Source organism: Streptomyces sp. NPDC001492 (assembly GCF_053597275.1).
Window position 1 is genome coordinate 1 of sequence record NZ_JBSFHW010000019.1, and the last position, 182,467, is coordinate 182,467.

Annotated in this window: 165 protein-coding genes, 1 rRNA gene and 3 pseudogenes; 98 read left to right on the forward strand and 71 right to left on the reverse strand. The window is 71.0% G+C overall.

The window, feature by feature from the left end; translation table 11 throughout:
• A 5S ribosomal RNA gene (rrf, locus tag ACWC1K_RS23630) occupies positions 1-92 on the forward strand; the annotation flags it as partial.
• A gap of 87 nt (positions 93-179) precedes the next feature.
• Here the strand turns inward: rrf and ACWC1K_RS23635 are convergent.
• Positions 180-1,271 carry a hypothetical protein gene (locus ACWC1K_RS23635; protein ID WP_450834243.1) on the reverse strand — a complete coding sequence of 364 codons (1,092 nt, stop codon included), beginning with the start codon at positions 1,269-1,271 and terminating at the stop codon, positions 180-182.
• Between the two features lie 75 nt (positions 1,272-1,346).
• Here ACWC1K_RS23635 and ACWC1K_RS23640 point away from each other — a divergent pair, with 75 nt between their 5' ends.
• The gene (locus ACWC1K_RS23640) at positions 1,347-2,087 is read left to right on the forward strand and encodes a hypothetical protein (protein ID WP_450834237.1); all 741 of its coding nucleotides are present in this window, start codon (positions 1,347-1,349) and stop codon (positions 2,085-2,087) included.
• 67 nt (positions 2,088-2,154) lie between these two features.
• Here the strand turns inward: ACWC1K_RS23640 and ACWC1K_RS23645 are convergent, their stop codons facing one another.
• On the reverse strand, positions 2,155-3,447 hold the full coding sequence (locus tag ACWC1K_RS23645; RefSeq protein ID WP_450833982.1) for a DUF1015 domain-containing protein: 1,293 nt from the start codon (positions 3,445-3,447) through the stop codon (positions 2,155-2,157).
• Between the two features lie 73 nt (positions 3,448-3,520).
• Here ACWC1K_RS23645 and ACWC1K_RS23650 point away from each other — a divergent pair, with 73 nt between their 5' ends.
• The 4 genes from ACWC1K_RS23650 to ACWC1K_RS23665 all read left to right on the forward strand — a co-directional run bounded on the left by ACWC1K_RS23650 (position 3,521) and on the right by ACWC1K_RS23665 (position 7,600).
• Positions 3,521-4,549 carry an HAD hydrolase-like protein gene (locus ACWC1K_RS23650; RefSeq protein WP_450833984.1) on the forward strand — a complete coding sequence of 343 codons (1,029 nt, stop codon included), beginning with the start codon at positions 3,521-3,523 and terminating at the stop codon, positions 4,547-4,549.
• Between the two features lie 98 nt (positions 4,550-4,647).
• A complete protein-coding gene (locus tag ACWC1K_RS23655) occupies positions 4,648-5,691 on the forward strand; it encodes a FecCD family ABC transporter permease (protein WP_450833985.1) in 1,044 nt (347 codons plus the stop codon).
• A complete protein-coding gene (locus ACWC1K_RS23660) occupies positions 5,688-6,725 on the forward strand; it encodes a FecCD family ABC transporter permease (RefSeq protein ID WP_450833987.1) in 1,038 nt (345 codons plus the stop codon). The genes ACWC1K_RS23655 and ACWC1K_RS23660 overlap by 4 nt, the downstream gene beginning before the upstream one ends.
• A gap of 20 nt (positions 6,726-6,745) precedes the next feature.
• The gene (locus tag ACWC1K_RS23665; RefSeq protein WP_450834238.1) at positions 6,746-7,600 is read left to right on the forward strand and encodes an ABC transporter ATP-binding protein; all 855 of its coding nucleotides are present in this window, start codon (positions 6,746-6,748) and stop codon (positions 7,598-7,600) included.
• On the opposite strand, the gene ACWC1K_RS23670 is transcribed toward ACWC1K_RS23665, so the two are convergent.
• The gene (locus tag ACWC1K_RS23670; RefSeq protein ID WP_450833989.1) at positions 7,584-7,931 is read right to left on the reverse strand and encodes an SCP2 sterol-binding domain-containing protein; all 348 of its coding nucleotides are present in this window, start codon (positions 7,929-7,931) and stop codon (positions 7,584-7,586) included. The two genes, ACWC1K_RS23665 and ACWC1K_RS23670, sit on opposite strands and share 17 nt — an antisense overlap.
• A 42-nt stretch (positions 7,932-7,973) precedes the next feature.
• Here ACWC1K_RS23670 and ACWC1K_RS23675 point away from each other — a divergent pair, with 42 nt between their 5' ends.
• The 5 genes from ACWC1K_RS23675 (at position 7,974) to ACWC1K_RS23695 (ending at position 13,253) form a co-directional block, all read left to right on the forward strand.
• The gene (locus ACWC1K_RS23675; protein WP_450833990.1) at positions 7,974-8,297 is read left to right on the forward strand and encodes a hypothetical protein; all 324 of its coding nucleotides are present in this window, start codon (positions 7,974-7,976) and stop codon (positions 8,295-8,297) included.
• Positions 8,298-8,304: 7 nt separating this feature from the next.
• Positions 8,305-9,120, forward strand: a complete 816-nt coding sequence (locus ACWC1K_RS23680; RefSeq protein WP_450833992.1) for a TlyA family RNA methyltransferase — start codon at positions 8,305-8,307, stop codon at positions 9,118-9,120.
• Positions 9,117-10,022: an NAD kinase gene (locus ACWC1K_RS23685; RefSeq protein ID WP_099927840.1), complete on the forward strand. Its 906-nt coding sequence runs from the start codon at positions 9,117-9,119 to the stop codon at positions 10,020-10,022. Before ACWC1K_RS23680 ends, ACWC1K_RS23685 begins: the two co-directional genes overlap by 4 nt.
• Positions 10,023-10,151: 129 nt before the next feature.
• On the forward strand, positions 10,152-11,870 hold the full coding sequence (gene recN / locus ACWC1K_RS23690; RefSeq protein ID WP_450834240.1) for a DNA repair protein RecN: 1,719 nt from the start codon (positions 10,152-10,154) through the stop codon (positions 11,868-11,870).
• 246 nt (positions 11,871-12,116) lie between these two features.
• Positions 12,117-13,253, forward strand: coding sequence for a glycosyltransferase family 4 protein (locus tag ACWC1K_RS23695; RefSeq protein ID WP_450833994.1), 1,137 nt, complete (start codon positions 12,117-12,119; stop codon positions 13,251-13,253).
• 10 nt (positions 13,254-13,263) lie between these two features.
• On the opposite strand, the gene ACWC1K_RS23700 is transcribed toward ACWC1K_RS23695, so the two are convergent.
• The 3 genes from ACWC1K_RS23700 to ACWC1K_RS23710 all read right to left on the reverse strand — a co-directional run bounded on the left by ACWC1K_RS23700 (position 13,264) and on the right by ACWC1K_RS23710 (position 18,344).
• Entirely contained in the window at positions 13,264-14,919 is a 1,656-nt protein-coding gene (locus ACWC1K_RS23700; RefSeq protein ID WP_450833996.1) for a PucR family transcriptional regulator, read from the reverse strand.
• Between the two features lie 173 nt (positions 14,920-15,092).
• Positions 15,093-16,475, reverse strand: a complete 1,383-nt coding sequence (locus ACWC1K_RS23705; RefSeq protein WP_450833998.1) for an FAD-binding protein — start codon at positions 16,473-16,475, stop codon at positions 15,093-15,095.
• A gap of 66 nt (positions 16,476-16,541) precedes the next feature.
• Complete coding sequence (locus tag ACWC1K_RS23710) at positions 16,542-18,344, reverse strand: glycoside hydrolase family 15 protein (RefSeq protein WP_351483637.1); 1,803 nt, start codon at positions 18,342-18,344, stop codon at positions 16,542-16,544.
• Positions 18,345-18,813: 469 nt separating this feature from the next.
• Here ACWC1K_RS23710 and ACWC1K_RS23715 point away from each other — a divergent pair, with 469 nt between their 5' ends.
• The 12 genes from ACWC1K_RS23715 (at position 18,814) to ACWC1K_RS23770 (ending at position 33,199) form a co-directional block, all read left to right on the forward strand.
• Positions 18,814-20,463 carry a CTP synthase gene (locus tag ACWC1K_RS23715; RefSeq protein ID WP_389075973.1) on the forward strand — a complete coding sequence of 550 codons (1,650 nt, stop codon included), beginning with the start codon at positions 18,814-18,816 and terminating at the stop codon, positions 20,461-20,463.
• A 95-nt stretch (positions 20,464-20,558) separates the two neighbouring features.
• Positions 20,559-21,185 carry an NUDIX domain-containing protein gene (locus ACWC1K_RS23720; protein WP_450834000.1) on the forward strand — a complete coding sequence of 209 codons (627 nt, stop codon included), beginning with the start codon at positions 20,559-20,561 and terminating at the stop codon, positions 21,183-21,185.
• 165 nt (positions 21,186-21,350) lie between these two features.
• Positions 21,351-23,423, forward strand: coding sequence for a tetratricopeptide repeat protein (locus ACWC1K_RS23725; RefSeq protein WP_450834002.1), 2,073 nt, complete (start codon positions 21,351-21,353; stop codon positions 23,421-23,423).
• Between the two features lie 144 nt (positions 23,424-23,567).
• Positions 23,568-24,683: an alanine dehydrogenase gene (gene ald / locus ACWC1K_RS23730; protein ID WP_351483636.1), complete on the forward strand. Its 1,116-nt coding sequence runs from the start codon at positions 23,568-23,570 to the stop codon at positions 24,681-24,683.
• 404 nt (positions 24,684-25,087) lie between these two features.
• The gene (locus tag ACWC1K_RS23735) at positions 25,088-26,263 is read left to right on the forward strand and encodes a ParA family protein (RefSeq protein ID WP_450834004.1); all 1,176 of its coding nucleotides are present in this window, start codon (positions 25,088-25,090) and stop codon (positions 26,261-26,263) included.
• A complete protein-coding gene (locus ACWC1K_RS23740; protein WP_450834006.1) occupies positions 26,248-26,829 on the forward strand; it encodes a hypothetical protein in 582 nt (193 codons plus the stop codon). Before ACWC1K_RS23735 ends, ACWC1K_RS23740 begins: the two co-directional genes overlap by 16 nt.
• A 561-nt stretch (positions 26,830-27,390) precedes the next feature.
• Positions 27,391-28,344, forward strand: a complete 954-nt coding sequence (locus ACWC1K_RS23745; RefSeq protein ID WP_450834008.1) for a segregation and condensation protein A — start codon at positions 27,391-27,393, stop codon at positions 28,342-28,344.
• Positions 28,341-28,994 (forward strand): SMC-Scp complex subunit ScpB, encoded by a 654-nt coding sequence (scpB, locus tag ACWC1K_RS23750; RefSeq protein ID WP_450834010.1) that lies wholly within the window; start codon positions 28,341-28,343, stop codon positions 28,992-28,994. The genes ACWC1K_RS23745 and scpB overlap by 4 nt, the downstream gene beginning before the upstream one ends.
• Complete coding sequence (locus ACWC1K_RS23755) at positions 28,994-30,115, forward strand: pseudouridine synthase (RefSeq protein WP_450834012.1); 1,122 nt, start codon at positions 28,994-28,996, stop codon at positions 30,113-30,115. The genes scpB and ACWC1K_RS23755 overlap by 1 nt, the downstream gene beginning before the upstream one ends.
• 100 nt (positions 30,116-30,215) lie before the next feature.
• Entirely contained in the window at positions 30,216-31,178 is a 963-nt protein-coding gene (locus ACWC1K_RS23760; RefSeq protein ID WP_450834014.1) for a sigma-70 family RNA polymerase sigma factor, read from the forward strand.
• Entirely contained in the window at positions 31,175-31,729 is a 555-nt protein-coding gene (locus ACWC1K_RS23765) for a TIGR03086 family metal-binding protein (RefSeq protein ID WP_450834016.1), read from the forward strand. Before ACWC1K_RS23760 ends, ACWC1K_RS23765 begins: the two co-directional genes overlap by 4 nt.
• A 54-nt stretch (positions 31,730-31,783) precedes the next feature.
• Entirely contained in the window at positions 31,784-33,199 is a 1,416-nt protein-coding gene (locus ACWC1K_RS23770) for a DHA2 family efflux MFS transporter permease subunit (RefSeq protein ID WP_450834018.1), read from the forward strand.
• Here ACWC1K_RS23770 and ACWC1K_RS23775 read toward each other — a convergent pair.
• Entirely contained in the window at positions 33,082-34,053 is a 972-nt protein-coding gene (locus tag ACWC1K_RS23775; protein WP_450834019.1) for a DUF72 domain-containing protein, read from the reverse strand. The two genes, ACWC1K_RS23770 and ACWC1K_RS23775, sit on opposite strands and share 118 nt — an antisense overlap.
• Before the next feature lie 132 nt (positions 34,054-34,185).
• On the opposite strand from ACWC1K_RS23775, the gene ACWC1K_RS23780 reads away from it, so the two are divergent.
• From ACWC1K_RS23780 to ACWC1K_RS23790, 3 genes are read left to right on the forward strand one after another with little or no spacing between them, the layout of a single operon-like run.
• Positions 34,186-34,902 (forward strand): NUDIX hydrolase, encoded by a 717-nt coding sequence (locus tag ACWC1K_RS23780; protein WP_450834021.1) that lies wholly within the window; start codon positions 34,186-34,188, stop codon positions 34,900-34,902.
• Entirely contained in the window at positions 34,899-35,921 is a 1,023-nt protein-coding gene (locus tag ACWC1K_RS23785) for an ADP-ribosylglycohydrolase family protein (RefSeq protein WP_450834022.1), read from the forward strand. The genes ACWC1K_RS23780 and ACWC1K_RS23785 overlap by 4 nt, the downstream gene beginning before the upstream one ends.
• 3 nt (positions 35,922-35,924) lie before the next feature.
• Complete coding sequence (locus ACWC1K_RS23790) at positions 35,925-36,674, forward strand: nucleotidyltransferase domain-containing protein (RefSeq protein ID WP_450834024.1); 750 nt, start codon at positions 35,925-35,927, stop codon at positions 36,672-36,674.
• On the opposite strand, the gene ACWC1K_RS23795 is transcribed toward ACWC1K_RS23790, so the two are convergent.
• From ACWC1K_RS23795 to ACWC1K_RS23810, 4 genes are read right to left on the reverse strand one after another with little or no spacing between them, the layout of a single operon-like run.
• Positions 36,606-37,343 carry a nucleotidyltransferase domain-containing protein gene (locus ACWC1K_RS23795; protein WP_450834025.1) on the reverse strand — a complete coding sequence of 246 codons (738 nt, stop codon included), beginning with the start codon at positions 37,341-37,343 and terminating at the stop codon, positions 36,606-36,608. The genes ACWC1K_RS23790 and ACWC1K_RS23795 overlap by 69 nt on opposite strands.
• A gap of 22 nt (positions 37,344-37,365) precedes the next feature.
• Entirely contained in the window at positions 37,366-37,773 is a 408-nt protein-coding gene (locus ACWC1K_RS23800) for a Rieske (2Fe-2S) protein (protein ID WP_351483610.1), read from the reverse strand.
• Entirely contained in the window at positions 37,770-38,354 is a 585-nt protein-coding gene (locus ACWC1K_RS23805) for a DUF6529 family protein (protein WP_450834027.1), read from the reverse strand. Before ACWC1K_RS23805 ends, ACWC1K_RS23800 begins: the two co-directional genes overlap by 4 nt.
• Positions 38,355-38,382: 28 nt before the next feature.
• Positions 38,383-39,042: a hypothetical protein gene (locus ACWC1K_RS23810; RefSeq protein ID WP_450834029.1), complete on the reverse strand. Its 660-nt coding sequence runs from the start codon at positions 39,040-39,042 to the stop codon at positions 38,383-38,385.
• A 231-nt stretch (positions 39,043-39,273) separates the two neighbouring features.
• On the opposite strand from ACWC1K_RS23810, the gene aroH reads away from it, so the two are divergent.
• The 5 genes from aroH to der all read left to right on the forward strand — a co-directional run bounded on the left by aroH (position 39,274) and on the right by der (position 43,881).
• Positions 39,274-39,636, forward strand: coding sequence for a chorismate mutase (gene aroH / locus ACWC1K_RS23815; RefSeq protein WP_450834031.1), 363 nt, complete (start codon positions 39,274-39,276; stop codon positions 39,634-39,636).
• The gene (locus tag ACWC1K_RS23820) at positions 39,633-40,718 is read left to right on the forward strand and encodes a prephenate dehydrogenase (protein ID WP_450834033.1); all 1,086 of its coding nucleotides are present in this window, start codon (positions 39,633-39,635) and stop codon (positions 40,716-40,718) included. The genes aroH and ACWC1K_RS23820 overlap by 4 nt, the downstream gene beginning before the upstream one ends.
• Positions 40,719-40,986: 268 nt before the next feature.
• Positions 40,987-41,673, forward strand: coding sequence for a (d)CMP kinase (cmk, locus tag ACWC1K_RS23825; RefSeq protein WP_450834035.1), 687 nt, complete (start codon positions 40,987-40,989; stop codon positions 41,671-41,673).
• The gene (locus ACWC1K_RS23830; protein ID WP_450834036.1) at positions 41,631-42,323 is read left to right on the forward strand and encodes a lysophospholipid acyltransferase family protein; all 693 of its coding nucleotides are present in this window, start codon (positions 41,631-41,633) and stop codon (positions 42,321-42,323) included. The genes cmk and ACWC1K_RS23830 overlap by 43 nt, the downstream gene beginning before the upstream one ends.
• Before the next feature lie 79 nt (positions 42,324-42,402).
• Positions 42,403-43,881 carry a ribosome biogenesis GTPase Der gene (gene der / locus ACWC1K_RS23835; protein ID WP_450834038.1) on the forward strand — a complete coding sequence of 493 codons (1,479 nt, stop codon included), beginning with the start codon at positions 42,403-42,405 and terminating at the stop codon, positions 43,879-43,881.
• A 62-nt stretch (positions 43,882-43,943) separates the two neighbouring features.
• Here der and ACWC1K_RS23840 read toward each other — a convergent pair whose 3' ends face one another.
• Together ACWC1K_RS23840 and ACWC1K_RS23845 are read right to left on the reverse strand one after the other, a co-directional pair.
• Complete coding sequence (locus ACWC1K_RS23840) at positions 43,944-44,294, reverse strand: hypothetical protein (RefSeq protein WP_450834040.1); 351 nt, start codon at positions 44,292-44,294, stop codon at positions 43,944-43,946.
• A 61-nt stretch (positions 44,295-44,355) separates the two neighbouring features.
• On the reverse strand, positions 44,356-45,138 hold the full coding sequence (locus ACWC1K_RS23845) for a hypothetical protein (RefSeq protein ID WP_344404128.1): 783 nt from the start codon (positions 45,136-45,138) through the stop codon (positions 44,356-44,358).
• 511 nt (positions 45,139-45,649) lie between these two features.
• On the opposite strand from ACWC1K_RS23845, the gene ACWC1K_RS23850 reads away from it, so the two are divergent.
• Together ACWC1K_RS23850 and ACWC1K_RS23855 are read left to right on the forward strand one after the other, a co-directional pair.
• Positions 45,650-46,306, forward strand: coding sequence for a transglycosylase family protein (locus tag ACWC1K_RS23850; RefSeq protein WP_450834042.1), 657 nt, complete (start codon positions 45,650-45,652; stop codon positions 46,304-46,306).
• Positions 46,307-46,416: 110 nt separating this feature from the next.
• The gene (locus tag ACWC1K_RS23855; RefSeq protein WP_450834043.1) at positions 46,417-47,061 is read left to right on the forward strand and encodes a transglycosylase family protein; all 645 of its coding nucleotides are present in this window, start codon (positions 46,417-46,419) and stop codon (positions 47,059-47,061) included.
• On the opposite strand, the gene ACWC1K_RS23860 is transcribed toward ACWC1K_RS23855, so the two are convergent.
• The 3 genes from ACWC1K_RS23860 to ACWC1K_RS23870 are packed head-to-tail and all read right to left on the reverse strand — an operon-like array spanning position 46,955 to position 50,922.
• The gene (locus tag ACWC1K_RS23860; protein WP_450834044.1) at positions 46,955-47,671 is read right to left on the reverse strand and encodes an ATP-binding cassette domain-containing protein; all 717 of its coding nucleotides are present in this window, start codon (positions 47,669-47,671) and stop codon (positions 46,955-46,957) included. The two genes, ACWC1K_RS23855 and ACWC1K_RS23860, sit on opposite strands and share 107 nt — an antisense overlap.
• The gene (locus ACWC1K_RS23865) at positions 47,668-50,436 is read right to left on the reverse strand and encodes an ABC transporter permease subunit (protein WP_450834045.1); all 2,769 of its coding nucleotides are present in this window, start codon (positions 50,434-50,436) and stop codon (positions 47,668-47,670) included. Before ACWC1K_RS23865 ends, ACWC1K_RS23860 begins: the two co-directional genes overlap by 4 nt.
• A gap of 9 nt (positions 50,437-50,445) precedes the next feature.
• Positions 50,446-50,922, reverse strand: coding sequence for a hypothetical protein (locus tag ACWC1K_RS23870; RefSeq protein ID WP_450834047.1), 477 nt, complete (start codon positions 50,920-50,922; stop codon positions 50,446-50,448).
• A gap of 134 nt (positions 50,923-51,056) precedes the next feature.
• Between ACWC1K_RS23870 and ACWC1K_RS23875 the strand changes: the two genes are divergently transcribed.
• The 4 genes from ACWC1K_RS23875 (at position 51,057) to ACWC1K_RS23890 (ending at position 54,904) form a co-directional block, all read left to right on the forward strand.
• Positions 51,057-51,632, forward strand: coding sequence for a hypothetical protein (locus ACWC1K_RS23875; protein WP_450834049.1), 576 nt, complete (start codon positions 51,057-51,059; stop codon positions 51,630-51,632).
• Positions 51,601-52,902, forward strand: a complete 1,302-nt coding sequence (locus ACWC1K_RS23880) for an ABC transporter substrate-binding protein (protein WP_450834051.1) — start codon at positions 51,601-51,603, stop codon at positions 52,900-52,902. Before ACWC1K_RS23875 ends, ACWC1K_RS23880 begins: the two co-directional genes overlap by 32 nt.
• Positions 52,903-53,012: 110 nt before the next feature.
• Positions 53,013-53,822: a hypothetical protein gene (locus ACWC1K_RS23885; protein ID WP_450834052.1), complete on the forward strand. Its 810-nt coding sequence runs from the start codon at positions 53,013-53,015 to the stop codon at positions 53,820-53,822.
• Positions 53,823-53,860: 38 nt separating this feature from the next.
• The gene (locus tag ACWC1K_RS23890) at positions 53,861-54,904 is read left to right on the forward strand and encodes a helix-turn-helix transcriptional regulator (protein ID WP_450834054.1); all 1,044 of its coding nucleotides are present in this window, start codon (positions 53,861-53,863) and stop codon (positions 54,902-54,904) included.
• On the opposite strand, the pseudogene ctaD reads toward ACWC1K_RS23890, so the two are convergent.
• Positions 54,903-56,471: pseudogene (gene ctaD / locus ACWC1K_RS23895) on the reverse strand (aa3-type cytochrome oxidase subunit I); the annotation flags it as partial. The gene ACWC1K_RS23890 and the pseudogene ctaD overlap by 2 nt on opposite strands.
• Before the next feature lie 461 nt (positions 56,472-56,932).
• Between ctaD and ACWC1K_RS23900 the strand changes: the two are divergent.
• A complete protein-coding gene (locus ACWC1K_RS23900) occupies positions 56,933-57,148 on the forward strand; it encodes an I78 family peptidase inhibitor (protein WP_450834055.1) in 216 nt (71 codons plus the stop codon).
• An 80-nt stretch (positions 57,149-57,228) separates the two neighbouring features.
• Here ACWC1K_RS23900 and ACWC1K_RS23905 read toward each other — a convergent pair whose 3' ends face one another.
• Together ACWC1K_RS23905 and ACWC1K_RS23910 are read right to left on the reverse strand one after the other, a co-directional pair.
• Complete coding sequence (locus ACWC1K_RS23905; RefSeq protein WP_450834057.1) at positions 57,229-58,251, reverse strand: phosphatase PAP2 family protein; 1,023 nt, start codon at positions 58,249-58,251, stop codon at positions 57,229-57,231.
• A 237-nt stretch (positions 58,252-58,488) separates the two neighbouring features.
• Positions 58,489-59,739: a mannosyltransferase family protein gene (locus ACWC1K_RS23910; protein WP_450834059.1), complete on the reverse strand. Its 1,251-nt coding sequence runs from the start codon at positions 59,737-59,739 to the stop codon at positions 58,489-58,491.
• Between the two features lie 261 nt (positions 59,740-60,000).
• Between ACWC1K_RS23910 and ACWC1K_RS23915 the strand changes: the two genes are divergently transcribed.
• Positions 60,001-61,602: an MFS transporter gene (locus ACWC1K_RS23915; protein ID WP_450834061.1), complete on the forward strand. Its 1,602-nt coding sequence runs from the start codon at positions 60,001-60,003 to the stop codon at positions 61,600-61,602.
• A gap of 182 nt (positions 61,603-61,784) precedes the next feature.
• Positions 61,785-62,975, forward strand: coding sequence for an acyl-CoA dehydrogenase family protein (locus ACWC1K_RS23920; protein ID WP_450834063.1), 1,191 nt, complete (start codon positions 61,785-61,787; stop codon positions 62,973-62,975).
• Positions 62,976-63,013: 38 nt separating this feature from the next.
• Here ACWC1K_RS23920 and ACWC1K_RS23925 read toward each other — a convergent pair whose 3' ends face one another.
• A complete protein-coding gene (locus ACWC1K_RS23925) occupies positions 63,014-63,454 on the reverse strand; it encodes a cell division protein SepF (RefSeq protein WP_450834064.1) in 441 nt (146 codons plus the stop codon).
• A gap of 321 nt (positions 63,455-63,775) precedes the next feature.
• Here ACWC1K_RS23925 and ACWC1K_RS23930 point away from each other — a divergent pair, with 321 nt between their 5' ends.
• Complete coding sequence (locus ACWC1K_RS23930) at positions 63,776-64,948, forward strand: DUF5685 family protein (RefSeq protein ID WP_450834066.1); 1,173 nt, start codon at positions 63,776-63,778, stop codon at positions 64,946-64,948.
• A 99-nt stretch (positions 64,949-65,047) separates the two neighbouring features.
• On the opposite strand, the gene ACWC1K_RS23935 is transcribed toward ACWC1K_RS23930, so the two are convergent.
• Positions 65,048-65,812 (reverse strand): ABC transporter substrate-binding protein, encoded by a 765-nt coding sequence (locus tag ACWC1K_RS23935; RefSeq protein WP_450834068.1) that lies wholly within the window; start codon positions 65,810-65,812, stop codon positions 65,048-65,050.
• A 410-nt stretch (positions 65,813-66,222) separates the two neighbouring features.
• Between ACWC1K_RS23935 and ACWC1K_RS23940 the strand changes: the two genes are divergently transcribed.
• From ACWC1K_RS23940 to ACWC1K_RS23975, 8 genes and pseudogenes are all read left to right on the forward strand, one after another.
• The gene (locus tag ACWC1K_RS23940) at positions 66,223-67,080 is read left to right on the forward strand and encodes an amino acid ABC transporter permease (RefSeq protein ID WP_450834070.1); all 858 of its coding nucleotides are present in this window, start codon (positions 66,223-66,225) and stop codon (positions 67,078-67,080) included.
• A complete protein-coding gene (locus ACWC1K_RS23945; protein WP_450834072.1) occupies positions 67,077-68,834 on the forward strand; it encodes an FAD/NAD(P)-binding protein in 1,758 nt (585 codons plus the stop codon). Before ACWC1K_RS23940 ends, ACWC1K_RS23945 begins: the two co-directional genes overlap by 4 nt.
• Positions 68,835-68,867: 33 nt before the next feature.
• Positions 68,868-69,660 (forward strand): annotated as a pseudogene (locus ACWC1K_RS23950) (amino acid ABC transporter ATP-binding protein).
• Positions 69,661-69,673: 13 nt separating this feature from the next.
• A complete protein-coding gene (locus tag ACWC1K_RS23955; RefSeq protein WP_450834074.1) occupies positions 69,674-70,753 on the forward strand; it encodes an LLM class flavin-dependent oxidoreductase in 1,080 nt (359 codons plus the stop codon).
• Positions 70,750-72,060, forward strand: a complete 1,311-nt coding sequence (locus tag ACWC1K_RS23960) for an NtaA/DmoA family FMN-dependent monooxygenase (protein WP_450834076.1) — start codon at positions 70,750-70,752, stop codon at positions 72,058-72,060. Before ACWC1K_RS23955 ends, ACWC1K_RS23960 begins: the two co-directional genes overlap by 4 nt.
• Before the next feature lie 340 nt (positions 72,061-72,400).
• Positions 72,401-73,300 (forward strand): S1 family peptidase, encoded by a 900-nt coding sequence (locus ACWC1K_RS23965; protein WP_450834078.1) that lies wholly within the window; start codon positions 72,401-72,403, stop codon positions 73,298-73,300.
• Positions 73,301-73,410: 110 nt separating this feature from the next.
• The gene (locus tag ACWC1K_RS23970) at positions 73,411-74,301 is read left to right on the forward strand and encodes a slipin family protein (protein ID WP_450834080.1); all 891 of its coding nucleotides are present in this window, start codon (positions 73,411-73,413) and stop codon (positions 74,299-74,301) included.
• A gap of 230 nt (positions 74,302-74,531) precedes the next feature.
• A complete protein-coding gene (locus ACWC1K_RS23975; protein ID WP_450834082.1) occupies positions 74,532-75,611 on the forward strand; it encodes a S1 family peptidase in 1,080 nt (359 codons plus the stop codon).
• A gap of 91 nt (positions 75,612-75,702) precedes the next feature.
• Here ACWC1K_RS23975 and ACWC1K_RS23980 read toward each other — a convergent pair whose 3' ends face one another.
• Positions 75,703-76,737: a DUF3533 domain-containing protein gene (locus ACWC1K_RS23980; protein WP_450834083.1), complete on the reverse strand. Its 1,035-nt coding sequence runs from the start codon at positions 76,735-76,737 to the stop codon at positions 75,703-75,705.
• 169 nt (positions 76,738-76,906) lie between these two features.
• Between ACWC1K_RS23980 and ACWC1K_RS23985 the strand changes: the two genes are divergently transcribed.
• Both ACWC1K_RS23985 and ACWC1K_RS23990 read left to right on the forward strand, forming a co-directional pair.
• The gene (locus ACWC1K_RS23985; RefSeq protein WP_450834085.1) at positions 76,907-80,377 is read left to right on the forward strand and encodes a DNA polymerase III subunit alpha; all 3,471 of its coding nucleotides are present in this window, start codon (positions 76,907-76,909) and stop codon (positions 80,375-80,377) included.
• Positions 80,374-81,348: a DNA polymerase Y family protein gene (locus ACWC1K_RS23990; protein WP_450834087.1), complete on the forward strand. Its 975-nt coding sequence runs from the start codon at positions 80,374-80,376 to the stop codon at positions 81,346-81,348. Before ACWC1K_RS23985 ends, ACWC1K_RS23990 begins: the two co-directional genes overlap by 4 nt.
• Positions 81,349-81,351: 3 nt before the next feature.
• Here the strand turns inward: ACWC1K_RS23990 and ACWC1K_RS23995 are convergent, their stop codons facing one another.
• Positions 81,352-81,726, reverse strand: coding sequence for a cupin domain-containing protein (locus tag ACWC1K_RS23995; RefSeq protein ID WP_450834088.1), 375 nt, complete (start codon positions 81,724-81,726; stop codon positions 81,352-81,354).
• Between the two features lie 93 nt (positions 81,727-81,819).
• Here ACWC1K_RS23995 and ACWC1K_RS24000 point away from each other — a divergent pair, with 93 nt between their 5' ends.
• Together ACWC1K_RS24000 and ACWC1K_RS24005 are read left to right on the forward strand one after the other, a co-directional pair.
• Positions 81,820-82,266 carry a MarR family winged helix-turn-helix transcriptional regulator gene (locus tag ACWC1K_RS24000; RefSeq protein ID WP_450834089.1) on the forward strand — a complete coding sequence of 149 codons (447 nt, stop codon included), beginning with the start codon at positions 81,820-81,822 and terminating at the stop codon, positions 82,264-82,266.
• A gap of 173 nt (positions 82,267-82,439) precedes the next feature.
• On the forward strand, positions 82,440-83,312 hold the full coding sequence (locus tag ACWC1K_RS24005; protein WP_450834091.1) for an esterase/lipase family protein: 873 nt from the start codon (positions 82,440-82,442) through the stop codon (positions 83,310-83,312).
• A 60-nt stretch (positions 83,313-83,372) separates the two neighbouring features.
• Here ACWC1K_RS24005 and ACWC1K_RS24010 read toward each other — a convergent pair whose 3' ends face one another.
• Positions 83,373-84,359 (reverse strand): lytic polysaccharide monooxygenase auxiliary activity family 9 protein, encoded by a 987-nt coding sequence (locus ACWC1K_RS24010; RefSeq protein ID WP_450834092.1) that lies wholly within the window; start codon positions 84,357-84,359, stop codon positions 83,373-83,375.
• Positions 84,360-84,694: 335 nt separating this feature from the next.
• Between ACWC1K_RS24010 and ACWC1K_RS24015 the strand changes: the two genes are divergently transcribed.
• From ACWC1K_RS24015 to ACWC1K_RS24040, 6 genes are all read left to right on the forward strand, one after another.
• Entirely contained in the window at positions 84,695-84,943 is a 249-nt protein-coding gene (locus tag ACWC1K_RS24015) for a hypothetical protein (RefSeq protein ID WP_450834094.1), read from the forward strand.
• Between the two features lie 213 nt (positions 84,944-85,156).
• Complete coding sequence (locus ACWC1K_RS24020; RefSeq protein WP_450834095.1) at positions 85,157-85,684, forward strand: hypothetical protein; 528 nt, start codon at positions 85,157-85,159, stop codon at positions 85,682-85,684.
• A 255-nt stretch (positions 85,685-85,939) separates the two neighbouring features.
• A complete protein-coding gene (locus ACWC1K_RS24025) occupies positions 85,940-86,233 on the forward strand; it encodes a hypothetical protein (RefSeq protein WP_450834097.1) in 294 nt (97 codons plus the stop codon).
• Between the two features lie 13 nt (positions 86,234-86,246).
• A complete protein-coding gene (locus tag ACWC1K_RS24030; protein WP_450834099.1) occupies positions 86,247-86,525 on the forward strand; it encodes an HNH endonuclease in 279 nt (92 codons plus the stop codon).
• 45 nt (positions 86,526-86,570) lie between these two features.
• Positions 86,571-86,975 carry a hypothetical protein gene (locus ACWC1K_RS24035; protein ID WP_450834101.1) on the forward strand — a complete coding sequence of 135 codons (405 nt, stop codon included), beginning with the start codon at positions 86,571-86,573 and terminating at the stop codon, positions 86,973-86,975.
• Positions 86,972-87,157, forward strand: coding sequence for a hypothetical protein (locus ACWC1K_RS24040; RefSeq protein ID WP_450834103.1), 186 nt, complete (start codon positions 86,972-86,974; stop codon positions 87,155-87,157). The genes ACWC1K_RS24035 and ACWC1K_RS24040 overlap by 4 nt, the downstream gene beginning before the upstream one ends.
• 214 nt (positions 87,158-87,371) lie before the next feature.
• Here ACWC1K_RS24040 and ACWC1K_RS24045 read toward each other — a convergent pair whose 3' ends face one another.
• From ACWC1K_RS24045 to ACWC1K_RS24060, 4 genes are all read right to left on the reverse strand, one after another.
• Entirely contained in the window at positions 87,372-90,623 is a 3,252-nt protein-coding gene (locus ACWC1K_RS24045; RefSeq protein WP_450834105.1) for a tetratricopeptide repeat protein, read from the reverse strand.
• 21 nt (positions 90,624-90,644) lie between these two features.
• The gene (locus ACWC1K_RS24050; RefSeq protein WP_450834107.1) at positions 90,645-90,932 is read right to left on the reverse strand and encodes a trypco2 family protein; all 288 of its coding nucleotides are present in this window, start codon (positions 90,930-90,932) and stop codon (positions 90,645-90,647) included.
• Between the two features lie 591 nt (positions 90,933-91,523).
• A complete protein-coding gene (locus ACWC1K_RS24055) occupies positions 91,524-92,162 on the reverse strand; it encodes a hypothetical protein (protein WP_450834109.1) in 639 nt (212 codons plus the stop codon).
• Positions 92,163-92,360: 198 nt separating this feature from the next.
• Positions 92,361-94,385 carry an NACHT domain-containing protein gene (locus ACWC1K_RS24060; protein ID WP_450834110.1) on the reverse strand — a complete coding sequence of 675 codons (2,025 nt, stop codon included), beginning with the start codon at positions 94,383-94,385 and terminating at the stop codon, positions 92,361-92,363.
• A 291-nt stretch (positions 94,386-94,676) separates the two neighbouring features.
• Here ACWC1K_RS24060 and fxsT point away from each other — a divergent pair, with 291 nt between their 5' ends.
• A complete protein-coding gene (gene fxsT / locus ACWC1K_RS24065; RefSeq protein WP_450834112.1) occupies positions 94,677-97,493 on the forward strand; it encodes an FxSxx-COOH system tetratricopeptide repeat protein in 2,817 nt (938 codons plus the stop codon).
• A 408-nt stretch (positions 97,494-97,901) separates the two neighbouring features.
• On the opposite strand, the gene ACWC1K_RS24070 is transcribed toward fxsT, so the two are convergent.
• Positions 97,902-98,672: a transposase gene (locus tag ACWC1K_RS24070; RefSeq protein WP_450834113.1), complete on the reverse strand. Its 771-nt coding sequence runs from the start codon at positions 98,670-98,672 to the stop codon at positions 97,902-97,904.
• Positions 98,673-98,954: 282 nt separating this feature from the next.
• Between ACWC1K_RS24070 and ACWC1K_RS24075 the strand changes: the two are divergent.
• Together ACWC1K_RS24075 and ACWC1K_RS24080 are read left to right on the forward strand one after the other, a co-directional pair.
• A pseudogene (locus ACWC1K_RS24075) lies at positions 98,955-99,155 on the forward strand (site-specific integrase); the annotation flags it as partial.
• 157 nt (positions 99,156-99,312) lie between these two features.
• Positions 99,313-99,762 (forward strand): GNAT family N-acetyltransferase, encoded by a 450-nt coding sequence (locus ACWC1K_RS24080; RefSeq protein WP_450834115.1) that lies wholly within the window; start codon positions 99,313-99,315, stop codon positions 99,760-99,762.
• A gap of 27 nt (positions 99,763-99,789) precedes the next feature.
• Here ACWC1K_RS24080 and ACWC1K_RS24085 read toward each other — a convergent pair whose 3' ends face one another.
• Positions 99,790-99,924, reverse strand: coding sequence for a hypothetical protein (locus ACWC1K_RS24085; protein ID WP_450834117.1), 135 nt, complete (start codon positions 99,922-99,924; stop codon positions 99,790-99,792).
• Between the two features lie 139 nt (positions 99,925-100,063).
• On the opposite strand from ACWC1K_RS24085, the gene ACWC1K_RS24090 reads away from it, so the two are divergent.
• Positions 100,064-100,678: a class I SAM-dependent methyltransferase gene (locus tag ACWC1K_RS24090; protein ID WP_450834119.1), complete on the forward strand. Its 615-nt coding sequence runs from the start codon at positions 100,064-100,066 to the stop codon at positions 100,676-100,678.
• Positions 100,679-100,682: 4 nt separating this feature from the next.
• Here ACWC1K_RS24090 and ACWC1K_RS24095 read toward each other — a convergent pair whose 3' ends face one another.
• Both ACWC1K_RS24095 and ACWC1K_RS24100 read right to left on the reverse strand, forming a co-directional pair.
• On the reverse strand, positions 100,683-101,183 hold the full coding sequence (locus ACWC1K_RS24095; RefSeq protein WP_450834121.1) for a DUF402 domain-containing protein: 501 nt from the start codon (positions 101,181-101,183) through the stop codon (positions 100,683-100,685).
• Positions 101,164-102,096 (reverse strand): N-acetyltransferase family protein, encoded by a 933-nt coding sequence (locus ACWC1K_RS24100; RefSeq protein ID WP_450834123.1) that lies wholly within the window; start codon positions 102,094-102,096, stop codon positions 101,164-101,166. The genes ACWC1K_RS24095 and ACWC1K_RS24100 overlap by 20 nt, the downstream gene beginning before the upstream one ends.
• Positions 102,097-102,167: 71 nt before the next feature.
• Between ACWC1K_RS24100 and ACWC1K_RS24105 the strand changes: the two genes are divergently transcribed.
• Positions 102,168-102,536: a GntR family transcriptional regulator gene (locus ACWC1K_RS24105; protein ID WP_450834124.1), complete on the forward strand. Its 369-nt coding sequence runs from the start codon at positions 102,168-102,170 to the stop codon at positions 102,534-102,536.
• A gap of 136 nt (positions 102,537-102,672) precedes the next feature.
• Here the strand turns inward: ACWC1K_RS24105 and ACWC1K_RS24110 are convergent, their stop codons facing one another.
• Entirely contained in the window at positions 102,673-103,443 is a 771-nt protein-coding gene (locus ACWC1K_RS24110; protein WP_450834126.1) for a DUF72 domain-containing protein, read from the reverse strand.
• 23 nt (positions 103,444-103,466) lie between these two features.
• Positions 103,467-104,561 carry a DUF5925 domain-containing protein gene (locus ACWC1K_RS24115; RefSeq protein WP_450834128.1) on the reverse strand — a complete coding sequence of 365 codons (1,095 nt, stop codon included), beginning with the start codon at positions 104,559-104,561 and terminating at the stop codon, positions 103,467-103,469.
• A 119-nt stretch (positions 104,562-104,680) separates the two neighbouring features.
• On the opposite strand from ACWC1K_RS24115, the gene ACWC1K_RS24120 reads away from it, so the two are divergent.
• Positions 104,681-106,102 (forward strand): GH39 family glycosyl hydrolase, encoded by a 1,422-nt coding sequence (locus ACWC1K_RS24120; RefSeq protein ID WP_450834130.1) that lies wholly within the window; start codon positions 104,681-104,683, stop codon positions 106,100-106,102.
• Between the two features lie 47 nt (positions 106,103-106,149).
• Here ACWC1K_RS24120 and ACWC1K_RS24125 read toward each other — a convergent pair whose 3' ends face one another.
• The 6 genes from ACWC1K_RS24125 to ACWC1K_RS24150 form a co-directional block, all read right to left on the reverse strand.
• Positions 106,150-110,007, reverse strand: a complete 3,858-nt coding sequence (locus tag ACWC1K_RS24125) for a lipopolysaccharide biosynthesis protein (protein ID WP_450834131.1) — start codon at positions 110,005-110,007, stop codon at positions 106,150-106,152.
• The gene (locus ACWC1K_RS24130) at positions 110,000-110,800 is read right to left on the reverse strand and encodes a polysaccharide deacetylase family protein (RefSeq protein ID WP_450834132.1); all 801 of its coding nucleotides are present in this window, start codon (positions 110,798-110,800) and stop codon (positions 110,000-110,002) included. Before ACWC1K_RS24130 ends, ACWC1K_RS24125 begins: the two co-directional genes overlap by 8 nt.
• Complete coding sequence (locus ACWC1K_RS24135; RefSeq protein ID WP_450834133.1) at positions 110,797-111,792, reverse strand: glycosyltransferase family 2 protein; 996 nt, start codon at positions 111,790-111,792, stop codon at positions 110,797-110,799. The genes ACWC1K_RS24130 and ACWC1K_RS24135 overlap by 4 nt, the downstream gene beginning before the upstream one ends.
• Complete coding sequence (locus ACWC1K_RS24140) at positions 111,789-112,610, reverse strand: glycosyltransferase family 2 protein (RefSeq protein ID WP_450834135.1); 822 nt, start codon at positions 112,608-112,610, stop codon at positions 111,789-111,791. Before ACWC1K_RS24140 ends, ACWC1K_RS24135 begins: the two co-directional genes overlap by 4 nt.
• Positions 112,611-112,955: 345 nt before the next feature.
• Positions 112,956-113,390 (reverse strand): hypothetical protein, encoded by a 435-nt coding sequence (locus ACWC1K_RS24145; protein WP_450834137.1) that lies wholly within the window; start codon positions 113,388-113,390, stop codon positions 112,956-112,958.
• A gap of 183 nt (positions 113,391-113,573) precedes the next feature.
• On the reverse strand, positions 113,574-114,782 hold the full coding sequence (locus tag ACWC1K_RS24150; RefSeq protein ID WP_450834139.1) for a S8 family peptidase: 1,209 nt from the start codon (positions 114,780-114,782) through the stop codon (positions 113,574-113,576).
• 315 nt (positions 114,783-115,097) lie between these two features.
• Here ACWC1K_RS24150 and ACWC1K_RS24155 point away from each other — a divergent pair, with 315 nt between their 5' ends.
• Entirely contained in the window at positions 115,098-115,904 is an 807-nt protein-coding gene (locus ACWC1K_RS24155) for an SGNH/GDSL hydrolase family protein (protein ID WP_450834141.1), read from the forward strand.
• Here the strand turns inward: ACWC1K_RS24155 and ACWC1K_RS24160 are convergent, their stop codons facing one another.
• From ACWC1K_RS24160 to ACWC1K_RS24175, 4 genes are all read right to left on the reverse strand, one after another.
• Entirely contained in the window at positions 115,905-117,509 is a 1,605-nt protein-coding gene (locus tag ACWC1K_RS24160) for a protein kinase domain-containing protein (protein WP_450834143.1), read from the reverse strand.
• 63 nt (positions 117,510-117,572) lie between these two features.
• Positions 117,573-119,321 (reverse strand): urease accessory protein UreH domain-containing protein, encoded by a 1,749-nt coding sequence (locus tag ACWC1K_RS24165; protein WP_450834145.1) that lies wholly within the window; start codon positions 119,319-119,321, stop codon positions 117,573-117,575.
• Complete coding sequence (locus ACWC1K_RS24170; protein WP_450834147.1) at positions 119,318-120,796, reverse strand: tetratricopeptide repeat protein; 1,479 nt, start codon at positions 120,794-120,796, stop codon at positions 119,318-119,320. The genes ACWC1K_RS24165 and ACWC1K_RS24170 overlap by 4 nt, the downstream gene beginning before the upstream one ends.
• A gap of 90 nt (positions 120,797-120,886) precedes the next feature.
• On the reverse strand, positions 120,887-122,419 hold the full coding sequence (locus ACWC1K_RS24175; protein ID WP_450834149.1) for a DUF4331 domain-containing protein: 1,533 nt from the start codon (positions 122,417-122,419) through the stop codon (positions 120,887-120,889).
• A 250-nt stretch (positions 122,420-122,669) separates the two neighbouring features.
• Here ACWC1K_RS24175 and ACWC1K_RS24180 point away from each other — a divergent pair, with 250 nt between their 5' ends.
• From ACWC1K_RS24180 to ACWC1K_RS24190, 3 genes are all read left to right on the forward strand, one after another.
• Positions 122,670-123,212, forward strand: a complete 543-nt coding sequence (locus ACWC1K_RS24180; protein WP_266953822.1) for a sigma-70 family RNA polymerase sigma factor — start codon at positions 122,670-122,672, stop codon at positions 123,210-123,212.
• Positions 123,209-124,030: an anti-sigma factor gene (locus ACWC1K_RS24185; RefSeq protein WP_450834151.1), complete on the forward strand. Its 822-nt coding sequence runs from the start codon at positions 123,209-123,211 to the stop codon at positions 124,028-124,030. The genes ACWC1K_RS24180 and ACWC1K_RS24185 overlap by 4 nt, the downstream gene beginning before the upstream one ends.
• 126 nt (positions 124,031-124,156) lie before the next feature.
• Positions 124,157-124,426, forward strand: a complete 270-nt coding sequence (locus ACWC1K_RS24190) for a hypothetical protein (protein WP_450834152.1) — start codon at positions 124,157-124,159, stop codon at positions 124,424-124,426.
• 183 nt (positions 124,427-124,609) lie between these two features.
• Here the strand turns inward: ACWC1K_RS24190 and ACWC1K_RS24195 are convergent, their stop codons facing one another.
• Together ACWC1K_RS24195 and ACWC1K_RS24200 are read right to left on the reverse strand one after the other, a co-directional pair.
• Positions 124,610-125,392 carry an ABC transporter permease gene (locus tag ACWC1K_RS24195; RefSeq protein WP_450834154.1) on the reverse strand — a complete coding sequence of 261 codons (783 nt, stop codon included), beginning with the start codon at positions 125,390-125,392 and terminating at the stop codon, positions 124,610-124,612.
• Positions 125,389-126,336, reverse strand: coding sequence for an ATP-binding cassette domain-containing protein (locus tag ACWC1K_RS24200; RefSeq protein WP_450834155.1), 948 nt, complete (start codon positions 126,334-126,336; stop codon positions 125,389-125,391). The genes ACWC1K_RS24195 and ACWC1K_RS24200 overlap by 4 nt, the downstream gene beginning before the upstream one ends.
• A gap of 63 nt (positions 126,337-126,399) precedes the next feature.
• On the opposite strand from ACWC1K_RS24200, the gene ACWC1K_RS24205 reads away from it, so the two are divergent.
• Positions 126,400-127,119 carry a TetR/AcrR family transcriptional regulator gene (locus ACWC1K_RS24205; protein WP_450834157.1) on the forward strand — a complete coding sequence of 240 codons (720 nt, stop codon included), beginning with the start codon at positions 126,400-126,402 and terminating at the stop codon, positions 127,117-127,119.
• Here ACWC1K_RS24205 and ACWC1K_RS24210 read toward each other — a convergent pair.
• The 3 genes from ACWC1K_RS24210 to hmgA are packed head-to-tail and all read right to left on the reverse strand — an operon-like array spanning position 127,116 to position 130,446.
• Positions 127,116-128,276 (reverse strand): type ISP restriction/modification enzyme, encoded by a 1,161-nt coding sequence (locus ACWC1K_RS24210; RefSeq protein ID WP_450834159.1) that lies wholly within the window; start codon positions 128,274-128,276, stop codon positions 127,116-127,118. The genes ACWC1K_RS24205 and ACWC1K_RS24210 overlap by 4 nt on opposite strands.
• 40 nt (positions 128,277-128,316) lie before the next feature.
• Positions 128,317-129,066, reverse strand: coding sequence for a GntR family transcriptional regulator (locus ACWC1K_RS24215; protein ID WP_450834161.1), 750 nt, complete (start codon positions 129,064-129,066; stop codon positions 128,317-128,319).
• Between the two features lie 27 nt (positions 129,067-129,093).
• On the reverse strand, positions 129,094-130,446 hold the full coding sequence (gene hmgA, locus ACWC1K_RS24220) for a homogentisate 1,2-dioxygenase (RefSeq protein WP_450834163.1): 1,353 nt from the start codon (positions 130,444-130,446) through the stop codon (positions 129,094-129,096).
• A 157-nt stretch (positions 130,447-130,603) separates the two neighbouring features.
• Between hmgA and ACWC1K_RS24225 the strand changes: the two genes are divergently transcribed.
• The 11 genes from ACWC1K_RS24225 (at position 130,604) to ACWC1K_RS24275 (ending at position 144,255) form a co-directional block, all read left to right on the forward strand.
• Positions 130,604-131,209, forward strand: coding sequence for a hypothetical protein (locus ACWC1K_RS24225; protein ID WP_450834165.1), 606 nt, complete (start codon positions 130,604-130,606; stop codon positions 131,207-131,209).
• A complete protein-coding gene (locus ACWC1K_RS24230) occupies positions 131,206-131,823 on the forward strand; it encodes a TetR family transcriptional regulator (protein ID WP_450834166.1) in 618 nt (205 codons plus the stop codon). The genes ACWC1K_RS24225 and ACWC1K_RS24230 overlap by 4 nt, the downstream gene beginning before the upstream one ends.
• Before the next feature lie 128 nt (positions 131,824-131,951).
• Complete coding sequence (locus tag ACWC1K_RS24235; protein WP_450834168.1) at positions 131,952-134,204, forward strand: molybdopterin oxidoreductase family protein; 2,253 nt, start codon at positions 131,952-131,954, stop codon at positions 134,202-134,204.
• A 134-nt stretch (positions 134,205-134,338) separates the two neighbouring features.
• Positions 134,339-135,742 (forward strand): CitMHS family transporter, encoded by a 1,404-nt coding sequence (locus ACWC1K_RS24240; protein ID WP_450834170.1) that lies wholly within the window; start codon positions 134,339-134,341, stop codon positions 135,740-135,742.
• 55 nt (positions 135,743-135,797) lie between these two features.
• Complete coding sequence (locus ACWC1K_RS24245) at positions 135,798-137,042, forward strand: MFS transporter (protein ID WP_450834171.1); 1,245 nt, start codon at positions 135,798-135,800, stop codon at positions 137,040-137,042.
• A 102-nt stretch (positions 137,043-137,144) separates the two neighbouring features.
• Entirely contained in the window at positions 137,145-137,789 is a 645-nt protein-coding gene (locus ACWC1K_RS24250; RefSeq protein ID WP_450834173.1) for a hypothetical protein, read from the forward strand.
• A 136-nt stretch (positions 137,790-137,925) separates the two neighbouring features.
• Entirely contained in the window at positions 137,926-138,573 is a 648-nt protein-coding gene (locus ACWC1K_RS24255) for a class F sortase (protein WP_450834175.1), read from the forward strand.
• 192 nt (positions 138,574-138,765) lie between these two features.
• Entirely contained in the window at positions 138,766-140,109 is a 1,344-nt protein-coding gene (locus ACWC1K_RS24260) for an ABC transporter ATP-binding protein (protein WP_450834177.1), read from the forward strand.
• A gap of 207 nt (positions 140,110-140,316) precedes the next feature.
• Positions 140,317-141,705, forward strand: coding sequence for an aldehyde dehydrogenase family protein (locus ACWC1K_RS24265; protein ID WP_450834179.1), 1,389 nt, complete (start codon positions 140,317-140,319; stop codon positions 141,703-141,705).
• A gap of 11 nt (positions 141,706-141,716) precedes the next feature.
• Entirely contained in the window at positions 141,717-142,799 is a 1,083-nt protein-coding gene (locus tag ACWC1K_RS24270) for a zinc-binding dehydrogenase (protein ID WP_450834180.1), read from the forward strand.
• Positions 142,800-142,929: 130 nt separating this feature from the next.
• Positions 142,930-144,255, forward strand: coding sequence for an MFS transporter (locus ACWC1K_RS24275; protein WP_450834182.1), 1,326 nt, complete (start codon positions 142,930-142,932; stop codon positions 144,253-144,255).
• On the opposite strand, the gene ACWC1K_RS24280 is transcribed toward ACWC1K_RS24275, so the two are convergent.
• The 3 genes from ACWC1K_RS24280 to ACWC1K_RS24290 all read right to left on the reverse strand — a co-directional run bounded on the left by ACWC1K_RS24280 (position 144,247) and on the right by ACWC1K_RS24290 (position 146,743).
• Positions 144,247-145,194: a DMT family transporter gene (locus ACWC1K_RS24280; RefSeq protein ID WP_450834241.1), complete on the reverse strand. Its 948-nt coding sequence runs from the start codon at positions 145,192-145,194 to the stop codon at positions 144,247-144,249. The two genes, ACWC1K_RS24275 and ACWC1K_RS24280, sit on opposite strands and share 9 nt — an antisense overlap.
• A gap of 149 nt (positions 145,195-145,343) precedes the next feature.
• Positions 145,344-146,066 (reverse strand): ArsR/SmtB family transcription factor, encoded by a 723-nt coding sequence (locus ACWC1K_RS24285; RefSeq protein ID WP_450834184.1) that lies wholly within the window; start codon positions 146,064-146,066, stop codon positions 145,344-145,346.
• Between the two features lie 35 nt (positions 146,067-146,101).
• Complete coding sequence (locus ACWC1K_RS24290) at positions 146,102-146,743, reverse strand: TetR/AcrR family transcriptional regulator (RefSeq protein ID WP_450834185.1); 642 nt, start codon at positions 146,741-146,743, stop codon at positions 146,102-146,104.
• Positions 146,744-146,822: 79 nt separating this feature from the next.
• On the opposite strand from ACWC1K_RS24290, the gene ACWC1K_RS24295 reads away from it, so the two are divergent.
• The 3 genes from ACWC1K_RS24295 to ACWC1K_RS24305 all read left to right on the forward strand — a co-directional run bounded on the left by ACWC1K_RS24295 (position 146,823) and on the right by ACWC1K_RS24305 (position 148,996).
• On the forward strand, positions 146,823-147,974 hold the full coding sequence (locus ACWC1K_RS24295; RefSeq protein ID WP_450834187.1) for an acyl-CoA dehydrogenase family protein: 1,152 nt from the start codon (positions 146,823-146,825) through the stop codon (positions 147,972-147,974).
• Between the two features lie 61 nt (positions 147,975-148,035).
• Entirely contained in the window at positions 148,036-148,281 is a 246-nt protein-coding gene (locus ACWC1K_RS24300) for a YiaA/YiaB family inner membrane protein (RefSeq protein WP_398960051.1), read from the forward strand.
• Positions 148,282-148,372: 91 nt separating this feature from the next.
• Positions 148,373-148,996: a TetR family transcriptional regulator gene (locus ACWC1K_RS24305; protein ID WP_450834188.1), complete on the forward strand. Its 624-nt coding sequence runs from the start codon at positions 148,373-148,375 to the stop codon at positions 148,994-148,996.
• 16 nt (positions 148,997-149,012) lie between these two features.
• On the opposite strand, the gene ACWC1K_RS24310 is transcribed toward ACWC1K_RS24305, so the two are convergent.
• Positions 149,013-149,474, reverse strand: a complete 462-nt coding sequence (locus ACWC1K_RS24310; protein WP_450751090.1) for a MaoC family dehydratase — start codon at positions 149,472-149,474, stop codon at positions 149,013-149,015.
• A 123-nt stretch (positions 149,475-149,597) separates the two neighbouring features.
• On the opposite strand from ACWC1K_RS24310, the gene soxR reads away from it, so the two are divergent.
• The gene (soxR, locus tag ACWC1K_RS24315) at positions 149,598-150,068 is read left to right on the forward strand and encodes a redox-sensitive transcriptional activator SoxR (protein ID WP_450834189.1); all 471 of its coding nucleotides are present in this window, start codon (positions 149,598-149,600) and stop codon (positions 150,066-150,068) included.
• A 162-nt stretch (positions 150,069-150,230) separates the two neighbouring features.
• Here the strand turns inward: soxR and ACWC1K_RS24320 are convergent, their stop codons facing one another.
• Positions 150,231-151,298 carry an RNA ligase (ATP) gene (locus tag ACWC1K_RS24320; RefSeq protein ID WP_450834191.1) on the reverse strand — a complete coding sequence of 356 codons (1,068 nt, stop codon included), beginning with the start codon at positions 151,296-151,298 and terminating at the stop codon, positions 150,231-150,233.
• Positions 151,299-151,457: 159 nt separating this feature from the next.
• Here ACWC1K_RS24320 and ACWC1K_RS24325 point away from each other — a divergent pair, with 159 nt between their 5' ends.
• Positions 151,458-152,192 (forward strand): hypothetical protein, encoded by a 735-nt coding sequence (locus tag ACWC1K_RS24325; RefSeq protein ID WP_450834193.1) that lies wholly within the window; start codon positions 151,458-151,460, stop codon positions 152,190-152,192.
• Here the strand turns inward: ACWC1K_RS24325 and ACWC1K_RS24330 are convergent.
• A complete protein-coding gene (locus ACWC1K_RS24330; protein ID WP_450834195.1) occupies positions 152,090-152,875 on the reverse strand; it encodes a 3-keto-5-aminohexanoate cleavage protein in 786 nt (261 codons plus the stop codon). The genes ACWC1K_RS24325 and ACWC1K_RS24330 overlap by 103 nt on opposite strands.
• A 93-nt stretch (positions 152,876-152,968) precedes the next feature.
• Positions 152,969-153,571, reverse strand: coding sequence for a hypothetical protein (locus tag ACWC1K_RS24335; RefSeq protein ID WP_344404222.1), 603 nt, complete (start codon positions 153,569-153,571; stop codon positions 152,969-152,971).
• 221 nt (positions 153,572-153,792) lie between these two features.
• On the opposite strand from ACWC1K_RS24335, the gene ACWC1K_RS24340 reads away from it, so the two are divergent.
• On the forward strand, positions 153,793-156,573 hold the full coding sequence (locus tag ACWC1K_RS24340) for a penicillin acylase family protein (RefSeq protein WP_450834196.1): 2,781 nt from the start codon (positions 153,793-153,795) through the stop codon (positions 156,571-156,573).
• Between the two features lie 18 nt (positions 156,574-156,591).
• On the opposite strand, the gene ACWC1K_RS24345 is transcribed toward ACWC1K_RS24340, so the two are convergent.
• Together ACWC1K_RS24345 and ACWC1K_RS24350 are read right to left on the reverse strand one after the other, a co-directional pair.
• Complete coding sequence (locus ACWC1K_RS24345) at positions 156,592-157,926, reverse strand: serine-threonine protein kinase (RefSeq protein WP_450834198.1); 1,335 nt, start codon at positions 157,924-157,926, stop codon at positions 156,592-156,594.
• A gap of 81 nt (positions 157,927-158,007) precedes the next feature.
• Positions 158,008-159,246, reverse strand: a complete 1,239-nt coding sequence (locus tag ACWC1K_RS24350) for an exo-beta-N-acetylmuramidase NamZ family protein (protein ID WP_450834200.1) — start codon at positions 159,244-159,246, stop codon at positions 158,008-158,010.
• 161 nt (positions 159,247-159,407) lie between these two features.
• On the opposite strand from ACWC1K_RS24350, the gene ACWC1K_RS24355 reads away from it, so the two are divergent.
• Genes ACWC1K_RS24355 through ACWC1K_RS24365 form a run of 3 tightly spaced genes read left to right on the forward strand, consistent with a single transcriptional unit; the run spans position 159,408 to position 162,490 of the window.
• On the forward strand, positions 159,408-160,181 hold the full coding sequence (locus ACWC1K_RS24355; RefSeq protein WP_450834201.1) for an SDR family oxidoreductase: 774 nt from the start codon (positions 159,408-159,410) through the stop codon (positions 160,179-160,181).
• Positions 160,178-161,845, forward strand: a complete 1,668-nt coding sequence (locus ACWC1K_RS24360; RefSeq protein ID WP_450834203.1) for a class I adenylate-forming enzyme family protein — start codon at positions 160,178-160,180, stop codon at positions 161,843-161,845. The genes ACWC1K_RS24355 and ACWC1K_RS24360 overlap by 4 nt, the downstream gene beginning before the upstream one ends.
• A 51-nt stretch (positions 161,846-161,896) precedes the next feature.
• Positions 161,897-162,490: a TetR/AcrR family transcriptional regulator gene (locus ACWC1K_RS24365; protein ID WP_351465873.1), complete on the forward strand. Its 594-nt coding sequence runs from the start codon at positions 161,897-161,899 to the stop codon at positions 162,488-162,490.
• A 52-nt stretch (positions 162,491-162,542) separates the two neighbouring features.
• Here the strand turns inward: ACWC1K_RS24365 and ACWC1K_RS24370 are convergent, their stop codons facing one another.
• From ACWC1K_RS24370 to ACWC1K_RS24400, 7 genes are all read right to left on the reverse strand, one after another.
• Positions 162,543-163,757 carry an acyl-CoA dehydrogenase family protein gene (locus ACWC1K_RS24370; RefSeq protein ID WP_450834205.1) on the reverse strand — a complete coding sequence of 405 codons (1,215 nt, stop codon included), beginning with the start codon at positions 163,755-163,757 and terminating at the stop codon, positions 162,543-162,545.
• 6 nt (positions 163,758-163,763) lie between these two features.
• Positions 163,764-164,795, reverse strand: coding sequence for a phosphotransferase family protein (locus ACWC1K_RS24375; protein ID WP_450834207.1), 1,032 nt, complete (start codon positions 164,793-164,795; stop codon positions 163,764-163,766).
• Positions 164,796-164,964: 169 nt separating this feature from the next.
• Complete coding sequence (locus ACWC1K_RS24380; RefSeq protein ID WP_450834209.1) at positions 164,965-165,261, reverse strand: hypothetical protein; 297 nt, start codon at positions 165,259-165,261, stop codon at positions 164,965-164,967.
• Positions 165,262-165,396: 135 nt separating this feature from the next.
• Positions 165,397-165,717 carry a DUF202 domain-containing protein gene (locus ACWC1K_RS24385; protein WP_450834211.1) on the reverse strand — a complete coding sequence of 107 codons (321 nt, stop codon included), beginning with the start codon at positions 165,715-165,717 and terminating at the stop codon, positions 165,397-165,399.
• Complete coding sequence (locus tag ACWC1K_RS24390) at positions 165,714-166,106, reverse strand: YidH family protein (protein ID WP_450834213.1); 393 nt, start codon at positions 166,104-166,106, stop codon at positions 165,714-165,716. The genes ACWC1K_RS24385 and ACWC1K_RS24390 overlap by 4 nt, the downstream gene beginning before the upstream one ends.
• A 73-nt stretch (positions 166,107-166,179) precedes the next feature.
• Entirely contained in the window at positions 166,180-166,713 is a 534-nt protein-coding gene (locus ACWC1K_RS24395; RefSeq protein ID WP_450834214.1) for an NUDIX hydrolase, read from the reverse strand.
• Between the two features lie 47 nt (positions 166,714-166,760).
• Positions 166,761-167,654 (reverse strand): DMT family transporter, encoded by an 894-nt coding sequence (locus tag ACWC1K_RS24400; protein ID WP_450834216.1) that lies wholly within the window; start codon positions 167,652-167,654, stop codon positions 166,761-166,763.
• Positions 167,655-168,060: 406 nt separating this feature from the next.
• Here ACWC1K_RS24400 and ACWC1K_RS24405 point away from each other — a divergent pair, with 406 nt between their 5' ends.
• From ACWC1K_RS24405 to ACWC1K_RS24420, 4 genes are all read left to right on the forward strand, one after another.
• The gene (locus tag ACWC1K_RS24405) at positions 168,061-169,002 is read left to right on the forward strand and encodes a hypothetical protein (RefSeq protein ID WP_450834217.1); all 942 of its coding nucleotides are present in this window, start codon (positions 168,061-168,063) and stop codon (positions 169,000-169,002) included.
• Positions 169,003-169,036: 34 nt separating this feature from the next.
• Positions 169,037-170,578 carry an APC family permease gene (locus ACWC1K_RS24410; RefSeq protein ID WP_450834218.1) on the forward strand — a complete coding sequence of 514 codons (1,542 nt, stop codon included), beginning with the start codon at positions 169,037-169,039 and terminating at the stop codon, positions 170,576-170,578.
• 127 nt (positions 170,579-170,705) lie between these two features.
• Positions 170,706-171,458 carry a molybdopterin-dependent oxidoreductase gene (locus ACWC1K_RS24415; RefSeq protein ID WP_450834220.1) on the forward strand — a complete coding sequence of 251 codons (753 nt, stop codon included), beginning with the start codon at positions 170,706-170,708 and terminating at the stop codon, positions 171,456-171,458.
• Complete coding sequence (locus ACWC1K_RS24420; protein ID WP_450834222.1) at positions 171,442-172,068, forward strand: cytochrome b/b6 domain-containing protein; 627 nt, start codon at positions 171,442-171,444, stop codon at positions 172,066-172,068. The genes ACWC1K_RS24415 and ACWC1K_RS24420 overlap by 17 nt, the downstream gene beginning before the upstream one ends.
• Here ACWC1K_RS24420 and ACWC1K_RS24425 read toward each other — a convergent pair.
• The 5 genes from ACWC1K_RS24425 to ACWC1K_RS24445 form a co-directional block, all read right to left on the reverse strand.
• Positions 172,006-172,854, reverse strand: a complete 849-nt coding sequence (locus ACWC1K_RS24425; RefSeq protein WP_450834223.1) for a hypothetical protein — start codon at positions 172,852-172,854, stop codon at positions 172,006-172,008. The two genes, ACWC1K_RS24420 and ACWC1K_RS24425, sit on opposite strands and share 63 nt — an antisense overlap.
• Before the next feature lie 391 nt (positions 172,855-173,245).
• Entirely contained in the window at positions 173,246-174,274 is a 1,029-nt protein-coding gene (locus ACWC1K_RS24430) for an L-idonate 5-dehydrogenase (RefSeq protein ID WP_450834225.1), read from the reverse strand.
• A 14-nt stretch (positions 174,275-174,288) separates the two neighbouring features.
• The gene (locus tag ACWC1K_RS24435) at positions 174,289-175,047 is read right to left on the reverse strand and encodes an SDR family oxidoreductase (RefSeq protein WP_450834226.1); all 759 of its coding nucleotides are present in this window, start codon (positions 175,045-175,047) and stop codon (positions 174,289-174,291) included.
• A 10-nt stretch (positions 175,048-175,057) separates the two neighbouring features.
• Positions 175,058-176,455: a GntP family permease gene (locus ACWC1K_RS24440; RefSeq protein WP_450834228.1), complete on the reverse strand. Its 1,398-nt coding sequence runs from the start codon at positions 176,453-176,455 to the stop codon at positions 175,058-175,060.
• A 50-nt stretch (positions 176,456-176,505) separates the two neighbouring features.
• Complete coding sequence (locus tag ACWC1K_RS24445) at positions 176,506-177,033, reverse strand: gluconokinase (protein ID WP_450834230.1); 528 nt, start codon at positions 177,031-177,033, stop codon at positions 176,506-176,508.
• Between the two features lie 149 nt (positions 177,034-177,182).
• On the opposite strand from ACWC1K_RS24445, the gene ACWC1K_RS24450 reads away from it, so the two are divergent.
• A complete protein-coding gene (locus ACWC1K_RS24450) occupies positions 177,183-177,884 on the forward strand; it encodes a FadR/GntR family transcriptional regulator (protein WP_450834231.1) in 702 nt (233 codons plus the stop codon).
• Between the two features lie 10 nt (positions 177,885-177,894).
• Here ACWC1K_RS24450 and ACWC1K_RS24455 read toward each other — a convergent pair whose 3' ends face one another.
• Positions 177,895-178,359 carry a YchJ family protein gene (locus tag ACWC1K_RS24455; RefSeq protein WP_450834233.1) on the reverse strand — a complete coding sequence of 155 codons (465 nt, stop codon included), beginning with the start codon at positions 178,357-178,359 and terminating at the stop codon, positions 177,895-177,897.
• Between the two features lie 374 nt (positions 178,360-178,733).
• Here ACWC1K_RS24455 and ACWC1K_RS24460 point away from each other — a divergent pair, with 374 nt between their 5' ends.
• From ACWC1K_RS24460 to ACWC1K_RS24470, 3 genes are read left to right on the forward strand one after another with little or no spacing between them, the layout of a single operon-like run.
• Entirely contained in the window at positions 178,734-180,596 is a 1,863-nt protein-coding gene (locus tag ACWC1K_RS24460) for a phage tail sheath subtilisin-like domain-containing protein (RefSeq protein WP_450834235.1), read from the forward strand.
• A gap of 34 nt (positions 180,597-180,630) precedes the next feature.
• A complete protein-coding gene (locus tag ACWC1K_RS24465; protein ID WP_004003113.1) occupies positions 180,631-181,155 on the forward strand; it encodes a phage tail protein in 525 nt (174 codons plus the stop codon).
• A 32-nt stretch (positions 181,156-181,187) separates the two neighbouring features.
• On the forward strand, positions 181,188-181,916 hold the full coding sequence (locus ACWC1K_RS24470) for a T4 family baseplate hub assembly chaperone (RefSeq protein WP_450834236.1): 729 nt from the start codon (positions 181,188-181,190) through the stop codon (positions 181,914-181,916).
• Positions 181,917-182,467: the final 551 nt, after the last annotated feature.

Consider the following 182,467-nt stretch of genomic DNA (forward strand, 5'->3'; position numbering starts at 1 on the left):
CGCCCGGTTACATTCCGAACCCGGAAGCTAAGCCTTACAGCGCCGATGGTACTGCAGGGGGGACCCTGTGGGAGAGTAGGACGCCGCCGAACAATCTTTGGAAGGACCCCTGGTCCCAGCGTTCAGCTGGGACCAGGGGTCCTTTTGTTTTTACAATGCTTGTGTACCGAAGACAGGAGTCACCGATGTCCACCAACTCTCCCGACGACCGACCGGAGCGCGACCAGCGGCGACGGGACAGTGGGGACCGCGGAGACCGCGGCGGTTACCGCGGTGGTTTCCGTCGGGACGACCGGCGCGATGACAACCGCGGTGGTTCCGACCGCGGTGGTTCCGACCGCGGTGGCTACGGTCGCCGCGACGACAACCGTGGCGGACAGGGCCGGCGTGACGACCGCCCGCGTGACGACCGCGGGGACCGCGGTGGCTTCCGTCGGGACGACAACCGCGGTGGCGGGTACGGCCGTCGGGACGACCGGCGCGAGGGCGACCGTGGCTCCCGTCCGGCATTCCAGCGCGACGACCGCGACCGTGGGCCGCGTCGGGACGACCGGGACCGCGACCGTGGCTTCCGTCGGGATGACCGCGGAGACCGTGGGGACCGCCCCTCCTTCCGCCGTGACGACCGCCCGCGTGACGACCGCCGTGACGACCGCGGAGGCGTCCGCCGGGACGACAACCGCGGCGGTGGGTACGGCCGTCGGGACGACCGCCGGAGCGATGAGCGCGGTGACCGCGGCGGTTTCCGCAGGGACGATCGCCGTGACGACCGCCCGCGTGACGACCGGCGTGACGACAACCGCGGCAGTTCCGACCGTGGTGGCTACGGTCGCCGCGACGATCGCAGGGACGACCGCGACCGCAGCTACCGCGGCGACGACCGGGACCGTGGCTTCCGGCGCGACGACCGAGGAGACCGCGGGGACCGCCCGTCCTTCCGCCGCGATGAGCGCGGAGACCGCGGAGAGCGCGGGGACCGCCCTTCGTTCCGCCGTGACGACCGTGGCGATCGCGGCGAACGTCCGCCCTTCCGCCGTGACGACCGTGGCGAGCGCGGCGAACGTCCGCCCTTCCGCCGTGACGACCGTGGCGAACGTCCGCCCTTCCGCCGTGACGACCGTGGCGAGCGCAGGGAAGGCGACCGCGGGGGCTTCCGGCGGGACGACAGCCGGGGCGAGCGCGGCGGGTTCCGCGGGCGCGATGACCGTGGTGGACGCGGCGGCCCCCGTCGGGACGACCGTGGTGGCCGTCCCGGAGGCTTCCGCGGGCATGACGACCGGCGCGGTGGTGGCGGCCGGTTCCGCGACGAGCGGGACCGTGACAGGGATCGCGAGCCGATCAAGCGGCTGCCCATCCCCGAGGACGTCACCGGCGACGAGATCGACAAGGACGTACGGCAGGAGCTGCTGAGCCTGCCGAAGACGCTCGCGGACGACGTCGCCAAGAACCTGGTGATGGTCGCCCGGCTCATCGACGAGGACCCCGAGCGCGCCTACGCCTACTCCAAGATCGCGCTGCGGCTGGCGTCGCGCGTCGCCGCCGTACGCGAGGCGGGCGGGTTCGCCGCGTACGCCAACCAGAAGTACGCGGAGGCGCTTGCCGAGTTCCGGGCCGCGCGGCGGATGACCGGCAGTGCTGAGCTGTGGCCCGTCATGGCCGACTGCGAGCGTGGGCTCGGGCGCCCGGAGAAGGCGCTGGACATGGCCGGGGCGCCCGAGGTGCAGAAGCTGGACAAGGCCGGGCAGGTCGAGATGCGGCTCGTCGCGGCCGGTGCCCGGCGTGACATGGGGCAGCTCGAAGCGGCCATCGTGACGCTGCAGAGCCCCGAGCTGGCGTCCAGTTCCGTGCAGCCGTGGACCGCCCGGCTGCGGTACGCGTACGCGGACGCGCTGCTCGCCGCCGGTCGTGAGGGTGAGGCGCGGGAGTGGTTCGCCAAGGCCGTCGAGGCCGACAAGGACGGCAGCACGGACGCCTCGGACCGGCTCGCCGAGCTGGACGGTGTGGAGTTCGTCGACGCCTTCGACGAGAGCGACGAAGGTGACGAGGAAGAGGGCACGGGGACCGAGGCCGAGGACGGCAAGGACTGACTCCGTGAAGAAGGGCGGGACCGTGAGGTCCCGCCCTTTTGCATGCCCTTTTGGATGTCGGACGGGCTCAGAGGTCCAGGGCGCGCAGTACCAGTCCCGATGCCGGTTTCGGGCCGAACGAGGTCGACTTGCGGGGCATCGTCACGCCCTGGCGGGCCAGCTCGCGGACGACCTCCTCGCGGACCGGGTGCATCAGTACGGCCGTACCGCCGTCGCGTTCCGCCTTCTCGACCGTGGCCGCCGTGTCGTGGATGTAGGCGATGCGGGACGGGTCGTCCTCGGGGATGTGCCACACGTGGTCGAGGAGCGTGGCGTGCAGGACCGTGGCGTCCAGGGTGCGCCAGGCCGCGGGGTGGTCGGCGGGGATCGTGCGGGCCAGGAGGTCCGGGTCCGGGCGGTCGATCAGGTGGAAGGCGCCGTCGCCGGTGAGCAGGAAGGCGTTGCCTGCGCAGGCGGCGTCCGCCAGGGCGTCCAGGGCCTCCGGCAGGGGTCCGGGCAGGTGCCGTATGCGGAACAGGCCGTCCAGGGCGGCGAGTGCGTCGGCGACCGGCAGGCCGTGCAGGAGGCGGTGGATGGCGCGGACGCGCAGCGGGTAGCGGGCCGTGTCGACGAGGAGGACGAGGCCGTAGTCCCAGGGGCTCGGCGAGGCGTGCTCGGTGCGGAGCCGGCGATAGGTCGCCCAGCGGTGGTGGCCGTCGGCGATGAGGGCCTGTTGCCGGGACAGGTCGGACTGGATGCGGGCGAGGTCGTCCGGGTCGGTGATCGACCACAGGCGGTGGCTGAAGCCGTCCTCCGTGGTGGTGGCCAGGAGGGGCGGGCGGCCGGCGACGCGTTCCACGACCTCGATCGCCGAGGACGTCGAGCCGTTGCCGCGGTAGGTGAGGAGCAGGGGCTCGAGGTTCGCGGAGGTGGCGCGCATCAGGGCCGCGCGGTCGGCGACCACGTGCGGCATGACGTCCTCGTGCGGCAGGACCACGCCCTCCGACGGGTCCGTGACCCGCAGGGCACCGATGATGCCCCGCTGCAGCATTCCGTCGCCGTCGCGCTGCTCGTAGACGTACAGGCCCGGTTCGGGGTCGGTGGTCAGGACGCCCTCGGAGAGCCAGTGGCGGAGGGTGTCGGCGGCCTGTTCGTTGCGGGCCGTGGGGGTGGTGGCCTGCGGGAGGATCAGGCGGACGATGTTGTGCGGGTCGGCGGACTGAAGGTGGTGCAGGCCGTCGGGGCGTACGACGACGTCGTACGGCGGGGACGTCACGGCGGCGAGGCTGCCGACCCGGTCGGGGTCGTAGCGAAGGCCTCGGAACGGGGTGAGTTCCAGGCCTCGGCGCGCCGTTGCTTCCGAGTGACCTGCTGTGTTCATCCCGGCATCGTACGTGTGTCAGTGGCGTGAGGGATGATCGGGGGAAAGGCCGTCGAACGAGGAGCGATGTGGAATGAGCCAGAGCGTCAGGACGAGGCCCGAGGGCAGTGGCCAGGCCCTGAGCGAGGCGTATGACACCGCGCTGCTCGACCTCGACGGTGTGGTGTACGCGGGGGGCCATGCGATCGCGTACGCGGTCGAGTCGCTGGGCACGGCTCGGGCGGGCGGGATGCATCTCGCGTACGTCACCAACAACGCGCTGCGGACGCCGGACACGGTGGCGGACCATCTGACCGAGCTGGGGATACCGACCGGGGCCGATGACGTCATCACCTCCGCTCAGGCGGTCGCACGGCTGATCAGCGAGCAGGTGCCGGCCGGGGCGCGCGTGCTGGTCATCGGTGGGGAGGGGCTGCGGGTCGCGCTGCGGGAGCGGGGGCTCGTGCCCGTCGAGTCGGCTGAGGACGAACCGGCGGCGGTCGTGCAGGGGTACGGCGGGCCCGAGTTGCAGTGGGCGCGGTTCGCGGAGGCCTGTTACGCCATCGCACGGGGGGTGCCCTGGTACGCGTCCAACACCGACCTGACGATTCCGAGCGCGCGCGGGATCGCGCCGGGCAACGGCGCCGCGGTGGAGGTGGTGCGGATAGCGACCGGTGCCGAACCGCAGGTCGCGGGCAAGCCGTTGCCTCCCATGCACCGGGAGACGATCCTGCGGACGGGCGCCCGGCGGCCGTTGGTCGTCGGGGACCGGCTGGACACGGACATCGAGGGCGCGTTCAACGGGGAGGTCGACTCGCTGCTCGTGCTGACGGGTGTCACCGATGGTGCGCAGCTGCTCGCGGCGCCGCCGCAGCACCGGCCGACGTATGTCGACGCGGATCTGCGCGGGCTGCTCACGGGACAGCCGGAGGTCGTCGAGGCGGACGGCGGCTTCCGGTGCGGCGGGTGGACGGCGACGGCGGGTGCGGACCGGCTCGAACTGGACGGTGACGGCGAGGCCTTGGACGGTCTGCGGGCCTTGTGCGCGACGGCCTGGACGGCGGCCGGCGAGGGTGTGTGCGAGCTGGATGCGGGGAAGGCGCTGGCGCGGCTGGAGTTGTGAGGCGACGCACCGGGCGGGTGGCGGACGGGGCACTGAATCGCCCGCCCGTCGCGACCGGGGATCGGGGACTGATGCGAGGGTAGGCTAACCTAACTTGCGTGTTGGTCGACAGTCCTCCAGAACAGTGCGCGGAGACCGCCCCCGCGCCCCCGACCCGCCGGGCGGTACGGGCCTTTGGGCTCGTTGCGTCGGTTGCCGTCCTGGTGCTCGTCGCGCTGGCGAGCATCGCCATCGGTGCGAAAGAGCTGCCCCTGGAGCAGGTCTGGCACGGGCTGTTCCAGGACACGGGGACGTACGGCGACGTCGTGGTCGACGAGCGGCTGTCGCGGACCGTGCTCGGGCTGCTCGCCGGGGCGGCACTCGGCCTGTCCGGGGCGGTGCTTCAGGCGCTCACCCGCAATCCGCTGGCCGACCCCGGACTGCTCGGCATCAACGCGGGCGCGTCGGCCGCGGTCGTCACCGCCATGACGTACTTCGGTGTCACGAGCCTGGGCGGCTATGTCTGGTTCGCCTTTTTCGGGGCGGCGGCCGTGGGGGCGCTGGTCTGGTTCCTCGGGGGCAGCCGGGGCGCCACGCCGGTGCGGCTCGCGCTCGCCGGCACTGCCATCAGCGCCGCCCTCTACGGCTATCTGCAGGCCGTGATGATCACGGATGACGCGGCGCTGAACAAAATGCGCTTCTGGACGGTCGGTTCGCTCTCCTCGGCCACCAACTCGACCATTGTGCAGGTGCTGCCGTTTCTCGCGGTCGGCACGTTCCTCGCGCTCGGCCTCGCCCGGCCGCTCAACGCCGTGGCCATGGGCGACGACACCGCCAAGGCCCTCGGCGCCCATCTGAACCGGACGCGTGCGCTGTCCATGCTCGCCGCCGTCGTGCTGTGCGGCGCGGCGACCGCCGCCTGCGGGCCGATCGCGTTCGTGGGGCTGATGGTCCCGCACGTCGTACGGTCCTTCACCGGCCCCGACCTCCGCTGGATCCTGCCGTACGCCACGATCCTGTCGCCCGTGCTGCTGCTCGGTGCCGACGTCATCGGCCGGGTCGTCGCGCGTCCCTCGGAGCTCCAGGTGGGCATCATCACCGCGATCATCGGCGGGCCGGTCTTCATCTTTCTGGTACGACGACGGAGGACGGCGCAGCTGTGAAGAGCAACCGTGTGCTGAGGACGCCGGGCGGGCTCTCCGTGCGCCTGGACGTCCGGGCCGCCACCGTCGTCGCCCTGCTGCTGCTCGCCGCGCTCGCCGCGAGCGTCCTGCTGATCGGCACCGGTGACTTCCCGATCTCGGCAGGCGATGTGCTGAGGACTCTGGCCGGGGGCGGCAACGCCGGGCAGGAGTTCATCGTCAACGAGCTGCGGCTGCCGCGGGTCCTGGTCGGGCTGCTGGTCGGGGCCTCGCTGGGGCTCGGAGGGGCGCTGTTCCAGGCCGTCACCCGCAATCCGCTGGGCAGTCCGGACGTGCTCGGCCTCGGGCAGGGGGCGACGGCCGGGGCGCTCGTGATGATCGTGCTGTTCTCCGGGAGCGCGGCCCAGGTCACCATGGGGGCGCTCGTGGGCGGCCTTGCGACCGGGCTCGCCATCTATCTGCTCGCCTGGAAGCGGGGCGTGCACGCTTATCGACTGGTTCTGGTCGGTATCGGAGTGTCCGCGATCGTCACGGCGGTCAACAGCTATCTGCTCACGGTGTCCGACCTCGTCGACGCCGCCCGCGCGGTCGTCTGGATGACCGGATCCCTCAGCGGCCGGGACTGGAACCAGGTCTGGCCGCTGCTCGGACTGTGCGCCGTACTCGTACCGCTGGTCCTCGCCCACGCGCGCGGGCTGCGGATGATGGAGATGGGCGATGACGTCTCGAACGCCCTCGGGGTGCGGGTCGAGCGTGTACGGGCGCTGCTGATGGTGGCCGCCGTGCTGCTCACCGCCACCGCCACCGCCGCCGCGGGACCCGTCAGCTTCGTGGCGCTCACCGCGCCCCAGCTCGCCCGCCGTCTGACCCGCTCACCCGGCCCCAACCTGCTGTCGTCCCTGTGCATGGGCGCCGCCCTGCTGGTCGGCGCCGACTGGATCTCGCAGCGGGCCTTCGGCGCCGACCAGCTGCCCGTGGGCGTGGTCACCGGCGTCCTGGGCGGTGTCTATCTGCTGTGGCTGCTGGTCACCGAGCGCAGGGCGGGCCGGATATGAGCGAGCCCGTGAAGCCGGAGATGAGCGGCCCGAAGAACCCGTACACCCCAAGGAGCGCAGTGAACCGCCTGGCCGCCGAGAACGCCACCCTCGCCTACGACCAGCGGGTCATCGCCGAGCAGCTCTCGGTGGAGATACCCGACCATTCCTTCACGGTGATCGTCGGCCCGAACGCGTGCGGCAAGTCCACGCTGCTGCGCGCCCTGTCGCGAATGCTGAAGCCGAGCCAGGGGCGGGTGCTGCTGGACGGCCAGGTCATCCAGTCGATGCCGGCGAAGAAGGTCGCGCGGACGCTGGGCCTGCTGCCCCAGTCGTCGATCGCGCCCGACGGCATCACCGTCGCCGACCTCGTCGGCCGCGGCCGGTATCCGCACCAGGGCATCCTGCGCCAGTGGTCGGCCGAGGACGAGCGGGTCGTCCAGGAGTCGATGGCACGGACCGGTGTCGCCGGGCTCGCCGATCGCCATGTCGACGAATTGTCCGGCGGTCAGCGGCAGCGCGTGTGGATCGCCATGGCGCTCGCCCAGCAGACCCCGCTGCTGCTGCTCGACGAACCGACGACCTACCTGGACATCCAGCACCAGATCGACGTCCTCGACCTGTGTGCCGAGCTGCACGAGGAACAGGGCCGCACGCTCGTGGCCGTGCTGCACGACCTCAACCATGCCGCCCGGTACGCCACCCATCTGATCGCTCTGCGCGACGGGCAGGTCGTCGCCGAGGGCGCGCCCGGGGACATCGTCACGGCCGAACTGGTCGAGGAGGTCTTCGGGCTGCGCTGCCAGGTCGTCGACGACCCGGAGACCGGGACCCCGCTGGTGGTGCCCGCGGCGCGGAAGGCACGCGCGCGCGTAACGGCTACAGAAGTTTCCTGAGCTGGAACAGGTCACGCAGGCCTGCCTCCAGCTTGACCCGGCCCGAGCCCCAGGCCTTGGCGAAGTTCAGCTCGCCGTTGACCATGGCCACCAGGTCGTCGCCCTTCATGGTGAGTCTGATCTCGGCCTTCTCCGGTGGGGGGCCCTGGATCGTGTTCTGCACCACGATCCGGCCGCCCGTCATCCTGCCGACGAACGTGATGTCGAGGTCGGTGATCCGGCAGCTCACCGAGCGGTCCAGGGAGGCGGCCGTGCGGACGTCCCCTTCGGCGGTCTGCATGTTGTCCGAGAGCTTTTCGAGTGCGGCGCGGCACTCCTCGATCGTGGCCATCGCGATCGACGGTACCCCAGCGGTTCGGGGTAGCGTCTGGGCATGAGCGACTCTGTGCCCGACGCCACGGCGGGGGACGAAACGGTCGAAGTCGAACCCGAGCAGGAACCCGAGTACGACCCCGCCGCCCCCGCCCCGTTGAACGTGCCCCGCACCCCGACCGGCAACGCCGACGTGGACGCGCAGCTGGAGCGCCTCGGTGACGCCGACCACCTCGCCACCGACGGCCACCTCGAGGTGTACGAGGATGTACACCGGGGGTTGCGCGACGCGCTCACCGCGCTCGACGCCCGCCCGGGACCTCCGGCGCCTTCGCCGTCGTACGACACGAGGACGCCTTCACCCTCGTACGGCCATAGGAGCTGAACCGAACGTGGCAGGAGTCGCACGCCGCCGTCTGGACGCGGAGCTGGTCCGCCGGAAGCTGGCGCGCTCGCGTGAGCATGCCAGCCAGCTGATCGCCGCCGGGCGGGTCACCGTCGGCAAGACCGTCGCGACCAAGCCCGCCACCCAGGTGGAGACCGCGGCGGCGATCGTCGTCACGGCCGACGACAGCGATCCCGAGTACGTCTCCCGGGGCGGGCACAAGCTGGCGGGCGCGCTGCAGGTGTTCGTGCCGCAGGGGCTCGAGGTGAAGGGGCGGCGGGCGCTGGACGCCGGCGCCTCGACCGGCGGGTTCACCGATGTGCTGCTGCGCTCGGGGGCCGCGCACGTCGTCGCGGTGGATGTCGGATACGGACAACTTGCCTGGACTCTTCAGAGCGATGAACGCGTCACCGTCAAGGACCGTACGAACGTACGCGAGTTGACGCTTGAAGAGATCGATGGTGAGCCTGTGGATCTTGTCGTGGGGGATTTGTCCTTCATCCCGCTCGGGCTGGTCCTGCCCGCGCTGGTGCGGTGTGTGAAACCGGACGCCGACCTGGTGATGATGGTCAAGCCGCAGTTCGAGGTGGGGAAGGAACGGCTGGGCAGTGGGGGAGTCGTACGGAGTGCGCAGCTGCGGGCGGAGGCCGTGCGGGGTGTGGCCCACAGGGCGTGGGAACTCGGGCTCGGGGTGATGGGTGTCACCGCCAGTCCGTTGCCCGGACCTTCCGGGAATGTCGAGTACTTTCTGTGGCTGCGGACCGGGGCACCGGAACTGGACCCGGCCGACGTTGACCGTGCAGTGGCGGAGGGGCCGCGTTGACCCAGAACCGAGCTCGTACTGTTTTCCTGCTGGCCCACACCGGGCGGCCCGCGGCCATTCGCAGCGCCGAACTCGTGGTCAAGGGGCTGCTGCGCGAGGGCATCGGCGTGCGCGTCCTGGAGTACGAGGCGGCCGATCTGCCGCTGCCCGAGGAGGTGCAGCTGGTCAAGGAGGCCACCCCGCAGTGCCTGGACGGGTGCGAGCTGCTGATCGTGCTCGGGGGTGACGGGACGCTGCTGCGGGGCGCCGAGTTCGCCCGGGCGTCCGGGGTGCCGATGCTCGGCGTCAACCTCGGGCGGGTCGGGTTCCTCGCGGAGGCCGAGCGGGACGATCTCGACAAGGTCGTCGACCGGGTGGTGACGAAGGCGTACGAGGTCGAGGAGCGGATGACCGTCGATGTCGTCGTTCACCAGAACGGGAACATCGTGCACACGGACTGGGCGCTGAACGAGGCGGCGGTGCAGAAGGCCGGCGCCGAGAAGTTGCTCGAGGTCGTGCTGGAGATCGACGGGCGGCCGGTGACCGGGTTCGGGTGTGACGGCATTGTGCTGTCGACGCCGACCGGTTCCACGGCTTATGCGTTTTCCGCGGGCGGGCCCGTGGTGTGGCCCGAAGTGGAAGCGCTGCTGATGGTGCCGATCAGTGCGCATGCGCTGTTCGCGAAGCCCTTGGTCACGTCGCCGGATTCCGTGCTGGCGGTCGAGGTGCTGCCTCATATTCCGCCGGGTGTGTTGTGGTGTGACGGGCGGCGGACGGTCGAGTTGCCCCCTGGGGCGCGGGTCGAGGTGCGGCGGGGGGCTGTGCCGGTGCGGTTGGCCCGGCTGCACCATGCGTCGTTCACCGACCGGCTTGTGGCGAAGTTCGCGTTGCCCGTTTCCGGGTGGCGGGGGGCGCCTCATTGAGCCGTGCACTCGCCTGGGTGACAATGTGCCGTCGATGTGCATTCGTCACCTGCACCTTCACACAACCGGGACGGGGGCCGTCGCACTTCCCGGTGCTGACCTCGTAAGGTCGTAGCCGTGCTGGAAGAGATGCGGATACGGTCGCTCGGAGTCATCGACGATGCCGTCGTCGAGCTGTCGCCCGGGTTCACTGCCGTCACCGGTGAGACGGGTGCGGGCAAGACCATGGTGGTCACCAGCCTCGGGCTGTTGCTGGGCGGGCGGGCGGACCCCGCGCTCGTGCGGATCGGGGCAGAGAAGGCGGTCGTGGAGGGGCGGATCGCCGTGCCCCCGGGCGCCTCTGCCGTCGTACGCGCCGAGGAGGCCGGGGCCGAGCTCGACGACGGGGCGCTGCTGATCAGCCGTACCGTTTCCGCCGAGGGGCGGTCGCGGGCGCATGTGGGCGGGCGCAGTGTGCCGGTGGGGCTGCTCGCCGACCTCGCCGACGATCTCGTGGCCGTGCACGGGCAGACCGACCAGCAGGGGCTGCTGAAGCTGTCCCGGCAGCGGCAGGCGCTGGACCGGTACGCCGGGGAGGCCGTCGCGGGGCCGCTCGCCAAGTACGGCGAGGCGTACCGGCGGCTGCGGGCCGTCTCCGTGGAGCTGGAAGAGATCACCACGCGCGCGCGTGAGCGGGCCCAGGAAGCCGACATGCTGCGGTACGGGCTCGACGAGATCGCGGGTGTGGAGCCGCGGGCCGGCGAGGACGTGGAGCTGGCGGAGGAGGCCGAGCGGCTCGGGCACGCGGAGGCCCTGTCGTCCGCCGCCACGGCCGCTCATGCCGCCCTGGCCGGCAATCCGGAGGATCCCGAGGGCATCGACGCCGCCACGCTCGTCGCGGGCGCTCAGCGGGCCCTGGACGCCGTGCGGGCGCATGATCCGGCACTGTCCGCGCTGGCCGACCGGATCGGGGAGATCGGGATCCTGCTGGGCGATGTCGCCGGGGAGCTGGCGGGGTACGCCGACGACCTGGACGCGGATCCCCTGCGGCTGGCGGCCGTCGAGGAACGGCGGGCGGCGCTCACCGGTCTGACCAGGAAGTACGGCGAGGACATCAACTCCGTGCTCGCCTGGGCCGAGCGGAGTGCCGCGCGGCTGACCGAACTGGACGGCGACGACGAGCGGATCGGCGAGCTGACCGCCGAGCGGGACGCACTGCGGACCGAACTGGGCGGCCTTGCCCAGGCGTTGACGGATGCGCGGGCGGAGGCGGCGGAGCGGTTCGCGGCCGCCGTGACGGCGGAGCTCGCCTCGCTAGCGATGCCGCACGCGCGCGTGTCGTTCGACATCCGGCAGACCGAGGACCCGGAGGGCGTGGAGGTCGGCGGGCGCGCGGTCGCCTACGGGCCGTCCGGCGTCGACGAGGTCGAGCTGCTGCTGGCCCCGCACCCGGGGGCGCCGCCCCGGCCCATCGCCAAGGGTGCTTCCGGCGGTGAGCTGTCGCGTGTGATGCTCGCCGTGGAGGTCGTCTTCGCGGGGACGGATCCCGTGCCGACGTATCTCTTCGACGAGGTCGACGCCGGTGTCGGCGGCAAGGCGGCGGTCGAGATCGGGCGGCGGCTGGCCAAGCTGGCCAAGACCGCGCAGGTCGTGGTCGTGACCCACCTTCCGCAGGTGGCCGCCTTCGCCGACCGGCAGCTGCTGGTCGAGAAGACCAACGACGGGTCCGTGACACGGTCCGGAGTGAAGGTGCTCGAAGGCGAGGAGCGGGTGCGGGAGCTGTCCCGGATGCTCGCCGGCCAGGAGGACTCCGAGACCGCTCGGGCGCATGCGGAGGAGCTGCTCGCGACGGCCCGGGCGGACGTCTAGGAGCCCCGGGCCACGCGCGGTCACGGGGCGGGGGCCGGTGCCCCTTTCTCACTCGTGCGAGTGACCAATCCCACCGCCCCACAGGCCCCGTGCGGCACCCACGTCACCTTCTCGTTGTCGGAACACCCGTACGTCCTGGCATCCTTGGCGCAGTACGTGGAGGAAACCGCGCGGTACACCCCCTCCGCTCCATCCTTCTGTACTTTCTTCGTGACCGCCCGACGCCGAACCAGGAGCCCCGGCCACGTGAGCCCCGCGAGCAGCCACTCTCCGCACGGTCAGTCGTCGCTGCGTACCGTGCAGGTGCTGGGCGGCGGCAACGCCGGCAGCAGCGCGCACGTGCGTTCGCTGGCGGCGGGGCTCGTCGCGCGGGGCGTGCGGGTCACCGTGTGCGCGCCGGTCGAGGCCGATCGGGCCTACGACTTCACGGGGACCGGCGCCGAACATGTGCACGTACCGCGCAGCAGCGACCCGGGAGCCGTGACCGCGCTGCGGGAGGTGTGCAAGGACGCCGACCTGGTGCACGCGCACGGGCTGCACGCCTCCTTCCGGGCCGCGCTGGCCCTCAGCGGCCGGCGCACCCCGCTCGTGGTCACCTGGCACAACCGCGCGCACGCCGAGGGGGCCCGCGCCCATCTGCTGCGTCTCCTGGAGCGGCGGGTCGTGAAGGCCGCCACCGTGGTCCTCGGCACCTCCTCGGACCTCGTGGACCGGGCCCGCCGGACCGGGGCGCGGGACGCGCGGCTGGCCGCCGTGGCGCTGCCCGGGCCGCGTCCGGGCGCGGAGCCGGAGGACCCCGACCGCCCGAGCCCCAAGATCCGGGCCGAACTGGGCGCCACCGGGCGCCCGTTGCTGATGGCCGTCGGCTCCCTCGACCGGCACCGCGGTTACGACACCCTGCTGGACGCCACACGCGCGTGGCGGCGACTCGACCCCGTGCCGCTCGTCGTGATCGCGGGGGAGGGTCCGCTGCGGACCGTGCTGCAGCGCCGTATCGAGGACGAAGGGCTGCCCGTCCGGCTCATCGGGCGGCGCGAGGACGTGCGGGCGCTGCTCTCCGCCGCCGATCTCGCCCTGCTGCCCAGCAGCTGGGAATCGCGTTCCGTGCTCGCCCAGGAGGCGCTCCACGCGCGCGTGCCGCTCGTCGCGAGCCGTGTCGGCGGCATCCCCGAACTCGTCGGCGACGCGGCCGAACTCGTCCCGTACGGGGACGCGGAGGCCCTCGCCGACGCCGTCACCGGGCTCCTCGGCGACCCGGAGCGCCGTGAGCTGCTCAGGGAGAAGGGCAGCCGGCAGGCCGCCACCTGGCCGACCGAGGACGAGACCGTCGCCCAAGTGCTCAGCGTCTACGACGAGTTGACCCAGCACCGGCCGCTCGCCTGAGGGACGGGCCCTACGGGGTGTGCCGACGGGCTCGCAGGGCCAGGCTCAACGCCAGCACCGTCTGCGGGTCGTCGAGGTCCGTGCCGAGCAACTCGCCGATCCGGGCCAGGCGGTTGTAGAGGGTCTGCCGGTTGAGGTGGAGTTCGCGGGCCGTCTCCGCCTTGCGGCCCGCGTGCGCCAGATACGTCTCCAGGGTGGGCAGCAGGGGCGGCTTGGAGCGGTTGTCGTGGTCGCGGAGCGGGCCGATGGCACGGTCCACGAAGGCCGCCAGGTCCGGGTGGTCGCGCAGCCGCCACAGCAGCAGGTCGATGTCGAGGCGCCGGGCGTCGTACCAGGGACGGTCCGAAAGGCCCTGTGCCGCCGTCGCCGTCTCGGCCGCGTGCCTGAGGCCCGCCGACGCCGCCGCCCAGCCGCCTGCCACGCCGACGACCACCACCGGCGGCTGCGCGCCCGGCCGCTGCATCCCGGCCCGCTCCACGCCCGCCCGCAGCGCCGCCGCGACCCGGTCCGCGACCGCCGACCGCTCCGCCTCCGCACGCAGGCCCACCAGCAGCGGCACCCGGCCCTCGACAGGCCGTACGCCCAGCAGAACCGGGACCCCCACCGAGGCCAGCTCCTCGGCGACCGCGCGTGCCAGCACCGCCCAGCCCCCGCCCGGCGACAGCGTGTCCCCCAGCCGCATCACGACCGGCAGCAGCGGGCTGTTGCCGGGCTTGAAGCCCAGCACGCGCGCCTGCGCGGGCGCGTCCTCCGCGGCGATACGGCCCTCGGCGAGATCGGTGAGGAAGTCCCCGCGGCCGCGCGCCGCCAGCTCCTCCTCCTGCCGGGCCTGCATCAGGACGACGGCCAGGATGCCGGCCGCCCGCTCGGCCGCGATGCGGTGCACGGGGGCCAGCGGGGCACGTACGGGAAGGAGGACCAGGCGGGCCCGTACCGACCCTGTTCCCGGGCCGCCTCCGGGCACGTCCACGAGGACCGACCCGGACGGCGGCGGGGCGTCCTTGTGGTGGCCGCGCAGCCCTTCCCACACCTGGAGCGGGTCCGCGCCCTCGGGGCCGGCCCCGGCGGCGTACAGCAGCTGTCCGTCCGTCGTCTCCAGGAAGACCGGGTTGCCGCTGAAGGCGGCCAGGATGCCCAGCACCTGGGGCACCCCGCCGCCGCCCAGCAGGGCCTCCGTGCAGCGGCGGTGCACCTCCTCGGCCCGCTGCAGCAGCGCGTAGTGGCCGTTGACGATCTCGGTGTGGACCTCCTCCGTGACCGCCACGAAGGGCACTTCGCGGTGCAGCTGGACCAGCGGCAGCCCGGCCGCGCGCGCGGTGTCGACGAGTGCGGCGGGCAGGCGGGCGAAGCGCGGGCCGAGCTCCACGACGAGGGCCGCGATGCCGCGCTCGGCCAGGGTGCGCACGAACGCCCGCTGCTCGGCCGGCCGGGTGCCGAGGCCGTAGCCGGTGGTCAGCAGCAGCTCGCCGCCCTTCAGCAGCGAGGCGATGTGCGGGACCTCGCCCGCGTGCACCCAGCGCACGGTGCGCTGCAACCGGTCGGCGCCCGCGAGGACCTCCGGAAGGCCGCTGCGCAGACCCGGCAGCTCCAGCGCCCGCTGCACAGTGATCCCGGCCTCGTGCGTGTCGAATCTGCTGCCCGTACCGGTGCCCGTACTGCTGTCCATGAGCCGGACGCTACCCGCGCGTGTGCCTCCGGGACATCTCCGGGCGGGGTCAGGGCTCCTCTGTGAGCCTCGCTGACCGCCCGGGCCCGTCCTGCTGTCCGCGCCCGTCACGCGAGCGCGTGGGGGCGCCCCGCGGCCGTACGGGAGGAGACGGCGGCAGCTTCTGGAGGTGCTCAGGCCGGTCTGATGTTGTGGTTGAAGCGGAAGACGTTGTCCGGGTCGTAGCGCCGCTTCAGCGCCGCCAGCCGGGCCGTGTTCTCCGCGCCGAGGCCGGCGACCACGCGCTCCGGACCCTCGTCACCGATGAAGTTGAGGTAAGTCGCACCGGTGCTCCACGGCCGGACGTCGGTCCGGACGTCCCGTACCCACTGGGTGCAGCGTGCGTCGTCTGCGGGGTCCTCCCAGATGCCGAAGGGGTGCACCGCCCAGGGCGCGTCCCGGTAGGGCACGGGGTACTCGGCGGGACCGTCGGCGATCGCGCCGCCCTGCGGGAACAGCACGTGCTGGGTGCCGGTCGGCACGGGCACCGAGTTCCCGCGGGCGCAGTACACGTCCACGAGTTCGTCGGGCAGGCCCGTCAGATACTCCGCCGACCAGTAGTTCCGGAGGTTCGGCGGGTCGTCGAACATGGTCTGGAAGTCGGCGTACGGGACCGCGCTGACGATCTCCGCCTCGTGCGGCAGCGCGAGCAACGGCTCGGCCAGCTTCCGCATGTCCGTCTCACCGCCGGCGTACGCAACCAGCGCTCCGCACGTCAACTTGCCGACCAGGTGCGACGGTACGAACTCCTCGGGCGGCCCGGTGAAGTAGAGGACGGCACCGGACGCCTCCACCGGGGCGGCCGTGATGATCTCGCGATAGGTGCGGACGACTTCGCGGCCGAACTCCGGGAGGCACAGAATCAGCGCGACGGAGAACCGGGGCAGCTCGTGCAGCTTCAGGGTGATCGCGGTGGCGATGCCGAAGTTGCCTCCGCCGCCGTGCAGTGCCCAGAACAGCTCGGGGTTCTCGTCGGCGTTGGCGTGCACCTGCGTGCCGTCGGCGGTGACCAGTTCGACGCCGAGGAGGTTGTCGACGGCGAGGCCGAAGGCGCGGTCCAGCCAGCCCGTGCCGCCGCCCAGGACATAGCCGCCGACGCCGGTCGTCGAGGCCCGGCCGCCGGTGGTCGCCAGGCCGTAGGGCTCGGTCGCGCGGTCCAGGTCGCTCATGGTGGCGCCGCCCGCGATCCGTACCGCCTCGGCCGCGGGGTCGACGACCACGGCGCGCATATGGCGCAGGTCGACGACCAGACCGCCGTCGTTCAGCGCCATGCCCGCCACGCTGTGCCCGCCGCCGCGCACGGCGATCTTCAGGTCCAGCTCCCGGCCGAAGCGCACGGCCCGCACCACGTCGTCCGCGTCCACACACTGCGCGATCACTGCCGGACGCCGGTCGATCATCGCGTTGAAGACCGCCCGGGCCTCGTCGTAGCCGACGTCCCCCGGGGCGAACACATCGCCGACCAGATCCTCACGCAGCGCGGCGAGGGCCGCGCCCGCCTTCGATGGGGAAGCCATGGGGCGCCCCCTTCCGTACAGGGGCTGTTGGTTCCAGCGTAGGCGGGCCCGGCTCGGCGGTCCTGTTCAGCCGCCGTAGGCCCCCGAGGCCGTGAGGCGCAGTGCCGTGTCGATGAGCGGGACGTGGCTGAAGGCCTGCGGGAAGTTGCCGACCTGGCGCTGGAGGCGCGGGTCCCACTCCTCGGCGAGCAGACCGAGGTCGTTGCGGAGCGCGAGCAGCTTCTCGAACAGCTTGCGGGCCTCGTCCACGCGGCCGATCATCGCCAGGTCGTCCGCCATCCAGAACGAGCAGGCCAGGAACGCCCCTTCGTCGCCGGGCAGGCCGTCCACACCCTCGCTGGAACCCTCCGTCGGGTAGCGCAGGATGAAGCCGTCCGGCGTGGACAGCTCGCGCTGGATCGCCTCGATGGTGCCGATCACGCGCTTGTCGTCGGGCGGCAGGAAGCCCATCTGCGGGATCAGCAGCAGGGAGGCGTCCAGCTCCTTCGAGCCGTACGACTGGGTGAAGGTGTTGCGCTCCTTGTCGTAGCCCTTCTCGCACACGTCCCGGTGGATGTCGTCGCGCAGCTCGCGCCAGCGCTCCAGCGGGCCGTCCGCGTCGCCGGACTCGATGAGCTTGATGGTGCGGTCGACGGCGACCCAGGCCATGACCTTGGAGTGCACGAAGTGGCGGCGCGGGCCGCGCACCTCCCAGATGCCCTCGTCCGGCTCGTCCCAGTGCTGCTCCAGGTAGCGGATCAGCTTGAGCTGCAGCAGCGAGGCGTAGTCGCTGCGGGCGAGACCGGTCATGTGGCCGAGGTGCAGGGCCTCGGTGACCTCGCCGTAGACATCCAGCTGGAGCTGGTGGGCGGCGCCGTTGCCGACGCGGACCGGCGCGGAGTTCTCGTAGCCGGGCAGCCAGTCCAGCTCCGCCTCGCCGAGCTCGCGCTCGCCCGCGATGCCGTACATGATCTGCAGGTTCTCGGGGTCGCCGGCGACTGCCCGCAGCAGCCACTCGCGCCAGGCGCGGGCTTCCTCGCGGTAACCGGTGCGCAGCAGCGAGGACAGGGTGATGGCCGCGTCGCGCAGCCAGGTGTAGCGGTAGTCCCAGTTGCGGACGCCGCCGATGTCCTCGGGGAGGGAGGTCGTGGGCGCCGCGACGATGCCACCCGTGGGGGCGTACGTCAGGGCCTTGAGCGTGATGAGCGAGCGGATCACGGCCTCGCGGTACGGGCCGTGGTACGTGCAGTGCTCCACCCACTCCCGCCAGAACTCCTCCGTCGCCTCCAGGGAGGCCTCCGGCTCCGGCAGCGGCGGCGGCTCCTTGTGCGAGGGCTGCCAGGAGATGGTGAAGGCGATGCGGTCACCGGGAGCGACCGTGAAGTCCGAGTACGTGGTCAGCGACTTGCCGTAGGTCTCGCACTCGGTGTCGTACCAGACCGAGTCCGGGCCTGCCACGGCGACCGTGCGGCCGTCGTGCTTGTGCACCCACGGCACGACCCGGCCGTACGAGAAACGCATCCTGAGGGCCGAGCGCATCGGAACGCGGCCGGAGACGCCTTCGACGATGCGGATCAGCTGGGGGGCGCCGTCACGCGGGGGCATGAAATCGGTCACTCGGACCGTGCCGCGCGGGGTGTCCCACTCGGATTCGAGGATCAGGGAGTCGCCGCGGTAGCTGCGCCGGGCCGCCGTCGGGGGCTGCGCCTCGGACGCGTGGGCGGGGCCGAGCCGCCAGAAGCCGTGTTCCTCGGTGCCCAGCAGGCCGGCGAAGATGGCATGCGAGTCGAAGCGGGGCAGGCACAGCCAGTCCACTGTGCCGTCCCGGCAGACCAAGGCGGCGGTCTGCATGTCTCCGATGAGTGCGTAGTCTTCGATGCGCCCGGCCACGTGCAACTCCAGTCGAACGGCCACGTCACCCCCGTGAAAGTAGGGGGCTGTCGCTTATTGCGGTCAAGGGGTCGTTGTAATGCGTCGTTGAGCGGTGAAGCAAAGCAGTCGTCCTGGCCGTGTGGCAAAACGACAATTGATGCTCAACGAACTGACGAGCTCTCGTTGTTCCGGTCATCACGTGCGGGGGTGGTGACGTGTACCCGGCCGGGCTCGGCAGCGAGTGTCCGAGCAGGATACGACGCACGTAGATGATCTGCGTGCCGCTCCGGGCAACCCGAATAGGCCGAACGGGTGAGCAACGGGTGAGAAACACGAAGGACAGTGCGGGTCTGTGGTGACTCGTGTGCGGTGCGTGGCCGGAAGCCATCTCCTCCGGGCGCTGATACCCTGGTAGCCCGTGGACCGGTGGGCGAGAAATCCCCGGAACCGCACCCCAAACCGCGACCACGGGAGCCCCCTCTTGGCCATGCCGCCGAAATCTACGACGACCAAGCACATCTTCGTCACCGGGGGTGTCGCCTCCTCGCTGGGCAAGGGCCTCACGGCCTCCAGCCTGGGCATGCTCCTCAAGGCGCGGGGCCTGCGGGTCGTGATGCAGAAGCTGGACCCGTACCTGAACGTCGACCCGGGCACGATGAACCCCTTCCAGCACGGCGAGGTGTTCGTCACCAACGACGGCGCCGAGACGGACCTGGACATCGGCCACTACGAGCGCTTCCTCGACCGCGACCTGGACGGCTCGGCGAACGTCACCACCGGCCAGGTGTACTCGACGGTGATCGCCAAGGAGCGGCGCGGCGAGTACCTCGGCGACACCGTGCAGGTCATCCCGCACATCACCAACGAGATCAAGCACCGCATCCGGCGCATGGCGACCGACGAGGTCGACGTCGTCATCACCGAGGTCGGCGGCACGGTCGGCGACATCGAGTCGCTGCCCTTCCTGGAGACGGTCCGCCAGGTCCGCCACGAGGTCGGCCGTGACAACGTCTTCGTCGTCCACATCTCCCTCCTGCCCTACATCGGCCCGTCGGGAGAGTTGAAGACGAAGCCGACCCAGCACTCGGTTGCGGCCCTGCGGAACATCGGTATTCAGCCAGATGCGATCGTGCTGCGCTGCGACCGCGAGGTCCCCACCGCGATCAAGCGCAAGATCTCCCTGATGTGCGACGTCGACGAGGCCGCCGTGGTCGCCTGCCCCGACGCCCGCTCGATCTACGACATCCCCAAGACCGTGCACGGCGAGGGCCTGGACGCCTATGTCGTCCGCAAGCTGGACCTGCCGTTCCGCGATGTGGACTGGCGGACCTGGGACGACCTGCTCGACCGCGTCCACAACCCCGACCACGAGATCACCCTCGCGCTGGTCGGCAAGTACATCGACCTGCCCGACGCCTACCTCTCGGTCACCGAGGCGCTGCGCGCCGGCGGCTTCGCCAACCGCGCCCGCGTCAAGATCAAGTGGGTCACCTCCGACGACTGCAAGACCCCGGCCGGCGCCAAGGCCCAGCTGGAGGACGTCGACGGCATCTGCATCCCGGGCGGCTTCGGCGACCGCGGTGTGCTCGGCAAGGTCGGCGCGATCAAGTACGCCCGCGAGAACAAGATCCCGCTGCTCGGCCTCTGCCTGGGCCTGCAGTGCATCGTGATCGAGGCCGCGCGCAACCTGGCCGGCATCACCGACGCCAACTCCACCGAGTTCGACTCCGCCACCGGCCACCCGGTCATCTCCACCATGGCCGAACAGCTGGACATCGTCGCCGGCGAGGGCGACATGGGCGGCACGATGCGGCTGGGCATGTACCCGGCCAAGCTGGCCGAGGGCTCGATCGTGCGCGAGGTCTACGACGGCAAGGAGTACGTCGAGGAGCGCCACCGGCACCGCTACGAGGTGAACAACGCCTACCGCGCGGAGCTGGAGAAGAAGGCCGGCATCCTGTTCTCCGGCACTTCGCCCGACGGCAAGCTGGTGGAGTACGTGGAGTACCCGCGCGAGACGCACCCTTACCTGGTGGCGACCCAGGCGCACCCCGAGCTGCGCTCCCGCCCCACCCGGCCGCACCCGCTGTTCGCGGGTCTGGTGAAGGCCTCGGTCGAGCGGAAGAATTCCAAGTAGCACACCAGTTGTACGGTGGCCGGGGCGCTCGCATTCAAAAGGTGAGCGCCCCGTTTCACTCGGCGTGTGCGGCGAAAGCGTGCGGAAGGACAGGGATGACGATCAAGGACACCCCCGAGGAGTGGGAGATCCGGGCGACGGAGACCCCCTTCGTGGGCAACAAGACCTCTGTGCGCACGGACGACGTGGTCATGCCCGACGGGCATGTGGCCCGGCGCGACTACCAGGTCCACCCCGGTTCGGTCGCCGTCCTCGCCCTCGACGACGACGGCCGGGTCCTGCTCGTCCGCCAGTACCGCCACCCCGTGCGCCACAAGCTCTGGGAGATCCCGGCCGGTCTGCTCGACGTGCCCGGCGAGAACCCGCTGCACGCCGCTCAGCGCGAGCTCTACGAGGAGGCGCACGTCAAGGCAGAGGACTGGCGTGTGCTGACCGACGTCTACACCACCCCCGGCGGCTGCGACGAGGCCGTGCGCATCTTCCTCGCCCGCGACCTGTCCGAGGCCGAGGGCGACCGCTTCGAGGTGGAGCACGAAGAGGCCGACATGGAGATCGCCCGGGTGCCCCTGGAGGACCTCGTACGAGGCGTCCTCGCGGGCGAGCTGCACAACAACTGCCTTGTCGTGGGCGTCCTTTCGCTGGTCGCCGCGGAGCGGGGCGACGGGCTCGACGCACTGCGCCCCGCCGAGGCCCCCTGGCCCGCTCGTCCCTTCGAGTCCTGAACGCCGCCTCCCCCTCCGTGCCGGTGTGACGATCTGCTGATCCGATCGGGGGATGTGCCCGCCGTGCTCCGCCAGGATCGTTGCAGAGCGTGAACTAGGCTCTGTTGATGCCCGGTACCGGAGTCCCGGCGGGCTTGCGCGTGCGGTGGGACGGGAGTGTGGCCCGTGACGGATCAGACGGTCAACACAGACGGTGTACGGCTGTCGGGGCACGCTGCTGACGAGAGCCGGTTCCTGGGCCGTACAAGGGAGTTGAAGGAACTCCGCGCCGACATCGAGCGCGCGGGCCTGGACACCCTCTCCGGCCGCAAGGCCCCACGCGCGCGCGTACTGCTCATCGCGGGAAGGCCCGGTTCCGGACGCACCGCCCTCGCCGAGGAACTCGTACGGCAGGTTGCGGACCGTTACGACGACGGGGTGCTCCGGGCGCGGCTGAGCGAGCCCGACGGCACGCCCGTCCCCCTCGCGCAGACCGCCCGGGAACTGCTCGCCGCGCTGAAGCTGCCCACCCCCGCCGGAGCCGCCGCGGACGACCTGGCCGAGGCGCTGCGCACCGCCCTCGCCGACCGCCGGGCCCTGGTGCTGCTGGACGACGCGCCGGACGCCGAGCAGGTCGACGCCCTGCTGCCGGACACGCCGGACTGCCTGGTCGTGGCCGTGTCCGGCGGCCCCCTCACCGGTATCTCCGACGTCCGCCCCTGCACCCTCGGCGGCCTCGACACCAAGTCCGCCCTGGAACTGCTCACCCGGTACACCGGCTCGGTCCGCATCACCGTCGACCCCCGTGCCGCCGAGGGCCTGGTCGAGGAGTGCCAGGGCCACCCCGCCGCGCTGACGCTGGCGGGCGGCTGGCTCGCCGCCCGCCCCAAGGCGGCCGTCGCCGACCTGGCCAAGCATCTGCACACGGAGGGTGAGGGCACACCCCTCAGCCGGGTCTTCGGGCTCGTCTACACCTCGCTGCCCGCGCCGTCCGCCCGGATGCTGCGGCTGCTCTCCCTCGCCCCGGCCGGACTGGTCGACCCGCACACCGCGGCCTCGCTCGCCGGCTGCTCGGTCGCCGACGCCCACGCCGCGCTGGACGAGTTCGTCGCCCTCGGTCTGCTGCGCGCCGCGGACTCGCCGTTGCCGCAGTACGAGGTGCCGGGCTGTCTGCACCCCCTGCTCAAGACGCTCACCCAGAGCCAGGACCGCCCCGGCGAGGTGCAGCTGGCCCGCGCCCGCATGCTGGAGCGGACGGTACGGCTGCTGCAGTCCTGCCGGGTGATCACCGAGACGGACAGCCCCGAGGCGCGCGAGAAGCTCCAGGGCATGCCCCGCTCCCTGCGCTTCCCGAGCCCCCGGGCCGCCGAGGAGTGGCTGCGCCTGCGCAGGCCCGCACTGCTGGCCGCGGCCCGGCTGGCCGTCGCGGACGGGGAGCTGGACACCCTCGCCCGCCGTCTGATGTCCCAGCTGGTCAAGGCCATGGTCGCGCACTTCGGCACCCGGGCCGCCGCCCCCGACCTGTACGGCATCCACCGGCTCGTCCTTGATGTGGCCGAGCGGCGGGACCTGCCCCGCGAGAAGGCCGCCGCCCTGCTGAACCTCGGCGACCTGGACGCCCAGACCGGCCGCACGACGGAGGCACTGGCCCGCTACCGGGCCGCGCTGGACGCCGGACGGGAGGCGAACGACCCGTATGCGAGCGGCCGCGCAATGGAATCCGTAGGCGGTGCCCACCTGGAGCTCGGGGACTACGACCGGGCCGCCGACTGGTTCGGCCGCGCCCTCGCCGAGCGCCTGGCCCGGGGCGAGCGTGCGGCCGCCGCCCGGCTCTACGGCCGTATCGCCGCGGCCCACACCTATGCCGGCCGCTACGGCGAGGCCCAGCGCGGCTGGCGCGCCGCGATCGCCCGGCACCGCAAGAACGGCGACATCGCCTCCCACGCACGGGCGTTGAGCGAACTCGCGCGGGTCCAGGAGTACGCGGGACGGCCCGAGGAATCGCTGCGCACCTGCCACGAGGCGGTGGAGTGGGCCCGGCGTGCCGAGGACGTACGGCTGCAGGCGGCGCTGCAGCTGCGGCTCGCCGACACGCTGGAACGCCTGGGCGATCCCGCATCCGCTCAGCTGCACCGGGGCACGGCCGAGCGGCTGCTGGGACAGGAGCGCGAAGGCGGTGAGCAGGAGCCGAAACCCCTTGATCCCTTGAAACAGGACGATGACACCTGCGAAATCCGTAGTACATCCGATGAAGATTGATGCAATGAAAGGCTAGACAGAGAGAACGCCTTCATTAGACTGGCTCTGCCGCACCTTCTCCTGCGGTGTCTCCCGGTGTGCTCATGCATGCCTGGGTATGTGTTGTATTGCCCCACATCCACTGAGCCAAGGACCGTGATCGACGTGAAGGTCGGCATCCCCCGCGAGGTCAAGAACAACGAGTTCCGGGTGGCCATCACCCCCGCCGGTGTGCACGAGCTCGTGCGCCACGGCCACCAGGTCGTCATCGAGCACGACGCCGGTGTCGGATCGTCGATCCCGGACAGCGAGTACGTGGCCGCCGGAGCGCAGATCCTGCCGACCGCCGACGAGGTGTGGGCCACCGCCGACCTGCTGCTGAAGGTCAAGGAGCCCGTCGCCGAGGAGTACCACCGCCTGCGCAAGGACCAGACGCTCTTCACCTACCTGCACCTGGCCGCCTCCAAGGAGTGCACCGACGCGCTCATCGAGTCAGGCACCACGGCGATCGCGTACGAGACGGTCGAGCTGCCGGGCCGCGCGCTGCCGCTGCTCGCCCCCATGTCCGAGGTCGCGGGCCGGCTGGCCCCGCAGGTCGGCGCCTACCACCTGATGCGCTCGGCCGGCGGCCGTGGCGTGCTCCCCGGCGGCGTCCCCGGCACCCAGCCCGCGAAGGCCGTCGTCATCGGCGGTGGCGTCTCCGGCTGGAACGCGACGCAGATCGCGGTCGGCCTGGGCTTCCATGTCACGCTGCTCGACCGCGACATCAACAAGCTGCGCGAGGCGGACAAGGTCTTCGGCACCAAGGTGCGGGCGATCATGTCCAACTCCTTCGAGCTGGAGAAGGCCGTCCTGGACGCCGACCTCGTCGTCGGCGCGGTCCTCATCCCCGGCGCCAAGGCCCCCAAGCTGGTCACCAACGAGCTCGTCTCGCGCATGAAGCCCGGCAGTGTCCTTGTCGACATCGCGATCGACCAGGGCGGCTGCTTCGAGGACTCCCGCCCGACCACGCACGCCGAGCCGACCTTCCAGGTGCACAACTCGGTCTTCTACTGCGTCGCCAACATGCCGGGCGCGGTGCCCAACACCTCCACCTACGCGCTCACCAACGCGACGCTGCCCTACATCGTCGAACTCGCCGACCACGGCTGGGTGGAGGCGCTGCGCCGTGATCCGGCGCTCGCCAAGGGGCTCAACACCCATGACGGCAAGGTCGTTTACCGCGAGGTCGCAGAGGCGCACGGACTGGAGCACGTGGAGCTCGAGAGCCTGCTCGGCTGACCTGCCCGGCGGGCGGAGAGTCGTCGAGCCGGTAAGTCACCATTCGGCGGACTGCTAAGTCACCATTGGGTAAAAGGCGATACGTCAACACAGGTCGTCAACAGCGCACATCCGGCCGGACCTTGCCCGACAAGGTCCGGCCGGATGTGTGTATGGTCACTTTGCGGCTCTAGGTCAACTCGCCTCGAACGTAACCCTTCGACCGATTCGCACACCCGCGAAACCTGCCGTGCGACGGCCGTACGCCCTTGACAGAGGGATGTTTCATTGTCGACACATCGAGCCCGGTGCGGCGGATTGTGTTGCTGAGGACGCCCGACACGCCATAGAGTCGCCAACCGTCGGCATGGTGCCACGCTGACCTGTCTAGAAGTTTCCTGGTCCCCAAGGAGGTAAGACGACTTGTGAATGAGTCGACATTTTCTCCCGGGGGTGGTCAACCAGGAGCGCCTGTACGGGACCAGGGTCCCGCGGGGTTCGAGGCTGTCGGCTCCGTAGCTGTGCGCACCTTCGCAGCCCACCAGAGCCCGGGTCCGCAGGTGACCCGGACTGCACACCAGAGCATGGATGGCCATCACGTGAACGCCATGGCCGGCGACGGAAGTGGCGCGCCCCACAACCACTTCGCCGACTACGACGAACTGCCCGAAGGGCACTTCTACGACCCCGACGCGGAGTACGAGCCCGACCCGGAGTACGCGGCCACGCTCGCGCCCGACGCTGCCCGGCAGCGCCGTGAGCGCATCGGCCCGACCGGGCGTCCGCTGCCGTACTTCCCCATCCCGGGCCCGCTGACCGACCACGGGCCCGCGAAGATCATCGCGATGTGCAACCAGAAGGGCGGCGTCGGCAAGACGACGTCGACCATCAACCTGGGTGCCGCGCTCGCGGAGTACGGACGCCGCGTGCTGCTCGTGGACTTCGACCCGCAGGGCGCGCTGTCGGTGGGCCTCGGCGTCAATCCGATGGAGCTCGACCTCACCGTCTACAACCTGCTCATGGAGCGGGGGATGGCGGCCGACGAGGTGCTCCTGAAGACGGCGGTCCCGAACATGGACCTGCTGCCCAGCAACATCGACCTGTCCGCCGCCGAGGTGCAGCTGGTCTCGGAGGTCGCGCGCGAGTCCACGCTCCAGCGGGCCCTGAAGCCGCTGATGGCCGACTACGACTACATCGTGATCGACTGTCAGCCCTCGCTCGGTCTGCTGACCGTGAACGCGCTGACGGCCGCGCACAAGGTGATCGTGCCGCTGGAGTGCGAGTTCTTCGCGCTGCGCGGTGTCGCGCTGCTGACGGAGACGATCGAGAAGGTCCAGGAGCGGCTCAACCCGGAGCTGGAGCTCGACGGGATCCTGGCCACGATGTACGACTCGCGTACGGTCCACAGCCGCGAGGTGCTGGCCCGTGTGGTCGAGGCCTTCGACGATCACGTCTACCACACCGTCATCGGACGCACGGTCCGCTTCCCGGAGACCACGGTCGCCGGTGAGCCGATCACCACGTACGCCTCCAACTCCGTCGGCGCCGCCGCCTACCGTCAGCTCGCCAGGGAGGTGCTCGCCCGGTGTCACGCCGAGTGAGTCTGCCGGGGGCCGACGAACTCTTCCGTACGACAGGGGGAATGGCGCTCCAGCCGTCCACTCCGCGGCGGGGGGCCAACGGTGAAGCCCGTGTGCCCGCGCCCGCGGGGGAGAGCGACCCGGCCGCGGCCGGGTCGCCCGAGGACGCGCCGCAGTCGGTGCCCGCGCAGGGCGGCGACGGCGAGGGCCCGGAGCACGTGGCGGCGGAGCCGGAGCCGGCAGACGCCGGTGAGTCCCGCAGCCGTGCCGCGGGCCAGGAGCGCTCCGGGCGACGTCAGGGCGCGCAGGAAGGTTCTGCCGCCGCCGGCGCCCAGCCCCGCAAGCGCGGCCGCTCGTCGGCCTCGCGCCGGCCCAGTGGCCGCGAGCGGCACGACGAGAAGATCACCGTGTACGTCTCCGCCGAGGAGCTCATGGACCTGGAGCACGCACGCCTGGTGCTCCGCGGTGAGCACGGCCTCGCGGTCGACCGCGGGCGGATCGTCCGCGAGGCGGTCGCCGTGGTGCTGGCCGACCTCGAGTCCCGCGGGGACGCGAGCATCCTCGTACGCCGACTGCGCGGGCGGTAGCGGTAGCCTGCGGGGGCCATGACCTCGAACGACGTTCCCGCCCCCGACGCCGGCGCCTCCGGCGGTCGTCGGCGTGCACTGGGGCGGGGCCCCGGCGCTCCACGGGTCGAGCCGGTGGCTCCTCCCGGGGACCCGGCCCCTGCGGAGACGACCTCCGAGGCTGCCGCCCCCGAACCGGATCCGAGCCCGGAGGCCGTGTCCGAACGCCCGCATCTCGTGGCTCCGGTGCCGGTCGCCGGGCACGGGTCCGTGGGCGCTGAGCCGGTTGCGGAGCCGGGCGCCGTGGCGCCGGAGGCGGCGCTTTCTGCGGAGGCCGTGGCCCCGGAGGTGGTCCGAGAGTCGGAGGCCCTGATTCCGGGGTCGGGTTCCGGGCCGCAGGCGGTAGATGCCGCCGGGCGGCGGTCCGTGGGCCTCGAGCCGGGTCCAGCGCCGGGCGCCGTGGGGCCGGAGGCGGTCGCTGCGCGTTCGACGGAGGCTGCGACTCCGGAGGTGGTGCGCGAGTCGGAGGCCGTGATTGGGGGGTCGGGTTCCGGGCCTTGGACGGAGGCTGCGACTCCGGAGGTGGTGCGCGAGCCGGGAGTCTTGGTTCCGGGGGCGGGATCCGAGTCTCGGACGGAAGTCGTGGCGCCCGGGCCTCTGGACGGGGTCGGTGGTGCGTCCCAGGAAGTGGGGGTGGGGGCGGAAGCCGTTCCCGGTGAGGCCGACGGGGACGGTGTCTTCAAGGTTCGGCTCTCCAACTTCGAGGGGCCCTTCGATCTGCTGCTTCAGCTGATCTCCAAGCACAAGCTGGACGTCACCGAGGTTGCGCTGTCCAAGGTGACCGACGAGTTCATGGCGCACATCCGGGCGATGGGGCCGGACTGGGATCTGGACCAGACGACCGAGTTTCTCGTGGTCGCGGCCACCCTGCTCGACCTCAAGGCCGCCCGGCTGCTGCCCTCCGCCGAGGTCGAGGACGAGGCCGACCTCGCGCTCCTGGAGGCGCGTGACCTGCTGTTCGCGCGGCTGCTGCAGTACCGCGCCTACAAACAGATCGCCGACATCTTCAACCGGCGGCTGGAGGAGGAGGCCCGGCGTTATCCCCGTACCGTCGGACTTGAGCCCCATCACGCCGAGCTGCTGCCCGAGGTCGTCATCAGCATCGGGGCGGAGGGGTTCGCGAAGCTGGCCGTCAAAGCGATGCAGCCGAAGCCGAAGCCCCAGGTGTACGTCGACCACATCCACGCCCCGCTGGTCAGCGTGCAGGAGCAGGCCGGCATCGTGGTCGCGCGGCTCAAGGAGCTCGGCGAGGCCAGCTTCCGGGCGCTGGTCGAGGACACCGACGACACCCTCACCGTCGTCGCGCGATTCCTCGCCCTGCTGGAGCTCTACCGGGAGAAGGCCGTGGCCCTCGACCAGGAGACGGCGCTCGGCGAGCTGATCGTGCGCTGGACCGGCGGCGAGGGCGAGGCCCAGCCGATGGTGACCGACGAATTCGACCGACCGCCCGAGCCACCCAAGGAGGACAAGGCGTGAGCGAGGACACCACCGGCCTCCCGGCAGGGCCCCGCACCGTCGCCGACCTCGACCTCAAGCCCGCCCTGGAGGCCGTCCTCATGGTCGTGGACGAGCCCGCGACCGAGGAACACCTCGCGAAGATCCTCCAGCGGCCGAAGCGGCAGGTCGGGGACGCACTGCGGGAGCTGGCCGACGAATACGCCGTGCAGGGCCGCGGATTCGAGTTGCGGCTGATCGCCGGCGGCTGGCGTTTCTACAGCCGGCCCGAGTACGCGGCGGCCGTCGAGGGCTTCGTCCTGGACGGCCAGCAGGCCCGGCTCACCCAGGCCGCCCTGGAGACCCTCGCCGTCGTCGCCTACCGCCAGCCGGTCAGCCGCAGCCGCGTCTCGGCCGTACGAGGAGTCAACTGCGACGGGGTCATGCGCACCCTGCTCCAGCGGGGTCTGGTCCAGGAGGCGGGCACGGAACCCGAAACAGGTGCGATCCTGTACACGACGACGAACTACTTCCTGGAGCGGATGGGCCTGCGCGGTCTGGACGAGCTCCCGGAGCTCGCGCCCTTCCTCCCGGAGGCGGAGGCGATCGAGGCCGAGACACTGGAAGGGGTTCCGTCGTTCGATCCGGACGCTCCGGATTCCGAGGACGCAGACGACAAGACGGAACTTTGATGCGAAGCAGCAGCGGCAGGAACAGCAGCGGAAACAACGGCGGGAGCCGTGGTGGCAACAGCGGCGGCCGCGGCGGGAGCAGCGGTGGCCGCGGTAATTTCCGCGGCGCCGGTAACAACCGCGACGACAAGCAGGGCGGCCGGCCGAAGAAGCCCCGCCCGGAGGAGCGGCGCTACGACGTGGGCCCCGGCGCCACCCAGGACGGCCCGAAGTCGGGGCGCGGCGCCTCGGCGCGCGGCGGCGCCAAGGGCGGCCCCAGGCAGGGCCAGGGCACGGGTCGGGGCCGTACGGCTCCGGCGAGCTCCCGTGAGTACGACGCCCGGGCCGAGGAGCGCAACCGCGAGCGGTACGCGGGCAAGAAGGACATCAAGTTGCCCAAGACCTTCCCGGGCGCCGAGCAGGAGGGCGAGCGGCTGCAGAAGGTGCTCGCGCGCGCGGGCTACGGCTCCCGGCGTGCCTGCGAGGAGCTGATCGAGCAGGCCCGCGTCGAGGTCAACGGCGAGATCGTCCTGGAGCAGGGCAAGCGCGTCGACCCGGAGAAGGACGAGGTCAAGGTCGACGGCCTGACCGTCGCCACGCAGTCGTATCAGTTCTTCTCGCTCAACAAGCCCGCCGGTGTCGTCTCGACGATGGAGGACCCCGAGGGCCGGCAGTGCCTCGGCGACTACGTCACCAACCGCGAGACCCGGCTCTTCCACGTGGGGCGGCTCGACACCGAGACCGAGGGCGTCATCCTGCTCACCAACCACGGTGAGCTGGCGCACCGTCTGACCCACCCCAAGTACGGCGTGAAGAAGACCTACCTCGCCGCGATCGTCGGCCCGATCCCGCGCGACCTGGGCAAGAAGCTCAAGGACGGCATCCAGCTGGAGGACGGGTACGCGCGCGCGGACCACTTCCGGGTGGTCGAGCAGACCGGCAAGAACTACCTGGTCGAGGTGACCCTGCACGAGGGCCGCAAGCACATCGTGCGCCGCATGCTGGCGGAGGCCGGCTTCCCGGTCGAGAAGCTGGTGCGCACCTCCTTCGGTCCGATCACCCTGGGCGACCAGAAGTCGGGCTGGCTGCGGAGGCTGTCGAACACCGAGGTCGGCATGCTGATGCAGGAAGTCGACCTCTGACGGTCATGTGCAACGGCCGGTTCCGGATTCTCTCCGGGACCGGCCGATTCGTTTTCGGTCCCCCGCCGGTCTGTACACGTGACCGGCGAGAGGAATGGCCATGCCTGCTACGACGACGGACCGCGACGAGTTCGTCCGGCTGACGGACCCGTACCGGCGGGAGCTGCTCGCGCACTGCTACCGGATGCTGGGCTCGGTCGACGAGGCCGAGGACCTGGTGCAGGAGACGTATCTGCGGGCCTGGCGGTCCTACGAGGGCTACGAGGGCCGCGCGTCCCTGCGGACCTGGCTGCACCGCATCGCCACCAACACGTGCCTGACGGCCCTGGAGAGCCGCGCGAGGCGTCCCCTGCCCGCGGGGCTCGGGGAGCCGTCACAGGCGCCTGAGGAGCCGCTGAGGACCCCTGCGACGGATGTTCCGTGGCTCCAGCCGCTGCCCGACTCTCTCGTCGACCCGGCGACCGTCGTGGCCGCCCGCGGCAGCCTGCGGCTCGCGCTGGTCGCCGCGCTGCAGAATCTTCCCGCCCGGCAGCGGGCCGTGCTCATCCTGCGGGACGTACTGGCCTGGCGGGCGTCCGAGGTCGCCTCGCTGCTCGGGACCTCGACGGCCGCCGTCAAGAGCAGCCTCCAACGCGCGCGTGCACGGCTCGACGAGGTCGCCCCCGACGAGGACCTCGTCGTCGAGCCCGAGGGCTCGGCGGACCGCGAGGTGCTCGACCGGTACATGGCCGCCTTCGAACGCGCCGACATGGACGCGCTCCTCGACCTCCTCCAGGACGGCGTCGAGCTGGAGATGCCGCCCAACCTGGAGTGGTTCCACGGCAAGAAGGACGTGCTGCTGTTCCTGCGGGCCAGGGGCCATGGAGCGGACCGCTACCGGATGCTGCCCACGCGTGCGAACGGGCAGCCGGCCGTCGTCATGTACGTGCGCGGGGTGGACGGCGTGCTGCGGGCGCACTCGGTGCAGGTGCTCACCGTGGCGGGCGGCACGCTGGCCCGCATCACGGCCTTCATCGACCTCGCGCAGGTCGACCGCTTCGGGTTCCCCAGGGTGCTGTCATGAACTGCGGTGAGCTGCTGGAGCGTTCGCTCGCCTACGCGCTGGGGAGTGTCGCCGGGGTCGGGTCCGGGAGTCTGGAGCGCGGCACCCCGTGTGCCGAGTGGGACCTGGGGGAGCTGCTGGGGCATCTCGACGACTCGCTGGACGCCCTGCACGAGGGGCTGACGGGAGGGCGGATCGGGCTGACGCCGATGCGCCCCGGGGGAGACCTCGCCTGCGCCTTCCGCACGCGCGCGTGTGCCCTGCTCGGCGCCTGGGCGGCCGGGCCGGAGGGACGGGTGCTGGTGGGCGAAGTGCCGCTGGACGTACGGGTGATGGCCGCCGCGGGAGCGGTGGAGATCGCCGTGCACGGATGGGACGTGGCGCAGGCCTGCGGGCGGCCCCGGCCCATACCGGGCCCGCTGGCGGCCGAGCTGCTGGCGGTGGCGCGGTGCGTGGTCGCGGCCGGGGACCGGGGCGTGCGCTTCGGCGCGCCCGTGGCCGTACCGCTGGAGGCAGGGCCCGAGGCGCGTCTGCTGGCCTTTCTGGGGCGGTGCGATTCCTTTCCGGAGTGAGGGTGGTCTGCCTTCCGTGAGCGACCTCAAGAGCTCATGGAAGGAACCCCCGTCATGACCGACACACTGAGTGTCTCCGTACGCAAACCACCCGCAGGACAGGCCCCGCACCGACCCGTGTGGACCGTCCTTCTCGCCGGGCTCGGCGCGCTGCTGTGCTCCCTGGACGTCGTGGTCGTCGCGACCGCGCTGCCCGCCCTGCGGGCCGACTTCGGGGCGAGCCTGTCCGACCTGGAGTGGACGATCAACGCCTACAACCTGGTCTTCGCCTGTCTGACCCTGACCGGAGCCGCGCTCGGCGACCGGTTCGGGCGGCGGCGGATGTACCTCGCCGGGCTCGCCGTCTTCACCCTGGGCTCGGCCGCCTCCGCGCTGGCGGGCGGCCCGGGCCAGCTCATCGGCGCGCGCGTGGTGCAGGGTGCCGGTGCCGCCGTACTGCTTCCCCTCACCCTGACCCTGATCAGCGAGGCGTTCCCGGCCGAGAAGCGCGGCGTCGCCATCGGCGTGTGGGGCGGGGTGACCGGGCTCGGGGTGGCCGCCGGACCCGTGCTCGGCGGGGCCGTCACCGAGGGTCTGTCCTGGCAGTGGATCTTCTGGCTGAATGTGCCCATCGGCCTTGCGATGCTGCCCTTCGCCGCGACCAGGCTCCGCGAGAGCTACGGAACGCGGCCCCAGCTCGACCTCGTGGGACTGGTGCTGGCGGCCGTCGGGGTGACGGGGCTGGCCTGGGCGCCGGTCCGCGCGCCGCAGGCGGGCTGGGGGAGCGCCGAGGTGCTGACCGCGCTGGCCGCCGGGATCGTGTTCGTGGCAGCGTTCCTCCTCTGGGAGCGCAGGGGAGCGCGCTACCCGATGCTGCCGCTCGCGCACTTCCGCAACCGCGGCTTCTCCGTCGCCAACGCGGCCGCCTTCCTGGTCTTCGGGTCCCTGCTGGGCGCCCTCTTCATGATCACGCAGCTCTTCCAGACCGGGCTCGGCTACTCCCCGCTCCAGGCGGGCGTGCGCATCCTCGTCTGGAACGCGATGCCGCTGCTGGTCGCCCCGGTCGCGGGCGCCCTCGCGGACCGCTTCGGCACCCGGCCCTTCATGTTCGGCGGCCTCGCCCTGCAGGCGCTGGGCCTCGCGCTGCTGGCCTGGCAGGTCGAACCCGGCGTCCACTACGGGCAGTTGGTCCTCCCGCTGATCATCGCGGGCATCGGTATCTCCATGGTCTTCCCCAGCGTCGCCAACGCCGTGACCTCCGCCGTCCCCCTCGGCGACGCGGGCGTCGCGGCCGGCGTCAACAACGCCCTGCGGGAACTGGGCGGCGTCTTCGGCATCGCCGTCGCCGCCCTGGTCTTCACGCAGTACGGCGGCTACGGCTCACCGTCGTCCTTCCTGGACGGCTGCGCACCGGCCCTGTGGGTGTCGGCCGGCGCGGCCGGAGCGGGGGCGGTGGTGGCGGCGTTCGCACCGTCACACACGCGGGTGTGAGCCCACTCCGCGCCGCCGAGCAGCCCCATCATGGTCTCGGCGGCGCGGACCGCGGCGGCACCGCAGCAGTTGTTGAAGAGCACGTGGAGCTGCTCCGTCCGTCCGGCCAGTGACCGCAACCGGGGCAGCCAGTCGATGAGTTCGTCCTCCGCGTAGTCGTACCGGAACCGGTCCTCCTTGCTCCCCGACCCCCAGGCCGCGCTCCGCCCGTGGAACCGGACGACGGACAGCCGTGGCGCGGCGACCGGTGTGACGGGCGGGATCGACAAGGGAAGCGACTGCGTCATGTCCACCGCCACGGCGGTCATGTCGTACCGGGTCAGTAACGCGCGCGTGGCCTCCGCCCACTCCGGCCGCCACCATCCGGGATGCCGGAACTCCACGGAGACCGGCCACCCTTCGGTCCGCTCGGCGCACTCCCGCAGGAACTCACCGCCCCGCTTTCCGGGGCGGAACCACGGCGGCATCTGGAACAACACGCTGCCGAGCCGCCCGGCCGCCCGCAGCGGCTCGATCCCCTGCGTGAAGCGCGCCCACACCTGGTCGAGCACCTTCGGATCCCGGTGGTCGGCCCGAAGCCCGTCCGGCATCACCGCGTCCCGCGTCGGGTGCCCGGTGAGCAGTGAGAACGCCTTCACGTCGAAGACGAAGCCGTCCGGCGTCCGTTCGGTCCACAGGAGGCTGTTGCGGGCGCTCGGCAGTGCGTAGTACGCCGAGTCGACCTCGACGACCGGGAAGCGTTCGGCGTAGTGCCTCAGCCGCCCCTCCGCGTCCTTGCTCCCTGCCGGATACCAGCCGCTGCCGACCAGTGCCCGGTCCGTCCACGAGCACGTGCCCACGAGGATCTCGCCCATGCGGTGCCGGTTACCCCTCTCGGGGGCGCGGAAGCACCCGAGTTGTGGAAGCGCTCGGGGTTGTGGAAGCACCCACCCCGTGTTTATAGTCGACATGACCATTAAAGATCCGAGGGGTGGAGGTCCGGTGCCATGGAGTACGACAAGTACGCCTACGAACCCTTCGCCGTCACCGTCGACCTCGCCGTCCTGACGATCCGTGACGGCGCCCTGCACGTCCTCCTCGTGGAGCGCGGCCAGGACCCCTACGCCGGTCACTGGGCACTGCCCGGCGGCTTCGTGGAGCCACGGGAGTCGGCGGAGACGGCCGCCCGGCGCGAACTCGCCGAGGAGACCGGCCTCGCGGACGTCACCGGGCTGCATCTGGAGCAGCTGCGGACCTACAGCGAACCCGACCGCGACCCCCGGATGCGGGTCGTGTCCGTCGCCTTCACCGCGCTGCTGCCCGACGCCCCCGAACCGCGGGCCGGCAGCGACGCGGCGCGGGCGAGCTGGCTGCCGTACGACTCGGCCCGGCCGCTCGCCTTCGACCACGACACCATCCTGGCCGACGCCCACGAACGGGTCGGCGCCAAGCTGGAGTACACCTGTCTCGCCACCGCCTTCTGCCCGCCCGAGTTCACGCTCGGCGAGCTCCAGCACGTCTACGAGACGGTCTGGGGCACGGCTCTCGACCGGCCCAACTTCCGCCGCAAGGTGCTCGCCACGCCCGGCTTCGTCGAGGCCGTGCCGGGCGCCGCCCGCCTCACCGGCGGCCGGGGCAAACCCGCCGCGCTCTATCGGGCGGGCCCGGCCACCGCGCTGCACCCGCCCCTCCTCCGACCGTCCCGGGAAGGACGCCCCGCATGACCGCGACCCTCGTCGACAAGCAAGCAGCCACCGGCGCGTTGACCGGCCTCGCGCTCGGGGACGCCCTCGGCTTCCCGACCGAGTTCAACGACGTGCCGTCGATCCTCGCCAAGTGCGGGCCGTGGCGGCAGATGCGGCTGCCCACGCCCGCGATCGTCACCGACGACACACAGATGACGCTGGCGGTGGGCCGCGGCCTGCGCACGGCCATGGATCGCGGTGTGCTCGCCCCCAAGCGGCTGGAGCGGCCGCTGCGCGAGGAGTTCGTCGACTGGTACCAGTCCCCGGAGAACAACCGGGCACCGGGGAACACCTGCCTGCGGGCGTGCAGCCTGCTGAAGGACGAGAGCCGCGCCTGGCAGGACGCCAGCCAGATCGGATCCAAGGGCTGCGGTGCCAACATGCGGGTCGCGCCCGTCGGGCTCGTCCCCGGCCTGAGCGACGAACAGCGCGCGGGCGCCGCCCAGTTGCAGTCCGCCCTGACCCACGGACATCCGACGGCGCTCGCCGCCTCCGACCTCACCGCCCGCGCGGTACGGCTGCTCGCACAGGGCGCCGAGCCGACCGGCCTCGTCGGCCTGCTGCGCTCGTACGCCCTGGAGAACCGCAGCCGCTACCACCACACCTGGCTCGGCGACCTGTGGACGCGCAGTCAGGACCCGAGCCCCGAGCACTTCATCGCCCGCGGCTGGGACGAGTGCCTGGAGATCCTCGGCCGCCTCCAGGACGCCGTACGCACGGCCTCGACGGAGACCGACCCGTGCCTGGCCACCGGGGCGGGCTGGATCGCCGAAGAGGCCCTGGCGACGGGTCTGCTGTGCTTCCTGCTCTTCGCCGACGAACCGGTGACGGCTCTCCGGCGGGCCGCCTGCACCTCCGGCGACTCGGACTCCATCGCGTGCCTGACGGGTGCCTTCGCGGGCGCGCACCTCGGCGCCGACGCCTGGCCCACCGAATGGGCCGACCGCATCGAATACCGCACCGACCTGCTGACGCTCGGGGCCCTCTGGGACGCTTGAGTCATGATCGACGCCTTGGACCTCGACCTGACGCCGGTGGTCGCCGAACAGCCCGACCCGGTGGTGTTCGCGACCGTCTCCGGCGCCCACCTCTACGGCTTCCCCTCCCGCGACTCGGACGTGGACCTGCGGGGCGTGCACCTGCTGCCGACCGCGGATCTGCTGGGGTTGCGGGAGCCGGAGGAGACCCGGTCCCGGATGTGGGACCGCGACGGCGTCGAGCTGGACCTGGTCACGCACGACCTGCGCAAGTTCGTACGGCTGATGCTGCGCCGCAACGGCTATGTGCTGGAGCAGCTGCTGTCGCCCCTGGTCGTCCACAGCACGGACGCGCATCAGGAACTGGCCGCGCTCGCGCCTGGTGTCCTGACCAGCCATCACGCCCATCACTACCGCGGATTCGCGAACACCCAGTGGCGGCTGTTCGAGAAGACCGGTGAGCTCAAGCCGCTGCTCTACACCTTCCGGGTCCTGCTCACCGGGATCCACCTGATGCGCAGCGGCGAGGTGCAGGCCCATCTGCCCACGCTGCTGGGCGAGGTGGACGCCCCCGCCTACCTGACGGAGCTGATCGCGGCGAAGGCGGAGCGGGAGCACGGGGGTGCCGATGTCGACCACGCGCGCGTGCGGGCCGACGTCGAGCGGCTGCACGGCGTGCTGGACGCGGCGCGGGAGACGTCGGCGCTACCCGACGCCCCGACCGTGCACGACGCCCTGCACGACTTCGTCGTACGCATCCGGCTGGAGCGCTGAGGCGCGGCGGACGCGGAGGAGGAAGGCCTCCACGCGGGGCCGGTCCGGCTCCTCGGGGAGGGGGCTGCGGCGGGCTGCCTCGTCGGCCTCCGCGGCCAGGCGGTTCATCCAGGACTCGACCTCCCGCCAAGGGACCTCGCCGCGTTTCACGGCCAGGAGGGGCTCGCGCTGCTCGCCCACGTCGAGGGCGAGGGCGCCCGTGCGCAGCAGATCGCGGGAGCTCATCAGGAGGCGGAGCAGATGCATGGCGTGCTTCCAGCGCGGGGCGCCGTGCGTGCGGACGTCCGCCTCCAGCTTCTTGCGCTGGCCCAGGGCGTAGCGCGTGAACGTCCCGTGCGCCCGGCGGGAGAGAAACGCGCCGCGCAGCGCGAGGAGTTCGCGCCCGGTGTCGTCGGCGTACTCCACGAGCGGGGAGTGCAGGCACTCCAGGATGTTCGGGTTGGCGCGCAGGGCCAGCTCGCAGAAGCGCTCCAGCTCCCAGCCGAACTGCTCCTCGGCCGGACCCTCGACATGCGTCGGCGGCTTCTCGAAGCGCCAGAACAACGGGGTGGGGGCCACGAACACACCCCGGCGGTCGGTGTCGCTGCCGTCCGTCGCCAGACCGAAGGCGCGCGAACCCATGACACAGGCGTAGATCGTGTGGTCGCGCACCAGGGTCTCGGGAAGCATGTCCCGGAGCGTACGCGGCGTCTCACGCCAGGCGGATCGAATTTCCCTCCACCTTGATCTGCTCCGCGGGCAGCGGCTTCGGCGCCGGGCCGCCGGCCACCGAGCCGTCGGTGATGCGGAACTCGCTCTTGTGGCACGGGCAGTGGATGATGCCGTCCGCGATGCTGCCCACGGTGCAGCCCTGGTGCGTGCAGATCGCCGAGAAGGCCTTGAACTCGTCCTTCTTCGGCTGGGTGACCACGACCTTCTCGTCCTTGAAGATCTTGCCGCCGCCGACCGGGATCTCGGAGGTCTTCGCCAGTTCCTGCCCGCCGGAGGCGTTCGCGGAGGACCCGGAGTCGCTGTTGTCGCCGTACTTGCTGCAGCCCGCGGCGAGCGTCGCCGCGCCCGTCGCGAGGAGAACCGTGCGCCGCGTCGAGCGGTGGGTCATGTCGTCACTCCGAACGTGCGGAAGAACCAGAGGGCGGACGTCAGCCAGATGAGCGTGAGAACGGTGAAGACCAGCCCGCCGACGACCGGCAGCAGCCAGCCGGGGAGCCGCTGTGAGCGAAGCAGCAGCATCTTGGCACTGAAGGCACCGAAGAAGAAGCAGCCCAGGGCGGAGTGCCACATCACGCGCGTCTCGTAGGTCTGGTAGCCCAGCGCGTACAGGCAGTGCACGGCGACCGGGACCGCCACCAGGAACGCGATCCGGCCCGACCAGCGGTGCAGCGCCGACGCCCAGCGCGGCCCCGGCAGCCTGCCGTACACCATGAACGCGCTGACCAGCTGGACGAGCGCGAAGAAGAACGCGGTCGACGCCAGCCACGACTTCACCGCGCCCGTGCTGCTGAACCCGGCCAGGTTGAAGGCCGTGCCGGCGGGGTCGTGGACCTTGCCGTACGCCCCGAGCCCGACGGCCACCGCGGCGGCCACCAGGGCCGGGATCAGATAGCGGGCGGGGCTCGGTGCGCGGTGGGCCGGTGGCTGGGGCGGGAAGCTCTGGGTGGCGGCGTTCGGGTCGACGGACATGTCGGCTCCCTGGGGCAGGAGGAGAAGGTCAGGGCGTTACGGGGTGTGCCGTGAGCTGCTGGCCGTCGACCGTCGTCGCGCCCGTCTCCGGGTCGATGGTGGGCGCCGCCGAGGGCTCTCCGTCGCGGGTGACGATGCCGACCTGCTTGCCGCCGGGCAGGACGATCCAGCCGCCGACGATCCTGGCGCCGGCCACCTGGCTGTTCGCCCGGTAGATCCCGGACGGCTTCTTCGCCTTGTCGATGGTGAAGGTGTAGTGGCCGCCTCCGAGGTCCGCGGTGCCGCGGAGCTGCCTGCTCCCCTTGAGCGCGCCGTTCAGCTTCGCGCCGTGGTCGCCGGTCAGGCTCAGGCTGCCGTCCGCCTTCACCTCGCCCTTCAGCCACGACTCGATGTTGTGGCCGTCGCAGAAATACGCGATCGCCTTGCCGCCGCGCAGCGAGACGGCGACCGCCGACGAGTCGTCGTCCGTACGGCCGGTGTAGACGCCGCTCGGCGCCGCCGTACGCGACGGGGAGGGGGCGGCCGACGGGCTCGTCGTGGAAGGCGTCGGCGGCGCCGAAACGGCCGGCGAGTTCTCCTTGTACGGGTTCGACGTGGTCTTCGTCCCCGAAGTCGCGTTGAGCGTGAGCATGAACACGCCGAGCAGCAGTCCCGCGAGCAGAGTCAGCAGCGGTCCAGGACGCTTCATTACGGGCCTCCCCCGAGGCGGGTTTCCTGCCATCAGAGCGGACGGGCGGGCCCGGCGTAAAGAGGCGCACGGGGCGCGCTCCGACCAAGTAGCGGAATAGAGACATTCAGGTGACATTGTCGTAGATCGTCGGGTTGTCTCAGCGGGCGGGCGCCGAGGGTCCGCGCGGCGGGTGCTGACTAGGCTGGGTTGTACAAAGAGCCGAGGTGTACAGCAGCGAGGAGCAGAGCCGTGGCGGTACGAGCGGTCCGGGGAGCCGTCCAACTGGAACGGGACGAGGCCGGGCACATGGACGAGCAGGTCGGGGCCCTGCTCACCGCCATTCTCGAGCGGAACGCCCTGAGCGCCGACGACCTGATCAGCATCTGGTTCACGGCCACGCCCGACCTGCACAGCGACTTCCCGGCGGCCGCCGCACGCAAGCTGGGCATCGTCGACGTGCCGCTGATCTGCGCCCAGGAGCTGGACATCGAGGGCGCCATGCCGCGCGTCGTGCGCGTCCTGGCGCACATCGAGTCGGACCGCCCCCGCGCCGACATCGCCCATGTCTACCTCGGCGCCGCGGCCGCCCTGCGCAAGGACATCGCCCAGTGAGGACCGCGCTCGTCATCGGCACCGGACTCATCGGTACGTCCGCCGCGATCGCCCTGTCCCAGCGGGGCGTCGTCGTCCACCTCGCCGACCACGATCCCGAGCAGGCCCGTACGGCCGCCGCGCTCGGCGCCGGCACCGACGAGGCCCCCGACGGACCGGTCGACCTCGCCATCATCGCCGCGCCGCCCGCCCATGTGGCCGGGGTGCTGGCCGACGCCATGCGCCGGGGCGCGGCCCGCGGCTACCTCGACGTGGCCAGCGTCAAGGGCGGACCGCGCCGCGAGCTGGAGGCGCTGGGCCTGGACCTGTCCGCGTACATCGGCACACACCCCATGTCGGGCCGTGAGAAGTCCGGGCCGCTGGCGGCCACCGGTGACCTCTTCGAGGGCCGCCCCTGGGTGCTGACGCCGACCAGGGACACCGACACCGAGGTGCTCAACCTCGCCCTGGAGCTGGTCTCGCACTGCCGGGCCGTCCCCGTCGTCATGGACGCCGACGCCCACGACCGCGCGGTGGCGCTGGTCTCCCACATGCCCCACCTGGTCTCCAGCATGGTCGCCGCGCGGCTGGAGAACGCCGAGGAGGCGGCCGTACGGCTGTGCGGTCAGGGCATCCGGGACGTGACCCGGATCGCCGCCTCCGACCCCCGGATGTGGATCGACATCCTGTCCGCGAACCCCGGCCCGGTGGCCGACCTGCTCTCCGACGTCGCCGCCGACCTGGAGGAGACGGTGCAGGCGCTGCGGTCCCTGCAGTCCTCCGACGAGGCCAAGCGCGGTGAGGGTGTCCTGGGCATCGAGGACGTCCTGCGGCGCGGGAACGCCGGACAGGTCCGGGTGCCGGGCAAGCACGGGTCCGCTCCGCGGGCGTACGAGGTCGTGGCCGTTCTCATCGACGACCAGCCGGGGCAGCTGGCGCGGATCTTCGCGGATGCCGGTCGGGCCGGGGTCAACATCGAGGATGTGCGGATCGAGCACGCGACCGGGCAGCAGGCGGGGCTGGTGCAGCTGATGGTGGAGCCGCAGGCGGCGCCGGTCCTCACTGCGGCCTTGCGGGAGCGGGGCTGGGCGATCCGGCAGTAGTTCTCGCCCCCGCCGCCCCTTCCCGTCCCGTCCCTGGGGGCTGCCGCCCCCAGACCCCCCGCTTCGGCCTCAACGGCCTCGTCCTCAAACGCCGGACGGGCCGGAGTGATCTGGCCGGTGCCTCAGTGCCCGGGACGGGCTGGAGTGCGGTGACCGGCGGGGACCGGCAACCACTCGTCCGGATGAGTGGCCCGCACCCAGTAACCTTGTGCAGGGCACGATCGCGGCCCCGTACACCCACCACACCGCACCAGGAAGGTGTCCCCCCGTGGAAAACGGCGTCGCCAAGCCCGTGATTGTCGCCATCGACGGTCCGGCCGGCACCGGCAAGTCGAGCACGTCGAAGGCCGTCGCCGCGCAGCTCGGCCTGAGCTACCTGGACACCGGCGCCCAGTACCGGGCGATCACCTGGTGGATGGTGAACAACGGGATCGACATCGACGACCCGTCCGCGATCGCCGCCGTTGCGGGCAAGGCCGAGATCGTCTCCGGCACCGACCCGGCCAATCCGACGATCACGGTCGACGGCACCGACGTGGCTGCCCCGATCCGTGCCCAGGAGGTGTCCTCCAAGGTCAGCGCGGTCAGCGCGGTGCCCGAGGTGCGCGCCCGGATCACCGAGCTGCAGCGCTCGCTGGCCACCTCCGCGGAGCAGGGCATCGTCGTCGAGGGCCGTGACATCGGTACGACCGTGCTGCCCGACGCCGACCTGAAGATCTTCCTCACCGCTTCGCCGGAGGCACGTGCCGCCCGCCGCAGCGGCGAGCTGAAGGGCGCCGACGTGCACGCCACCCGCGAGGCGCTGATCAAGCGCGACGCGGCCGACTCCTCCCGCAAGACCTCGCCGCTCGCCAAGGCGGACGACGCGGTCGAGGTGGACACCACGGACCTCACCCTCGCGCAGGTCATCGAATGCGTCGTCACCCTCGTCGAGGAGAAGCGGGCCGGAAAGTGACCGCACCCCCCGTCCCCTCCGAGAAAGGCGCCGAGGTCGGGCGGCGGATCGGCGTCGGACTGATGTACGGGCTGTGGAAGCCGCGGGTGCTGGGCTCCTGGAAGGTGCCCGCCACCGGCCCGGTGATATTCGCCGTCAACCACTCCCACAACATCGACGGACCGATGGTCATGGGCGTGGCGCCCCGGCCGACGCACTTCCTGATCAAGAAGGAGGCGTTCGTCGGCCCGCTCGACCCGTTCCTGCTGGGCATCGGCCAGCTGAAGGTGGACCGCTCGGTCGCCGACCGCGGGGCGATCACCCAGGCCCTGGACGTCCTGTCGGCCGGCGGAGTCCTCGGCATCTTCCCGGAGGGCACCCGCGGCGAGGGCGACTTCGCCTCGCTGCGCGCCGGCCTCGCCTACTTCGCCGTACGCAGTGGAGCACCGGTCGTCCCGGTCGCCGTACTGGGAAGTTCCGAGCGGCGGGGACGGTTGATAAAGGGGCTGCCTCCGCTGCGCAGCCGTATCGACGTCGTCTTCGGCGACCCCTTCGAGGCGGGCGACGGCAGCGGACGGCGCACGCGCAAGGCGCTCGACGAGGCGACCGAACGCATCCAGAAGCAGCTCACCGCGCATCTGGAAAACGCCAGGCGCCTGACCGGGCGCTGAGCGACACTTCAGTAGTGGATCAGCCGGAGAAACCGGATGGCCCACCGATCACCACGATGAACGACGAGGTACGGACTTCATGAACGACCACATCCACTCCGACGGCTCGGGCGAGGAGCACGACCACGGAGCGCTTGGCGACGCCGAGTACGCGGACTTCATGGAGCTCGCCGCGGAAGAGGGCTTCGACCTCGAGGACGTCGAGGGTGCCATCGAGGAGGCCGGTCACGGCCCGCTGCCCGTCCTCGCCGTCGTCGGCCGGCCGAATGTCGGCAAGTCGACTCTCGTGAACCGCATCATCGGGCGGCGCGAGGCGGTCGTCGAGGACAAGCCCGGCGTCACCCGCGACCGCGTCACCTACGAGGCCGAATGGTCGGGCCGCCGCTTCAAGGTCGTCGACACCGGCGGCTGGGAGCAGGACGTCCTCGGTATCGACGCCTCCGTGGCCGCGCAGGCCGAGTACGCGATCGAGGCCGCCGACGCCGTCGTGTTCGTGGTCGACGCCAAGGTCGGCGCGACCGACACCGACGAGGCGGTCGTACGGCTGCTGCGCAAGGCCGGCAAGCCGGTGGTGCTGGCGGCCAACAAGGTCGACGGGCAGAGCGGTGAGGCGGACGCGGCCTATCTGTGGTCGCTGGGTCTCGGCGAGCCGCACCCCGTCTCCGCGCTGCACGGCCGCGGTACCGGCGACATGCTGGACGCCGTCCTGGAGGTCCTGCCGGAAGCACCCGAGCAGACCTTCGGCACCGCGATCGGCGGGCCGCGCCGCATCGCCCTGATCGGCCGCCCGAACGTCGGCAAGTCCTCCCTCCTCAACAAGGTGGCGAACGAGGAGCGCGTCGTCGTCAACGAGCTGGCGGGCACCACCCGCGACCCGGTCGACGAGCTCATCGAACTCGGCGGCGTCACCTGGAAGTTCGTCGACACCGCCGGCATCCGCAAGCGCGTCCACCTCCAGCAGGGCGCCGACTACTACGCCTCCCTGCGCACCGCGGCCGCGGTCGAGAAGGCCGAGGTCGCGGTCATCCTGATCGACGCCTCCGAGTCCATCTCGGTGCAGGACCAGCGGATCGTGACGATGGCCGTCGAGGCGGGCCGCGCGATGGTCATCGCGTACAACAAGTGGGACACCCTCGACGAGGAGCGCCGCTACTACCTGGAGCGGGAGATCGAGACCGAGTTCGGCCAGGTTTCGTGGGCGCCGCGGGTGAACGTCTCGGCGCGCACCGGCCGTCACATGGAGAAGCTGGTCCCGGCGATCGAGACCGCGCTGGCCGGCTGGGAGACCCGCGTCCCGACGGGCCGTCTGAACGCCTTCCTCGGAGAGCTGGTCGCCGCCCACCCGCACCCGATCCGCGGCGGCAAGCAGCCCCGCATCCTCTTCGGCACCCAGGCCGGCACCAAGCCCCCGCGGTTCGTGCTGTTCGCCTCCGGGTTCATCGAGGCGGGCTACCGGCGCTTCATCGAGCGCCGGCTGCGCGAGGAGTTCGGCTTCGAGGGGACGCCGATCCATATCTCGGTGCGGGTGCGCGAGAAGCGCGGCAACAAGAAGAAGTAGACGGCACATGGGGGAGGGCGGTCCCGATCGGGACCGCCCTCCCCCATGTGCCGGTGAACGTCTCAGCGGACGCCGCGCGGGCCGGGTGGCAGTGCGGCCGGTACGCGCTGCCACTGCGTCTGCTGCCGGGCGCTGTAGGCCCCGGCGCTGTAGGCGCTGTACGAGCTGCTGAACGACCCTGGCCGATGACCTCCGTGCGGGTCCGAACTGGTCGGAATGTTCCCGAAGGCGACGAACCCCAGGTTCTCCTCGCCGCTGCGGTCACCGGGCAGCGTACGGAAGGACTTGACGTACTCGGACCAGAGCGCGTCGTAGATGGGCGTGGCCGAATGGCTGCCCGAAATGTCCTGGGCCGAGCGGGCGGAGGGAATCGGCTGGAAGGACTGGCGGCGGGGGATGTCGTATGCGTGCACGTATGTCCAAACGACCCCGAACTTCAAGGGATGCGGTTGATATCCGCCTCTTTGGGTGATCTCATGTGCCCGCGAGCGGCATGGCCACGCCGACCAGCTTCCCGTTGGCCGCCGCCTTGTCCAGCGCGTCCCGCAGCAGGTCCTCGCGGGGCTGACGCCCGATGGACCCGACCGGCGCGGCGAACATGAGCACCTGCTGGTGCTTGTTGGCGGCGGCCCGCCAGCCGTCGGTCACCTGCAGCGGCTGGTGGGCCTGCCACCACGCCACCGGCTGCCCGCCGTTCGTGCCGGGCTGCAGCACGGCGTGCAGCTGGCCCATGGCGAGCAGCACCGACCAGCCGTGCAGCACCGGCGGCACCTCGGACAGCTCCATGAGCGGCATGAAGCCCTGCTCGATCAGCAGCGGCAGGAAGTCGTCACCGAGTCCGGTCGTGCCCGGCCGCACGATGGGCCCGGTCGGCTCGACGACCAGCGCCGGGTGCAACTCCCCGGCGATCAGGACGAGTCCGCTGGTCACGCCGAGCACGGCCTGCTCGGGGACGACCTGGTCGGGGTCCAGGTCCACGGTGTCCCCGGAGATGGACCGCACGGCCCCCTGGAGCTGCTCCTCGGTGACCTGGACGACCTGCGAGGGCAGGCAGGTGGCGTGGGCGAAGGCGAGGACGGCGGTCTCCTCGCCGACGAACAGGACGGTGCTGGTGCGCTCCTGTTCGGAGTCGCCCGGGGTGCGGCAGGAGGTGCAGTCGTAACTGCCGGGGGCGTTCTCTCCGGCGAGCAGCCGGTCGGCTTCTTCGTCGCCGATCTCGGCTCGTACCTCGTCGCTGACGTCGAGCATGCGCGGCACGGGTGGCTCCCCTCGGGAAGTGTGAACCGGGCGGGTCCCGGGCTCATGAAGAAGACAACGGGCGATCTGTGGCGGGAGTCACGCTTCAGGGCGAACGGAGTCGAACCATCCACCGCGCAGGGTCACCGCAGGTGCGGAATCGGACACTCATTGTCAATTCCTTGGAAATCCAAGGAAGTTGGTTGCGTGAAGTGAGTCACAGATCGTCGCGACCCATGGTCGACAAATCAGGAAATCAGCGAATTAAGTGGGTGGCCGAAAAAAGCTGATACCTGCGGTAACGGCGAACTGGCCTGGAATGACAAGCAGTTGGTTGCTGACGCCTCGACAGGCTCCTTAGATTCCTCCGCCGTGTGCAAAGAGCACCGCTCGGGAACGTCCGCCGACCGCACCAGCCAGCAGCACCAGCAGAACGCGATCACCGGCGGACGAGGCGGAGCGCGGCGACCGGCCCATGTGCCGTGAGCCCGCCCCGCCTTGGGGGAGCCCGGGTGTTTCGAGAGGGAATTACATGTCCGAGTGTGCCGATACCACCCGTGACAACGTCCGCAGGAACCGTACGACGGCGCTCATCGCCGGGGCTGCACTGCTCGCCCCGCTCGGGCTGCTGGCCGCGACCGGCAACGCCGCGGCGGCGGACGGCGGGGTGTGGGACCGCATCGCCCGGTGCGAGAGCGGCGGCAACTGGCACATCAACACCGGCAACGGCTACTACGGCGGGCTCCAGTTCTCCGCCGGCACCTGGCGCGCGTACGGCGGCACGGCCTATGCGCCGACGGCCGCCGGGGCCTCCAGGGAGCAGCAGATCGCCGTGGCCACCAAGGTCCAGCACGCCCAGGGTTGGGGCGCCTGGCCGGTCTGTTCGGCACGGGCCGGAGCGTACGGCAGCGCACCCGCGGCCTCCTCCGGCTCCGCCACCACCAAGTCCTCATCGGTCACCAAGCCGAAATCGGTCACCAAGTCGAAGCCGTCGAAGACGCCGGCGCGTTCGACGGGCCACACGGGGCGCAGTGCCTCCCGCGGCGACTACACCGTCCGCGAGGGCGACACCCTGAGCAAGATCGCCGCTCGGCACGGGACCACCTGGCAGCGGCTGTACGCCGCCAACAAGGCCGTCATCGGCTCCGACCCCGATCTGATCGTGCCCGGGCAGCAGCTCGACCTCTGAGCAGCTCCCCTCACCGAAGGGCCTCGCCCGGTCGTCCGACCGGGTGGGGCCCTTCGGCCCATCGGACGCGCCGGAGCGGTCGCGGGCCGCCCACTGCTTACCGTGGCCCGATGTTCCGCATGCACCGCACGCAGTTCGCACTCGCGCTGGCCGCCGCCCTGTTCGGCGCCCTCGTCCCCGTCACGGCGCAGGCGGCACCACCGCCACCGCTGCCGGGAACGCTGCCGGTGCGCCTGTCCTACGCCTGCGCCAAGGACCACTGGCCCTGGGGCTGCATCGCGGACTGCGAGAGCGGCGGGCGATGGGACATCAACACCGGGAACGGCTTCTACGGCGGGCTGCAGTTCCGGCAGTCCACCTGGAAGTACTTCGGCGGGCTGAAGTACGCCCGCCGTGCGGATCTCGCCAGCCGTGAGGAGCAGATCGCCGTGGCCGAGAAGGTGCTGGCCGCCCAGGGGTGGGAGACCTGGCCGGCCTGCTCCCAGCGCTACCGCCTCCAGGGGCGCGTGCACGCGGTCCACGCCGGCGAGACGCTGGTGTCGATCGCGGACAGGTACGGCGTCGACGGCGGCTGGCTGTCGCTGTACCGGGCCAACAGGGACATGGTCGGCGAGCATCCGAAGCGGCTGAACGTCGGTACGCAGCTGCTCATCCCGCGGGGCCCGGCCCGCGCCCAGGAGCCGAACCAGGACTTCGAGGCGGCCGGCCCGCCCCTGTCCGAGGACGACGCACCCGTTCGCCCGCCTCTCCGCTGAACACCACGGCGCCGCGGCGCAGTTCGTACACGATGACCCCCGCCCGGTCCCGGAGGCCGGGCGGCAGCCGCTGCTCGGCGATGACGACGCAGGCGTCGAGGGCGCCCAGCAGCTCGTAGGTGCGGGCCGCGACCGCGGGCGACATGCCCTGTGCGGGCTCGTCGACGAGCACCACGCGTGCGCGGGCCAGCAGGGCGCGGGAGAGGGCGAGCATGCGCTGCTCGCCGCCGGAGAGGGTGCCGGCGCGGCGCGCGAGCAGGGGCTCCAGCTGCGGATAGGCCTCCAGGGCGAAACCGTGGTCGCCGGCCGCCAGTTCGAGGTTCTCGTGCACGGTGAGGGAGCCGAACACGGCCTGCCGCTCGGGAACCAGACACAGGCCCCGCCGGGCCCGCTCGTACGCCGGGGTCCGGCTGACGTCGACGCCGTCCCACACCACCGCGCCGCCGGACAGCGGTACGAGGCCGGCCAGCGCGCGCAGGGCGGTCGTACGGCCGGATCCGTTGCGGCCGAGCAGGACGGTGAGGCCGGGGCCGGGGGCGGCGAGGGTCACGCCGTGCAGGGCCTCCAGGGGACCGTAACGCACGCGCGCGTGCCGCAGGGAGATGGTCATGCGCCCGCCTCCCCGGTGCCGAGGGTGTGCAGTACGTGTCCGGGTGGGCCGGAGGCGACGACACGGCCGGCCGTCATGACGTGCACGACGTCCGCGAGGTCGGCGACCAGGTCGAGGTCGTGCTCCACCACGAGGAGGGCGGTGCCGTCGGCCGCCAGTGCCTTCAGCACCCGTGCCAGGGCGGCGACCTCGGCGCTGTCCAGGCCCGCTGCGGGCTCGTCGAGCAGCAGTACGCGGGGGCCGCCCGCGAGGGCCCTGGCCAGCTCCACGCGGCGCAGTGTGCCGGTGGGGAGGTCCGCGGCGGGCCGGGTTCGTACGGGGCCGTCGAGGCCGAGCAGCCGCAACGCCCGGTCGACGGCTGCCGGATCGTGCAGCCGGCCCTGTTCGGCGCCCACGCGGACGTTCTCGGCCACCGTCAAGGACGGGAAGACGGAGAGTTGTTGGAAGGTGCGGGCGATTCCCAGGCGGGTGCGGGTGTGGGCGGCGAGCCGCGTGATGTTCCTTGGGCCCAGGCGGACTTGGCCGTGGGTGGGGTGCAGGGTGCCTGCCAGGCAGTGGAAGAGGGTGCTCTTGCCTGCCCCGTTGGGGCCGACGACGGCGGTGATCTGTCCCGGGGGGACGGTGAGGTCTACTCCGTCGAGGGCCTGGAAGCCGCCGTAGCGGGCCTGGAGTTCGTGGGCTTGGAGGGTCGGTGCGGGTGCGGGTGCGGGTGTGTGGGGGTGCACTCGGCCTTCGGCCGGGTTGGGGTTCCCACCCGCACCACCCGTGCGGCTTTCGTTGTCGGGTGCGGGTGGCCCCTGTGGAGGCTTGGCGCCGTCGGCGGCTGCGGGGTGTTTTCGTGGGGGGCCGGCGCCGTCGGCCGCTTCGGTGCCCCCCTGGCCCGTCGCTTCTGCCCGCTGCGGTCGTCGTTCCGTGGGGCGCAGCCGTGCCCGTACGCGCATCCCCAATGGCGTCAGCCGTGCCCGCCGTCGCAGCCGCAGGCCCGCCGCCGCTGCCCGCAGCGCCTCGTACGGACCGCCCGGGAAGCGGCCGACCAGCACCGCCAGTACGCCGATCAGGGCCGCCGCCACCCCGCCCCGGGCGCCCGCGTCCAGGCCCACCAGGAGGGCGGCCGCCGCCAGGGCGCCCAGGGTGCTGTCGGCGCCCAGCACCACCACGGCGGCGAACCACAGCAGGCTGCGTACCGGGTCGTAGGCGCCCGGGTCGAAGGCCCGCAGGCCCATGCCGAGCATGCCGCCGCCGAGCGCGGCCAGGGCGGCGCCCGAGACGAAGGCCAGCAGCTTGAGCGAGGGGACCCGGACCCCGGCTGCCGAGGCGCCCGACTCGTGGTCGCGCATGGCGGCCAGGGCCCGGCCCGTGCGGCCTCGGCGCAGCGCCCGCGTGGCCAGCAACGCGGCTGCCAGCAGGGCCAGTTCGAGGACGTAGTAGGCGCGGTCGCCGTCGAAGCCCGCGGGGCGGTCCAGCGAGAGGCCGGACGTGGCGTACGGCTGCGCGAAGACGAAGCGGCTCACGCCGACGCCCACCGCGAACGTCGCCAGCGCGAGGGCGAGGCCCTGGCGACCGATCGCCGGCCACCCCGTCAGGAGGCCCAGGGGAGCCACCAGGACGACCGCCACCGCCAGGGCGGCCAGCTCGGGCAGGCGCGGCAGCCCCGGGAAACGGCCCGCTGCGAGGAGGGCCGTGAACAGAGCGCCCAAGCCCGCGTAAGCGGCCTGTCCCAGGGAGATCTGGCCGCCCCGGCCGGTGACCACCACCAGGGACAGCAGGACCACGCCCAGCGCCGGCACCTGGACCGAGGTGTGCAGGTCCGAGCCCGCGAAGCCGAGCGGGAGCAGGAACAGGACGGCGGCCACGATCCCCGCGCCCGGCGGTGTCGGCACGCGCGCGGTGGCCGTGCGGGGAAGCGCGTCACGGGTGCCGATCCGCGGCAGCACCAGGGCTGCGACCAGCAGCGCCACCACGAACAGGTTCGCGCCCACCGCCCGCAGCAGAGGCTCGCCCCAGCCGGCGGGATGCAGCCGCGTCAGCTGGCTCTGCGCGATCCCGATGCCCAGCGCCACCACGACGGCCACCGGCAGGTTCCGCATCCGCGCCGCCACCGCGACCGCCACCACTTCCATCACGAGCAGCGGCAGACCGTACGGGTCCAGCCGCACGTACGGTGCCAGCAACGCCCCCGTCAGACCCGCCGTGAACGCGCCGAACGCCCAGCCCGCCGCCGCCACCCGGTCCGCGTCGATCCCGCCGAGCACCGCGAGCTGCCGGTCGTCGACCACGGCCCGCAGCTCCCGCCCGAACCGCGTCCAGCGGATCACGGCCCCGACGCCGACGGCCAGCACGAGCACCACGGCCAGCTGGCCCCAGGGGTCCTCCGAGACCAGGTCGGGGGCGTCGTCCCGGGCGCCCTGCCCCCACACCAGCGCCGCCCCGCCGACCAGCAGTACGAAGACCCCGATGGATGCCACGAGGGTCTGCGCCGGGTCGCTGCCGAGGACGGCGAGCGGCCGGAAGACGAACCGTTCCAGGACCACGCCGATCGCCGGGGCCAGGACGACGAGCGTCACCGTCGCCCCCAGCCACAGCGGCCACCCCCACTCGACCACGCACTGCCGCAGCGCATAAGCGCACACCATCGCGATCGCGCCGTGCGCGAAGTTCAGCACGCCGGTCGCGCGGTACGTCACGATCAGGCCGATCCCGGTGAGCGCGGCCGCGCTGCCGACGGAGAGGCCGGCGAGCGTCAGGTCGTACGTCAGGGAGGACATCGGGAGGCTTCAGTCGGTCTCGTCGCCGGGTTCGCAGATCGGGCACGGGCCCAGCTCGCCGCTCTGCAGCAGTTTCGCGTCGACCGGTACCGCCTCCGCCTTCCCGGAGACCAGCGGGCAGTCCGCGCGGTGCCACAGCGTGCCGCCCGGCACCATCAGCAGGTCACCGCTGACCGCCAGGGGCAGGGCGGCCGCCTGCCGGGACTCGTCGGCGTCGGCGGACTCGGCGGCGACCAGGAGGCCGTACAGCTCCTCCACGCGCGCGGCGGCGAGCGCGCCCCGGCCGTGGGTGAGCAGTACCGACCCGGCGATGATCAGCGCGGCGCCGGGAACCGTGCAGGAGGCGAGATAGGGCAGCTGACGCTCGGCGTACCGCTCACCGGAGATGCCGTACCAGCCGATGACGCACAGCACCGCACCCGCGGCGAGCGCGGCCCAGCCGGCCCACAGGACGGGGTGCACGGTCCGCAGTCGGCCTGTCCGCATCGCTGGCTCCCACAGTCGCGAGTCTGTGCATGTGCCTGTCCATGTCAGCCAATGGCTTGCACTATGCCCTTTGGAAGCTGACCCTGAAAGCACCGGGCGCACCTTGCCCGGACCGACACCCGGTGGTGAGCCAGATGGTTCTCGGGAGCGACCTCAGGCGGGGGAAGGTACGAAGGGGGCGCGGCCCAAGGGCGGCGGGACGGGGCACGGCGTTCGCGGCCGCCCTCGTTCTCATCTTCGCCCCGGTGCTCGCGGCCTGCAGCGACAACAGCGGCGGCGGGAGCGAGAGCACACCCCCCACACCGTCCGTGGAGAAGACGACGAGCGCGCCGGCCACCGCGCCCGCGGATCCGGCCGCCGCCACGAAGGAGATCAAGCAGAACTGGGCGAAGTTCTTCGACCCCAAGACGCCCGTCAAGGACAAGCTGGCGGTCCTGGAGAACGGCGACAGGATGGCACTGGTCCTGAAGGCCTTCGGCGGTGACCAGCGCGGCGGGCAGGTGCAGGCCCAGGTGACGAAGGTCGACTTCACGTCGCCCACCAAGGCGACCGTGACGTACAACCTGACCCTCAAGGGCGCCACCGCCCTGCCGAACGCCTCGGGCACGTCCGTCGAGCAGAACGGCACCTGGAAGGTCTCCGTCAACACGCTCTGCGCACTGGTCGCCATGAGCGGCAATGCCTCGGCGTCGGCGCTCCCGGGCTGCTGAGGGCGCAGCTGCCGCCGCGCTGCTGCTCCTGCCGGGCACGGCCTGCGGCAGCCGCCTGCCGGAGAGCGACTTCGAGCACGGCGGCCGGACGAACGCGCCCGCGTCCAGCAGCGGCACGCCCGTTCGCGTCGGCATCATCACCAGCGCCACCAGCCCGGTCGGCGGCAACACCTTCACCGGCCCGCGCGACGGCGCCAAGGCCTACGTCGACCGGCTCAACGCGCGCGGGGGCATCGACGGGCACCCGGTCGAGGTACGGGAGTGCGACGACGGCGGCAGCGGCGTCGGCAACAACACCTGTGTGCACCGTTTGATCGACGAGGACCAGGTCGTCGCCCTGGTCGCCACCACCGCCCTGGACTACGCGGGCGCCTCCCGCGTCTCCCACGCGCGCGTGCCCGACATCGGCGGCCAGCCCATCGGCGCCGCCTACGACACCTGGCCGCACCTCTACGGCATCTACGGCAGCCTCGCCCCGAGGAACGGCACCCCCGGCTGGGACGGCAGGCTCTACGGCGGCACGGAGGTCTACCGCTACTTCAAGCGTGAGAAGGGCGCCCGCACGGCCGCCGTCGTGTCCTACAACCAGGCCGCGTCCGCCGCCTACGCCCGTCTCGTCGAGCAGGGCCTGAAGGCCGAGGGCTACAAGGTGGTCACCGAACAGGTCGACTTCGCGCTCCCCAACTTCCGTGCCGCCGCGGCCGACCTGAAGGAGCAGGGCGCCGACCTGGTCTTCGACGCGATCGACACCCACGGCAACGCCCAGCTGTGCAAGGCGATGGACGAGGTCGGCGCCAAGGTCATCGCGAAGGTCACCAACGTGCAGAACTGGACGTCCACCGTCCCCGACGACTACAAGGACTCCCCGCGCTGCCGCAACGCCCTCTGGGCGACCGGCTCCAGCCGCAACTACGAGGACACGGGCAACGCGGCCGTACGTGAGTTCCGGGACGCGACCAAGGGCCTGAAGACGCACTCCCAGTGGCAGTTGGAGGGCTGGGCGGCCGCCATGTGGTTCACGGACGCGGCGAAGTCCTGTGCGCGGGCGGGCATCACGCGCGCGTGCGTCGACGCCTTCATGAACCGCAGTGAGCACTACACCGCGGGCGGGCTGCTGGTTCCCGTGTCCTTCGAGCGGCTGGCCGAGCCGCCGAAGGACCGCAGGACCTGTCTGTCGGTGGCCCGTTGGCGGGACGGCAGGGGATGGGTGTCCCAGGGCGACATGAACAACACCTGCTTCGACGTGCCGCAGCTCTCCTACCGGCCGTAGCCGGCCGGCGGCCGTGATCCGGTGTCGGCCGCAGTCCGGGTAAAGGGCAACCAAAGTGCCTGTTCGTCGGTCTGACAGAGAAGCACAGGACGAGAAGGGACCCGTACCGCATGACGACGGTGGCTTCGCAGTCCACACCGCTGCGCGCCGACTGCATCGCCGACTCCGCGGGCGGCCTGACCTTCGACGTCCGCGCGGTCGGGGAGACGGCCACGGCCCTGCTCGTGCTGCGCCGCCGCGACAGCCACGACGAGGTGTACCTGCCGCTGACCCCCGCGGCCGACGGCCGGCTGCGCGCCGCGCTGCCCAGCATCGTCGCCCTCCCCGAGGGCCGCTGGGACGCCTACGCGCGCGTGGACGCCGGCGAGCCGCGCCGTCTGGCGCCCGGCGTCACCGATCTGCGCTCCCTCGCCGCCCGGACCCCCAGCGGCTCCCGCGGCCACGTCGCCGTCCGCATCCCGTACGCGACCCGGCAGGGCAACCTCACCGTCCGCAGCTGGCTGCGCGCCCCGCACGCCGAGGCGGGCGAACTGCGGCTCAAGCAGGGCGTGCTGACGGTGCCGGGACGGATGTACGGCATCGGGCTCGGCCCGGACGCCCATGCCGAGCTCCGCGGCCGGCACGCGCCCGTCCCGGTGCGGCGGACCGAACTCCTCGCCGACCGCGCCGAGTTCCGCTTCAAGGTGGTCTACGGCGCCCTGGAGCCGGGCCTGTGGGACCTGTGGCTGCGGCCCGCCGGGGAGGCGGGACCGGCGGTGCGGGTCGCGCGGCTGCTCGACGACGTGGCCGACAAGAAGCCCGTGTTCACGTATCCACGCGTGCGCGTGGACGCGTCGTACGGCCCGGTGGAGGCCGCTCCCTACTACACACGGGACAACGACCTGTCCGTCTCCGTCACCGCGGTGAACCCTCCTCTTTAGGACAGCGGCGGTCCGCAACGGCTGGCAGACTCGGACCCATGTTGGAGACCTCGGCACGACTGCTGCGTCTGCTCTCGCTCCTCCAGGCCCACCGCGAGTGGTCCGGCGCCGACCTCGCCGACCGTCTCGGCGTCACCCCGCGCACCGTGCGCCGGGACGTGGACCGGCTGCGCGAGCTGGGCTACCCCGTCAACGCCAGTCCCGGCACCGGCGGCGGCTACCAGCTGGGCGCGGGCGCCGAGCTGCCGCCGCTGCTCCTGGACGACGACGAGGCGGTCGCCGTCGCCGTCGGGCTGCGCACGGCCGCCGGGCAGGGCATCGAGGGCATCGGCGAGACCTCCGTACGGGCCCTCGCCAAGCTGGAGCAGGTGCTGCCGGGCCGGCTGCGCCGGCGGGTGGGTGCCCTGAACGCGTTCACGGTGCCGATGCTGCGCGGCCCGCAGCCCTCCGCCGTCGACCCGGCCGTCCTGACCGAACTGGCCAATCTGTGCCGGGACTGCGAACGCCTGCGCTTCGAGTACAGCGACCACGAGGGTGCTTCGAGCCGCCGGACCGTCGAACCCCACCGCCTGGTGTGCTCCGAGCGCCGCTGGTACCTGGTCGCCTGGGACCTCGACCGCGCGGACTGGCGTACGTTCCGTGCCGACCGCATCACCCCGAAGCCGCCGCACGGCCCGCGCTTCGCGCCGCGCACCCCGCCCGCCGAGGACCTCGCCGCGTACGTCTCGAAGGGCGTCTCCACGCGCGCGTACGCCTCCCATGCCGTCGTCCGGCTGCTCGCGCACCTGGAGGAGGCCGCGGAGCGCATCTCGCCCTCGGCGGGGCAGCTGGAGGCGGACGGCCCGGACCGCTGCATCCTGCGCACCGGGGCGGCGAGCCTGGACGTCATGGTGATCCATGTGATGATGACCGGCTTCGACTTCGAGGTACTGGAGCCCGCCGAGCTCACCGAGGCGATCAGGACGGCCCGGGACCGGCTTTCTCGCGCTCTTCTCCCTCAGGCTCCTCGGGCGTCGCCGCGAGCTCGGGATGGTGCAGGTCGAACGCCGGGGACTCGGAGCGGATCTTCGGCAGGACCGTGAAGTTGTGCCGGGGCGGCGGGCAGGAGGTCGCCCACTCCAGGGAGCGGCCGTAGCCCCAGGGGTCGTCGGTCTCGACCTTCTCGCCGTACTTGGCGGTCTTCCAGACGTTGTAGAGGAACGGCAGCGTCGACATGCCGAGCAGGAACGCGCCGATCGTGGAGATGGTGTTGAGGGCGGTGAAGCCGTCCACCGCGAGATAGTCGGCGTACCGCCGGGGCATGCCCTCCGCGCCCAGCCAGTGCTGCACCAGGAACGTGGTGTGGAAGCCGACGAAGAGCGTCCAGAACTGGATCTTGCCCAGCCGCTCGTCGAGCATCTTCCCGGTGAACTTGGGCCACCAGAAGGAGAACCCGCCGAAGATCGCGAAGACGACCGTGCCGAACACGACGTAGTGGAAGTGCGCCACCACGAAGTAGGTGTCCGAGACATGGAAGTCCAGCGGCGGCGAGGCCAGGATCACCCCGGTCAGACCGCCGAACAGGAACGTCACCAGGAAGCCGCACGCCCACAGCATCGGCGTCTCGAAGGACAGCGAGCCCTTGATCATCGTGCCGATCCAGTTGAAGAACTTCACGCCGGTGGGCACGGCGATCAGGAACGTCATGAACGAGAAGAAGGGCAGCAGCACCGCACCGGTGACGAACATGTGGTGCGCCCACACCACCACCGACAGCCCGGTGATCGCCATCGTCGCGCCGACCAGCGTGAGATAGCCGAAGAGCGGCTTGCGGCTGAAGACCGGGAGGATCTCCGTGACGATGCCGAAGAACGGCAGCGCGATGATGTACACCTCGGGATGGCCGAAGAACCAGAACAGGTGCTGCCACAGCAGCGCCCCGCCGTTGGCCGCGTCGAAGACCTGCGCGCCGAACCGCCGGTCCGCCTCCAGACACAGCAGCGCGGCCGCGAGCACCGGGAACGCCATCAGGATCAGGATCGACGTGAAGAGCGTGTTCCAGGTGAAGATCGGCATCCGGAACATCGTCATGCCGGGGCAGCGCATCCCGATGATGGTGGTGATGAAGTTGACCGCGCCGAGGATCGTGCCGAATCCCGCCAGCGCGAGCCCCATGATCCACAGGTCGGGCCCGACTCCGGGGGAGCGCACCGCGCTGTTGAGCGGCGCGTAGGCGAACCAGCCGAAGGCGGCGGGACCGCCGGGCACGACCAGCGAGCCGAGCACGATCAGGCCGCCGAACAGGAAGAACCAGTACGACAGCATGTTCAGCCGCGGGAAGGCGACATCGGGGGAGCCGATCTGCAGCGGCATCAGCTCGTTGGCGAAGCCCGCGAACATCGGCGTCGCGAAGAGCAGCAGCATGATCGTGCCGTGCATGGTGAACAGCTGGTTGAACTGGTTGTTGTCCATGATCTGCAGCCCCGGCCGGGCGAGTTCGGCGCGCATCAGCAGCGCCATCACCCCGCCGGTGAGGAAGAACAGGAACGAGGTGATCAGGTAGAGATGCCCGATCTTCTTGTGGTCGGTGGTCGTCAGCCAGTCGACGATCACCCGCCCCTGACTGGTCGGCAGGGGTCGCGCCGCCGCCTGCACGGTCTGGGTCCCCATCGCTCGCTCGCCCCTTCGCTCGTCGCGCCCCGGGTCCGCCGAAGCCCGCGCCACCCCCGCCCGCGAGCTCACGTCATGATGCGCGCGCCGTCCCGTGCTCCGACAGGGGGCGTGCGGGGGTTATGTGCTGGAACCGTGTATTTCCTACGCGGTGTCAGCTCTCGCGAACCCGCCCGGAATCGGACCGGAAAGAAGTCCGGGATCAGTTCTCACGGCACTTTCCGACGGGTTATTCGGAGAGCGGCCGCGACACGCGGGAATTACGTTCGATTGCCTGCGGAAGGCCTAGGGAACCGGTGCGGAACCGCTCGTACGTGTGACGGCCCCGGCGCAGTGGTTGATGTCACGTGGGCCGAAACCCGTGTCGTGATCCTGTGACAGAAGTGTGACCGGAGGGGGATACGGGGCTTGTGGGACCGCCCCGCCTTCCCCGGCCGTGGGACAGGGCCTAGCGTGGCGGCATGGCACCGATTCCCACTCCGCAGGCGGAGCCCCAGGACAGCCCGGACGCGTATGTCGGCCTCGAGGCGGCCGGCGCCGAGCGGCGCGCGCGGGAGCGCGGCTGGGCCACGGTGCGCTCGCTGCCGCCGGGGGCGATCATCACGATGGAGTACCGCACGGGCCGGCTGAACTTCGAGGTGGAGGACGGCCGGGTGGTGCGGGCCTGGAAGGGCTGACGGATGACGAAGGCCCCGGTTCCGAAGGGGAACCGGGGCCTTCGCTGTGCGGGGGTGGTTGTGCGTACCGGCCCCGCTGGTCAGCCGCCTGTGAGGGGGCGGGCCGTGGAGGCCGTCGCGCCGCGCGGGATGCGGTCCGAGTGCGGCGGGCGGCGGCTGCCGGCCGGAGTGACCGGTGTGCGCTCCGAGCGGGCCGTGTGCGGGCCCGGTGCCAGGTAGACGGGTGCCCGGGCCGAGCGGGCCCCGGAGGAGACCGTCTCGCGTGCGGCGGCCTCGTCCTGCACGGTCGTACGCCGCTTGAGCAGCACCGGGGCGCCCACGGGGGCGGCCGGTGCGGTGGCACCCTTGCGGGCGCGCCAGCGGTCGCGCAGGTCGAAGAGGGCGACCTCGGCCTTGGCGATGCCCGGCTCGCACCACGGCAGGGCCAGCAGGATCAGCAGGCCGGCGGCCCAGCCGAGGAGCACGTCGCTCAGCCAGTGCGTACCGAGGTAGACGGTGGCCAGGCCCACGCCCAGGGCGGTCAGTGCGGAGAGGGCGGACAGCCAGCGGCGGGCCCTGGGGGTGGAGGCGAGGTAGGCCAGGATGCCCCAGGTCACCACGGCGTTGGCGGTGTGGCCGCTGGGGAATATATCGCCGCCCAGGCCCATCTCGTTCGAGCCGATCGTGGTCGCGTAGTGCGGTCCGAGGCGGCCCATGCCCAGCTTGGCGGCGCCCACGGTGATGTTCAGCAGCAGCAGCGAGGCGCCCAGCGTCAGCAGCGGGCGCAGGGTGTGCTGGCGCCAGGAGCGCCAGCCCAGCCAGGCCGCGACCATCACCGCGGTCGGGCCGCGCTGGCCGAGCACGACGTAGTAGTCGACGAACCAGTGGATGCCCTGCCACTGCTGGTACGGCCGGAAGAACATGACCTGCCAGTCGAAGCGGACCAGCCACGACGTGGTCACGACGAGATACACGATCGCCAGGTAGAAGGCCAGGGTCCCGGTCAGCAACGCGACCCGGTGCCGGCTCATCCTCGGCACATCGATGTGGGCCGGTCGTTCCGGCTCCCTGTCCAGTCTGGCGAACACCCGGTCCAGACGGGTGAGGTTTCGTTCGGTACGCACCCAATCGACGTTACAGCGAGTGAGGTAAGTTCTCCGTCTCTTCAGCTGCTTTGTGATGACGATGTGATGTGGGATTCCTCTCAGCAGCACGTTTATTTCCAAGGAATCCGCAATGTCCGGCGGCTGCTCCCTTCAATTCCTTTGATCATTCTGCGAATCAGTTTTATGGGGCTTACGAATTCGTTCACCGAATGCTGGGGTTGATTTCCCCGGACGCTCACCGGGCCGGCAAGTCGATCATGGAGGACCGGAGCCGTTCAGCCAGAACGCTCCGTACACGGCCGATGCCACCGCGACACCACTCACCACCAGGGCCGACCTGGACGTACGCAGCCGGGACAGGGCCAGGGCGAGGGGCAGCAGGAGCGGGAAGGCGGGGAGCAGCAGGCGCGGTTTCGAGCCGAAGTAGCTCGACGCGCACAGGGCGAGCGCGGTGACCACACCCGCGTAGACCAGCAGCGGGAGCGGCTGGCGCTGCCGTAGGCAGACGATGTACAGCCACACCACCAGGCCGACCCCGAGGACGATCCCGGCGGCCGCGAGCGCCGACGGGAACGACGTGAACTTTTCGGCGACGAAGCGGGCGAAGGCCACACCGCCGTCGAAGCCGTTGCGCCAGCCCGCCTGGACGTCCAGATAGCCCAGCGGGCCCCTGCCGGTGCGGTGGCCGACCCACAGGACGTAGCCCGCGGCGCCCAGCGGGGCCAGGAGCATGGCCAGGGCGCGACCTACGGCCGCGGGGGCGCGCGGAGGGTCCAGCACGCCGCCCGATGACCCGACGCGCTGCGCGGACGCGTCTCCGGGCGGCGCGGGAGCGCGTCCACCCGCGCGCGCGTTCGCCGCGCTTCGCTCTCGCACGAACGAGACCGCCCCGGCCGCCCACACGGCCGCGACGACGGCGAGCCCGACCGGCCGGGTCAGCCCCGCCAGCGCCGCCAGCGCGCCGGCCGCCGGCCAGCGGCCGGTCAGCACCGCGTACAGCGACCAGGCGGCGAGCGCCGTGAACAGCGACTCGCTGTACGCCATCGACTGCACGATCCCCACCGGCAGCACGGCCCACAGCAGCACCGCGCACACGCCGGCCCGGCGGTCGTACACATGTTCGGCGACCGCGAAGATCCCCCCGGCCGCCGCGAGCGAGGCGAGCAGGCTGACGACGAAACCCGCGTCGGCGTACGACAGCGGACTCACCGCCGCGAGGCCCCGCTCCAGCCAGGGCAGCAGCGGGAAGAAGGCCAGGTTCGAGTGCACGTCGCCGTTGGGCAGCCGCACCTCGTAGCCGTAACCGAGCTCGGCGACCCTCGTGTACCAGAGCGCGTCCCAGCGGGCCGTCAGCAGCGTGTACGCGCTCGTGCCGCGCGCGGCGCTCCACAGGGCCAGCGCGAGCAGGCCCAGGGCGCGCACGGCCACGTACCCGAGGAGGGCCGGGGCCGCACGGCGCAGGGCCGTCTCGCGAGGCGGCGCCACGCGTGTCACAAGGTCGGTCACGGGCTCGATTATCGACGGCCGGCGGAACCGGGAGGCCGGGCGGGGCGTGGCTCGGGTGGAGGGGGAGTGGCGTACGCCACACCGGTCTGGGCGAAGTCTGAGAGGTCCGCCACGTGACCTTTACATGAACTCGCGTACGCTGACGTGTCACTCGCCTTCGTTGCGCGGGCCGGAGACCACCGCTCCTCTCCGGCCGAGATCACGGGGAGTCCCCACCCCGTGTGCCCGCCGACCGCGAGGGAACATCTGGGAGGTACGTACATGTCCGGGACGACCACGGCCGCCGCTGCGCTGCGCCGTCGGGCGGCCGGGGCCGGTGCAAACCGCTGGGTCGTGCTCGTCGTCCTCTGCGTGAGTCTGCTGCTGGTCGCGGTCGACGCGACCGTGCTGCACGTGGCGGTCCCCGCCGTCACCGAGGACCTCAGGCCCGGCGCGATAGAACTGCTCTGGATCGTCGACGTCTACCCCCTCGTCTGCGCCTCGCTGCTGATCCTCTTCGGCACGCTCGGCGACCGGGTGGGCCGCAGGAGGATCCTGCTGCTCGGCTACGCCCTCTTCGGCCTGGCCTCCGGCCTCGCGGCCCTCGCCCACGACCCTCAGGTACTGATCCTCGCGCGGGCACTGCTCGGCGTCGGCGGCGCGATGATCATGCCCGCGACGCTCTCGATCCTCCGCCAGGTCTTCCCCGACCGGCGGGAGCGGGCCCTCGCGATCGGCGTCTGGAGCGCGGTCGCCGCGGTCGGCGCGGCGGTCGGCCCGCTGCTCGGCGGCTTCCTGCTGGAGCACTTCTGGTGGGGTTCGGTCTTCCTCGTCAACATCCCACTGATGCTGGTCAGCCTGCCGGTGGGCCGGCTGCTGCTGCCCGAGTCGCGAGGCGCCGGCGACGGCCCCTGGGACGTCGTCGGCGCACTGACGGCGGCCGCCGGGCTGTTCGGCGTGGTGCTGGGCGTCAAACGGCTGGGCGGCGGCGAGATGGGCCTCTTCACCGTGGTACCGCTCGTCGTGGGCGCCCTGCTGCTGGTCCTGTTCGTACGACGACAGCGGCGCCGTACGCATCCGCTGGTGGACCTCGGGATGTTCGCGCGGCCCGCCTTCAGCACCGCCGTGGGCTGCATCGTGCTGGCGATGCTCGCGCTGGTCGGTCTCGAGCTGATCGCGGCGCAGTATCTGCAGCTGGTGCTGGGGCTGTCTCCGCTGGAGACGGGCCTGCGACTGCTGCCACTGACCTTCGCGGCCATGGCGGCGGGGCTCGCGGGTGCCCGGATGCTGCGCCGCTTCGGCCCGCGCCGGATGGTGAGCTTCGGGTTCTGTCTCACCGCCGGGGCCGTGGTGCTGCTGACCGTGATGGGCGGGTCCGACAACGCGGGGCTGATGGTGGCCGCGTTCATGCTGCTGGGCTTCGGCCTGGAGACCACGCTCTTCGGGGCGTACGAGTCGATGCTGAGCGAGGCTCCGCCGGAGCAGGCCGGTGGGGCGGCGGCGATCGGCGAGACCTCGTACCAGCTGGGGGCGGGGATCGGTATCGCGCTGCTCGGGAGCGTGATGAACGCCGCGTACACGCCCGGACTGGCGTCCGTCCCAGGGGTTCCTTCGTCGGCCTCGGCCTCTGCGTCGCATTCGTTGGGCGAGGCGTATCAGGTTGCCGCGCAGTTGGGCGGCCCCGTGGGGGTGGCTCTGCGGCGGGCCGCGCGGGACTCCTTTGTGCACGGGCTGCATGTGACCCTGCTGGTCAGTGCGGGGTTGTTGCTGCTGGGTGCGGTGATGGCCCTGCGGTTGCCGCGGATCATGCAGTGCGGGGAGCCTGCGGTGTCTGTGGAGTTGCCGGCGCCTCGGGAAGTTGCCGACTCCAGGGTTTCGGCCTGACCGGTTTGCGGCTCCGCCGCGGGGTCGTTCGTTGTCTGCTGCGCCTTTGCGGCTGGTCGCGCGGTTCCCCGCGCCCCTAAAGGGGCGCGGCCGTACTGGACGTGCGGGACACTGCACCGTAACGTCGCTCTGGAAATCTTAACTAGCGATGCTAGTTTTCGCCGTGTGCCGGAGGGTGTCCCATGTCCGCGTCCTCGAAGCTGCCCCCCTTCGATCCCGCCGACCCGCTCGGCATCGACGACCTGCTCGACCCGGAGGACCTGGCCATCCGGGACACGGTTCGCGGTTGGGCTGCGGACCGCGTGCTCCCGTATGTCGCCGAGTGGTACGAGAAGGGGGAGCTGCCGGGCATTCGGGAGCTCGCCAAGGAGCTCGGCAGTATCGGGGCCCTCGGTATGTCGCTCGGCGGGTACGGGTGCGCGGGGGCCAGTGCCGTGCAGTACGGGCTGGCCTGTCTGGAGCTGGAGGCCGCCGATTCCGGGATCCGGTCGCTGGTCTCCGTGCAGGGGTCGCTCGCGATGTACGCCATCCACCGCTTCGGCAGCGAGGAGCAGAAGCAGCAGTGGCTGCCGCGCATGGCCGCCGGTGAGGCCATCGGGTGCTTCGGGCTGACCGAGCCCGACCACGGGTCCGACCCCGCCTCGATGCGCACGCACGCCAAGCGGGACGGCGGCGACTGGGTCCTCAACGGGCGGAAGATGTGGATCACCAACGGGTCCGTGGCGGCCGTCGCCGTGGTGTGGGCCCGGACGGAGGACGGGATCCGCGGGTTCGTCGTGCCCACCGACAGCGCCGGGTTCTCCGCGCCGGAGATCAAGCACAAGTGGTCCCTGCGGGCCAGTGTCACCAGCGAACTCGTCCTCGACGACGTACGGCTGCCCGCCGATGCCGTACTGCCGGAGGTCGTCGGCCTCAAGGGGCCGCTCAGCTGTCTCTCGCACGCCCGCTACGGGATCGTCTGGGGCGCCATGGGCGCGGCCCGCAGCAGTTTCGAGGCCGCTGTCGACTATGCGAAGTCACGGGAGCAGTTCGGGCGGCCCATCGGGGGATTCCAGCTCACCCAGGCCAAACTCGCCGACATGGCGGTCGAACTGCACAAGGGGATTCTGCTCGCCCACCATCTGGGGCGGCGCATGGATGCCGGCCGCCTGCGTCCCGAGCAGGTCAGCTTCGGCAAGCTCAACAACGTACGAGAGGCCATCGAGATCTGCCGTACCTCACGGACGATCCTCGGCGCCAACGGGATCTCGCTCGAATACCCCGTCATGCGGCACGCCACCAACCTCGAGTCGGTGCTGACCTACGAGGGCACCGTCGAGATGCACCAGCTCGTACTGGGCAAGGCGCTCACCGGACTCGACGCCTTCCGGTGAAACCCTGCGCGGGGGCAGGGCCGGTGAGCGGCCCTGCCTCAGCTCTGGTTGAAGAAACCGTCCGAACGGTGCGAGGCCGGCTCCCCGCTGATGATTTCCGTGTCGGCGGGCGTGAGCAGGAAAACGCGGTTGGAGACACGGTCGATCGAACCGCGCAGACCGAAGATGAGCCCCGCCGCGAAGTCGACGACGCGCTTGGCGTCGGACGCCTCCATGGCGGTGAGGTTCACGATGACCGGGACACCCTCGCGGAACAGCTCACCGATGGCGCGGGCGTCCCGGAAGCTGTCCGGGGTCACCGTGCCGATACGGCGGCCCTTGTCCTCGGCGGTGTCCGAAGCCACCTTGACCCGCGGGTCGGTGACCCAGGCATCCCCGGGCTGCTCGGTCCCTTCGGAGTAGTCGTCGTCGTAGTAACGCTCGTCATCGTTGTCGTCGACGAGGCCAAGCCAGGCACTCGCCTTGCGTACCGATCCCATGGACGCCTCCTCTCACAGCGGTCCTTCTTGCTTTCCGCATCCCTATGGTCATCCATGATGCGGTTGGCGCGCCAAGTGGATAGACGCCGCGCGGGGGGTTTGTGACGGTACTGGTGCAGAGCGAATCCGTCGAGAGCCCGCGTTTCCCAAGGGTCGTGCTGTACACAGATGCTGACTGTGAGTGAAATATGATTCTTCACGGCGTACGGGTGACGATCAGTGCGTACGGGTGAACGGAGTGGTCGGTACGATGCGGCAGCTCAACGCCGTATCAGAAGCAGCAGTAGCACCGGAAGTCACACGAGCCACGGGGGGATCGTCGTGTTCGGAATCGTCAGGCCATGTCGGCATCGGCTCGGTGAGAACCTCAAGTCCCAATGGGTTGCCCATTTGTGCGGACTGTGTCTCGCACTGCGCAAGGATCACGGTCAGTTCGCGCGGATCGTGACCAACTACGACGGGCTGCTCATATCCGTTCTGACGGAGGCTCAGGCCGCCAAGGCCGCCGAGGGACGCCGCACGGCGGGGCCTTGCCCGCTGCGCGGAATGCGTACCGCGTCCGTCGCGCAGGGAGAAGGGGCGCGGCTCGCGGCCGCCGTGTCGCTGGTGCTCGCCTCGGCCAAGGTGCGGGACCACCTCGCCGACGGGGACGGGCTGCTGGCGCGGAAGCCGGTGGCGCTCGCCGCGCGCCGGGTGGCCTCGAGCTGGGGTGCTGCGGGGGCCCGTGGCGGATCCGCCGTCGGGTTCGACACCGCGGTGCTCGTGGACGCCGTGGACCGGCAGACCGGTGTCGAGGCCCTCGCGGGTCCCGGGACGCCGGTGCTGACGGTCACCGAACCGACCGAGACGGCGACCGCGGCGGCCTTCGCGCACACCGCGGTCCTGGCCGGCCGGCCGGGCAACGCCGAGCCGCTCGCCGAGGCCGGGCGGCTGTTCGGACGCCTCGCACACCTCCTGGACGCCGTGGAGGACAGGGAAACTGACGCCGCGTCGGGCGCCTGGAACCCGCTCACCGCCACCGGGACCCCGCTCGCCGAGGCCCGACGGCTCGCCGACGACGCCGTGCACGGGATCCGGCTCGCGCTGCGTGAGGTGGAGTTCGACGACGGCAGCCTCGCCCACCGGCTGCTCGTGCACGAACTGCGCACCTCCGTCGACCGCGCCTTCGGTACGGCCTCCTGCGCGCACGGGGCGGCGCCTTCGCTGTCGGGGCCGTACGCCCCGCCCGGCGGCCCCGGTGGGCCGTTCCCGCCGCCCGAGCCGCCCCGGCGCGACCGGCGTGGACTGCTGGCGGGCTGCGCGGTGTGGGCCGGGCTGGCCTGTACGTGCCAGATGTGCTGCGGCGAGTACGAGGACCCGTGGAGCCGTCAGCGGAAGGACGGCCTCTGCAAGGGAACCGACTGCGGCGACTGTTGCGATTGCTGTGACTGCGGCTGCGATTGCTGCGATTGCTGTGACGGGTGCGACTGCTGCGACTGCGGTTGCGACTGCTGATTCGCCACGGCAGACGTCGTGTACGGAATGCGCCGGGCAGCGCGGACTCACCACCAGCGCCAAAGGGGCGCGGGGCTGTGGGAACTTGCCGTCAGTTCTTCAGTTCTTCAGTTCCGGTGGGGAGATCTGCGACTTGGTGATCGCCGAGCCTGTTGTGCCCCACTTCTTGAGGATCTTCTCGTACGTGCCGTCAGCTATCAGCTTGTTCACCGCCGACTGGAAAGCCGGGGCCAGTTTTGTGCCCTTCTTGAAGGCGAAGCCCACGTCCAGGCGGTGGTACTCGTTGAGGAACTTCACGCCCTGTTGCTGGGCCACGGCGTAGCGGAGGCCGTTGATGGTGGACATCACCACGTCGCTGCGGCCCTGCTGGAGGGAGGACCAGATGGCGCCGGTCTCGTTGTAGGTCTGCACCTTGTACGGCTTCTTGCCCGCGGTCGTGCAGAGCTTCTTGTTCTCCTCCAGCGTCGCCTCGAAGGTGGTGCCGGCGCCCGTTGCGACGTTCAGGCCGCACAGCTGCCTCAGGTCCGTGACCTTGGAGAGCTTGCTGTCCTTGCGGGCGGCGAAGCCCTGGCCGGTCAGGGTCTTGCCGTCGTCCAGGTAGGTGGTGCCGGGCGGGGTGCCGCCGACGCTGAACGCGACGGTGAGGCTTCTCGTGCCCGACGGCAGGAGTTTCGCCGACGCCTCGTCCTTGTGGACGCCGGAGACCACGTCCGTCGTGGGGATCTTGTCGGCCTTCGCCGAGGTACCCGCGCCGTCGGTCGAGCCGCCCGCACCGGAGCCGCAAGCGGTGAGCAGCACAGTGGCCGAGGTGATCAGGGCGAAAGGTGCAAAGAGGGTCCTGCTGGTACGCGTGAACGTGCGCATCGTGTGCGGTCTCCGGGAAGCAGGAAAGAGTGAAAGAGCACGAGGGGAGGGGTGCGTGCACGTGTGAAGGCGAAGCGGGAGAACGCTGGGAGCGCCCGGTCAGGGCGCGCAGTGGGGTCGGCTCAACAGGAACAGGACCACACTCGACCGAAGTCGATGTGGGAGCGCGTGACCAGCCACTGCTGTGGATGCATGGGCCAAGTGGAACAGGCATCCGGTTCTGCGTCAACTGACTTGAGACGTGCGGCTCACATGCCGGACAGCCTTGACAGTGAGGGGAAACGGCCCCGTACAGTCGATGGACGGCCCTGCTGAGGGGCTCGGCCGTAACGTGCTGTCGCTGTGCCCGGCCCGGCGCGCCTGTGTGAAGGCATCCACCGTGTTCGACCTACGCGTCACGGAGCCTTCGCATGTCTTCCGACACCCTCGCCAAAGTCCCCGCCGCGCCGGACATACCCGAACACGCGGACTCGCTGCGGATCGTTCCGCAGCGCCGGTTCGGTCAGTGGACCGCCGCTGTCCTCGTCCTCGCGCTCCTCGGGCTCGCACTCAACTCCGTACTGCGCAACAAGGCGTTCCAGTGGGACGTCGTCGCCGAGTACTTCACCTCGGACTCGGTGCTGCGCGGGCTGTGGCTCACCCTGTGGCTGACCGCGGTCGTGATGGTGCTCGGCTTTGCGCTGGGCACGCTGCTCGCCGCGTTCCGGCTGTCCGCCAACCCTGTGCTGAGAGCGGTGAGTTGGGGCTATGTCTGGCTCTTCCGGTCGATTCCGATCCTGGTGCAGCTGCTGCTGTGGTTCAACATCGGGGCGCTGTACCCGGAGCTGTTCGGGGTGAAGACCGTCAATCTGCTCGGGCCCGTCGAGGTCGCCGTCGTCGGGCTGACGCTGCACGAGGCCGCGTACGCCGCCGAGGTCGTGCGCGGCGGCATCCTGTCCGTCGACCGGGGGCAGATCGAGGCCGCCCAGGCGCTCGGGCTGAGCCGGTGGCGGCGCTGGCGGCGGATCGTGCTGCCGCAGGCGATGCGTTCCATCGTGCCGCCCGCCGGGAACATGCTGATCGGCACCCTCAAGGGCACCTCCATCGTCAGCGTCATCGCGGTGAACGACCTGCTCTTCTCGGCGCAGCTGATCTATCACCGCACCTACCAGGTCATTCCGCTGCTGATGGTGGCCACCCTCTGGTACACCGTCGTCACCTCGGTGCTCGGTGTCGGGCAGTACTACGTGGAGAAGCACTACGCCCGCGGTTCGGAGCGCGCGCGATGAGGCCCTCCCTGGTGATCGTCGGGGCCGGGCCGCGGGGGACCGGTCTCATCGAGCGGATCGCGGCCAACGCACCCGAGCTGTACGCCGGTTCGGGTCTCGACATCCATCTCGTCGACCCCCATCCGCCGGGCTCCGGACGCATCTGGCGTGCCGCACAGTCGCCGCTGCTGTGGATGAACTCCCACGCCGAGGACGTCACCATGTTCACCGACGAGACGGTGGCCATGGAGGGCCCGGTGCGGGAGGGGCCCACGCTGCACGAGTGGGCCGGCATCGACGGCCGTACCTTCGCGGACCGGCAGCTCCAGGGGGCCTATCTGCGCTGGGTGCATGAACAGGCCGTGGCCGACCTGCCCCCGGGCGTCGTCGTCCATCACCACCCGCGCCGTGCCCTTCGGGTCAGCGGACCGCGCGAGGGCCGTCAGCAGGTGTGGCTGGAGGGCCGCCCCCGCCCACTCCTGGCCGACCTCGTCGTGCTCACACTCGGCCACCTCGACGCCGAACTCGACGGACAGCAGGCCGAGTTGGCCGAGTACGCCCGTACTCACGGACTGATCCACCTTCCGCCCGACTTCACCGCCGACAGCGACCTGTCCGCGCTGAAGGCCGGTGAGCCCGTCCTCGTGCGCGGGTTCGGGCTCGCCTTCGTCGACCTGGTGGTGCTGCTCACCGAGGGGCGGGGCGGGCGGTACGAGGGCGACACCTATGTGCCGTCGGGGCAGGAGCCGGTGCTGTACGTCGGCTCGCGGCGCGGAGTGCCGTACCACTCGAAGATCGGCTACGACTGGAGCGGTGAACGGCCGCCGCTGCCGAGGTTCTTCGGGCCGCCCGAGGTCGAGGCGCTGCTCGCGCGCCCGGGCGGGTTCGACTTCCGGCGGGATGTGTGGCCACTGGTGGAGAAGGAGCTGGGGTTCGCGCACTACCACCGGCTGTTCACCGTGCATCCGGAGCGGACGGCCGTCGAATGGAGTGCCTTCGAGGAGAAGTACGCGGCCGCCTCCCACGTGGCCAAGCGGGAGGCGCTCGTGGCGTCCGCCGTGCCCGACCCCGCCGACCGGCTCGACCTGGCCGCGCTCGACCACCCGCTGGACGGGGTGCGGTACGGCTCCTTCGAGGAGTTCCAGGAGGGGCTGCGCGGTTATGTCGAGCATGACCTGAGCAGACGTCATGATCCTGAACACAGCCCCGACCTGGCCGTGTTCCTCGGGCTGCTCTCCGTCTACGGTCAGCTGGTCCGGCTCGGTGGCATCGGACCCTGGTGGCACGGCTTCTTCAGCTATCTGGCCTCCGGGCCGCCCGGTCCGCGGCTGCGGCAGATGCTGGCGCTGTCCCGTGCCGGGGTCCTGAAGTTCCTCGGCGCCGACATGACCGTCAGCGCCGAGGGCGGGGTGTTCCGGGCGTCCAGTGCCACCGTTCCGGGCGCCTTCGTCGAGGCACGGGCGCTGGTCGAGGCGCGGCTGCCCGAGCCCACCGTCGGACGGGCCCGCGACACCCTGCTGCGCGAACTGCACGCCGACGGCGCCGTCGAGACCCCCGACGGGCTGCTCCGGGTGGACCCCGCCGACGGGCGGCTCCTCGACGGGGCCGGGCGGCCGCATCCCCGGCGGTTCGCGCTCGGGCCGTACACCGACGGACGCACGCCCGGCGCCTTCACCCGGCCGCGCACCGGGGGGCCCGCCTTCCGGCAGAACGACGCCACCGCACGGGCGGCGCTGCGGTTCCTGCGCGAGCTGGCCGGCAGCGCGGCCGCCTGACCCGCCCCCACCCACTCCCGAGGAAGTGCCCCGATGAGCGTCATGGTCGACATCAGATCCGTCCACAAGAGCTTCGGCTCGCTCGAGGTCCTCAAGGGCATCGACCTGGAGGTGCGCACCGGCGAGGTGACCGTGGTCCTCGGCCCGTCCGGCTCCGGCAAGTCGACGCTGCTGCGCACCATCAACCACCTGGAGAAGGTGGACCACGGCGCGATCAGCGTGGACGGCACGCTGGTCGGCTACCGGCGCTCCGGCGACAAGCTGCACGAACTGCCCGAGCGTGAGGTGCTCAAGCAGCGCATCCGGATCGGGTTCGTCTTCCAGAACTTCCATCTGTTCCCGCACCTCACCGTGGTGGACAACATCATCGAGGCGCCCGTGTCCGCGCTGAAACGGCCGCGCAAGGAGGCCCTCGAGAGTGCGCGCCGGCTGCTGGAGCGGGTGGGTCTCGCGGACAAGGCCGACGTCTACCCGCGGCAGCTCTCCGGCGGACAGCAGCTGGGGGTGCCCCAGGCCGTTCAGGCACTGGGGGAGGGTGGCCATCGCACGGGCGCTGGCACTGGAGCCCAAGCTGCTGCTCTTCGACGAACCGACGTCCGCGCTCGACCCCGAGCTGGTCGGCGAAGTCCTCGACGTCCTCAGGGACCTGGCCCAGCAGGGCACCACGATGATCGTCGTCACGCACGAGATCGGCTTCGCCCGCGAGGTCGCCGACACGGTGGTGTTCATGGCCGACGGAAAGATCGTCGAGCAGGGCCCGCCCGGTGACGTCCTGGACGCTCCCCGCCACGAGCGGACCCGCGTGTTTCTCTCCAAGGTTCTCTGAAAGGTCCCGCCACATGACCTCATCGCACGGCCGGGGGCTGTTGCACCTGGCCGCCGCCCTGGACCAGCCGGCGGTGTTCGACGCCGGCTCCCACATCGAACTGGCGCGGCTCGCCGAGCGCGGCGGCCTGGACTTCGTCACGCTGGACGACACCTTCGCCCGCCCCGGACCCGACGCCCTCGCCGTCCTGTCCCGCGTCGCCCCCGCCACGGCCCGCATCGGCCTGGTCCCCACCGTCACCACCACGCACACCGAGCCCTTCCACGTCCAGGCCGCGGTCGCCACCCTCGACTGGGTCAGCCGCGGCCGGGCCGGCTGGCGGATCGACGTGTCCACCACCGAGGGCGAGGCCCGCCTCTTCGGCCGCCGGCATGCCGTGACCACCGAAGAGCTGTGGCGCGAGGCCGGCGAAGTCGCCGACGTGGCCGCGAGGCTGTGGGACAGCTGGGAGGACGACGCCGAGATACGGGACCTGGCGACCGGCCGCTTCATCGACCGGGACAAGCTGCACCACGTCGACTTCACCGGCGCCGGCTTCTCGGTGAAGGGACCCTCGATCGTGCCGCGGCCCCCGCAGGGCCACCCCGTCCGCGTGGTCGACGCCACCGAGGGACACACCCGGCCCACCGCCGCCCGGTACGCCGACGTGGCCCTCGTGCGGGCCGCGAGCCCCGCGCAGGCCGCCGCCGTACGGGACCAACTCCGCCAGTCGGCCGCCGAGTTCGGGCGCAATCCCGACCACCTGCGGGTCCTCGTGAGCCTCCTTGTCGACCTCGGCGACGGCGAGCACGCGGCCGAGCCGGGCCACGGCGGGGGCGGCCCCCGGCAGACCGTGCAGGGCCCGCTGTACCGGGGCGGCCCCGTGGACCTCGCCGAACTGATCACCGGCTGGCACGCGGACGGGGTCGTCGACGGCTTCCACCTCACGCCCACCGAGCCGCGCCGTGACCTGGAGCGGCTCGTCAACGGGACGGTGGCGCTGCTCCAGCACCGCGGCCTGTTCCGCACCTTCTACCCGGGCAGCACCCTGAGGGAGCACCTGGGCCTCGCCAGGCCCGCCAACCGGTACGCCGTGACAGGGGGAGCGTCATGACCGTACGACGCAAGCAGATACGTCTCGCGGCGCACTTCCCGGGGGTCAACAACACCACGGTGTGGGCCGATCCGCGGTCGCGGTCGCAGATCGACTTCTCGTCCTTCGAGCACCTCGCCCGCACCGCCGAACGCGGCCTGTTCGACTTCTTCTTCCTCGCGGAGGGGCTGCGGCTGCGCGAACACAAGGGCCGTATCCACGACCTCGACGCGGTGGGGCGGCCCGAGTCGCTCACCGTGCTGAACGCGCTGGCCGGCGTCACCGAACACCTCGGCCTCGCCGCCACCGTCAACGCCACCTTCAACGAGCCCTACGAACTCGCCCGCAGGCTGGCCACCCTGGACCACCTCAGCGGCGGCCGCGCGGCCTGGAACGTGGTGACCTCCTCCGACGCCTTCACCGGCGAGAACTTCCGGCGCGGCGGCTTCCTCGACCGGGCGGACCGGTACCCGCGCGCCGCCGAATTCGTGTGCGTGGCAAGGAAGTTGTGGGACTCCTGGACCCCCGAGGGCATCTCCCGGCCGTTCGCGCACCGTGGGCAGCACTTCGACATCGCGGGCGAGTTCACCGTGCCGCGCTCACCGCAGGGGCACCCGGTCGTCATCCAGGCCGGGGACTCCGGCGAGGGACGGGAGTTCGCCGCGTCCACGGCCGACGTCGTCTTCACCCGGCACCGCACGCTGGAGGCGGGGCGTTCCTTCTACGCCGATGTGAAGCGCCGCCTGGAGAAGTACGGCCGCGCCCCGGACGACCTGAAGATCATGCCCGGTGTCACCGTCGTCCTCGGCGACACCGCCGCCGAGGCCCAGGAGAGGGCCGCCGAGATCCGGCGGCAGCAGGTGTCCCCGCAGAACGCGATCATCGCCCTGGAACAGATCTGGGGTGTCGACCTGTCGGCGTACGACCCCGACGGCCCGCTCCCCGAGATCGACCCGGTGGCGGACTCCGCGATCACCCAGGGACGGACCCGGCGCGGCGACACCGTGGCGGTCGCCGAGATGAGGGAGGCGCGCCCGTCCAAGGAGAAGGGGCTGTCCATCCGGCAGACCGTGATCGAGGCGGGCGGCCGGCAGTCCTTCATCGGCACGCCCGAGGCCGTCGCCGCCGAACTCGACGAGTACGTGCGGAAGGACGCCGCCGACGGCTTCATCCTGCAGCCCCTGATCACCCCGGTCGGACTCGACGAGTTCGTGGACCGGGTGGTGCCGCTGCTGCAGGAGCGAGGCGTCTTCCGTACGGCGTACCAGGGCGCGACGCTGCGCTCCCATCTCGGCCTGCCCGACCCGGTACCGTCCGTCAGCGCCTGAACGGCCGGCGCCTCAGGGGCGAGGGCCATCCGGAAGGGCGACTTCCGGACATCCCCCGCTGCTGGGCTTCCGTCCGTTCCCCGCCGCCGGGGAACATGCGGGCGAGGCGGGCGTCCGCAACCTGGTCCGAACCAGGGCAGAGATGGCCAAAACTCATGGTTCGTTGAGGGGTTGACGGCCGAAAGGCGCCCTTGCATCTACCGGCCGTTCGGCCGAATACTCCCCGCAAGCGCTTGTCAGGGGCACGGCGTGTCCGGAATCCGGACGAACGCGGCCCTGGCTGCGCCTCACGGGCCCCGACCCCACGCGGGCCCCCGACTTCCCCTTGGGAGGAACGAACGTGAGGATCAAGCGCACCACCCCCCGCAGCGGCATTGCGAGACGGAGCCGGCTGATCGCCGTCACCACCGGTCTCGTGGCCGCCGCAGCGATCGCGGTCCCCAGCGCGAACGCGTCCACCGCCACCCCCTTCAGCACGGCCCAGCTCAGGAGCGCCGACGCCTCGGTGCTCAAGGCGGACGTCCCGGGCACCGCCTGGGCCGTCGACAGCAAGACCAACCGTGTCGTCGTCACCGTCGACAGCACGGTCTCCAAGGCCGAGATCGCGAAGATCAAGCGGCAGGCCGGCAGCAACGCCGGCGCCCTCACCATCAAGCGCACCTCCGGGCAGTTCAAGCCGCTGATCAGTGGCGGCGACGCCATCTACGGCGGCCAGTACCGCTGCTCCCTCGGCTTCAACGTGCACAGCGGGAGCACCTACTACTTCCTGACCGCGGGCCACTGCGGTGAGGTCGCCTCCACCTGGTACTCCAACTCGGGCCACACCACGACCCTGGGCACCAACGTCGGCTACAGCTTCCCGGGCAACGACTTCGCGCTGGTGCGCTACACCAACTCGTCGATCTCGCACCCGAGCACGGTCGGCAGCCAGACCATCACCAGCGCGGCCACCCCGAGCGTCGGCACCACGGTCTACCGCCGAGGCTCCACCACCGGCACGCACAGCGGCCGGGTCACCGCCCTGAACGCCACCGTCAACTACGGCAGCGGCGACGTCGTCTACGGACTGATCCAGACCACGGTCTGCGCCGAGGGCGGCGACAGCGGCGGTCCGCTCTACGGCGGCAGCGTGGCCTACGGTCTGACCTCCGGCGGCAGCGGCGACTGCACCTCCGGCGGCACGACCTTCTTCCAGCCGGTCACCGAGGCCCTGAGCTACTACGGCGTGAGCATCGGCTGACGCCCGCTGTTCCCGGCCCCCGTGCGCAACCGGCGCGCGGGGGCTCCCTCTTGTCCGGGTGACGGAGTTACCTTCGAAGTACACGTGGTGCTCGGTCCCCTGGGGGCGGCATGGTCGAGGAGCTGGTGGCGGCGGGAGCGACCCTCGCGTCCGCCGGTGTGGTGTACGTGATGGCGGCGGCGCGGGTCGTCAAGCAGTACGAACGCGGTGTGGTGTTCCGGCTCGGCAGGCTCCGAGACGAGGTGCGCGGGCCGGGGTTCACGATGATCGTGCCGTTCGTGGACCGGCTCCAGAAGGTCAACATGCAGGTCGTGACGATGCCGGTGCCCGCGCAGGAGGGCATCACCCGGGACAATGTCACGGTGCGGGTGGACGCCGTCGTCTACTTCAAGGTCACCGGGCCGGCCGAGGCGGTCGTCCGGGTCGAGGACTACCGGTTCGCGGTCGCGCAGATGGCGCAGACTTCGCTCAGGTCCATCATCGGCAAGAGCGAACTGGACGATTTGCTGTCCAACCGGGAAAAACTCAACCAGGGACTGGAGTTGATGATCGACAGCCCGGCGGTGGAGTGGGGCGTCACCATCGACCGCGTCGAGATCAAGGACGTGTCCCTGCCGGAGACCATGAAGCGCTCGATGGCCCGGCAGGCCGAGGCCGACCGGGAGCGCCGGGCCCGGGTCATCAACGCCGACGCCGAACTCCAGGCGTCGAAGAAGCTCGCCGAGGCCGCGCAGCAGATGGCGGACACCCCGGCCGCGCTGCAACTGCGGCTGCTGCAGACGGTGACGGCCGTCGCCGCCGAGAAGAACTCCACGCTCGTGCTGCCGTTCCCGGTGGAGCTGCTGCGATTCCTGGAGAAGGCGCAGCAGACGGCCGGGGCGCCCCAGCAGCTTCCGCAGCAGCCGGTACGGGAGCCGCAGCAACCGGTGCAGGAGCAACTGCCGCCGCCCGTGCCGCGCTTGGAGCCCGGCCCTGAGGGGTCGAAATCCGGACAGGACTAGACCTCACGCACCGCACACGGGCTACTCGCTCGTAGTGTTTGCAGAGCGAAGACATGGGGTGACCGTGGACCGTCAAAAACATGGGGGCGCACATCCCGCGTTCTACGCGCGTCCTGAAGACGCCCTTGTGTGCTCCCTGCCGCTCTCGGGATAGTAGGCGCTGTTCAACGCCTTCCGGTTCGCGAGGTCCCCACAACCTCCCGGACCGACCCCCCACAGGAGGACGTGAGTTGAAGCACCGACGCATACCCAAGCGGCGTGCAGCCGTGGTAGGTGCGGGCATAGCCGCACTGGTGGCCGCGGGAGTCACCTTCCAGACTGCGAACGCCAGCGAGCCCTCGAAGACCTCGGCGCCCGAGACCCTGTCGGCCGTGGCGGCCGGAAAGCTCGCCTCGGCCCTCGGCCGGAACCTCGGCGCCGACGCGGCGGGAACGTATTACGACGCGAAGGCGAAGAGCCTCGTCGTGAACGTCCTCGACCAGGCCGCCGCCAAGACCGTCGAGGCGGCCGGCGCCAAGGCGAGACTCGTCGAGAACTCCCTCGCCGAACTCGACGCCGCCCGTACGACGCTGACCAAGGACGCCACCATCCCCGGCACCTCGTGGTCGACGGACCCGGTGAGCAACAAGGTCGTCGTCACCGCCGACAAGACCGTCTCCAAGGCCGAGTGGGCCAAGCTCTCCAAGGTCGTCGACGGGCTCGGCGCCAAGGCCGAACTCAAGCGTTCGAAGGGGGAGTTCAAGCCCTTCGTCGCGGGCGGCGACGCCATCTCCGGCTCGGGCGGGCGCTGCTCGCTCGGCTTCAACGTGACCAAGGGCGGCGAGGCGTACTTCCTCACCGCGGGGCACTGCACCGACGCCATCAAGACCTGGTCGGACTCCAGCGGCAACCAGATCGGCGAGAACGCAGACTCCCAGTTCCCGGGCAATGACTTCGGCCTGGTCAAGTACACCGCCGACGTGGACCACCCGAGCGCGGTCGACCTCTACAACGGCTCCTCGCAGTCCATCACCCACGCCGCCGAGGCCACGGTCGGCGAGAAGGTGACCCGCAGCGGCTCCACCACCCAGGTGCACACCGGCACGGTCACCGGCCTGAACGCCACCGTGAACTACTCGGAGGGCACGGTCAGCGGTCTCATCCAGACCGATGTCTGCGCCGAGCCCGGCGACAGCGGCGGCTCGCTCTTCGACGGCGACGCGGCGATCGGCCTCACCTCCGGCGGCAGCGGCGACTGCACCTCCGGCGGCGAGACCTTCTTCCAGCCGGTCACCGAGGCGCTGTCGGCCGAGGGCGCCCAGATCGGCTGATCGTCGGCTCCGCCGGTTGCGCGAAGTTGTGTGAAGTTGCCTGATGGTCCCGCCCCGCGCGCGAGGGGCGGGACCTTCGCGTACCTGAGCGCTACTGCACCTGAGTCGGCAGGGGCTCTCCCGCGCGCTTCTCGCGCAGCACCGCCGCGACCAGCGTGATCGCGATCCCGGCCACCGCCCAGGCCGACAGCACCAGCAGTGAGGCGGTCGTGTCGTTGCCCTTGAAGTACGCGATCGACCGCGCCGCCCAGGTTCCGGCGCCCGGCGGCAGTGCCGGCCCGATCGCCTTCCAGAACGGCGGCAGCATCGGCAGTGGGAAGGCGCCGCCCGCGCTCGGATTGCCCGCGATCACCACGAGCAGGATCGCCAGGCCGATGCCGACGATCCCGAAGATCCCCTGGAGCGCGAGCGTCGCCGCCCCGACCGCGAAGGTGATCAGCGCCCCCAGCCCCCACAGGGCCATCACGCTCCCCGGCAGGGCGCCCAGGATGGGGCCCACGATCACCGCCCCGCCGAGCCCGCCGACGATCGAGACCAGCGCCATCACGACCAGCCGGATCGCCGCGCGGCGCGGGGTGGCGGGCCGGGCGCCCGTGCTGATCGCCAGGACCGAGGCGCACAGATAGCCGCCGACGCACCAGCCCACGACCACATAGAAGGAGGACAGTCCGTCGAAGTCCTCGGACGAGGCGGGGGCCACGTCCACCGTCCGGACGGTCCGCTGCTGGGAGGCCTCCAGGAGGGTGAGGTACTGCTGGAGGGTGTTCGCGAGAACGGTGCCGCCGCCGCTGGCGACCAGGAGGGTGTCGGTCGTGCGGGCCGGGTTGATCAGCAGTGCGCCGTCGATGTCCCGGTTCAGGATCTGCGCCCGTGCTGTCGCCTCGTCCGCCACCACGCGTGGGTCGAAGGGCGAACCCGGCAGCTTGTCCAGTCGGGCCACCGCCTGCTCGGCCGCGGCCTTGGGTGCGACGACTCCGAAGGGCACGTCCTTGGGCTTCGGATCGTGCAGCGCTCCCACATAGGAGGCGATGAACAGCAGCTGGAGGGCGATCACGCCGACGACCAGCAGTGTGGCGCGCGGGGTGACCGCGTCCTTCGCCTCGGCGAGAAAGCTCCTCTGTGCCATGTCCTCACCGTCCGGGGTGGCGCACGTTTCCGCAGGTGGGGGAGGGCCGAACGGTTGTCGCACACTCGTTCGGTTTTTGGTCTATGGTGGGGGTGGGGCAGTCGGGAACTGGTGTTCGATATCTTCGATGGCTTCGACAACGAGACAGCTCAGACAGCGGGAGGTGCGGATGCCTGGCTTCACCCATCTGCACACCGTCTCCGGGTTCTCCCTGCGCTACGGCGCCTCGCACCCGGAGCGGCTGGCGGAGCGCGCCTTCGAACGGGGCATGGACGCCCTCGCCCTCACCGACCGCGACACCCTGGCCGGTACGGTCCGCTTCGCCAAGGCCTGCGCCAGGGCGGGCGTCCGCCCGCTGTTCGGCGCGGAACTTGCGGTGCAGCAGCCCGCCCGGCTGCGCGAGGACGATCCCGTACGACGGGAACGGCGCCGCACTCCCGTACGCGGCGGTGCCTTCATCGACGAGTCGACCCCCCGCGTCACCTTCCTCGCCCGGGACGGCGCCCGCGGCTGGGCCGACCTGTGCCGCCTGGTCACCGCGGCGCACTCCGCCGACGGCCCACCCCTGCTGCCCTGGACCGACAACCGTGCCGAGGGCCTGACCGTCCTGCTCGGCCCCGCCTCCGACGTGGGCCGCGCCCTCGCCGCCGGCCGCCCCGACCGCGCGGCCAGGCTGCTCGCCCCCTGGCGCGAGGTCTACGGCGACGCCCTGCGCCTCGAGACGGTCTGGCACGGCCGCAAGGGCACCGGCCCCGGCTCCCTGCGCCTGGCCGCCCGCACCCTCGGCTTCGCCGCCGAGCAACGCATCCGCCCGGTGCTCAGCAACGCCGTCCGCTACGCCGACCCCGGCCTCGGCCCGGTCGCCGACGTCCTGGACGCGGCCCGCCGGCTGGTCCCCGTCGACCCGGCGAAGGAACTGGACTCGGGCGAGGCCTGGCTCAAGGGTGCGGGCGACATGCTGCACACCGCCGAGCGGATCGTCGAGGCCGCCGGCTACCGGCGCGACACCGCCCACCGTCTGCTGGAGCAGACGCAGACGACGGCCGCCGAGTGCCTGGTCGACCCCGAGGACGACCTCGGCATGGGCGCCGTCCACTTCCCCGAGCCGCACCTCGTGGGCGCCGGCCGCCGTACCGCCCAGCGGGCGCTGGCCTCGCGGGCGGCGGCCGGCATGGTGCTGCACGGCTACTCCGACAGGCGCGCCTACTGGGAGCGGATGCACCGCGAGCTGGACATCATCGCCCACCACGGCTTCGCCTCCTACTTCCTGACGGTCGCTCAAGTGGTGGACGACGTACGGAAGATGGGCATCCGGGTGGCGGCCCGCGGCTCCGGAGCGGGCTCCCTGGTCAACCATCTCCTCGGCATCGCGAACGCCGACCCGGTCGAGCACGGACTGCTGATGGAGCGCTTCCTGTCCAAGGAGCGGGTCGTGCTCCCCGACATCGACATCGACGTGGAGTCCGCACGCCGGCTGGAGGTCTACCGCGCGATCATCGCCCGGTTCGGCGAGGAGCGGGTCGCCACGGTCGCGATGCCGGAGACGTACCGCGTCCGCCACGCGATCCGTGACGTCGGGGCGGCCCTGTCCATGGACCCGGCCGACATCGACCGCATCGCCAAGTCCTTCCCGCACATCCGCGCCCGCGACGCCCGCGCGGCACTGGAGGAACTGCCCGAACTACGCGCACTGGCAGGGGAGCTTCAGCGGGAAGGGGCGCGCTACGGACGGCTCTGGGAACTGGTGGAGGCGCTCGACGCCCTCCCGCGCGGGGTCGCCATGCACCCCTGCGGAGTGCTCCTCTCCGACGCGTCCCTGTTGAACCGTACGCCGGTCATGCCGACCAGTGGCGAGGGCTTCCCCATGTCGCAGTTCGACAAGGACGACGTCGAGGACCTCGGACTGCTCAAACTCGACGTGCTCGGGGTGCGGATGCAGTCGGCGATGGCGCACGCGGTCGCCGAGGTGCGGCGGGCCACGGGGGAGCGGATCGACCTGGACGCGCTCCAGGGCGGCGACCCGGCGACGTACCGGCTCATCCGTTCCACCGAGACCCTGGGCTGCTTCCAGATCGAGTCGCCGGGCCAGCGGGACCTGGTGGGGCGCCTGCAGCCCGCCACCTTCCACGATCTCGTCGTCGACATCTCCCTCTTCCGCCCCGGCCCGGTCGCCGCCGACATGGTGCGGCCGTTCATCGAGGCGCGGCACGGGCGGGCGCCGGTCCGCTATCCGCACCCGGACCTGGAGGAACCGCTGAAAGGGACGTACGGGGTCGTCGTCTTCCACGAACAGATCATCGACATCGTGGCCATCATGACCGGCTGCGGACGCGGCGAGGCGGACCGGGTGCGGCGCGGGCTGTCGGACCCGGAGTCGCAGGGCCGGATCAAGGTGTGGTTCGCCCAGCACGCGGCGGCGGCCGGGTATGACGCAGAAACGATTCGGCGAACCTGGGAGATCATCGAGGCCTTCGGTAGTTACGGCTTCTGCAAGGCGCACGCGGTCGCCTTCGCCGTGCCGACGTACCAGTCGGCGTGGCTGAAGGCGCACCACCCGGCCGCCTTCTATGCCGGGCTGCTCACGCACGACCCCGGCATGTATCCGAAGCGGCTGCTGCTGGCGGACGCGCGGCGGCGCGGGGTGCCGGTGCTGCCGTTGGATGTGAACAAGTCGGCGGTCGCCCACCGTATCGAACTGGTGTCTGAATCGGAGGAGCCCAGGGGATCCAAGGGATTCAAGGAAGCCTGGGGGCTGCGGCTGGCCCTCTCCGACGTGTACGGCATCAGCGAGGCCGAGGCGGCGCGGATCGCGGAGGGGCAGCCGTACGCCTCGCTGCTGGACTTCTGGGAGCGGGCGCGGCCGAGCAGGCCGCTGGCCCAAAGGCTGGCCCAGGTCGGAGCGTTGGACTCCTTCGGCGCCAACCGGCGTGATCTGCAACTGCACTTGGCCGAGCTGCACCGGGGCGCCCGGGGTGCGGGCGGTGGCCAACTCCCGCTGGCGGGCGGGCGGAAGACGGCATCCGCCGGGCTGCCGGACCTGTCGGAGGCGGAGAAGCTCAGTGCCGAACTGGGAGTGCTGTCGATGGACGCCTCGCGCAATCTGATGGACGATCACCGGGCCTTCCTCGACGAGCTGGGCGTGGTCTCCGCGCGCCGGCTGCGCGAGACCGGGCACGGTGAGACGGTCCTCGTGGCGGGCGCCAAGGCGGCGACGCAGACCCCGCCGATCCGCTCCGGCAAGCGTGTCATCTTCTCCACCCTGGACGACGGCACGGGCCTGGTCGACCTCGCCTTCTTCGACGACTCCCACGACGCCTGCGCCCACACCGTCTTCCACTCCTGGCTGCTGCTGGTGCGCGGAGTGGTGCAGCGGCGCGGCCCGCGCAGCCTCAGCGTGGTGGGCGCCGCCGCCTGGAACCTCGCCGAACTGGTCGAACTGCGCGCCGAGGGCGGCCTGGACGAGGTGGCGAAGCGGCTGGCGCAGCCGCTGCCGGAGGGCGGCGGGGATTCGGCCCACGGCCGGCGGATCCAGCTGCCCACCGGATACGAGATGAACCCGTGGGCCGATCTGCGGCCGGCGGGCCAAGAGCCCTCACAGGTACGGAAGTTGTGGCACCAGAGCCCGGGGAGTGCGGGATGACCATCGTGTGCGTACGTTTCCAGCTGCCTTCGGCGTCCGAGGCCGCGCTGCCGGGGCTGCTCGGGCTGCTGGAGGAGTTCACCCCGGTCGTCCAGGCGCTGCCGCCGGACGCGGCGCTGGCCGATCTGCGGGGCGCCGAGCGGTACTTCGGGCGCAGCGCGGTCGAGCTGGCGGCGGTGATCCGGGTGCGCGCCCTCGCCCTGTACGGCGTCGACTGCGCGATCGGCGCCGGGCCGGGCCCGATGCTGGCCCGGGTGGCGCTGGGCGCGGCCGGGCCCGGGCTGACCTGCGAGGCCCCCGGTGATCCGGACGGCATCGCGGAGTTCCTCGCGGACCGCCCCGTCACCGCGCTCCCCGGCGTCGGCGCGGCCACCGCCCGCACCCTGAACGAGTACGGCCTCGACACCCTGGGGCTGGTCGCCGCCGCACCGCTCTCCACACTCCAGCGCCTGATCGGTGCGAGGGCGGCCCGCGAACTGCACGAGAAGGCGAGCGGCGTGGACCGCGGCCGGGTCGTCCCGAACGCCGTCTCCCGCTGCTTGGCCGCCGAACGCCCCTTCACCCGCGACGAGTTGTCCCCGGACCGGCACCGCCGCGCGCTGCTCTGTGCCGCCGAGGAACTGGGCGCCCGGCTGCGCGCCCTGGACAAGGTCTGCGGCACCCTCACCCTCACCGCGCGCTACGCCGACCGCACCGCGACGACCCGCACCCGCACCCTCAAGGAACCCACCGCCCACTCGGCCGCCCTGACCAGGACGGCGTACGACATGTACGAGTCCCTGGGCCTCCAGCGCGCCCGGGTCCGCGCCCTCGCCCTCCGCGCCGAGTCCCTCGGCCCCGCCGAACAGGCCTCCTACCAGCTCACCTTCGACCCGGTGGACGAGAAGGCCCGCCGCATCGAGGAGGTCGCGGACCGGGTACGGGCGAAGTTCGGACCGGGGGCGCTGCGACCGGGGGCACTGGCGGCATAGGCCTCAGTTGGCCCACGGGGGAGTGATGCGGGTGCCGTCGGCGAGGACCGCCTCCAGGCCGATGGACGTGGTGACCCACGAGATCGCCGTCTGATCGGTGGGGTTCTCGACGCCGAGGCTCGCGCCGGGGTTGACGATCACCGTGTCGCCGGCGGTGATGCGGTCGGTGCGGCCGTCGACGGTGATGAGCAGTTCCCCGATGAGGAGATGGAGGATCTCCTCGCGATTGACCGTGTGCACCGGCGCCTTGGTCCCGGCGGGGATCTCACCACGCCAGGCGCACAGCTCCTTGCTGCCGGCGAGCGGGTTGGCGTACGAGACGAAGCGGGCGCCGTGTATCTCGTGGGTGACGGCTTCGGACGTGCGGATGACGGGCATGGCTGACTCCGATCCATATGGTCAAGCAGCTTGACTACCTCGCCCCATAGTCAAGCTGCTTGACCTTCCCGTCAAGGGTGTTTCAATGCCTCCGTGCACAACTCCGAGGCCATGGCCCTGTCTGCCGCCCTGCTCGCCGTCGCCGGTGAGCTCACGCAACGCATCAATGCGGGCGTGGTCGCCCGCGGTTTCGAGGGGGTGCGGCCCGCGCACGGCTTTGCCTTCGCGCGGCTGGCCCCGGACGGAGCGACGGTCACCGACCTCGCGGTCCATCTCGGCGTCACCAAGCAGGCCGCCAGTCAGCTCGTCGACGAGATCGTGCGGAAGGGCTACGCCGAGCGTCGCGCGCACCCCGTGGACGCCCGCGCCAAGTTGATCGTGCTCACCGAGCAGGGGTGGGCGTGTACGCGGGCCGCGGAGGAGGCTGCCGCGGAGGTGGTGCAGGAGTGGGGTGCCGTGCTCGGTGAGGCTGAAGTGCGGGCCCTGGGCGGGCAGTTGGGGCGCATTGCGCCCTATGGGCCCATCCGGCCCGCCTGGTGAGGGTTCCGGTGTGGGCTACTGGCGAGTCAGTTACCACTGGAAGTTTTTACTGACGCGTAACTTCACACTTGCACTACTCGCCCGTAACTTGACGAGTGAACAGCATCCTTCGTGATCCGGATCACAGGGCGTAAGGCCATCGCAACTCCCTTGAGCCGCAAGGAGATCACACGATGCTGCCCTGGAAACGAGTGCTCAGACCCCTGACCGCGCTGCTTCTGACCGCCGCGGTCGTCACCGTCCCCGCCGCCACCGCCGCCCACGCCGCCGACACGGCGGCAGCCTCGTCGAGCGGCTGGAACGACTACTCCTGCAAGCCGTCCGCCGCCCATCCCCGACCCGTCGTCCTGGTGCACGGCACCCTCGCCAACTCCGTCGACAACTGGCTGGCTCTCGCCCCGTATCTGGAGGACCGCGGCTACTGCGTCTTCTCCTTCGACTACGGCCAGCTGCCGAACGTCCCCGCCTTCTACGGCCTCGGCCCCATCGACAAGTCGGCGGAGCAGCTGTCCGCCTACGTCGACAAGGTGCTCGCCGCGACCGGTGCCGCCAAGGTCGACCTCGTCGGCCATTCACAGGGCGGCATGATGCCCCGCTACTACCTCAAGTTCCTCGGCGGAGCCGCCAAGGTGAACGCCCTCGTCGGCATCGCGCCCGACAACCACGGCACCGACCTCGACGGGTTCACCAAGCTGCTGCCGTACTTCCCCGGCGCCGCGGACCTGATCTCCGCCTCGACACCCGGGCTGGCCGACCAGATCGTCGGATCCGCCTTCCTCACCAAGCTCAACGCGGGCGGGGACACCGTCCCCGGCGTCCACTACACGGTCCTCGCCACCAAGTACGACGAGGTGGTCACGCCGTACAGCAGTCAGTTCCTGAGCGGTTCGGACGTGCACAACGTGCTGCTGCAGAACCTGTGCGCACTCGACCTCTCCGAGCACGCCCTGATCGGGCTGACCGACCGGATCGCCTTCCATGAGGTGTCCAACGCCCTCGACCCGGCGCGTGCCTCCGCCACCACCTGTGCGTCGGTACTGAGCTGACGCACTCTCGGGGCCTGTCCGACCTGAGCCGCCGGACAGGCCCCGCGCTTTTCCGCCCTCTCAGCGGCCGTGCCGACCGGAGTCGCCGGTCGTGCGGCGGCGGACCGAGGAGACCGAGAGGAACAGCGCCGCCGCACCGAGCGCCAGGGCGGCCGCGCCGCCGACGGCGAGGTACGAGGTGCTGTCGTCGGCGCCCGTCTCGGCGAGGTTCTCCGACGCCCCGGCCGCCGTGGGCCCGTTGGCCGAGGCTGCGGTCCTCGGCTCCGCGGAGGTGCTCGCGTCGGCGTCACCGTGACCGTGGTGCTCGACCGTCGACTTGTCGGCACCCGCCTCGATCTGCCGGTCGGAGGGGGCGGAGGCGGTCGGCGCCGGGGACGAACTGCTCGTCGTACCACTGCCGCTGTTCTTTCCGCCGAAGCTCACGTCCGAGCAGGAGTAGAACGCCTCCGGGCTGTCCGAGCGCTGCCAGATCGCATACAGGAGCTGCTTGCCGGAGCGCTCGGGGAGGGTGCCGGCGAACGTGTAGAAACCGCCCGAGGCGACCGGGTCGGTGGCCGTCGCCACCGGGTGCTCCAGGTCCAGGTCGGACCAGGACAGCGGGTGCGACGGGTCGTAGCCGGCCTTGGTGACGTACACCTTGAAGGTGCCTCTGTGCGGGGCGGTCACGCGGTACTTGAAGGTGTACGAACCCGCGCTCACCCTCGTCGCCGGCCAGTCCGCGCGGGCCAGGTCGAGCCCCTTGAACTCCTCGTTGTTCGCGCTGCACAGCCTGCCGTCCGGGATCAGCGTCCGGTGCTGCCCGTTCGCGTCCCCGATCCGGATGCCGTTCCAGTCGTAGAGCGCCTGGGTGCCGCCGACCGCGACCGCCGCCCTGCACGCGTCCGACTTCGGGCTCTCCGGGCCCTCCGCGTAGCACTGCGCGACCCGGCTGACCGGATCGCCCATAGTGCCGTGCGCGGACGCCGGCCCGGCGGCGAGGACGGTCAGGGCGAGCGGGGCGGCGCCGAGGGCGGTGACAGCGGCGACCTTGCGGCGGCGTGCGGGCATACGGAATCTCCTGTGAACGGTCCTGACGCGTGGGGCGGGACGGGGGGCGAATCCCGTGGGGCGCGATCAGAAGCTAGCTCCAAGAAACCGTGAAATCGCCTGCTGGAGGCGGGTGATGGAGATCCTTATGGTGCCGTTAAGGCAGGACTAATTGAGGGCTCAGGAAGGCGAGGGGGAACGTCCGGACTCACCTGCGCCCGAACCTCGCCGCCGTCCGTGTCAGTCCGTGTTAGTCCGTACCCGGATGCCTCGGTTGGCTCCCGGATTGGCTCCCGGTGGCGCCTACGTTCCTCCGAACTCGACGTCGACGCCGTCCGGGCCCGCTCCTGGAGGTCATGGGGGACGGCAAGGCGGTGCACCTGCGGACTGTCCTCGCCCACCTCCAGCAGCACCCCACGACCGCGGCCCGCACGGCCGCCTGGACGGTGGGTGATCTGCGCGCCCGTTTGGAGGCCCTGGGCATCCCTGTTCAGCCCGAGGAGGCGCACGGCGTGAGCCCGACGAGGGGTGTCCGCTGGGAAGATCTGGCCCCTTCCCCGGCACATGCCGGGGAGACGTCTACCGACGCGTCTACCGCCGCCTGACCTGCACGTCTACCGACTCGTCTACCGTCGTGTACTGGCTCATCTACGGTCGGATCTCCGCGCGTTCACGGGTGGACGCACGTCGGAGTTAATCACCATTGGGTGAATCTCTCCGATCCGAGGCAACCACACGCCGCATTTACAAGTCGCACACTCCGCATTCAGCAAAGTACGTCCCAGGGGGGATCAATGGCCAGCCCGACACCGCCACCCATGCCCGACTTCCCGCCGCCCCCGCCGGCACCGAAGAAGTCACGCACCAACCTCGTCATTATCGGCTCAGCCTCCGCCGTCATCGCTGCCGTCGTGGCCACGGGTGTCGTAGTCGTGCAGTCCAGAGACGACGGCAGCAAGCCAGCCGCGACCACCAAGTCGAGCGCGCCCGCCAACGAGGCCGCGACCGCAGCCGATCCGGACACCGCACCGACGTACGCCGAGCTCGACACCGACAGCTTCACAATGACGCTGAAGACCAAGGCACGGCAGTGCTTCGGGTCCGCAGGTTGCAATCTGACGGTCGAGCCGGACCTGACGCTCCTGGTCGACAGTGCGGACATCGATCCGGACGCAATGTATGAGATCACCTACGAGATCCACGGTGACGAGTCCGGGCCGGTCGTCGAGACGGCGGAGCTGTCCGACCAGACGAGCCTGAACTACACGCCGTCCGTGATCACCACCGTTTCGGCGAGCACGAAGGTATCCGTGGAGATCACCGACGTCGCAGCCCAGGGGGGATGAGGCAGCGCGAACGGCAGCCTCGGCGTCGGCTGACCCGTAGTTGCATCCTGACCGATCATGCAGGGCCCTGGCCTCAGGGCCGGCGTGCCCGGACACAACAGTCACAGACGCACGACGAAGCCCCGGCCAGCACTCCTCCGGTCGGGGCTTTGTCGCGTCCAAGCGACCCAGACGTCACAACACGGCCACACGGCCCCCGCGATGCCCCCACAGCGCGCATGATGCCCCCTCAGTACCAGAACGTTCGGGGGGACCATGAAGACCCGCACCACTGCCTGTATCGTCCTGCTCGCCCTCGCAGTGGCCCTGACCGCCTGCAGCAGCGCGGACAGCAGCAACGCCGACCCAGCCGCCTGCAAGGCCGCCATGACCAAGCAGTTCAAGGACGCCATCGCCGCCGGCGACAACGCCACACCCGGCACCCGTCCCGCTGCCTGCAACGGCGTCGACGACAAGACCGTCCAGAAGTACGCCGCCGAGATCATGCAGAAGGAGATCGGGGACGCCGTCGACAAGGGCCTCAAGGGCCTGGAGACCGCCCAGCCGTAAGGAGGTGGCGCCCGTGGCCAGCAACCCGCGCAACGGGCGCCCCTGCCGTCGCCTCGTCACCGCACAGAAAGCCCTCGGCTTGCCCTGCTGGCGTTGCGGCCACAACATCCCGCCAGACGTCGACGGCCGCCGTCACCGGCTCGCCTTCATCCTCGACCACTACGTCCCACTGTCGAAGGGCGGCAGTCTCCTCGACCCCGAGAACGCCCGCTCGGCCCACCGGCGTTGCAACAGCGCCCGCGGCAACCGCACCACGAGCAATCAACCTCAGCGAGCTTCACGGATCTGGTGAATGCGAATGCGGTGACTCCACGCCCGGGCCGGGTAGCACTACGCAATGGAGGAGACCGAGGAACATGAACGCCAGGCGGCAGACAACAGGATCTGGGAGCACCTCCTTCACGAGGACAACATCCGCTACCAGCAGGGGAATCTCTTCCTGGTCGCGCTGTCACTCTTGGCGGTGGCCTACAGCACAATACTGACCGCTGGCGACAAGAATCTGGCTGCCGCACGCGTGATCGCTGCATTCGGAATCGCGTCCACGTTGATCTGGCTGTACATAGGGCACCGTCACCTGCTGTATTGGCGAGCCATACGACTTCGCACACGTCAGAGGCTCCCGGACTACGACGAAACGCTCAGGACATGCATGCCCCGGGGGCGCTCCCTGGTGCTCATCGTCTACGCACTACCGGGGCTTTCCGCCATTATGTGGCTGCTCCTACTCTTGATCGCTTGAGGAACGTCGTGCTCTACGTCGTCCCCGGTCCGCCGACCGCAGGCAAGTCCAGCTGGATCGACGCACGCGCCAAGCCCACCGACATCGTTATCGACCTGGACCGCATCACCCGCGCCCTCGCCGGGCCCGGCGCTCCCCAGTGGATCGCCTTCGACGGCCGACTGAGCCCAAGCAACCGCTGACCACTCAACAACCAAGATCAGCCGTTAAGTTGACACTCCCCGCCGCGATGACGGGCTTCGGCGCTGGCCAGCTTCTCGGTGGCCTTCGATGGTCGTTTTCCTTGCAGATGGAGTGGACCGACAGATTTACAGTGGGCTGCTCCGGCCCCGCGTAGCTTGCAGTGATTCCTGGCGACTTCATCATGGGGGGAGATCTGGGGGACGGACCTCAGACTCAGCCGCTGTCTATAGAGCGGGACTTCAGCCACGCCATAACCAAGAGTGACCGCTCTAGCTCTGGTACGTGCACTAGGGGTCGGAGCTTGGCGAGGGTGCGGCGGATGCCGACGGCTTCTTCGATGGTGGCCAAGCCGTCCTCGTGCCGGTCGAGGTATCCGAGCAGGATGGCGAGGTTGTTCAGGCTCAGCGCGAGGGCCGGGAAGTGCGCGTCTGGGCGGGCCTGGGCCAGAGTGCGGTAGGCAGCAACGGCTTCTTCGATGGCGGGCAGGGCGTCCTCGTGCCGGCCGAGCTCCCCGAGCCGGTTAGCGAGGTTGATCAGGCTCAGGGCGAGGTCCGGGAAGTGCGCGTCCGGGCGGGCCTGGGCCAGAGTGCGGCGGATGCCGACGGCTTCTTCGATGGCGGCCAAGGCGTCCTCGTGCCGGTCGAGGCCCGCGAGCCGGTTGGCGAGGTTGGTCAGGCTCACGGCGAGGCCGTGGAAGTACGCATCTGGGCGGGCCTGGGCCAGAGTGCGGTAGGCAGCAACGGCTTCTTCGATGGCGGCCAAGCCTTCCTCGTGCCGGTCGAGGCCCGCGAGCCGGACAGCGAGATTGTTCAGGCTCACGGCGAGGCCGTGGAAGTACGCATCTGGGCGGGCCTGGGCCAGGGTGCGGCGGATGCCGACGGCTTCTTCGATGGCGGCCAAGGCGTCCTCGTGCCGGCCGAAGTATCCGAGCAGGATGGCGAGATTGTTAAGGCTCGCGGCGAGGTAGGGAAGGAAAGCGTCCGGGCGGGCCTGGGCCAGAGAGCGGTAGGCAGCAACGCCTTCTTCCACGGCAGCCAAGGCGTCCTCGTACTGGCCGAGGTCCCCGAGCCGGTTACCGAGGGTGTTCAGGCTCACGGCGAGGTCGGGGAGGAAGGCGTCCGGGCGGGCCTGGGCAAGGGTGCGGCGGATTCTGACGGCTTCTTCGATGGCGGGCAAGGCGTCCTCGTGCTGGCCGAGGTCCCCGAGCCGGTTAGCGAGGTTGTTCAGGCTCGCGGCGAGGTGGGGGAAGTAGGTGTCCGGGCGGGCCCGGGTGAGGGTGCGGTAGGCAGCAACGGCTTCTTCGATGGCGGCCAGGCCGTCCTCGTGCCGGCCGAGCTCCCCGAGCCGGTTAGCGAGATTGTTCAGGCTCGCGGCGAGGGCGGGGAGACGCTCTGGATCGGTGGCTGCCTGAGCGCGGTAATGCTCGACGAGTCGGCTGGTGAGCTGGGCTGACAGCTCAGCGAGGCGATGACTGGTCTCGGGCAGGGCGACATACAGGTGTTTGACGAGTTCGGTGGATGTATCTGGAGCTTTCGCGATGGTGTGCAAGGCGGCCAGCAGCGGCTGCGGGTTCTCGGTCTGGGGGACTGCCTGCACAGCCGCAGTCGCCAGGGCGTCCGGGTTCGAGACGCACAACGTGGTGAGTGCCTTGCCGAGTTCTTGGAAGGTGCGATGGCTGGTGGTGCGTGCGTAGACAGCCACCAGTTGGGCGAGCTGGGCGTCGGTGGTGCCGGGGAGGATCGTCGTGGCGAGGCTGGGGTTCTTTTGCAGGCGCCGTCCGACGTGTTGTTCGGCCAGGCGGTCCGGTTGCAGGCTGCCGAACGGTAGCTCATCGCTCCCGGGATACAAGCCGGCGATCCAGGTCCGTGTGGCGCTGATCCGGTCCGGGTCCGTGGTGCCGGTGACGTGGCGGAGCAGTGTGTCGGCCTGCGCGCGGTCGCCGGCTCCGGCCAGGAAGACTGCGGCCAGGGCGTCCTTAAGGGTCTCCAGCCGCGGTAGACCCGGGGCGTTGGCTCCGCGCTGCCAGTAACTGCCCTCGTGCGCCAGCAGGCGGTCTTCCACCGAGGGGGCCAGCGTGGCGTCCGACTGACTGGCGGTGGCGGGATCTGCGGCGTCGAGGAGATCGGCGAGCGCAAGCATCTGCAAGGTCAGGGCGTGGCCCAGCCCAGGACGGGCAGCGGGGGCGGACAACTGAGAAGCCAGAGCCAGCCAATCAGGCCGTTCCTGGCCGACGACCCGCGGCAGGTGTCCGGCGAAGGCTGTCACCGCCTGCCGGTAGGCCTCCGCCCACTCCTTGGGATCGGGCTGGAGCGGGGAGAGCGGGATGGTGACCGCCGCGCCGAGCAGCTCCTGTGCCAACCCCCTTGCCTGCAGGTCCTCCCACCAGTCGCCGGCGGTGCGCGCCAGCAGCAGGACCTTGAACGGCGCGCCCCCTTCGTGGCGTGAGGCGGCCTCCCACACGTGCGTCAGCTGCTCGGTACGGGTCTCGGCATAGTCGACCACCAGCAACAACGGAACCGAGGATGCATTGAGGGCCACGATATCGCCGTCGGCGGCTGCGGCCCTCAGCCACATTGTCGCCCACCCGGCGGCCTCCAGCCGTGCGGATAGCTCGTGCGCCAGGCGGGTCTTGCCCTGCCCGGCCGGCCCTGTGATCAATCGGGCGTCGAAGCCAACCTGGTCGCACCAGCCTTCCAGCTCCCGCAGCAGCTGACGACGGCCGTGGAAGGCCACCACCTGGCGGTCGGCGCGCAGCAGCGCTGCCGGCGACTTCGCAGGCCCGGTATAGGCCGACTCGGCCAGGTGCTGCCATTCCACCGGCTCCAGCCGCGGAACCGGGCCGTACCCGCCTTCCTGCAGGGCCTGACGGAACTCAGGATCGGCCAGCAGTACATGTGCCGGCACCGCTTCCAGCTGTCCATGGCGCCAGCCCCTGGGTGCGACGGCGAGGACACCTACCAGCAGGTCGCCGCAAAATAGCGCGGCGCCGGATATCCCGCCCCAGGGCGATGCGTCGTCCTCCAGCTGCTCCGGGGGCTGGCCCTCGACCTGCATCACATAGCGCTCGCCGGCCGCGCGCAGGGCGGCTGTCACCCTCCCGAACGGATGCCAGGACAGCTCTGGGCTGCCCTGGCGCTGCACCGCCTGCGGATATCCCCAGCTTTCGCAGGCAACGCCCGGGGTGTGGGTGACCAGCCGACCCCAGCGAGGTGGCGTGCCGTTAACTGGTACCCAGGCCTCGTCGGCAATGTAGAGCAGCGCTGCGTCATCGGCTTTCTCCGGGGTGCCGCGCCAGACGACCTTCGCGCGGTACTCATCCTGCGGCTTGTGCGTCGGCAACTGCACGGAGACCTCGCCGCCCACGCTGGGGGTGCAGTGCGCGGAGGCCAGTACCAACCGCGGGCCGATCGCATATCCGGACCCCAAAGCGGGCCCGGCCACATACACCACCCGACGCTCATCCACGCCAGACCCCCGTCAGCCGACTCAGCCCCGCGTCCGGCCCACCGTCCAGTCGCCCCCGCCACGTTGCCGCGGCTGCAGCGAGATCGTCACCCGGTGCGTCCGCCCCTGTTCCAGGGCACCCCGTGCCTCACCGCTCACCACCCATGCCTTGAAGCCTGCCTTGGCCTCCGCGCTCTTGCGCAACTCCACTGCGAACTCCAGTTCCACCGCACCGACCTTGAACTCCACGTCCTGCCCGGCACCGCGCGCGGCTGCCTCCAGCAGCTCATCACGCAACGCCGCGACGGCATCCGCCAGTTCGATCTCCATCCCCGCTACCTCCTCCGCACCAATAATGGTGCTCCCCCGGGCCGCCCGCGTGGCAACCAACAGGCCGCCTGTGAGGTTGGCACAACCAGTTCGCGCCTGCGGGTGATTCCACTTTTTCGCGGAACCTGCTGCAAACCAAGTGCCGAGCTCCACGTATGTAGGTGGCACTCGTGACGTGGTTGCTTTCCAGAGGACCTCGCGGCAGACGGGTGGACGCCCCTCACTCACCCATCGCGAGCAAGATCGACCAATATCGACACACCTTGCTCCCCCGAGGACACAACGGTCTACGACCGTCTCAAGGAGGCCCCGTTGGCAGACTTACTGCGGGCTCCCTGCACCGTCTGCGACTTGTGGGTTTTTCTACGGCCACCGTCGCTGGGGGACGCATGGGGGGACAGCGTCTCACCGTGAGCCCAAATTGACTCTCAGGGGGCTGGCGCGCTGAATGCCAACGAAAAGTAAGGCCTGACGAGGTCAACACCAGCGACCAGGCTTCCAGGGAGCGGGGGGTGCGGTGGACGACCGTAAAACCACCCCAGACGCCATTGAGACCGTCACAGTGGCGCTCCACGCCTCCCGGCCGATGCATTACGGCGTCAATCCGTGTTGCGCGAAGAACCGCTCCCATGCGGACTTACAACGCCGAGCCAGGTCGAGAGCGTCTTCAGTACCGGTCGAACCACTCGGCGTTGACCACTTGATCTCGGCTCGCACTCCTTGCCCACCATGAACCCGGCAGATCCTCGCGGTGATCGGATCTTGCCTGCTGCTGCGAGCCCTCGTGTGATGCTTCGTCGTTTGAGCCATGCCGTCGCACAGCTTCAGATCCGGGTCCGCCTTGACGTGGTTCATGGCGTCAGGTTTGCCTGCTTGCTCCCGCAGCCAGTCGGCTAGCTCACAGCAGTCCTTGAAGAAGGTTTCGACTTGACGACGCACGACCTCGTTATCAAGGTCCCTTTGTTGGTAGGTCACTTGAAGGGCGTCCAGGCCGGTGTTGACGTCGCTCCACTTCTGTTGCCACGGCCTCACCGGGTTGTAACCGATGGTCGCCGAGGCCGTGAAAGTCGCGGTGACTAACAGCGCGGCTTCTGCGTACGCCGTCGCGCTGCGCCGGTCGCCACCACAGCTTGGGCGTAGCTGCCCAACGGGCGTCTCGTCCAGATTGGTGCCACAGTCCGCGCAGCTCATCACGGTTGGAGTGTATTGCCGCGCGGCCAGACGGCCCACGCCTTTTGCGTAGGGCTCCTGGATCCACGACCTCTTCATCCCGAATTAGGCCCTGGAAGATCGCCGACCTGGGGCTCATGCCAAAGATGCAGGTCAGAGCGTCGGGATGTGTCGGTCTCCGGTGGTACTGCATAGCCGCTATCGCAAGATCATCTCCAGGTTTTCTCCATGGAGGTATGGCACGGCTGCCTGCGGCTGTCAGGGAGTGGGGTGTGCGGCGAGCCAATCCTGGAGTTCCCGGTGGCGGAACTGGTAGGCCACGCCGGAGATCCGCAGGAGTCCGGCCTCGTAGGCCCAGTTCAGGAAGGTGCCCAGGCGCCAGGGCAGTCGGCCCCGGACGCAGCAGAGGAAGACCAGGTAGCGGCGTCCGGCCCCAGCGATCCAGTACTGCCCGCTGAGCCCGAGCCCGATCCCGACCGCGAGCCCGAAGCCGAGCCCGAGCCCGTACGCGAGCTCGCCCACGAGCCCGTACGCGAGCCCGCACGCGAACCCGACCGCGAGCGTGAGCGCGAGCCCGAACATGAGGTCGTCCCGCACCGGCTGGCGCGGGTCTGTCGGTGGCACGTCTTTCAGGGGTGCCACGATCCCGCCCGCAAACCCGAGCCCGAGCCCGAGTGTGGTCCCGAGCACGATCCCGAACGTTAGCCCGAGCACGAGCCCGAGCACGATCCCGCCCCCGACCCCGAACCCGATCCCGAGCGTGAGCCCGAGCACGAGCCGACGGCGCCGGGGTGCGCTGTGCAGCCGGAGCTGGAATGTTTGAGGCTCCGGGACGCCGGGGCGACTGGCCCGCCAGACGGTTGCTAGGGCAAGCAACGCGGGTTCGGCGGCGCCGATCAGTTGGTGGTTTGAGAAGCCGATAGGGGCTTGGGTCAGGGCCAGAGCGGTGAAGGCGAGGGCGAGGAGGATGGCGAGCAGAGTGTCGGCGGTGCGGACACGGCGGGGACCGGCCAGGGGCCACAACTGGTGGAGCACGAGATCGGTGCCGGTCGCGGTGGATGCCGGTGTGGTGGCGGAGAGGTGGGTGGCGAGCGCGGCGAGCCAGTGGTGGGCCTGGTCGGGCTGGTAGCGGTTGGGGCGGGTGGGGTGCTGGTGGGCGGCCGCGGGCAGGTAGCGGGCGAGGAGGTGGTCGCGGACCGCGCTGGGGGAGCCCAGGGTGAGCAGGTGGTCTGGTTCACGGAGGTAGGCGAGGGTGTCGGGGTGGCGTTCTTCGTAGGCGGTAGCGGCCAGGTTGAGGCGCCAGGGGGTAGCAAGGGCACGGGCCAGCGTGCCGCTGGGCGCGGTCGTGAGCGTGTCGATGACCGGCCTCCAGCGGTCGGGACTGGTGCTGCGGGCAGTGAGATACGCGGCGGCCTGGCCGGGAGCGACGGGGTCGAGCTGGATGCGGGCGGCCTCACGCATCCGTAAGTCCAGGGCGGCCAGGTCCTCGTACTGGATGGTGCGGCAGGTGAGGATGACCGGGGCGCTGCCGACGGGGTCCTGGTAATCGTTGAGTTTCTGCACGGCTTGCACGGCGCGACGGCGGCCGGCCGGAGTGCCGTCGGTGTCCATCTCGTCCAGGCCGTCCAGGACCGGCACGACGCGGTGCCTGTCTACCAGCGCAGCCGCGTCGGCGAGGGTGATGCCCTGGTCCCGGAACTGCTGATGGACCTGCTGGGCGAGCCATTCTTGCAGCGGGCGGTCGGTGTCCCAGCCGGCCAGGGAGAAACGGACCGGGACAGGGTCGGTATCGGCGCGGCCCGGGTGGGCCAGCAAGCCGAGGAGGAGATCCACTGCGAGCAGGGTTTTGCCCGCGCCCGGTTCGCCGGTGATGGCCAGCCGGGCGGGACGCAGCCCCTGGTAGTAGCCGACGATGCCAGCGAGATGGCCGTATGGGGCGGCGCCAGCGGCGTTGTTGGCGGGCTCGAGGTGCTGGTGGAAGGCCAGGTCGATGCGATGAGCGCCAGGCCCGATCAGCTGGGCACGCTGCCGGGTCTCAGCCACGGCCACGACCGCGGCCAACGTTTTCGTCTTTGCGTCGATGTCCGCCCCGGCCTCACGGCGATCGTCACGGTAAGCAGCCCACGCCAGGTAGGCACCCGGCACGGTGGGGGCTAAAGCGATCAGCGTGGCGGACATCCGCGCCACCTCAAACTGCTTCGACAGCCACAACGCCAACACCACGGTCGTGAACTGCAGAACCATGTAGATGACGGCTACCCGACGAGTCCGAGATCGCTGCATGGAACGCATGGTCGCCAGCCCGCCGAGCAACAGGCAGACGATCGTCACGTTCGGTGCCGAATTGCAACAGGCCGTCACATGCCAGCTCTCTGGCGGGCCGCGGGCCAACGGCCGTTCCGAGTAACCGTCCGCTCGGGCACCCCGGCGGCGGTGTTCGACGCGAGGTCGGTGCAGCGCCACGACCCACCCTCGGCAGCCTTCACACGTGGGGATGGGTGAACGGGGGTTGGTCGGGGGTGGGGGGTTCTAGGCTCGGAGGTTCAGTGTGGTGGCTGGACTCGGGGGATGAGGATGGGCGGCGTTGAGGCGTCTGACGGGGCGTGGTTCATCAGTCATGCGGGGGCGGATCGGGCCTGGGCGGAGTGGATCGCGTGGCAGTTGCTCGATGCCGGGTTCCAAGTGGACTTGGATTACTGGGACTGGGGTGCGGGGGACAACTTCGTCCTGAAGATGAACGCCGCGTTGGAGCGGGGGCGTTTTCTGGCGTTGTTCTCCCCGGCCTACTTCGATCCGGACCGGTTCACCACACCCGAGTGGACCGCCGCCGTGGCGATGAAGGAGAAGATCACCCCGGTTCGTGTGGCGAAGGTCGTTGCGCCGGCGATCCTGCGCCCTCTGATCGTCCGGAACCTGTTCGGCCTGGGTGAGGAGGCCGCCCGCCAGGCGCTGTTGGGGGCGGTCAACGGGCCGCGGCGGCCGGCCGGTCCGCCGGCTTTCCCCGGGGCGCTGCGGCAGCTGGGTGGCAGCGGGCCCCGGCTGCCCGGGTCGCTGCCGCGGGTGTGGAACCTGCCCGCCCGCAACGCCTCTTTCACCGGCCGGGGCAGCCTCCTGGTCCGGCTGCGGCAGATACTGGCGGCCGACAGCCGGGTGGCCGTGCAGGCGCTGCACGGACGGGGCGGGGTCGGCAAGACCCAGTTGGCCGTCGAATACGCGCACCGCTTCGCCGGCGAGTACGAACTTGCCTGGTGGATCGCGGCGGAGGATCCCGCGCTCATCCCCGACCAGCTCGCCCAGCTCGCCACCCGCATCGGCGCCGCACCCGTCGGGGCACCCTCCGCCGAGGCCGTGGACGCGCTGCTGGGTGAGCTGCGCACTCGCTCGCGCTGGCTGCTGGTCTTCGACAACATCGAAGACCCCGCGGTCCTGGCCACCTACCTGCCGGGCGGGGGCGGCCATGTGCTGCTGACCTCCCGCAACCCGCACTGGCACACCCACGCCAGCCCGCTGAATGTCGACGTCTTCAGCCGTGCCGAGTCCCTCGCCCTGCTCCAATCTCACGGCGCCGTCCTGGACGAGAGCGACGCCGATCACCTCGCCCATACCCTCGACGACCTTCCGCTCGCCCTCGCCCAGGCCGCCGCTCTGCTCACCGACGGTCTGTCCGCCGCCGACCTGAGCGCCGAGCTGGCCCGCAGCACGGCCGCGGTGCTGGCCGAGGGCCGGCTGGTCGGCTATCCCGTCTCGCTGGCCGCGCAGGTGCGTCTGACCACCACCCGCCTGGAGTCGGACCACCCCGGCGCGGCCGCCCTGCTGGCCGCCCTGGCCCTGCTGGCTCCGGAACCCTTCCCCGTCACCACCTGCGCCGGCCGCCTCCCCGACGTCGCCTCCGCACCTCTGACGGATGCGCTGGCCAGCCGACTGGCAAGCAGTACAGCGCTGCATGCCATCACCCGGCACGGCCTGGCCCGGGTCCAGGACGGCACCATCCAGCTCCACCGCCTCACCCAGACCGTCCTGGGCGACCAGCTCACCCCCCGCCAACGCCGGCAGGCGGGCCAGGACGCCGAAGCCCTCCTGACCGCGGCCGCTCCCGGGTACGTCGGCCGGCCCTCGACATGGCCCGCCTGGCAGGTGCTGCTGCCCCACCTCCTCGCCGTGGACCCCGCCCTCCTCACCACGAACGCGGGGCGGGGCGTGGTCCGCAACGCCTGCTGGTACCTGATGGACCGCGGCCAGACCCGCACCGCCCGAGACCGCCTCCAACAGCTGCACGACGCCTGCTTCCGGCAACTCGGCCCCGACCACGAAGACACCCTCTGGGCTGCCCACTACCTCGCACGCGCCTACGACGAAACCCAGGACCACGCGCGTGCCCGCGCCCTGGACGAGGACACCCTCCAGCGCCGCCGCCGCCTCCTGGGCGAAGACCACCGCGACACCCTGATCATCGCCTCCAACCTGACCAATCGGCTGGCGGCGCTGGGGAAGACGGAGGAGGCCCGCGCCCTGGGCGAGGACACCTTGACCCGGCAGCGGCAGGTCCTGGGCGAAGACCACCCCGACACCCTGCGCACCGCCTCCAACCTGGCCACCGATCTGGCGGCGCTGGGGAAGACGGAGGAGGCCCGCGCCCTGGGCGAGGACACCCTGGCCCGGCAGCGGCAGGTCCTGGGCGAAGACCACCCCAACACCCTGATCACCGCCTCCAACCTGGCCATCTGGCTGGCGGCGCTGGGGCAGACCCAAGAGGCTCGCGCCCTGGGCGAGGACACCTTGACCCGGCAGCGGCAGGTCCTGGGCGAAGACCACCCCAACACCCTGATCACCGCCTCCAGCCTGGCCATCTGGCTGGCGGCGCTGGGGCAGACGGAGGAGGCTCGCGCCCTGGGCGAGGACACCTTGACCCGGCGCCGGCAGGTCCTGGGCGAAGACCACCCCAACACCCTGATCACTGCCTCCAGCCTGGCCATCTGGCTGTCGGGGCTGGGGCAGACGGAGGAGGCTCGCGCCCTGGGCGAGGACACCTTGACCCGGCAGCGGCAGGTCCTGGGCGAAGACCACCCCGACACCCTGCGCAGCGCCTCCAACCTGGCCATCTGGCTGGCGGCGCTGGGGCAGACGGAGGAGGCCCGCTCCCTGGGCGAGGACACCCTGACCCGGCGCCGACAGGTCCTGGGCGAAGACCACCCCAACACCCTGATCACTGCCTCCAATCTGGCTGCCTGGCTGGCGGAGCTGGGGCGGACCGAAGAGGCACGCGCCCTGGGCGAGGACACCTTGACCCGGCAGCGGCAGGTCCTGGGCGAAGACCACCCCAACACCCTGATCACCGCCAGGTTCTTGAAGCGGTTGGATGAGCCGCGAGAGGATCCCGGCATCAGGAAGTGATCAGCCAGCGGATCGCGGATCCCCAAATTACGAGTTGTCCGATATTGGTCTATGGCCGTCCACGGAGCCACAAGACAGGCATCGCCCCCGCTCAGCTGGGGTTCTCGACCTGAGACGGACACCTACGGACGTGCCTGGAATCGGCCCTGATTGAGACCGCCTTCATCCGTCGCCGTCGCCGGAGCGTCATGCCATAGTGGCCGCGGATCAGGACGCCGTCGCGAGCTACTGGACGGCGGCCCATTTACAGCGGGCCGATCACCAGCCATCTGGCCTGGCGATATGGCCAGTTGGCGCCCTTTCGGGGGACGTCTGGGGAATCAGAGTGCGGACCGCGAACTGGCCCCCACGCCTAAGGGTTGTCCCGTAAATGATCTACTACGTGCTCGATGACCTGTGCCTTCTTCGTCAGCCGGAGAGGGTCAGGTTGTGCAGGCGGGCGATGCCGAGCATGGCGTGGTGAACGCCGTCGCCTTTCAGGCGGCAGTCGCGGAGGATCTTCCAGGTCTTCATGCAGGCGAGGGCGTGCTCGACGCGGGCGCGGACCTTGCGGTGGGAGGTGTTGTGCTCCTCTTTCCAGGCTGGGAGCTCGACTTGGCCGCGCTCGCGGCGGTGCGGGATGACCAGACCGGTGCCCCGGTAACCGCCGTCCGCGATGACGGTGGTCTTGCCGACGGCGTCTTTCGCGCCGGACAGTTCCCATGCCTTGCAGTCGTTGCGGTTGCCGGGCAGCGGCCGGCCGACGGCGACGACGAGTCGGGAATCGGCGTCGATGACGACCTGGTGGTTGGTGGAGTACCGGTAGTTCTTGGACTGCTCGGCGATGGTGTGGTCGCGGGTGGGGACCAGGGTGCCGTCCACGATCAGCACGGTGTCCTTGCGGAACCGCTTGCGCTGCTGGAGCGCGAGCGCGGGCCCGAGGTGGTCGATGATGCGGTCGGCGGCCGACTTGGACACCCCGAACAGCGGGGCCAGTTGGCGCAGCGTCAGGTTCGTGCGCCAGTACGTGGCGACCAGGAGCACGCGGTCCTCCAGCGGCAGGATCCAGGGTCGGCCCTTGCGGACCGGGTCCGCGCCCTCACGCCGCGGAGCGGTGATCAGCTTGCCGAACTGCCGCGGGCTCAGCCCGGTGAACGGGACTATCCAGGACGGCTCCGACGCCGTGATCACACCAGACACGCCAAGATCGTGTCACCCGTGAACAGCAGCGCGGGACACGCCCTCGGATGGTGGAGGTGGGGGGTGGATACATGGCAAAATATCTCCAGTCCCGAGCTGGCTGCCGGGGCCTGTCCGACCCACCCCCCATGGCCGCGAGTCCCTCACGATCTCCGTCCGGCCCATCACACCGCACCGTATCCCGGGCCACTGACAACACGGTCGGCCTGTAGGCGAGTGCGACGGAGCACCGCCATGGCAGTCAGCTGCATCAGCCCGACAAGCAGTTGCGGGACATCCCTTAGCTTCGTGTCCGTGCTGTCGGACCACGGGATCCCGATCGAAGTCATCTCGCGCCTCGTTGGACACAACGGCAGTGGGACGACTGAGAGGGTCTACCGAAAGCAACTGCGCCCTGTCATCTCCGAAGGGGCGGAAGCCATGGATGACATCTTCGGGGAGGACCACGGCACGACCGAGGATGACTCCTCGGAAGAGCCCTGATTTCCCGCTCATGGCTCCCCGTTTGGCTCCCCAGGCCTAGAAGGGACCCCAAAGGACCGCCTCTGAACTGCGGAAATGCAGTTCAGAGGCGCCTTTGGGCTCTTATGGTGCCGTTAAGGGAGTGCTCAGCCTGGGATCAGGTAATACCGTGCGCGGCATGACCGACGAGGGGATCCGGGCGGCCGTCGCCGCCGACGTACCGGCCGTGAAGGCCGTGACCGACGCCGCCTACCACCACTACATCGAGCGCATCGGGGTGGTGCCGCAGCCCATGGAGGCCGACCACGCGGCGAACGTGGCCGCGGGGAAGGTGTTCGTGACGGGAGACCCGGTGATCGGCCTGGTCGTGCTCGAGGAGCGCGCGGACCATCTGTACCTCGACAACATCGCCGTCCACCCCGAGGCGCACGGCAGGGGCGTGGGGCGACGGCTGCTGCGGTTCGTGGACGCACGCGCGCGTGCGCTCGGACTGCCCGAGGTCAGGCTCTACACCAACGCGATGATGTGGGAGAACCAGCAGATCTATCCGAAGTTCGGCTATGAGGTCGTCGAGCGGCGGGTGGACGGTCCCTACGACCGCATCCACTACCGCAAGCGGCTGGATTGAGTTGACTGATGGGCTGGACCGGCTGTTTCAGCCGTCCGGCCACCACGTTCGTGCGATGTCCTTGCGGACCTCCGGGCGCCCGGAGGCCCCCTCGTCGGCCTCCTCGCGGACCTTGCGGGCGTCCGTCTTCCTCAGGGGCTTCTGCACGGTGGTGCGGCGCATGGCTGCCTCCTTCAGTGCCTACCGGGTTCCGCGTTCTCACGGAGGTAGACCCTTTCGGGGAGAGTGACTCATCGGTCGGGGTCTGTCTGTGGTGGCTGTCACGAATCGACTGTCAGTGGCGGGTGTCACTCTTGGGCGCATGACCAACGACAATGACGCGCTGAGCTGGGCGGCTGTGGACTGGGACGCGGAGGCCGCCTCCTTCGACGAAGAACCGGATCACGGTCTGCGCGACCCGCGGGTGCGCGACGCCTGGGCCGAGCGGCTCGGCTCCTGGCTACCGGAGCGGCCGAGCGATGTCCTCGACCTCGGCTGCGGCACCGGCAGCCTGTCGCTCCTCGCATCGGAGCAGGGACACCATGTGACCGGGGTGGACAGCTCCCCCGCGATGGTCGGCCTCGCGAGAGCCAAGCTGGCCGGTCGTGACGCGGCGTTCCTGGTCGGTGACGCGGCGGCGCCCCCGGTGGGGGAGCAGCGCTTCGACGTCGTACTCGTACGGCATCTGCTGTGGGCGCTGCCCGAGCCCGGCCGGGTCCTGCGGCACTGGCGGGAGCTGGTGCGCCCCGGAGGCCGGCTGGTGCTGGTCGAGGGCGTGTGGGGGACGGTCACGCCGGTCGGCATACCGGCCGACGTGCTCACCGGCCTCCTGGCGCCGCTCGCCGCCGAGGTGCGGCTGGAGCGGCTGTCCCAGGACGCGCGGCTGTGGGGGAAGGAGGTGACGGACGAGCGGTACGCGGTGGTGGCGCGGGTGTGAGCCCTCAGGCCAGGAGCGCGTCGAAGCCGCCCTCGCGGGCCAGCGACTCCAGCTCGTCCAGGGCGGCGACGGCGGCGGCCGCGGCCTCTGCGTCCGTCTCCGCCAGGCCGCTCTCGGCGAACTCGTCCTCGTCCAGCCGGCGTACGTCCCTGCCGTCGGCGGACCGCCACAGGTCCAGGTCGAGGTCCTCGACGACCAGTTCCGTGCCGGAGAGCGTGGCCGGGCGGGTGACGTCGCAGTACCAGCCCTTCAGGGTGCCCCCGAAGTCGCGGACCTCCTTCACGGCGTACCAGCGGTCGCGCCAGTAGTACTCCGTGAAGACGTCGCCCTTCTCGAAGCGGACGAAGCCGAAGTCGCGGACGCTGTCGCCCGCCCAGAGCGCACGGACGACGACGCGCGTGCCGTCGTCGCCGAGCAGCTCCGCCCCGTAACGGATCTTCGTCCGGCCCGCCTTGACCAAAACGACGTCCAACTGCCGTGGACTGTCAGGCAAGTTCGCGGACATAGCGAACCTCCGACGCGCAGATCTCGTATCCGAATGATTTGTTGATCGCGAGCATGGGCTCGTTCCCGGCGTCGTTGCCCGTGAGCGCCACCGTGTATCCGGCGGCGCGGGCGCGGTGCAGGGAGGCGTTCTTGACCAGCTTGGCCAGGCCGCGGCCGCGGTGGGCGCGGGCGGTGCCGGTCATGGCGGTGGCGTAGCGGCCGGTGGCGGTGTCCGTCCAGGCCACGCTGAAGGCGGCCGGTCGGCCCTCGACGAGCGCGATGGTGGTCAGCTCCCGGTTGAGCAGTGGGGCCTTCCAGCTCTCCTCGATCCAGGTCTCGTAGTCGGTGAGCTCGGCGTCGACGTCGCTCGGTTCGTCCGAGGTCGTCAGCGCATCCAGCTCGAACAGCGGACGCGGATCGTCGGCGAAGTCCGCCGCGGAGCGCAGCTCCACGCCCGGCGGCGGGGACTGGAGCGGCGGAAGCGTCCCGCCGGTCAGGTCGAGGCGGAGGAAGTGGGCGGAGCGGCTGGCGCGGTAGCCGCGCCGTTCGGCGAAGGCCCGGTTGTCGGGCTCGTCCAGGACCCAGGCGAACAGCTTGGTCGCGCCGTGCTCGGCCAGATGCTGCTCGGCCGCGCGGACCAGGAGATCGCCCGCGCCGCGGCGGGTCCGGTCCGGGTGCACATAGATGTTGAGCATGCCCTGGCCCGGCTCCGGGCTGTCGTGCGCCAGTTGCACCTGGGCGGTGCCGACGACCTCGCCGTCCTCCTCCGCGACCAGGGATCTGAAGCGGGCGTCGGGGTGGGTGCGGGCGAGGCGGTGGACGATGGCGTCCGGGGTCCACAGGATGTGCGGGAGGGCCTGATGGCGGACATGGGCGAAACCCTCGACGTCGGCCCGGTCGTCGGAGCGTAGATCGCGCACGGTCACTGTCATTGGGCGCACGCTACGGGGAAGGCGCACCCGGATGCCTCTCATTTTCGGGCCGGTGCGGGACAATCGGCAGCGTGACCTTGAAGATCCACATCGACGACAGTGCCGCGCCGTACGAGCAGGTGCGGGCGCAGATCTCCGAGCAGGCGCGGTCGGGGGTGCTGCCGGTGGGCTACCGGCTGCCGACCGTGCGGGGGCTGGCCGAGTCGCTCGGGCTCGCGGCGAACACGGTCGCCAAGGCGTACCGGGCGCTCGAGAGCGACGGGGTGATCGAGACGCGGGGGCGCAACGGTACGTTTGTCGCTGCCGCGGGCTCGGCGGCGGAGCGGGAGTTGGCCCTGGCGGCCCAGGCCTACGTCGAGCGGGCTCGGCGGCTGGCGGTGGGGGAGGAGGAGGCGGTGGCTGCCGTGCGGGATGCCCTGCGGGCGGCTTACGGGGGGTGAGCAGTGCCCTGCGGGCGGCTTACGGGGGGTGAGCAGTGCCCTGCGGGCGGCTTACGAGGAGGGGTAGGCCGTCGATCGTGCGCGGGGCCGTTGTGGTTGCTCGCGCAGTTCCCCGCGCCCCTATGGGGCGCGCTGGTCAGCGCCGGGTCGCCAGTTCCGGTGTGCGCGTTACCGTCAGCCCCGCCCTGGTCGCCGCCCGGCCGAAGGTCACCGCGTCCTTCACCGCCGCCCCTCCGGGGTCGTTGTTGAAGTACGCGTACACGTCCCGGCGGTCGGACCAGGTGGTGGCGATGCGGTCCACCCAGGTTTCCAGGGAGCGGCGGCCGTAGTGCGGCCACGGGTGGGCGCGGCCCTGGTGGAAGCGGACGTAGCCCCAGTCGGTCGTACGCCACAGCGGGGTGACGGGGCGGGCCTGGACGTCGGCCCAGCACAGGGCGGCGCCCCGGGCTTCCAGGACCTCGCGTACCTCCTTCGTCCACCAGGAGTCGTGACGCGGTTCGACCGCGACCCGGGTCGACGAGGGGAAGCAGGCCAGGCACGCGTCCAGCAGGCCCGCGTCGGCCTTCAGCGTCGGCGGGAGTTGCAGGAGCACCGGCCCCAGCCGGTCACCCAGGCCCGTCGCGTGGCTCATCAGACGGTGGACCGGCTCCTCGGGATCCTTGAGGCGCTTGATATGGGTGAGATAGCGACTCGCCTTCACCGCCACCACGAAGTCCCGCGGCACGCGCTCCCGCCACGCCTCGAAGTTCTCCCGTGTCGGCAGCCGGTAGAAAGCGTTGTTGATCTCCACCGTGGCGAAGTGCTCCGTGTACTCCTCAAGCCACAGCCGCATGGGCACATCGGCGGGGTAGAAGACCTCCCGCCAGTCCTTGTACTGCCACCCCGACGTTCCGACGAACAGGGTCATACGTTCATCAAAACACCGGTCGCCTAGAGATACAGCCCGGCGTCGGCCCCGTCCCGCGGTTCCGGCAGGGCGGTCGGCGAGGTGCCGCGGCGCAGTGCGTACAGCTCCGCCAGGGTCGCGCCCTCGCGGCCCACGCCCTCCTCGGTGCCCAGCCAGTTCACCGCCTCCGCGCGGGTCAGCTGCCCCACCTCGATACGGGCCAGACAGCGGCCCGGGCGGACCACGGCCGGGTGCAGACGCTCCAGGTCCTCGTTGGTCGTCACGCCCACCAGCACGTTGCGGCCCTGGCCGAGCAGGCCGTCGGTCAGGTTCAGCAGCCGCGACAGGGCCTGGCCCGCCGTGTGCTTGGCCTCGCCGCGGATCAGCTCGTCACAGTCCTCCAGGAGCAGCAGCCGCCAGCGGCCCTTGCCCGTCGCGTCCTCCTCGCCGATCGCGATGTCCATCAGATAGCCGACGTCGGAGAACAGGCGCTCCGGGTCGAGCACGCAGTCCACCTGGCACCAGTCCCGCCAGGAACGGGCCAGCGTGCGCAGGGCCGAGGTCTTGCCGGTGCCCGGCGGGCCGTGCAGCAGGAGCAGCCGGCCCGCGATGTCCTCCGGGGTCGTCCTCATCAGTCGGTCCATCGCGTCCGCCACCGGCGCCGTGTAGTTCTCCCGCACTTCGTCCCAGGTGCCCGCGGAGATCTGCCGGGTGGTGCGGTGCGGGCCGCGCCTCGGGGAGACGTACCAAAAGCCCATCGTCACGTTCTCCGGCTGGGGTTCGGGCTCGTCCGCCGCGCCTTCCGTCGCCTGGTCGAGGACCTTCTGCGCCAGCTCGGCGCTGGTCGCCGTCACCGTGACGTCGGCGCCGCGGTTCCAGCGGGAGATCAGCAGCGTCCAGCCCTCGCCCTCCGCCAGCGTCGCGCTGCGGTCGTCGTCACGGGCCATGCGCAGCACCCGGGCGCCCGGCGGCAGGAGTGTCGCCCCGGACCGGACCCGGTCGATGTTGGCCGCATGCGAGTACGGCTGCTCGCCCGTCGCGAAGCGGCCGAGGAACAGCGCGTCGACGACGTCGGACGGCGAGTCGCTGTCGTCGACGTTGAGCCGGATCGGCAGAGCGTCGTATGGGTTCGCAGACATGGCGTCCATGATCCGGCACCCGGGCGCTCCGCGCACTGGATTTCCCCCGCTCTGTCCTCGGTGTCTGTTTGCTACAACATCTGCCATACCTGGCATTCCGCCGGTTACTGTTTCCCTCGATGGGACGTCATGAGTGGACTTCGGGGGCGCGACGGTGGCGGCTCACCGCGCTGCTCGGCGTGGGCGTGGCCGCACTGGCTCTGGTCGTGACCCTGATCAACACGCTGCCAGGGAGCGGCGCCGGCACCGCGGGCACCTCGCGCAACGGCGACACCGTGCACGGCACCCCGGTGACCCCGCCCGACCAGGACAGGCCCGAGGTCGGCTGGGGCTTCACACACACCCAGTACAGCGCCGACGAGGGCAGCCCCGCCGCCACCGAGCGGGTCGAGGGGCTGATCTCGGACGCCGGGGGCATACCGCAGGACCAGGCGCTCATGGGCTGGGGCGCCGACAACCCCGAGCCGGTGAAGGGCCGTTACGACTTCGACGCGATGGACCGCCGTATCGACTTCATCCGCAAGTCCGGCGGCGCCCCGGTCGTCACCCTGTGCTGCTCCCCGGACTGGATGAAGGGCGGCAAGGCCGGCGTCGACAACACCGACTGGAGCCAGTCCGCGCTGGAGACCGCCCCGCGGCCCGAGCACTACGGGGACTTCGCCGCGCTCGCCGCGACCGTCGCCAAGCGCTATCCGGACGTACGCCACTTCATCGTCTGGAACGAGTTCAAGGGCTTCTGGAGCGATGCCAAGGGCCGCTGGGACTACGAGGGTTACACCAAGCTCTACAACCTGGTCCACCAGGCCCTGAAGAAGGTCGACAAGGACATCATGGTCGGCGGTCCGTACCTGGTCATGGACAGTGTCGACCCGCGCGCGGACGAGGCGTCCAAGACGTTCAAGGGCCCGTGGGGCGCCATGGACCAGCGGGTCCTCGACGCCTTCGACTACTGGAACAGGAACAAGGCGGGCGCCGACTTCGTCGTCGTCGACGGCTCCAGCTACACCAACGACGACGAGATGCTGCCGAACGAGTTCGCGGCGACCGACAAGTTCACCGCCGTCGGCAAGTGGGTGCGGCAGCGGACCGGCAACCTCCCGCTGTGGTGGTCCGAGTACTACGTCGAGCCCGCCGACGGCAACGACGACCGCAAGGGCTGGTCCGAGACCCGCCGTGTCGCCGTCCAGGCCGCCGGGATGATCGCCATGGTCAGGGGCGGCGCCTCCTCCGGCTTCTACTGGAACCCGGAGGACGAGAAGAGCAGCGACTGCGCGGGCTGCATGTGGACGCCGACCGACAGCGCGGACGGCGGCAGGAAGCTGCCCATGTTCGACCTGGTCTCCCGCTTCCACCGGGCCTTCCCGCCCGGCACGAAGTACGCGACCGTCTCCGTCGCCGCGGACGACGTGCCCAACGTCCGCGTCCTGGCCACCGACAAGACCGTCCTGGTGGTCAACACCCTCGACCGGTCGATCAGCGCGAAGGTCGACGGGAAGCGGTTCGAGATGCAGGCGTACGAAGTGAAGTGGCTGGGCCGGTAGGCCTGTCGGGCCCTTTCCCCGGTTGAGCCACTTCACCCCACGCGAGCTCACTTCATCGTCAGGAACCGCTGCACCAGCGAGGCCAGCAGCACCGCCAGCAGCGGCAGCGAGAACCAGAAGCTGCTCTGCAGCCACCGCAGCTGCCGCACGCCCGGCCGCACCGCGACCCGCACCACCTCGCGCGCCGTCAGCAGCACGATCAGCGCGAGGGCGGCCAGGGCGCCGACGACCGACCACGGCGTCCAGGTGATCTGCGGTCCGATCGGACCCGGATCCGGCTTCGCCACCTTGCCCTCGGGCTGCTTCCTGAGGGCGTAGACGGTGGCGTCGTCGTTGACGTACACCTTCTTCAGCTCGGGCCGCTGGTCCAGGTTCTGGATCAGCCGGGGCTCCCAGGTGTCCGAGTAGCCCACGTCCATCTCGAGATACGTCGTCTGGCTCTCGTTCACCATCAGATACGAGTTCGGGCCCGCGTCCTTGAGCGCCTTGACCAGGCCCGACACCAGCACCGGATCGGCGGGCGCCAGCGTGGGCACGTAGTTGACCCGCTCCATGTCCTTCGCGCCCCACGGCATCGCCGGCGTCACGTCGTTGACCGTGTCGTTGCTCAGCCACAGCAGCCGGACGGTCGGCTTGTCGTGGGCGTACACGTAGTCCATGGCGGCGACCTCGCCGGGCCGGACCCGTTCGAACGGCTCGTTGCCCCAACGGGCCACCAGGAAGCCGCCCATCAGGACCAGGCCCGCCATCAGCGCGGCCAGCGGGGCCAGGCTCACGCGGTCCCTGTCGCGTTCCTCGGCGGTGACGCCGGTGCGCGGGAACAGGGCGAGGCCGCCGAGGAGGGCCGCGCCCGGCACCGCGAACATGAAGACGCGCAGGGCCATCTCGCCGCCGTAGGACTGCATGCCGAAGCCGAGGAACGGGACGAACGTCAGCACCAGCAGCGAGCGCTCCCGGTACTTGTGGTCGCGCCGCCGCCACCAGCCCCAGCAGGCGAACGCCATCACACCGCCGGCCAGCAGCACGCGCGCGTACAGGACCAGCTTGTGGGTCGAGTCGCCGCCCTGGATACGGCCGGAGACCGAGGTGGAGACATTGCTGCCGACGCCGCCTACCCCGCCGAACAGCTCGTTGAAGTGCCCGGACCAGTACGGCTCGGCCATGAAGCCGATCCACACCGCGACCACCACGGCGAACAGGATGGGCAGGCCGCGCAGTTCGGACCTGCCGATCAGGACGAGTGCCGCGAGGACGCCCAGCATCACGAACGGGGTGAGCTGGTGCGCCGGGACGCTCGCCATGAACAGGCCGATCAGCACCCCGAGCAGGACGGCCTTCTGGCGGCGGTTCGCCGGCTCGACCTCCGCCTCGCCCGGCCGCTTCCTCGTCCAGATCACCCGCGGCTCACGGAACCAGACCAGCAGGATGGCGACGAAGGCGAGATAGAGGAGGTAGGTGAAGCCCTGCGGGGAGAAGTAGTCCTGGCCCACCCAGCTGCTGAGCACGAAGACCCAGATGCCGGTCCACTTGGCGCGCCAGCTCGCCCGCAGCGAGCGCACGAGCAGGAACATCGGGGCCAGATACAGGAGCTGGATGGTCAGCGGCCACCAGCGGATGAGCTCGGTGAGGTCGGTGACCCCGCAGGCCTTCGTGACGAACGCGGCCACCGCGAAGAAGCCCGGCCAGCTCCAGCGTGCGTCCAGGTCCGGTACGGCGGACCCGGTGCGGTCGATGTGGTCGAGGAACCCGAGGTGCTGCCAGGCCGTCGGGAACCGCGGCTCGGTCTCGATCACCGCGGGCAGCGCATGCAGCGACACCACGGTGGCCACCAGGGTGACCAGCAGCAGCGCCTTGTGCTCCCGGCCCAGCCACAGCAGCGAGGCGAACACCGCGACCAGCAGGGCCGCCCCGACCAGCGTCGGCAGCGGCAGCACCGAGATCAGGCCGAGCCCGCCCATCCGGTCCAGATCCGCCTCGCCCAGGCGCAGCGCGGGCACCCAGTACAGCAGCAGAGCGGTCACCAGCAGACAGCCGAGGACGACTCCGGGACGGGTGGGCCGCAACCGCTCCCGCCAGGAGAGCGGCGGCGGCTGGGGCCCTGACACGGGCGCCTCTTCCGGTACGAGCGGCGCCTCCGTCTTCCGTACGACTCTCTCGCCCGCGTCGAGGCCCCTGCGGAGCCCCCCGTCGAAACCCGCGTCGAAGCCGGGCTCGAACTCGGTCTCGAACGGCGCGTCCACCTCCATCTCGGCGGGTCCCAGGGAGGCTTCGGACCCCGGTTCGCGCTCTTCGACGGGCAGCCCGACCTCAGGGTTCTTCGCCCAGGTCGGCCGGTGGTCGACGCGTACGACGGGGGTGCCGGCGGGTGGCGTGCCCGGGCCCGGGCGGACGTCGGGACGGCGTTCCAGGTGGTCGAAGTCGACGTGGATACCGAGGGCGAGGGTGTCGGTGTCCAGCGCCCAGGCGGGTCCGCGTCGGCGGGGCTTCTCGGTGGCCGGGACCTCGCGCGCCCCCAGGTCGGCGAGGTCCCCGTCGGGCGCCGCGTCCTCCGGGACGGCGTCGGCCGGCGCGGCCCGGACCGTCCGGTACAGCTTGGGCGCGGCGATGGTGACGATCACCGCGAGCGAGGAGATCTCGGCGACGCCCGCGCCGGTCAGCCCCATGCGGGGGAGCAGCAGCAGCGTCAGACCGAGCACCAGGGCGCACAACAGGCCCTGCAGCCAGGCCAGTCCCGCGGTGCGGCTCTGCGCGCGCAGCACCGCGAAGTACGTCTCCATGACGACCCTGAGCAGCGCGCCGACCGCGAACCAGCGCAGCAGCGGCGTCGCCGCGTCCGCGTAGCCCTGGCCGAAGACACCGAGGATCCACGGCGCGCCGAGGAACAGCAGCCCGCAGATCGGCAGCATGATCCGCGCCATCCGCCTGAGCGCCGCCCGGGTGTTGGCGGACAGCCGGCCCGGGTCGTGCGAGCCCTCCACGGTCAGCGAGGCGCCCATGTTGATGGCCAGCAGGTTGATCGTGCCGCCGATCGTCGTGGTGATGTAGAAGTACGCGTTGTCCTCGGAGCTGACCTGCGAGGCGATGATCACCGGGATCAGATAGACCACGGCGAGCGAGAACAGCGAGCCGGTGTAGTCGCCCGCCAGGAACCTGCCGATCTCCTTCAGTGTCGGCGGTTTGGCGTGGTCCGCCGTGGCCTCGATGTGCCGGGGGACCAGCCGCCGGAACACCAGCAGGCCGAGCGGCACCACGGAGGTGGCGATCGCCAGCACCCAGGAGACGAACACACCGGTCGTGGGCATGCTGGCGGCGAGTCCGACCAGCAGCGCCAGCTTCACCGCCGAGAACACCGTGTTGCCGACCGGCACCCACGGCGCACTCCGCAGCCCGGTCAGCACCCCGTCCTGCAGCGTCAGCAGGTTCCAGGAGGCCACGGCCATGATGAAGCCGAGGCCCTTGATCGGCCCGTGCAGGAAGTGGTACGACGGCCCCCAGGTGCTGAGGGTCAGCAGGAAGATCCCCGCCGCGAACGACACCACCACACAACTCGCCGCGTACGTACGGAAGATGAGCCGTCCGGTGTGGCGCCCGGCGACCGGGATGAACCGGGCCAGGGCGCCCGTCAGGGTCACCGCCGTCAGCCCGGCCAGCAGCTTCATCGCGGCGATGGCGGCCGAACCCTGGCCCACCGCGGACTCGGAGTAGTAGCGGGCGGCGATCAGCCAGTAGCCCAGGCCCAGCACCGCGGAGATACCGGTGTTGAGCATCAGGGCGTAGGCGTTGCGGAACAGCGGACTGCCGCCCTTGGAGCTGCCCATCCCGGGCAGCCGAAGACGGCGCCCCGACTGCTCGGGCGCCTCGGTCGCGGGCTGCTTCGCCTCGGTCGTCGTGGTCGTGTCAGACACGGGAACGGATGGCCTTCCGGCGGACCTGTCGTGCTCTGCGGACCAGGGCGTACCCCTTGGTGAGGGCACGGTCCCCGGCGAAGGTGCGGGCGATCGCTCGGCCCTCGACCAACCGCTCGAACTCCTCGATGCCCGTGCTGCGGCGCACGGTCACACGCTGGAGGGCGTACGGCCCCTGCCGGCGGCGCGCGAGGCCGTTGCCGACGGCGAGCGCCTGGGCGTACCCCGTCTCGCGGACCGCCCGGCGCACCCGGCGGCTGGAGTAGCCGTAGGGGTAGGCGAAGGAGACCGGGACGGTGCCCAGTTCGTCGGCGACGATCTCCTTGCAGTGGATCAGCTCGTGCCGCAGCGATGCGTCGTCGAGCTGGTCGAGCTGCGGGTGGGTGTGGCTGTGGCCGCCGATCTCGACGTCCGCGGCCGCCAGTTCGCGCACCTGCTCCCAGTCCAGCATCGTGTCGAGGCCGCCCCCGGTGTCGTACGCGCCCTTGATCCAGCCGGTGGAGACGAACAGCGTGGCCGCGAAGCCGTGCTTGGCGAGCACCGGCAGCGCGTGCCGGTGCACCCCCTCGTAGCCGTCGTCGAAGGTGATCAGCACCGGGCGCGGCGGCAGGGAGCGGCCCGACCGCCAACTCGACGCCAGATCCGCTGTGTTGACCGGGGTGAGCCCCAGGTCGCCGATCATCGCCATCTGTTCGGCGAACGCCTCCGGCGCCACCGACAGCGTGCGGGTGGCGTCGTTCGGCGCGGTCGCGACCGAGTGGTACATGAGAACCGGTACGGGCGCTTCGCTCATTGAGATCCCCCCTCGATCCCGACCACGGAGAACGTGGCACCGCCCTTGCGGGCCCGGATGCTCCCCACCACGTACCCACCCGCCGCCGTCAGCACCCCGGCGACGATCGCGCCCGCCCGCCCCGCACCCCCCGGCCGGGCCAGCACGGCGTCGCGCAGACCGCGCACCACACCGGCCGGCAGCACCCGGGTGGCGTACCGGCGTTCGGACTCAAGTCCCTTCTCAGCCCCCACACTTCGCGCCACCAGCGCCTTGGACAGGCCCTCGGCGTACGCGCGCGTGCGGAAGTACCCGAAGTGCTCACGCGCCTCGGGCACCCGGTGATGGATCACCGCACGGTCGTCGATCAGCAGGATCGCGTCCGGTCTGGCGCGGGTCAGACGGATGCACAGCTCCGTCTCCTCGCAGCCCAGCGGGCGCTTGTCGCCGTCCCGCCCGATACCGGTCGCGAAACCGCCCGCCGCGTCGAACGCCGTACGGCGGAACGAGGCGTTGCCGCCGAGGACGTTGCGCACCCGCACCAGGCCCGGCGGCAGCCCCCTGTACGTACAGCCCACCACCCAGTCGAACTCCTCCGGGAACCAGGCCGGACGGCGGCCCGAGGCCCAGATCGGCATCGTACGGCCGCCGACGGCCATCACCCGCGGATCCGCGTACCCCTCGGCGAAACGCCGCAGCCACTCCCGCTCGGCCACGGCGTCGTCGTCGAGGAACGCGATCACCTCGCCCCGGGCGGCCGCGATACCGGTGTTGCGGCCGGCGGACAGCCCGCGGGGGCCCGCGTTGGCGAGCACGCGGACCTCACCGGTCTCCTGGTAGTCCTTGTACTCCTTGGCGAGCCGGTCCAGCAGAGCCGGATTGTGGTCGACGACCAGCAGGGTCTCCAGCGCGGGACGGGACTGCGCGCGCACCGAGGAGACCGCCGCGAGGATGTCCTCCCAGCGATCCTCGGTGTAGACGCAGATCACGACGGAGATGTCGAGACCGCTCAAGACACCTCTCCCCGCACCGAGTCGAGCATCGGCGAGTGGCGTTCCTGACTGCGCAGCGCGCGCCGGTTCGACCGCTCCTTGAGGATCACCTTGAGCACCCGGAACCCGTCCCGCACGGCCCGCAGATTGCTCGCGCCGTGGATGCGGAGGTACTCGTAACTCGGGATCTCCTGCACCTTGAGCCCCGCCTTGACCACCCTGATGTTGATCAGGGTCTCGATCTCGAAACCGGTGCAGTCCAGGGAGATCTTGTCCAGGCAGTGCCGCCAGAACGCGTTGTAGCCGTAGCACAGGTCCGTGTAGCGGGCGCCGAACTTGCGGTTGACGATGGTGCACAGCGCCCAGTTGCCCAGCTTGCGGATGAACGTCATGTCGTCGGTGCCGCCGCCGTTGGCGAAGCGGGACCCCTTGGCGAAGTCCGCGCCGGAGACCAGGGCGGACACGTACGACACGATCTCGTTGCCGTCGGCCGAGCCGTCCGCGTCGACCATCACGATGATGTCGCCGGTGCACGCCTCGAACCCCGTGATCAGGGCATCCCCCTTGCCCTTGCCCTGCTGCTCGACGACCTTGACGTTCGGCCACAGGTCCCGGGCCACTTCGACGGTGTCGTCCGTGGAATTGCCGTCCACCAGAACGACTTCGTGTATCCAGTCCGGAAGTGTCTTGAACACGTACGGGAGATTCTCCGCCTCGTTCATGGCGGGAATCACCACGCTCACCGGTGGCGCGATGGCCAGGTGAGAGGAGATCGGCCGGTATCGGCCGGCAAGTGACGGACCTTGGTCCGTGGCCGCCGGCCGCAGAACAGAACTCATGAGTCTGGTCCCTCTCGTCCGGTGGACCGCCCGCCCCTGGGCGGCCCGGTTGTGTATCCGGTTCGAAAGGGGGGTTTCACGCCTGTGGCATGACGAAATGGATCTCCGTGCACGCCGACGGCGAGCTGGCAAAGCTGCCCGTCTGCCGTGGAACGGCAGCCGGTCGCGCGGCACGACCCGGTCACAAGTGCGGTCACCGAGCACGGCACCCCCCTACCGCGCCCCACGCCGGGAACCATCGCGGTCCTGAGCCCTCCCCTGGGCCGCTCGATGATGGACCGATGCGGGTGAGATGTACGACGGTATTGACGATTGAACCCGTATGGCAAGACCTGGAACGAGGCCTCACCTTTTTGTTGGTTTGACCGTTACACAACCTAGAAGTAGGAAAAAACTGATCACGGTTACTGCGATGATTCCGCCGCGCACCGACCACCGGTGAACGGCCAACATGCCCTGTGCCACCAGCATGTTGAGAACAATTGCGCCCGCGACCGCGGCGAGTGTGCGGCCGAAGGGCTCCAGCCCGCGCAGCGCGGCCCCGATGGCCGTGGCGGGCGCGGCGAGCAGAAAAAACAGGGTGAGCGGCCCGCGCAGAGGTGAGCCCGAGTCGGCCAGCGCCAGCAGCGCGCCGAATCCCCCGACGGCCGTCGCGGCGCCCGCGAGCAGGGGCGACAGGTCCCTCCCCGGTCCTGATCGCGCCCGCTCGGCGCCGTCCGTCGACGAACCGCCGTCTGCCGAAGATCTGTTGGTGAGTCTCTTGATACGGATGGTCTGCATTGGCGACTTTGCCCCCCAGCGCGCCGGATGCCGGACTTCAATGTCGCGCAGCGCAAGAGGGGGCGTCAAGACACGGAACCCTCCCACAACTGTTCTCATCCGGCTTTAAACATGTGTTCCCCGGAGGCGTCGACTGCCTCCGGGGAACCGTGGTTCAGGCCGAGCCGGCCCCTCGCGCCGGTGCTACGGCACGAGCTTCAGGAGCTTGTTGGGCGAGCCGGAGCCCGCGCTGGTGACCACGCCGGAGGTGGCGCCGTTCACCAGGGCCGTGGCGACCTGGGCGGGGGTGGCCGAGGTGTGGCCCGCGAGGTAGACCGCCGCGGCGCCCGCGACGTGCGGAGTGGCCATCGACGTACCGGAGATGGTGTTGGTCGCGGTGTCGCTGGTGTTCCAGCCCGCCGTGATCGAGGAGCCGGGCGCGAAGAGGTCCAGGACCGAGCCGTAGTTGGAGTAGCTGGCCTTGGCGTCCGAGCTGGTGGTCGCGCCGACCGTGATCGCGGTGGAGACCCGGGCCGGGGAGTACGAGGAGGCGTTGGCGGAGCTGTTGCCCGCCGCGACGGCGTACGTCACGCCGCTGGCTATGGAGTTGGCGACCGCCGTGTCCAGCGAGGAGGAGGCGGAACCGCCCAGCGACATGTTCGCGACGGCCGGCGTGGTGTGGTTCTCGGTGACCCACTCGATGCCGTCGATGACGCCCGCGGTGGTGCCGGAGCCGTTGTTGTCGAGCACCCGGACGGCCACGATCTTCGCCTTCTTGGCGACGCCGTAGGTCGAGCCCGCGATTGTGGTGGCCACGTGGGTTCCGTGGCCGTTGCCGTCGGAGGCGGTGGTGTCGCCGTCGACCGCGTCGTAGCCGTAGGAGGCGCGGCCGCTGATCTGGCTGTGGGTGATACGGACGCCGGTGTCGATGACGTATGCCGTCACGCCGCTGCCCGCACTGTCGGGGTAGGTGTACGTGCCGGACAGCGGCAGCGCGGCCTGGTCGATGCGGTCCAGGCCCCAAGGGGCGCTCGACTGCGTGGTGTCGGTCAGGTGGACGGTCTGGTTCTGCTCGACGGAGGCCACCGACGGGTCGGCCGCGAGTCTCTTCGCCTCGGTCGCCGAGAGGGTGGCGGTGTACCCGTTGAGCACGGTGTCGAAGGTCTTGCGGACCGTGCCGCCGTACTCCTTGATCAGGCCCTTGCCCGCGCTGGAGGCCGCCTTGAGGCCGGCGCTCTTCTTCAGGGTGACGATGTAGCTGTCCTTGACCGCCGTGGGGGAGCCGGCTGCCAGGACCCTGCCCTCGGCCGGGGCGGCCTGGGCGGGGAGGGTGGTGAGTCCGCCGACGAGAGCGGCGGTCGCCAGACCGGTGGCGGCGGCGAACCGGAGCTTCCTGCTACGCAGTTGTGCCATGACGAGGGAGTCCTCCTCTGGGCGGCGCACGCCTGGGTCGGGCGCACGCCTGTGGGGGGTGCGCGCGAGGTCGCACGCACAGCCCGGAACGGCGCGTTCCCGTCCCAAGCCGAAGTAAAGAATGGGTCATCTGCGGGTGTGGGACAAGGGAGTTGAGGGGTCGTCAACAAACCTGTCATGGGCACGTAATCAAACATGCCGTGAAGCGCCGGTGGTGACCCGTCAGGATCTGAAAAGTCTTGACATGGACACTTCCCATCGACACGTGTCATTGGTACGACGGTTACGGCAGAGATCCTGCTAAAGGGAGGTTCCATGAGACGTTCCCGAATTGCCGTTTTCGTGAGCTCGATCCTCCTCGCCACCGGCACGGCCCTCACCGGGGCCACGGCGGCGCAGGCGTCCGGGCAGGCCGCAGCCACCGGCTATGTGGCCCTCGGCGACTCCTACTCCTCCGGCGTCGGCACCGGCAGCTACATCAGCGCCAGCGGCGACTGCAAGCGCAGCACCAAGGCCTACCCCAACCTCTGGGCGGCCGCCCACTCACCCTCGACGTTCGACTTCACCGCCTGCTCGGGCGCCCGTACGGGTGATGTTCTGTCAGGTCAGCTGGGTCCGCTCAGCTCCGCCACCGGCCTGGTCTCCATCAGCATCGGCGGCAACGACGCAGGCTTCTCCGACGTCATGACGACGTGTGTGCTCCAGTCCGACAGCACCTGCCTCTCCCGGATCAACACCGCGAAGGCGTACGTCGACTCGACGCTCCCCGGACAGCTGAACAACGTCTACTCGGCGATCACCGCCAAGGCCCCGAACGCCCACGTCGTCGTCCTCGGCTACCCCCGCTTCTACAAGCTCGGCACCACCTGCCTCGGTCTCTCCGAGACCAAGCGGAAGGCGATCAACGACGCGGCCGACTACCTGGACACCGCCACCGCCAAGGTCGCCGCCGACCACGGCTTCACCTTCGGCGACGTCCGCACCACCTTCACCGGCCACGAGATCTGCTCCGGCAGCTCCTGGCTGCACAGCGTCGAGTGGTTCAACATCGGCGAGTCGTACCACCCCACCGCGGCCGGCCAGTCGGGCGGCTATCTGCCCGTCCTGACCAGCGCGGCCTGATCACCCGGAAGGAGACGGCGAAGTACTGGAGGAGGCCCCGCCCGTCGGGGTCTCCGACACACAGGTCACCGAGAACGGAACCGAGTTGGACGTCGTCTGCTTCGGCGAGCGCACCTCGACACTGATCGAGTTCCGGAAGGTCCCGGTGTTGTTGTACGTCGTCACGAACGCCCTGTCCTGCTTGGTCTTCCCGCCGCCCTGCGGGAAGGACAGCGTCTTCCACCCCGGATCCATGATCTGCCCGTCCTTCGACAGCCAGCGGTAACTGACCTCCGCCGGCAGCTTTCCGACCGTGAAGGTCGCGGTGAATTCGGGCGCGTCGCTGCGGGCGGGCGGACAGGTGCCGGAGTAGTCGGTGTTCGAGCCGGACAGCGTGACGTTCACGGTCTGGGGTGCCGCCGTGGAGGCGCTGCTGCTCGGACTCGGCGTCGGGCTCGCGCCCGAGCCCGGGCTGCTGTGCGTGGCGGTCGACGGAGTCCTGGTGTCCGAACGGGGGGTGCCGGCATTGTTGTCGCCGCCGCCGTGGTCGCGGTTCAGCAGCGCGTACGTCAGCCCCGCGATGGCCAGGGCGAGGACGAGCACCCCGACGAGCAGGACGACACCGGCCCGGCGGTTGCGCTCCGGCGGCGGTGCGGCCGTCGCCGTCGTCCCGGGACCCGGCACCGGCTGCGTCCGTCCGACCGGATACGGCATCGCAGGCGTCGGCGACTGAGGCTGCGGGAACGCCGCGACCGTCGGGGCGAACGGAGACACCGGCGCGCCGTACGCGTGGGGCGTGCCGCCCGCCGCGATGATCCGCAGGTCCTGCTCGGCCTGGTCGGCCGGCAGCCGCTCGGCCGGGTCCTTGCGCAGCAGCCCCTCGACCACGGGGGTCAGCGGACCGGCCCGGTGCGGCGGCGGGAGCTCCTCGTCGACGATCGCGCGCAGGGTGCTGAGCGGGGTGTCCTGGCGGAACGGGGAGTTGCCCTCGACCGCCGCGTACAGCAGGACGCCGAGCGACCACAGGTCGGACTCCGGGCCGGGCGTGCGGCCCAGCGCCCGCTCCGGCGCCAGGAACTCCGGCGAGCCGATCACCTCCCCGGTCATCGTCAGTGCCGAGCTGCCCTCGACCTGCGCGATACCGAAGTCGGTGAGCACCACCCGGTCGTCGTTCGACAGCAGCACATTGGCCGGCTTCACGTCCCGGTGCAGTACCCCGGCCTCGTGCGCCGCCCGCAGCGCGGCGAGCACCTCGGCGCCGATGTGTGCGGCGCGCCGCGGATCCAACGGGCCCTCGGCGTCCAGGAGTTCGGCCAGCGAGATGCCGCGGACCAGCTCCATGACGATCCACGGCCGGCCGTCCTGGGTCGCCACGTCGTACACCGTGACGACATTGCGGTTGGCGACCCGCGCGGCCGCCCACGCCTCGCGCTCCAGCCGGGCGTACATCCGCTCCACGTCCGAAGCCGGCAGCCCGGCGGGCGCACGCACCTCCTTGACGGCGACCTCACGGTGCAGCACCTCGTCCCGGGCGCGCCACACGGTTCCCATGCCGCCCTCGCCGAGGGGGGACAGGAGACGGTAGCGGCCCGCGATCAGACGTTCACTGCCCGATTCTTCGGACACGGGCGTCCCCCATTCGCATCCGCGTGCTTTCTCCACTCCGTGCGTTTTCTTCCCCAACGTAGCTCAGCCGAGTGCGGATGCGGCCCCCTTGAGTACCAGTCCCACCCCAAGAGCCACGACGAGGAACGCCGAGCCCAGGGGCGCGGTCCTGCGGACGAGGGCCGCCATCGGGTGGGTGGTCCAGCGGGGGCGCCTGTCCAGCACACGGTTCATCCCGGTACCCAGCTTGACGACGGCGAACCCCGCCGCGGTGAGGGTGAGGGCGAGCCCGACGCCGTACGCGACGACCAGCAGCAGCCCGAACCAGGCCTGACCGAGCGCCGCCGCGCCGACGAGCACGACGACCGCGGAGGGACTGGGCACGAGACCACCGGCGAAGCCCAGCAGGATCGTGCCGCGCAGGGTGGGGGCGACGGAGTGGGTGTGGGTGAAACCGCCGTGGGTGTGCTCGACGGTGTGTGAGTGGGGGTGGGGGTGGTCGGAGTGGTGGGTGTGGCTGTGGTCGCGATCGTGGCTGTGAGGGTGGTCGTGATCGTGGTCGTGGCTGTGAGGGTGGTCGTGTTCGTGATCGTGGTCGTGCGTGTGGCCGGGGGAGTGCGTGTGGGAGTGGGCCTCGGCTGCCGCCGAGGCGGTTTCGGTGTGGGCGGCCACCAGGACCAGGGCGCGTTCCTCGGGCTCGGCGGACTCGTGCGGATGCGTGTGCCCGCCGGGGCCGTGCGGGTGCGGATGGTCGTGGTCGTGGGTGTGCCCGTGGTCGTGGGTGTGTCCCGGGCCGGGGCCGCGGTTGCGCCAGGCCCGGCGTACGAGGGTTGCGCCCGCGCAGGTCACCATGACGCCGCTCGCGATGCCCAGCCAGATGATCACCGAGGGGGCCGCCGCGGAGCCCGCCGTGACCAGGAGGCCGAGGGCGACCACGCCCAGCGTGTGGGTGACCGTGACCGAGGCGGCCAGGGGCATGACGTCCTTGAGGCGGGCGCGGCCGCCGCGGGCGGCTGCCGTCGCGGCCATCAGGGTCTTGCCGTGTCCCGGGGCGAGCGCGTGCATCGCGCCCAGGACGACCGCGATGAGCAGCGAGAGCGCGGCGAAGCCGAAGGTGAGGTCGTGGCGGGCCACCAGGTTGTTCAGGGCCTGCGTCCAGCGGTCCGCGCCGCGCGGCAGCACGGAGGCCGCGGGGGCGTTCTGGCGCTCTTCGACCAGGGCCGGTCCACCGGGCCGCACGCGCAGCGAGGCGGTCGAGGTGTCGGCGGGGGAGGAGAGCAACTCCTTGGGGTAGCTGGTGAGTTCATGGGAGACCGAGGCCCTGGGCACGTCCGTCGCGGTGAGCGTCATCCGGTCGCCGCGCGCGGTGATCTCGCGCCAGCCGGGCCCGGAGGTGGCGCCCTCGCTGTGGAAGCCGAGGGTCACGGTGTCGCCCTTGGGGAGCGGCGCGGTCAGCCGGCACTCCACCCGGACGGTGTTCAGCCCGGCCTGCCCGGGCCGCAGCTGAGCCCTGCTGCTCCCCACGGTCAGCGTGCTGGCCCGTCCGTCGACCGTGACCTTGCTGCCTTCGGCCGCCTTCGCGCACCGCTCCTTCGCCCACTCGCTCATACCGAGCCGCTTGATGTCGGGCTTGGCCTGGGTGGCCGGGATCTCGGCGAGGTCCTCGACGTGGTCGACGCGGAGCTTGCCGGGGGCGGCGACCAGGCCGTCGTAGCGGTTGACGGTGAAGTTGCCGAGGGGGTGCGCGCTCGCGCCGGTGGAAGGTACCAGCGCGAGCGCGCAGGCCGCCGTGAGGACGGCCCCGGTGGAGGCGAGCAATCGACGGGGGTTCACTTCGCCGCCTCCAGGTCTGCGAGTGCCGTGCGTGCTTCGCGGGCGCCCAGCGGCGAGAAGCCGGGGTTGAGTTTCAGCGCCGCCTTGAGGGAGTCACGGGCGTCCTCGGTGTGGCCGGTGGCGCGTTCGATCATGCCGCGGTGGTAGAGGAAAGAGGCGTTGCGGTAGCCGGTGGCCGTCGCCTGCCGGGCGTACGGAAGAGCCTCCTTGTCCTTGCCGTTGACGTGCAGCGCCCAGGCCAGGGCGTCCGCGGTGTGCACGGTGTGGCGCCGGGCCCATTCGGCGCGGGCGGCGCGCAGGGCCGCGGCCTTGTCGCCGTGGTCGGCCGCCGCGAGGGCGGTGTCGAGATCGGCGTTGACGCCGTTGGCACGGGCCAGGGCGATCCAGGCGTCCACGAGGGCGTACTGGTCGCGGGCCTTCGCCCGGTCGCCGTCGGCGCCGCGGTCCTCGTACATCTCGCCCAGTTCCACGAGCGGCCCGGGCAGCGGGTAGCGGGCGACGAGCTGCTCCATGTCCCTGAGCCCGGTCGCCTTGTCGCCGCTCGCGTACTCGGCGCGGGCGCGGCCCTCCAGCGCCGGGAGGTAGGTGTCGTCGGCGGCGAGGGCGCGGGCGTAGTAGTCGACCGCCGTCTTGTAGTCGCCCTGGTTCCAGGCGAGTTGGCCGAGCTGGAAGGCGACGTAGGAGATGTCGCCCTTGGTGCTCGCGGTGCCGAGGGCCTGCTCCAGGACCCGGCGGGCCGTCTTCACGTCCCCGCGCAGCTCGTGCACATACGCGTACCGCGTGAAGACGGGGATGCCCGGGCGCCGCGAGTCCGCGGTGTCGGCCGCCTTCGACGCGTCGGCGTAGCGGCCGAGTTCGACGAGGGCGTCGACACGGGAGGAGAGGGCGCTTTGGCTGTAGGGGTTCTCCTTCAGCACCTGGTCGGCGTACTTCAGGGCGTCCTTGAAGTCGTGCCGGGCCGCGGCGAGGGCTGCCTGCCCGGTGATGGCCTGCTCGTTGCCGGGCTTCACGGCGAGCGAGCGCTTCAGGGCCCTGTCGGCCTGCGGGTAACGGGAGGGGTCACCCTTGGTGCGCGCCTGTTCGACATACGCCAGCCCGAGACCGGCCCAGCTCCCGAAGTCCCTTGGCTGCGCCTTGAGATGGGCCTGCAGGGCGAGGATGCTCGCGTCGATGTCCCCGCTGTTCAGCAACGCCGGCGACAGCGCACTGGGCGCGGCGGAGACGGTCGTGGTGTTCCCGTCCCGGATGGCGCCGTAAGCAATGGACCCACCGGTGAGTGCGACAGCCAACAGGGCGGCGATCCCGGCCAGTTGCCCCATGTGCCACCGCCGCCCAGCGGCCGCGACCCGCCGGACCGCGGCAACGCGTTGGTCGGCGGACGCGCCTTCTGGGGAGCCGGCGGCTGTTTCCAACTCCGGCTCGGCAACCGTGGCACTCTCCGCGAAGCCTTCGTTGTCCTCAGTGTCCGGGGCCATGCCCTCTCCTCCAGGGTGTATGGGCCGAAGCCCGCGGACCGGGCGGTGCCGCTCCGAAGAAACCGCCCGGTCCGCCGGTAATAGTGCGGGCTAGTACGCGCGGCTGCGCATCCGGCGCCACCACATGAGGCCCGCGCCGATCAGCGCGATACCGGCAGCTCCGCCACCGGCCGAAGCCGCGATCAGCGTGGTGTTGTTCATGCCGCCGGCCGACGCGGGCTGCAGCGCGTCACCGAGCTGGCTCTTGACGTCGCTGCCGCTGGAGACGCCCTTGGCGGTCGCACCGCGCGAACCGGAGGTCGGGTTGGCCAGGTACGGGAAGTACTTGCCGAAGCCCTTGTCGTTCTTGTCCACCGCGTCGCCCAGGTCGTTCTTCGAGCCGACCAGTTCGCCCTCCACGACCTGGAGCGCCTCGTCGATCACGTCGTCGGTGAGCCGGCGCCCGTTCGGGAAGCCCGCGTTGTCACCGTCGAGAACGCCCAGCCGCTTCGGATAGGCGGTCGGCTTGATCGACGTGTTCAGGCGCAGTTCCTCCGCCGGACGCACGTACGGCGGCTGGTTGAGGCCCTTGACGCCCTTCAGGAACACGTCGACGAGGTCGTTGCGCGGCTCCGACGGTGCCTTGATCTTGTAGATCGCCTCGATGAGCTTCGGCAGCTCCGGGTTGGTCACGTTCTTCAGGAACTGCCCGTCCTCCCACGGCGAGGACGCGTTGAACTTGTCCTTGTCCTTCAGCGGGTTGACGACCTCGTTGACCAGCGGGTTGCCCAGGCGCGAGACCTGCTCGTAGTAGCCCCGGGCGTTCCTGCGCGCGACGGTCGACCAGACGCCGATGACCGGCTGATGCTTGGACTCCGTGAGCATGTCCGTGGGCAGCTGCAGGGCGATCGAGTTGACGTTGTAGCCCTTGAGGGTGTCCCGGCCGACCTCGGAGAGGTTCCCGCCGTACAGCAGGTCGAAGACGCGCAGGTCGGCGAAGAACGGGTCGTCTGCCTGGCCGGCGAAGGTCTGGCCGCCGTTGGAGAGCTTGTAGATCGCCTGGTCGCGCAGCTTGCCGTAGTCGGGCATCGACGCCTTGCCGACGTCCGACGGTGCCACCGGAATGTCGTCGGCGAGCCTGGTCTTCGAGACGACCCTCTGGTTCTTCAGCTTGATCAGGTCGATGTTGTACGTCTGCGTGATGTTCAGGTCCGGGTCGGTCAGATTGCTGACCACGCCCGTGTTGTACAGGAACGACTTCTTGTTCTTCGTCTGCGTGCGGAACGTGTAGCGCAGCAGCAGGTCCCCCTGCGCGTCGCCGTTGTTGTCGATGTGGATGTCGTACTGGGCGTCGTCGCCGAACTGGTAGAAGTTCGGGCCGCCGGCCGGTTCCTCGAACGGGATGAAGTTCGCGATGACCGTCGTGGTGTCCGGCTTGTCCGGGCTGACGAACGCGTACAGGTCCGTGTTGTCGTACTGGGGCTGCCCCGAGATCAGCGGGGCCTCCCGGTGGCTGGAGGCGGATGCCGCCCCCGGTTCCAGCGTGGCCACACCGGCGGCCGCGAGCCCGCCGGCGGCCAGCGCACTGGCTATCAGGGTCGCGATGCTCCTGCGTCCCGAGCCGCTCCTGGAGATAGGTGTCATGCCGTCCGTCCTCAGTCCCAACTTGCCTGACGAACGCTGATTCGGAGCGGTCGCCGGAGTGGATTGGTGGAATCTCAAAGGTCTTTACGGCAAAGCCCTGATCTTGTTTCAGTCGAGCCGCGAAACTTCTTTGGTGAGGTGCCGACCCGCGTTTCGGGCGCGCTGATCCGTACCCCATCCGGAGGTGCGTTCGTTGCGAATGCCTGGTGTGACGGGACGGGGCCCATGCGGGCGGGGAGAGGGGGACCGAGTGGAGGCGGACGAGCTTCTGGTACTCGTGGCAGGCGGCGACCAGAAGGCATTCGAGGAGCTGTACGGCCTGGTGTCCGGTCCGGTGTTCGGACTGGTCCGCCGGGTGGTACGCGACCCCGCGCAGTCGGAGGAGGTGGCGCAGGAAGTGCTGCTCGAACTCTGGCGGTCCGCCGCGCGGTTCGACCCCGGCCGCGGCAGCGCCCTGTCCTGGATCCTCACCCTCGCCCACCGCCGCGCCGTCGACCGGGTGCGCAGCGCCCGCGCGGCCGTCGACCGCGAGCAGCGCGAGGCGCGCCGGGCCCACCATCCCGCCTTCGACCAGGTCACCGAGGAGGTCGAGGCGGGTCTCGAACGCGAGTGGGTACGCCGCTGCCTGGACCGCCTCACCACCCTGCAGCGCCAGTCCGTCACCCTCGCCTACTACGACGGCTACACGTACCGTGAAGTGGCCGAGCGGCTCTCGCTGCCGCTGGGCACGGTCAAGACCCGGATGCGCGACGGACTCACCCAGCTGCGCAAGTGCCTGGGAGGTGTCGCATGAGTCTGCTCGCCCGACTGCTCGGCCGCGGGGATCTGCACTCGCTCGCGGCCCCCTATGCGCTCGACGCCCTGGAGCCCGCGGAGCGGGTCCGCTTCGAGCGGCACCTGAAGGACTGCGAGCGCTGCCGTGCCGAGGTGCGTGGCCTGTCCGAGGACGCCGTCCGCCTCGCCTGGTCCACGGCCGCCCCGCCGCCGGCCGCGATGCGCGACCGGGTGCTCGCCGCCGTTCGCGCCACCCCCCAGGAGGCGGGGCCGGTCGCCAGGGAGCGCACGCCCCAGCTGCCGCCGCACGTCTGGGGCACGCAACCACCGCCGGGACGCTCCCGTGCGCCGCGTGAGCGCCGCCCCTTCTTCGTGCCGTTCGCCACGGCGACGGCGGCCGCGGCCCTCGTCGTCGCCTCGCTGTTCGCCGTCCAGGCGAACCGGACCCAGGACAAGCTGGACGCCGAGCGCGCCCAGGCACGTGAGATCGCCCACGTTCTCGCAGCTCCCGACGCGCGGGCGACCACTCGCAAGGACCCCCAGGGCCGAAGTATCGGAGCCGTGGCCTCCGCATCGGAGGGGCAGGCCGTCGTCACGCTGAGCGGATACGGAGCCCTGCCCAGCGGACGCGTGCACCAGCTCTGGCTCATGCGCCCCGGTGTGCAACCACGCTCCCTCGGGCTCTTCGGGGGCGGCGACACGCCCTTGGTCGCGACCGACCTGAGCAAGTCGGCCACGTCACTCGCAGTGACCGTCGAGCCCGACGGTGGCTCACCACAGCCCACCAGCCAGCCCATTGTCCAACTCGCCCTGAAATCGGTTGGATTCGGAGAGTGACCATGGAGGAGTCGTCAACGCCCTTATGGGGAAGGTGAATCCTGTGACCGCGATACACGCGTGCCTCGGGGGAGCGATAGGGTTACCCTGCCCGGGCCGGGTGGACTCGTACGGGTGGGGAGTGACATGGAACAGATAACAATGCGCAGCAGGGCCAGGGTCCCTGCGATCACCTACGGGAGCAGTGCGACCAGTTCGCGTCTCGACCGCCATCTCTCGGTGCTGGGCGGCCCGGCCGTACCGCAGCGCGAGACGGCCGAGGCGACCTCGCTGATGCGTGAGCTGACCGCGCGTGACACCCCACGTGAGCGCAGCGCCAGCGGCAACCGGATCAGCCATGTGCTGCTCTTCGCGCCGCTGCGCCGACTGCGCCGTTCGCTGTTCGGCGGGCGCTGAGCCGTACCGGCGTTCGTGTGTCCGGTGCAGTACTGCGGCAGTCGTCCGTCATCCCCACGGCATGCAGTGGTGCACCGGCTCGCAGCCCGTACTCGGGCGTGTCCCTGTCATGGACGGTGTCTTCGGTGCGTTCCACCCGCTCTGCACCGAAGACAACTGCCCGTCGACCCCCAGCTGTTGAGATCACCGGCCCCCGTACGTGTACCTCCGTACCGAGAGCGGCATGAACACGGCGATCAGCGCCACGCACCACACCAGTGACCCGGCGATCGGATGCGCCACCGGCCAGGCGGCATCCACCGGCACCGGCGCGTTCCCGAACAGGTCCCGCAGTGCCGTCGTCACCGCGCTGATCGGATTCCACTCGGCGACCGTGCGCAGCCAGCCCGGCAGGCCGTCGGTCGGGATGTACGCGTTGGACAGCAGCGGCAGTACGAACGTCGAGGCGCCGAGCTGCCCGGCCGCATCCTCGCTGCGAGTGAGCAGTCCGAGGAAGATCCCGATCGACGTGCAAGCGAACCGGAACAGGAGCAGCAGCCCCACGGCGCCCACGGCCCGGAGCGCGGACCCCTCGACCCGCCAGCCCACCGCCAGGCCGACCAGGAGCAGGGGAACCGTCCCGATCGCCGTGACCACGAGGTCGGCCACCGCCTGCCCGAGCGGCACGGCCGCGCGGCTCACCGGCATCGCGCGGAAGCGGTCCATCACGCCGCGGTGCGCGTCGGCGGCCGCCTGGAACATGCCGGTCATCAGCCCGCCCGCGGCCGTCGAGACCAGCAGCCCCGGCACCAGGAAGGACCGGTACGCGTGGCCGGGCATCGCGAGGGCGCTGCCGAAGACGTAGCCGAAGAACAGCAGCATGTTGATCGGCATGACCTGGGTGAGGATCGCCAGCCCGGGACTGTTGCGGACCCGCCGCAGCTGCCGGCCGACCATCGCGAGACCGTCGTACGCCAACGTGCTCATGCTGCGGGCTCCTTGATGTCGGCGGTCAGTCGGATGAAGGCCTCGTCGAGCGTCGGCTGCCGCAGGGTCACGTCGAGCAACGGCACGCCCGCCGCGTCGAGTTCGCGCACCAGGCGGGGCAGGGTGAGCGTCCGGTCCCTGGTGACCGCGCCGACGGCGTCGCGTTCACGGTCGAACGACGGCTCGGTTCCGGTGAGTTGATCGAGCACTCCGGCCGCCTTCGCCATCATGTCCGCGTCCGCGACGACGACCTCGACATAGGCCCCGATGAGCGCCTTGAACTGGTCCGGCGAGCCCGAGTGTGCCACCCGCCCGCGGTCCACCAGGGCGATGTCGTCGGCGAGTTGGTCGGCCTCCTCCAGGTACTGCGTGGTCAGCAGCACCGTCGTGCCGTCGGCCGTGAGCTCGCGCACGGCCTTCCAGATCAGAGTGCGGCTGGCCGGGTCGAGTCCGGTCGTCGGCTCGTCCAGGAACAGCACCTCGGGCCGGCGGATCAGACTCGCCGCCAGGTCCAGCCGGCGGCGCATGCCACCGGAGTACGTCGACGCCGCCCGGCCGGCGGCCTCGGCCAGCCCGAACCGTTCGAGGAGTTCCTCGGCGCGCTGCCCCGGCGCCCGTACCCGGTGCAGTCGCGCGAACAGCCGCAGGTTCTCACGGCCCGTGAGATCACCGTCGACCGACGCGTACTGCCCCGTGACCCCGATCCTGCGCCGGACCTCAGAGGGCTCCCGGACGAGGTCGTGCCCCGCGATCCGCGCCGAGCCCGCGTCCGGCCGCAGCAGGGTCGTCAGCAGTCGTACGGCCGTCGTCTTGCCCGCCCCGTTCGGCCCGAGGACACCGCAGACCGTGCCCCGGGCCACCGCGAGATCCAGCCCGCGCACCGCGTGCACTGCGCCGAACCTCTTCTCCAGACCTTCACTAAGTACAGCGTACGTAGAAGTCATGTCTCGACCATAGCGCACTACGTACGGTGTACGTAACTAGGATGGTGGGCGAGGTGATGATCGATGGCGGGCCGAGCGGCGGTACCCGAAGTGATCTGGGCTCGTCCCGAGCGGACGGGCCGGGGGCCGAGACCGGCCTACACACGGGCCGACATCGCGGCGGCGGCGGTGAAGGTCGCCGACGAGGGCGGGCTGGACGCGGTGTCGATGCGGCACGTCGCGGCCGAACTGGGCTGCGGGACCATGTCGCTGTACAACTACGTCCCCCGCAAGGAGGACCTGTACGAGCTGATGGTGGACGCGGTCAGCGGCGAGCACGAGCTGTGGGAGCCGTCGGGGGACTGGCGGGGCGACATGATGAGGGTGGCTCGTCAGACCCGCTCGCTGATGCACCGGCATCCCTGGCTGCCGCGGCTGATGTCACCCGTGTACGGGTTCAGCCCGAACGCCCTGCGGTACCTGGAGCACTGTCTGGCCTGTCTGGATCCGCTCGAAGGCATGAAGTACGGAATGAAGATGCAGTTGGTCGCGCTGCTCAACGGCGTCGTGACGATGTACGTGGCCAATGAACTGGCCACGGCCGAGCGGACGCGGAACCTGCCGTGGTCGGAGGAGCAGGAGAACGCGGTGCGGATCGCGTATCTGGGAGGCCAGGTCGCGAGCGGGGCGTATCCACGGATGGCCGCGGCGTTCACGGAGGATCCCGGGCCGATCGATCTGGACGCCGTCTTCGAGCTCGCGCTGGAGCGGGTGCTCGACGGGTTCGATCCCGAAAGGCACTAGATCAACGCGAACTGGCCTTCCGGGCCTTCCTCGTGGTGATCGAGGACGGACGCCGGCTTCCGCGCCGCCTCCGGGGCCGGGAACACCCCCGCCTTGTGCAGGTCGGAAGCCGTGATGGGTGCCGTCACCGTCAACTCATCCTGTTGTGGCCGCAGTTCGGCCAACAGGGCCAATACCGTGATCAGCTCCAGCAGCTCCGACGTCCAGGTCTGCGGCCAGGCCGTCGGACGGATCGCGGCCAGCGTCCTCGGCTCCGCCTCCGCCGTCCGTGTCGCGAACCACTGCTCCAGGACCCGGACGCCGGACGCCTCGAAGTCCCAGGCCTCCGGTGGCACCGGGGAGATGCGGCCCTCGTCGAGCAGCAGGGTTTCCTCCTCGCGGTCGTAGGCGATCGTGAGGGGACGGGAGGGCAGCGGGGCGCGGACGTAGGGGCGGCGGCCTCCCGGGAGTCTGGGGCGGTCGCCGTTGCGGCGCATCAGCCAGAGGATGCGGCGGCCCAACTCCACGCCGTGCGACCAGAGTTCGGCGTCCTCGGTGAGGGGGACCGTCAGGTCCGGGCGTACGGCCGCCAGAACCCAGGCGAGCAAGTCCGGCGGGGTGGGGGAGTGGCCGAGGCGGGTGCTCAAGTGGTCCAGCAGGCCCGGGACCAGGTTGGGTTCCGTGCCGCCCGGGCGGCGGTAGAGCGGGCGGATGCGGCCGGGGCGCAGGAGGGGGAGGCGTGAGGTGGCCAGAAGGTGCGGACCGGTGCTTCCCGTGGGCGTCTCGGCGACGAACACCTGGTGTTCGTCCGCCACCCGCCACAGCTCGGGGCGGGCCGTGTCGATCAGGCGGTGGTCGGGGATCAGCCACTGTTCGTCGAAGGGCGCGTGCAGGACGCGCACCGGCTCGGGGCAGGGATCCGACGTGTGGATCAGTTTCTCCGTGCCGCTCGACTGGCCCGGCAGTTGGCCGACCGCCGAGCGCAGGGTGCGCGAACGGCTCGGCTCGAACAGGGCCTCGCGGTCCGGTCCCTCGGCCTTCAGCAGGGCGTCCCAGCGAGCCTTGAGGGATGCGGCGTCGGGGCCCGTCGGCCACCCCCGGCCGAGCCGCGGCGGTGCGACGGACCACGGCATGAGGTCCGCGAGCAGCGGAGCGTCGTCGTGCGTCACGCTGGGCATCGTACGACGTGCCGCCGACAGGCAGCGGGGGCCGGTGATGTCATGTGGCGTCCAGGGTCACCGTGAAGGAGAAGCGGTCGCCGCGGTAGTGGATGACGGCCACGTCCAGGACGCGTCCGTCCCCGTCGTAGGTGACGCCCGTGTAGTGCAGGATCGGGCTGAGCAGCGGGACTTGGAGCAGGCGGGCCGTCTCCGGGTCGGCCAGGCGGGCCTCCACGGTGTCCGTGATACGGCTGATGTCCGCCCGGACGATGTCCCGCAGCACCTTGGTCATCGGCCGGCGCACCAGGTCGGCGGGGTCGAAGCGGGCGGCCAGTTCGGGACGGACGTAGTTGCGGGCGTGGTTGGTCGGCTCGCCCGTCTTCTCTTCGCTGCGCAGCCGGTGGTACGTGGCCACCTCGCCGGTCTCGGGGAAGTACTCGGCGAGTTCGGGCGGCACGGGCGCGCTGCCGTGGTCCAGCAGCTCCGTCACCATCCCGGACTGCTGGGCCACGATCGCGTCCACCGAGCCGAGCAGCCGGACCGGGGCACCCCTCAGGGCGTCGGGCTCGATGAACGTGCCCCGGCGGCGGTGGCGCGTGATCAGGCCCTCGTCCTCCAGCTCCTTCAGCGCCTGCCGCATGGTCAGCACGCTCACCCCGTAGTGCCCCGCCAGCTGCTCCTCCGTGGGCAGCCGCAGCGGATCCTGCGGCGAGCGGCCGAGTATCGAGGCGCGCAGGGACTGCGACACCTGGTACCAGAGCGGCAGCTTGCGGTTCAGGACGATCGAGTCCGGGGCGAAGGAGGTCACGGGCCTATCCGTACCGGTCGTACGCGATCAGTGCAATGGGCGGAAATGCCGCTCGAGGCCCTGCCACACGTCGTCGTAGCGCTGCTGAAGGTGCTCCGCGCCCGCCGCCTGCGGCGTGAGCGTCACCGGCCAGCGGGTCTCGAACATGAACGCCAGCCCGTCGTCCACCTTCTGCGGCTTCAGCTCGGCCGCGCTCGCCCGGTCGAAGGTCTCCCGGTCGGGGCCGTGCGCCGACATCATGTTGTGCAGCGAGCCGCCGCCCGGCACGAAGCCCTCGGCCTTGGCGTCGTAGGCGCCCTCGATCAGGCCCATGTACTCGCTCATCACGTTCCGGTGGAAGTACGGCGGCCGGAAGGTGTCCTCGCCCACCAGCCAGCGCGGCGCGAAGACGACGAAGTCGACGCCGGCCAGGCCCGGGGTGTCGGAGGGCGAGGTCAGCACCGTGAAGATCGACGGGTCGGGGTGGTCGTAGGAGATGCTCCCGATGACGTTGAAACGGCGCAGGTCGTAGACGTACGGGACGTGGTTGCCGTGCCAGGCGACCACGTCGAGCGGCGAGTGGTCGTAGACGGCGGTCCAGAGGTTGCCGCAGAACTTGTTCACCACCTCCACCGGCCCCTCGTCGTCCTCGTACGCGGCGACGGGGGCCCGGAAGTCGCGGGTGTTGGCGAGGCCGTTGGCGCCGATCGGGCCCAGGTCGGGGAGGTGGAAGGGGGCGCCGTAGTTCTCGCACACATAACCGCGGGCTGAGGGATCCAGCAGCTCCACACGGAAGCGCACCCCACGAGGAATCAGCGCCACATGTCCCGGCTCCACATGCAGCAGCCCGAACTCCGTGCGCAGCAGCAGCCCGCCGCGCTCCGGGACGATCAGCAGCTCGCCGTCCGCGTCGCTGAAGACGCGCTCCATCGAGGAGTTGGCGTGGTACAGGTGCACGGCCATGCCGGTGCGCTGGGTGGCGTCGCCGTTGCCGCCCAGGGTCCACAGTCCGGCCAGGAAGTCCGTCCCGGCCGGGGGCTCGGGCAGCGGGTTCCAGCGCAGCCGGTTCGGGTCGGGGACCGACTCGGTGAACGGGGCCGTACGGATCGCACCGTTGTCCGTGCGTGTGAACGCCGGGTGCGCGGCCGACGGGCGGATGCGGTAGAGCCAGGAGCGGCGGTTGTGGGCCCGCGGCTCGGTGAACGCCGTACCGCTGAGCTGTTCCGCGTACAGCCCGAGCGGCGCGCGCTGTGGCGCGTTGCGGCCCACGGGCAGGGCGCCGGGCACGGCCTCGGAGCTGTGCTCGTTGCCGAAACCGGAGAGGTAGGCCAGCCCCTCGGCCGTCTTGCGCGCTCCCCCACGCTCGAACCCGCTCGCGCGGGAGGTGCCCCCATCGCTCATCATCGCTCCCTTGCGACTGCCTTCTGATTCCTATGTATCACCGTAGGATTGCGGTTTCGCGGGCGCAAGGGGGTCGAGGGGCCTCCTCATCAGGGAGGAACGAGAACCAGACTCCAGGGGGATCCGAGTGTCGGAGGGGTGTTCTAGTCTCCCGGGCATGTCGTGGACGCGGGGTCTTCCAGCCGCGCTCGCGGTCTGTGTCCTGCTGGTGACCGGATCCGTGAGCTGCGGCTCCAGTGATGCGCACGAGGGGAAGAACGGCGATTCGATCTCGCCGGTCGGCAAGCTGCTGGACGACACGGACAAGCAGGGGCGGCACTACCGTGAAGTGAAGAAGAAGGGCGCGCCCGAGGTCGGGATCGAGGTGCAGCCGGACTCCGGCAGCGCCTGGGACGTGTATCTGACCGTCCACAACTTCCGCTTCTCCCAGGGCGGCACGAAGGCGCGCGCGACGGCCGGCCGCGGTCTCGCGTACGTCTTCGTCGACGACCGGCTCGTCACCCGGCTCCGCGGCCTCACCTGCCGCCTCCCGGCCAGGTTCGTGCCGCGCGGCACGCACCACGTCACCGCCCGGCTGTACGCCGACGACGGCACCGTATGGGCCGTACAGGGACGCCCCGTGGAGAGCACGGCCGACATCACGGTCTCGGAGGCGGCGGGCACACCGAGTGCCACTCCGGGGGCGACGGCACTGGGTGCATCCGGCACCTATGTGCGTGGCGGGGGGCGAGGTTCACCGGAGCGCTCCGGAACGGCATCATGAAGCCTGTGCCCCACGCGACATCGCTACGCCGAGCCCCCGTGCAGCGACGCAGTGCCGAACGGCTGACCCGGATCCTGGACGCCTGCGCCGACCTCCTCGACGAGGTCGGCTACGACGACCTGAGCACCCGGGCCGTGGCCCTGCGCGCCGGAGTCCCCATCGGCTCGGTCTACCGCTTCTTCGGCAACAAGCGCCAGATGGCCGACGCCCTCGCCCAGCGCAACCTGGAACGCTTCACCGAGCAGGTCACCGAGCGGCTGCGATCCGCGGGCGACGGCGGCTGGCGCTCGGCGATGGACGCCGTCCTCGACGAGTACCTGGCCATGAAGCGCACCGCGCCCGGCTTCTCCCTCGTGGACTTCGGCAACCAGATCCCGGTCGGCGCCCGCGGCGCGGAACCCAACACCCGGGTCGCCGACCGTCTCACCGATCTGCTCTCCGGTTACCTCGACCGGGAGCCGGACGACGACCTGCGTCGCACCTTCCTGATCGCCGTGGAGACCGCCGACACCCTGGTCCACCTGGCCTTCCGGGTGGCCCCTGAGGGCGACGAGAAGATCATCGAGGAGGCGCGGGAGCTGCTGCGGGCCTATCTGGCGCGCGTGCTGGACTGAGATCCCGCCCGGTCGCGGGCCAGCGGATTTCCGACCTCACCCCCGGAGAGGCCTCCCCCTCGTGCATACCGGTCGGTATGCTCGGCCGCACAGTACGAGCGTCACCGTCGCCGCCACCGGGAGGACCCGTGTCCCGCACCGCCCTGCGAATCTGCCCCCTGTGCGAGGCCACCTGCGGGCTGACCCTCACCATCGAGGGCACCCGCGTCACCGGCGCCCGCGGTGACCGCGAGGACGTCTTCAGCAAGGGGTTCATCTGCCCCAAGGGCGCCTCCTTCGGCGCCGTCGACGGCGACCCCGACCGGCTGCGCACGCCGCTCGTGCGCAAGGACGGCGAGCTGCGCGAGGCCACCTGGGAGGAGGCCTTCGACGCGGTCGCCGCCGGCATCCGGCCGGTCGTCGAGCGCTACGGCCCGAACGCCGTCGGGGTCGTCCTCGGCAACCCGAACGTGCACACCATGGCCGGTGCCCTCTACCCGCCGGTGCTGCTCGCCGGCCTCGGCACCCGCAGCGTCTTCACCGCGTCCACGGTCGACCAGATGCCCAAGCACGTCTCCAGCGGACTCCTCTACGGCGACGCCAACGCCATCCCGGTGCCGGACCTGGACCACACCGACCATCTGCTCCTGATCGGCGCCAACCCCCTGGAGTCCAACGGGAGTCTGTGCACCGCCGCCGACTTCCCCGGCAAGCTCAAGGCCCTCAAGGCGCGCGGCGGCCACCTCACCGTCATCGACCCGCGCCGCACCCGCACCGCGGCGCTCGCCGACCGGCACCTCGCGATCCGCCCCGGCACCGACGCGCTGCTCCTCGCGGCGATGGCGTACGCCCTGTTCGAGGAAGACCTCGTCGACACCGGGGAGCTGGCCCCGCATCTCCAGGGCCTGGACGAACTGCGCGCGGCCGTCCAGGACTTCAGCCCCGAAGCCGTCGCCGGCGCCTGCGACGTGGACGCCCCGACGATCCGCACCCTGGCCCGCGAACTCGCCGCCGCCCCCACCGCCGCCGTGTACGGCCGCATCGGCAGCTGCACCGTCCCGCACGGCACCCTGGCCAGCTGGCTCGTCGATGTCCTCAATGTCCTCACCGGCAACCTCGACCGCCCCGGCGGCGCCCTCTTCCCGCAGGCCGCCACCGACCGCACACCCCGCCCCGCCGGACCGAGCCACGGCTTCACGCTCGCCCGCTGGCACTCCCGGGTGAGCGGGCACCCCGAGGCGAAGGGCGAGTTGCCGCTGTCCGCGCTCGCCGAGGAGATCGACACCGCGACCGAGGAGGGCGTGCCGATCCGCGCCCTCGTCACCTCCGCCGCCAACCCCGTGCTCTCGGCGCCCGACGGCGACCGCCTCGACAAGGCCCTGGACTCCCTGGACTTCATGGTCAGCATCGACCCGTACCTGAACGAGACCACGCGCCACGCGACCGTCGTGCTGCCCCCGCCCCCGCCCTCGCAGAGCCCGCACCACGACTTCGCCTTCAACACCCTCGCCGTACGCAACCAGGTCCGCTACACCCGCCCCGCCGTCCCCCTGGAGCCCGGCCGCCTGCCCGAGACCGAGATCTTCGCCCGGCTGATCCTGGCCGCCACCGGCATGCACGGCGCGGACCCGTCCGCCGTCGACGAGCTGGTCATCGGGCAGACCCTGGGCAAGGCGGTCAAGGAGCCCTGGTCGCCCGTGCACGGCCGCGACCCGAAGGAACTCGCCGCCCAGCTCACCGGCGTGAGCGGCCCCGAGCGGCGGCTCGACATGATGCTGCGCCTCGGCCCCTACGGCGACGGCTTCGGCGCACGGCCGGACGGGCTGAGCCTGGAGCGGCTGCTCGCGCATCCGCACGGCATCGACCTCGGTCCGCTGCGGTCGCGTCTGCCGCAGCCGCTGAAGACCAGGAGCGGCAAGGTCGAGCTGCTGCCGCAGCCGATCGCGGACGATCTGCCGCGGCTGCGGGCGGCCCTGGACCGGCTCCCGGACGACCTCGTCCTCGTCGGCCGCCGGCATCTGCGCTCCAACAACAGCTGGATGCACAACGTCCCGGCCCTCACCGGCGGCACGAACCGCTGCACCCTGCACATCCACCCCGAGGACGCCGAGCGGCTCGGCGTGCGGGACGGGGCGGCCGTACGGGTCAAGGGCGCCGGGGGAGAGGTGACCGCTCCCGCCGAGGTCACGGACGCGGTGCGGCCGGGCGTGGTGAGCCTGCCGCACGGCTGGGGCCACGACCGGCCCGGCACCCGGATGAGCCACGCCGCCACCGACCCCGGGGTCAACGTCAACCAGCTCCTCGACGGCAGCCTGCTCGACCCGCTGTCGGGCAACGCGGTCCTCAACGGAGTGCCGGTGGAAATCGCCGCCGTGTCCGAAAAGCTCAGCCCTGTGACCTGAGCAAAGCCGTGACCTGCAGTTTCGCGCTTATTGCTCACGCATCAACGTCTTGTTAACGCTGTTTGAACGGACCTAACGTTCCTCGCACCGCCTGCCCGGTGGGATGTTCAAGGGCGAACGTTAGGTATCCACTCATGCTGACCATCCTCGGCTTTGCCATGATCGCGACCTTCCTGGTCCTGATCATGCTGAAGAAGATGTCGCCGATCGCGGCGCTCGTGCTGATCCCGGCACTGTTCTGTGTCTTCGTCGGTAAGGGCGCCAAGCTGGGCGACTACGTCATCGACGGCGTCACCGGACTCGCGCCCACCGCGGCGATGCTCATGTTCGCGATCGTCTACTTCGGTGTGATGATCGACGTCGGCCTCTTCGACCCGATCGTCCGGGGAATCCTGAAGTTCTGCAAGGCCGACCCGCTCAGGATCGTCGTCGGTACGGCCGTCCTCGCGGCGATCGTGTCGCTCGACGGCGACGGCTCGACCACCTTCATGATCACCGTCTCGGCGATGTACCCGCTGTACAAGCGCCTGAGGATGAGCCTGGTCGTGATGACCGGTGTCGCTGCGATGGCCAACGGCGTGATGAACACCCTGCCGTGGGGCGGCCCGACCGCCCGCGCCGCGACCGCGCTGAAGCTGGACGCGAGCGACATCTTCGTCCCGATGATCCCGGCGCTCGCCATGGGGCTGCTGTTCGTCTTCGGTCTCGCGTACGTGCTCGGGCGCCGTGAGCGGAAGCGGCTCGGTGTGCTCACGCTGGACGAGGTGCTGGTCGAGGAGAAGGAGACCGAGACGGTCCTCGTGGGCGCCGGCTCCGGCAACGGCCAGGACGTCAGGCGCACCGGCGGCTCCGGCTCCGGCACCGACGCGGACCTCCCCGCGGACGAGGACGACGGCTTCCAGGGCCTCGACCCCGACCGGCCCACCCTGCGCCCCAAGCTGTACTGGTTCAACGCGGTGCTCACGGTGGCCCTGCTCACCGCCATGATCATGGAGTGGCTGCCGATCCCGGTGCTGTTCCTGCTCGGTGCGGCCCTGGCGCTCACCGTCAACTTCCCGCACATGCCCGACCAGAAGGCCCGCCTCGGCGCGCACGCGGAGAACGTCCTCAACGTCTCCGGCATGGTCTTCGCCGCCGCCGTCTTCACCGGCGTCCTTCAGGGCACGGGCATGGTGGGCAGCATGGCCAAGTGGCTGGTGGACAACATCCCGGACGGGATGGGCCCGCACATGGCCTTCGTCACCGGCATCCTCAGCATCCCGCTGACGTACTTCATGTCGAACGACGGCTTCTACTTCGGCATCCTCCCGGTGCTCGCCGAGGCCGGACAGGCCCACGGCGTCTCGTCCCTGGAGATCGCCCGCGCCTCGCTCATCGGTCAGCCGCTGCACATGTCGAGCCCGCTCGTGCCGGCCGTGTACGTCCTGGTCGGCATGGCCAAGGTGGAGTTCGGCGACCACACCAGGTTCGTGGTCAAGTGGGCCGCGCTCACCTCACTCGTCGTCCTCGGGGCAGGGATCCTCTTCGGCATCATCTGAGCGTCCGCGCAAGGCGATTCGGCTTCCGGACAAGGGCATTCAGGAGGATCCGCACATGGGGCCCGGCAGGAACCGCGGCTGGCTGCTACGTCTCGTCATCGCCTTCGGCTTCACGCAGGGGGCGGTGTCCATGGCCCGGCCCGCCGTCTCCTACCGGGCCCTCGCGCTGGGCGCCGACGAGCGGGCGGTCGGCGTCATCGCGGGTGTGTACGCGCTGCTGCCGCTCTTCGCCGCGATACCGCTGGGCCGCCGCACCGACCACGGCCGCTGCGCACCCCTGCTGCCGGTCGGCGTGGTCCTGATAGCGGGCGGCTGCGCGCTCAGCGGACTCGCCGGCTCCCTGTGGGCGATGGCGCTGTGGAGCGCAGTGATGGGCCTCGGCCATCTCTGTTTCGTGATCGGCGCCCAGTCGCTCGTCGCCCGCCAGTCCGCCCCGCACGAACAGGACCGCAACTTCGGTCACTTCACCATCGGTGTCTCGCTCGGTCAGCTGGTCGGCCCGATCGCGGCGGGCGCACTGATCGGCGGCCCGGACATGGTGGGCACCAGCGCGCTTGCCCTCGGGGTGGCCGGTGCGGGAGCCGCGGTCGCGTTCACCTCGCTGTGGCGCATCGAGGACCGGACGGCTGTCAAGTCCCGTACCGGGCAAGGCGGTCAGGTCCCCGTCGGCAGCATCCTGCGGGCCCGGGGCGTGCCCGCCGGCATGCTGATCAGCCTCTCCGTGCTGTCCGCGACCGACATCCTCACCGCCTATCTGCCGGTGGTCGGCGAACAGCGGGGCATCGCACCCTCGGTGATCGGGGTGCTGCTCAGCCTGCGCGCGGGCGCCACCATCGTCTGCCGGCTCGTCCTGACCCCGCTGCTGCGGCTGCTCGGCCGTCCGGTGCTGCTCACCGTGACCTGCCTGCTGGCGGCCGTGCTGTGCGCCGGGATCGCGCTGCCGATGCCGGTGTGGGCGCTCGGCCTGGTGCTGGCCGCCCTCGGGTTCTGCCTCGGCGTCGGGCAGCCGCTGTCCATGACGACCGTTGTCCAGGCGGCCCCGGTCGGCGCCCGCTCCACGGCCCTCGCCCTGCGTCTGACCGGCAACCGGCTGGGCCAGGTCGCCGCGCCGGCCGCCGCGGGTCTGGTCGCGGGGGTCGCCGGTGTGGCGGCGCCCTTCGTGATGCTCGGGGCCCTGCTGTTGTTCTCGGCGGGCAGTGCCCTGCGCGCGCCGGCCACTCCGGGCGGCGGTCAGGTGGCGGGCGCTGCTCCGGGCGGGCGCCCGGCCGACGCTCCTTTGCGCCGGTCGAGGGATATCTGACGGCGAGTCGGGTGGTGCTGCCGCAACACGCCGGGCGGATGTGAAAGAGAGTCAGATGAAAGAGCGATTTGTATGAAAATCGTCTGACTCGGAGGAACGTCCATGCGCACCTTGCTGCCCCCGTCCGCCGGTGCCCGTCTCGGCGCGGCGGCCTTCACCGTACTCACCGTTGCCGGCGCCTCCTGGTCCGCGACGACGGCCGCCGTGGCCGCCCCCGGCGACGGTGCCGACATCAGGATCCACGGTGAGCGAGTGCCCTACGGAGTCACGAAGGACGACCCCGTGGTCTGCAAGTTCTATCTCGACGCCGCGAACTTCGGCGACCTGACGACCGTCTCCTACACCATCACGGCGCAGCCCCCGCTGCCCACCGCGGCCACCGTGAGCGGCACGATCTCCCTGGCCGGCGGGGCCGGTCACACCGACATTCTCGGGCTGGCCGACGGCAAGTACACACTCCAGTGGATCGTGCCGCCGACCACGCCGCCCACGACACCCGTCCCGCCCAAGCAAAAGATCTTCAGCGTCGACTGTCACGGCAGGCACGACCGGGGGCAGGCGGGCCCGAGTCACACGATCGAGGACCACGGGCCGAAGGGCGGCGTCCACGCGGGCGGCGGCGGCCTCGTCGACACCATGCAGGCGTACACCCCGCTGGGCGCGGCCGGAGGCGTCGGGCTGGTCGCCGTCGGTGCGGCCGTGTACGTCCGGACGCTGCTGCGCCGCCGCTCCCACGGTGCCGAGTAGGACCTGTCCGGCGCCCCCCGCCGGGGGAGTGCGTGCCAGACCCCACGGCGCCGGCACGGTCCGCCGGCCAGGTCCCCGGCGCAGGCGCCGCAGGCCCTGGCACCGGACCCGCGCCTACCGCCTCACCAGGACGGCCATGATCGTGGCCGCCCTGGTGACGGTCTTCCGGTACGGGGGGCATCACCACCACCCGACCGAGTCCGTCCGGGCCGGGGCCCCGCCGCCCGCCGAGGCGCCGGCCGAACCGGTCCCGGGTCCCGCCGACGGGCGTCCCCGGGCCTCCGAGCCGGCCGCGCCCGCACGACCCGCCCCACCGCCCCGGCCACTGCCCCGGTCACCGGCGACCGCCCTGCGCGTACCGTCCCTGGGCATCGACGCGCCGGTCGTCGGGGTGCGGGTCGGCGCCGACCGCCAGCTGGAGACCCCACCGCTCGACAGACCCAGGCTCGTCGGCTGGTACCAGGACGGGCCCGCACCGGGCGAGACCGGCACCGCCGTCGCCGTCGGCCATCGCGACACGAGGACCGGCGCCGCGGTCTTCGCCGCCCTCGCACAGGTGCACCCCGGAGGACGGATCGAGGTCCGGCGCGCCGACCGCCGCATCGCCGTCTACACCGTGGACCGCGTACGGGTCTTCGACAAGGACCACTTCCCCGACAAGGAGGTGTACGGCCCGAGTTCACGCCCCGAGCTGCGGGTGCTGACCTGCGGCGGCCTGTTCACGCGCAGGACCGGCTACAGCAGCAACGTCGTCGTGTTCGCCCATCTGACGGCGACCCGCTGACCCGGGACGCCCCCTCCGCACCGCCCCGCCCTTTTTCTCACTGGGCGGAACGAAGGACCGGATTCCGTCAGGTGTCTTCCCTCCGGCGCGTACGGTCCGTTAACTTCCGTGACTCACAGCCCGTGCGACCCGTACGGGCCGTTCGACCGCGGAGCCTCAGGACTCGCTCAGTACGCCCTCGGGGGCAGTGCCATGACACGCGCCATCTCTCTGCACGACGTGAGCAAGACCTACACGCGAGGCGTTCGCGTGGTGGACCGGCTGTCGCTGGACATCCGCCCCGGCGAATTCCTCGTGCTGCTCGGGCCGTCCGGCTGCGGCAAGTCCACCGTGCTGCGCATGATCGCCGGGCTGGAGGAGATCACGGAGGGCCGGCTGCTGCTGGACGGCGAGCACTCCAACGAACTCCTCCCGTCCGAGCGGAACATGGCGATGGTGTTCCAGAACTTCGCCCTCTATCCGAACATGACGAGCCGCGGCAACATCGGCTTCCCGCTGCGCGTCGAGAACCCCGGCGAGGACCCGCGCCCGCGTGTGGACGCCACCGCCCGGATGCTCGGCATCGAGGACCTCCTCGACCGCTTCCCCAGCCAGCTCTCCGGCGGCGAGCGCCAGCGCGTCGCCATGGGCCGCGCCATCGCCCGCCACCCCTCGGCCTTCCTGATGGACGAGCCGCTGTCCAACCTCGACGCCAAGCTCCGCAACCACCTGCGGGCCGAGATCTCCAAGCTCACCCGGGAGCTGGGCGTCACCACGGTCTACGTCACCCACGACCAGGCCGAGGCCATGTCGCTGGGCGACCGGGTCGCCGTACTGCGCGGCGGGGTGCTCCAGCAGCTGGACACCCCGCGCACGGTCTACGCCCTGCCCCGCAACGTCTTCGTCGCCGCCTTCATCGGCACCCCGCGCATCAACCTGCTGCGCGGCCTGGTCCGCGCCCCGCTGGACGGCGCGATGACCATCAGCCTCGGCAAGCAGTATCTGCGGCTGCCCGAACCTCTTTCCCTGGACCACCAGTTGCTGCGGGTGCAGCAGGGCCGGGAGGTGATCGTCGGGCTGCGCTCGGAGGCCGTCCGCATCGCCAGGCACTCCTCCGCCCGCCCCGGTGAGGTGCCGATCACCGGCCTGGTGGAGCACGTGGAGTTCCAGGGCCACGAGATCCTCGTGCACTTCAACACCGGCTCCAAGCCCGCCGTCGTGCCGGACCTGGAGGCACCGCGTCCCGGCTCCCGCCCGTCCCGGCGCCGCCGGCGGGAGGGCGGGTCGACCGTGCTGGAGCGTCTGCGGGACCGGGCGGGGGCCCTCCGGGTCGGGCCTGTGGTGGTCATGGACGAGCCGGGGGACGGCGACGCGGCCGACCCCGCCACCGAAGCGCGGCTTCCGGGCGACCTGGTGGTGCGCACCACCCCCGACATCGAGTTGCGGCACGGGATGCAGGTGCCGCTGCTCGTCGACATCGCCCATCTGTTTGTCTTCGACCAGCATGGGGAGCGGATTTGTCCGGCTCCGGCGCGGTTGCCGGATTTGGAGAACTGAGGCTCCGTAGGGGGTGCCGGGTTCGGTTGTTCGGAATCTGCGGCGCCGTTGTGGCTGGTCGCGCCCACGCGGCGGAGCCGCATATCGATACAGCCCCGCGCCCCTTTAGGGCGGTGTCCGTCTGGCGGCTGAAAACTAACGTCGCTAGTTTATGTGCCTGTCGGTAGGTTTTGACGCGGACCACGCACCCCGCCCCGGAGGAGCACCATGAAGGCACACGACGGCCTGTACATCGACGGCGCTTGGCAGCCCGCCGCAGGTCAGGACGTGATCGATGTCGTGAATCCCGTCGACGAGCAGGTGATCGGGCGGGTCCCCGCGGGGACGGCAGCGGACGTGGACGCCGCCGTACGCGCCGCCCGCGCCGCCTTCCCCGCCTGGGCCGCGACCCCGCCCGCCGAGCGGGCCGCCCGGCTGTCCGCCCTGAGGGACGTCCTCGTCGCCCGCAAGGACGAGATCGCCGAGACGGTCACCGCCGAGCTCGGCTCGCCCCTGCCGTTCTCGCAGAACGTGCACGCGGCCGTGCCGATCGCGGTCGCGGGCTCCTACGCCGAACTGGCGGCGACGTACGCCTTCGAGGAGAAGGCCGGGAACTCGACCGTCTACCTGGAGCCGGTCGGCGTGGTCGGCGCGATCACGCCCTGGAACTATCCCCTGCACCAGATCGTCGCCAAGGTCGCCCCGGCCCTCGCGGCGGGCTGCACGGCGGTCCTGAAGCCCGCCGAGGACACCCCGCTCACCGCCCAGCTCTTCGCCGAGGCGGTCCACGAGGCGGGCGTTCCCGCGGGCGTCTTCAACCTGGTCACCGGCCGCGGCCCGGTCGCGGGCCAGGCCCTCGCCGAGCACCCGGGCGTCGACCTGGTCTCCTTCACCGGCTCCACCGCCGTCGGCCGGCAGATCGGCGCGACGGCGGGCGCCGCGATCAAGAAGGTCGCCCTGGAGCTGGGCGGCAAGTCCGCCAACGTCATCCTGCCGAGCGCCGACCTCGCCAAGGCGGTCAACGTCGGCGTCGCCAACGTCATGTCCAACTCCGGCCAGACGTGCAGCGCCTGGACCCGCATGCTCGTCCACCGGGACCAGTACGAGGAGGCGGTGGGGCTCGCGGCCACCGCCGCAGCCAAGTACGGCGACCGCATCGGACCGGTGGTCAGCGCCAAGCAGCAGACCCGGGTGCGCGGTTACATCGAGAAGGGTGTGGCGGAGGGCGCGCGGCTGGTCGCGGGAGGCGCCGAACCCCCGTGCGAGCAGGGCTACTTCGTCTCCCCGACGGTCTTCGCCGACGTCACCCCCGAGATGACCATCGCCCAGGAGGAGATCTTCGGCCCGGTCCTCTCCCTCCTCCGCTACGAGGACGAGGAGGACGCCCTGCGCATCGCCAACGGCACGGTCTACGGCCTCGCGGGCGCCGTCTGGGCGGGCGAGGAGGCAGAGGCGGTCGCCTTCGCACGCCGGATGGACACCGGACAGGTCGACATCAACGGCGGCCGCTTCAACCCCCTTGCCCCCTTTGGCGGTTACAAGCAGTCGGGCGTCGGCCGCGAACTCGGCACGCACGGCCTCGCCGAGTACCTCCAGACCAAGTCCCTGCAGTTCTGAGGAGCGTAGCCATGGTTCGCGCAGCAGTCCTTCCCGCCGTGGGCGCCCCCCTGGAGATCGCCGGCATCGACCTCCCCGACCCCGGCCCCGGTCAGGTCCGCGTCCGCCTCGCCGCCGCCGGGGTGTGCCACTCCGACCTGTCCCTGTCCGACGGCACCATGCGGGTGCCGGTCCCCGCCGTCCTCGGCCACGAGGGCGCGGGCACCGTCCTCGCCGTCGGCGAGGGCGTCGCACACGTCTCACCGGGCGACCAGGTCGTCCTCAACTGGGCGCCCTCCTGCGGCAGTTGCCACGCCTGCACGCTCGGCGAGGTGTGGCTGTGCGCCAACGCCCTGAACGGCGCCGCGGACGTGTACGCCCACCGTTCCTCCGACGGCTCCGACCTCCACCCCGGCCTGAACGTGGCCGCCTTCGCCGAGGAGACGGTCGTCTCCGCGGGCTGTGTCCTGCCCCTGCCGGAGGGGATCCCCCTCACGGACGCGGCCCTCCTGGGCTGCGCGGTGCTCACCGGCTACGGCGCCGTCCACCACTCGGCGCAGGTCCGGGAGGGCGAGACGGTGGCGGTGTACGGCGTCGGGGGAGTGGGCCTGGCCGCGCTCCAGGCGGCCCGGATCGCGGGCGCCGCACGCATCGTCGCCGTCGACGTCTCCCCGGAGAAGGAGGAGCTGGCGCGCGGCGCGGGCGCCACGGACTACGTCATCGCCTCCGACACGACGGCCCGCGAGATCCGCGGACTGACCGGCAAACAAGGCGTCGACGTGGCGATCGAATGCGTGGGCCGCGCGTCCACGATCCGCACGGCCTGGGACTCCACCCGCCGCGGCGGCCGCACGACGGTCGTCGGCATCGGCGGCAAGGACCAGCAGGTCACCTTCAACGCCCTGGAGATCTTCCACTGGGGCAGGACCCTGGCGGGCTGCGTGTACGGCAACTCGGACCCGGCGAGGGACCTCCCCGTACTGGCCGAACACGTACGGGCGGGCCGCCTGGACCTGGGCGCACTCGTGACGGAACGGATCGGCCTCGACGGCATCCCCGCCGCCTTCGAGAACATGCTGGCGGGCAAGGGCGGGCGGGCGCTGGTGGTGTTCTGAACCAAGTTGTACGGAGCATCCGGGGCCGCGGATGCTCCGTACAACCATCGTGCACACCCGTTGACCCCATACCGTCCGGTCAGTATGTTCGCCGCCAACGTCCCCACCGCACCCACCGGAGTGTGCACGCATGGACATGGCCCCCTCCGCTCACCCCGCTCCCACCTCGACCGCCCTCCCCACGGTCAACCGCCGCCGCGTAGCCACGGCGGCCGCCCTCGCCTCCGCAGTCGAGTGGTACGACTACTTCGTCTTCGGCATAGCCGCCGCGCTCGTCCTCGGCGACCTGTACTTCCCGGCGGGCAGCCCCACCGCCGGAGTCCTCGCCGCCTTCGCCACCTTCGCCGTCGGTTTCCTGGCCCGCCCGCTGGGCGGCATCGTCGCAGGCCAGCTCGGCGACAAACGCGGCCGCAAGCCGATGCTCGTCCTCGCCCTGACCCTCATGGGCGTGGCGACCACCGGCATCGGCCTGCTGCCCACCTACGACACGATCGGCGTCGCCGCCCCGATCCTGCTGGTCCTGCTCCGCGTCGTGCAGGGAGTCGCGGTCGGCGCGCAGTGGGGCGGCGCGATGCTGCTGGCCACGGAGTACGCCCCCGAGGGCAAGCGCGGCGTCTACGGCAGCGTCGTCCAGCTGGGCGTCCCGATCGGCGTGGTGACCGCCAACACGGTCTTCCTGCTCGCCGGAGCGTTCACCACCGACTCGGCGTTCGCGGCCTGGGGCTGGCGACTGCCGTTCCTGGTCGGCCTGCTCGTGCTCGCGCTCGCCTGGTACATCCACCGGCACGTCGAGGAGACCCCCGAATTCCGCCAGGCCGAACAGGAGCTGGCGGAGAAGGAGAAAGCAGAACAGACCTCGCCCCTGCGCACGGTCCTCCGCGGCCACCTCGGCACGGTCCTCCTGGCCGGAGGCTCCTTCGCCGTGAACACCGCGACCTTCTACATCCTGATCACCGGCGTCCTCGACTACACGACCCGCGACCTCGGCATGAAGCGCGAGGCGGTGCTCACCGTCTCCCTCTGCGTCAGCCTCACCCAGCTCGTCCTGATTCCGGCCGCCGCGGCCCTCTCCGACCGCATGGGCCGCATCCGGATCTATGCGTTCGGCGCGGTCGGCATCGCCCTGTGGGCGGTCCCGATGTTCCTGCTGATCGACACCGGCTCACTGCTGTGGCTGGCGGTCGCCACCTTCGTCGTCGGCTGTTTCCTCAGCATCATGTACGGCCCCCAGGCCGCCCTGTTCGCCGAGCTGTTCACGCCCGAGATGCGCTACACGGGCGCCTCCCTCGGCTACCAGATCGCGGCCGTGCTCGGCGGCGGTCTCGCGCCCTTCGTCATGGTGCTGCTGCTGGAGGCGACGGGCACCTCGATGGCGGTGTCCGGCTACATCATCGCCCTGTCCGTGATCGCCCTGCTGTCCATCAAGGTCCTTGCGGGCAGGGTGCGGTCAAGCTGATTCCGAGGCGCCCTCGGGCTGTGGCGCCGGAGCGCTCTCCGGCGCCACAGCCCGCACGGCTGCCGCCCGCGGCCGCGACCGCGAGACCGCGACGCCCGCCAGGCACAGCACCCCGCCGCCGAGTGTGAGCAGCCCCGGCACCTCGCCGAGCGCCAGCCACGACATCATGACGACCAGCGCGGGCACCGCGTACGTGGTCGCCCCCATCCGGCTGGCGGTCGTACGAGCCAGCGCGTAGGCCCAGGTGGTGAAGGCGAGCGCGGTCGGGAACACGCCCAGGTACACCATGTTGAGCGTCGACGACACCGGCGCGTCGGCCGCCTCGCTCACCAGCTGCCCGGCGAACGGCAGACATCCCACCGCTCCGATGAGACATCCGAACGTCGTCACCTGCAGCGCACTGGCCTTCGCCAGAGCGGGCTTCTGCGCGACGACTCCACCCGCGTAGCCGACCGCCGCAAGCAGACACAGCACCACCCCGAGCACCGACGACCCGCCGCCCCCCGACATCGACAGCCCGACCGCCACCGCCCCCGCGAACGACACCGCCATCCCCGCCAGCAGCCGCGGCGGCATCGGATCCCCGAGCAGCCGCGTCCCGAGCAGGGCGATGAGGAGGGGCCCGATGTTCACCACGAGCGCGGCCGTACCGGCGTCGACCTGCTGCTCGCCCCAGTTCAGAACGACCATGTAGAACCCGAACCACAAGGCTCCGGATATCGCGATCCCCCGCCAGGCGGTCCGCGGCGGCAGTCCCTCACGCCGAACCAGACAGATGACTCCCAGCGCCAATGCCCCGGCTGACAACCGCCCGAGCGCCAACGCTCCAGGTGAGTAGGCGTCCCCCGCACTCCGGATCGACACAAAGGCGGAGGCCCACAGCACTACGGTGACGGCGGCGGCAGCGGGGGCGAGCAGGTTGGTACGACGGGAGTTCATCATGCTCCTGAGGCTAGAAGGGAAGTGCGGCTGGGGCTCGCGGATTTCAGACGGGCACTGGAGCGCCCTGTCAGGGGCGCGGGGCTGTATCGATGTGCGGCTCCGCCGCGTGGGCGCGACCAGCCACGACGCACCCGCAGAGGCGCACCTCAGCGCAGCGAATCGGCGCTGATGCCCAGCAGTTCGTGCAGTGCCTGCAAACCCGACGGAGTCACCGTCACGGCCCGCTCGGACCCGATCCGCACACACCACCCGGAGTCCAGCGCATGCCGGCAGAAGGCCGCCCCCGCGACCCCCGCCAAATGCGGCCGCCGCTCGGTCCAGTCAAGACACGCCCGGGCCAACGGCCGCCGCCCCCGGCGGTCGAGGGAGAGACCGATGGTGTCGAACCACCGAACCCCCGCGTCCGTCAGGGCAAACCCCGTGTCCTGACGCAACAGCCCGCGCAGCGACAACGCATCCGTCACCGCAGTCCCCAGCCGCCCCGCCAGATGGTCGTAACACGTCCGCCCCCGCGCCATCGCCGACCCGGCACTCGACTCCCGAAGCCCCCGCGGCCGTACGGCATCCCCCGCCCCCGCGTGCGCGGCGAGATCCTCCACCAGCTGCGCAACCCCCGCATCGGCGAGCCGCACATACCGATGCCGGCCCTGTCGTTCCTCGGCGAGCAGGCCGCCCGCGGCCAGCTTGCCCAGGTGCTCGCTCAGCGTCGACGCGGCGACGCCCGCATGCCGCGCCAGCTCACTCGCGGTCCACGCCCGCCCGTCCAGCAGCGCCAGCAGACATGTGGCCCGCGTCTCGTCGGCGATCAGCCCGGCGAGCCGGGCCAGCCGCGGTGCCCGGGGTTCCCTGGTGGTCATGCATCCCAGCATGGGACACGGACACTTCGGCGGTCGCCGAACTGTCGCTAGACGGCCCGCTTCACCTGCTCGTACTGCTGCACCAGACCGTCGAGGAGGGCCGTGAGACCCGTCTCGAAGGCCCGCTCGTCGATCTTCTCCTGCTGCTCGGCGAGCAGATGGGCCTGTCCGAGGTGCGGATAGTCGGCGGGGTCGTACGCGCTCTGGTCGTCCACGAAACCCCCGGCGAAGGAGCCGAGCGCGGAGCCCATGATGAAGTACCGCATCAGCGCGCCGATGGAGGTGGCCTGCGCCGGCGGCCAGCCCGCCTCGACCATCGCCCCGTAGACGGCGTCCGCGAGGCGCAGTCCGGCCGGACGGCGGCCCGGGCCCGTGGCGAGCACCGGGACGATGTGGGGGTGGTCGCGCAGTGCGGCCCGGTAGGAGACGGCCCAGTCGTGCAGCGCGGTGCGCCACTCGCGGCCGTCCTCGAACATCGACAGGTCGACCTGCGCGCTCACCGAGTCGGCGACCGCCTCCAGGATCTCGTCCTTGGTGCGGAAGTGGTTGTAGAGCGAGGGCCCGCTCACCCCCAGCTCCGCGGCGAGCCGACGCGTGGAGACGGCCGCGAGGCCCTCCGCGTCCACCAGCGCACGGGCCGTCTCGACGATGCGGTCGGTGCTGAGCAAGGGCTTGCGCGGTCGGGCCATGGCGCACATAGTAGGGCTGCACAACCGAAACTAGCAGTGCTAATTTAAAGGTGCAGGATCTCGAGTGGGGTGACCGGTCATGAATCTGGAGCTCAGTGACGAGCAGGAAGCCGTCCGGCGGCTCGCCAGGGACTTCGTGGACCGCGAGATCGCCCCGAACGTCATCGCCTGGGACCGCGCGGAGGAGGTCGACCGGTCCCTCGTGAAGAAGCTGGGCGAGGTCGGCTTCCTCGGTCTGACCGTCGACGAGGAGTACGGCGGCTCGGGCGGCGACCACCTCGCGTACTGCCTGGTCACGGAGGAACTCGGGCGCGGCGACTCCTCCGTGCGCGGCATCGTGTCCGTCTCGCTCGGGCTGGTCGCCAAGACGATCGCCGCCTGGGGGAGCGAGGACCAGAAGCGGCGGTGGCTGCCGGGGCTCACCTCGGGCGAGCACGTCGGCTGCTTCGGCCTCACCGAACCGGGCACCGGCTCCGACGCGGGGAACCTCGCCACGCGCGCGGTGCGCGACGGTGAGGACTACGTCATCAACGGCACCAAGATGTTCATCACGAACGGCACCTGGGCCGATGTGGTGCTGCTGTTCGCCCGCTCCACGGACGCGCCCGGCCACAAGGGCGTCTCCGCCTTCCTGGTGCCGGCCGACACCCCCGGCCTCACCCGCCGCACCATCCACGGCAAGCTGGGCCTGCGCGGCCAGGCGACGGCCGAGCTGGTCCTGGAGGACGTCCGCGTACCCGCCTCCGCGCTGCTGGGGGAGGAGGGCGAGGGCTTCTCGGTCGCCATGTCGGCCCTGGCCAAGGGGCGGATGTCGGTCGCGGCGGGCTGTGTGGGCATCGCCCAGGCCGCGCTGGACGCGGCGGTGACGTACGCGGGCGAGCGCGAGCAGTTCGGGAAGCCGATCGCCCATCACCAGCTCGTACAGGAGCTGATCAGCGACATCGCCGTCGACGTGGACGCGGCCCGGCTGCTGACCTGGCGGGTCGCGGACCTGATCGACCGCGGGCAGCCCTTCGCCGTCGAGTCCTCCAAGGCCAAGCTCTTCGCCTCGGAGGCCGCCGTCCGCGCCGCCAACAACGCCCTCCAGGTCTTCGGCGGCTACGGCTACATCGACGAGTACCCGGCGGGCAAGCTGCTGCGCGACGCCCGCGTGATGACCCTCTACGAGGGCACGAGCCAGATCCAGAAACTGCTCATCGGGCGTGCCCTGACGGGGGTTTCGGCGTTCTGAGTACCTGAGCTGAGTATCCCGGCGGATGTGGTACCGGCCACATCCGCCGACGCTTGTCCCCATGAGTGACACATCCGGCAAGCAGCAGAACACCGCCGCCTTCTACGGCCAGGCCGTCGCCTCCTTCGCGATCGCCATGGCCGCGACCGCCATCGGCATCTTCCGGCTGAACGCCGACGCCTGGGTGCGGGCGTTCCTCGCCATCGCGGTCCTGTACCTCGTCACCTCCGCCTTCACCCTCGCCAAGGTGATCCGGGACCGGCAGGAGGCGGCGGAGCGCGCGTACCACCCCTTCGAGAAGCTCTGAGCCGCTTCGAGAAGCTCTGAGCGGCTGTTCTAAGCGCTCGCTCACCTTCGGCGGTATGGTGGGGCTCTGTCGGTGAGAGGGGTAATGAGCGATGAGTACGGCGGAGGAGACGGCCGGTGGCGAGACGTCCGCGTGGGGCGAGGTCACGCCCGACGCGGCCCGACGGCTGCTGATCGCCGCGGTGGAGGCCTTCGCCGAGCGCGGATACCACGCCACGACGACCCGTGACATCGCGGGCCGCGCGGGCATGAGTCCCGCCGCGCTCTACATCCACTACAAGACCAAGGAGGAGCTGCTCCACCGGATCAGCCGGATCGGTCACGAGAAGGCCCTGGAGATCCTGCGGACGGCGGCCCGGCGCGAGGGCACCGCGACCGAGCGGCTCGCCGACGCGGTGAGCTCCTTCGTCCGCTGGCACGCGGGCGGCCGTACCACCGCCCGGGTCGTGCAGTACGAGCTGGACTCGCTCGGTCCGGACGCCCGCCAGGAGATCCTCGCGCTGCGCCGGCAGTGCGACGCCGAGGTGCGCGGGATCATCGAGGACGGCATCGCCTCCGGCGAGTTCGACGTGCTGGACGTCAAGGGCACCACCCTCGCCGTCATGTCGCTCTGCATCGACGTCGCCCGCTGGTTCAACGTCGACGGGCCCTGGACGCCCGACGAGGTCGGCGCGCTCGACGCCGACCTCGTGCTGCGCATGGTGGGGGTCAAGTAGCCCGCCGGGCCACTGCTCAGACGTAGAAGCGGGCCACCGACTCGGCCACGCAGACCGGCTTGTCCCCGCCCTCGCGCTCCACGGTGTAGGCGACGGCCAGCTGGATGCCGCCCGGCACGTCCTCGACGCTGCTGATCCTCGCGGTGGCGCGCAGACGCGAGCCGACCGGCACGGGGGCGGGGAAACGGACCTTGTTGGTGCCGTAGTTGACGCCCATCTTCACGCCCTCGACGCTGATCAGCTGAGGGCCGAAGAGCGGCAGCAGCGACAGGGTGAGATAGCCGTGCGCGATCGTCGTCCCGAAGGGCCCGGCCGCGGCCTTCTCCGGATCGACGTGGATCCACTGGTGGTCGCCGGTGGCCTCCGCGAAGAGATCGATCCGCTTCTGGTCGATCTCCAGCCAGTCGGTGTACCCCAGCTGCTCGCCCACGGCCGCCTTCAGCTCGTCGGCGGACGTGAAGATCCTCGGCTCTGCCATGTCCCGGCCTCCCATGCCTCGCTCATGTCCTGAACACTATGTCTAAGCAACTGCTTAGCATGGTCGCCCGGGAAACCAATGTCAACGGACAGCGGCCGGGTACGGATGGGTAGGGTGCGAGGGGTGCCCCAGATTCCAGAGAAGATCCACGAGCTCACGGTCGGCCAGCTCGCCGCGCGCAGCGGCGCCGCCGTCTCCGCCCTGCACTTCTACGAGTCCAAGGGCCTGATCAGCAGCCGCCGGACCGCGGGCAACCAGCGCCGCTACCACCGCGACACGCTGCGCCGGGTCGCCTTCGTGCGTGCCGCACAGCGCGTCGGCATCCCCCTGGCCACCATCCGGGAGGCGCTCGCCGAGCTCCCCGAGGAACGCACTCCCACCCGGGAGGACTGGGCCCGGCTCTCCGAGGCCTGGCGTTCCGAACTCGACGAACGCATCAGCCAGCTCAACCGGCTCCGCGACCACCTGACCGACTGCATCGGCTGCGGCTGCCTCTCGCTGGACGGGTGCGTCCTGTCCAACCCGGACGATGTGTTCGGCGAACGGCTCACCGGGTCGCGGCTGATGGTGGAGCGCAGGGGGCAGCGCGCCTAGCCTGCGGCGCGCTGCCCGCGTGGCGTGGGTCGCCTTGTAGCCCGCGTAGCTGCGGGCAGTCGTGCCGCTAGGGGCGGCACGGGTGGGCGCAGCGGCACCCCCGCAAGCGCGGGCGAGCGAGCCCCCTCGTACGCACCAGCACCGGGCCCAGCCAACCCGCGCTCACTCGTACTCGGTCCCGCCCTTCCGCGTCAGATAAGCCGCACTCACCGCCTTCGCGATCGCCCGCCCCCCAGTAACAGCGCTGTACCGCTCCACCGCAGGCCGGATCACCACACCCTCCCGCAGATGCAGCCCCCGCCCCGACACGGTCTCCCGCCCGCTCGCAACCTCCAGCACCCGCTCGATGTCGTACGCCCCCTCGTACAGCCGCGGCACCAACGGCAGCTCCCCGCCCAGCAGTTCGGCCGGATCCAGCCACCGCACCGTGCCGTCGATCTCCGCGGAGACGTCGAACACGGCGTACCCGAGGCTCTCGCGCCGCCCGTCCGCGCCGTACGTCAGGTCCTGGACCCCCGCGCCGTACACCTCGCCGAAGATCCCGACCCGGCGCGCCCCCAGCCGCTCGGCGAGCCGCGCGGCGACCTCGGCGACGCCGTGGCCGTGCACGGCCCGCCAGTACAGATTGCGCCGATCCTCCTTCAGGGCGAGGGACTTGGCGCCGAAGCCCTTGGAGGAGACGTGCACGCGGTCCTCGTCGGCGAGACAGGTCAGCAGACAGGCCGAGCCGTGCAGTTTCTCGGTCAGGACCACAGCCTCGCCCGGTGTGAAGATGTCCGGAAACCGCTGGATGTTCTCGATGTCCACCCAGGGCAGCAGTTCGGGCGCGGACTCGACCTCGCCGTTCATCGTGGGCGGGATCGGCGGCACCCACTTGGTGATGCCGAGCTGCTCGGCGAAGTCCGTCCCGTCCAGCGCCGCCCGCGCCAGGTCGACATCGGCCAGCGCCTTCGGCCGGCACACGATGCCCTGCGACAGCTCACCGCGCAGCCGCACCGCCTTGACCCGGTCCGAGTTGCTCCCCGCCAGCCGCCCGGTCAGCCCCAGCTCCTCGATCAGCCCGGTGGGCAGGACGGACTGCTCGGGGATGTACACGGCGGCGTCGCCGGTGCGGTACGCGCCCTTGGCGACGACGGCCCGGTACAGGCCCACCTGGGCCAGTTCGAGCGCATCGGCGTTCGGATGCTCGTGGACGGTCAGCACTTCAGCGGTGACGCGCAGCGTCGACATGGAGGAACTCCTGGGTTTCCGGGGTCGCTCGGTTCGGTTTCATCGCCTCCCCACTGTCCGGACGGGAAAGGGGTGGTGCGAACGGATTAGCGGCTGGTAGCGTCGCGATCTTCGGCCGGCCGAGACGCCGTGCACGGAGTGCCGACGGGATGAACTCCCATGTCTTCAGCCGCACTTGACGCTGCCCTCGCGGACATCGACACCGTCTTCGACGGTTTCGCCAGCTTCGACGAGACAGGTTGCAGTTTCTGCCACGCGCCCGAGGAGACCGCGTATCTGCGCACGCCGCATGTGCGGATACCGCTGGACGTGGTGCAGTACTACCTCTTCGAGGTGTCCGACCACTTCGACGACCACCCGGCCGCCATGCGGCGCCTGCTGCCGCAGGCCGCACGGGCGATGGCCGACGGCTCCCTGGGCACCATCGGCTACGGAGCCCACGGGCTGACCCGGGTGGACTGGCGGTCCTGGCCCGCCGATCAGGCCGCCGCGATCGAGGCGTTCCTGCACGCCTGGTGGCAGGACGCCCTCACCAGGCCCGACCCGCCCTATGGCATCGACGAGATCTTCGACACCTGCGCCACGATCGCCAGAACCGTGACCCCGTTCCTGGGCGGCTGGGGCCGCGGCCCCGTCGCCGACGCCCACCTCGTCCACTGCACCGACGTCTGGCTCTACGACCTGCTGTCCGACCTCTCCCCGTTCTCCTGGTGGTACGACGACAGCGAGGACGCCGGCCTCGCGGACCTGCGCAGCTGGCTGGCCGGCCCGGGCGCCGCCCGCCTCCGCGCTCAGGGCGAGCCCGACCTGGCGATCCGCGCCGAGCTCCTCGCGCTGCCCGATGACGAGCGCTGGGCGCACCCGTACTGGGCCAGCGCCTCGGCGACCAACTGAGCGTTGGACAGGGCCCGTTCCCCGTCCGGCAGGAACAGGGTGTCCTCCAGGCCGATCCGGGTCGCGAGCCCGAGCCGCCCCGCAAGCCGCAGCACCGGCCACGCCCCGCCGTCCTCGCCGTGCAGCAGCACGGGGGCGGCCGGGTGCGGGCCCAGGTCCGTGATCAGTGCACGCGCTGTCTCCTCCGCAGTGTCCGGCGAGGTGTCGGTCACCTCGGCGAGTACGCGGAGCGCTCTCGGGGCCAGGGGTGAGGCCGCGAACCGCATCGCCCCGTCCGTCCCGGACCAGATGCCGGCCTCGACCTCCACGCCCAGGTCGAGCAGTGCGGCGGCGATCTGCTCGGCGCCCTCCTCGTGCCAGTTGACCGAGGCGTGATCGGGGAGCTCGGAGAGCGTGGCCCAGCTTCTGACGCGCTCCAGCCGTGCCGCAGGATCCGGTTCCGCCCAGGCGCCCGTGGTCACGCCCAGCGGCACCGACACGCGCGCTCGTACGGCGTCGAGCACCGGGCCGATCACGCGGGGCGACAACGAGTCGCGCCCGCAGGGTGTCTTGGGATGGACGTGGATGTCCGTGGCCCCGGCCGCGACGGCTTGCGCCGCGGACTCGGCCATGGCTTGCGGGGTCAGCGGCACCATCGCACCGTCGGCGGCCCCCCGGGGCCCGTTGAGACACACCTGCACCATGTCTCGATGGTGCCAGTCACCACTGACAACGAGGACAAGCCGACAAAGAGGGACATACAGGGGGTGCGGCATCCCCGGCGCACCCCCGCCGTGCTAGGCCGACACCAGCAGCCTTCCGCGCCTTGCGTCCGCCAGGGCCTCGGGACTGAGCACGGGCCGTGGCACGAGAATTCCGCAGTGAGTGCAGACCGGACCCGCAGAGGGTTCGTGGTCCAGGTCGTACTTCCAGATCAGGCGCTCCGCGCCGCACACCGGGCAACCGGAGCCCGGCTCACGCTCCAGGCCGGAGATCAGCCGGCGCAGCACCTCCGCGAGCGGTTCCCGGGGGTGTACCCGCGGGTCGTCGCACCAGGCGACACCGAAACCGCCCCAGGTCAGCCGGTGCCAGTCGTCCACCGTGCCCGGCCGGCGCAGCCCGTCGTGCTTTTCCTTCTTGCGCCGCTCGGCGAACTCGACCTCGTAGGCCAGCCAGACCGAACGCGCTTCTTCCAGCTCCTCCAGTGCGGCCACGAGCCGCGCCGGGTCGGGAGAGCGGTCCTCGGGACCGAACCCTGCCCGGGAGCACAAATGGTCCCAGGTCGCCCTGTGCCCGTAAGGGGCAAACCTCTCAAGGCACTTGCGCAGTGAGTAGCGCCGCAGTGCCAGATCGCACCGCGGGTCGCGGACCTGTCTCGCCAGACTCCGGAAACCGGCCATCGCCCTGCACCTCCGTCACACCTGCACCTGTACTTCGGTCACTTCGGCGTCGTCGTACGGACGTCGCCGAATAGACGTATCGACAAGCGATTCGGCTCCATCCGATTTCCGATGCCCTCCATAAGCCGTCCCGCCCACTCCAAAACTTGACGCATGTTCATCTTCACTCCCGGGGATACCGGCGGTAACGTCCCGGCTCACCCCCGTCGGTAGGAGCTGCCATGCCCTGGCGTACCTCTCGTAGCGCCCCAGTCAGACTGAGAACTCCCGGCAGACTCGCCGGGTTCCTGAAGACCGCATCCATATGCGTCCTGATTGCTGGTCTTTTGTCCCCGCTCACCCAGGCGACGGCCGCGGCCGCGGCGTCGAACGACTACTGCGGCGGCCAGTGTTCCGACATCCTGCCGCCGGGCGAGAACGGCAACGCGACCCTCGCGCAGATCCTCCTCAACCAGGCCTTCGGCAGCCAGCCCGACCACGCGGAGGACCAGCTCGGCCCGTACGCCAACCTGGCCAAGGGGTACTCCTCGCTCACCGAGTCGACGATCAACACCTTCTTCAACGACGCGTCGTTCGGGGTCCCTTCCGATCAGGTCGCCTCGACCGAGAAGCCCGCGGGCCGCAGCGACGTGACGATCGTCCGCGACAAGAAGGCGGGCATTCCGCACATCACCGGTACCACCAGATACGGCACGGAGTTCGGCGCCGGGTATGCCGCCGCTGAGGACCGGCTGTGGCTCATGGACGTCTTCCGGCACGTCGGACGAGGCCAGCTGACGACGTTCGCGGGCGGCGCGCCCTCCAACCAGGGCCTGGAGCAGGAGTTCTACCGCAACGCCCCCTACAGCGAGGCCGACCTCCAGGCCCAGATCGACAACGCCGTCGCGACCAACGGCGCCCGCGGCCAGCAGGCCCTCGCCGACGCCAACGCCTACCTGGCCGGCATCAACGCCTACATCGACGCCTCCGACAGCGGCCGTTACTTCCCCGGCGAGTACGTCCTGACCGGTCACAAGGACTCGATCACCAACGCCGGCACCATCGACCACTTCAAGATCACCGACCTGGTGGCGCTGGGTTCCGTCATCGGCTCCCTGTTCGGCGCCGGCGGCGGCGGCGAGGTCAACAACGCGATCTCACTCCTGGCCGCCCAGTCCAAGTACGGCGTGACCGAGGGCACCAAGGTCTGGGAGTCCTTCCGCGAGCGCAACGACCCCGAGGCCGTGCTCACCGTCCACAACGGCGAGAGCTTCCCGTATGCCACCAAGCCCGACACCGCCCAGGGCGAGGCCCTGCCGGACGCCGGCTCGGTGACGACCGAGCCGCTGGTCTACGACGCCACCGGCACCGGGGCGAGCCAGAGCGCCACCGCCGCCTCCAAGACGGCGACCACGACCGCTCTCAGCTCGGCCAGGCGCGGCATGTCCAACGCCCTGGTGGTGAGCGGCAAGTACACCGCCAGCGGCCACCCGATCGCCGTCTTCGGCCCGCAGACCGGCTACTTCGCGCCCCAGCTGCTCATGCTCCAGGAGATCCAGGGCCCGGGCCTCAGCGCCCGCGGCGCCTCCTTCGCGGGCCTGAGCATGTACGTCGAACTCGGCCGCGGCCAGGACTACTCGTGGTCCGCGACCACCTCCGGCCAGGACATCATCGACACCTACGCCGTCGAGCTGTGCCAGGACGACTACCACTACCTTTTCCACGGCACCTGCACGGCCATGGACAAGGTCGAGCAGACCAACTCCTGGAAGCCGACCACGGCCGACGGCACGGCGGCAGGCTCGTACACGATGAGGGTGTGGAAGACCAAGTACGGCCCGGTGGAGTACCGGGCGACCGTCGGCGGCAAGAAGGTCGCGTACACCACCCTCCGCTCGTCCTACATGCACGAGGCCGACTCGATCATCGGCTTCCAGATGCTCAACGACCCCGACTACGTCAAGGGCCCGCAGGACTTCCAGAGCGCGGCGCAGCACATCAACTACACCTTCAACTGGTTCTACGCCGACTCCCGGCACACCGCGTACTACAACAGCGGCAACAACCCGGTGCGGGCGAGCGGTGTCGACGCCGAGTTCCCGGTGTGGGGGCAGGCGGCCTACGAGTGGAAGAACTGGGACCCGACGACCAACACCGCCGACTACACACCGGCCTCCGCGCACCCCAACTCCATCGACCAGGACTACTACATCTCCTGGAACAACAAGCAGGCCAAGGACTACACGACCGCGCCCTGGGGCGACGGGTCCGTGCACCGCGGCAACCTGCTGGAGGACCGGGTGAAGAAGCTGGTCGCGGCCGGCGGGGTGACCCGTACCAAGCTGGTGCAGGCCATGGCGGACGCGGCACTGGAGGACCTGCGGGCCGAGGACGTGCTGCCGAAGCTGCTCAAGGTCGTCAACAGCAGCACGGTGACCGACTCCACGGCCGCGGACGCCGTGAGCAAGCTGCAGGCGTGGGTGACCGCGGGCGCCAAGCGGACCGAGACGTCGGCCGGTTCGAAGAAGTACGCCAACGCCGACGCGATCCGCATCCTGGACGCCTGGTGGCCGCTGCTGGTGAAGGCCGAGTTCCAACCGGGCCTCGGCAGCGATCTGTACACCGCCTTCACCAACAACCTGCCCGTCGACGAGTCCCCGTCGGCCGCACACGGGCCGACCGGCTCGCACGCCGGCAGCTCCTTCCAGTACGGCTGGTGGAGCTACGTCGACAAGGACATCCGCGCGGTGCTCGGTGAGCCGGTGCAGGGGCCGCTGCCGGCGAAGTACTGCGGCGGCGGCAGCCTCGCCTCGTGCCGGGACATCCTGATCAGCACCCTCAAGACGGCGGCCGGCACTTCCGCGTCGACGGTCTACCCCGGCGACTCGCTGTGCTCGGCGGGCGACCAGTGGTGCGCCGACTCGATCGTCCAGCGCACCCTGGGCGGCATCAAGCACTACAACATCAGCTGGCAGAACCGGCCCACCTTCCAGCAGGTGGTGGAGTACACCTCGCACCGGTGACGGACCAGCGGCGGCGGGTCAGTGGATGCGGCCCGCCGCCAGCACCACCTGGGCCAGCTCCCGGTGCACGATGTCGCTGTGTGCACCGGCGGGCGGCCCGCCGCTCTTGACCACGGCCGCGGCGTCGATGTTGACGCACCCCGAGGTCGGCAGCGTGCCCTTGAGGGCGTCCGCGAGCTTGTACGCGCCTGTGCCCGGCACCGCCTGCACACCGTCGTGCCCCATCGCACCCCACTTGGCGCCCAGCATCTCCCCGACGCCGAAGCCCTCGGCGGCCTCCGGGACGACGCCCTGTGCGTCGTCCGCCATGCGCGAGGCCAGCGGGTAGATCGTGCCGAGCGCCGAGTCGAAGTGGGAGTAGCAGCACACCAGAGGGCCGTCGACACGGTTCTGCTGGCCCTGCAGCACACCCCCCGCATGGGCGTCGTACGGCAGCCGTGCCGCGAACGCGTAGTGCGAGAACGCCCCTTGCAGCAGCGTCACCGACTTCACCGTGTGCACGCCCTGGGGCAGCCCGCGCAGTGCGAACGACACCAGCCGGCCGCCGAAGCTGTGCCCCACGAGGTGTACGCGCACGCCGGGGGCCAAGGCGGCGAGCTGCCCGACCACGGGGCCGAGCCCCCGCTCGCCGACCGTGCCCGCGCGCCGTTTCATCGCGTAGTACGTCGCCTGCCGCAGCAGTTCCTTCGCTCCGTCCCAGGGGTTCGGCAACGAGAAGCCCTCCGCGTCGCCACCGGACCGGACCGCCACCAGCGCCTGCGCGAACTCGTCGCAGAGCGTCGCCGTGTCGCCGGTGAACAGCACCGGCTCGCTCTGCGGGACACCCTCCGCGAGGGTGTCCGCCGCGAACAGGGGCTGTGGCCCGCCCGGCACGAGCTCCACCAGCAGCCGGACCAGCCGGCCGAACTCCTCCAGCTCGTTCTCGGGCCGCTGCTCCAGCATCCGTGCGATCTGGTCGACCACGGTGGCCCGCCCGGGGAACGTCTCCAGGAGCGCGTGCCGGGTGTCCTTGTCGAGCGCGGGGGCCGGGACAGCCTCCGCCTCCATGGCCACCACGGACTTCGGGAAGTCGGGGATCGGCTCGTCGCAGAACCGCATCGACGGCCAGATCACGCCCACGTACCCGATCCTCGCCTGGGCCGCGAGGTCCGGGATCGGCGCGAAGAACCGGCTGTAGAGGGCGGTCGCGCCCGAGCGGTCGTTGTTCCAGCCGTGTGCGAAGACGATCAGGTCACGGACTTTGCGGTCCGTGACCTCGGCGAGCAGCCGGTCCCGCTCCCGCCCGTCGACGTCCCCGTCCGCGTCGAAGGTCAGCTCCCAGTAAGGAGTCACACTCATTGCCGGCTGTGCCATGACAGGCCCCCTCGTCCCCCGTAGCAGTGCGATGTGGGCGCATCGTCCTGCTACCGGCCGAGGATGGCCATACGTCCCGACTCACTTGTAGAGGAGGTATTCCTTTCGAATTCGCCGGAACACGGCGAGTTCCTCCTGCCAGCCCGCCACCACCTCGTCGGTGCCCGCGCCCGCGTCGATCGCCGTACGCACGCTCGCGGAGCCCGTGAGCTTGTCGATCCAGTTGTCGGAGCGCCAACGGAAGCCGCTCCACACCTTCTTGGCGGTCACCAGCAGCGCGATCCCGGTACGGACCGGGTCGTAGGCGGCCCGGTCGTGCACGTGGATCTGCACACCGCCGATGGTCTTCCCCTGGAACTTGGAGAAGGTCGGCGCGAAGTACGCCTCCCTGAAGTGGACACCGGGCAGGGCGAGTTCGTTCGCCGCGGCCGCCCACCTCCCGTCGATGCCCTCCGCGCCGAGCAGCTCGAAGGGGCGGGTGGTGCCGCGGCCCTCCGACAGGTTGGTGCCTTCGAACATGCACGTCCCCGAGTACACGAGCGCCGTGTCGGGCGTCGGCATGTTGGGGCTCGGCGGCACCCAGGGCAGCGACCAGGCGTCGTAGAACTCCGAGCGCTTCCAGCCCGTCATCAGTACGGTCTGCAGGGGCACGGGGGTGGTCAGGAACTCCCCGTTGAACAGCCGGGCCAGCTCGGCGACCGTCATGCCGTGCGCCTGGGAGACCGGCTGCCGTCCCACGAAGGTCGCGAACTCCTTGTGCAGCACCGGTCCTTGGGCCGCGCGGCCGGTCACCGGGTTCGGCCGGTCGAGGACGACGAAGCGTTTGCCGGCGAGCTGGGCGGCCTCCATGCAGTCGTACAGCGTCCAGATGTACGTGTAGAAGCGGGCGCCGACGTCCTGGATGTCGAAGACGACCGTGTCCACGCCGGAGGCCGTGAAGACATCGGCGAGGGGCCGGCCGCTCTTGAGGTACGTGTCGTAGACGGGGAGGCCGGTGGCGGGGTCGTCGTAGCGGCCTTCGGAGCCGCCTGCCTGTGCGGTGCCGCGGAAGCCGTGTTCGGGGCCGAAGACGGCCCCCAGGTCCACCCGGTTGTCCGCGTGCATCACATCGACGATGTGGTGGACGTCTCGGGTCACCCCGGTGGGGTTGGTGACGATTCCGACTCGTTGGCCTTCGAGGAGTGCGTAGCCTTCGGCGGAGAGGCGCTCGAAGCCGGTGCGGAGGGTTCTGTGCCGGGTGGCTGCGGTGGCCGGCGGTGCCGCGGAGAAGGGTGTTGCTGCCGTTGTCGCTGCGAGCAGGGCTCGTCTGGATAGGCGCATGGGGTGCACGGTATTGCTCCCGCAGGTCGTGGGGAAGGTGCGGGAAGTCGGCGGTTGCTCGCGCAGTTCCCCGCGCCCCTGAGGGGGTTGCCGGCGCCCCTTTCCTCGCACATACCGACCGGTTAGTCTGGCCGCATTGGAGCCGCAGTCGAAGGAGACCGATGGTGGAAGCCGTGCAGGATGCCGGAGTGGTCGTCACCGGAGCGGGAGGCGGGATCGGGGCCGCCCTTGCCCGGCGGTTCGCCGCCGAAGGGGCCCGGGTCGTCGTGAACGATCTCGATGCGGACCGGGCCAAGGCCGTTGCCGAGGAGATCGGCGGTATCGCGGTACCGGGCGACGCCTCCGCGATCGTCGCCGACGCGCGGGACGCGCTCGGGGGGACCATCGACGTGTACTGCGCCAACGCCGGTGTCGCCTTCGAGGACGCGGGGCCGGGGCAGCCGCTGGACGAGAAGTCCTGGGCCGTCTCCTGGGACGTCAACCTGATGGCCCATGTCCGTGCCGCTCATGAGCTGCTTCCCGAGTGGCTGGAGCGGGGCAGCGGTCGTTTCGTGTCCACCGTCTCCGCCGCCGGGCTGCTGACCATGATCGGGGCGCCCTCCTACAGCGTCACCAAGCACGGTGCGTACGCCTTCGCCGAGTGGCTGTCGCTCACGTACCGGCACCGGGGGCTCAAGGTGCACGCCATCTGTCCGCAGGGTGTGCGCACCGACATGCTGGCCGCCACCGGAACCGCGGGCGACCTGGTGCTGCAGCCGACCGCGATCGAGCCGGCGGACGTCGCCGACGCCCTGTTCAAGGGGATCGAGGAGGACCGGTTCCTGATCCTGCCGCACCCCGAGGTCGCCGGGTACTACCAGGCCAGGGCCACCCACCCCGACCACTGGCTGACGAACATGAACCACCTCCAGCGGAAGTGGGAGGAGGCACGGTGACCGGCTCCTGGTACGCCGCACGGCCCTGGGTGGCCCTGCTGAACGAGGCCCAGCGCGGACCCGTGGAGCCCGCCGACTCCCTGGTGCACGCGTTGCGCCGGTCCGTCGCCGAGGCCCCGGACCGCGCCTTCCTCGCCTACTTCGACGGGCGGCTGAGCTACCGCGAGGTCGACGAACTGAGCGACTCGGTCGCCGGGCATCTGGCCGCCCGCGGCCTGGAGCGCGGCGACCGGGTGGCGATCCTGCTGCAGAACTCCCCGCTCTTCGTGCTGGCACTGCTGGGCGCCTGGAAGGCGGGGGCGATCGTCGTGCCCGTCAACCCCATGTACAAGTCCGGGGAGGTCGGACACGTCCTGCGGGACGGCGAGGTCATGGCGCTGATCTGCTCCGACCGGGCCTGGGAGTCGTATCTGCGGGACACGGCCGAAGACTCGCCCGTGCAGATCGTGCTGACCGCCTGCGAGCTGGACTTCCAGACGCGTGGCGACGCGCGGGTGCTGGGCTTCGAGCGGCTGCCGCAGGCCGCGGACGCCGCCGATCTGACGACCGTGGCCCGCGCCGGGTACGAGGCGCCCGAGGGCCGCCGGCTCAGGCCGTCCGACATCGCGCTGATCAGCTACACCTCGGGCACCAGCGGCACACCCAAGGGCGCCACCAACACGCACGGCAACATCATGTACAACGCGGAGCGGCAGCGGACGGGGCTCGCCCTGCCGGACGCGCCCGTCTACTACGCGCTGGCGCCGCTGTTCCACATCACCGGGATGGTGTGCCAGCTCGGCGCCTGTCTCAACAGCGCGGGCACGCTCGTGCTGACGTACCGCTTCGAGGCGGGTGTCGTGCTGGAGGCGTTCGCCGAGCACCGGCCGCACTACACGGTCGGCCCGTCGACCGCCTTCATGGCGCTGGGCGCCCACCCGGACGCCACCCGGGAGCACTTCTCGTCGTTCGTGAACATCTCCAGCGGCGGCGCGCCCGTGCCGCCCGCCCTGGTGGAGAAGTTCCGGGCGGGCTTCGGGCCGTACATCCGCAACGGCTACGGGCTGACCGAGTGCACCGCGCCCTGCGCCTCGGTCCCGCCGGGCCTGGAGGCGCCCGTCGACCCGGCCTCCGGCACGCTGGCCGTGGGTCTGCCGGGCCCCGACACCGTCGTACGCATCGTCGACGACCAGGGCAAGGAGGTGCCCTTCGGCGAGCAGGGCGAGATCGTCGTCCGCGGGCCGCAGGTGGTGCCCGGCTACTGGCGGCGGCCGGAGGCGACCGCCGAGACCTTCCCGGACGGTGAGCTGCGCACCGGCGACATCGGCTTCATGGACGAGCAGGGCTGGCTGTACGTCGTCGACCGCAAGAAGGACATGATCAACGCGTCCGGTTTCAAGGTGTGGCCGCGCGAGGTCGAGGACGTCCTGTACACGCATCCCGCGGTCCGCGAGGCGGCCGTCGTCGGGGTGCCCGACGGGTATCGCGGGGAGACCGTCAAGGCGTACATCAGCCTGCGTCCGGGCGCCGACACGGACCCGGGTGAACTCGCGACGTACTGCAAGGAGAGACTGGCCGCCTACAAGTACCCGCGGCAGGTGGAGATCCTGCCCGACTTGCCGAAGACGGCGAGTGGGAAGATCCTCCGTCGGGAGCTTCGTTCCCGGCCGCAGGACAGCGAATAGCAGCGAACGAACAGATACAGGCAGAGAGCTTGGAAGGCAGGTGGCGGCACAGTGCCCAGAACGACGGACGGTGACGGTACTCCCGTCCCGCAGCGGCTGCTGGCCGCCGCCACCCGGCTCTTCGCCGAGCAGGGCTACGACCGCACCTCCGTGCAGGAGATCGTCGAAGCGGCCGGCGTCACCAAGGGGGCGCTGTACCACTACTTCGGCTCCAAGGACGACCTCCTGCACGAGGTGTACTCGCGTGTCCTGCGCCTCCAGCAGGAGCGCCTCGACGCGTTCGCGGACGCCGACGAGCCGATCGAGAAGCGCCTCAGGGGCGCGGCGGCCGATGTCGTCGTCACGACGATCGAGAACCTCGACGACGCGATGATCTTCTTCCGGTCCATGCACCACCTGAGCCCGGAGAAGAACAAGCAGGTGCGTGCCGAGCGCCGGCGCTACCACGAACGCTTCCGTGCGCTGGTGGAGGAGGGGCAGCAGGCGGGTGTCTTCTCCAAGGCGACACCCGCCGACCTGGTGGTGGACTACCACTTCGGCTCCGTGCACCACCTGTCGACCTGGTACCGGCCGGACGGGCCGATGAGCCCGCAGGAGGTCGCCGACCATCTGGCGGACCTGCTGCTGCGGGCGCTGCGGCCGTAGGACGTACATGGGTAAGGGGCGGTCGCCGTGGCGACCGCCCCTCACCGATGCCCTACAGGTACTTCTTCAGCTCCCGTCGCGCCAGCGACCGCTGGTGCACCTCGTCCGGGCCGTCCGCGATCATCAGCGTCCGTGCGCCGGCGTACAGCTCGGCCAGCGGGAAGTCCTGGCTGACGCCGCCCGCGCCGTGCAGCTGGATCGCCCGGTCGATGATGTCGACGACCGCGCGAGGCGTGGCGATCTTGATGGCCTGGATCTCCGCGTGGGCCCCCCTGTTGCCGACCGTGTCCATCAGCCAGGCCGTCTTGAGCACGAGCAGCCGCAGCTGCTCCACCGTCACGCGCGCGTCGGCGATCCAGTTGTGCACCACGCCCTGCTGTGCCAGCGCCTTGCCGAAGGCCGTACGGGACACCGCCCGGCGGCACATCAGCTCGATCGCCCGCTCCGCCATGCCGATCAGCCGCATGCAGTGGTGGATACGGCCCGGACCCAGGCGGGCCTGGGCGATGGCGAAGCCGCCGCCCTCCTCGCCGATCAGGTGGGACACCGGCACGCGCGCGTGGTCGAAGATCACCTCGGCGTGGCCGCCGTGGTAGTGGTCCTCGTAGCCGAAGACCTGCATCGCCCGCTTGACGGTGACGCCCGGGGTGTCCCGGGGCACCAGGACCATGGACTGCTGGCGGCGGATGTCCGCGCCGTCCGGGTTCGTCTTGCCCATCACGATGAAGATCTTGCAGTCCGGGTTCATCGCCCCGGAGATGTACCACTTGCGGCCCGTGATGACGTACTCGTCGCCGTCCCGCTCGATGTGCGTGGTGATGTTGGTGGCGTCGGACGAGGCCACCTCAGGCTCGGTCATCGCGAACGCCGAACGGATCTCGCCCGCCAGCAGCGGCTCCAGCCACTGCTTCTTCTGCTGCTCGTCGCCGAACTGTGCGAGCACCTCCATGTTGCCGGTGTCGGGGGCCGCGCAGTTCGTGGCCGTCGGCGCCAACTGCGGGCTGCGGCCGGTGATCTCGGCCAGCGGCGCGTACTGGAGGTTGGTCAGCCCGGCGCCGTGCTCGGCGTCCGGCAGGAAGAGGTTCCACAGGCCCTGCCGGCGCGCCTCGGCCTTCAGCTCCTCCACCACGGCCGGGGTGTCCCAGGGGGAGGCCAGGGCAGCCCGCTGCTCCTCCGCCACCGCCTCGGCCGGGTAGACGTACTCGTCCATGAAGGCGAGCAGCTTGGCGCGCAGTTCCTCGGTGCGCGCGTCGAACGCGAAGTCCATGGTCTGTCAGCCTTCCTGAAGAGTGGTCAGGCCGTGCTCGATGAACACGGGCACCAGGTCGCCGATGCGGTCGAAGCCGCGGCCGACCGTCTGGCCCAGCGTGTAGCGGTAGTGGATGCCTTCGAGGATCACGGCCAGCTTGAACCAGGCGAACGCCGTGTACCAGGAGACGGCCGAGACGTCGCGCCCCGAGCGGGCGGCGTAGCGCTCGATCAGCTCGGCGGGGGAGGGGTGACCCGGCGCCTCGGCGGTCGTGGAGACCGGGGAGTCGGGCGCGCCCAGCGGCATGCTGTACATCACCAGCAGGCCCAGGTCGGTGAGCGGGTCCCCGAGCGTGGACATCTCCCAGTCGAGGATCGCCTTGATCTTGTCGTCCTCGCCGATCAGGACGTTGTCGAGGCGGTAGTCGCCGTGGACGACGGCCGGTGCCGGGGAGGCGGGCAGCTGTCGGCCGAGCGTGGCGTGCAGCTCGTCGATGCCGGCCAGGTCGCGGTTGCGGGAGGCGTCCAGCTGCTTGCTCCAGCGGCGCAGCTGCCGGTCCAGGAAGCCCTCGGGGCGGCCGAAGTCCGCGAGGCCCACCTCGGCGGGGTCCACCCCGTGCAGTTCGACGAGCGTGTCCACCAGGGACAGCACCGCGCCCCGGGTGCGCTCCGGGCCGAGCGGGGCGAGCTGGTCGGCCGTGCGGTACGGCGTGCCCTCCACGAACTCCATGACGTAGAACGGCGCCCCCTGCACCGCCCCGTTCTCGGGGTCCTCGCACAGCAGCACTGGACGCGGCACCGGCACGTTCGTCGAGTGCAGTGCGCTGATCACCCGGTGCTCGCGCTTCATGTCGTGCGCGGTGGCCAGGACATGGCCGAGCGGGGGCCGGCGCACGACCCACTTCGAGGTGCCGTCCGAGACGGCGTACGTGAGGTTCGACCGTCCGCCCTCGATCAGCCGGCCGGTCAGGGGGCCGTGCACCAGGCCCGGCCGCTCCTGGTCGAGCAGGCCGCGCAGCCGGTCGAGATCGAGACCTGGCGGGTGGTCGGGGCTCATCGGTGCTCCTTCACGGGCGTCAGAACGGTTCCCGACCATGATGCCGACCGGTCGGTATGTCGTCCAGTGCGTGCGCCGAACGTGATTCGAGCCACGATAGGCCGACAGCTCCCGGCGCGGTGGCGCGGGGAGCTCTCGACCGCCTGGTTCCGGCCTTTTCCGGCGGGTGTCAGTGGTCGTCCCAGTGCCCGTCGTGCGGGGCGTGCCGATGGCCGTCGTGCAGGTAGTCGACGTGGTCGCCGTGCAGGACGCTCTCGTGTCCGCAGCCCTCGCCGTGCCGGTGGTCGTGACCGTCATGCGGTGCGTGTCCGTCCGGCTCGCACTCGTCCCAGTGGTCGCCGTGCTCGCGGTGCAGGTGCCCGTCGTGCGCGTAGTCGACGTGGTCCCCGTGCGGCACCTGCGTGTGTCCGCAGTCGGAGCCGTGGATGTGGGCGTGAGAGGTGTGTTCCAGGTGAAGGGTGGTCATGGGGGGCTCGCCTTCGGGAAATACGGCTGATGACGTCGGACAGGGTGCCATGTGAAAGGTGCATATCGGACCATTCGGCTTGCGTGGCGTCCGTGTGTGCCGGAGGGGCGAGCTCATGAACGTCTTCGGACCCGGTCAGAAGACCAGTGCCACCCCGCACGCGGCCAGTGCCACCGTGCACAGGGCCGCCGCCGTGGCATGCCGGGGGGTGAGTGCCAGGGGGCTGTCGGAGGACGCCAAGGCGCTTATGCGGCGGTGGGCGACGAGCAGGAAGCCCAGCCAGAGGGCGCAGCACAGGGCGCAGGCGATGATCTCCACCGCGGAGACACTGCCGTGCAGCGCGGTCTTCGTGGCGAGGACGGCGGCCACGGTGCTCGCGAGTGTCGTACGCCGCCAGGCGAGCCGGGTCCGCTCCGGCTGGAGGCCGGGGTCGCGCTCCTGGCCCGCGGCGTTCATCCCTCCCACCCGACGAGGACGACGACGACCATCGCCACGGCCACGACGGCGACGACGATGCTCAGCAGCGCGGGGAACCGTGAGACCGGCAGATCCTCGCCGCGGCGCATGGCCCGCTCGCAGCGCATCCAGTGGTTGACCGCGCGCAGCGAGCACAGCACGCCCGCGCCGAGCAGTGCGAGCGCCAGCCCCACGCGCCAGGCCCAGCGCAGATCCGGCAGGAACTGGTCCACCGCGAAGCCGCCGCCGATCAGGGCGAGGGCGGTGCGCAGCCAGGCCAGGAAGGTGCGCTCGTTCGCCAGGGAGAAGCGGTAGTCCGGCGTTCCGCCCTCGCTCCGGACCCGTTCCGGGGCGAACCAGAGCCGGACGTTTCGCGCGAATTCGATCACGCTTACGACCTTATCCAGCTTCGCCCGGCGCCGTCGGCTGGGGGCTGCCGCGCCCAGACCCCCGCTTCGGCCCTCAAGGGGCCTCGTCCTCAATCGCCAGACGGGCTGACAACAGCCGCTCATACGCCGCCAGGCCGTCCGGAACCCACTCCCATTCCGTCAGCCGCCGCTGCACCTCCGCCTCCGGCAGGAAGTCGTGCCAGGCCACCTCCTCGGCCTGCGGGCTGACCGGCAGCTCGCAGCGGACCTCGTACACCGCCGACCACCAGGTCTGGCCGGCGCCGTCGTCGTAGAGGAACTTGAACAGGAAGCGCGGGCTCGGGAGGCCGGAGACGCCGAGTTCCTCCTCGGCCTCGCGCAGCGCGGCCTCGTCGTAGGACTCGCCCGCGCCGACCACTCCGCCGACCCACATGTCGTAGAGGGACGGGAAGACCAGCTTGGTGGGGGTACGGCGGTGGACGAACAGGCGGCCTTCCGCGTCCCGGGCCTGGATGAAGACACAGCGGTGGCGCAGGCCCTTGGCGTAGGCCTCGCCGCGTGGGGACTGGCCGACGACCTGGTCGTTCTCGTCGACGATGTCGAGGATTTCGTCTGCGGGGCTCGTCATGCAGCCATCCAAGCAGGACGGCAGAGCCTGGGGGCAGACACAGGCTCTCAGCTGCGCTGCAGGGCCTGGATCCGCTGCGGCTTCGCCGTGCCGCTCGGCATGCAGGGGTGCAGGCCGAGGAGGACGATTCCGCCGACGATCGCCGCGAGGCCGGCGGCCTCCCAGGCGAGGGCGCCCGTGTCGGTGCGCAGCCGGTCGCCCAGGAAGCCCACTCCGCACAGGATGCCCGCCAGCGGCTGGGCGGCGGTGAGGGCGGGCAGTGACATCCGCAGGGGCGCGGTCTCGAAGGCGCTCTGGACCAGGATCAGGCCGGCGACCCCGAGCGCCGCCACGCCGTAGGGCTGCCAGCCCGTCACCAGTTCGGTGAGGCCGCCCTGGGCGAAGCGCTCGCCGCTGACCCGGGTGAGTGCGTCCTGGACGCCGTAGAGGAGACCGGCGGCGAGGGCGAGCAGGACGGGGGCGGCGCTCAGGCGGGAGCGCCTCGCGTACGTCGTCAGGAGGAGGGCGAGGCCGGTCATGGCGCCGATGATCAGCCAGTGCCGGAAGGGGTCGCTGACCGCGGTGCCGCCGCGCGGCTCGCCCGCGACGATGAAGGCGGTGACGCCGCCGGCGAGCAGCGCGAGGCCGGCCCAGCCCTGGCGGCCCAGGGGCTGTCTGGTCTGCTTGCGGGAGAGAGCCAGGGCGAACAGGAGGTTGGTGGCGAGGAGCGGCTCGACCAGGGAGATCTCGCCCTGGCTCAGGGCGATCGCCCCGAGGGCCATGCCGGCCACCATCAGCGCGATGCCGCCCAGCCAGCGCGGCACCTGCATCAGGTCGAGGAGCAGGCGCGGCGAGAGGAAGTCGCTGAGGGGCGCCCGCTGGGCCGCGTTCTGCTGGAGCACGAATCCGAAGCCCAGGCAGCAGGCAGCGCTCACGGCGAGAATCAGAACCAGAACGGACACGCTGCGTACCTCGAGTCAGATAGGCCGGGCTTCGGGGTGCGTAGTGGGTGACTGTAGCGTCCCAGGGCCCGGCTTGCCCCTGGGAGTGCCCGGATCCGGGCAGTCGACCCGGTCACGTCTCCCCGAGGATCGAGGGCGGGTGCCGCGTCGTCCCGCCATGGTGGGGTTCCGGAGCGTGCGGCGCCATGGCGTGCGCCACATGCGTGACCTGGTGCTGCGCAACGCAAGGGGCTGCGTGATCACAAGTGCCCCATTGGCAACGGAAGTTGACGCGTGTAACAGCCGTCCCTCCCTTGACGTAAAGCGTTGGCGGGGGGTTTGCTGTGCGTGATCAGCTGACGGCAAACCGATATCAGGCCGGACCGATACCAGACGTCGAGCCGCGTCGCGTGAGGAAGATCCCGCGGTGTCCCCACCCCCACCCTTCGGCCGGGGCCGCAAGCGCGCGGCCCAGCCCCTCGACGCGGCCCTCGACGACGCCGAACTCGTCGCCGCCCGGGCCGCGTTGGCGCAGGGTCGGTGGCAGGCCGCGCGGTCGCTGCTCGTTCAGACGGGGGACGAGTGGGATCTGCGCGGACACCGGGTCACCGTGCTCGCGCTGGAGTCGTACAGTGCCGCCTGGGCACGGGACTGGCTGCTCGCCGAGCCGGACTCCGCCGACGCCGCCGTGCTGCTCGCGCTCGCGCTCGTCCAGCGCGCCTTACGGGGCAAGGAGAAACCGGAGCGCGCCCGCGAGGCCTGCCGGGACGCCGCGGTGCGCGTGCCCGCCGACCCCACGCCGTGGCTCGGCCTGCTGATGCTGGAGCGCGACCCGGGGCCGGACTGCGAGCGGCTCTTCGCCGAGGTCCGTGGCCGCTACCCCGACCACCACCACGCCCACCACCTGATGGTCGCCCGTCTCGCCGAACGGCACACCGAGGCCGGCCCGGACCCGCTGCACGAGGTCTACGACTTCGCCAACCGCTCCGCCCTGCACGCCCCCGCCGACTCCCCCCTCGCCATCCTCCCGGTGGTCGCCCACGCCGAGCGCTACCGCGTGCTGGCCGCCGCCGGGCACGAGCCCGCCGACCCCGCCGCCTCCGGCCACTGGAGCGGACGCCGGGCCCGGCAGGTGATGAAGGCCGCCTTCGACTGGTGGCTGGAATGGGAGCACGAAGGCCACCCGCGCCGCCTGGTCGACCTCAACTTCCTCGCCCACGCCAAGGTCTGCGAGGGCCGCGGCGCCGAGGCCGCCGCCCTGTTCCACCGCATCGGCGAGCACGCCACCGCCGCCCCCTGGTCGTACCCGGACCGCGATCCGCACTCCGCCTTCCGTGCCGCGCGCGCCGCCGCGCTCGGCACGGCATGACACTCCCGACCCCGACAGAAGGACGGTCCCTCGAATGACCACGGGCAGTTCCAACGCGAGCAGAGCCGCCGAGGGCGGCATCAGTACCTATCTGGGGCAGGAGCGCGCCCTGCGCGCCGACCGCCTGGGCGCGGGCGGCCTGCTGCTCTCCGTGCTCGCCGCGACCGCCCCCCTCATGGTGGTCGCGGGTGTCATGCCCACCACATTCGCGGTGATGGGGATCGTCGGACAGCCGCTGCTCTTCGTCGTCCTCGGCGTGGTGCTGGTCCTCTTCAGCGTCGGCTACGCCGAGATGAGCCGGCACGTCCACAACGCGGGCGCCTTCTACGCGTACATCTCCCGCGGCCTGGGCGGCACCGCCGGAGCCAGCGCCGCCCTCGTCGCCCTCGCCGCCTACAGCGCCCTCCAGGTCGGCATCTACGGCATCTTCGGCTTCGAGGTCTCCAACCTGTTCGCCACCTACGCCGACGTCCAGGTGGCGTGGTGGATACCGGCGCTGGCGGCCGTGGCCGTCGTCGGGCTGCTGGGCTGGCTGAAGATCGACGTCAACGCGCGCCTGCTGGGCGTTCTGCTGGTCGTCGAGGTGATCCTCGTCGTCATCTTCGACGTCGCCTCGATCGCCGACCCGGCCAAGCAGGGCCTGTCGCTGCACGCCTTCAACCCGGACACCCTCACCGGCGCCGGGGTCGGCACGGCACTCTGCTTCTGCATCGCCGCCTTCACCGGCTTCGAACAGGCACCGGTGTACGCGGAGGAGACCAGCCGCCCGCACGTCCTCGTCCCGCGCGTGATGCTGCTCGCCGTCGGCTTCGTCACCGTCTTCTTCGCGATCAGCTCCTGGGCCTACACCGTCGCCACCGGCCCCTCCGCGATCGTCGGCGCCGCGCAGAAGCAGAGCGCCGGACTGCTGTTCTCGCTGACCGAGTCCCGGCTCGGCTCCACCTTCACCGACGTCCTGCACGTCCTGTTCGTGACCGGCATGTTCGCGGCCCTGCTCAGCTTCCACAACGTCGTCGCCCGGTACGCCTTCGCCATGGGCCGCGAGGGGCTGCTGCCGCGCACCTTCGGCCGTACGACGGGCACGAGCGGCGCGCCCGGCACCGGCTCCCTGCTGCAGACCGTCGTGTCCGCCCTCGTCGTGATCGCCTTCGCGGTCGCCGACGACAAGCCGACCGGCGACCCGACCGCACCCGTCCTGCACCTGTTCACCTGGCTCGGCAACATCGGCGCGCTCGGTGTGATCCTGCTGATGGCGGCCGCCTCCGTGTCCGTGATCGTCTTCTTCGCCCGGCGCGGAGCGGCGGGCGCCCAGGCCTGGCGACTGGTCACCTCGGCTCTCGCGGCGGTCGCCCTGCTGGTGATCGCCGGCTACACGGTCAAGGACTTCGACGTCCTGGTCGGCGCCGGCCCGGACTCGGCCCTGAGCTGGGCGCTGCCCGGCATCATCGGCCTCGCCCTGGTCGTCGGCCTGGTCCAGGGCCTGCTCCTGCGCTCCCGCTCACCCGAGGCGCACGCCCGCATCGGGCTCGGCAACGAGGCGTTCCAGCTGGACAAGGCCGCGCAGGAGGCGTCGTAGCCACGAGGACCGCCGACGGATTCCGAGGCCGACGGATTCTGAGAACGCCGTAAGAAGTGATTACGGAACCCTGACGAGCACCCGCGATTCCTGGTCCCGCCGGGGCCGCGGGTGTTCGAATGGATACGTGAACTCCGAACAACCCGAGGAGCCGGGCGCACCGCAGCCGCCTCCGGAGCGTGGCACCCCGGTCGGCCGCCGTGTCCTGCTCGGCACCATCGGCCTGGGCGCCCTCGGCGTGCTCGCCGCGCCCACTCTGCAACGTGCCCTGGAGGGCTTCCTCGGCGCGGCGGCCGAGAGGGACCCCACCGGCCTGACCGGCCTGCTCCCCAACGGCGGCGGCTTCCGCTACTACTCGGTCGCCTCCTCCGTACCGCACAGGAACGCCGCGAACTACCGCCTCACCGTCGACGGCCTCGTCGACCGCCCGAAGACCTACACCCTCGACGACCTGCGCGCCCTGCCGCAGACCCGGCTGGTCAAGGACGTCCAGTGCGTCACCGGCTGGCGGGTCCCGGGCACGCCCTTCGAGGGGGTGCGGCTGTCCCGGCTGCTGGACGCCGCGGGAGTGCGCTCCACGGCCGGGGCGGTCCGCTTCACCTGCTTCGACGGCACGTACACCGAGAGCCTCACCCTCGACCAGGCCCGCCGCTCCGACGTCCTGGTCGCGCTGCGGATGCAGGACAAGAACATCGGCCACGACCACGGCGGCCCGGTTCGCCTCTACGTGGCGCCCATGTACTTCTACAAGTCCGCCAAGTGGCTGTCCGGCATCACCGTCACCGAGGACGTGAAGCCGGGCTACTGGGAGGACCGCGGCTACGACGTCGACGCCTGGGTCGGCCATTCGAACGGGCGGGACGATGAGCCTACGAGCTGAGGCGCACACACCACCGGTCGCCGGGATCCGCCGGTTCGGCCCCGTCCAGCGCTGGGTGCACCGCACGACGGCCGCGCTGATGGGGGTGTGCGTGGTGACGGCCGCCTTCCTGTATGTCCCGCAGTTCGCTGAGCTCGTCGGCCGCCGTGAGCTGGTGGTGCGTGTGCACGAGTGCGCCGGGCTCGCCCTGCCGGTGCCCGTCCTGGTCGGTCTCGTCTCCCGCCACTTCCGCGCCGACCTGGGGCATCTGAACCGCTTCGGACCGCACGACAGGGTCTGGCTGCGGGCGGCTCTGCGCCGGGACAAGCGGCGCTCGTCGCGTCCGGCGGCGAAGTTCAACGCCGGGCAGAAGATCTACGCGGCGTGGATCGCCGGGGCCACGCTGGTGATGCTGGGCACCGGCCTGATCATGTGGTTCACCCATCTGACCCCGCTGATGTGGCGCACCAGCGCCACGTTCGTCCATGACTGGCTGGCCCTGACGATCGGGATCGTCCTGGCCGGGCACATCGGGATGGCGATCGGGGATCCGGAGGCGCGGGGCGGGCTACGGACCGGAAGGGTGAGCCGGGAGTGGGCCGAGCGGGAGCATCCCTTGTGGCGGCCCTGAAGGCGCCTCCGGCGAGGGGGAGGGGGCTGCGGCGGGTGCCGCCACCGTGAAGGCGTTTTTGAGGCGTGCCTCGGTGTTGCCGTAGCGGACGACCAGGTCCACGGTGTGCTCGTCTGCGGCGCCGTTGTGGCTGGTCGCGCCCCGTGGCGGAGCCGCACATCGATACAGCCCCGCGCCCCTTTGGGGCACTGGTGCACCGCACAGGGATGGCACGACGGCGGACAGCACCAGCTCATCACCTGCCTGCGAGCGCAGTACGGGAAGCCCAGCGAGCTGCTGTCCGCCGATGAACACGCTCCCGAACCTCAGCAGTTCCGCGTGGTCGAAGAAGGTGCCCCGCAGTTCGATGGCGATCGTGTCGCCGGGCTGGGCCTCGCCGTCGTCGCCCGTGTCCACGTCGGCGATCCGGTAGGTACAGGCGGGCGTGCCGCCTGATGCAGCCTTCAACTGCGCGTTCGCTTCCGGGTGTTGGCGATGGAAGTCCAACAGGCCGCCGAGCACCGCGTAGGCGGCGCGGCCCTTGCAGGTGTCTGCCTTGCCTGCCAGGGCGGTGTACTCCTTGGCCGCCGTGTCCCAGCTGCCGCCGGCGCCCTGCACGGCCAGGCAGGCGGTCGCGAGGGCGTGCAGCAGACGCCACTCCGGGTCCGTGGAGTCCGTGGGGATCACCTTGAGGGCGGTCCGGCACCGGCCGGGGTCGCGGAGCTGGTCGTAGACGCTCGACGGGTCCGGTGTGGTGTCGGCGTCGGGCGAGACGGGTCCCGGCGGGAGCCAAGTGGGGCTCAGCAAAGGCCTGTTGCTCGGGGAGATGCCACTCGGCGAGGGAGTGGCGGTACGGGTGCGGCCCCGGCCGCTCGGCAATGGGGTGCCGCTTGCTTCTCCGGCGGGTGACTGCCGAGGTGTGGGGGAGGGCGACGGGACGCCGTTCGACGGCCTCGCGGTCACGATCGAACCGCCCCCGCCCCGGCTGTCCGGCGTACCACTCCCGTCACCGTTGAAGGCCGTGACCGCCACCGCCACCGCTCCGACCACGAGCAGCCCCGAGATACGCATCCCGAGGGAAACCGCCATGACGCCCCCCGACCCCCAGCGCCCCTGGAGGCCGTGTCCAGGGGTCCCCTCATCATCGGGCCGACTCCGGCGGCGGGGAAGCCGCCTTGGTCGGATCCTTGGGGAAAATTCAGGATCGGAAGTCGAGCAGCACCTTGCAGGAACGGCTGCGGTCGGCGGCCAGAGCAAAGGCAGACTCGGCCCCCCGGACCGGAACCACGGCACTGACCAGCCCGTCGAACGCCGGCTCGGCGGCCAGCAGCCGCAGCGCCTCGTCGAACTCCGTGTCGAAGCGGAACGCGCCCCGCAGCTCGATCTCCCGGCTCACGACCAGGTTCCCGGCGAACGGGCTCGGCCCGGGCGGCAGCATCCCGAGCTGCACGACCACCCCGCCCCGCCGCACCAGACGCAGACAGGTGTCCAGACCCGCGGCCACCCCGGACGCCTCCACGGCCACGTCCACCTCGGGCGGCCACCCGGCATCCTGCGGATCGTCGGCCCGTACGAGGGTGTCGGCGCCCGCGATACGCGCGTACTCCAGGGCCGCCGGGAGGAGGTCGGTGACCGTCACCCGGTCGGCGCCCGCCGCCTTCGCCGCCGCGACCACGAGGCAGCCGATGGGACCGGCGCCGGTGACCAGGACGTGCCTGCCGCGCACGTCTCCGGCCCGGCGGACCGCGTGCAGGGCCACGGACAGCGGTTCGGCGAGGGCTGCCCGGCGCAGGCCGAGCCCCTCCGGCAGCGGCCTCAACTGGCCGGCCGGTACGACGACTTGGGCCGCGAACCCGCCCTGTACGTGCGGGAAGCGGGCCGCGCTGCCGAGGTAGCGGGTGTCCCGGCAGACAGTGCGGCGCCCCTCCACGCATTCCGGGCACATGTCGCACGGAGTCGCCGGGTGCACCGCGACCGCCGTGCCCACGGCCGGGCCCGACGCGTCCGGGGAGCCGTACGCGACGACGGTCCCGACGATCTCGTGGCCCAGCAGCATCGGCTCCTTCAGACGGAAGTCGCCGACCCCGCCGTGCCTCCAGTAGTGAAGGTCGGAGCCGCAGACGCCGCCGTAGCGGACGGCGACCAGCGCCTGGCCGGGGCCGGGCTCGGGGACCGGCAGCTCGTCGACCCGCAGATCGTCCTGGCCGTGGATCACACAACCGAGCATCTGAGCAGCCCCTTTCACAGCACGCTCGTCATTCCGCCGTCCACGTACAGCACCTGCCCGCTGACGAAGTCCGCGGCGGGCGAGGCGAGGAACAGCACCCCGCCCACCAGGTCCTCGGTGCGGCCCCAGCGGCCGGCCGGGGTGCGGCGGCGCACCCAGGCGCTGAACTCCTCGTCCTCGACGAGGGGTTGGGTCAGTTCCGTCTCGATGTAGCCGGGCCCGAGTCCGTTGACCTGGACGCCATGGGGGCCCCAGTCGGCGCACATGCCCTTGGTGAGCATCTTCAGGGCGCCCTTGGTGGCCGCGTAGGGCGCGATGCCGGGGCGGACCACCTCGCTCTGCAGCGAGCAGATGTTCACGATCTTGCCGTGGCCGCGTTCCGTCATCCGGCGGGCCGCCTCGCGGCCGACCAGGAACGCGCTGGTGAGGTTGGTGTTCAGGATGCGGTGCCAGTCCGAGTCCGTGAACTCCAGGAGCGGGGCGCGCAGTTGCATGCCCGCGTTGTTGACCAGGATGTCCAGCGGACCTACCCGCTCCTCGACATCCGCCATCCCGGCGGCCACCGACGGGCCGTCGGTCACGTCGAACACGGCCGTGTGGACGTCGCCGGGCAGCGCCGCGGCCGCCTTGGTGAGGCGGTCCGCGTCGCGGCCGTTGAGGACCACCGTGCAGCCGGCCTCCGCGAGGCCGCGGGCCAGGGCGAGCCCGATACCGCGGCTGGACCCGGTGACCAGGGCCGTGCGGCCGCTGATGTCGAAGAGCGGGTGACTCATTGCCGTACCCCTAGATGACCAGCGAGAGGAGGAGGACCAGACCGCCCGCGACCACCGAGATGATCGTCTCCATGACGGACCAGGTCTTGACGGTCTGGCCGACGTTCAGGCCGAAGTACTCCTTGACCAGCCAGAATCCGGCGTCGTTGACATGGCTGAAGAAGAGCGAGCCGGCGCCGATGGCCAGGACCAGCAGGGCCGTGTGCGCGGTCGACATGTCGGCCGCGAGCGGGGCCACCAGGCCGGCCGCCGAGACCGTCGCCACCGTCGCCGAACCGGTCGCCAGGCGGATGCCCACCGCGATCAGCCAGGCCAGCAGCAGCGCCGGGATCGACCAGTCCTTGGAGATGTCCAGGATCATCTGGCCCACACCGGTGTCGATCAGCGTCTGCTTGAAGCCGCCGCCCGCGCCGACGATCAGCAGGATGCCGGCGATGGGGGCGAGGCCCTTCTCGACGAGCGGAGTCAGCCGTTCCCTGCCGAACCCGGCGGGCCGCAGCAGCGTGAAGATGCCGACGAGCACGGCGGCGAGCAGGGCGATCAGCGGGGAGCCGACGACGTCGAAGACGCGCTGGGTGAGGTTGGTCGGGTCGTCGATCACGATGTCGACCAGGGCCTTGGACAGCATCAGGACGACCGGGAGGAGGATCGTGGTGAGGGTGGCGCCGAAGCCGGGGCGCTGCTCCAGTTCCTCGGAGGCGCGCTGCGGAAGCATCCGGTCGGGCGCCGGAACGTCCACCCAGCGGGCGGCGAACTTCGAGAACAGCGGTCCGGCAATGATCACCGTCGGGATGGCTATGAGGACGCCGAGCGCGAGCGTGACGCCGAGGTTGGCCTTGACCGCGTCGATCGCGACCAGCGGGCCGGGGTGCGGCGGGACCAGACCGTGCATCACCGAGAGGCCCGCGAGGGCGGGGATGCCGATGCGCATCAGGGAGTAGTTGCCGCGCTTGGCGACCATCAGCACGACCGGGATCAGCAGCACGACGCCGACCTCGAAGAACAGCGGCAGCCCGATCACCGAGGCGATCAGCACCATCGCCCACGGCATCGCCCGGCCTCCCGCCTTCGCGAGGATCGTGTCGACGATCTGATCCGCACCGCCGGAGTCGGCGAGCATCTTGCCGAGGATCGCACCGAGCGCGATCAGCACGCCCACACCGGCGACCGTGGTGCCGAGTCCGGTGGTGAAGCTGGCGATCACCTTGTCGAGCGGCGCCCCGGCGATGGCGCCGAGCGCCAGCGAGCCGATGGTCAGGGACAGGAAGGCATGCAGCTTGAACCTGGTGATGAGCAGGACGATGACGGCGATGCCCGCCAGTACGGCGAGGCCCAGCTGAGCATGGCCGGCCGAGGTGATCGGCGCGGGTGCGTCCGCTGCCAGCATCTCAACGCTGAGTCTGGTCACGGGAGTTCCCTTGCAGGTACGGGGATGGGGGAGAGTGCGGGGGGTGGGGATTACGCGGCCGGGTGGGGCAGGGCGTCCAGTGCCTTCACGGCCCGCTCGGTGATCTCCTCGGGGCTCCCGCTGACGTCCACCGCGACGCCCGCCTCGTCCGGCTGGAGCGGCTGGAGCGTGGCGAACTGGGAGTCGAGCAGCGCCGTGGGCATGAAGTGACCCTGCCGGTGCGCCATCCGGTCCTCGATGAGGGCCCGGTCGCCCGTCAGGTGCACGAAGACGACACCGGGGGCGGCGGCCCTGAGCCGGTCGCGGTACGACCGCTTCAGCGCCGAGCTGCTGACCACCCCGCCGAGCCCGGCCCGCCCGTGCGCCCAGGCGCCGATGGCGTCGAGCCAGGGCCACCGGTCCGCGTCGTCGAGCGGGACGCCGGCCGACATCTTGTCGATGTTGGCCTGCGGGTGGAAGTCGTCGCCCTCGGCGTACGGAACGCCGAGCCGGGCCGCGAGGAGGGGACCGATGGTGGTCTTGCCGGTGCCCGCCACGCCCATGACCACGACGACATGGGGGGTGCGCAGCTGCTGCATGGTGCTCTCACTGTCTTCTTCGACATCCGGACGCCGGCCGTTCAACCGACGCCGACGACACTGAAACCGATTAGGTACGACGAATTCAAGACCCTGTGACATATAAGTCTGACTTTTTGTTCCCGTGACCTGCCCCGTACGCTGAGTGCATGACCACTCCGGGCCGGGGTCTGCACGGCCATGTACTGGACTCCCTCGGCCCCGCGATCACCGCGGGCGAGTACCCGCCGGGCAGCGTTCTGCGCACCGACGAGCTCGCCCAGCGCTTCGACGTGTCACGCTCGGTGATGCGCGAGGCGGTCCGGGTGCTGGAATCCATGCATCTGGTCGAGTCGCGCCGGCGGGTCGGCGTCACCGTGCGCCCGAAGTCCGAGTGGAACGTCTACGACCCGCAGGTCATCCGCTGGCGGCTGGCCGGCGCCGACCGCCCCCACCAGCTGCGCTCGCTGACCGTCCTGCGCTCGGCCGTCGAGCCGGTGGCCGCGGGACTCGCCGCCAGGAACGCCTCCGCCGAGCAGTGCGCCGAACTCACCGAGTGCGCGCTCGGCATGGTCGCCCACTCCCGCGGCCACAAGCTGGAGGAGTACCTCGTCCACGACATGGCCTTCCACCGCGTGATCCTGGTGGCGTCCGGCAACGAGATGTTCGCCCGGCTCGGTGATGTCGTCGCCGAGGTCCTCGCGGGCCGCACCCATCACGAGGTGATGTTCGAGGACCCCGACCCGGCCGCCGTCACCCTGCACGTCCAGGTCGCCGAGGCGGTCCGCGAGGGCGATGCGGCCCGCGCGGAGAAGCTGACCCGGGAGATCACGGTGGGCGCGCTTCAGGAGCTGGACATCCTGGCGCCCTGATCCTGCGCGTCTATGCCTCGGGGAACTCCCCGTCGACGTACACCCAGGCCCCCTCGACCCTCCCCCGGCCTCCGGCCGGGAGGACCCCCATCTCGCTTCGCTCGAACCGGCTGCGTTCCAGCAGCGAGCCGCCCTTGTACGAGGCGCGGAAGGTCACCGTGCCCGTGCCGTGGAAGGCCGAGCCGTCAGTGGTGTCGAGGATCTCCAGGCCCGTCCAGCGCATGCCGGGGTCGAGTGTGAGCGTCGCCGGGCGGGTACTCGGATGCCAAGTCCTCAGCAGGTACTGCTCGTTGAGCTTCACGAACGCGCTGTAGCGCGAACGCATGAGCGTCTCGGCCGTCGGTGCGGCGGCCTCACCCCGGTGGAATCGGCCACAGCACTTTTCGTACGTCTCCGCAAGACCGCAAGGGCAGGAGGGGTTGTGAACTGGGGCGGAGTCGTGCTGCCGCCGGGATTGCGAGGTACGTCGGGACATGGGCTCCATTCTGCTGCACCAAGGGCTGTGTGAAATCTGTGAAGCGCCTGTTCCGACACGCGCACATCCGGTGTGGGTCGTGCACGCCCGCCTCCATCGAACCTCCTTTCGGGCTGGCGTGAACACGCCTTGCTCCCGCAACAGCCAACTCACAGGCTGGACAGAGCACTTGAGCATCAGGAGTCACAAGCGTGCGTGCTTGACCCGGGCGGCCGTCCGTCCGGGGCATTGACGGGGGAAGCTGATACGGGGTGCGCGGACCGGCGCGGCAAGGGCGCGTCCGGGGACTGCTGCGCGCCGCCGTGCCGAAAACCTCTCCTTTCTGCCGCCTCTTGGTGCCTTTCACCGGTGCCTGAGAAGGGATAGGAGGGGGAATGCCGACGAATGCCGCGGCCGCCAGGCCGACGTATCCGGGCGTCTACGTCGAAGAGCTTCCCAGCAGCACCCGCGCCATCTCCGCCGTGACCACTTCGGTGACCGCATTCGTGGGGCACACCCGGCGCGGCCCGCTGAACGAGCCGGTGCGCGTCACCGGATTCGCCGACTTCGAGCGGCGCTTCGGCGGGCTGAGCGCGCAGAGCCCGCTCGCCTACGCCGTCCACCAGTTCTTCGGCAACGGCGGCTCCGTCGCCGTGATCGTCCGGGTCGCCAGGGCGGGCAGCGGCAAGGCCGCCTGCGTCGTCCTGGAGTCCACCGAGGGCCACAGCGCCGGACCTGCCCTGGAGGTGCACGCCAAGGAACCCGGTGTGTGGGGCAACGGCCTGCGCGTCGCCGTCGACTACGACACCCCGGACTGCGAAGCCACCTTCAACCTGCGGGTCTACGACGCCAAGGGCGACGCCCGCGAGAGCTTCACCGGCCTGTCCATGGACGCCGGCAGCGGAACCTATGCGCCCACCGTCGTCAACGCCGGGTCGCGGCTGATCCGCGTCGAGGCCGTCGGCGAGGGCCGCCCCGACCCGTCCGGCACCGTCTCCAAGCCGTTCGGCCACGAACTGCCCGACCTGGCCGTCGACCTGACGGTGAAGATCGGCGACGTGGAGCGCGAGTTCAGGCTCTACGACCCCGACTGCGACGGCGAAGCCCCGTCCTCCGTGGCCGAGTTGGCGCTGCTCCTGGAGCGCAAGCTGCGGGCGCTGCCCGACGCGCCCGGCAAGCACGCCTACGCGGGCGTCGAGGTCACCGCCTTCGGCCGCCGTATCCAGGTGGTCGCCGGCTCCACCGACCCCGAGGACGTCGTCCGCTTCCTCGGTGAGTGCGCCAACGACCTGGGCCTGGAGGCCTCGGTCAACCCGCCGGTGTTCCCGCTGGAGGGCGGCGAGGACGGCGAGGCCCCCGGCCCGCGCGACCTCATCGGCTCCGAGGCCGACAAGACCGGCATCCAGGCGCTGCGCGGGGTGGCCGACGTCAACCTGCTCGCGCTGCCCGAACTGGCCTCCTACGAGAAGATCGACGACGCGCTCACCGTCGTGTCCGCTGCTCAGCGGCTGTGCGAGGAGCGGCGGATCTTCCTGCTGGTCGACGCGCCCAGCACCTGGGTGAGCGTGGACAGCGCCCGTGCCGGGCTGTCCGCCTTCGACCCGGTGCGCGGCAACCACGCCGGCCTGTACTTCCCGCACATCCAGCTCACTGACCCGCTCACCGGGCGGCTGCGCGCCTTCCCGCCCTCCGGCGCGGTCGCGGGCGTCATCGCGCGCACGGACTCCGAGCGCGGCGTCTGGAAGGCACCGGCCGGTACGGAGGCACAGCTCGTCGGAGTGCACTCGCTGACCGTCGACCTGACGGACCGTGAGACCGGGCTGCTCAACCCGCTCGGCGTCAACTGCCTGCGCACCTTCCCGGTCACCGGGCCGCTGGTGTGGGGCGCGCGGACGCTGGAGGGCTCCGACGCCCTCGACAGCGCCTGGAAGTACGTACCCGTGCGACGGCTCGCGCTGCATGTGGAGGAGAGCCTCCAACGCGGTCTGCAGTGGGTCGTGTTCGAGCCCAACGACGAGAGCCTGTGGCAGCAGATCCGGCTGTCCGCGTCCTCGTATCTGCACACGCTCTTCCGCCAGGGCGCCTTCAAGGGCAGCACCCCGCGCGAGGCGTACTTCGTCAAGTGCGACAGCGAGACCACGACGGACGAGGACGTCGCGAACGGCGTCGTCAACGTGCTCGTCGGGATCGCGCCGGTGCGGCCGGCCGAGTTCGTGGTCGTCAGGATCCAGCAGACGTCCGGGCAGTTCGCTCTCTAGCGGCCCGTCAATCTCGGAGAGCTGAAGGAAAACGATGGCTGAGTTCACGGTCAACGCGCATCGCTTCGACCCCTACAAGAACTTCAAGTTCCTGGTCCTGTGGGACGGTCGGACGGTCGCCGGCATCAGCAAGATCAGTCCGCTGAAGCGGACCACCGAGGTCGTCAAGCACCGTCACGGCGGCGACCCCTCCTCCCCGCGCAAGTCGCCGGGCCGCTCCGAGTTCGAGGGCATCACCCTGGAGCGCGGGGTCACCCACGACCCCGAGTTCGACCGCTGGGCCAACAAGGTCTGGCAGGTCGGCGCGGGCCTCGGTTCGGAGGTGTCCCTCGCGGACTTCCGCAAGGACATCGTCATCCAGGTCCTCAACGAGGCCGGCCAGGTCGCCGTCTCGCACAAGCTCTACCGGACCTGGCCCAGCGAGTACCAGGTCCTCGGCGAGCTGGACGCCAACGCCAACGCGGTGGCCATCCAGTCGCTGAAGCTGGAGTGCGAGGGCTGGGAGCGGGACTACGAGGTGCCCGAGCCGGAGGAGCCTTCGTTCCTCAACCCGGCATGACTCGGGGGTAGTTGAGGGAAACGGGGAGGGACATGGCGATCACCGGGGCGGCCGCACTGCTGGCCGCCTGGGAGGCCGGGCTCGGCCAGGCGCCGACCGGGCGGGCACTGCTGCTGCACCGCACGGCACGGCCCGACGTCGACACCGGGAGGCTGCCGCAGCTTCCGGTGGGCGAGCGCGAGGCGGACCTGTTCGCGCTGCGCCGGGCGCTGTTCGGCGAGCGGATGCAGGTGCGTCTTGAGTGCGCCGCGTGCGGGGCGGACATGGAGTTCGACCTGGACGCGGGGGAGCTCGCGCGGTCGCTCGGCTCTCCGGGGGACGCGGTCGTACGGGTGCAACAGGACGGCTGGGACGTCGAGTTCAGGCTGCCCGGGGTCGCCGACCTGCACGCCGCGGCCCGGGCGGCCGACCCGCGTACGGCGCTGCTCGCCCGGTGTCTGGTCTCGGCGAGCCACGACGGGACGGCCGCGGCGGCGGGGGAGCTGCCCCTGCCGGTGCAGTACCGCATCTCCGAGGCCGTCGAGGCAGCCGACCCGGGCGCCGACCTGGTGATCGACGTCGCCTGCCCCGAGTGCGGCGAGGCCACCCGCGCCGAACTCGACATCGCCTCCTACCTGTGGACCGAACTGGACGCCTGGGCACGGGACGTGCTCCTCGACGTCCACCTGCTCGCCACCGCCTACGGCTGGAGCGAGCCGGAGATCCTGGCGCTCAGCCCCACGCGGCGCCGCTACTACCTGGAGCTGTGTGCCGATGTCTGACACCCGGGGTGCGCCGGACAGCCCCGACTTCCTTGATCGGCTGCTCGCACGGCACGCGTCCCCGCGACCGGCCGCGGTGCGGGTACGGCCCCGGCTGCCCGGCCCGTTCGAGCGGGTCGAGGCGGTACGGGCCGCCGCACCCGCACCGGACGAGGACACGCTGCTGTGGCCCGCCGGCACGCCGGCCGCCGTCGCGCCGCCGGATGCGCCGCGTCCGTCGGGCGTTCGGACCCACACGCACACGGAACGGGAGCGGACCGTCGTACGCGCCGAACGGGAGCCCGTCGAACCGGCCCCGCGTCCGTCCGGGCCGGTCCGAGCCGAGGCACCCCTGCTGCGTCCTGTCGCGTCCGTCGCGCCGGGCCCGCGTCCACTGCCCGAGGCCGGGCGGCGTGCGGCCGGGCGAGGGCGTACGGAGTCAGGACCTGCACAGACCGCGGTGTCCGTGCCCATCCCCCCGGGCACGGAGGCCGCCCCCCAAGCCGTGGGGGGGGGGGGGGGGCGCCGCGCCGCCCCCCCGGCGGCCGCCCCGCCCCCCCCCCCGCCCGCGG

Coding starts and splice junctions, on each gene's coding strand:
- ACWC1K_RS24225 (WP_450834165.1), top strand. CDS start 130,604: ATGTCGTGGACGCGGGGTCTTCCAGCCGCGCTCGCGGTCTGTGTCCTG.
- ACWC1K_RS24150 (WP_450834139.1), bottom strand. CDS start 114,782: ATGGCACAACTGCGTAGCAGGAAGCTCCGGTTCGCCGCCGCCACCGGT.
- ACWC1K_RS23760 (WP_450834014.1), top strand. CDS start 30,216: ATGCCTGCTACGACGACGGACCGCGACGAGTTCGTCCGGCTGACGGAC.
- ACWC1K_RS24310 (WP_450751090.1), bottom strand. CDS start 149,474: ATGGCAGAGCCGAGGATCTTCACGTCCGCCGACGAGCTGAAGGCGGCC.
- ACWC1K_RS23790 (WP_450834024.1), top strand. CDS start 35,925: ATGATCGACGCCTTGGACCTCGACCTGACGCCGGTGGTCGCCGAACAG.
- ACWC1K_RS24395 (WP_450834214.1), bottom strand. CDS start 166,713: ATGACGAGCCCCGCAGACGAAATCCTCGACATCGTCGACGAGAACGAC.
- ACWC1K_RS24035 (WP_450834101.1), top strand. CDS start 86,571: ATGGAGGAGACCGAGGAACATGAACGCCAGGCGGCAGACAACAGGATC.
- ACWC1K_RS24385 (WP_450834211.1), bottom strand. CDS start 165,717: ATGAACGCCGCGGGCCAGGAGCGCGACCCCGGCCTCCAGCCGGAGCGG.
- ACWC1K_RS24080 (WP_450834115.1), top strand. CDS start 99,313: ATGACCGACGAGGGGATCCGGGCGGCCGTCGCCGCCGACGTACCGGCC.
- ACWC1K_RS23990 (WP_450834087.1), top strand. CDS start 80,374: ATGACCATCGTGTGCGTACGTTTCCAGCTGCCTTCGGCGTCCGAGGCC.
- ACWC1K_RS24275 (WP_450834182.1), top strand. CDS start 142,930: ATGGACATGGCCCCCTCCGCTCACCCCGCTCCCACCTCGACCGCCCTC.
- ACWC1K_RS24255 (WP_450834175.1), top strand. CDS start 137,926: ATGATCGTGGCCGCCCTGGTGACGGTCTTCCGGTACGGGGGGCATCAC.
- ACWC1K_RS24455 (WP_450834233.1), bottom strand. CDS start 178,359: ATGTCCCGACGTACCTCGCAATCCCGGCGGCAGCACGACTCCGCCCCA.
- ACWC1K_RS24185 (WP_450834151.1), top strand. CDS start 123,209: ATGAGTCTGCTCGCCCGACTGCTCGGCCGCGGGGATCTGCACTCGCTC.
- ACWC1K_RS24445 (WP_450834230.1), bottom strand. CDS start 177,033: ATGCAGCAGCTGCGCACCCCCCATGTCGTCGTGGTCATGGGCGTGGCG.
- ACWC1K_RS23860 (WP_450834044.1), bottom strand. CDS start 47,671: ATGACCATCTCCCTGCGGCACGCGCGCGTGCGTTACGGTCCCCTGGAG.
- ACWC1K_RS24025 (WP_450834097.1), top strand. CDS start 85,940: ATGAAGACCCGCACCACTGCCTGTATCGTCCTGCTCGCCCTCGCAGTG.
- ACWC1K_RS23945 (WP_450834072.1), top strand. CDS start 67,077: ATGAGGCCCTCCCTGGTGATCGTCGGGGCCGGGCCGCGGGGGACCGGT.
- ACWC1K_RS24120 (WP_450834130.1), top strand. CDS start 104,681: ATGGGACGTCATGAGTGGACTTCGGGGGCGCGACGGTGGCGGCTCACC.
- ACWC1K_RS24350 (WP_450834200.1), bottom strand. CDS start 159,246: ATGCGCCTATCCAGACGAGCCCTGCTCGCAGCGACAACGGCAGCAACA.
- ACWC1K_RS24145 (WP_450834137.1), bottom strand. CDS start 113,390: ATGCAGACCATCCGTATCAAGAGACTCACCAACAGATCTTCGGCAGAC.
- ACWC1K_RS23960 (WP_450834076.1), top strand. CDS start 70,750: ATGACCGTACGACGCAAGCAGATACGTCTCGCGGCGCACTTCCCGGGG.
- ACWC1K_RS24110 (WP_450834126.1), bottom strand. CDS start 103,443: ATGACCCTGTTCGTCGGAACGTCGGGGTGGCAGTACAAGGACTGGCGG.
- ACWC1K_RS24375 (WP_450834207.1), bottom strand. CDS start 164,795: ATGAGCCCCGACCACCCGCCAGGTCTCGATCTCGACCGGCTGCGCGGC.
- ACWC1K_RS24050 (WP_450834107.1), bottom strand. CDS start 90,932: ATGGAGATCGAACTGGCGGATGCCGTCGCGGCGTTGCGTGATGAGCTG.
- ACWC1K_RS24430 (WP_450834225.1), bottom strand. CDS start 174,274: ATGCTCGGTTGTGTGATCCACGGCCAGGACGATCTGCGGGTCGACGAG.
- ACWC1K_RS23810 (WP_450834029.1), bottom strand. CDS start 39,042: ATGAAGCGTCCTGGACCGCTGCTGACTCTGCTCGCGGGACTGCTGCTC.
- ACWC1K_RS23935 (WP_450834068.1), bottom strand. CDS start 65,812: ATGCGCACGTTCACGCGTACCAGCAGGACCCTCTTTGCACCTTTCGCC.
- ACWC1K_RS24355 (WP_450834201.1), top strand. CDS start 159,408: ATGGTGGAAGCCGTGCAGGATGCCGGAGTGGTCGTCACCGGAGCGGGA.
- ACWC1K_RS24245 (WP_450834171.1), top strand. CDS start 135,798: ATGGGGCCCGGCAGGAACCGCGGCTGGCTGCTACGTCTCGTCATCGCC.
- ACWC1K_RS24410 (WP_450834218.1), top strand. CDS start 169,037: ATGACCACGGGCAGTTCCAACGCGAGCAGAGCCGCCGAGGGCGGCATC.
- ACWC1K_RS23940 (WP_450834070.1), top strand. CDS start 66,223: ATGTCTTCCGACACCCTCGCCAAAGTCCCCGCCGCGCCGGACATACCC.
- ACWC1K_RS24330 (WP_450834195.1), bottom strand. CDS start 152,875: ATGGTGCAGGTGTGTCTCAACGGGCCCCGGGGGGCCGCCGACGGTGCG.
- ACWC1K_RS24140 (WP_450834135.1), bottom strand. CDS start 112,610: ATGAGTTCTGTTCTGCGGCCGGCGGCCACGGACCAAGGTCCGTCACTT.
- ACWC1K_RS24370 (WP_450834205.1), bottom strand. CDS start 163,757: ATGGACTTCGCGTTCGACGCGCGCACCGAGGAACTGCGCGCCAAGCTG.
- ACWC1K_RS24325 (WP_450834193.1), top strand. CDS start 151,458: ATGTCTTCAGCCGCACTTGACGCTGCCCTCGCGGACATCGACACCGTC.
- ACWC1K_RS23665 (WP_450834238.1), top strand. CDS start 6,746: ATGAGCGGCCCGAAGAACCCGTACACCCCAAGGAGCGCAGTGAACCGC.
- ACWC1K_RS23870 (WP_450834047.1), bottom strand. CDS start 50,922: ATGCGGACAGGCCGACTGCGGACCGTGCACCCCGTCCTGTGGGCCGGC.
- ACWC1K_RS24100 (WP_450834123.1), bottom strand. CDS start 102,096: ATGACAGTGACCGTGCGCGATCTACGCTCCGACGACCGGGCCGACGTC.
- ACWC1K_RS24290 (WP_450834185.1), bottom strand. CDS start 146,743: ATGGCCCGACCGCGCAAGCCCTTGCTCAGCACCGACCGCATCGTCGAG.
- ACWC1K_RS24020 (WP_450834095.1), top strand. CDS start 85,157: ATGCCCGACTTCCCGCCGCCCCCGCCGGCACCGAAGAAGTCACGCACC.
- ACWC1K_RS24380 (WP_450834209.1), bottom strand. CDS start 165,261: ATGACCACCCTTCACCTGGAACACACCTCTCACGCCCACATCCACGGC.
- ACWC1K_RS23785 (WP_450834022.1), top strand. CDS start 34,899: ATGACCGCGACCCTCGTCGACAAGCAAGCAGCCACCGGCGCGTTGACC.
- ACWC1K_RS23645 (WP_450833982.1), bottom strand. CDS start 3,447: ATGAACACAGCAGGTCACTCGGAAGCAACGGCGCGCCGAGGCCTGGAA.
- ACWC1K_RS23980 (WP_450834083.1), bottom strand. CDS start 76,737: ATGGCACAGAGGAGCTTTCTCGCCGAGGCGAAGGACGCGGTCACCCCG.
- ACWC1K_RS23755 (WP_450834012.1), top strand. CDS start 28,994: ATGCGAAGCAGCAGCGGCAGGAACAGCAGCGGAAACAACGGCGGGAGC.
- ACWC1K_RS24205 (WP_450834157.1), top strand. CDS start 126,400: ATGGCGGGCCGAGCGGCGGTACCCGAAGTGATCTGGGCTCGTCCCGAG.
- ACWC1K_RS23915 (WP_450834061.1), top strand. CDS start 60,001: ATGTCCGGGACGACCACGGCCGCCGCTGCGCTGCGCCGTCGGGCGGCC.
- ACWC1K_RS23800 (WP_351483610.1), bottom strand. CDS start 37,773: ATGACCCACCGCTCGACGCGGCGCACGGTTCTCCTCGCGACGGGCGCG.
- ACWC1K_RS23880 (WP_450834051.1), top strand. CDS start 51,601: ATGCCTCGGCGTCGGCGCTCCCGGGCTGCTGAGGGCGCAGCTGCCGCC.
- ACWC1K_RS24265 (WP_450834179.1), top strand. CDS start 140,317: ATGAAGGCACACGACGGCCTGTACATCGACGGCGCTTGGCAGCCCGCC.
- ACWC1K_RS24155 (WP_450834141.1), top strand. CDS start 115,098: ATGAGACGTTCCCGAATTGCCGTTTTCGTGAGCTCGATCCTCCTCGCC.
- ACWC1K_RS24340 (WP_450834196.1), top strand. CDS start 153,793: ATGCCCTGGCGTACCTCTCGTAGCGCCCCAGTCAGACTGAGAACTCCC.
- recN (WP_450834240.1), top strand. CDS start 10,152: ATGCGGATACGGTCGCTCGGAGTCATCGACGATGCCGTCGTCGAGCTG.
- ACWC1K_RS24210 (WP_450834159.1), bottom strand. CDS start 128,276: ATGCCCAGCGTGACGCACGACGACGCTCCGCTGCTCGCGGACCTCATG.
- ACWC1K_RS23900 (WP_450834055.1), top strand. CDS start 56,933: ATGGCACCGATTCCCACTCCGCAGGCGGAGCCCCAGGACAGCCCGGAC.
- ACWC1K_RS23890 (WP_450834054.1), top strand. CDS start 53,861: ATGTTGGAGACCTCGGCACGACTGCTGCGTCTGCTCTCGCTCCTCCAG.
- ACWC1K_RS23970 (WP_450834080.1), top strand. CDS start 73,411: ATGGTCGAGGAGCTGGTGGCGGCGGGAGCGACCCTCGCGTCCGCCGGT.
- ACWC1K_RS24450 (WP_450834231.1), top strand. CDS start 177,183: ATGACCACTCCGGGCCGGGGTCTGCACGGCCATGTACTGGACTCCCTC.
- ACWC1K_RS23705 (WP_450833998.1), bottom strand. CDS start 16,475: ATGGCTTCCCCATCGAAGGCGGGCGCGGCCCTCGCCGCGCTGCGTGAG.
- ACWC1K_RS24460 (WP_450834235.1), top strand. CDS start 178,734: ATGCCGACGAATGCCGCGGCCGCCAGGCCGACGTATCCGGGCGTCTAC.
- der (WP_450834038.1), top strand. CDS start 42,403: ATGAACGACCACATCCACTCCGACGGCTCGGGCGAGGAGCACGACCAC.
- ACWC1K_RS23650 (WP_450833984.1), top strand. CDS start 3,521: ATGAGCCAGAGCGTCAGGACGAGGCCCGAGGGCAGTGGCCAGGCCCTG.
- ACWC1K_RS24090 (WP_450834119.1), top strand. CDS start 100,064: ATGACCAACGACAATGACGCGCTGAGCTGGGCGGCTGTGGACTGGGAC.
- ACWC1K_RS23715 (WP_389075973.1), top strand. CDS start 18,814: ATGCCGCCGAAATCTACGACGACCAAGCACATCTTCGTCACCGGGGGT.
- ACWC1K_RS23830 (WP_450834036.1), top strand. CDS start 41,631: ATGCGTCGTCACCCTCGTCGAGGAGAAGCGGGCCGGAAAGTGACCGCA.
- ACWC1K_RS24010 (WP_450834092.1), bottom strand. CDS start 84,359: ATGCCCGCACGCCGCCGCAAGGTCGCCGCTGTCACCGCCCTCGGCGCC.
- ACWC1K_RS24305 (WP_450834188.1), top strand. CDS start 148,373: ATGAGTACGGCGGAGGAGACGGCCGGTGGCGAGACGTCCGCGTGGGGC.
- ACWC1K_RS24260 (WP_450834177.1), top strand. CDS start 138,766: ATGACACGCGCCATCTCTCTGCACGACGTGAGCAAGACCTACACGCGA.
- ACWC1K_RS24115 (WP_450834128.1), bottom strand. CDS start 104,561: ATGTCTGCGAACCCATACGACGCTCTGCCGATCCGGCTCAACGTCGAC.
- ACWC1K_RS24195 (WP_450834154.1), bottom strand. CDS start 125,392: ATGAGCACGTTGGCGTACGACGGTCTCGCGATGGTCGGCCGGCAGCTG.
- ACWC1K_RS24200 (WP_450834155.1), bottom strand. CDS start 126,336: ATGACTTCTACGTACGCTGTACTTAGTGAAGGTCTGGAGAAGAGGTTC.
- ACWC1K_RS24095 (WP_450834121.1), bottom strand. CDS start 101,183: ATGTCCGCGAACTTGCCTGACAGTCCACGGCAGTTGGACGTCGTTTTG.
- ACWC1K_RS24230 (WP_450834166.1), top strand. CDS start 131,206: ATGAAGCCTGTGCCCCACGCGACATCGCTACGCCGAGCCCCCGTGCAG.
- ACWC1K_RS24320 (WP_450834191.1), bottom strand. CDS start 151,298: ATGTCGACGCTGCGCGTCACCGCTGAAGTGCTGACCGTCCACGAGCAT.
- ACWC1K_RS24270 (WP_450834180.1), top strand. CDS start 141,717: ATGGTTCGCGCAGCAGTCCTTCCCGCCGTGGGCGCCCCCCTGGAGATC.
- ACWC1K_RS23795 (WP_450834025.1), bottom strand. CDS start 37,343: ATGCTTCCCGAGACCCTGGTGCGCGACCACACGATCTACGCCTGTGTC.
- ACWC1K_RS23720 (WP_450834000.1), top strand. CDS start 20,559: ATGACGATCAAGGACACCCCCGAGGAGTGGGAGATCCGGGCGACGGAG.
- ACWC1K_RS24335 (WP_344404222.1), bottom strand. CDS start 153,571: ATGGCCGGTTTCCGGAGTCTGGCGAGACAGGTCCGCGACCCGCGGTGC.
- ACWC1K_RS23925 (WP_450834064.1), bottom strand. CDS start 63,454: ATGGGATCGGTACGCAAGGCGAGTGCCTGGCTTGGCCTCGTCGACGAC.
- ACWC1K_RS23955 (WP_450834074.1), top strand. CDS start 69,674: ATGACCTCATCGCACGGCCGGGGGCTGTTGCACCTGGCCGCCGCCCTG.
- ACWC1K_RS24465 (WP_004003113.1), top strand. CDS start 180,631: ATGGCTGAGTTCACGGTCAACGCGCATCGCTTCGACCCCTACAAGAAC.
- ACWC1K_RS23985 (WP_450834085.1), top strand. CDS start 76,907: ATGCCTGGCTTCACCCATCTGCACACCGTCTCCGGGTTCTCCCTGCGC.
- ACWC1K_RS24240 (WP_450834170.1), top strand. CDS start 134,339: ATGCTGACCATCCTCGGCTTTGCCATGATCGCGACCTTCCTGGTCCTG.
- ACWC1K_RS23700 (WP_450833996.1), bottom strand. CDS start 14,919: ATGGACAGCAGTACGGGCACCGGTACGGGCAGCAGATTCGACACGCAC.
- ACWC1K_RS23635 (WP_450834243.1), bottom strand. CDS start 1,271: ATGCCCGCGGAAGCCTCCGGGACGGCCACCACGGTCGTCCCGACGGGG.
- ACWC1K_RS23995 (WP_450834088.1), bottom strand. CDS start 81,726: ATGCCCGTCATCCGCACGTCCGAAGCCGTCACCCACGAGATACACGGC.
- ACWC1K_RS23875 (WP_450834049.1), top strand. CDS start 51,057: ATGGTTCTCGGGAGCGACCTCAGGCGGGGGAAGGTACGAAGGGGGCGC.
- ACWC1K_RS23780 (WP_450834021.1), top strand. CDS start 34,186: ATGGAGTACGACAAGTACGCCTACGAACCCTTCGCCGTCACCGTCGAC.
- ACWC1K_RS24085 (WP_450834117.1), bottom strand. CDS start 99,924: ATGCGCCGCACCACCGTGCAGAAGCCCCTGAGGAAGACGGACGCCCGC.
- ACWC1K_RS24345 (WP_450834198.1), bottom strand. CDS start 157,926: ATGGCACAGCCGGCAATGAGTGTGACTCCTTACTGGGAGCTGACCTTC.
- ACWC1K_RS24300 (WP_398960051.1), top strand. CDS start 148,036: ATGAGTGACACATCCGGCAAGCAGCAGAACACCGCCGCCTTCTACGGC.
- ACWC1K_RS23850 (WP_450834042.1), top strand. CDS start 45,650: ATGTCCGAGTGTGCCGATACCACCCGTGACAACGTCCGCAGGAACCGT.
- ACWC1K_RS23770 (WP_450834018.1), top strand. CDS start 31,784: ATGACCGACACACTGAGTGTCTCCGTACGCAAACCACCCGCAGGACAG.
- ACWC1K_RS23865 (WP_450834045.1), bottom strand. CDS start 50,436: ATGTCCTCCCTGACGTACGACCTGACGCTCGCCGGCCTCTCCGTCGGC.
- ACWC1K_RS24435 (WP_450834226.1), bottom strand. CDS start 175,047: ATGAGTCACCCGCTCTTCGACATCAGCGGCCGCACGGCCCTGGTCACC.
- ACWC1K_RS23885 (WP_450834052.1), top strand. CDS start 53,013: ATGACGACGGTGGCTTCGCAGTCCACACCGCTGCGCGCCGACTGCATC.
- ACWC1K_RS24250 (WP_450834173.1), top strand. CDS start 137,145: ATGCGCACCTTGCTGCCCCCGTCCGCCGGTGCCCGTCTCGGCGCGGCG.
- fxsT (WP_450834112.1), top strand. CDS start 94,677: ATGGGCGGCGTTGAGGCGTCTGACGGGGCGTGGTTCATCAGTCATGCG.
- ACWC1K_RS24130 (WP_450834132.1), bottom strand. CDS start 110,800: ATGAGCGAAGCGCCCGTACCGGTTCTCATGTACCACTCGGTCGCGACC.
- ACWC1K_RS24420 (WP_450834222.1), top strand. CDS start 171,442: ATGAGCCTACGAGCTGAGGCGCACACACCACCGGTCGCCGGGATCCGC.
- ACWC1K_RS24175 (WP_450834149.1), bottom strand. CDS start 122,419: ATGACACCTATCTCCAGGAGCGGCTCGGGACGCAGGAGCATCGCGACC.
- ACWC1K_RS24470 (WP_450834236.1), top strand. CDS start 181,188: ATGGCGATCACCGGGGCGGCCGCACTGCTGGCCGCCTGGGAGGCCGGG.
- hmgA (WP_450834163.1), bottom strand. CDS start 130,446: ATGAGCGATGGGGGCACCTCCCGCGCGAGCGGGTTCGAGCGTGGGGGA.
- ACWC1K_RS23775 (WP_450834019.1), bottom strand. CDS start 34,053: ATGGGCGAGATCCTCGTGGGCACGTGCTCGTGGACGGACCGGGCACTG.
- ACWC1K_RS23670 (WP_450833989.1), bottom strand. CDS start 7,931: ATGGCCACGATCGAGGAGTGCCGCGCCGCACTCGAAAAGCTCTCGGAC.
- ACWC1K_RS24015 (WP_450834094.1), top strand. CDS start 84,695: ATGGGGGACGGCAAGGCGGTGCACCTGCGGACTGTCCTCGCCCACCTC.
- ACWC1K_RS23765 (WP_450834016.1), top strand. CDS start 31,175: ATGAACTGCGGTGAGCTGCTGGAGCGTTCGCTCGCCTACGCGCTGGGG.
- ACWC1K_RS24295 (WP_450834187.1), top strand. CDS start 146,823: ATGAATCTGGAGCTCAGTGACGAGCAGGAAGCCGTCCGGCGGCTCGCC.
- ACWC1K_RS24280 (WP_450834241.1), bottom strand. CDS start 145,194: ATGAACTCCCGTCGTACCAACCTGCTCGCCCCCGCTGCCGCCGCCGTC.
- ACWC1K_RS23855 (WP_450834043.1), top strand. CDS start 46,417: ATGTTCCGCATGCACCGCACGCAGTTCGCACTCGCGCTGGCCGCCGCC.
- ACWC1K_RS23675 (WP_450833990.1), top strand. CDS start 7,974: ATGAGCGACTCTGTGCCCGACGCCACGGCGGGGGACGAAACGGTCGAA.
- ACWC1K_RS24190 (WP_450834152.1), top strand. CDS start 124,157: ATGGAACAGATAACAATGCGCAGCAGGGCCAGGGTCCCTGCGATCACC.
- ACWC1K_RS24170 (WP_450834147.1), bottom strand. CDS start 120,796: ATGGCCCCGGACACTGAGGACAACGAAGGCTTCGCGGAGAGTGCCACG.
- ACWC1K_RS24005 (WP_450834091.1), top strand. CDS start 82,440: ATGCTGCCCTGGAAACGAGTGCTCAGACCCCTGACCGCGCTGCTTCTG.
- ACWC1K_RS23920 (WP_450834063.1), top strand. CDS start 61,785: ATGTCCGCGTCCTCGAAGCTGCCCCCCTTCGATCCCGCCGACCCGCTC.
- ACWC1K_RS23805 (WP_450834027.1), bottom strand. CDS start 38,354: ATGTCCGTCGACCCGAACGCCGCCACCCAGAGCTTCCCGCCCCAGCCA.
- ACWC1K_RS24060 (WP_450834110.1), bottom strand. CDS start 94,385: ATGCAGCGATCTCGGACTCGTCGGGTAGCCGTCATCTACATGGTTCTG.
- ACWC1K_RS24285 (WP_450834184.1), bottom strand. CDS start 146,066: ATGCTGGGATGCATGACCACCAGGGAACCCCGGGCACCGCGGCTGGCC.